This is a genomic window from Streptomyces sp. NRRL S-244 (assembly GCF_000717915.1).
Lineage (GTDB): Bacteria > Actinomycetota > Actinomycetes > Streptomycetales > Streptomycetaceae > Streptomyces.
Genome location: NZ_JOCX01000008.1, coordinates 1 through 227,736, shown reverse-complemented (window position 1 = coordinate 227,736; position 227,736 = coordinate 1). Strand labels below are relative to the sequence as shown.

208 protein-coding genes, 1 tRNA gene, 1 pseudogene and 2 riboswitches (1 of these 212 only partly in view) are annotated in these 227,736 nt (G+C 72.1%); of the genes and pseudogenes, 128 read left to right on the top strand and 82 right to left on the bottom strand.

Annotated features, from left to right (window positions below; translation table 11 throughout):
- From IF02_RS0112125 to IF02_RS0112115, 3 genes are all read right to left on the bottom strand, one after another.
- A protein-coding gene (locus IF02_RS0112125) for a phosphatidylglycerol lysyltransferase domain-containing protein (protein WP_037836100.1) crosses the window boundary here: on the bottom strand, positions 1-1,227 show its 5' portion. The gene continues 675 nt to the left of window position 1, outside the view; 1,227 of the gene's 1,902 nt are visible here — the first part of the coding sequence; the start codon lies at positions 1,225-1,227; its stop codon lies beyond the left edge, outside the window.
- Between the two features lie 115 nt (positions 1,228-1,342).
- Complete coding sequence (gene cobT, locus IF02_RS0112120; protein WP_030156149.1) at positions 1,343-2,407, bottom strand: nicotinate-nucleotide--dimethylbenzimidazole phosphoribosyltransferase; 1,065 nt, start codon at positions 2,405-2,407, stop codon at positions 1,343-1,345.
- A 71-nt stretch (positions 2,408-2,478) separates the two neighbouring features.
- Positions 2,479-3,708, bottom strand: coding sequence for a bifunctional adenosylcobinamide kinase/adenosylcobinamide-phosphate guanylyltransferase (locus IF02_RS0112115; protein ID WP_030156147.1), 1,230 nt, complete (start codon positions 3,706-3,708; stop codon positions 2,479-2,481).
- Positions 3,709-3,812: 104 nt separating this feature from the next.
- Between IF02_RS0112115 and IF02_RS0112110 the strand changes: the two genes are divergently transcribed.
- Positions 3,813-4,025: a hypothetical protein gene (locus tag IF02_RS0112110; protein ID WP_030156145.1), complete on the top strand. Its 213-nt coding sequence runs from the start codon at positions 3,813-3,815 to the stop codon at positions 4,023-4,025.
- A 100-nt stretch (positions 4,026-4,125) separates the two neighbouring features.
- Here IF02_RS0112110 and IF02_RS0112105 read toward each other — a convergent pair whose 3' ends face one another.
- Together IF02_RS0112105 and IF02_RS0112100 are read right to left on the bottom strand one after the other, a co-directional pair.
- Complete coding sequence (locus IF02_RS0112105; RefSeq protein ID WP_078622058.1) at positions 4,126-4,884, bottom strand: class I SAM-dependent methyltransferase; 759 nt, start codon at positions 4,882-4,884, stop codon at positions 4,126-4,128.
- 50 nt (positions 4,885-4,934) lie between these two features.
- A complete protein-coding gene (locus IF02_RS0112100) occupies positions 4,935-5,543 on the bottom strand; it encodes a DUF3043 domain-containing protein (RefSeq protein ID WP_106977270.1) in 609 nt (202 codons plus the stop codon).
- Positions 5,544-5,804: 261 nt separating this feature from the next.
- On the opposite strand from IF02_RS0112100, the gene IF02_RS0112095 reads away from it, so the two are divergent.
- Both IF02_RS0112095 and pspAA read left to right on the top strand, forming a co-directional pair.
- Positions 5,805-6,602, top strand: coding sequence for a PspA/IM30 family protein (locus IF02_RS0112095; RefSeq protein WP_078622042.1), 798 nt, complete (start codon positions 5,805-5,807; stop codon positions 6,600-6,602).
- A gap of 13 nt (positions 6,603-6,615) precedes the next feature.
- Positions 6,616-6,894 carry a PspA-associated protein PspAA gene (gene pspAA / locus IF02_RS0112090; protein ID WP_030156139.1) on the top strand — a complete coding sequence of 93 codons (279 nt, stop codon included), beginning with the start codon at positions 6,616-6,618 and terminating at the stop codon, positions 6,892-6,894.
- 98 nt (positions 6,895-6,992) lie between these two features.
- On the opposite strand, the gene IF02_RS0112085 is transcribed toward pspAA, so the two are convergent.
- Positions 6,993-7,763 carry a hypothetical protein gene (locus IF02_RS0112085; RefSeq protein WP_030156137.1) on the bottom strand — a complete coding sequence of 257 codons (771 nt, stop codon included), beginning with the start codon at positions 7,761-7,763 and terminating at the stop codon, positions 6,993-6,995.
- An 88-nt stretch (positions 7,764-7,851) separates the two neighbouring features.
- Here IF02_RS0112085 and IF02_RS0112080 point away from each other — a divergent pair, with 88 nt between their 5' ends.
- From IF02_RS0112080 to IF02_RS0112070, 3 genes are all read left to right on the top strand, one after another.
- The gene (locus IF02_RS0112080) at positions 7,852-8,694 is read left to right on the top strand and encodes an adenosylcobinamide-GDP ribazoletransferase (protein ID WP_078622041.1); all 843 of its coding nucleotides are present in this window, start codon (positions 7,852-7,854) and stop codon (positions 8,692-8,694) included.
- Between the two features lie 39 nt (positions 8,695-8,733).
- Entirely contained in the window at positions 8,734-9,432 is a 699-nt protein-coding gene (locus IF02_RS0112075; RefSeq protein ID WP_030156134.1) for a response regulator, read from the top strand.
- 202 nt (positions 9,433-9,634) lie between these two features.
- Positions 9,635-12,766, top strand: a complete 3,132-nt coding sequence (locus IF02_RS0112070) for an efflux RND transporter permease subunit (protein ID WP_030156132.1) — start codon at positions 9,635-9,637, stop codon at positions 12,764-12,766.
- An 84-nt stretch (positions 12,767-12,850) separates the two neighbouring features.
- Here IF02_RS0112070 and nadA read toward each other — a convergent pair whose 3' ends face one another.
- On the bottom strand, positions 12,851-14,038 hold the full coding sequence (gene nadA / locus IF02_RS0112065; RefSeq protein WP_030156130.1) for a quinolinate synthase NadA: 1,188 nt from the start codon (positions 14,036-14,038) through the stop codon (positions 12,851-12,853).
- 305 nt (positions 14,039-14,343) lie between these two features.
- On the opposite strand from nadA, the gene erpA reads away from it, so the two are divergent.
- Positions 14,344-14,700 carry an iron-sulfur cluster insertion protein ErpA gene (gene erpA, locus IF02_RS0112055; RefSeq protein ID WP_030010511.1) on the top strand — a complete coding sequence of 119 codons (357 nt, stop codon included), beginning with the start codon at positions 14,344-14,346 and terminating at the stop codon, positions 14,698-14,700.
- A gap of 75 nt (positions 14,701-14,775) precedes the next feature.
- Here the strand turns inward: erpA and IF02_RS0112050 are convergent, their stop codons facing one another.
- Entirely contained in the window at positions 14,776-16,227 is a 1,452-nt protein-coding gene (locus tag IF02_RS0112050) for a hypothetical protein (RefSeq protein ID WP_030156127.1), read from the bottom strand.
- An 89-nt stretch (positions 16,228-16,316) separates the two neighbouring features.
- Positions 16,317-16,556: a hypothetical protein gene (locus IF02_RS0112045; RefSeq protein ID WP_030156125.1), complete on the bottom strand. Its 240-nt coding sequence runs from the start codon at positions 16,554-16,556 to the stop codon at positions 16,317-16,319.
- 133 nt (positions 16,557-16,689) lie between these two features.
- Between IF02_RS0112045 and IF02_RS0112040 the strand changes: the two genes are divergently transcribed.
- Positions 16,690-17,667 carry a carbohydrate kinase family protein gene (locus IF02_RS0112040; RefSeq protein ID WP_030156124.1) on the top strand — a complete coding sequence of 326 codons (978 nt, stop codon included), beginning with the start codon at positions 16,690-16,692 and terminating at the stop codon, positions 17,665-17,667.
- Positions 17,668-17,718: 51 nt separating this feature from the next.
- Here the strand turns inward: IF02_RS0112040 and IF02_RS0112035 are convergent, their stop codons facing one another.
- On the bottom strand, positions 17,719-19,098 hold the full coding sequence (locus IF02_RS0112035; RefSeq protein ID WP_030156122.1) for a cysteine desulfurase/sulfurtransferase TusA family protein: 1,380 nt from the start codon (positions 19,096-19,098) through the stop codon (positions 17,719-17,721).
- 283 nt (positions 19,099-19,381) lie between these two features.
- Between IF02_RS0112035 and coxB the strand changes: the two genes are divergently transcribed.
- From coxB to IF02_RS0112015, 4 genes are all read left to right on the top strand, one after another.
- Entirely contained in the window at positions 19,382-20,356 is a 975-nt protein-coding gene (gene coxB / locus IF02_RS0112030) for a cytochrome c oxidase subunit II (RefSeq protein WP_030156120.1), read from the top strand.
- Positions 20,353-22,083 carry a cytochrome c oxidase subunit I gene (gene ctaD, locus IF02_RS0112025; protein WP_030156119.1) on the top strand — a complete coding sequence of 577 codons (1,731 nt, stop codon included), beginning with the start codon at positions 20,353-20,355 and terminating at the stop codon, positions 22,081-22,083. Before coxB ends, ctaD begins: the two co-directional genes overlap by 4 nt.
- A complete protein-coding gene (locus IF02_RS0112020) occupies positions 22,080-22,478 on the top strand; it encodes a cytochrome c oxidase subunit 4 (RefSeq protein WP_030156117.1) in 399 nt (132 codons plus the stop codon). The genes ctaD and IF02_RS0112020 overlap by 4 nt, the downstream gene beginning before the upstream one ends.
- A 116-nt stretch (positions 22,479-22,594) precedes the next feature.
- Positions 22,595-23,842, top strand: coding sequence for a L,D-transpeptidase (locus IF02_RS0112015; RefSeq protein WP_030156116.1), 1,248 nt, complete (start codon positions 22,595-22,597; stop codon positions 23,840-23,842).
- Between the two features lie 119 nt (positions 23,843-23,961).
- On the opposite strand, the gene IF02_RS0112010 is transcribed toward IF02_RS0112015, so the two are convergent.
- Complete coding sequence (locus IF02_RS0112010) at positions 23,962-24,363, bottom strand: hypothetical protein (protein WP_030156114.1); 402 nt, start codon at positions 24,361-24,363, stop codon at positions 23,962-23,964.
- Between the two features lie 199 nt (positions 24,364-24,562).
- On the opposite strand from IF02_RS0112010, the gene IF02_RS0112005 reads away from it, so the two are divergent.
- The 6 genes from IF02_RS0112005 (at position 24,563) to IF02_RS0111980 (ending at position 31,830) form a co-directional block, all read left to right on the top strand.
- The gene (locus IF02_RS0112005; RefSeq protein ID WP_030156112.1) at positions 24,563-25,183 is read left to right on the top strand and encodes a cytochrome c oxidase subunit 3; all 621 of its coding nucleotides are present in this window, start codon (positions 24,563-24,565) and stop codon (positions 25,181-25,183) included.
- 76 nt (positions 25,184-25,259) lie between these two features.
- Positions 25,260-26,069: a c-type cytochrome gene (locus IF02_RS0112000; protein ID WP_030156111.1), complete on the top strand. Its 810-nt coding sequence runs from the start codon at positions 25,260-25,262 to the stop codon at positions 26,067-26,069.
- Positions 26,066-27,124 carry a ubiquinol-cytochrome c reductase iron-sulfur subunit gene (locus IF02_RS0111995; protein WP_030156109.1) on the top strand — a complete coding sequence of 353 codons (1,059 nt, stop codon included), beginning with the start codon at positions 26,066-26,068 and terminating at the stop codon, positions 27,122-27,124. The genes IF02_RS0112000 and IF02_RS0111995 overlap by 4 nt, the downstream gene beginning before the upstream one ends.
- On the top strand, positions 27,121-28,749 hold the full coding sequence (locus IF02_RS0111990) for a cytochrome b (RefSeq protein ID WP_030156107.1): 1,629 nt from the start codon (positions 27,121-27,123) through the stop codon (positions 28,747-28,749). The genes IF02_RS0111995 and IF02_RS0111990 overlap by 4 nt, the downstream gene beginning before the upstream one ends.
- Before the next feature lie 166 nt (positions 28,750-28,915).
- On the top strand, positions 28,916-29,980 hold the full coding sequence (trpD, locus tag IF02_RS0111985; RefSeq protein WP_030156105.1) for an anthranilate phosphoribosyltransferase: 1,065 nt from the start codon (positions 28,916-28,918) through the stop codon (positions 29,978-29,980).
- A 106-nt stretch (positions 29,981-30,086) separates the two neighbouring features.
- Positions 30,087-30,203: riboswitch (SAM riboswitch) on the top strand.
- 232 nt (positions 30,204-30,435) lie between these two features.
- A complete protein-coding gene (locus IF02_RS0111980) occupies positions 30,436-31,830 on the top strand; it encodes an aminotransferase class V-fold PLP-dependent enzyme (RefSeq protein WP_030156103.1) in 1,395 nt (464 codons plus the stop codon).
- A gap of 110 nt (positions 31,831-31,940) precedes the next feature.
- Here IF02_RS0111980 and IF02_RS0111975 read toward each other — a convergent pair whose 3' ends face one another.
- Together IF02_RS0111975 and IF02_RS0111970 are read right to left on the bottom strand one after the other, a co-directional pair.
- Entirely contained in the window at positions 31,941-32,222 is a 282-nt protein-coding gene (locus IF02_RS0111975) for an Lrp/AsnC family transcriptional regulator (RefSeq protein ID WP_008738815.1), read from the bottom strand.
- On the bottom strand, positions 32,219-32,941 hold the full coding sequence (locus tag IF02_RS0111970; protein WP_037836098.1) for a rhomboid family intramembrane serine protease: 723 nt from the start codon (positions 32,939-32,941) through the stop codon (positions 32,219-32,221). Before IF02_RS0111970 ends, IF02_RS0111975 begins: the two co-directional genes overlap by 4 nt.
- Before the next feature lie 127 nt (positions 32,942-33,068).
- Here IF02_RS0111970 and IF02_RS0111965 point away from each other — a divergent pair, with 127 nt between their 5' ends.
- The 8 genes from IF02_RS0111965 (at position 33,069) to IF02_RS0111930 (ending at position 42,313) form a co-directional block, all read left to right on the top strand.
- Complete coding sequence (locus IF02_RS0111965; RefSeq protein WP_008738811.1) at positions 33,069-33,308, top strand: hypothetical protein; 240 nt, start codon at positions 33,069-33,071, stop codon at positions 33,306-33,308.
- A gap of 38 nt (positions 33,309-33,346) precedes the next feature.
- The gene (locus IF02_RS0111960) at positions 33,347-34,711 is read left to right on the top strand and encodes an NYN domain-containing protein (protein WP_030156099.1); all 1,365 of its coding nucleotides are present in this window, start codon (positions 33,347-33,349) and stop codon (positions 34,709-34,711) included.
- Positions 34,712-34,970: 259 nt separating this feature from the next.
- Positions 34,971-36,005, top strand: coding sequence for an NlpC/P60 family protein (locus IF02_RS0111955; RefSeq protein WP_030156097.1), 1,035 nt, complete (start codon positions 34,971-34,973; stop codon positions 36,003-36,005).
- A gap of 250 nt (positions 36,006-36,255) precedes the next feature.
- Positions 36,256-37,299, top strand: coding sequence for an NlpC/P60 family protein (locus tag IF02_RS0111950; RefSeq protein ID WP_030156095.1), 1,044 nt, complete (start codon positions 36,256-36,258; stop codon positions 37,297-37,299).
- A gap of 47 nt (positions 37,300-37,346) precedes the next feature.
- Entirely contained in the window at positions 37,347-38,477 is a 1,131-nt protein-coding gene (locus IF02_RS0111945) for a hypothetical protein (protein WP_051696156.1), read from the top strand.
- Between the two features lie 59 nt (positions 38,478-38,536).
- On the top strand, positions 38,537-39,679 hold the full coding sequence (locus tag IF02_RS0111940) for a glycosyltransferase family 4 protein (protein ID WP_030156092.1): 1,143 nt from the start codon (positions 38,537-38,539) through the stop codon (positions 39,677-39,679).
- A gap of 158 nt (positions 39,680-39,837) precedes the next feature.
- Positions 39,838-40,599 carry an SDR family NAD(P)-dependent oxidoreductase gene (locus IF02_RS0111935; RefSeq protein ID WP_030156090.1) on the top strand — a complete coding sequence of 254 codons (762 nt, stop codon included), beginning with the start codon at positions 39,838-39,840 and terminating at the stop codon, positions 40,597-40,599.
- A 97-nt stretch (positions 40,600-40,696) separates the two neighbouring features.
- Positions 40,697-42,313: a GMC oxidoreductase gene (locus tag IF02_RS0111930; protein ID WP_030156088.1), complete on the top strand. Its 1,617-nt coding sequence runs from the start codon at positions 40,697-40,699 to the stop codon at positions 42,311-42,313.
- 21 nt (positions 42,314-42,334) lie between these two features.
- On the opposite strand, the gene IF02_RS0111925 is transcribed toward IF02_RS0111930, so the two are convergent.
- The gene (locus IF02_RS0111925) at positions 42,335-44,131 is read right to left on the bottom strand and encodes an AMP-dependent synthetase/ligase (RefSeq protein ID WP_030156086.1); all 1,797 of its coding nucleotides are present in this window, start codon (positions 44,129-44,131) and stop codon (positions 42,335-42,337) included.
- Positions 44,132-44,360: 229 nt separating this feature from the next.
- On the opposite strand from IF02_RS0111925, the gene IF02_RS0111920 reads away from it, so the two are divergent.
- The 6 genes from IF02_RS0111920 to IF02_RS0111895 all read left to right on the top strand — a co-directional run bounded on the left by IF02_RS0111920 (position 44,361) and on the right by IF02_RS0111895 (position 49,300).
- On the top strand, positions 44,361-45,143 hold the full coding sequence (locus IF02_RS0111920; protein WP_030156084.1) for a metallophosphoesterase family protein: 783 nt from the start codon (positions 44,361-44,363) through the stop codon (positions 45,141-45,143).
- Between the two features lie 79 nt (positions 45,144-45,222).
- Positions 45,223-45,663, top strand: a complete 441-nt coding sequence (locus tag IF02_RS0111915; RefSeq protein ID WP_030156083.1) for an SRPBCC family protein — start codon at positions 45,223-45,225, stop codon at positions 45,661-45,663.
- Positions 45,664-45,666: 3 nt separating this feature from the next.
- Positions 45,667-46,908 (top strand): ArsA family ATPase, encoded by a 1,242-nt coding sequence (locus IF02_RS0111910; protein ID WP_030156081.1) that lies wholly within the window; start codon positions 45,667-45,669, stop codon positions 46,906-46,908.
- 94 nt (positions 46,909-47,002) lie between these two features.
- Entirely contained in the window at positions 47,003-47,482 is a 480-nt protein-coding gene (locus IF02_RS0111905; protein ID WP_030156079.1) for a DUF5304 domain-containing protein, read from the top strand.
- Between the two features lie 61 nt (positions 47,483-47,543).
- On the top strand, positions 47,544-48,485 hold the full coding sequence (locus IF02_RS0111900; RefSeq protein WP_030156078.1) for an ROK family glucokinase: 942 nt from the start codon (positions 47,544-47,546) through the stop codon (positions 48,483-48,485).
- A 59-nt stretch (positions 48,486-48,544) separates the two neighbouring features.
- Positions 48,545-49,300: an endonuclease/exonuclease/phosphatase family protein gene (locus tag IF02_RS0111895; RefSeq protein WP_030156076.1), complete on the top strand. Its 756-nt coding sequence runs from the start codon at positions 48,545-48,547 to the stop codon at positions 49,298-49,300.
- Between the two features lie 124 nt (positions 49,301-49,424).
- Here IF02_RS0111895 and IF02_RS0111890 read toward each other — a convergent pair whose 3' ends face one another.
- Both IF02_RS0111890 and IF02_RS0111885 read right to left on the bottom strand, forming a co-directional pair.
- The gene (locus IF02_RS0111890; protein ID WP_030156074.1) at positions 49,425-50,009 is read right to left on the bottom strand and encodes a hypothetical protein; all 585 of its coding nucleotides are present in this window, start codon (positions 50,007-50,009) and stop codon (positions 49,425-49,427) included.
- Positions 50,002-50,781, bottom strand: coding sequence for an alpha/beta hydrolase (locus IF02_RS0111885; RefSeq protein WP_030156072.1), 780 nt, complete (start codon positions 50,779-50,781; stop codon positions 50,002-50,004). Before IF02_RS0111885 ends, IF02_RS0111890 begins: the two co-directional genes overlap by 8 nt.
- Positions 50,782-50,941: 160 nt before the next feature.
- Here IF02_RS0111885 and IF02_RS0111880 point away from each other — a divergent pair, with 160 nt between their 5' ends.
- The 5 genes from IF02_RS0111880 (at position 50,942) to IF02_RS0111860 (ending at position 55,306) form a co-directional block, all read left to right on the top strand.
- Entirely contained in the window at positions 50,942-51,682 is a 741-nt protein-coding gene (locus IF02_RS0111880; RefSeq protein ID WP_030156070.1) for a lysophospholipid acyltransferase family protein, read from the top strand.
- A gap of 40 nt (positions 51,683-51,722) precedes the next feature.
- Positions 51,723-52,934: a MacS family sensor histidine kinase gene (gene macS, locus IF02_RS0111875; protein ID WP_030156068.1), complete on the top strand. Its 1,212-nt coding sequence runs from the start codon at positions 51,723-51,725 to the stop codon at positions 52,932-52,934.
- A gap of 44 nt (positions 52,935-52,978) precedes the next feature.
- Entirely contained in the window at positions 52,979-53,623 is a 645-nt protein-coding gene (locus IF02_RS0111870; protein ID WP_051696177.1) for a response regulator, read from the top strand.
- Between the two features lie 190 nt (positions 53,624-53,813).
- The gene (locus IF02_RS0111865; RefSeq protein ID WP_030156065.1) at positions 53,814-54,842 is read left to right on the top strand and encodes a 6-phosphofructokinase; all 1,029 of its coding nucleotides are present in this window, start codon (positions 53,814-53,816) and stop codon (positions 54,840-54,842) included.
- Between the two features lie 170 nt (positions 54,843-55,012).
- The gene (locus tag IF02_RS0111860; RefSeq protein WP_030156063.1) at positions 55,013-55,306 is read left to right on the top strand and encodes a hypothetical protein; all 294 of its coding nucleotides are present in this window, start codon (positions 55,013-55,015) and stop codon (positions 55,304-55,306) included.
- Positions 55,307-55,374: 68 nt separating this feature from the next.
- Here IF02_RS0111860 and IF02_RS0111855 read toward each other — a convergent pair whose 3' ends face one another.
- Complete coding sequence (locus tag IF02_RS0111855) at positions 55,375-57,294, bottom strand: anthranilate synthase family protein (RefSeq protein ID WP_051696154.1); 1,920 nt, start codon at positions 57,292-57,294, stop codon at positions 55,375-55,377.
- Between the two features lie 279 nt (positions 57,295-57,573).
- Here IF02_RS0111855 and IF02_RS0111850 point away from each other — a divergent pair, with 279 nt between their 5' ends.
- Both IF02_RS0111850 and IF02_RS0111845 read left to right on the top strand, forming a co-directional pair.
- The gene (locus IF02_RS0111850; protein ID WP_420708131.1) at positions 57,574-58,938 is read left to right on the top strand and encodes a class II 3-deoxy-7-phosphoheptulonate synthase; all 1,365 of its coding nucleotides are present in this window, start codon (positions 57,574-57,576) and stop codon (positions 58,936-58,938) included.
- A 168-nt stretch (positions 58,939-59,106) separates the two neighbouring features.
- Positions 59,107-59,346: a (2Fe-2S)-binding protein gene (locus IF02_RS0111845; protein ID WP_030863597.1), complete on the top strand. Its 240-nt coding sequence runs from the start codon at positions 59,107-59,109 to the stop codon at positions 59,344-59,346.
- Between the two features lie 43 nt (positions 59,347-59,389).
- On the opposite strand, the gene bfr is transcribed toward IF02_RS0111845, so the two are convergent.
- The gene (gene bfr / locus IF02_RS0111840) at positions 59,390-59,869 is read right to left on the bottom strand and encodes a bacterioferritin (RefSeq protein ID WP_030156056.1); all 480 of its coding nucleotides are present in this window, start codon (positions 59,867-59,869) and stop codon (positions 59,390-59,392) included.
- A gap of 202 nt (positions 59,870-60,071) precedes the next feature.
- Here bfr and IF02_RS0111835 point away from each other — a divergent pair, with 202 nt between their 5' ends.
- Positions 60,072-60,704 (top strand): sulfite oxidase-like oxidoreductase, encoded by a 633-nt coding sequence (locus IF02_RS0111835; RefSeq protein WP_030156054.1) that lies wholly within the window; start codon positions 60,072-60,074, stop codon positions 60,702-60,704.
- Between the two features lie 22 nt (positions 60,705-60,726).
- Here the strand turns inward: IF02_RS0111835 and IF02_RS0111830 are convergent, their stop codons facing one another.
- The 4 genes from IF02_RS0111830 to IF02_RS0111815 form a co-directional block, all read right to left on the bottom strand.
- Positions 60,727-61,245: a DUF4396 domain-containing protein gene (locus IF02_RS0111830; protein WP_030156053.1), complete on the bottom strand. Its 519-nt coding sequence runs from the start codon at positions 61,243-61,245 to the stop codon at positions 60,727-60,729.
- A gap of 86 nt (positions 61,246-61,331) precedes the next feature.
- Entirely contained in the window at positions 61,332-62,201 is an 870-nt protein-coding gene (locus tag IF02_RS0111825) for a deoxyribonuclease IV (protein WP_030156051.1), read from the bottom strand.
- 4 nt (positions 62,202-62,205) lie between these two features.
- Positions 62,206-64,161, bottom strand: a complete 1,956-nt coding sequence (pknB, locus tag IF02_RS0111820; protein WP_030156049.1) for a Stk1 family PASTA domain-containing Ser/Thr kinase — start codon at positions 64,159-64,161, stop codon at positions 62,206-62,208.
- A gap of 508 nt (positions 64,162-64,669) precedes the next feature.
- A complete protein-coding gene (locus IF02_RS0111815; RefSeq protein WP_030156047.1) occupies positions 64,670-64,915 on the bottom strand; it encodes a hypothetical protein in 246 nt (81 codons plus the stop codon).
- Between the two features lie 23 nt (positions 64,916-64,938).
- On the opposite strand from IF02_RS0111815, the gene IF02_RS0111810 reads away from it, so the two are divergent.
- The gene (locus IF02_RS0111810; RefSeq protein WP_030156046.1) at positions 64,939-65,187 is read left to right on the top strand and encodes a hypothetical protein; all 249 of its coding nucleotides are present in this window, start codon (positions 64,939-64,941) and stop codon (positions 65,185-65,187) included.
- Between the two features lie 443 nt (positions 65,188-65,630).
- On the opposite strand, the gene IF02_RS0111805 is transcribed toward IF02_RS0111810, so the two are convergent.
- The 3 genes from IF02_RS0111805 to thiO form a co-directional block, all read right to left on the bottom strand.
- Entirely contained in the window at positions 65,631-66,425 is a 795-nt protein-coding gene (locus IF02_RS0111805) for a thiazole synthase (protein ID WP_030156044.1), read from the bottom strand.
- Positions 66,426-66,430: 5 nt separating this feature from the next.
- On the bottom strand, positions 66,431-66,631 hold the full coding sequence (thiS, locus tag IF02_RS0111800) for a sulfur carrier protein ThiS (protein WP_030156043.1): 201 nt from the start codon (positions 66,629-66,631) through the stop codon (positions 66,431-66,433).
- Complete coding sequence (gene thiO, locus IF02_RS0111795) at positions 66,628-67,872, bottom strand: glycine oxidase ThiO (RefSeq protein ID WP_234318169.1); 1,245 nt, start codon at positions 67,870-67,872, stop codon at positions 66,628-66,630. Before thiO ends, thiS begins: the two co-directional genes overlap by 4 nt.
- A riboswitch (TPP riboswitch) is annotated at positions 67,870-67,982 on the bottom strand. (Overlaps the previous gene by 3 nt.)
- A gap of 104 nt (positions 67,983-68,086) precedes the next feature.
- On the opposite strand from thiO, the gene IF02_RS0111790 reads away from it, so the two are divergent.
- The 5 genes from IF02_RS0111790 to IF02_RS0111770 all read left to right on the top strand — a co-directional run bounded on the left by IF02_RS0111790 (position 68,087) and on the right by IF02_RS0111770 (position 72,595).
- Positions 68,087-69,307 (top strand): NAD(P)/FAD-dependent oxidoreductase, encoded by a 1,221-nt coding sequence (locus IF02_RS0111790; RefSeq protein WP_030156040.1) that lies wholly within the window; start codon positions 68,087-68,089, stop codon positions 69,305-69,307.
- A gap of 113 nt (positions 69,308-69,420) precedes the next feature.
- Positions 69,421-69,786 carry an Rv2175c family DNA-binding protein gene (locus IF02_RS0111785; RefSeq protein ID WP_030156038.1) on the top strand — a complete coding sequence of 122 codons (366 nt, stop codon included), beginning with the start codon at positions 69,421-69,423 and terminating at the stop codon, positions 69,784-69,786.
- Between the two features lie 110 nt (positions 69,787-69,896).
- On the top strand, positions 69,897-70,559 hold the full coding sequence (thiE, locus tag IF02_RS0111780; RefSeq protein WP_234318168.1) for a thiamine phosphate synthase: 663 nt from the start codon (positions 69,897-69,899) through the stop codon (positions 70,557-70,559).
- A gap of 92 nt (positions 70,560-70,651) precedes the next feature.
- On the top strand, positions 70,652-71,569 hold the full coding sequence (gene metF / locus IF02_RS0111775; RefSeq protein ID WP_030156034.1) for a methylenetetrahydrofolate reductase [NAD(P)H]: 918 nt from the start codon (positions 70,652-70,654) through the stop codon (positions 71,567-71,569).
- 51 nt (positions 71,570-71,620) lie between these two features.
- Positions 71,621-72,595: a hypothetical protein gene (locus tag IF02_RS0111770; RefSeq protein WP_030156033.1), complete on the top strand. Its 975-nt coding sequence runs from the start codon at positions 71,621-71,623 to the stop codon at positions 72,593-72,595.
- A 68-nt stretch (positions 72,596-72,663) separates the two neighbouring features.
- Here IF02_RS0111770 and IF02_RS0111765 read toward each other — a convergent pair whose 3' ends face one another.
- From IF02_RS0111765 to IF02_RS0111750, 4 genes are all read right to left on the bottom strand, one after another.
- Positions 72,664-74,076, bottom strand: a complete 1,413-nt coding sequence (locus IF02_RS0111765) for a phytoene desaturase family protein (protein ID WP_078622037.1) — start codon at positions 74,074-74,076, stop codon at positions 72,664-72,666.
- 111 nt (positions 74,077-74,187) lie between these two features.
- A complete protein-coding gene (locus tag IF02_RS0111760) occupies positions 74,188-74,823 on the bottom strand; it encodes a DUF4126 domain-containing protein (RefSeq protein ID WP_051696152.1) in 636 nt (211 codons plus the stop codon).
- 128 nt (positions 74,824-74,951) lie between these two features.
- Positions 74,952-75,353: a DUF3040 domain-containing protein gene (locus IF02_RS0111755; RefSeq protein WP_030156028.1), complete on the bottom strand. Its 402-nt coding sequence runs from the start codon at positions 75,351-75,353 to the stop codon at positions 74,952-74,954.
- 309 nt (positions 75,354-75,662) lie between these two features.
- Complete coding sequence (locus IF02_RS0111750; RefSeq protein WP_030156026.1) at positions 75,663-76,421, bottom strand: methyltransferase; 759 nt, start codon at positions 76,419-76,421, stop codon at positions 75,663-75,665.
- Positions 76,422-77,045: 624 nt separating this feature from the next.
- Between IF02_RS0111750 and IF02_RS0111745 the strand changes: the two genes are divergently transcribed.
- Positions 77,046-78,311, top strand: a complete 1,266-nt coding sequence (locus IF02_RS0111745; protein ID WP_030156024.1) for an IS110 family transposase — start codon at positions 77,046-77,048, stop codon at positions 78,309-78,311.
- A gap of 61 nt (positions 78,312-78,372) precedes the next feature.
- On the opposite strand, the gene IF02_RS0111740 is transcribed toward IF02_RS0111745, so the two are convergent.
- Positions 78,373-78,864: an SAV_6107 family HEPN domain-containing protein gene (locus tag IF02_RS0111740; protein WP_030156023.1), complete on the bottom strand. Its 492-nt coding sequence runs from the start codon at positions 78,862-78,864 to the stop codon at positions 78,373-78,375.
- 206 nt (positions 78,865-79,070) lie between these two features.
- On the opposite strand from IF02_RS0111740, the gene IF02_RS0111735 reads away from it, so the two are divergent.
- Genes IF02_RS0111735 through IF02_RS0111725 form a run of 3 tightly spaced genes read left to right on the top strand, consistent with a single transcriptional unit; the run spans position 79,071 to position 82,697 of the window.
- Complete coding sequence (locus IF02_RS0111735; RefSeq protein WP_030156021.1) at positions 79,071-79,970, top strand: ATP-binding cassette domain-containing protein; 900 nt, start codon at positions 79,071-79,073, stop codon at positions 79,968-79,970.
- Complete coding sequence (locus IF02_RS0111730; RefSeq protein WP_030156019.1) at positions 79,942-82,026, top strand: YhgE/Pip family protein; 2,085 nt, start codon at positions 79,942-79,944, stop codon at positions 82,024-82,026. The genes IF02_RS0111735 and IF02_RS0111730 overlap by 29 nt, the downstream gene beginning before the upstream one ends.
- Before the next feature lie 44 nt (positions 82,027-82,070).
- The gene (locus IF02_RS0111725; protein WP_030156018.1) at positions 82,071-82,697 is read left to right on the top strand and encodes a TetR/AcrR family transcriptional regulator; all 627 of its coding nucleotides are present in this window, start codon (positions 82,071-82,073) and stop codon (positions 82,695-82,697) included.
- Between the two features lie 418 nt (positions 82,698-83,115).
- On the opposite strand, the gene IF02_RS0111720 is transcribed toward IF02_RS0111725, so the two are convergent.
- The 4 genes from IF02_RS0111720 to IF02_RS0111705 form a co-directional block, all read right to left on the bottom strand.
- Positions 83,116-85,554: a transglutaminase TgpA family protein gene (locus tag IF02_RS0111720; RefSeq protein WP_037836089.1), complete on the bottom strand. Its 2,439-nt coding sequence runs from the start codon at positions 85,552-85,554 to the stop codon at positions 83,116-83,118.
- Positions 85,551-86,945, bottom strand: coding sequence for a DUF58 domain-containing protein (locus tag IF02_RS0111715; RefSeq protein ID WP_030156016.1), 1,395 nt, complete (start codon positions 86,943-86,945; stop codon positions 85,551-85,553). Before IF02_RS0111715 ends, IF02_RS0111720 begins: the two co-directional genes overlap by 4 nt.
- Positions 86,945-87,955, bottom strand: coding sequence for an AAA family ATPase (locus tag IF02_RS0111710; protein ID WP_037836088.1), 1,011 nt, complete (start codon positions 87,953-87,955; stop codon positions 86,945-86,947). Before IF02_RS0111710 ends, IF02_RS0111715 begins: the two co-directional genes overlap by 1 nt.
- Positions 87,956-88,090: 135 nt before the next feature.
- Positions 88,091-88,642: a beta-class carbonic anhydrase gene (locus IF02_RS0111705; protein WP_030156014.1), complete on the bottom strand. Its 552-nt coding sequence runs from the start codon at positions 88,640-88,642 to the stop codon at positions 88,091-88,093.
- A 341-nt stretch (positions 88,643-88,983) separates the two neighbouring features.
- On the opposite strand from IF02_RS0111705, the gene rsmH reads away from it, so the two are divergent.
- The 16 genes from rsmH to IF02_RS0111625 all read left to right on the top strand — a co-directional run bounded on the left by rsmH (position 88,984) and on the right by IF02_RS0111625 (position 107,454).
- Positions 88,984-89,913 carry a 16S rRNA (cytosine(1402)-N(4))-methyltransferase RsmH gene (rsmH, locus tag IF02_RS0111700; protein WP_030156013.1) on the top strand — a complete coding sequence of 310 codons (930 nt, stop codon included), beginning with the start codon at positions 88,984-88,986 and terminating at the stop codon, positions 89,911-89,913.
- Positions 89,910-90,533, top strand: coding sequence for a hypothetical protein (locus tag IF02_RS35155; protein ID WP_037836085.1), 624 nt, complete (start codon positions 89,910-89,912; stop codon positions 90,531-90,533). Before rsmH ends, IF02_RS35155 begins: the two co-directional genes overlap by 4 nt.
- 219 nt (positions 90,534-90,752) lie before the next feature.
- Positions 90,753-92,753, top strand: a complete 2,001-nt coding sequence (locus IF02_RS0111690; RefSeq protein WP_158708486.1) for a peptidoglycan D,D-transpeptidase FtsI family protein — start codon at positions 90,753-90,755, stop codon at positions 92,751-92,753.
- Between the two features lie 45 nt (positions 92,754-92,798).
- Positions 92,799-94,532 carry a UDP-N-acetylmuramoyl-L-alanyl-D-glutamate--2,6-diaminopimelate ligase gene (locus IF02_RS0111685; protein ID WP_030156009.1) on the top strand — a complete coding sequence of 578 codons (1,734 nt, stop codon included), beginning with the start codon at positions 92,799-92,801 and terminating at the stop codon, positions 94,530-94,532.
- Entirely contained in the window at positions 94,529-95,953 is a 1,425-nt protein-coding gene (locus IF02_RS0111680; protein WP_030156007.1) for a UDP-N-acetylmuramoyl-tripeptide--D-alanyl-D-alanine ligase, read from the top strand. The genes IF02_RS0111685 and IF02_RS0111680 overlap by 4 nt, the downstream gene beginning before the upstream one ends.
- Complete coding sequence (gene mraY / locus IF02_RS0111675; protein WP_030156005.1) at positions 95,950-97,020, top strand: phospho-N-acetylmuramoyl-pentapeptide-transferase; 1,071 nt, start codon at positions 95,950-95,952, stop codon at positions 97,018-97,020. The genes IF02_RS0111680 and mraY overlap by 4 nt, the downstream gene beginning before the upstream one ends.
- Positions 97,002-98,585: a UDP-N-acetylmuramoyl-L-alanine--D-glutamate ligase gene (gene murD / locus IF02_RS0111670; RefSeq protein WP_420708130.1), complete on the top strand. Its 1,584-nt coding sequence runs from the start codon at positions 97,002-97,004 to the stop codon at positions 98,583-98,585. The genes mraY and murD overlap by 19 nt, the downstream gene beginning before the upstream one ends.
- A gap of 80 nt (positions 98,586-98,665) precedes the next feature.
- Positions 98,666-100,072, top strand: a complete 1,407-nt coding sequence (gene ftsW / locus IF02_RS0111665) for a putative lipid II flippase FtsW (protein WP_030156001.1) — start codon at positions 98,666-98,668, stop codon at positions 100,070-100,072.
- Between the two features lie 6 nt (positions 100,073-100,078).
- Positions 100,079-101,173, top strand: a complete 1,095-nt coding sequence (murG, locus tag IF02_RS0111660; RefSeq protein ID WP_030156000.1) for an undecaprenyldiphospho-muramoylpentapeptide beta-N-acetylglucosaminyltransferase — start codon at positions 100,079-100,081, stop codon at positions 101,171-101,173.
- 16 nt (positions 101,174-101,189) lie between these two features.
- Positions 101,190-102,041, top strand: a complete 852-nt coding sequence (locus IF02_RS0111655; RefSeq protein WP_030155998.1) for an FtsQ-type POTRA domain-containing protein — start codon at positions 101,190-101,192, stop codon at positions 102,039-102,041.
- 280 nt (positions 102,042-102,321) lie between these two features.
- The gene (ftsZ, locus tag IF02_RS0111650) at positions 102,322-103,527 is read left to right on the top strand and encodes a cell division protein FtsZ (protein WP_030155996.1); all 1,206 of its coding nucleotides are present in this window, start codon (positions 102,322-102,324) and stop codon (positions 103,525-103,527) included.
- A complete protein-coding gene (gene pgeF, locus IF02_RS0111645) occupies positions 103,524-104,303 on the top strand; it encodes a peptidoglycan editing factor PgeF (RefSeq protein WP_030155994.1) in 780 nt (259 codons plus the stop codon). The genes ftsZ and pgeF overlap by 4 nt, the downstream gene beginning before the upstream one ends.
- Entirely contained in the window at positions 104,303-105,022 is a 720-nt protein-coding gene (locus IF02_RS0111640; RefSeq protein WP_030155992.1) for a YggS family pyridoxal phosphate-dependent enzyme, read from the top strand. The genes pgeF and IF02_RS0111640 overlap by 1 nt, the downstream gene beginning before the upstream one ends.
- A gap of 151 nt (positions 105,023-105,173) precedes the next feature.
- Positions 105,174-105,782 carry a cell division protein SepF gene (locus IF02_RS0111635; RefSeq protein WP_030155990.1) on the top strand — a complete coding sequence of 203 codons (609 nt, stop codon included), beginning with the start codon at positions 105,174-105,176 and terminating at the stop codon, positions 105,780-105,782.
- Between the two features lie 60 nt (positions 105,783-105,842).
- Positions 105,843-106,139, top strand: a complete 297-nt coding sequence (locus IF02_RS0111630; protein ID WP_030155988.1) for a YggT family protein — start codon at positions 105,843-105,845, stop codon at positions 106,137-106,139.
- Between the two features lie 82 nt (positions 106,140-106,221).
- Positions 106,222-107,454, top strand: a complete 1,233-nt coding sequence (locus tag IF02_RS0111625; RefSeq protein WP_030155986.1) for a DivIVA domain-containing protein — start codon at positions 106,222-106,224, stop codon at positions 107,452-107,454.
- Positions 107,455-107,646: 192 nt separating this feature from the next.
- On the opposite strand, the gene ileS is transcribed toward IF02_RS0111625, so the two are convergent.
- Entirely contained in the window at positions 107,647-110,793 is a 3,147-nt protein-coding gene (gene ileS, locus IF02_RS0111620) for an isoleucine--tRNA ligase (protein ID WP_030155985.1), read from the bottom strand.
- Positions 110,794-111,398: 605 nt separating this feature from the next.
- Between ileS and IF02_RS34315 the strand changes: the two genes are divergently transcribed.
- The 5 genes from IF02_RS34315 to IF02_RS0111595 all read left to right on the top strand — a co-directional run bounded on the left by IF02_RS34315 (position 111,399) and on the right by IF02_RS0111595 (position 116,268).
- Entirely contained in the window at positions 111,399-112,313 is a 915-nt protein-coding gene (locus IF02_RS34315; protein ID WP_030155983.1) for a TraR/DksA family transcriptional regulator, read from the top strand.
- 131 nt (positions 112,314-112,444) lie between these two features.
- On the top strand, positions 112,445-113,005 hold the full coding sequence (gene lspA, locus IF02_RS0111610; protein WP_030155982.1) for a signal peptidase II: 561 nt from the start codon (positions 112,445-112,447) through the stop codon (positions 113,003-113,005).
- Positions 113,006-113,046: 41 nt separating this feature from the next.
- Positions 113,047-113,988 carry an RluA family pseudouridine synthase gene (locus IF02_RS0111605; RefSeq protein ID WP_030155981.1) on the top strand — a complete coding sequence of 314 codons (942 nt, stop codon included), beginning with the start codon at positions 113,047-113,049 and terminating at the stop codon, positions 113,986-113,988.
- Positions 113,985-114,452, top strand: coding sequence for a GNAT family N-acetyltransferase (locus IF02_RS0111600; RefSeq protein ID WP_030155980.1), 468 nt, complete (start codon positions 113,985-113,987; stop codon positions 114,450-114,452). The genes IF02_RS0111605 and IF02_RS0111600 overlap by 4 nt, the downstream gene beginning before the upstream one ends.
- A gap of 223 nt (positions 114,453-114,675) precedes the next feature.
- A complete protein-coding gene (locus IF02_RS0111595; RefSeq protein WP_030155979.1) occupies positions 114,676-116,268 on the top strand; it encodes a Na+/H+ antiporter in 1,593 nt (530 codons plus the stop codon).
- A 19-nt stretch (positions 116,269-116,287) separates the two neighbouring features.
- Here IF02_RS0111595 and IF02_RS0111590 read toward each other — a convergent pair whose 3' ends face one another.
- From IF02_RS0111590 to IF02_RS0111580, 3 genes are all read right to left on the bottom strand, one after another.
- On the bottom strand, positions 116,288-117,304 hold the full coding sequence (locus IF02_RS0111590; RefSeq protein ID WP_030155978.1) for an SDR family NAD(P)-dependent oxidoreductase: 1,017 nt from the start codon (positions 117,302-117,304) through the stop codon (positions 116,288-116,290).
- Complete coding sequence (locus IF02_RS0111585; protein WP_051696151.1) at positions 117,301-118,509, bottom strand: UDP-N-acetylglucosamine--N-acetylmuramyl-(pentapeptide) pyrophosphoryl-undecaprenol N-acetylglucosamine transferase; 1,209 nt, start codon at positions 118,507-118,509, stop codon at positions 117,301-117,303. The genes IF02_RS0111590 and IF02_RS0111585 overlap by 4 nt, the downstream gene beginning before the upstream one ends.
- A gap of 67 nt (positions 118,510-118,576) precedes the next feature.
- Positions 118,577-119,437, bottom strand: a complete 861-nt coding sequence (locus IF02_RS0111580) for an IS5 family transposase (RefSeq protein ID WP_030155975.1) — start codon at positions 119,435-119,437, stop codon at positions 118,577-118,579.
- A gap of 273 nt (positions 119,438-119,710) precedes the next feature.
- Between IF02_RS0111580 and IF02_RS0111575 the strand changes: the two genes are divergently transcribed.
- Both IF02_RS0111575 and IF02_RS0111570 read left to right on the top strand, forming a co-directional pair.
- On the top strand, positions 119,711-120,433 hold the full coding sequence (locus tag IF02_RS0111575; RefSeq protein WP_051696150.1) for a response regulator transcription factor: 723 nt from the start codon (positions 119,711-119,713) through the stop codon (positions 120,431-120,433).
- A complete protein-coding gene (locus IF02_RS0111570) occupies positions 120,430-121,830 on the top strand; it encodes a sensor histidine kinase (RefSeq protein WP_030155971.1) in 1,401 nt (466 codons plus the stop codon). Before IF02_RS0111575 ends, IF02_RS0111570 begins: the two co-directional genes overlap by 4 nt.
- Positions 121,831-121,907: 77 nt before the next feature.
- Here the strand turns inward: IF02_RS0111570 and IF02_RS0111565 are convergent, their stop codons facing one another.
- Positions 121,908-122,960: a mechanosensitive ion channel family protein gene (locus IF02_RS0111565; RefSeq protein ID WP_051696149.1), complete on the bottom strand. Its 1,053-nt coding sequence runs from the start codon at positions 122,958-122,960 to the stop codon at positions 121,908-121,910.
- Between the two features lie 56 nt (positions 122,961-123,016).
- Here IF02_RS0111565 and IF02_RS0111560 point away from each other — a divergent pair, with 56 nt between their 5' ends.
- On the top strand, positions 123,017-123,595 hold the full coding sequence (locus tag IF02_RS0111560; protein WP_030155968.1) for a dienelactone hydrolase family protein: 579 nt from the start codon (positions 123,017-123,019) through the stop codon (positions 123,593-123,595).
- Positions 123,596-123,681: 86 nt separating this feature from the next.
- Here IF02_RS0111560 and IF02_RS0111555 read toward each other — a convergent pair whose 3' ends face one another.
- The 5 genes from IF02_RS0111555 to IF02_RS0111535 form a co-directional block, all read right to left on the bottom strand.
- Positions 123,682-124,626 (bottom strand): zinc metalloprotease, encoded by a 945-nt coding sequence (locus tag IF02_RS0111555; RefSeq protein ID WP_030155966.1) that lies wholly within the window; start codon positions 124,624-124,626, stop codon positions 123,682-123,684.
- A 233-nt stretch (positions 124,627-124,859) separates the two neighbouring features.
- On the bottom strand, positions 124,860-126,524 hold the full coding sequence (locus IF02_RS0111550) for an alkaline phosphatase D family protein (RefSeq protein WP_030155964.1): 1,665 nt from the start codon (positions 126,522-126,524) through the stop codon (positions 124,860-124,862).
- A gap of 118 nt (positions 126,525-126,642) precedes the next feature.
- Positions 126,643-127,437 carry a thioredoxin domain-containing protein gene (locus IF02_RS0111545; protein WP_030155962.1) on the bottom strand — a complete coding sequence of 265 codons (795 nt, stop codon included), beginning with the start codon at positions 127,435-127,437 and terminating at the stop codon, positions 126,643-126,645.
- Between the two features lie 56 nt (positions 127,438-127,493).
- On the bottom strand, positions 127,494-128,183 hold the full coding sequence (locus tag IF02_RS0111540) for a hypothetical protein (RefSeq protein ID WP_030155960.1): 690 nt from the start codon (positions 128,181-128,183) through the stop codon (positions 127,494-127,496).
- Positions 128,184-128,277: 94 nt separating this feature from the next.
- Positions 128,278-129,603: a DUF2252 domain-containing protein gene (locus IF02_RS0111535; RefSeq protein ID WP_030155958.1), complete on the bottom strand. Its 1,326-nt coding sequence runs from the start codon at positions 129,601-129,603 to the stop codon at positions 128,278-128,280.
- Positions 129,604-129,773: 170 nt separating this feature from the next.
- Here IF02_RS0111535 and dnaE point away from each other — a divergent pair, with 170 nt between their 5' ends.
- Positions 129,774-133,316, top strand: a complete 3,543-nt coding sequence (gene dnaE / locus IF02_RS0111530; RefSeq protein ID WP_030155956.1) for a DNA polymerase III subunit alpha — start codon at positions 129,774-129,776, stop codon at positions 133,314-133,316.
- A gap of 106 nt (positions 133,317-133,422) precedes the next feature.
- Here the strand turns inward: dnaE and IF02_RS35150 are convergent, their stop codons facing one another.
- Positions 133,423-133,590, bottom strand: a complete 168-nt coding sequence (locus IF02_RS35150) for a hypothetical protein (protein ID WP_182508677.1) — start codon at positions 133,588-133,590, stop codon at positions 133,423-133,425.
- Between the two features lie 232 nt (positions 133,591-133,822).
- On the opposite strand from IF02_RS35150, the gene IF02_RS0111520 reads away from it, so the two are divergent.
- From IF02_RS0111520 to IF02_RS0111505, 4 genes are all read left to right on the top strand, one after another.
- On the top strand, positions 133,823-135,124 hold the full coding sequence (locus IF02_RS0111520) for an NYN domain-containing protein (RefSeq protein ID WP_030155955.1): 1,302 nt from the start codon (positions 133,823-133,825) through the stop codon (positions 135,122-135,124).
- A gap of 152 nt (positions 135,125-135,276) precedes the next feature.
- A complete protein-coding gene (locus tag IF02_RS0111515) occupies positions 135,277-136,278 on the top strand; it encodes an ABC transporter ATP-binding protein (RefSeq protein WP_051696147.1) in 1,002 nt (333 codons plus the stop codon).
- Positions 136,275-137,087, top strand: coding sequence for an ABC transporter permease (locus IF02_RS0111510; RefSeq protein ID WP_030155951.1), 813 nt, complete (start codon positions 136,275-136,277; stop codon positions 137,085-137,087). The genes IF02_RS0111515 and IF02_RS0111510 overlap by 4 nt, the downstream gene beginning before the upstream one ends.
- A 66-nt stretch (positions 137,088-137,153) precedes the next feature.
- On the top strand, positions 137,154-137,822 hold the full coding sequence (locus tag IF02_RS0111505) for a DUF2567 domain-containing protein (protein WP_234318167.1): 669 nt from the start codon (positions 137,154-137,156) through the stop codon (positions 137,820-137,822).
- A gap of 135 nt (positions 137,823-137,957) precedes the next feature.
- Here the strand turns inward: IF02_RS0111505 and ybaK are convergent, their stop codons facing one another.
- From ybaK to IF02_RS0111490, 3 genes are all read right to left on the bottom strand, one after another.
- Positions 137,958-138,449, bottom strand: coding sequence for a Cys-tRNA(Pro) deacylase (gene ybaK / locus IF02_RS0111500; protein ID WP_030155947.1), 492 nt, complete (start codon positions 138,447-138,449; stop codon positions 137,958-137,960).
- A gap of 13 nt (positions 138,450-138,462) precedes the next feature.
- On the bottom strand, positions 138,463-139,203 hold the full coding sequence (locus tag IF02_RS0111495; protein WP_030155945.1) for an LON peptidase substrate-binding domain-containing protein: 741 nt from the start codon (positions 139,201-139,203) through the stop codon (positions 138,463-138,465).
- Between the two features lie 62 nt (positions 139,204-139,265).
- Positions 139,266-140,867, bottom strand: a complete 1,602-nt coding sequence (locus tag IF02_RS0111490) for an oxidoreductase (RefSeq protein WP_030155942.1) — start codon at positions 140,865-140,867, stop codon at positions 139,266-139,268.
- A gap of 124 nt (positions 140,868-140,991) precedes the next feature.
- Here IF02_RS0111490 and hisD point away from each other — a divergent pair, with 124 nt between their 5' ends.
- From hisD to hisF, 8 genes are read left to right on the top strand one after another with little or no spacing between them, the layout of a single operon-like run.
- Positions 140,992-142,314 carry a histidinol dehydrogenase gene (hisD, locus tag IF02_RS0111485; protein ID WP_030155940.1) on the top strand — a complete coding sequence of 441 codons (1,323 nt, stop codon included), beginning with the start codon at positions 140,992-140,994 and terminating at the stop codon, positions 142,312-142,314.
- Entirely contained in the window at positions 142,311-143,435 is a 1,125-nt protein-coding gene (locus tag IF02_RS0111480; protein WP_030155938.1) for a histidinol-phosphate transaminase, read from the top strand. The genes hisD and IF02_RS0111480 overlap by 4 nt, the downstream gene beginning before the upstream one ends.
- Positions 143,432-144,025 (top strand): imidazoleglycerol-phosphate dehydratase HisB, encoded by a 594-nt coding sequence (gene hisB, locus IF02_RS0111475; protein ID WP_030155936.1) that lies wholly within the window; start codon positions 143,432-143,434, stop codon positions 144,023-144,025. Before IF02_RS0111480 ends, hisB begins: the two co-directional genes overlap by 4 nt.
- A gap of 2 nt (positions 144,026-144,027) precedes the next feature.
- Entirely contained in the window at positions 144,028-144,195 is a 168-nt protein-coding gene (locus IF02_RS35145) for a hypothetical protein (RefSeq protein WP_030155934.1), read from the top strand.
- The gene (gene hisH / locus IF02_RS0111465) at positions 144,192-144,842 is read left to right on the top strand and encodes an imidazole glycerol phosphate synthase subunit HisH (protein WP_030155932.1); all 651 of its coding nucleotides are present in this window, start codon (positions 144,192-144,194) and stop codon (positions 144,840-144,842) included. The genes IF02_RS35145 and hisH overlap by 4 nt, the downstream gene beginning before the upstream one ends.
- Entirely contained in the window at positions 144,842-145,573 is a 732-nt protein-coding gene (gene priA, locus IF02_RS0111460) for a bifunctional 1-(5-phosphoribosyl)-5-((5-phosphoribosylamino)methylideneamino)imidazole-4-carboxamide isomerase/phosphoribosylanthranilate isomerase PriA (protein ID WP_030155930.1), read from the top strand. The genes hisH and priA overlap by 1 nt, the downstream gene beginning before the upstream one ends.
- Complete coding sequence (locus IF02_RS0111455; protein ID WP_051696146.1) at positions 145,570-146,013, top strand: RidA family protein; 444 nt, start codon at positions 145,570-145,572, stop codon at positions 146,011-146,013. Before priA ends, IF02_RS0111455 begins: the two co-directional genes overlap by 4 nt.
- Positions 146,010-146,765, top strand: coding sequence for an imidazole glycerol phosphate synthase subunit HisF (gene hisF, locus IF02_RS0111450; RefSeq protein WP_030155926.1), 756 nt, complete (start codon positions 146,010-146,012; stop codon positions 146,763-146,765). The genes IF02_RS0111455 and hisF overlap by 4 nt, the downstream gene beginning before the upstream one ends.
- 45 nt (positions 146,766-146,810) lie before the next feature.
- Here hisF and IF02_RS0111445 read toward each other — a convergent pair whose 3' ends face one another.
- The gene (locus tag IF02_RS0111445; RefSeq protein WP_030155924.1) at positions 146,811-147,443 is read right to left on the bottom strand and encodes a TIGR03085 family metal-binding protein; all 633 of its coding nucleotides are present in this window, start codon (positions 147,441-147,443) and stop codon (positions 146,811-146,813) included.
- A gap of 84 nt (positions 147,444-147,527) precedes the next feature.
- Between IF02_RS0111445 and hisI the strand changes: the two genes are divergently transcribed.
- From hisI to lgt, 11 genes and pseudogenes are all read left to right on the top strand, one after another.
- Entirely contained in the window at positions 147,528-147,890 is a 363-nt protein-coding gene (gene hisI / locus IF02_RS0111440) for a phosphoribosyl-AMP cyclohydrolase (RefSeq protein WP_030155922.1), read from the top strand.
- A gap of 19 nt (positions 147,891-147,909) precedes the next feature.
- Positions 147,910-149,400 (top strand): anthranilate synthase component I, encoded by a 1,491-nt coding sequence (locus tag IF02_RS0111435; RefSeq protein ID WP_030155920.1) that lies wholly within the window; start codon positions 147,910-147,912, stop codon positions 149,398-149,400.
- A 22-nt stretch (positions 149,401-149,422) separates the two neighbouring features.
- A complete protein-coding gene (locus IF02_RS0111430; protein WP_030155918.1) occupies positions 149,423-150,070 on the top strand; it encodes a TIGR02234 family membrane protein in 648 nt (215 codons plus the stop codon).
- A gap of 98 nt (positions 150,071-150,168) precedes the next feature.
- On the top strand, positions 150,169-150,420 hold the full coding sequence (locus IF02_RS0111425) for an HGxxPAAW family protein (RefSeq protein WP_030155915.1): 252 nt from the start codon (positions 150,169-150,171) through the stop codon (positions 150,418-150,420).
- 61 nt (positions 150,421-150,481) lie between these two features.
- The gene (locus IF02_RS0111420; RefSeq protein WP_078622033.1) at positions 150,482-151,006 is read left to right on the top strand and encodes a DUF2752 domain-containing protein; all 525 of its coding nucleotides are present in this window, start codon (positions 150,482-150,484) and stop codon (positions 151,004-151,006) included.
- Between the two features lie 172 nt (positions 151,007-151,178).
- Positions 151,179-151,988, top strand: a complete 810-nt coding sequence (gene trpC, locus IF02_RS0111415) for an indole-3-glycerol phosphate synthase TrpC (protein WP_030155911.1) — start codon at positions 151,179-151,181, stop codon at positions 151,986-151,988.
- An 8-nt stretch (positions 151,989-151,996) separates the two neighbouring features.
- A complete protein-coding gene (gene trpM / locus IF02_RS32355; RefSeq protein ID WP_234318166.1) occupies positions 151,997-152,221 on the top strand; it encodes a tryptophan biosynthesis modulator TrpM in 225 nt (74 codons plus the stop codon).
- Between the two features lie 219 nt (positions 152,222-152,440).
- Complete coding sequence (trpB, locus tag IF02_RS0111405) at positions 152,441-153,694, top strand: tryptophan synthase subunit beta (RefSeq protein ID WP_030155909.1); 1,254 nt, start codon at positions 152,441-152,443, stop codon at positions 153,692-153,694.
- The gene (trpA, locus tag IF02_RS0111400) at positions 153,691-154,503 is read left to right on the top strand and encodes a tryptophan synthase subunit alpha (protein ID WP_030155907.1); all 813 of its coding nucleotides are present in this window, start codon (positions 153,691-153,693) and stop codon (positions 154,501-154,503) included. Before trpB ends, trpA begins: the two co-directional genes overlap by 4 nt.
- A gap of 126 nt (positions 154,504-154,629) precedes the next feature.
- Positions 154,630-155,421, top strand: a pseudogene (locus IF02_RS0111395) (thioredoxin domain-containing protein); the annotation flags it as partial.
- A gap of 310 nt (positions 155,422-155,731) precedes the next feature.
- Positions 155,732-156,796 (top strand): prolipoprotein diacylglyceryl transferase, encoded by a 1,065-nt coding sequence (lgt, locus tag IF02_RS0111390; RefSeq protein ID WP_078622031.1) that lies wholly within the window; start codon positions 155,732-155,734, stop codon positions 156,794-156,796.
- A gap of 75 nt (positions 156,797-156,871) precedes the next feature.
- Here the strand turns inward: lgt and IF02_RS0111385 are convergent, their stop codons facing one another.
- The 7 genes from IF02_RS0111385 to IF02_RS0111355 all read right to left on the bottom strand — a co-directional run bounded on the left by IF02_RS0111385 (position 156,872) and on the right by IF02_RS0111355 (position 164,832).
- Positions 156,872-157,693: an HpcH/HpaI aldolase/citrate lyase family protein gene (locus IF02_RS0111385; RefSeq protein ID WP_030155901.1), complete on the bottom strand. Its 822-nt coding sequence runs from the start codon at positions 157,691-157,693 to the stop codon at positions 156,872-156,874.
- The gene (locus IF02_RS0111380) at positions 157,690-158,886 is read right to left on the bottom strand and encodes a CaiB/BaiF CoA transferase family protein (protein ID WP_030155899.1); all 1,197 of its coding nucleotides are present in this window, start codon (positions 158,884-158,886) and stop codon (positions 157,690-157,692) included. Before IF02_RS0111380 ends, IF02_RS0111385 begins: the two co-directional genes overlap by 4 nt.
- On the bottom strand, positions 158,883-159,806 hold the full coding sequence (gene rbsK, locus IF02_RS0111375) for a ribokinase (protein ID WP_030155897.1): 924 nt from the start codon (positions 159,804-159,806) through the stop codon (positions 158,883-158,885). The genes IF02_RS0111380 and rbsK overlap by 4 nt, the downstream gene beginning before the upstream one ends.
- Positions 159,803-161,272 carry an ADP-ribosylglycohydrolase family protein gene (locus IF02_RS0111370; RefSeq protein WP_051696173.1) on the bottom strand — a complete coding sequence of 490 codons (1,470 nt, stop codon included), beginning with the start codon at positions 161,270-161,272 and terminating at the stop codon, positions 159,803-159,805. Before IF02_RS0111370 ends, rbsK begins: the two co-directional genes overlap by 4 nt.
- 155 nt (positions 161,273-161,427) lie before the next feature.
- Positions 161,428-162,573 carry an ADP-ribosylglycohydrolase family protein gene (locus IF02_RS0111365; RefSeq protein ID WP_030155893.1) on the bottom strand — a complete coding sequence of 382 codons (1,146 nt, stop codon included), beginning with the start codon at positions 162,571-162,573 and terminating at the stop codon, positions 161,428-161,430.
- 7 nt (positions 162,574-162,580) lie between these two features.
- Entirely contained in the window at positions 162,581-163,849 is a 1,269-nt protein-coding gene (locus IF02_RS0111360) for an ADP-ribosylglycohydrolase family protein (RefSeq protein WP_106977269.1), read from the bottom strand.
- Positions 163,846-164,832 carry an ADP-ribosylglycohydrolase family protein gene (locus tag IF02_RS0111355; RefSeq protein ID WP_030155889.1) on the bottom strand — a complete coding sequence of 329 codons (987 nt, stop codon included), beginning with the start codon at positions 164,830-164,832 and terminating at the stop codon, positions 163,846-163,848. The genes IF02_RS0111360 and IF02_RS0111355 overlap by 4 nt, the downstream gene beginning before the upstream one ends.
- A gap of 280 nt (positions 164,833-165,112) precedes the next feature.
- Between IF02_RS0111355 and IF02_RS0111350 the strand changes: the two genes are divergently transcribed.
- From IF02_RS0111350 to IF02_RS0111340, 3 genes are all read left to right on the top strand, one after another.
- Positions 165,113-165,844: a VIT1/CCC1 transporter family protein gene (locus IF02_RS0111350; protein ID WP_030155887.1), complete on the top strand. Its 732-nt coding sequence runs from the start codon at positions 165,113-165,115 to the stop codon at positions 165,842-165,844.
- Between the two features lie 344 nt (positions 165,845-166,188).
- Positions 166,189-170,751 carry a glutamate synthase large subunit gene (gene gltB, locus IF02_RS0111345; protein WP_030155885.1) on the top strand — a complete coding sequence of 1,521 codons (4,563 nt, stop codon included), beginning with the start codon at positions 166,189-166,191 and terminating at the stop codon, positions 170,749-170,751.
- Positions 170,744-172,204, top strand: a complete 1,461-nt coding sequence (locus IF02_RS0111340) for a glutamate synthase subunit beta (protein ID WP_030155883.1) — start codon at positions 170,744-170,746, stop codon at positions 172,202-172,204. Before gltB ends, IF02_RS0111340 begins: the two co-directional genes overlap by 8 nt.
- 213 nt (positions 172,205-172,417) lie before the next feature.
- Here IF02_RS0111340 and IF02_RS0111335 read toward each other — a convergent pair whose 3' ends face one another.
- Complete coding sequence (locus IF02_RS0111335) at positions 172,418-172,834, bottom strand: hypothetical protein (RefSeq protein ID WP_051696142.1); 417 nt, start codon at positions 172,832-172,834, stop codon at positions 172,418-172,420.
- 286 nt (positions 172,835-173,120) lie between these two features.
- On the opposite strand from IF02_RS0111335, the gene IF02_RS0111330 reads away from it, so the two are divergent.
- A complete protein-coding gene (locus IF02_RS0111330; protein WP_051696141.1) occupies positions 173,121-174,431 on the top strand; it encodes a DUF1906 domain-containing protein in 1,311 nt (436 codons plus the stop codon).
- On the opposite strand, the gene IF02_RS0111325 is transcribed toward IF02_RS0111330, so the two are convergent.
- Genes IF02_RS0111325 through IF02_RS0111315 form a run of 3 tightly spaced genes read right to left on the bottom strand, consistent with a single transcriptional unit; the run spans position 174,424 to position 176,291 of the window.
- Complete coding sequence (locus IF02_RS0111325) at positions 174,424-174,936, bottom strand: pyridoxamine 5'-phosphate oxidase family protein (RefSeq protein WP_030155878.1); 513 nt, start codon at positions 174,934-174,936, stop codon at positions 174,424-174,426. The two genes, IF02_RS0111330 and IF02_RS0111325, sit on opposite strands and share 8 nt — an antisense overlap.
- Positions 174,937-174,972: 36 nt before the next feature.
- Entirely contained in the window at positions 174,973-175,701 is a 729-nt protein-coding gene (locus IF02_RS0111320) for a VWA domain-containing protein (protein ID WP_030155877.1), read from the bottom strand.
- 14 nt (positions 175,702-175,715) lie between these two features.
- Positions 175,716-176,291 carry a PadR family transcriptional regulator gene (locus IF02_RS0111315; RefSeq protein WP_037836076.1) on the bottom strand — a complete coding sequence of 192 codons (576 nt, stop codon included), beginning with the start codon at positions 176,289-176,291 and terminating at the stop codon, positions 175,716-175,718.
- 105 nt (positions 176,292-176,396) lie between these two features.
- On the opposite strand from IF02_RS0111315, the gene IF02_RS0111310 reads away from it, so the two are divergent.
- Positions 176,397-177,122 carry an SDR family NAD(P)-dependent oxidoreductase gene (locus IF02_RS0111310; protein ID WP_030155875.1) on the top strand — a complete coding sequence of 242 codons (726 nt, stop codon included), beginning with the start codon at positions 176,397-176,399 and terminating at the stop codon, positions 177,120-177,122.
- Positions 177,119-178,105 (top strand): alpha/beta hydrolase, encoded by a 987-nt coding sequence (locus IF02_RS35915; RefSeq protein ID WP_051696140.1) that lies wholly within the window; start codon positions 177,119-177,121, stop codon positions 178,103-178,105. Before IF02_RS0111310 ends, IF02_RS35915 begins: the two co-directional genes overlap by 4 nt.
- A gap of 70 nt (positions 178,106-178,175) precedes the next feature.
- Here the strand turns inward: IF02_RS35915 and IF02_RS0111295 are convergent, their stop codons facing one another.
- Together IF02_RS0111295 and IF02_RS0111290 are read right to left on the bottom strand one after the other, a co-directional pair.
- Positions 178,176-179,108 (bottom strand): NAD(P)H-binding protein, encoded by a 933-nt coding sequence (locus tag IF02_RS0111295; RefSeq protein ID WP_051696139.1) that lies wholly within the window; start codon positions 179,106-179,108, stop codon positions 178,176-178,178.
- Positions 179,108-179,569 carry a nuclear transport factor 2 family protein gene (locus IF02_RS0111290; RefSeq protein ID WP_030155873.1) on the bottom strand — a complete coding sequence of 154 codons (462 nt, stop codon included), beginning with the start codon at positions 179,567-179,569 and terminating at the stop codon, positions 179,108-179,110. The genes IF02_RS0111295 and IF02_RS0111290 overlap by 1 nt, the downstream gene beginning before the upstream one ends.
- Before the next feature lie 173 nt (positions 179,570-179,742).
- Here IF02_RS0111290 and IF02_RS0111285 point away from each other — a divergent pair, with 173 nt between their 5' ends.
- The 3 genes from IF02_RS0111285 (at position 179,743) to IF02_RS0111275 (ending at position 181,296) form a co-directional block, all read left to right on the top strand.
- A complete protein-coding gene (locus IF02_RS0111285; protein ID WP_030155872.1) occupies positions 179,743-180,081 on the top strand; it encodes a hypothetical protein in 339 nt (112 codons plus the stop codon).
- Positions 180,082-180,130: 49 nt separating this feature from the next.
- A complete protein-coding gene (locus IF02_RS0111280) occupies positions 180,131-180,499 on the top strand; it encodes a hypothetical protein (protein WP_030155871.1) in 369 nt (122 codons plus the stop codon).
- Between the two features lie 62 nt (positions 180,500-180,561).
- Positions 180,562-181,296 (top strand): class I SAM-dependent methyltransferase, encoded by a 735-nt coding sequence (locus IF02_RS0111275; RefSeq protein WP_030155870.1) that lies wholly within the window; start codon positions 180,562-180,564, stop codon positions 181,294-181,296.
- 31 nt (positions 181,297-181,327) lie between these two features.
- Here the strand turns inward: IF02_RS0111275 and IF02_RS0111270 are convergent, their stop codons facing one another.
- Both IF02_RS0111270 and IF02_RS0111265 read right to left on the bottom strand, forming a co-directional pair.
- Complete coding sequence (locus IF02_RS0111270; RefSeq protein ID WP_030155869.1) at positions 181,328-182,365, bottom strand: acyl-CoA dehydrogenase; 1,038 nt, start codon at positions 182,363-182,365, stop codon at positions 181,328-181,330.
- Entirely contained in the window at positions 182,365-183,510 is a 1,146-nt protein-coding gene (locus IF02_RS0111265; RefSeq protein ID WP_030155868.1) for an acyl-CoA dehydrogenase family protein, read from the bottom strand. Before IF02_RS0111265 ends, IF02_RS0111270 begins: the two co-directional genes overlap by 1 nt.
- 94 nt (positions 183,511-183,604) lie before the next feature.
- Between IF02_RS0111265 and IF02_RS0111260 the strand changes: the two genes are divergently transcribed.
- From IF02_RS0111260 to IF02_RS0111240, 5 genes are all read left to right on the top strand, one after another.
- Positions 183,605-184,396, top strand: coding sequence for an SDR family oxidoreductase (locus IF02_RS0111260; protein WP_030155867.1), 792 nt, complete (start codon positions 183,605-183,607; stop codon positions 184,394-184,396).
- A gap of 15 nt (positions 184,397-184,411) precedes the next feature.
- The gene (locus tag IF02_RS0111255; protein ID WP_051696138.1) at positions 184,412-185,074 is read left to right on the top strand and encodes a TetR/AcrR family transcriptional regulator; all 663 of its coding nucleotides are present in this window, start codon (positions 184,412-184,414) and stop codon (positions 185,072-185,074) included.
- Between the two features lie 35 nt (positions 185,075-185,109).
- Positions 185,110-186,267, top strand: a complete 1,158-nt coding sequence (locus IF02_RS0111250) for an acetyl-CoA C-acetyltransferase (RefSeq protein ID WP_030155865.1) — start codon at positions 185,110-185,112, stop codon at positions 186,265-186,267.
- 215 nt (positions 186,268-186,482) lie between these two features.
- Positions 186,483-186,686, top strand: coding sequence for a cold-shock protein (locus tag IF02_RS0111245; protein ID WP_007502648.1), 204 nt, complete (start codon positions 186,483-186,485; stop codon positions 186,684-186,686).
- A gap of 102 nt (positions 186,687-186,788) precedes the next feature.
- A complete protein-coding gene (locus tag IF02_RS0111240) occupies positions 186,789-188,441 on the top strand; it encodes a DEAD/DEAH box helicase (protein WP_030155864.1) in 1,653 nt (550 codons plus the stop codon).
- Between the two features lie 137 nt (positions 188,442-188,578).
- On the opposite strand, the gene IF02_RS0111235 is transcribed toward IF02_RS0111240, so the two are convergent.
- Genes IF02_RS0111235 through IF02_RS0111215 form a run of 5 tightly spaced genes read right to left on the bottom strand, consistent with a single transcriptional unit; the run spans position 188,579 to position 193,034 of the window.
- Positions 188,579-189,523, bottom strand: coding sequence for a tyrosine-protein phosphatase (locus IF02_RS0111235; protein WP_030155863.1), 945 nt, complete (start codon positions 189,521-189,523; stop codon positions 188,579-188,581).
- A gap of 29 nt (positions 189,524-189,552) precedes the next feature.
- Complete coding sequence (locus IF02_RS0111230) at positions 189,553-190,638, bottom strand: NAD(P)H-dependent flavin oxidoreductase (protein WP_234318165.1); 1,086 nt, start codon at positions 190,636-190,638, stop codon at positions 189,553-189,555.
- A gap of 4 nt (positions 190,639-190,642) precedes the next feature.
- Positions 190,643-191,416, bottom strand: coding sequence for a CoA-transferase subunit beta (locus IF02_RS0111225; protein ID WP_234318164.1), 774 nt, complete (start codon positions 191,414-191,416; stop codon positions 190,643-190,645).
- The gene (locus IF02_RS0111220; RefSeq protein ID WP_030155860.1) at positions 191,413-192,264 is read right to left on the bottom strand and encodes a CoA transferase subunit A; all 852 of its coding nucleotides are present in this window, start codon (positions 192,262-192,264) and stop codon (positions 191,413-191,415) included. The genes IF02_RS0111225 and IF02_RS0111220 overlap by 4 nt, the downstream gene beginning before the upstream one ends.
- Positions 192,261-193,034: an enoyl-CoA hydratase family protein gene (locus IF02_RS0111215; RefSeq protein WP_030155859.1), complete on the bottom strand. Its 774-nt coding sequence runs from the start codon at positions 193,032-193,034 to the stop codon at positions 192,261-192,263. Before IF02_RS0111215 ends, IF02_RS0111220 begins: the two co-directional genes overlap by 4 nt.
- A 56-nt stretch (positions 193,035-193,090) precedes the next feature.
- On the opposite strand from IF02_RS0111215, the gene IF02_RS0111210 reads away from it, so the two are divergent.
- Together IF02_RS0111210 and IF02_RS0111205 are read left to right on the top strand one after the other, a co-directional pair.
- Positions 193,091-193,855 (top strand): SDR family oxidoreductase, encoded by a 765-nt coding sequence (locus IF02_RS0111210; RefSeq protein ID WP_030155857.1) that lies wholly within the window; start codon positions 193,091-193,093, stop codon positions 193,853-193,855.
- Position 193,856: 1 nt separating this feature from the next.
- The gene (locus IF02_RS0111205) at positions 193,857-194,765 is read left to right on the top strand and encodes an SDR family oxidoreductase (protein ID WP_030155855.1); all 909 of its coding nucleotides are present in this window, start codon (positions 193,857-193,859) and stop codon (positions 194,763-194,765) included.
- A gap of 214 nt (positions 194,766-194,979) precedes the next feature.
- On the opposite strand, the gene IF02_RS0111200 is transcribed toward IF02_RS0111205, so the two are convergent.
- Positions 194,980-195,897: a hypothetical protein gene (locus IF02_RS0111200; RefSeq protein WP_030155853.1), complete on the bottom strand. Its 918-nt coding sequence runs from the start codon at positions 195,895-195,897 to the stop codon at positions 194,980-194,982.
- A gap of 86 nt (positions 195,898-195,983) precedes the next feature.
- On the opposite strand from IF02_RS0111200, the gene IF02_RS0111195 reads away from it, so the two are divergent.
- The 7 genes from IF02_RS0111195 to IF02_RS0111165 all read left to right on the top strand — a co-directional run bounded on the left by IF02_RS0111195 (position 195,984) and on the right by IF02_RS0111165 (position 204,950).
- Positions 195,984-196,802 carry a S1 family peptidase gene (locus tag IF02_RS0111195; protein WP_420708129.1) on the top strand — a complete coding sequence of 273 codons (819 nt, stop codon included), beginning with the start codon at positions 195,984-195,986 and terminating at the stop codon, positions 196,800-196,802.
- 250 nt (positions 196,803-197,052) lie between these two features.
- Positions 197,053-197,709 (top strand): response regulator, encoded by a 657-nt coding sequence (locus IF02_RS0111190; protein ID WP_030155850.1) that lies wholly within the window; start codon positions 197,053-197,055, stop codon positions 197,707-197,709.
- Entirely contained in the window at positions 197,706-198,911 is a 1,206-nt protein-coding gene (locus IF02_RS0111185; protein ID WP_030155848.1) for a sensor histidine kinase, read from the top strand. The genes IF02_RS0111190 and IF02_RS0111185 overlap by 4 nt, the downstream gene beginning before the upstream one ends.
- Positions 198,912-198,976: 65 nt before the next feature.
- Positions 198,977-199,330 (top strand): chorismate mutase, encoded by a 354-nt coding sequence (locus IF02_RS0111180; RefSeq protein ID WP_051696137.1) that lies wholly within the window; start codon positions 198,977-198,979, stop codon positions 199,328-199,330.
- Positions 199,331-199,376: 46 nt separating this feature from the next.
- Positions 199,377-201,878 carry an aminopeptidase N gene (gene pepN, locus IF02_RS0111175; protein WP_030155844.1) on the top strand — a complete coding sequence of 834 codons (2,502 nt, stop codon included), beginning with the start codon at positions 199,377-199,379 and terminating at the stop codon, positions 201,876-201,878.
- Between the two features lie 253 nt (positions 201,879-202,131).
- On the top strand, positions 202,132-203,544 hold the full coding sequence (locus IF02_RS0111170) for a pyridoxal phosphate-dependent decarboxylase family protein (protein ID WP_051696136.1): 1,413 nt from the start codon (positions 202,132-202,134) through the stop codon (positions 203,542-203,544).
- Positions 203,541-204,950, top strand: a complete 1,410-nt coding sequence (locus IF02_RS0111165; RefSeq protein WP_030155841.1) for a lysine N(6)-hydroxylase/L-ornithine N(5)-oxygenase family protein — start codon at positions 203,541-203,543, stop codon at positions 204,948-204,950. The genes IF02_RS0111170 and IF02_RS0111165 overlap by 4 nt, the downstream gene beginning before the upstream one ends.
- Positions 204,951-204,974: 24 nt before the next feature.
- Here IF02_RS0111165 and IF02_RS0111160 read toward each other — a convergent pair whose 3' ends face one another.
- On the bottom strand, positions 204,975-206,783 hold the full coding sequence (locus IF02_RS0111160) for a bifunctional metallophosphatase/5'-nucleotidase (protein WP_030155840.1): 1,809 nt from the start codon (positions 206,781-206,783) through the stop codon (positions 204,975-204,977).
- 174 nt (positions 206,784-206,957) lie between these two features.
- On the opposite strand from IF02_RS0111160, the gene IF02_RS0111155 reads away from it, so the two are divergent.
- The 4 genes from IF02_RS0111155 to pyk all read left to right on the top strand — a co-directional run bounded on the left by IF02_RS0111155 (position 206,958) and on the right by pyk (position 211,144).
- Complete coding sequence (locus tag IF02_RS0111155) at positions 206,958-208,223, top strand: ricin-type beta-trefoil lectin domain protein (protein WP_037836069.1); 1,266 nt, start codon at positions 206,958-206,960, stop codon at positions 208,221-208,223.
- Positions 208,224-208,352: 129 nt separating this feature from the next.
- Positions 208,353-209,054 carry an SIMPL domain-containing protein gene (locus tag IF02_RS0111150; protein WP_030155836.1) on the top strand — a complete coding sequence of 234 codons (702 nt, stop codon included), beginning with the start codon at positions 208,353-208,355 and terminating at the stop codon, positions 209,052-209,054.
- Positions 209,051-209,566 (top strand): GNAT family N-acetyltransferase, encoded by a 516-nt coding sequence (locus tag IF02_RS0111145; protein WP_051696135.1) that lies wholly within the window; start codon positions 209,051-209,053, stop codon positions 209,564-209,566. The genes IF02_RS0111150 and IF02_RS0111145 overlap by 4 nt, the downstream gene beginning before the upstream one ends.
- 150 nt (positions 209,567-209,716) lie before the next feature.
- Positions 209,717-211,144: a pyruvate kinase gene (gene pyk, locus IF02_RS0111140; protein ID WP_030155832.1), complete on the top strand. Its 1,428-nt coding sequence runs from the start codon at positions 209,717-209,719 to the stop codon at positions 211,142-211,144.
- Between the two features lie 65 nt (positions 211,145-211,209).
- On the opposite strand, the gene IF02_RS0111135 is transcribed toward pyk, so the two are convergent.
- Together IF02_RS0111135 and IF02_RS0111130 are read right to left on the bottom strand one after the other, a co-directional pair.
- Positions 211,210-211,941: a hypothetical protein gene (locus tag IF02_RS0111135; protein WP_030155830.1), complete on the bottom strand. Its 732-nt coding sequence runs from the start codon at positions 211,939-211,941 to the stop codon at positions 211,210-211,212.
- Positions 211,942-212,051: 110 nt separating this feature from the next.
- Positions 212,052-212,124, bottom strand: a tRNA-Leu gene (locus IF02_RS0111130).
- Positions 212,125-212,200: 76 nt separating this feature from the next.
- Between IF02_RS0111130 and IF02_RS0111125 the strand changes: the two genes are divergently transcribed.
- On the top strand, positions 212,201-212,875 hold the full coding sequence (locus IF02_RS0111125) for an ANTAR domain-containing response regulator (protein WP_051696134.1): 675 nt from the start codon (positions 212,201-212,203) through the stop codon (positions 212,873-212,875).
- A 65-nt stretch (positions 212,876-212,940) separates the two neighbouring features.
- Here IF02_RS0111125 and IF02_RS0111120 read toward each other — a convergent pair whose 3' ends face one another.
- From IF02_RS0111120 to IF02_RS0111085, 8 genes are all read right to left on the bottom strand, one after another.
- Positions 212,941-213,657, bottom strand: coding sequence for an ABC transporter ATP-binding protein (locus IF02_RS0111120; RefSeq protein WP_030155827.1), 717 nt, complete (start codon positions 213,655-213,657; stop codon positions 212,941-212,943).
- Entirely contained in the window at positions 213,654-214,697 is a 1,044-nt protein-coding gene (locus tag IF02_RS0111115; RefSeq protein WP_037836110.1) for an ABC transporter ATP-binding protein, read from the bottom strand. Before IF02_RS0111115 ends, IF02_RS0111120 begins: the two co-directional genes overlap by 4 nt.
- Positions 214,698-214,702: 5 nt before the next feature.
- Entirely contained in the window at positions 214,703-216,442 is a 1,740-nt protein-coding gene (locus tag IF02_RS0111110; RefSeq protein WP_030155823.1) for a branched-chain amino acid ABC transporter permease, read from the bottom strand.
- 5 nt (positions 216,443-216,447) lie between these two features.
- Positions 216,448-217,380, bottom strand: a complete 933-nt coding sequence (locus IF02_RS0111105; protein ID WP_030155821.1) for a branched-chain amino acid ABC transporter permease — start codon at positions 217,378-217,380, stop codon at positions 216,448-216,450.
- 110 nt (positions 217,381-217,490) lie between these two features.
- Positions 217,491-218,729, bottom strand: coding sequence for a branched-chain amino acid ABC transporter substrate-binding protein (locus IF02_RS0111100; protein WP_030155820.1), 1,239 nt, complete (start codon positions 218,727-218,729; stop codon positions 217,491-217,493).
- A 533-nt stretch (positions 218,730-219,262) separates the two neighbouring features.
- Entirely contained in the window at positions 219,263-219,514 is a 252-nt protein-coding gene (locus IF02_RS35470; RefSeq protein ID WP_234318163.1) for a hypothetical protein, read from the bottom strand.
- A 390-nt stretch (positions 219,515-219,904) separates the two neighbouring features.
- Complete coding sequence (locus IF02_RS0111090; RefSeq protein WP_030155816.1) at positions 219,905-220,375, bottom strand: hotdog fold thioesterase; 471 nt, start codon at positions 220,373-220,375, stop codon at positions 219,905-219,907.
- A gap of 58 nt (positions 220,376-220,433) precedes the next feature.
- A complete protein-coding gene (locus IF02_RS0111085; RefSeq protein ID WP_030155814.1) occupies positions 220,434-222,704 on the bottom strand; it encodes an FdhF/YdeP family oxidoreductase in 2,271 nt (756 codons plus the stop codon).
- A 133-nt stretch (positions 222,705-222,837) separates the two neighbouring features.
- Between IF02_RS0111085 and polA the strand changes: the two genes are divergently transcribed.
- Positions 222,838-225,558 carry a DNA polymerase I gene (gene polA / locus IF02_RS0111080; protein ID WP_030155813.1) on the top strand — a complete coding sequence of 907 codons (2,721 nt, stop codon included), beginning with the start codon at positions 222,838-222,840 and terminating at the stop codon, positions 225,556-225,558.
- A gap of 75 nt (positions 225,559-225,633) precedes the next feature.
- Here the strand turns inward: polA and IF02_RS0111075 are convergent, their stop codons facing one another.
- Entirely contained in the window at positions 225,634-226,497 is an 864-nt protein-coding gene (locus IF02_RS0111075) for a DUF4184 family protein (protein ID WP_030155811.1), read from the bottom strand.
- Positions 226,498-226,662: 165 nt separating this feature from the next.
- Here IF02_RS0111075 and IF02_RS0111070 point away from each other — a divergent pair.
- Positions 226,663-227,736: lytic transglycosylase domain-containing protein (locus IF02_RS0111070; protein WP_199809211.1), on the top strand; the 1,074-nt coding region annotated here is incomplete at its 3' end.

Below are 227,736 nucleotides of genomic sequence, written 5' to 3'. Positions count from 1 at the left end.
GGCGCGGCCCTCCAGGGTGAACTCGTCGGTCTCGACGATGGCTTCGTCACCCAGCTCCAGCGCGTCCAGTCCGTGGCGCGCGTAGATCTGCCCGGCCTCCTCGCTCGCGCCCATGACGGCCGGCACCCAGCCGTGCTCGCGGGCCTCGGCCAGCCAGGGCTCGATGGCGCCGGGCCAGGCCTCGGGGTCGCCGATCGGGTCGCCGGAGGCCAGCGAGACGCCGCCGACGACGCGGTACGTGACGGCCGCCTTGCCGGTCGGGGACCAGATGACGGACTTCTCGCGGCGCAGCGCGAAGTAGCCGAGCGAGTCGCGGTCGCCCTGCTTGGCGAGGAGCGCGCGCAGCTTCTCCTCGTCCTCCGCGGTGAGGGGGTCGACGGCGCGGCGCGAGCGGAAGGCGGCGAGGAGCACGGCGATCAGGAGCAGCGTGGACATGACGTTGATCACGATGTCCACCCAGCCGGGCGTGGTGATCGCGGCGTAGTCGCGGGCGTTCGGCTCCAGGGTGATCAGCCGCATCACGCCGTACCGCCAGCGGGCCAGGAACGTGGCCTCGGCGGCGTCCGGGTCGGTGTTGGCGGCGCCGACGATCAGCGCGGCGAGCAGCGAGGTGCACAGCAGGCCGACGGCGCCGACCGCGGTGGCCAGCTTGGGGTTGGAGCGGTCGCCCTTGGCGTAGAACTCGCGGCGGCCGAGCAGCAGGGCGCCGACGAAGGCCGCCGTCAGGGCGAGGGAGACCCAGTTCTGGGTGTGGTCGCGGAACTCCGGGTAGCAGAGGTTGAAGTCACCGCTGGTGCACGGGGCGAAGGCCGCGGTGGCGAAGGCCAGCAGCAGCATGCCGCTGAGCACCAGGTTCAGGATCCAGGCGGCCCGCTTGCGGCGGCCCATGGTGACCGCGAGCAGCAGCGAGAACAGGCCGGACGCGAAGCCCGCGGTGAGCAGGTACGGGGTGTAGAAATCGGCGGTGTTGTGCCGGCGCAGGTCCTGCCCGAGCGAAAGCCACACCGCGCTGAGGAAGTTGACGAAGGTGACGGCGCGCAGGTACCAGACCGCGAACGCGGCGCTGCGCCGCGAGCGGGCCGATCCCCGGCCGGTCTCCCGGCCGCCCCCTTCGTCCTTCTTCTCGTCTTTCCTGCTGTTCGTGTTCTTGCCGGATCCCTGGGCCGCCTTGGCGGCCTGTACTGCGGTCCGGTCGATGTCTGCGCTGGTCAAGCGGGCCTCTCCCATGAAACGCGATGATATGGGGCGCCGCCGTCCATGGGTGGCCCGGTCCGGGGGCGCGCAGCCGGTCAAGCCGCCGCCCCGGAGCGGGCGCTCGGGGGATTCCCCCTCGGGGGACCCCCTACTCCTTCGGCTCCTGCGCCGCCTGCTCCGGGAGCTGCGCCGCGAGTGCGGCGGCCGCCTGGACCAGGGGGAGAGCCAGCAATGCCCCGGTTCCTTCTCCCACAGTGACGCCGTGGTCGAGCACGGGGTTGAGTGCCATCCGGTCCAGGGCCTTCGCCTGGCCCGGCTCGCCGCTGGCCTGTCCGGCCAGCCACCAGTCGGGCGCCCGGAACGCGGCGCGCTGGGCCACGAGCCCGCACGCTGCGGAAACGACCCCGTCGAGGATGACCGGCGTACGGCGCACCGCGCACTGGAGCAGGAAGCCGGTGATCGCGGCCACGTCCGCACCGCCGACCGCCGCGAGCAGGGCCACCTGGTCGCCGAGGACCGGGCGGGCCCGGCGCAGCGCGTCGCGGATCGCCGCGCACTTGCGCATCCAGGTCAGGTCGTCGATGGGCCGGCCGCCGCGCCCGGTGACCACGGAGGCATCGGTTCCGCACAGGGCCGCGACGAGCGTCGCCGCGACCGTGGTTCCACCGACGCTCAAGTCGCCCAGGACCACGAGGTCGGTGCCGGAGTCGGCCTCCTCGTCGGCGATCCGCATGCCGAGCCGCAGGGCCGCGTCGGCCTCTTCGAGGGTGAGCGCGTCCTCGACGTCGATGCGCCCGCTGCCGCGGCGCACCCGGTGGCGGACCACGTCCTCGGGCAGCAGCCCGGGCTCGCAGTCCAGACCGGCGTCCACGATCCGTACGCCGGCGCCGAGGCGCCCGGCGAGGATCGACACCGGGCTGTTCCCGTCGAGCACCGAGCGCACCAGCTCGTGCGCGCCGCCGGCGGTCCGGGCGGACACCCCCGCGGCGGCGATCCCGTGGTCGGCGGCGAACAGTACGACGCGGGGCCGCTCGATCGGGCGGACGGGCACCCGCCCCTGCGCGGCGGCGAGCCACTCGGCGAGCTCGTCGAGCCGTCCCAGCGCCCCGGCCGGCACGGCCAGCCGTTCACGGCGTTCCTCGGCGTCACGCCGGACGCCCCCGTCGGGGCGCTCGATCAGATCGGAGAAGTCGTCGAGATTCAGCGTGGTCATCTGCCAGAGCGTACAGCGGGTAAGGCCCTCCCCAAGCCCCGTCCCGCGACCTCGGCGGGCGGTGCGCGCACTCACTCCTTCAGGACCACCGACTGCCCGGCCACCACCAGCAGGACGTGCTCGCACTCGCCCGCCACCAGGCTGTTCAGGCGCCCCAGTTCGTCGCGGAAACGCCGCCCGGAAGCGGTCGCCGGAACGATCCCCGAGCCCACCTCGTTGCTGACCGCCACCACGGTGCGGCGGGTCGCGCGCACCGCGGCCACCAGCTCCGCCACCCGCTCCCGCAGCTCCTTCTGCCCCTGCCCCGCCCACACGGCGTCGTCCCAGGCCCCCGCCCGGTCCATCGCGTCCGTCAGCCACAGCGCCAGACAGTCGATCAGCAGCGGCGGCCCTCCCTCCACCAGCAGCGGCGCCAGCTCGCAGGTCTCCACCGTCCGCCAGCTCGCCGGCCGCCGCTCCCGGTGCAGGCCGACCCGCGCCGCCCATTCCGCGTCGCCGTCCCGCAAGCCGCCGGTGGCCACGTACACCACCTCCGGGAAGCCGGCCAGGCGCCGCTCCGCCTCGACGGACTTCCCCGAGCGGGCCCCGCCGAGCACCAGCGTCCGGCGCGGCAGGTCAGGCACCGCGTGGTACTCGCCGACCGTCACCGTCGTGCCGTCCGGCACCGCCCGCGCCCCGGCCGCGGCGCACCGGCGCTCCAGCTCCCGGCCCGGGGGGACGTCGTGGTCCAGGTGCACCGCGATCACGTCCGTCGTCGGCCCGGCGGCGCCGCTCGCCCGCAGCCGGGCCAGCGCCTCCGGCCGGCCCAGCACGTCCGCGAGGACCATGTCGTACGGGCGCTGACCGACCGCCCCCACCCCAGACTCCGTCCGGGGGGACCCCCAGCCGGCCGGCGCCCCGCCCGGCGGGAGGTACAGCAGCCGGCTCCCGTCCGGGCCGGTCACCTCGTACCCCGTGCCCGGCGCGTCCATCGGCACCGCCCGCACCCGGTGCCCGCTGATCACCGCGAGCTCCCGCCCGTCCGGCACCCGCCCGGCGGCCGGCAGCCCCGGGGGCAGCTCGACCGGCGGTCCGTCGTGCGGATGGGTGAGCAGGACCTGCCGTACGCCGGCCAGCGAATGCCCCGCGCGGGCGCCGGCCAGCACCGCCCCGGGGGTCAGGTCGAGCAGCAGCGCCCCGTCGATGAGCAGGGACGTCGCGGTGCGCGCCCGGGGGCCCACGGAGACCGCGCAGGCCGCGCAGGGACAGCCGGGGCGGGGCAGTCCTTCGGGTGTGCCGGTGCCGAGCAGAGTGAGTTCCACAGGAAGATCCTCCCGCGTCCCCGAGACTGCTGCGCGCCCGGCTACTCTGCGGGCAGACTCAAGGTGAGAAACGTGCGAGCAGCGGACGAGCAACGGAGGCGGACATGGCGTGGACGTGGCGGTTCGAGAAGGCCGACGGCACCGAGACGAGCCCGGCGGTCGAGCCGGAGGAGTTCACCACGCAGGGCGACGCGGAGTCGTGGATCGGCGAGGTGTGGAAGGAGCTGCTGGACGGCGGCACCGAGACGGTGAAGCTGTCCGACGACAACGGCACCGAGCTGTACACGATGAGCCTGCGCGCGGCGCTGGACGCCTGAGCGGCAGCCGCTGACGCGAGAAGCCCGGACCCCGTACGGGGTCCGGGCTTCCGCCGTTGCTTCGGTTGCCTCGGTCGGTCCGGGGGCCGCTTCGCGGACGTCAGCCCCGTACGCCGCACAGGTGCAGCAGCGCGGCGACCCCACGGTACGGGTCGGTCCGCCCGGCGCGGTCCTCGGCGGCCAGCAGCCGCTCCAGCTCCTCGTCCGGGGGCAGCGTCTCGCCGGCCTCGGTGCCGTCGGTGAAGACGCGTACGCCGTACCAGGCCGACAGCGGGGCGCCGATCCCGGACAGCGTGGCCGTGAGCCCGGCCAGCCGGTCGGCCCGTACGTCCAGGCCCAGCCGGTTCGTGTAGTCGACGGTGTCGAAGGCGGCCAGCGCGGCCGACCAGTCGGCGCCCAGCCCCGGCCGCATCGCGAGGGCGTCGCCGTTGCGCACCAGCAGGGACAGCAGTCCGCCGGGCGCCAGCATCCGGGCCAGCCCGGCCAGCATCGCGTCAGGCTCGGGCACGTACATCAGTACGCCGTGGCAGAGCACCACGTCGAAGCTGCCCGGCAGGAAGTGCGCGCCGGTCTCGCGGCCGTCGCCCTCCAGGAACTCGACCCGGTCCCGGATCCCGGCAGGCTCCGCCGCCAGCGCCTCCTGGGCGACGGCGAGCATGGCGGGATCCATCTCCAGTCCGGTGACCTTGTGCCCGGCGCGGGCGAGACGCAGCGCCTGGGTGCCCTGGCCCATGCCGACGTCGAGGACCCGCAGCCGCTGCCCGACCGGGAAGCGGTGCGCGATCTGTTCGTCGACCTGCCGGCCCACGAGTTCCTGGCGGACGGCGTTGCGCAGTCCGCCCAGTCCCTCGAGCCACAGCCTGGCGCCCCCCGCGAAGCCGTCCCCCGATGCTCCGGGCTTACCTCCGGTCAGGGCCGTTCCCCGCGCTTGACCTGCGGCTTCGGCAGGCGCAGCCGGCGCATCTGGAGGGTGCGCATCAGGCCGTACGCCATCGCGCCGCGGCGCGGCTCGTCGGGGAAGCGCTGGGCGAGGGCCTTGGTGAGGCGGAAGCCGAGGCCGACGGAGTCGACGAGGATCAGGGCGATCACGCCGAGCCACAGCAGCAGGGCGATGTTCTGGATGGACGGCACCCGCACCATGCTCAGCACCAGGATGATCACTGCCAGCGGCAGGAACATCTCGGCGACGGAGAAGCGGGAGTCCACGTAGTCGCGGACGAACTTGCGCACGGGGCCCTTGTCGCGGGCCGGCAGATAGCGCTCGTCGCCGTTGGCGAGGGCCTCGCGCTGCTTGGCCATCTCTTCGCGACGGCGCTCGCGGGCGCGCTTTGCATCCTCCTTGCGATTGCCGGTCGATGCCACGACGGCCTTGCGCTGCGACTGGGCCACAGCACGCTTCGGCGTCGGGCGGCCCTTCGGGGCCTGCGGGTCACGGGGCTGCGAGAGGTCGGCGCTCACCTTGTCGGTGGCGGCGGCCTTCTCTTCCTTGGAGGAACGGCTACCAAACACAAAACCCAAGCCTACGTGGTCGCGGCCGGGTACCCCACTCCGCCGGGGAACGATCCGGCAACGGCGGGCGTCTTCCCTGTGCAGGGTTCGTGACGCGGGCGTGCTCGGGGGAGCACCTACTCCCTACGCCTGACATGGGCGGGGGTGGAGTCGTCCTGGAGGAGGAGCGCATCCGTCCACGAACAGTGCGGTAATGGAGACAGGGCCCGTACTGTGGGTTCTGTCGGTGACCTGGAGCACAGTCCGTCTAGAAGGGGGCGCGCGAAGCCCATGAGCGGTGTCATGAAGCGTATGGGGATGATCTTCCGCGCGAAGGCGAACAAGGCCCTGGACCGGGCCGAGGACCCGCGCGAGACCCTCGACTACTCGTACCAGAAGCAGCTGGAGCTGCTGCAGAAGGTGCGCCGCGGCGTCGCCGACGTGGCGACCTCCCGCAAGCGCCTGGAGCTGCAGCTCAACCAGCTCCAGGGCCAGTCCGCCAAGCTGGAGGACCAGGGCCGCAAGGCCCTCGCCCTGGGCCGTGAGGACCTGGCCCGCGAGGCGCTGTCCCGGCGCGCCTCGCTTCAGCAGCAGGTCAGCGACCTGGAGGTGCAGCACCAGACCCTCCAGGGCGAGGAGGAGAAGCTGACGCTGGCCGCGCAGCGCCTGCAGGCCAAGGTGGACGCCTTCCGTACGAAGAAGGAGACCATCAAGGCGACGTACACGGCGGCGCAGGCGCAGACCCGCATCGCGGAGTCCTTCTCCGGCATCTCGGAGGAGATGAGCGACGTCGGCCTGGCCATCCAGCGGGCCGAGGACAAGACCGCCCAGCTCCAGGCCCGGGCCGGCGCGATCGACGAGCTGCTGGCCTCCGGCGCGCTCGACGACCAGAGCGGCCTCGGTTCCAAGGACGACATCCAGGCCGAGCTGGACCGCCTCTCGGGCGGTACGGACGTGGAGCTGGAGCTCCAGCGGATGAAGGCCGAGCTGGCGGGTGGCCCGTCGGCGCAGCAAGGGGCGATCGAGGGCGGCGCCCCCGGCAACGCCCAGGAGTCCCCCCAGACCCAGCACCGCTTCGACAAGCAGTAGGACGGGGTCCGTCATGATTGTCCGCATCATGGGGGAAGGCCAGGTGAAGGTGGCCGACAGCCACTTCGCCGAGCTCGGCAAGCTGGACGACGAGCTGCTCGCGGAGATGGAGAGCGGCGACGGGGAGGGCTTCCGGCGCACGCTGGGCGCACTGCTGGAGGCCGTACGGCGGCTCGGCGAGCCGCTGCCGGACGATGCGCTGGAGCCGTCCGAACTGATCCTCCCGGCGGAGGACGCCTCGCTCGACGAGGTCAAGGAGATGCTCAGCGACGACGGGCTGATCCCGGGCTGATCCGGGCTGACCCCGGGCCGACACGGACGTGACGGCGCCCGGCCACCCCCCTGCGCGGGGGCGGCCGGGCGCCGCCGTGTTTTCCGGGCGGCGTCCCGTCAGTGCTTCGTCGGCTTCGAGACCTGTGCCCGCTCCGGGTCCGGCGTCCCGCCGATGAAGTTCTCGAACTTGCGGCGCGGGGCCGCCCAGCGCCGGTCGTGGTGGAACGCGCGCAGCCTGGCCCTGGCGCGGGCCCGCGGGCGTTTCGCGTAGAACCTCTTCGCGTACGGGGAGCCGGGCCGGGCCAGCCGGACCGCCCCGATCAGCGCCACGAAGGGGATGACCGTGCCGAAGAACGCGGTGCGCGCCTTGCCCTTCCACAGGGCGATCAGGGCCAGGAAGAAGTTGAACGCGGTGTTCATGACGACGAGCCCGCGGCTCTGCAGCTCCTCGGAGGTCAGGTCGTTGACGCCGAAGGGCAGGAACCCGCCCAGCACCAGCGCCACCAGCGCGGCCGTCAGGACCACGATCTCCACGCTCTTGCGGCCCTGCTCGCTCCAGTAGACGTCGTCGAGGTGCAGGATCAGCGCGAACTCGTCCAGCACCAGCCCCGCGCCCAGCCCGAAGATCACGGCCGACAGCATGGCGCCGAAACCGTGCCGGCCGCTGCCGACGGCCCCGAACCCGCCGATGATCACGAGGATGACGCCGGGCACCACGTGGTGGATGTGCACGCCGCCCGGGGTGATGTTCTTGAACGGCCCCCGTCCCGCCCGGATCAGGCGGGTGATCACGCGGGTGACCAGGAACGACATGACGAACGAGAGCAGGGCCAGGAGCAGCGGGAGTTTGCCCGGCTCGACGATGTTCCGGTACCACCAGTGACCCATACCGTCGCCTCCCCTGTTGTGGCAGCTCCCCGATTCTTCCCGTATGCGGCAATTTACCGCCCGCGGCGAACAGGTAGCGTTCGCGCCGATGAAAGATTCGTTCGACGACCAGCCGCCCGAGCCGCCCGAGCCGCCGCTGACGCCGCCCGACGAGCGCGCCTCGCTGCGCGACGGCGTGCGCTTCGCCTTCGGCACGCTCACCGTGCTGCCCGCCCGCATCACCCGCTGGGACCGGCCCGCGGCCCGCACCGGCATGGCCTGCGCGCCGCTCGCCGGGCTCGTCGTGGGCACCCTCGCGGCCGTGCCGGGCGTGCTGCTGCTGATCCTGGGCGGCGGCCCGCTGCTCGCGGCGGCCGTCACCGTCGCCGTACCGGCCGCCCTGACGCGGGGCCTGCACCTCGACGGGCTCGCCGACACCGCCGACGGGCTGGGCAGCGCGAAACCGGCCGGGGTGGCGCTGCGGATCATGAAGCAGTCCGACATCGGCCCCTTCGGGGTGGTGGCGCTGCTCCTGGTCCTGCTGGTCCAGGTCGGGGCGCTGGCGGACCTCTACGCCGAGAGCTGGGTCCACGGGGCCCTGGCGACGGTCATCGCGGCCGTCACCGCCCGGCTGGCCATGACGGTGGCCTCCCGCGACGGCGTACCGCCGGCCCGGCCCGAGGGGCTCGGGGCGGCCGTCGCCGGGGTGCTCCCCAAGGGCTCGGCCGCCGGGCTCGCCGCACTGGTGACCGTCCTGGCCGGGGCCGCCGCCCTGCCGGTGGGACCGGGCGCCGCCGTCCAGTGCGCGGGTGCGGTCCTGATCGCCCTGGCGACGGCGGAGCTGCTGCTCCGCCGGTGCGTACGCCGCTTCGACGGGGTCACGGGTGACGTCTTCGGCGCCCTCGCCGAGATCGCGGCGACCACCGCCCTCGTCGTCCTGGCCCTGGGCTGACCGCGCTGCCCCCGGCGGGGACCGCGTAGGGTGCGGGACGTGGAAGAGACGCCGACGACCATCAGGGTGCTGCTCGCCGACGACCAGGCCCTGCTGCGCAGCGCGTTCAAGGTGCTGGTCGACTCCGAGCCCGACATGGAGGTCGTGGGCGAGGCCTCCGACGGCGCCCAGGCCTGCGCGCTCGCCCGGGAAACCCTGCCCGACGTGGTCCTCATGGACATCCGGATGCCCGGCACGGACGGGCTCGCCGCCACCCGCATGATCAGCGCCGACCCCGGACTCGCCGCCGTCCGCGTGGTCATGCTGACGACCTTCGAGGTCGACGAGTACGTCGTCCAGTCCCTGCGGGCCGGCGCCTCCGGCTTCCTCGGCAAGGGCGCCGAGCCCGACGAACTCCTCAACGCCATCCGCGTCGCCGCCGCCGGGGAGGCGCTGCTCTCCCCGGCCGCCACCAAAGGGCTCATCGCCACCTTCCTCGCCCAGGGCGGCGGCGCCGACCCCGGCGCCCCCGCCGCGCACGCCGAGCGGCTCGCCGCGCTGACCGTCCGCGAGCGCGAGGTGCTCGTCCACGTCGCCGCGGGCCTGTCCAACGACGAGATCGCCGGACGGCTCGAAGTCAGCCCGCTCACCGTGAAGACCCACGTGAACCGGGCCATGGCCAAGCTGGGCGCCCGCGACCGGGCCCAACTGGTGGTCATCGCCTACGAATCGGGACTGGTCCGGCCCCGGGCCGACTAGAGGGTGTCCGGCGGACCGTGGTCCGGGAGCACGGGCGCGCGCAGAGCCGTGGAGTACTGCGGCGTACTGCGGACGCGGTATGCCGGACATAAAGACGCGGCACCTGGGAGCGACGCAGCGCCGCCCCCGCGTACGGAAGGCTGAAGGCCCGCGGCCTTCAGGCCCAGCCCCGCGCACGCCACTGCAGAGAGATCCCACACCCATGTCCTGGCTGTCCCGCTTCAGCCTGGCCCAAAGAGCGCTGGTCGGCCTCGTGTCGCTCACCGCACTGCTCTTCGGCGCCATAGCCATCCCGCAGCTCAAGCAGCAGCTGCTGCCGTCCATCGAACTGCCGATGGTGTCCGTGCTCGCGCCGTACCAGGGCGCCTCGCCCGACGTGGTGGAGAAGCAGGTCATCGAGCCGATCGAGGCCACCCTCAAGGGCGTCGACGGCATCACCGGCATCACCTCCACCGCCAGCGAGGGCAACGCCCTCATCATGGCCAAGTTCGACTACGGCGACAGCGGCACCAAGCAGCTCGTCGCCGACGTCCAGCAGGCCGTGAACCGCGCCCGCGTACGGCTGCCCGCAGAGGTGGACCCGCAGGTCGTGGCCGGCTCCACCGACGACATGCCCACCGTCGTCCTCGCCGTCACCTCGGACAAGGACCAGCAGGCGCTCGCCGACCAGCTCAGCCGCTCCGTCGTCCCCGTCCTGGAGGACATCGAGGGCGTCGGCCAGGTCAGCGTCGACGGGGTCCAGGACCTCCAGGTCGCCGTCACCCCCGACAACGCCAAGCTCGCGGCGGCCGGCCTCGACGGCGCCTCCCTCGCGCAGGCCCTCCAGGCGGGCGGCGCGGCCGTCCCCGCCGGCTCCTTCGACGAGGCCGGCAAGAACCGGACCGTCCGCGTCGGCGGCGGCTACACCTCCCTCGCGCAGCTCCAGGACCTGCGCCTGAGCGCCGGCCCCGGCAAGCCGGCCGTACGCCTAGGCGACGTCGCCACCGTCACGCAGGAGCCCGCCAGGGCCGTCTCCCTCACCCGGACCAACGGCAAGCCCAGCCTCGCCCTCGTCCTCACCATGGACAAGGACGGCAGCGCCGTCGCGATCTCCGACGCGGTGCAGGACAAGCTGCCCGAGCTGCGTTCCGCACTCGGTGCCGGCGCCGAGCTGACCGTCGTCAGCGACCAGGGCCCGCCCGTCGCCAAGTCCATCTCGAGCCTCACCACCGAGGGCCTGCTCGGCCTGCTCTTCGCGGTGATCGTGATCCTGGTCTTCCTGGCCTCGCTGCGCTCGACGCTGGTCACCGCGGTCTCCATCCCGCTGTCCGTGGTCCTCGCGCTGATCGTGCTGTGGACCCGCGACCTGTCGCTCAACATGCTGACCCTCGGCGCCCTCACCATCGCCATCGGCCGCGTCGTCGACGACTCGATCGTGGTCCTGGAGAACATCAAGCGCCACCTCGGCTACGGCGAGGAGCGCGAGGCCGCGATCATCGCCGCGGTCAAGGAGGTCGCCGGCGCGGTCACCTCCTCCACGCTCACCACCGTCGCCGTCTTCCTGCCGATCGGCTTCGTCGGCGGCATGGTCGGCGAGTTCTTCGGACCGTTCTCCCTCACCGTCGCCGCGGCCCTGCTGGCCTCGCTGATCGTCTCCCTGACGGTCGTTCCCGTGCTCTCGTACTGGTTCCTGCGCGCCCCCGAAGGCGCCGCCGAAAACCCGGCGAAGGCGCGGCGCGAGGCCGAGGAGAAGGAGGCGAAGAGCCGCCTCCAGCGCTTCTACGTACGGGCCCTGGGCCTGGTCACCCGCCGCCGGATCGCCACCCTCGTCGTCGCGGTCGTCGTCCTCGTCGCCACCTTCGGGATGGCGCCCCTGCTGAAGACCAACTTCTTCGACCAGGGCGAGCAGAGCGTCCTGACGGTCAAGCAGCAGCTGCCCCCGGGCACCTCGCTGGCCGCCTCCGACGCGGCGAGCCTGCGGGTCGAGAAGGCCCTGACCGAGATCGAGGGAGTCAAGGACTACCAGGTCACCATCGGCTCCTCCGGCTTCCTGGCCGCCTTCGGCGGCGGCACGGGCTCCAACCAGGCCTCGTACCAGGTCACCCTGGAGGACTCCGGCGACTCCGAGGGCGTCAAGAAGCGCATCGAGGACGCGCTCGGCAAGCTCGACGGCATCGGCGACACCAGCATCTCGGCGGGCGGCGGCTTCGGCAGCCAGAACCTGAGCGTGGTCGTCAAGGCGGGCGACGCGGACGTCCTCGCCAAGGCCGCCGAGCAGGTCCGGGCCGAGGTGGCCACGCTCGACGACGTCACCGACGTACAGAGCGACCTCTCCCAGTCCGTGCCCCGGATCTCGGTGACCGCCACCCCGAAGGCCGCCGAGGCGGGCCTGAACCAGGCCGCCCTCGGGGCGATCGTCGCCCAGGCCGTACGGGGCAACCCGGCGGGCAAGGCCGTACTGGACAACACCGAGCGGGACATCGTCATCAAGTCCGCGCACCCGGCCACCACCCTGGCCGAACTGCAGGCGCTCCCGGTCGGCCCGGCCAAGCTCGGCGACGTCGCCGAGGTCAAGGAGGTCCCCGGCCCGGTCTCGATGACCCGGATCGACGGCGCCCGCGCCGCCACCGTCACCGCGAAGCCGGTCGGCGACAACACCGGCGCGATCGGCGCCGAACTCCAGACGAAGATCAAGGCGCTGGACCTGCCCGACGGGGCCACCGCCACCATCGGCGGCGTCTCCGAGGACCAGAGCGACGCGTTCGCCTCCCTGGGCCTGGCCATGCTCGCGGCCGTCGCGATCGTGTTCATGCTGCTCGTGGCCACGTTCCGGTCGCTGATCCAGCCGCTGGTCCTGCTGGTCTCCATCCCCTTCGCGGCGACCGGCGCGCTCGGCCTGCTACTGGTGACCGGCACCCCGCTGGGCGTCCCGGCGATGATCGGCATGCTGATGCTCATCGGCATCGTCGTGACCAACGCGATCGTCCTGATCGACCTGGTCAACCAGTACCGCGCCCAGGGTCTCGGCGTGGTCGAGGCCGTCATCGAGGGCGGCCGGCACCGCCTGCGCCCGATCCTCATGACGGCCCTCGCGACGATCTTCGCGCTGCTCCCGATGGCGCTCGGCGTCACCGGCGAGGGCGGGTTCATCTCGCAGCCGCTCGCGGTGGTGGTGATCGGCGGCCTGGTCAGCTCGACCCTGCTGACGCTGCTGCTGGTGCCGACGCTCTACACGATGATCGAGCTCCGCAAGGAGCGCCGCCGCGCGAAGCGCGAGGCCAGGCGCACGGCCCGCCTGACGGTGGTCCCGAGCCCGGAGGAGCCCTCCGACGAGGAGTCCCCGGTCCGGGTCTGACGCACGGTCCGGTGAACGCCGAAGGGCCGTCCCTCCCCGATCGATCGGGGAGGGACGGCCCTTCGGTCGTACGGGAGGGGACGGCTACGGGAGGGCGAGCATGCGCTCCAGGGCGAGCTTCGCGAAGCTCTCCGTCTCCTTGTCGACCTGGATCTGGTTGACGAGGGTGCCCTCGGCCAGGGACTCCAGGGTCCACACCAGGTGGGGGAGGTCGATGCGGTTCATCGTCGAGCAGAAGCAGACCGTCTTGTCGAGGAAGACGACCTCCTTGTCCTCCGCGGCAAATCGATTCGCCAGGCGGCGGACGAGGTTCAGCTCGGTGCCGATGGCCCACTTGGAGCCGGCCGGGGCCGCCTCCAGCGCCTTGATGATGTACTCCGTCGAGCCGACGTAGTCCGCGGCCGCGACGACCTCGTGCTTGCACTCGGGGTGGACGAGGACGTTCACACCGGGGATGCGGGCGCGCACGTCGTTGACCGAGTCGACCGAGAACCGGCCGTGCACCGAGCAGTGGCCGCGCCACAGGATCATCTTGGCGTCCCGCAGCTGCTGGACGGTCAGGCCGCCGTTCGGCTTGTGCGGGTTGTACAGGACGCAGTCGTCCAGGGACATGCCCATGTCGCGGACGGCGGTGTTGCGGCCCAGGTGCTGGTCCGGGAGGAAGAGCACCTTCTCGCCCTGCTCGAAGGCCCACTCCAGGGCCTTCTTCGCGTTGGACGACGTACAGATCGTGCCGCCGTGCTTGCCGGTGAACGCCTTGATGTCGGCGGAGGAGTTCATGTACGAGACGGGGACCGTCGCACCGGCTATGCCGGCCTCGGTGAGCACGTCCCAGCACTCGGCGACCTGCTCGGCGGTGGCCATGTCGGCCATCGAGCAGCCGGCGGCCAGGTCCGGCAGGACGACCTTCTGGTCGTCCGAGGTCAGGATGTCCGCGGACTCCGCCATGAAGTGGACGCCGCAGAAGACGATGTACTCGGCCTCCGGCTTGGCGGCCGCGTCCTTGGCCAGCTTGAAGGAGTCGCCGGTGACGTCGGCGAACTCGATCACCTCGTCACGCTGGTAGTGGTGGCCGAGGATGAAGACCTTGTCCCCGAGCTTCTCCTTGGCCGCGCGGGCGCGCGCGACCAGGTCCGGGTCCGACGGCGACGGCAGGTCGCCGGGGCACTCCACCCCGCGCTCGCTCTTCGGGTCGGCCTCACGGCCGAGCAGCAGCAGGGCAAGGGGCGTCGGCTGGACGTCCAAAGGCTGGGCGGTGGTCACGACACGCACCCTTTCTGTTCTGCGACACGGGGACTTCGGAAGCAGAGCTTCGACTTCTCGTCTATTTGACGCTATCTATGATAGCCGCTTCACGTCACTTTGACGATGCCGATAGTGTCGATGTGACGAATTCGCCCGGGATGAACCCCGCGGTCCGTCAGGTCCACCTCCGCGCGACGGTGTGCGAGCATGAATATCTGAAACATGCGTCGGGTCCGGAATGAATCCGCGGACCCGCTCGTTGCCATCGACGGCAAGAGTCCGACGTTTCCCTGCCTTGGGTGGGGAGCCGCCCACTTCGGGAGTGAATGCAGATGTCCGTACAGGACGACAAGACCACTGTGAGCGACGGCATCCTCCTGTCCGACGCCGCCGCCGAGAAGGTCAGGACCCTGCTGGAGCAGGAAGGCCGCGATGACCTGGCGCTCCGCGTCGCCGTCCAGCCCGGCGGCTGCTCCGGCCTGCGCTACCAGCTCTTCTTCGACGAGCGCTCCCTCGACGGCGACGTCGTCAAGGACTTCGACGGCGTGAAGGTCGTCACGGACCGGATGAGCTCCCCGTACCTGCACGGTGCCTCGATCGACTTCGTGGACACCATCGAGAAGCAGGGCTTCACGATCGACAACCCCAACGCCACCGGCTCCTGCGCCTGCGGCGACTCCTTCAGCTAAGCCTGTAGCGAGTACGGACACACGGGAGGCCCCCGGCACCGATGGTGCCGGGGGCCTCCCGTCGTGCGGGACGGGCTACTGCCGGGGGAGCGGCTTGCCCGTCGTCGCGTCGATCACCTTGCGCTCACCGAGAGACTGCCGGAGCGTCGTCGACACCGTCATGTCCTGGGCGAGCATGATGCAGGCCCGGCCCGGCTCGTTCGGGGTGTCGGTGATCCTCACCGAGACCGACCCGGCCTCCTCCCGCGCCTCCAGGGCATAGGTGCTGCACACCCCGCCCCAGAAGTTCACGGTCAGCTTCCGGTCGGCCTCGTTGTACGAGACGCCGGGCACGGTCCGCCCGCCCTTGGGGGCGGACGGCACCGCGGAGCCGTTCTCACCGGCCGGCTGAACCACCGTACGGCCGGGCCCGCCGTTGCTGCCCGCCACCTCGAACAGCCAGGCCGGCACCAGGCCGCGCGCCCCGTCCACGGTCCCCGGGGCCAGCCCGAGCACCGCTCCCTTCACGGTCTCGGTCCGCGGCGGCTTCATCGGCCGCGGTTCCGGGTTGCAGGGAGGCGTGTCCCCGGGGCCGACCGGGGTGTCCGGGGTCAGCGGGACCGAGGTCGCGCAGCCGCTGGGCCCCGGGTCCGTACCGCCGGATCCGGCCGAGGACCGGTTCAGCCGGGCCAGCGCCTCGACCGCCCCGACCACCGGCTGCTCGGCGGCGCGTACGGGGGCCTTCAGCTCACCGCTGCCCGCCACCACCTGGGAATCCGCGCCCACGCTGACCTTCGTGGCCCAGCCCTGGGTGGGCAGCCCGTCGATCACCGGGTCGGCCGTCACCACGCGTACGGAGCCCTGCGTGAGCCGGGCGTCCAGCTTGGCCGCGCTCTGGCCGAGCGCCGCCAGCACCGGGGCGGCGGCGGCCTTGGCGGCCTCCTCGCTCACCGGGGTCCCGCCCTTGGCGTCCGCCGCGGCCTTGCCGTCCGCGCCGTCCGCCTGGGGGAGGGTGGCCGGGCCGCAGGTGTCCTTGCCGCGCTTGCAGTCGTCACCGGCGCCGCCCGTCCCCTGGAAGCGGGAGAAGTTCCAGGTCCCGGGGGCCTTGTGGTTCACCGTGAGCCGGGGTCCGGAGCCGTCGGCGCCCTCCCCGGCCTGCCAGGTCTCGCCGCTGAGCCGCGGGGCGCCCGGGATGCCCAGGGCCGTCGCGAGCCGCGCCGCCTCCTCCGAACCGACCTCGCCGGTCGCCGCGAAGGACGGCGCGGTCGCCGGGGCGTCCGGGAGCTTCACGTCGGCCCGGTACGTCACCCCGCTGCCGTGCGGGTCCGGCTCGCCGGGGGCGATGCCCGGCCCGGAGGGGTTCGGCGCGACGCGGGGCGCCGAGGCCGCGCTGTCGGCCGTACGGACGTCCTTGCCGTCGCCCGAGGCCGCCGACGCCCAGTACGCCGTACCGCCGCCCGCGAGCAGCACGGCGGCCGCGATCGAGCCGATGGCCCAGGCCGGCCGCCGCCGTGTGCCGCGTGATGTGTCGGGTTGTTCGCTGGTCACCGCTTGCTCCTTCGCCCTCGCCGCAGTGGCTGATGCGGCTGTGACGGAACAGACGGCGAACCGGTTCCCCGGCCCTCGCCGGCCGGTCGCTAGTCCCCGTACTCGGCCGTCGAGGCGATCAGGCGGGCCGAGGCCGACGGGACGCTGATCCCGTGGATCTGCGAGGGCGCCACGCGGTCCGGCCGGGGGTCCGCCGGGACCGCCCAGTGCGGAGCCATCCTGGCGCAGTCACCCAGCAGCCGCGCGAACCCGGGCCGCGTGTCGGCGGCGCCCTTCTCGGCGCCTTCCTTGGGCATACCCATGTACCCGAAACCATCGGTGTAGGTCATGGGGCACGGTAGGCACGGCGCGGCGGGCGAAGAAAGACCTACTACGGGGTAGTTTCGTGCGGTCGGCGACCCGGGCAGCGACCGGGTAGTTTTGACTGTCCCCCTCGCCGTCCTCCGCAGGAGCGTCCACGCCGTGCGTATCGCAGTCACCGGCTCCATCGCCACCGACCACCTCATGACCTTCCCCGGCCGCTTCGCCGACCAGCTCGTCGCGGACCAGCTGCACACGGTCTCCCTCTCCTTCCTCGTCGACAACCTCGACGTGCGCCGGGGCGGCGTCGGCCCGAACATCTGCTTCGGCATGGGCCAGCTCGGCACCCGCCCGATCCTCGTCGGCGCGGCCGGGTACGACTTCGACGAGTACCGCGCGTGGCTGGACCGGCACGGCGTCGACACCGAGTCCGTGCGGATCTCCGAGGTGCTGCACACCGCGCGCTTCGTCTGCACCACCGACGCCGACCACAACCAGATCGGCTCCTTCTACACGGGCGCGATGAGCGAGGCCCGCCTGATCGAGCTGAAGGCGGTCGCGGACCGGGTGGGCGGGCTCGACCTCGTCCTCATCGGCGCCGACGACCCCGAGGCGATGCTGCGCCACACGGAGGAGTGCCGGACCCGGGGGATCCCGTTCGCGGCGGACTTCTCGCAGCAGATCGCCCGGATGGACGGCGAGAACATCCGCACGCTGATGGAGGGCGCGACGTACCTCTTCTCGAACGAGTACGAGAAGGGCCTGATCGAGTCGAAGTCCGGCTGGAGCGACGAGGAGATCCTGGGCAAGGTCGGCACGCGCGTGACCACGCTGGGCTCGCGGGGCGTGCGGATCGAGCGGGTCGGCGAGGAGCCGATCGTGGTCGGCTGCCCGGACGAGACGGCGAAGGTCGACCCGACGGGCGTCGGCGACGCGTTCCGCGCCGGGTTCCTGACCGGTCTCGGGTGGGGCGTGGGGCTGGAGCGCGCGGCGCAGGTCGGCTGCATGCTGGCCACCCTCGTGATCGAGACGCTGGGCACGCAGGAGTACACCCTGGCGCGGGCGCACTTCATGGAGCGCTTCACGAAGGCCTACGGCGAGGACGCGGCGTCCGAGGTCCGCGCCCACCTGGCGGCGTAGCCCCCCGCCCCGCATCCCGGCGGCGGACCGTGTACGCGACCCCCGCCGGGGTCACACCCGGCGGCGGACCGTGTACGCGACCCCCGCCGGGCGCGGGGCTTCGCCCACGTACGTGTGGCCGCGCATCGTGCACCAGGCCGGGATGTCCAGGCGGGCCACCTCGTCGTCCGAGAGGACGGTGACGGTGCCGCCGATCGGGACCGTGCCGATGGCGCGGGCCAGCTCGATCACCGGCTGGGGGCAGCGCAGGCCCAGGGCGTCGATCTCCAGCGCGTCCGACACCGGCGCCACGGCGGCCGGTTCGACCACGCCGAGCGTGGCGCGGACCCCCGCCACCACCCCCGGCAGCACCTCCAGGAAGCCGTTCACCTCCTGCGCCGTCGTCCCCGACGGCAGGGAGACCCGTACGTTCCCCTCCGACAGCACGCCCATCGCCCGGAGCACGTGACTCGGGGTCAGCGTGGAGCTGGTGCAGGAGGAGCCGGAGGAGACGGAGTAGCCCGCCCGGTCCAACTCGTGCAGCAGCGTCTCGCCGTCGACGTACAGGCAGGAGAAGGTGACCAGGTGCGGCAGCCGCCGCTCCGGGTCCCCGACCACCTCCACGTCCGGTACCAGCCGGGCCACGCGCCGCCGGATGCGGTCCACCAGGATCCGCAGCCGGGCCGCCTCCGCGTCGGCCTCGGCCCGTACGGCCCGCAGCGAGGCCGCCGCCGCCACGACGGCCGGGAGGTTCACGAAGCCGGGGGAGCGGCCCGACTCCCTCTCGTCGGCGGGGAATTGGGGCGAGAAGCGGACGCCCTTGCGGACCGCCAGCAGCCCGACCCCCGCCGGACCGCCCCATTTGTGCGCGCTCGCGGTGAGCAGCGACCAGCCGCCCTCCACCGGGCCCCAGCCCAGCGACTGCGCAGCGTCCACCAGCAGCGGAACCCCGGCCGCCGCGCAGACCTCGGCCACCTCCGCCACCGGCTGGACCGTCCCCACCTCGTGGTTGGCCGACTGGAGGCAGGCCAGGGCCGTCGTCGCGTCCAGTACGGAGGCGTATCCGGCGGGGGAGACCGCGCCCGCGCGGTCCACCGGGACCCGGGTCACCGTCCCCCCGGCCGCCTCGTGCGCCGCCGCCGCGTGGAGTACAGAACTGTGTTCGACCGCCGATACGACCAGATGACCGCCGACGCGCCGGCGCCCGGCGAGCGCTCCCGCCACCCCCGTGTGAACCGCGTGCGTCCCCGAAGGAGTGAAGACGAGCTCGTCGGGGCGACAGCCGACGGCCTCCGCCGTCGCCTCGCGCGCCGCGTCCAGCAGCAGCCGGGCGCGCCGGCCCTCCCGGTAGAGCCGGGCGGGGTCCGCCCAGCCCTCGTCCAGGGAGGCCTGCAACGCCTGCCGGGCCACGGGGTGCAGAGGAGCGGCGGACGCGGTGTCGAAGTACGGCATACGGGCACGCTAACCGGCGACCGGGGACGTTCGAGGTCAGGGGTCGTCAGATGCCCTCCGGAGGCCGCCATTCAGGGGGTGTTGAGCCGTCCCCCGTACGGCGGATCCATCCCTTCGGGGGCAGTAGCGGCGCGTTGGGCACCCTCCCCGCGCGACCCCAAATAGCGTCCAGTAGGGTTTGGTCCGCATAAACATCCAAACCCCTGCCTGCGTCAGGGCCGGCGACCGACCCGAATACGGCCGCGGCCGGCCGCGCGGGCCGAGACTCTCGGGAAGGCGCTACGTGAGTCCCTACGGCTCCGACCGCTCGCCGCGGCGCCCGATGCGGCGGAAGCTGCTGCAGGCGCTGACTGCGGGCGCGGTCCTGGCGACCGCCACTGGTTGCTCGTACAACTGGCAAGACTTCCCCCGGCTCGGAATGCCCTATCCGGTCACGGAGGAGGCGCCTCGCATCCTGTCCCTGTGGCAGGGGTCGTGGGCAGCTGCCCTCATCACGGGCATCCTGGTCTGGGGCCTGATCATCTGGAGCGTCATCTTCCACCGGCGCAGCCGGACGAAGGTGGAGGTCCCCCCGCAGACCCGGTACAACATGCCCATCGAGGCGCTGTACACCGTGGTCCCGCTCATCATCGTCTCGGTGCTCTTCTACTTCACCGCGCGTGACGAGTCGAAGCTGCTCGCCCTCACCCCGAAGCCGCCCCACACGATCAACGTGATCGGCTTCCAGTGGAGCTGGGGCTTCAACTACATCGAGAACGTCGACGGCGATGCGGCGACCCCGAAGGCCGGCGAGGTTCCCAAGGAGCTCGCCAACATCCCGGACCGCTTCACCAAGGAATTCCCCGCGGGCGCCGAGGGCGTCTACGAGAAGGGCGTTCCCGGCGACCGGAACCTGGAGACCGGCAACCCCGGCCCCACGCTCTGGCTGCCCAAGGGCGAGAAGGTCCGTTTCATCCTGTCGTCGAACGACGTCATCCACTCCTTCTGGGTGGTCCCCTTCCTGTTCAAGCAGGACGTCATCCCGGGCCACACCAACGTCTTCGAGGTCACCCCGTCCCAGGAGGGCACCTTCGTGGGCAAGTGCGCCGAGCTCTGCGGCGTCGACCACTCCCGGATGCTCTTCAACGTGAAGGTCGTCTCGCCCGAGGTCTACCGGGCGCACCTCAAGGAACTGGCCGAGAAGGGGCAGACCGGCTTCCTCCCGGCCGGCATCAAGCAGACTGACCCGGCCCGGAATGCGGAGACGAACAAACTGTGAGCATCCTCAACGAATCTCAGGGTGCCGCCGCCGACTCGTATGAAAACGAGCTGCCGGTGCGGCGCAAGCAGCCGGGCAATGTCGTCGTGAAGTGGATGACCACTACCGACCACAAGACCATCGGCACGATGTACCTGGTCACGTCGTTCGTGTTCTTCATCATCGGCGGCCTGCTGGCGCTCTTCATGCGCGCCGAGCTGGCTCGTCCGGGCACGCAGATCATGTCGAACGAGCAGTTCAACCAGGCGTTCACCATGCATGGCACGATCATGCTGCTGATGTTCGCCACCCCGCTCTTCGCGGGCTTCGCGAACTGGATCATGCCGCTCCAGATCGGCGCGCCCGACGTGGCGTTCCCGCGGCTGAACATGTTCGCGTACTGGCTGTACCTCTTCGGCTCGACCATCGCGGTGGCCGGCTTCGTGACGCCGAACGGCGCCGCCGACTTCGGCTGGTTCGCCTACTCCCCGCTGTCGGACGCGGTCCGTTCGCCGGGCATCGGCGCCGACATGTGGATCATGGGTCTGGCCTTCTCCGGCTTCGGCACGATCCTCGGCTCGGTCAACTTCATCACCACGATCATCTGCATGCGCGCCCCCGGCATGACGATGTTCCGCATGCCGATCTTCACCTGGAACGTGCTGCTGACCGGTGTCCTGGTCCTGCTCGCCTTCCCGGTGCTGGCCGCCGCGCTCTTCGCGCTGGAGGCCGACCGCAAGTTCGGCGCCCACGTATTCGACGCCTCCAACGGCGGCGCATTGCTCTGGCAACACCTCTTCTGGTTCTTCGGACATCCAGAGGTGTACATCATCGCGCTGCCATTCTTCGGAATCGTCTCCGAGATCATCCCGGTCTTCTCCCGCAAGCCGATGTTCGGTTACATCGGTCTGATCGCGGCGACGATCGCGATCGCCGGCCTCTCCGTGACCGTGTGGGCCCACCACATGTACGTCACCGGTGGTGTGCTGCTGCCGTTCTTCTCCTTCATGACCTTCCTGATCGCGGTCCCGACCGGTGTGAAGTTCTTCAACTGGATCGGCACCATGTGGAAGGGCTCGCTGTCCTTCGAGACCCCGATGCTCTGGACGATCGGCTTCCTGGTCACCTTCACCTTCGGTGGTCTGACCGGCGTCATCCTGGCCTCGCCCCCGATGGACTTCCACGTCTCCGACTCGTACTTCGTCGTCGCGCACTTCCACTACGTCGTCTTCGGCACCGTGGTGTTCGCGATGTTCGCCGGCTTCCACTTCTGGTGGCCGAAGTTCACGGGCAAGATGCTGGACGAGCGCCTCGGCAAGATCACCTTCTGGACGCTGTTCATCGGCTTCCACGGCACGTTCCTGGTGCAGCACTGGCTGGGCGCCGAGGGCATGCCGCGCCGTTACGCGGACTACCTCGCGGCCGACGGCTTCACCGCCCTGAACACGATCTCGACGATCAGCTCGTTCCTGCTGGGCATGTCGATGCTGCCGTTCATGTACAACGTCTGGAAGACGGCGAAGTACGGCAAGAAGGTCGAGGTCGACGACCCGTGGGGTTACGGCCGTTCGCTCGAGTGGGCGACGTCCTGCCCGCCGCCGCGGCACAACTTCCTCACCCTGCCGCGGATCCGTTCCGAGTCGCCGGCGTTCGACCTGCACCACCCTGAGATCGCAGCCCTCGACCACCTCGAGGACCACAGCGTCGCCGCCAAGGCCGTCACCGGTGGCAAGGAGGCCGGCAAGTGAAGATCCAGGGCAAGATGTTCCTCTGGCTCTCCTTCTTCATCCTGATCATGGCCGTCGTGTACGGCGTGTGGTCGAAGGAGCCCGTCGGAACCACCGCGCTCTTCCTGGCCTTCGGCCTGAGCGTCATGATCGGCTACTACCTGGCCTTCACGGCCAAGCGCGTGGACGAGATGGCCCAGGACAACCTGGAGGCCGACGTCGCCGACGAGGCGGGCGAGCTGGGGTTCTTCTCCCCGCACAGCTGGCAGCCGCTCTCGCTGGGCATCGGCGGTGCGCTCGCGTTCATGGGCGTCATCTTCGGCTGGTGGCTCATGTACTTCTCGGCCCCGATCATCCTGATCGGCCTGTGGGGCTGGGTGTACGAGTACTACCGCGGTGAGAACCAGAACCAGTAGGACCGCAGCACCGAGACAAGACCTGGGGCCCGGACACCTCCAATGGAGGAGTCCGGGCCCCTCGTTTGCAGTCACCCCGCGCGCAGCAATGGTCATACCTTCATAGCGTGGGCTCCATGAAGCACTCACCGCGTCTTTGGACGGTACTCAGCTGCTCCGTGCTGGTGGCGTCCCTCGGGGCCGGCGCCACCGCTTGCGGGCCCGGAGACAACCCGCTGTCAGCCCGCCCGTACGACGCGGGCGACCAGGTCGTCCTCAACCAGCCGCCGGGCGGCCGGCCCGTCGACCCCGAGAAGCCCCTGGAGATCACCGCCAAGGGCACCGGCGGCAGCCGGATCACCGACGTGTCCGCCGTGGACTCCCAGGGACGCCGTCTCGCGGGCGAGCTGAGCGCCAAGGGCGACCGCTGGCACAGCACCGCCCCGATGGCCGCCGGTGTCCACTACACGGTCCTGGTGAACACCGAGGACGAGCGCGGCGCTCCGGGGCAGCGGAGGCTGACGTTCGAGACCACTCCGGCCGATAAGGTCCTCAAGGTCGAATTCGGGCCGGACGAGGGCAAGTACGGCGTCGGACAGCCCCTCACGGCCGAACTCAACGAGCCCATCTCGGACAAGGCCGCCCGGGCGATCGTGGAGCGGGGCCTGGTCGTCTCCATGCCGTCGGGCGTCGAGGGCGCCTGGCACTGGGTGGACGACAAGCACCTGCACTTCCGCCCCAAGGACTACTGGCCCGCCCACTCCACCGTCTCCGTACGGAGCAATCTGGAGGGCATCAAGATCTCCGACGAGTTCCACGGGGCCGCGGCCAAGCCGCTGACGCTGGAGATCGGGGACCGCGTCGAGGTCACCACGGACGCCTCCGCGCACTACCTCACGTTCGAGCGCAACGGAGAAGTGATCAACACCATTCCGGTGACCACCGGAAAGCCCGGCTTCTCCACCCGCAACGGGGTCAAGGTGGTGCTCGGCAAGCAGTACTTCGTCCAGATGCGCGGCGACACCGTCGGCATCGGCGGCAGCGAGTACTACAACCTGCCCGTCTACTACGCGACCCGCGTCACCTGGAGTGGTGAATACGTGCACGCCGCGCCGTGGTCCGTGGACTCGCAGGGCTCCGAGAACGTCAGCCACGGCTGCACCGGCATGAGCACAGGCAACGCCGCCTGGTTCTACGAGAACATCACCGAGGGCGACATCATCCGGGTGATCAACAGTATCGGCGACGACATGGAGCCCTTCGGCAACGGCTTCGGCGACTGGAACCTGGACTGGAAGGAGTGGCGCGACGGCAGCGCCCTCCTCAAGGGCACCCAGGAAGGCCGCAGTCCGATGGACCAGGCCCGGCTGCGCCCGCAGGTCTGAGCCCGGCCGGCCCGGCCCGCGACCCGGGCCGAACGGGCAGCCCCGCACGGCCAGCACGGCCCGACACCGGCCCGCCGAAGTCCCTTCGTACGGACTACGGCGCGCCGGCGTCGGCCGCGCTAGGCGGCCCGGGACAGCCGGGAACGCACCAGGCCCGCCAGGACGTCCGCGAACTCCACCGGGTCGACCGGAAGGGTCACCGCCGCGTCCGCGCGGCTCCAGGTGGCCAGCCAGGCGTCCTGCGGACGCCCCATCAGCAGCAGTACCGGCGGGCATTGGAAGATCTCGTCCTTGATCTGCCGGCACACGCCCATGCCGCCGGCCGGGACCGCCTCGCCGTCCAGCACGCACACGTCGATCCCGCCCGCGTCCAGCTCGCTCAGGACGGCCGGGAGCGTGGCGCATTCCACGAACTCGACCGGAGGCAGGTCCGCGGCCGGCCTGCGCCCGGCCGCCAGCCGCACCTGCTCGCGGGTGCTCGCGTCGTCGCTGTAGACCAGAACCCGTGCAGTCGACCGCATTTCGTTCCTCCACGGTGCCGTGAATCACGTTGATGTTGCGCGGGATGCTACTCCGTCCGACCCGCTGTCAACATCGGTTCGGACAGCCTCGCCGATGAAGGCCGCGGGGCCGATCTGATGGGCCGTTCGGGCCTTGCACACGCCCCTGACACTCCGAACGGCACCCCCCGGGGTGAGGGCGGGATAAGCGACCGACATAATGTCGGTCGTGGCGACAGCAACGACAGTAGATACCGGGCACGCGCACCCGACGGTCAACCGGCCGAACCTCGTCAGCGTCGGAACCATCATCTGGTTGAGTTCCGAGCTGATGTTCTTCGCGGCCCTCTTCGCGATGTACTTCACCCTGCGATCCGTGACAGGTGCCGAGTACTGGTCAGAGCAGGCTTCGGCCTTGAATCTGCCCTTCTCGGCGACGAACACGACGATCCTGGTGCTTTCCTCCCTCACCTGCCAGCTCGGCGTATTCGCAGCCGAGCGCGGTGACGTGAAGAAGCTCCGGTCGTGGTTCATGATCACATTCGTCATGGGTGCGATCTTCATTGGCGGCCAGGTGTTCGAGTACACCGAGCTGGTCAAGCACGAGGGCATGTCTCTCTCGTCAGGTCCGTACGGCTCGGTCTTCTACCTGACCACCGGCTTCCACGGTCTGCACGTGACGGGCGGTCTCATCGCCTTCCTGCTGGTCCTCGGCCGGACGTACGCGGCCAAGAGGTTCACCCACGAACAGGCCACGTCGGCCATCGTCGTGTCCTACTACTGGCACTTCGTCGATGTCGTCTGGATCGGCCTCTTCGCGACGATCTACCTGATCAAGTAGCGAACACGTCACCGGGCCAGACCCGGCACTCCATCCAGAAACACCGACGCAGAAGATCCTGACACCGGGGTAATCCGTGAAAAAGCTCTCCGCACGACGACGCCATCCGCTGGCGGCGGTCGTCGTTCTACTCCTCGCGCTGGCGGCCACTGGGGGGCTGTACGCCGCCTTCGCCCCCGCGGGCAAGGCGCAGGCCGATGAAACCGCCCAGTCCCTCGCCATCGAGGAGGGCAAGAAGCTCTACGCCGTGGGTTGCGCAAGCTGCCACGGAACCGGCGGTCAGGGTTCCACTGACGGCCCCAGCCTGGTAGGCGTCGGCTCCGCGGCCGTCGACTTCCAGGTGAGCACGGGCCGCATGCCCGCCCAGCAGCCCGGCGTGCAGGTGCCGAAGAAGCCGGTCATCTACGACCAGGCGCAGATCGACCAGCTCGCCGCCTACATCGCCTCCCTCGGCGCCGGCCCGATCGTGCCGACCGAGAAGCAGTACGACCCGGCGGGCGCCGACATCGCCAGGGGTGGTGAGCTCTTCCGCAACAACTGCGCGCAGTGCCACAACTTCACCGGCGAAGGCGGCGCGCTGACGAACGGCAAGTACGCCCCCAACCTCGAGGGCGTCGAGCCGAAGCACATCTACGAGGCCATGCTCACCGGCCCGCAGAACATGCCCTCCTTCCCGGACAGCACCATGCCGACGAAGGAGAAGAAGGACATCATCGCGTACCTCCAGCACGTGAACGGCGAGCAGTCGGTCAGCCCTGGCGGCCTGAAGCTCGGTGGCCTCGGCCCCGTTTCCGAGGGTCTGTTCGGCTGGATCTTCGGCTTGGGTGCGCTGATCGCTGTCGCCGTCTGGGTCGCGGCCCACACCGCTAAGGCCAAGAAGTCATGAGTAGCCAAGACATTCCCGAAGAGAAGCACCTGCCGAGCGAGCAGGGCGACGCGCACCACGGTGGCGTAGCAGTCGCGGACGACCCGTTCGCCGACCCGGGCCTGCCGGTCCACAAGCCCCGTGTCCAGGACATCGACGAGCGGGCCGCGAGGCGCTCCGAGCGCACCGTGGCGATGCTGTTCACGCTGTCGATGCTGGCCACGATCGGCTTCATCGCCTCGTACGTGACCATCCCGGTCGACAAGATCGTCTACATCTTCCCGGTCGGGAAGGTGAGCGGGCTCAACTTCGCCCTCGGTCTGACCCTGGGCACCGCCCTCTTCTGCATCGGCGCGGGCGCGGTCCACTGGGCCCGTACCCTGATGTCCGACGTCGAGGTCGCCGACGAGCGCCACGAGATCGCGGCGCCGCCGGAGCTCAAGGCGAAGGTCATGCAGGACTTCGCCGACGGCGCGAACGAGTCGGGCATCGCCCGCCGCCCGCTGATCCGCAACACCATGCTCGGCGCGCTGTCGATGCTGCCGCTGTCCGCTCTCATGATCATGCGCGACCTGGGCCCGCTGCCCGAGGAGAAGCTGCGCAAGACCGTGTGGGCCAGGGGCAAGCTGCTCATCAACGACAACACGAACGAGCCGCTGCGTCCCGAGGACGTGCTGGTCGGTTCGCTGACCTTCGCCAGGCCCGAGGGCCTGGAGGAGGAGCAGCACGACTTCCAGACGCAGATCGCCAAGGCCGCCCTGATGATCGTCCGCATCAAGCCGGAGGACATCAAGGACAAGCAGGAACTCGAGTGGTCCCACGAGGGCATCGTGGCCTACTCGAAGATCTGCACCCACGTCGGCTGCCCGATCAGCCTGTACGAGCAGCAGACCCACCACGTGCTCTGCCCGTGCCACCAGTCCACCTTCGACCTCTCCGACGGCGCCCGAGTCATCTTCGGTCCGGCCGGCCACGCGCTTCCGCAGCTGCGGATCGGCGTGAACGGTGAAGGCTTCCTCGAAGCGCTCGGCGACTTCGAAGAGCCCGTCGGTCCTGCATTCTGGGAGCGCGGATGAGCACTGCCACTGACACGAAGCGACCGGCGCCCTCCAAGGGCGAGCGGGTAGCGGACTGGGCCGACGGACGCCTGGGCATCTACAGCCTGGCCAAGTCCAACATGCGCAAGATCTTCCCGGACCACTGGTCCTTCATGCTGGGTGAGATCTGCCTCTACAGCTTCATCATCATCATCCTCACGGGTGTGTACCTGACGCTGTTCTTCCACCCGAGCATGAACGAGGTCGTCTACCACGGCTCGTACGTGCCGATGCAGGGCGTCCAGATGTCCGAGGCCTTCGCCTCGACGCTGGACATCAGCTTCGACGTCCGCGGTGGTCTGCTCATCCGGCAGATCCACCACTGGGCGGCGCTGATCTTCGTCGCCGGCATGGTCGTGCACATGATGCGCGTCTTCTTCACCGGCGCGTTCCGCAAGCCGCGCGAGGTCAACTGGATCTTCGGCTTCCTGCTGCTGGTCCTCGGCATGTTCACCGGCTTCACCGGTTACTCCCTGCCGGACGACCTGCTCTCGGGCACCGGTGTCCGCTTCATGGAGGGCGCGATCCTGTCCGTGCCGATCGTCGGCACGTACATCTCGTTCTTCCTCTTCGGCGGCGAGTTCCCCGGCGGCGACTTCGTCGCGCGGTTCTACTCGATCCACATCCTGCTGCTGCCCGGCATCATGATGGGCCTGCTGGTGGCCCACCTGATCCTGGTCTTCTACCACAAGCACACCCAGTTCGCGGGTCCCGGCAAGACGAACAACAACGTCGTCGGCATGCCGCTGCTGCCGGTCTACATGGCCAAGGCCGGAGGCTTCTTCTTCCTGGTCTTCGGTGTCATCGCGGCCATCGCGGCGATCGCCTCGATCAACCCGATCTGGGCGCTCGGCCCGTACCGCCCGGACCACGTGTCCACCGGTGCGCAGCCCGACTGGTACATGGGTATGCCGGAAGGCCTGATCCGCGCCATGCCGGGCTGGGAGATCAACCTGTGGGGCCACACGCTCGTCCTGGGCGTGTTCATCCCGCTGGTCATCTTCCCGGTGGTGCTGGGCGCGATCGCCGCCTGGCCGTTCATCGAGTCCTGGGTCACCGGGGACAAGCGCGAGCACCACATCCTGGACCGCCCGCGCAACGTCCCGACCCGTACGGCCTTCGGTGTCGCCTGGATCGCGGAGTACATCGTGCTGCTGATCGGCGGTGGAAACGACATGTTCGCGCAGTACTTCCACCTCTCGATCAACAACATCACGTGGTTCGTCCGGATCGGCTTCTTCGTCGTCCCGGTCCTCGCGTTCATCGTCACCAAGCGCATCTGCCTCGGCCTCCAGCGCCGGGACCACGACAAGGTGCTGCACGGTCGCGAGACCGGCATCATCAAGCGCCTGCCGCACGGTGAGTTCGTCGAGGTCCACGAGCCGCTCTCGCAGGCCAAGCTGCACACGCTGACCGCGCACGAGCAGTACAAGCCGGTCGAGATCGGCCCGACGGTCGACGAGAACGGCGTCGAGCGCAAGGTCGGCCGCAAGGAGAAGCTCCGCGCGAAGCTCAGCAAGGGCTTCTACGCCGAGAACAACCAGATTCCGAAGCCCACGGTGGAGGAGTACAAGGAGATCCAGAGCGGCCACGGCCACCACTGATCCCGCTTGAGGGACTGATTCAGGTCAGTCCTGGTGTCGCCACGGCGAGAGCCCCGTCCAGTGTCCGGACGGGGCTCTTTGCCGTCCCCGGGGCTGGATAGGCTGAACCCCTTCCCATACGAGTGGGCCCCGACATCGGGTGGCCGATCAACAGCAGGAGCGGACCATGAACGTTGCGACCCCGGCAGGCGGCGACAGCGTGGCGGCCCGCGGCTGGCCGGGCGTCCTCGATGCCCTGCTGAGCGGCCAGGACCTGCGCGCCGACGAGACCGCCTGGGCCATGGACCGGATCATGCGCGGGGAGGCCACGGACGCCCAGATCGCCGGCTTCGTGGTGGCGCTGCGGGCCAAGGGCGAGACGGTCGCGGAGATCAACGGCCTCGTACGGTCCATGTACGGGCACGCCAACCTGATCGAGGTGCCGGGCCGGACGGTGGACATCGTCGGCACGGGCGGCGACGGGGCCAAAACGGTGAACATCTCCACGATGTCCTCGATCGTCGTGGCCGGTACGGGCGCGAAGGTGGTCAAGCACGGCAACCGGGCCGCGTCCTCCGCGAGCGGTTCCTCGGACGTGCTGGAGAAGCTCGGGGTCAACCTGGACCTCACCCCGGCGCGGGTGGTCGAGGTCGCGGAGGAGGCCGGCATCACCTTCTGCTTCGCGGTGAAGTTCCACCCGGCGCTGCGGCACGTGGCGGCGGCCCGCAAGGAGCTGGGCATCCGGACCACGTTCAACTTCCTCGGCCCGCTGACCAACCCGGCGCGGGTACGGGCGCAGGCCACGGGCGTGGCGGACGCGCGGGTGGCGCCCATCGTGGCGGGCGTGCTGGCGGAGCGGGGCTCCTCGGCGCTGGTGTTCCGCGGGGACGACGGCCTGGACGAGCTGACGACGACCGCGACCTCCCGGGTGTGGTGGGTCCGCGACGGCCGGGTGGACGAGCAGTCGTTCGACCCGCGCGACGTCGGGATCCCGCTGGTCGACGTCTCGGCGCTGCGGGGCGCGGACGCCTCGTACAACGCGGACGTGGCGCGCCGGCTGCTGGCCGGCGAGACGGGCCCGGTGCGCGAAGCGGTCCTGCTGAACGCGGCGGCGGCCCTGGTGGCCCTGGACCCGGGCACGGGTTCCCTGGAGGACCAGATCCGCACCGCGATCGCCCGTGCCGCCGAGTCCATCGACTCGGGCGCGGCCCGCGCGGCCCTGGACCGCTGGGTGGCGGCGAGCAACGCGTAGCGCGTGAGCGTCTTGAACGGCGCCTGATCGTTTCCGGCCAAGACCCCGGTCCAGCATGCGGACCGGGGTCTTGTGCGCGGGGGATCTTGTGGCAGGATGCTGACCAGGTCACGAGTGACAGCGTTTAGGCCCCGGCTTGCTGTCCGGCAACCCTCCTTCCGTGGCGGGGTGCCCCGGGTGATGACCAGGTCGTAGGCAGAAAGGCCTGCGGCAAGCGCGGATCCCTCGACACCAGGGGTCCTGGTCTCTCGAGGAGCTTTTCCGTGAGCAAGCGAATGCGATAGGGCGACTCCGCCCCTTCTTCACCCTCCGTGCGGTCCCGAGCGGTCCGCGCGTCGAGGCAACTCCCGTACCCCCGGCACATGTGCCGATGCGCCGTCGCGCACCCGCGCTTCCGTGCACCCGGGTACGGGCTTTCCGAAGCCATTCAGCCTGTCCTGCCGGGAGATACCGCCATGTCCACGTACCCGAACGCCGCCGCCACCGACGTCGTGACCGCCACCGACGCCGTCGACCCCGCCTGTGCCCAGCCCCTGCCGGTCCTCGGCCGGGACGTCACCGTCCCGCTCGTCACCGGCGGCGAGGTCACGTACGCGGCCCTCGACTACGCGGCCAGCGCCCCCGCGCTCCAGCGGGTCTGGGACGACGTCGCCGCCTACGCCCCGTACTACGGCAGCGTGCACCGCGGCGCGGGCTACCTCTCCCAGCTGTCCACGGACCTCTTCGAGCAGAGCCGGGTGACGGTCGCCGAGTTCCTCGACTGCCGTCCGTCCGATCAGGTGATCTTCACCCGGTCCACCACCGACTCGCTGAACCTGCTCGCCGCCGTGCTGCCGGCCGACTGCCAGGTGTTCGTCTTCGAGACCGAGCACCACGCCTCGCTGCTGCCGTGGGGGGACGCGCAGGTCACGTACCTCAACGCGCCGCGGACCCCGGCCCAGGCCGTGGAGACCCTGGAGCGGGCGCTGGCCGAGCGCGAGCCCTACGGTCCGGCGCTGGTCTGCGTCACCGGGGCGTCCAACGTCACCGGCGAGCTGTGGCCGGTGAAGGAGCTCGCCGCCGCGGCGCACGCCCACGGCGCGCGGATCGTCCTGGACGCCGCCCAGCTGGCCCCGCACCACCCCGTTTCCGTGCAGGAGCTGGACGTGGACTGGGTGGCCTTCTCCGGGCACAAGCTGTACGCGCCGTTCGGCTCGGGTGTGCTGGCGGGCCGCGCGGACTGGCTGCAGCAGGCGGAGCCGTACCTGGCCGGCGGCGGCGCCTCCCGCAAGGTCGCTCGCCGCGCGGACGGCGGGGTCGACGTCGAGTGGCACACGACGGCGGCCCGCCACGAGGCCGGCTCCCCGAACGTGATCGGCGTGTACTCGATCGCCTCGGCCTGCAAGGCCCTGACCGAGGCGGGCTTCGACGGCCTCGTCGCCCGCGAGCGGCACCTGATCGCCAAGGTCCGGGGCGGCCTGGCGGAGGTCCCGGCCGTCCGCATCCTGTCCCTCTTCGGCGACGACGCCCCCCGGGTCGGCGTCATCTCCTTCGTGGTGGACGGCTGGAACAGCTCGCACTTCGCGGCGGCGCTGTCGGCGGAGTACGGGATCGGCGTCCGCGACGGCCTGTTCTGCGCCCACCCGCTGGTCCGCACCCTGCTGGGCAGCGAGCCGCAGGCCCAGGGCGAATGCGGAGCCCCCGAGGCGGCCCCGGGCGAGCGCTCCCTGAACGCGATCCGCGTCAGCTTCGGCGCCGGCACCCCGGACGAGCACGTCGACCGCTTCGTCGGCGCCGTGAAGGAACTGGTCACCTCCGGAGCCAAGTGGCAGTACCGCACCGAGGAAGGCCGCTGCGTCCCGGCCGTGTGACACGCCGGCGATCATGACCTACCGGGACCCGATACCGGCCGTCAACGCGGGCGGACGAGCGCGCGGCCGCCGGGGGAGCCCGCGCCGCCTGCCCGGGCTGTGAGGGCTCGCTACGCGTCGAGGCCGATGGCGAAGGCCGCTTCCAGGTCGTGCTGGGAGTACGTGCGGAAGGCCACGTGGGTGTCCGTCGCCTCGACGCCCGGGATCTTGCTGATGCGGCCCGGGATGATGTCCGCCAGGTTCTCGTGGCGGGCCACGCGGACCAGGGCGATCAGGTCGTACGTCCCCGTGACGGAGTAGACCTCGCTGACGCTGTCCAGCGCGGCGATCGACTCGGCGATCTCGGGGATCCGGTCCACGCTGGTCTTGATGAGCACGATCGCGGTGATCACGGTTGGCTGTCTCCCTCGGTCGCCGTCGCTGGTCGCCTCACTCTAGTCGTACGCCGATAGCGCACCCACGCGTAGACGAAGCCCAGTGAGAAGCCCACCACGTGGGCGAGGTACGCCACCCCCGGGCCGCTGCCCGCGCGGTGCGCCGCCACCCACTGGAGGGCGAACCAGAACAGCAGGACCATCCACGCCGGGAAGCGCAGCGGGAGGAAGAGGAGGAAGGGGAACAGGCTGGTCACCCGCGCCCGCGGGAACAGGCACAGGAAGGCTCCGAGCACCGCCGAGATCGCGCCCGACGCACCCACCAGCGTCTGCGCCGAGGAGGCGTTGGCCGCCGCGTACGCCGCCAGCGCCAGGTAGCCCGTACAGATGTAGAACGACAGGAACTCCGGCCGCCCCATCCGCTCCTGCGTCATCACGCCGAAGACGTACAGGAACAGCATGTTGCCGAGCAGGTGCAGCCAGCTGCCGTGCACGAACAGGGCGGTCAGCGGCGTCAGCAGGGCCCGCGCCGAGCCGGTGAAGAGCTCGTCCGGGACCACGCCCCAGCGCCGGAAGTACGCGGTCCCCGTCTCCACCAACCGCTCGCCCGTCCCGTACGAGGGATCCAGCCCCGAGGCCGGGCCGAGCAGGAACACCACGCAGCAGCCCGCGATCAGCGCGTGGACGACCACCGGGCCCCGGGCGGCCTCCCGGAGGGCCTGCCACTTTACGATCATGCGATCGAGCATGACCCAAGGGGACCCGCCCCGAGCACCGGCAGGCCGTAGGGTTACGTGCTGCGGTCCGGCGATTGACGCGGACGGCGGCTTTAATTGAATCAGCTACGAAGGAGAGAGCGGCCTGATGACGGTTCCCCTGCCGACCGACACCACCCGGTGGCGCTGCACGCTGTGCGGCAACCTCACGCGTTTCGACGTCACTCGTTCGTCGAAGGTCGTGGAGTACGTCCACCTGGATCTTGCCGGGGAGCCCAAGGTCGAGGAGCGAGAGGTGGTCAATGAGACCATCGAGTCGGTCCGCTGCCGGTGGTGCAACGCGGTGGACCAGATCGAGCTCGTGGACAGGCCGGGCGCGGACTCCTGACGGAGCCGCCCACAGGTGAATGACGGTAGGGGTGACGGATTGTGGAGCCAGCAAGCGGCGCTGAGCCGGCCGACGCGGCCGGCGACGCCGCCGAGGTGCTCGACCGCCCGCTGCCGGAAGGCGTGCGGCGCCGGGTCGTCGCGCTCGTCTCGGACGCCTTCGGCGGACTGACGGTCGCGGACCTCCCGGCGCAGCTGCGCCAGTACGCCCGGTTCACCCCGACCCGGCGCGCCAAGTTCGCGGGCAACGCCATGGCCGCGGCGGTGGAGACGGACGCCGTCTTCCGGGGCCGCGTCGCCGAGAAGCTGCGCGAGGCCCAGGCCGAGCTGGCCGGTGCCCTGGAGTCCGGCGCCCCGCCCGCCGCCGCGGACCCGCTGGACGTGGCGGCCGCCGCGTACGTACTGCGCCCGGTCGGCTGGGTGAAGCTGGTGGCCGCCGCCGGCGAGGAGGCGCAGCGCGCCGACGCCGAGCGGGTCGGCGAGGAGACCCGGCGCGAACTGGACCGGCTGCGCGAGGAACTGGCCCAGGCACGGGACGCGCAGCGCCTCGGCGGCGAGCAGGTGCGGGCCGAGCTGGACGCGGCGCGCAAGGAAGCGGAATCGCTTCAGCGCAAGCTGCGCAGCGCCCAGAGCGATGTGAAGCGCGGCGAGGCGGCCCTGCGCAAGGTCACCGCCGAGATCGACGGGATCCGGGGCGAGGCGGCCGCGCAGGTGGCGGCCGCCGAGAGCGAGACCCGGCGCCTCAAGTCCCGCCTCGCGGAGGTGGAGACGGCGCTGGAAACCTCCCGCCGGGCCACCCGCGAGGGCCGCAGCGTCGAGGACATGCGGCTGCGGCTGCTGCTGGACACGGTGCTGGACGCCGCCCAGGGGCTGCGCCGCGAGCTGGCGCTGCCGCCGGTGTCGACGCGGCCGGCCGACACCGTGGACGCGGTGGAGCCGGGCCGGATGACCCCGAAGGACATCGCGGCACGCGCCCTGTCGGAGACGGATCCGGCGCTGCTGGACCAGTTGTTGGCGCTGCCCCAGGCCCATCTGGTGGTCGACGGCTACAACGTGACGAAGACCGGCTATCCGACGATGCCGCTGGAGAAGCAGCGCCTGCGGCTGCTGGGCGGGCTGTCGATGCTGGCCGCGCAGACGGGCGCGGAGATGACCTGTGTCTTCGACGGGGCGGAGCTGGCGGCCCCGGTGTTGCTCGCGCCGCCGCGCGGGGTACGGGTGCTGTTCTCCAAGCCCGGTGTGACGGCGGACGAGCTGATCCGCCAGCTGGTGCGCGCGGAACCGCCCGGGCGGCCGGTGGTCGTGGTCTCCACCGACCGCGAGGTGGCCGACGGCGTGGCGAAGGCCGGCGCCCGGCCCGTGACGTCCGCTTTGTTGCTGAAGCGGCTTTCGCGCGTTTCGTAACTCGTAGCTGGAATGCCCGATTTCGCAGGGCCGGCAGGGAACGTACCGTCAAGTGCCCTGCACAGAGCGTGGGCTGTAGGTAAAGAACCTGGTCGGCAGCCAAGTTTTTTGCCGACAGGATTTGAACTGATCACAGCGAGGTCACTAGGGTCGGCTCAAACCTTCGTGCGGTAGTTCACTCATTCGGGGTGACGGCGAAGGTGCGCTGCCGAGCCCTGCGACTGTAATCGGCGGCTCCAGGCATAAGGAGCTCGCGTTCGTGGCGTCCCACCGTCGACCCAAGCCGCCGACCCGCACCCGTGTGAGCGTGCTCACCGCCCTCGCGACCGCGGCCGTCGCCCTCTCCTCCCAGTCGGCCATGGCCGCCCCGGCCAAGCCGGGCAAGGACGAGGTCAAGAGCAAGGTCGACGCCCTCTACGAGGAGTCCGAGCAGGCCACCGAGAAGTTCAACGGGGCCAAGGAGCGCCAGGAGAAGCTGGAGAAGGAGATCTCGCAGCTCCAGGACCAGGTCGCGCGCGGCCAGGACGAGCTCAACGGCCTGCGCAACACGCTCGGTTCGATGGCGACCGCCCAGTACCGCGGCGGCGGCCTCGACCCGTCCATGCTGCTCCTGCTGTCCTCCGACCCGGATGCCTTCCTCGACAAGGCCTCCACGCTCCAGCAGGTGAGCGGCAAGCAGGTCGAGGCGATAACGAAGATCCAGGCCAAACAGCGCAGCCTCGCGCAGCAGCGTCAGGAAGCCACCGGCAAGCTCGCCGACCTCGAAGCCGTCCGCAAGGAACTCGCCGAGAAGAAGGCGGCCGCCCAGAGCAAGCTCGCCGACGCCCAGGCCCTCCTCAACACGCTGACCGCCGAGGAGCGGGGCCAGTTGAAGAGTGACGCGGCCAAGGACGGCCAGGCCGCCGCGGACGCCGCCGGCGGCAAGGGTGCGGTGAAGGGCTCGGGCCGGGCCGGGGCGGCCCTCGCCGCCGCGATCACCCAGAAGGGCGACCGCTACCACATGGGCGACACCGGCCCCGACTCGTGGGACTGCTCGGGCCTGACCCAGTGGGCCTACGCCCAGGCCGGCGTCAAGATCAGCCGCGTCACCACCACGCAGGCCAACGACGGCACGCGCATCTACAACCAGAGCGAACTCCAGCCCGGAGACCTGGTCCTCTTCTACGACGACCTGCACCACGTCGGCCTCTACGCGGGCAACGGCCAGGTCTTCCACGCCTCCAACCCGACCGGTGGCGTCCGTTACGAGGCAATGAAGAACATGCCGTTCCAGTTCGGCGTCCGCGTCGGCTGACCCGCCCCGGGGACCGCGCGCCCGCCACGGGACGCGCCGCACACCGCCCATCCGGGCGAATTCCGCGGCCCCGCTGTGACCACACGCCCCGCCGGTGACCTGCGTCTCCGGCGGGGCGTCGTCATGCGCGCCCTCCGGAGGTCGTTGGCCGGTGCGTGGCGGCGCGGTTACTGTCTGCCAGCGCGGAACCCGGAACACGGCCGTCCACGGGGGCGGACCCGGTCCCACGCAGCGGAAGGGAGCGGTTCCAGTGGCGTCCCATCGTCGGCCCGGGCTCGGCAGCCTCGACAGGAACACCAAGGTCACCGTCCTGACCGTCGCCGCGGCCGCTGCCGCGGCAGCCATGACGGGCGCGACGGCGAGCGCGGCCCCCGCCCTGCCGCAGGAGCCCGCGCCCGGCGTCCGCGCCCAGGTAGACCGGCTCTTCGAGGAGGCCGAACAGGCCACCGAGCTCTACAACCGGGCGGGCGAGCGGGCCGGCCGGCTCCGCGCCGAGATCGACCGGGCCCAGGACGCACTGGCCCGCGGCCAGGACCGCATCAACACCATGCGCGGCCTCCTCGGCACCTTCGCCGGAGCCCAGTACCGCTCCGGCGGCATCGACCCCGCCGTCGAGCTGATGCTCTCCGAGGACCCGGACGAATACCTCGACAAGGCCTCCCAGCTGAACCGGCTGACGGACCGGCAGGCCCGCCGGCTCGACGAACTGCGCAAGGAGCAGCGCCGGCTGGGCCAGCAGCGCCACGAGGCCTCGCAGAAGCTCGCCGAACTCGACACCGTACGGGCCGACGTGGCCCGCCAGAAGCGCGCCGTCACCGCCAAGCTGGCCGCCGCCCGCCGGCTCCTCAACGCCATGCCCAGCCAGGAGCGGGCCGACTTCGAGCGGGCCTCGCGCTCCGGCGAGCGCCCCGGAGGCCTGCCCGAGCTGAACTCGCTCGGCCCCTCCTCGGGCCGCGCCGCGACCGCCGTGATGGCCGCCCGGGCCGCCGTCGGGCGCCCGTACATCTGGGGCTCGACCGGGCCCTCCGGGTTCGACTGCTCCGGGCTGATGGTGTGGTCGTACCGGCAGGCGGGCGTCTCCCTGCCGCGCACCTCGCAGGCCCAGCGGTACGCGGGCCGCCGGGTCCCGCTCTCGCAGGCGCAGCCGGGCGACCTGGTCACGTACCGCTCGGACGCCAGCCACGTCGGCATGTACGTCGGCAACGGCCAGGTGGTGCACGCCCCGTACCCGGGCGCGCGGGTGCGCTACGACCCGGTCGGGATGATGCCGGTGTCCTCCGTGACCCGTCCCTGAGCCGTCCCCGACCCGCCGCCGGTGCGGGGCGTGCGTACGATCGTCGGATGTCCCCGGTCCACCGCCTCCTCGTACGCGTACTGCCGCTCCTGCTGGGCGCGCTGCTCGCGGGATGCGGGGCGCCCGCGGCGCGGGACGCCGCCGAGGGGGACGTCCGGGAGGCCGTCGCCGCCTGGTCGCGGACGCCGCCCGCACGGCTCGCCGGGATCCCGCTGGAGGGATGGGCGTACGAGGTCTCCGCGGTCCGCCGCGACGGCGAGCGGGCCACCGCCCGCGCCGAACTGAGCTACCGGCTCACCGGCTACGACACGGCCCCGGCCGGCTCGGCGCGCGAAGTGCTGCTGAGCCGGGACGGCGCGGACGGCGGCCGGTGGCGGGTCACCGGGGACCGGGCCGCGCCGGGCGCGCCGCCGCAGTTGTGGGACCAGGGCCCGGTGGAGGCGGTCGAGGGCGCCCACGCGCTGGTGCTCGGCGTCGGGCAGTCCCCGCAGACCCTCTCCGCGGTCGCGGCGGAGGCCGAGCGGGCGGTGCCCGCGGCGGGCGCCGCCTGGCCGGGGGCGTGGGCGGGCCGGGTGGTGGTGCTGGTGCCGGGCTCCCTGGAGCGGATGGCGGAGCTGCTGGGCCGGCCGGCCGCCGAGTACCGGGGCATGGGGGCGGTCACGACGGGCCGGGTGGGCGCCGCGAAGGCCCCCGCCGACCGGGTCGTCGTCAACCCGGAGGGCTGGGCGGAGCTCAGCGCGGCGGGCCGGGGCGTCGTCCTGACCCACGAGGTCACGCACGTGGCCACCCGGGCCGCGACCACCGCCCGGACCCCGCTGTGGCTCTCGGAGGGCTTCGCGGACTGGGCGGCGTACCGCGGCGGGACCACCACCGCGCGGCAGGCCGCGCCGGCGCTGGGCCGGGCGGTGCGCCGCGGGGAGCTGCCGGCCGCGCTCCCCGACGACGGGGCGTTCGCCTTCGGCGGCGACCCGGAGGCGCTGGCCCGCGCGTACGAGGGCGCGTGGCTGGCCTGCCGGCTGATCGCGGCCAAGTGGGGCGACGCCACGCTGGTCCGCCTCTACGAGCGGGCGGGCCGCGAGCCCCTGGCGACGGCCCTGGAGGAGACGATCGGCGGCGATCTGCCCGGCCTGACGCTGGCCTGGCAGGCCGGGCTCCGCGAGGAGCTGGGCGGGGAGTAGCCGCGCCCGCACCCGGGGGCGGGGGCGCGCGCGGGGGCGTCCGGTACTGTCGGCAGGCGATGCACAAGACGCTGATCGTGACCAACGACTTCCCGCCGCGACCGGGCGGCATCCAGGCCTTCCTGCACAACATGGCACTGCGGCTGGATCCCGACCGGATCGTCGTCTACGCCTCCACCTGGAAGCACGGCGCGGAGGGCCGCGAGGCCACCGCCGCCTTCGACGCCGAGCAGCCGTTCCAGGTCGTGCGCGACCGTACGACGATGCTGCTGCCGACCCCGCGGGTGACCCGGCGGGCGGTCGGGCTGCTGCGCGAGCACGGCTGCGAGTCGGTGTGGTTCGGGGCGGCCGCCCCGCTGGGGCTGATGGGCCCGGCGCTGCGCCGGGCCGGGGCCAGGCGGATCGTGGCCACCACCCACGGGCACGAGGCGGGCTGGGCGCAGCTGCCGGCGGCGCGGCAGCTGCTGCGCCGGATCGGCGAGGGCACGGACACGCTGACGTACCTGGGCGAGTACACGCGCTCGCGGATCGCCTCGGCGCTGACGGACAGGGCGGCGGCGCGGATGGTGCAACTCCCGCCGGGGGTGGACGAGAAGACCTTCCACCCCGGGTCGGGCGGCGCGGAGATCCGGGCCCGGCTGGGCCTGTCGGACCGGCCGGTGGTGGTCTGCGTCTCGCGGCTGGTCCCGCGCAAGGGGCAGGACACGCTGATCGAGGCGATGCCGCGGATCCTGGCCGCGGTGCCGGACGCCGTACTGCTGGTGGTCGGCGGGGGCCCGTACGAGGCGGACCTGCGGGCGCTGGCCGTCTCCGCCGGGGTCGCGGACTCGGTGGTCTTCACGGGCGCCGTCCCGTGGTCCGAACTGCCCGCGCACTACGGCGCCGGGGACGTCTTCGCGATGCCGTGCCGGACCCGGCGGGGCGGGCTGGACGTGGAGGGCCTCGGCATCGTCTACCTGGAGGCCTCGGCGACCGGCCTGCCGGTGGTCGCGGGCGACTCGGGCGGGGCGCCGGACGCGGTGCTGGAGGGCGAGACCGGCTGGGTGGTCCGGGGCGGAGTCCCCGAGGACGCTGCGGACCGCGTGATCGCCCTGCTCCGGGACCCGGAGCTGCGCCGCCGCATGGGGGAGCGGGGCCGCGCCTGGGTCGAGGAGAAGTGGCGCTGGGACCTGCTGGCCGACCGCCTGCGCGAGCTGCTCTGACCGACAGGGGCGGACGGGCCCGCCGCCGACCGCCCCCGCCGCGCCATTACGCCGACCCGGGCGGGTCGGCGGCGCGGCCGTGCACGCGCCGCCCGACACGGAAGGCATGTCTGCGGACGTGCCCGACCGCGGCGCGCCGGCGAGGAGTGGTGAGGACGATGGACGACGTGCTGCGCGGCACCGTGGCCCTGGTGACCGGTGCTTCGAGCGGGATCGGCCGGGCTGCCGCCCTGACGCTCGCCGGAAAGGGCGCCACCGTCGCGCTCACCGCACGGCGCGCGGAGCGGCTCACGGAACTGGCGGCCCAGATCGAGGCCGGCGGCGGCACCGCGCTCGTCCTGCCCGCCGACATCGCGGAGGAGGCCGAGGCCGCGCGCGTGGTGGAGCGTACGGTCAAGGAGCTCGGGCGCCTCGACACCCTGGTCAACAATGCGGGTCTGATGCTCCTCGGGTACGCCTCCGAGTCGCCCGTCGCCGACTGGAAGCGGACGGTGGACGTCAATCTGACCGCCCTGATGCACACCACCCACGCGGCCCTTCCGCACCTCGTCAGCGCCGCCGGGGACGGCCGCCGGCAGGTGGCCGACATCGTCAACGTGTCCTCCCTGGCGGGCCGCCGGGCCGTGGCCACGGCCACGGCGTACTGCGCCACCAAATTCGGAGTGACCGCCTTCAGCGAAGCCCTGCGCCAGGAGCTGGCGCCGCAGCACGTGCGGGTCTGCGTCGTCGAGCCCGGCGCCGTGGACACCGAGCTGCGCGGGCACAACTCCCCGGAGATGCAGCAGGCGCTGGAGCAGATGTTCGGGGGGATCGAGCGGCTGGAGGCGCAGGACATCGCGGACGCGATCGTTTACGGCGTCACGCGGCCGTCGCGGGTCGCGGTGGCGGAGATGGTGGTCCTGCCGACCGAACAGGTGTGAGGCGGGGCGCGTGATCCTCCGCCACGTCTGACTGTTCCTCAGATGTCTGTCAACACCGCCTCTGGGTGGACGGCCCGATTCCGCCCATGATGCGGCCATGACACCTCAGCTGACGCGCCGTCACTTCCTGGGTATCGGCGCCCTCCAGACCGCCGCAGCCCTCGGCTTCACCCGCATAGGGCTCCCATCGGCCGCCGCGGCCGAGCCCCCCGCCGTCCAGTACGCCCCCGCCATCGTCGTGGGCTCCGGCTACGGCTCGGCCGTCGCCGCCCTCCGGCTCGGGCAGGCCGGCGTACGGACCGTCGTCCTGGAGATGGGCCGGCTCTGGAACACCCCCGGCCCGGACGGCAAGGTCTTCCCCTCCACCTCCGCGCCCGACCAGCGCTCCATGTGGTTCCGCACCCGCACCGAGGCCCCGCTCGCCCAGTTCCTGTGGCTGGACGTCGTCAACCGCGACATCAGCCCCTACCCCGGCGTCCTCGACCGCGTGAACCACGGCGACATGTCCGTCTACGTCGGCCGCGGCGTCGGCGGCGGCTCCCTCGTCAACGGCGGCATGGCCCCGACGCCCCGGCGCTCCTACTTCTCCGAGGTGCTGCCCCAGGTCGACGCCGACGAGATGTACGGCACGTACTACCCGCGCGCCCGCGCGATGCTCGGCGTCAACGACATCGACCCGGGCTGGTTCGAGTCCACGGAGTGGTACAGGTTCGCCCGGATCTCCCGCAAGCACGCCCAGAACACCGGCCTGAAGACCACCTTCGTGCCCAACGTGTACGACTTCTCGTACATGCAGCGCGAGGCCGCCGGCACCGCCACCCGCTCGGCGCTGGCCGGCGAGGTCATCTACGGCAACAACTTCGGCAAGAAGAGCGTCGACAAGACCTACCTCGCGGCCGCGATCGGCACCGGCAACGTCACCATCGAGACCATGCAGCGCGTCGTCGGCGTGCGCCAGGACCCGGACGGCGGCTACGTGCTCACCGTCCAGACCAGCGATCTGACGGGAAGGGTCACCCAGGTCAGGGAGCTCGGCTGCAAACAGCTCTTCCTCGGCGCCGGCAGCCTCGGCACCACCGAGATCCTGCTGCGCGCCCGCGAGCGGGGCACCCTGCCCGCGCTCAGCGAGAAGGTCGGGCTGGGCTGGGGCCACAACGGCAACATCATGACCGCCCGGGCCAACCACCTGTGGGACACGGTCGGCTGCAACCAGGCCACCATGCCCGCCCTGGGCATCGACGACTGGGACAACGCCGCCAACCCGGTGTTCGCCGAGATCGCCCCGCTGCCGATGGGCTTCGAGCACTGGATCTCGATGTACCTGGCCATCACCAAGAACCCCGAGCGCGGGCACTTCACGTACGACGCGGCCACCGACTCGGCGCGGCTCAACTGGCGCCGCGACCAGAACACCCCGTCGGTCCAGGCCGCCAAGAACCTCTTCGACCGGATCAACCGGGCCAATTTCACGATCTACCGGTACGACCTGTTCGGCGACAACAGGAACTTCGCCGACAACTTCACGTACCACCCGCTCGGCGGCTGCGTCCTCGGCGACGCGACCGACAACTACGGCCGCGCCAAGGGCTACCAGGGGCTGTACGTGGTCGACGGCTCCCTCGTCCCGGGCTCACTCGGGGTGAACCCGTTCGTCACCATCACCGCGCTCGCCGAGCGGAACATGGCGCGGATCCTCTCGCAGGACCCGCGCTAGACGGCGGCCGGGCGGCCGGCCTCAGCCCCGGTACAGGGCCTCGATCTCGTCCGCGAAGTCCTTCGCCACCACATTCCGCTTCAGCTTCAGCGAAGGCGTGATGTGACCCGACTCCTCCGTGAACTGGGAGGGCAGAATGCGGAATTTCCGCACCGATTCCGCCTTGGAAACCGCCGCGTTGCCGTCGTCCACGGCCTGCTGGACGGCGGCGATGAGGTCCGCGTCCTCGCGCAGCTCCGCCGCCGTGACCCCGGCCGGCTTGCCGTGCTCCGCGGCCCAGCGGCCCAGGAACTCCTCGTCGATGGTGACCAGTGCGGCCACGAACGGCCGCGCGTCGCCGACCACCATGCACTCCGCGACCAGCGCGTGCGCCCGGATCCGGTCCTCGATCACCGCGGGGGCCACGTTCTTGCCGCCCGCCGTGACGATGAGCTCCTTCTTGCGCCCGGTGATCGCGAGGTAGCCGTCCTCGTCGAGGGTGCCGACGTCGCCGGTGTGGAACCAGCCGTCGGTCAGCGCCTCGGCGGTCGCCGTCTCGTTCTTCCAGTACTCCTTGAAGATGTGCTCGCCGTGCAGCAGCACCTCGCCGTCGTCGGCGATGCGCACCACGGAGCCCGGCAGCGGCTGGCCGACCGTACCGATCTTCGTCCGGTCCCACGGGTTGAACGCGGTGGCCGCGCACGACTCCGTCAGGCCGTAGCCCTCCAGGACCGTGAAGCCGATGCCGCGGAAGAAGTGGCCGAGCCGCTCGCCCAGCGGGGCGCCGCCGGAGATCGCGTACTCGCCGCGCCCGCCGAGGACCGTGTGCAGCTTGCTGTAGACCAGCTTCGAGAAGACCTTGTGCTTCAGCTTCAGGCCGAAGGACGGGCCGCCCGGGGCGTCCAGCGCCCGGCTGTACGCGATGGCCGTCTCGGCCGCCGCGTCGAAGATCTTGCCCTTGCCGTCGGCCTGGGCCTTGGCGCGCGCCGAGTTGTAGACCTTCTCGAAGACGCGCGGTACGCCGAGGATCAGCGTGGGCCGGAAGGACTGCAGCTCGTCGGTGAGGTTCTTGATGTCCGGTACGCAGCCCAGGCGGATCGGCGCCAGTACGGCCGCCACCTCCACCAGGCGCCCGAAGACGTGCGCGGCGGGCAGGAAGAGCAGCACGGAGCACTCGCCGGTGCGGAACAGCGGGCTCAGGCGCTCCACCACGTTGCCGCACTCGGCGAAGAAGTTGCGGTGGGTCAGCACGCAGCCCTTGGGACGGCCGGTGGTGCCCGAGGTGTAGACGATGGTGGCCGGGTCGTCGGCGTTCGCGAGCGAACTGCGCTCGTCGACCTCGGCGTCGGTGACCTCGGCGCCTGCGGCGTTCAGCGCCGCGAGCGCGCCCTGCTCGATCTCCCAGACCTCGCGCAGTTCCGGCAGCCGGTCGCGCAGCGAGGCCACGGCCGCGCTGTGCGCCGGGCTCTCGACGATCACGGCGACGGCGCCGGAGTCGCCGAGGATCCACTGGATCTGCTCGGGCGAGCTGGTCTCGTACACGGGGACGGTGACGCCGCCCGCGCTCCAGATCGCGAAGTCGAGGAGCACCCACTCGTAGCGGGTGCGCGAGATCAGGGCGACGCGGTCGCCCGGCCGGATGCCGGCCGCGATCAGGCCCTTGGCGGCGGCGCGCACCTCGGCGAGGAATTCGGTCGCCGTCACGTCCTGCCAGCCGCCGTCGACCTTGCGGCCCATGACGGCGGTGTCGGGATGCTGCGCGGCATTGCGGCGGATGAGATCCGTCAGGTTCCCGTCCGACGGGACCTCGTACAGGGCCGGAAGGCTGAACTCGCGCAAGACTGCTGCTCCTCTGGGCGCCATCGCCACCATGTGGACCGACCGGACGTTACCCACCGGTAGTGGGTTCCGGATAGAGGGAACCGGCCAGATGTTCCGTGCGTCACATGACGCGGCCGTGCCATGCCGACAGTAGTCGACCCCGTTGACGACTCGGAAGTAACCGCAGGTAGGCAGCCTGTGAAGGTTCCTCTACCCGCCGCACCCAAGCCCCCCTAGGGTGGGGCGCATGGGTGGCAGGAAGAGCAGTACGAGAGTCCACGTCGTCAGCGACGTCCACGGCAACGCCGAAGCGCTCGCCCGGGCCGGAGACGGCGCCGACGCGCTGATCTGCCTCGGTGACCTCGTGCTCTTCCTCGACTACGCCGACCACTCGCGCGGCATCTTCCCCGACCTGTTCGGCATCGAGAACGCCGACCGGATCGTCGAGCTGCGCACCGAGCGCCGTTTCGAGGAGGCGCGCGACCTCGGACGCCGGCTGTGGGCCGGGCTGGACCGGGAACAGCTGATCGAGGGCGCGGTGCGCCGCCAGTACGCCGAGATGTTCGCCGCGTTCCCGCAGCCCACGTACGCCACCTACGGCAATGTCGACATCCCGGGTCTGTGGGCCGAGTACGCCGGACCCGGCACCACCGTCCTCGACGGACAGCGGGTGGAGATCGGCGGCCGCGTCTTCGGCTTCGTCGGCGGCGGACTGCCCTCCCCGATGCGCACCCCGTACGAGGTGGACGAGGAGGAGTACGCCGCCAAGGTCGAGGCGCTCGGCGAAGTCGACGTGCTGTGCTCGCACATCCCGCCGGAGGTGCCGGAGCTCTGCTACGACACGGTCGCGCGCCGGTTCGAGCGGGGCAGCGAGGCCCTGCTCGCGGCGATCCGGCGGACCAGGCCGCGGTACGCCCTGTTCGGGCACGTGCACCAGCCGCTGGCGCGGCGGATGCGGATCGGCGCCACGGAGTGCGTGAACGTCGGGCACTTCGCCGCCACCGGAAGGCCCTGGGCCATGGAGTGGTGACCTCCGCACGCACGGTAGCCTGCACGCGGCGGCCGCAGGCCGCACACTTCCTCGAAAACTCCCTGGAGGGGCGACCGCCATGGCCGAACACACCAGCTCGAGCATCACGATCGATGCGGCGCCGGCCGACGTGATGGCCGTGATCGCCGACTTCGCGCGCTACCCCGAGTGGACCGGCGAGGTGAAGGAGGCCGAGGTACTGGCCACCGACGCCGAGGGCCGCGCCGAGAAGGTCCGGCTGCTGCTCGACGCGGGCGCGATCAAGGACGACCACACCCTCGCCTACACCTGGAAGGGCGCGGACGAGGTCAGCTGGACCCTCGACAAGTCGCAGATGCTGCGCCAGCTCGACGGCTCCTACCGGCTCGCCCCGCTGGAAGGCGGCACGCGCACCGAGGTCACCTACCAGCTGACCGTCGACGTCAAGATCCCGATGCTCGGCATGATCAAGCGCAAGGCCGAGAAGGTCATCATCGACCGCGCCCTCGCGGGCCTGAAGAAGCGCGTCGAGTCGGCCTGATCCATGCGCATCCTGCTGATCACCGGTCCCGGCGGGGCCGGCCGGACCACCGTGGCCGCGGCCACCGCCGTCGCCGCCGCGCGGACCGGGCAGCGGGTGCTGCTGCTCTCGCAAGACCCCGGGGATCCCCTGGCCGCACTGGTCGGGGAACCGGCGGGCGAGCCCGTCGAAGCCGCGCCCGGGCTGGCCGCCGTACCGGCCGCCGGGGTGCTCGTGGCCCGCGTGGACTCCGGCGAGGAGTTCCGCGAGGAGCTCGTCGCCCTCCAGGAGCGCGGATCGGCCCTCCTCGGCATGGTCGGGGCCCGTCCGCTCGGGGCCGAGGAGCTCACCGAGCTGCCCGGCGCCGGGCAGTTCGCCCTGCTGCGCGCGCTGCGCCGGGCCGCCGCCGCCCCCGGCACCGACCTCGTCGTCGTCGACCTGCCCCCGCTCCACCAGGCCGTGGCCACCCTCGCCCTCCCCGCCCAGCTGCGCCGCTACCTGGCCCGGCTGCTCCCGGCCGAGCGGCAGGCGGCCCGCGCCCTGCGGCCCGTACTGGCCCAGCTGGCCGGCGTACCCATGCCCGCGCAGTGGCTGTACGAGGCCGCCGCGCGCTGGGACGAGGAGCTGGCCGCCGTCCAGGCCGTCGTGGAGGACGCCGCCACCTCGCTGCGGATCGTCGCCGAGCCGGGACCGGGCGCCGACGCCGCGCTGCGGACCGGGCTGCTCGGCCTCGCGCTCGAACAGCTCCCGGTCGGCTCGATCGTCGCCAACCGGATGCTGCCGCAGGGCTCGCCCGACCCCTGGCTGGCCGGGCTCGCCGCCCAGCAGGAGAAGTACGCCGCCCAGTGGGCGGGGGCCGGGTCGGCGGGGGCCGGGTCGGCCGGGGACGTGCCCGTGCTGCCGCTCGGCCACCTCGGGCGGGACCCCGCGGGGCCGGAGGACCTGATCTGCCTGGCCGGGGCGGAGGGGCTCGTTCCGGGGGCCTCCGAGGACCGGGCGCGCTCCCGCCGCGCGTGGGTGGTCGAGGACAGGCTCGCCGACGACGGGGTACTCGTCTGGGTGGTGCCGCTGCCCGGCGCCCACAAGCGGGACCTCGACCTGATCCGGCGCGGCGACGAGCTGCTGCTCGCGGCGGGCCCGTACCGCAGGATCGTTCCGCTGCCCTCGGCGCTGCGCCGCTGCACGGTGTCCGGCGCCGCCCTCGCCGACGGGGTGCTCCGGATCCGCTTCACGCCGGACCCGGACCTGTGGCCGCGCAGGCCCTGAACGGCGCGCAGGCCCTGAACCGGGTACCCCCGTTCGGGTACCGTCGAAGGTAGTACGTACCGCACGCCCAGCAGCTGCCGCAGGAGAGTCCGCCATGAGCGAGGCCACCGACCGTCCCACCGACGACGACGCCTGGGCCAAGGCCTGCGCCGAGGACCTCGCCGCGGAGCAGGAGCGCCGCAGGGCCCGCCAGGGCGGCGCGGGCGCCGGGAGCAGCACCGGGACCGCCTCCGAGGAGCTGTTCAAGCTGTTCGAGGCCGTCGCCGACAAGGTGTCCGGGCTGAACAACCCGCTGCTCGGCGCCGCCGCCCAGGGCGCCGTACGCCAGTTCGTCAACCAGGCGAAGGCCGCCGCCAAGCCCGTCGTCGAGCGCAACCCCGAGGTCTTCGACCACCTCGCGGCCGCCGGCTCCGAGCTGCTCGCCGCGTACCGCTCGGCCGTCGAGGGCCACGAGCGCCGCTGGACCCGCGACGAGCCCGCCCCCGGCACTCCCTCCGACCGCCCCTCCGGCGACCATTCGGACCCGCGCGACGAGGGCGGGAGCGGTCCGACGCAGCGGATCGATCTCGACTGAGACCCCGCTGCCCTCGGGTACCGTTGGCCGTGGCGGGGTTTGACCGGAAACCGAGGGACTAATGGGACTCACCATCGGCGTCGACATCGGCGGCACGAAGATCGCGGCCGGCGTGGTCGACGAAGAGGGCACCATCCTTGAGACGTACAAGGTGCCCACCCCGCCGACCGCGGACGGAGTGACGGACGCGATCTGCGCCGCAGTGTCCGAAGTCAGCAGCAACCACACCATCGAGGCCGTCGGCATCGGCGCCGCCGGATACGTGGACGACAAGCGCGCGACCGTGCTCTTCGCGCCGAACATCAACTGGCGCCACGAACCGCTCAAGGACAAGGTCGAGCAGCGCATCGGCCTTCCGGTCGTCGTCGAGAACGACGCGAACTGCGCCGCCTGGGGCGAGTACCGCTTCGGCGCCGGCCAGGGCCACGACGACGTCATCTGCATCACGCTCGGCACGGGCCTGGGCGGCGGCATCATCATCGGCAACAAGCTGCGCCGCGGACGCTTCGGCGTGGCCGCCGAGTTCGGGCACATCCGGGTGGTCCCGGACGGCCTGCTGTGCGGGTGCGGGAGCCAGGGCTGCTGGGAGCAGTACGCCTCCGGCCGCGCGCTCGTCCGGTACGCGAAGCAGCGCGCCAACGCCACCCCCGAGAACGCGGTGGCCCTGCTCGCGCTCGGCGACGGCACCCCCGACGGCATCGAGGGCAAGCACATCAGCGAGGCGGCGCGGGCCGGTGACCTGGTCGCCATCGACGCCTTCCGCGAGCTGGCCCGCTGGGCGGGCGCGGGCCTGGCCGACCTGGCCTCGCTCTTCGACCCGTCGGCGTTCATCGTCGGCGGCGGGGTCTCCGACGAGGGCGACCTCGTCCTCGACCCGATCCGCAAGTCCTTCAAGCGCTGGCTGGTCGGCGGCGCCTGGCGCCCGCACGCGCAGGTACTGGCCGCGCAGCTCGGCGGCAAGGCCGGGCTCGTGGGCGCGGCGGACCTGGCCCGCCAGGGCTGACACCGGCTGTTGTCCGAACTGCCCGCCGCGCCCTCTGTGGCGCGGCGGGCAGTCTGGCTATGTTGCCGTCCATGCTGCCGAACTCTGTGACGGAACCCGACGGTTCCGCGGTGATCCGAGCCCTCAGCTACAACATCCGCTCCATGCGGGACGACGAGGAGGCGCTGGCCCGGGTGATCCGCGCCTGCGCCCCCGACCTGGTCTTCATCCAGGAGGCCCCGCGGTTCTTCCGCTGGCGCAAGCACGCCGCGCGGCTGGCCGCGAAGACGGACCTGGTGGTGCTGAGCGGGGGCGCCACGGCCGCGGGCCCGCTGCTCATGTGCTCGCTACGGGCTTTCGTGGAGCGGACGGAGGACGTCCTGCTGCCCCGTACGCCCGGTCTGCACCGGCGGGGCTTCGCCACGGCGGTGGTCCGGTTCGGGGCCGCGCGGGTCGGGGTCGTCAGCGCGCACCTGTCCCTGGACCGGGCGGAGCGGACCGTGCAGGCGGGACTGCTCGCACAGCGGGCCGCGTCGCTGGAGGCGCCGCATGCGATCGTGGCGGCGGATGTGAACGAGACCCCTGGCGGGCCGGCCTACGGGCGCCTCACCGAGAGCCTGCGGGACTGCTGGGCGGTGTCCCCGTGGGGCGGTGAGCGCACCTTCCCGGCGGCGGCGCCGGACCGGCGGATCGACGCCGTCTTCGCCTCGCCGGGGGTGGAGGTGCTGGCCTGCGGAGTCCCCGAGGGCCTGCCCGGGGTCACCCCCCGGGACCTGCACGCCGCCACGGACCACCTCCCGGTCCTGGCCACCCTCCGCCTACCGGCTCCCCGCTAGCCTCCGGCGGATCACGGCGGATCACGGCGGATCACGGCGGGGCCCACCGGGGCCCCGCCCCCAGCCCGTCGGACGCAGTCCGACGCAGCGGCGCGTCGGGAAGGCAGCGGCGCGTCAAGAAGGGTCAGACCACGGCTCCGCGGCCCGGATCGTCATCGTCGTCATCGCCCTGCGACATCCGCGCGACGAGCGTCGCGAACCCGCCCAGGAACCCGCCGATCCCCAGCGTCGTGAGCCACCAGGTCATGTCCCACTGGAGCAGCACTGCCACCAGCAGCAGCACCGGCCCGCCCACCACCGCCAGCCACGCGAACTTCGCCGTCGTGTCCGCGGGCGGCAGCTCCGGCTCCGGGGGGACGAAGTGCCCCTCGTCCTTCTCGTCCGGCTCCGCCGGCGTGTGGTCGCGGGGTCCGCTCCCGGGCCCCGTACCGCCGACACCCACCCCCGGCGCGAACACCACCGAGCTCCCCAGCACCGTCGGCGCCGGCGGAGGCTCCGCCGGCGACTCCTTGGACGGCTCCGCGGACGACGCAGCCGGAGGCTCCGGCTCCACGTCCTCCTCCGGCAGCATCAGGTTCTCGATCGGCCGGAACGGCCTCGCCCCCGGCGGGTCCGGCGGCTCCTGGCCGTACCCGGCGACGATCGCCGCCCAGGCCGCCTCCTCGTCCAGCGGGGGGACACCCCCCGGGGACTCCTCGTGCTCAGCCACCGCTGGCCGCCCCCTCCCTGCCGACGCTCTCCGCGAGCCGCCCGACGAACGCATAACTGTCCGCGAAGATCTGCTCCGCGTCGTGGTCCAACGTCGCGACGTGGTAGCTCTGTTCCAGCAGGGTCTCGGTGACGTCCGTCGACGAGATCCGCGAGAGGATCCGCGCGGAGTCGGCCGGGTTCACGACGTGGTCCTGCACGCTGTGCAGCAGCAGTACCGGCTGCGTGACCTGCGGCAGCTCGGTGTCGACCAGCCTCAGGAACTGCCGCAGCGAGTTCGCGGCCCGGGTCGGGACCCGGGTGTAGCCGACCTCGTCGACCCCCGGCTTGGCGATGTCGCTCGCGATGCCCGGAGTGGACCGCAGGAAGTGCTGCGCGACCGGAAGCGCGAAGGCCATCGGGTCGTTGATCTTGTTGACCGGGTTGACCAGGACGATGCCGCGCACGGCGTCCCCGTGCCGGGCCGCCAGCCGCAGGGTCAGCGCCCCGCCCATCGACAGCCCGAAGACGAACACCTGCGTGCACCGCTCCAGCAGCTCCCGCAGCGCCCGGTCCACCTCGGCGTACCAGTCCTGCCAGCCGGTGAGCTGCATGTCCTGCCACCGCGTCCCGTGCCCGGGCAGCAGCGGCACGGAGACCGTCAGACCCCGCCCCGCCAGGTACTCCGCCCACGGGCGCATGGACTGAGTGGTACTGGTGAAGCCGTGGCAGAGGAGGACACCGACCTCTCCGCCCTCGTGGCGGAACGGCTCGGCTCCAGGGAGGACGGGCACCAGGGTCTCCTTCGACGGGTGGGGGGTGCGTAGCGCTGTGTGACTTCACCGTACGCGACGGGGGTGACACCGACCAGGGTCGTCGCCCCCTCCGCCCCGAGCCAGGGGATATGGTCTGTTCGACAGACACAGGAAGGCTTTCGAGTTGATCTACGGCGCAATGAAGTTCTCCATCGGGGGGTCCCTGAAGCTCGCCTTCAGGCCGTGGGTGGAGGGCCTCGAGAACATTCCCGCCGAGGGGCCGGCGATCCTCGCGAGCAACCACCTGTCCTTCTCGGACTCCTTCTTCCTGCCGGCCGTGCTGGACCGGAAGGTCACCTTCATCGCGAAGGCGGAGTACTTCACCTCCCCGGGCGTCAAGGGCAAGCTGACGGCCGCCTTCTTCAAGGGCGTCGGCCAGCTCCCCGTGGACCGCTCCGGTGCGCGCGGCGCGGGCGAGGCCGCGATCAAGAGCGGCATCGAGGTCATCGAGCGCGGGGAGCTCTTCGGTATCTACCCCGAGGGGACCCGTTCACCCGACGGCCGCCTCTACCGCGGCAAGCCCGGCGGACTGGCCCGCGTGGCCCTGGCCACCGGGGCACCCGTGATCCCCGTGGCGATGATCGACACGGAGAAGATCCAGCCGCCCGGCAAGGTCGTCCCCAAGCTGATGCGCCCCGGCATCCGGATCGGCAAGCCGCTGGACTTCAGCCGCTACCACGGCATGGACGGCGACCGCTTCATCCTGCGCTCGGTGACCGACGAGGTCATGTACGAGATCATGAAGCTCTCCGGCCAGGAGTACGTCGACATCTACGCGACGGCCGCCAAGCGGCAGATCGCCGACGCGGAGAAGGCCGAGAAGGCCGCCAGGGCCGCCGCCGAGAAGCACGCCGACAAGAACGACAAGGCCGCGGAGTAGAGCACGATCGGGGCGGCATCGCCCGCACGGGGTGGGGGAGATGGCGAAACGCGAGCGTGTCGTGCGCATGTCGGTCGAGCAGCCGCTGTGGCGGGCGCTGACCGCCTACCGGCTGATCACCGTGGTCTACGCGGGCCTGCTGTTCGCCTCGGCGTACCGGCATTTCGACCGGCCCTGGGTCGCGGCCGGCTACCTCGCCGTACTCGCCGCCTGGACCCTGGCGACCCACCGCCGGGTGGCGAACGCGGCCAGCTGCACCAAGCGCTTCCTCGGCGCCGACCTCACCGTCGCGCTCGTCGGCATCCTGCTCACCCCGCTCGCGGACACCCACGCGCGGATCGCCGGCGGCGGCCCCACCCTCCCCTCCATCTGGACGGCGGGCTCCGTCCTCGCCTTCGCCATCAAGGGCGGCTGGCGCTGGGCGGGCTTCGCCTCGACCTTCGTCGCCGTGGCCAACATCGTCGTCCACGGCGGCGAGCCCACCCGCGACACCCTGCACAACGTGCTGCTGGTCTGGGTCGCCTCCATAGCCATCGGGTACGTCGTCGAGGTCGCCCGGGCCAGTGAGGCCACCCTGGCACGGGCCCTGGAGATCGAGGCCGCCACCCGCGAGCGCGAGCGGCTCGCCCGCGACATCCACGACGGGGTCCTCCAGGTCCTCGCCATGGTCCAGCGGCGCGGCACCGAGCTGGGCGGCGAGGCCGCCGAGCTCGGCCGGATGGCCGGGGAGCAGGAGGTGGCGCTGCGCACCCTGGTCTCCAGCGGGCTGATGCCCACCTCCCAGATCTCCCGGGACGAGTCGCTCGGCGCGCTGGTGGACACGTACGAGGTGGAGGAGCCCGGCGCCGACGAGGGCGAGCTGGACCTGCGGTGCCTGCTCGCGCCGCACGCCGGATCCCGGGTCAGCTTCGCCGAGCCGGGTACGCCGGTGCCGCTGCCGGTGCCCGCGGCGAAGGAGCTGGCCGCGGCCGTCGGGGCCGCCCTCGACAACGTGCGCAAGCACGCCGGGGACGGGGCCCGGGCGTGGATCCTGGTCGAGGACTGGGGCGACGAGGTGATCGTGACCGTCCGCGACGACGGCCCGGGCATCCCGGCGGGCCGGCTCGACCAGGCCGAGGGCGAGGGCCGGATGGGCGTGGCTCTGTCCATCCGCGGCCGGCTGCGGGACCTCGGCGGCAGCGCCGAGCTGGTGTCCGTCCCCGGACAGGGCACCGAAGTGGAACTGAAAGTACCGAGGGGGAGAACCCAGTGAGCCAGACCGCCGAGCCGCAGCCGCAGCCGCACGAGATCAAGGTGATGGTCGTCGACGACCACCCGATGTGGCGGGACGCGGTCGCCCGCGACCTCGCCGCCGCGGGCTTCGACGTGGTCGCCACGGCCGGCGACGGCCCCGAGGCCGTCCGCCGGGCGGTCCCGGCCGCCCCGCACGTCCTGGTCCTCGACCTCAACCTGCCGGGCATGCCCGGCGTGCAGGTCTGCAAGGAGCTCGTCGGCGCCAACCCCGCGCTGCGCGTCCTGGTGCTGTCCGCGAGCGGGGAGCACGCCGACGTCCTGGAAGCGGTGAAGTCCGGGGCCACCGGGTACCTGCTGAAGTCCGCGGGCGCCCAGGAGCTGATCGACGCCGTGCGCCGCACCGCGGCCGGCGACCCGGTGTTCACCCCGGGCCTGGCCGGGCTGGTGCTCGGCGAGTACCGGCGACTGGCGACCGACCCGGCGCCCGCCGCCCCCGACGAGCCGAAGGTCCCCCAGCTGACCGACCGGGAGACCGAGGTGCTGCGGCTGGTGGCCAAGGGGCTCTCGTACAAGCAGATCGCGGAGCGCCTCGTCATCTCGCACCGCACGGTGCAGAACCACGTGCAGAACACCCTCGGCAAGCTCCAGCTGCACAACCGGGTCGAGCTCGTCCGGTACGCGATAGAGCGCGGCCTCGACGACGCGTAGCGGGGGACGTCCGCCGTCTCGTACGTCGCGCTCGTGCGTCGTACGGACGTCCTCGTACGAGTGAACGGGGAGAGGCAACGCTCCGTGATTCCACCGGAATTGACCCTTCCCGGGCCCTTGCTGTGACCTGAGTCACCACTAGCGTGACCGTCATGCGGGCTCGGTGGGCCCTGTGGCGAAGGGAGATTCCATGAAGGTCGGAGTGCTGACGGGCGGCGGCGACTGCCCCGGTCTCAACGCGGTCATCCGGGCCGTCGTCCGCAAGGGCGTACAGGAGTACGGGTGCGACTTCGTCGGGTTCAAGGACGGCTGGCGCGGTGCGATCGAGGGCGACACGGTCCCGCTCGGCATCCCCGCCGTCCGCGGCATCCTGCCGCGCGGTGGCACCATCCTCGGCTCCTCGCGGACCAACCCGTTCAAGCAGGAGAACGGGGTCCGGCAGATCAAGGAGAACCTCGCCAAGTACGAGGTCGAGGCCCTCGTCGCGATCGGCGGCGAGGACACCCTGGGCGTGGCCGCCAAGCTGTACGGGGAGTTCGGCATCCCGTGCGTCGGCGTCCCGAAGACCATCGACAACGACCTGTCGGCCACCGACTACACCTTCGGCTTCGACACGGCGGTGGGCATCGCCACGGAGGCCATCGACCGGCTGCACACCACGGCCGAGTCGCACATGCGGGTGCTCGTCGTGGAGGTGATGGGCCGCCACGCCGGCTGGATCGCCCTGCACTCGGGGCTGGCGGGCGGCGCCAACGTCATCCTCATCCCGGAGCAGCGCTTCGACCTGGACCAGGTGTGCGCGTGGGTGACCTCCCGGTTCAAGGCGAGCTACGCGCCGATCGTGGTGGTCGCGGAGGGGGCCATGCCCAAGGACGGGGAGATGGTGCTGAAGGACGCCACCACCGACTCGTTCGGGCACGTCCGGCTGTCGGGAGTGGGGGAGTGGCTGGCCAAGGAGATCGAGGCGCGGACCGGCAAGGAGGCCCGGACCACGGTGCTCGGGCACATCCAGCGCGGCGGCACGCCGAGCGCGTTCGACCGGTGGCTGGCGACGCGGTTCGGACTGCACGCGATCGACGCCGTGCACGACGGCGACTTCGGGAAGATGGTCGCGCTGAAGGGGACGGACATCGTGCGGGTGCCGATCGCGGACGCGACGGCGAAGCTGAAGACGGTGGACCCGGCGCTGTACAAGGAGGTCGGGGTGTTCTTCGGCTGACCCGGAGCGGGTGAGCCGGGGCGGGTGCGCGGGCCGTGGGTCGTATCGGACGCAAAGTGACGAAACGGCCCATGGTCCGTTCACGTCGGCGGACCTGGTGACGCGAGTTCGCCCCGCGTTCAGACTGCGGCCATGCGCGCGGCGCGGTCACAGGGCCTAGATTCGCCCCTGTGGACATACCTTCCGCGGCCCGCTGGCTCTTGCTGGCCGCCGCCGCTGCACAGTTCGTGTACGCCGTACGGGCCCTGCGGCCCGCGCTCCGATCCCGGCCGGGGGAGCGGGTGGACCCTTGGCTGGCCTTCGCGGACCCGGCGGTGGGCGTCCCGGTGACGCTGGCGCTGGCCTTCGGGAACCTCCCGGCGCTCCTCGCCGGCCTGGCGGTCCTGGGCCCGATCCTGACCTGGCAGCTGGTCCGGAGCCTCGCGGCCCGCCGCGGCAAGCCCGGTAGGACGACCCCGGCGTAACGACCCCGCTGCGCGGAGCCGCCACGCCGGACGGCCGGGCCGGGCGGCTCCGCGCGGCCGGGCCGGGCCTAGACCGCGGCCGGTGCCATGCCGAGCAGGAGGTCGCGGAGCAGGGCCGGGCCGTTCAGCGTCAGGATGGACTCCGGGTGGAACTGGACTCCCGCGAAGGCGGGGGCCCGCAGCGCGTGGACCTCACCCGTTGCCGGGTCGCGGGAGATCTCCACGCCCCGGCCGGACAAGCGGGCGGCCGCCCCGTCGGGGCAGTGCGCCGTGTACGTGTTGTAGAAGCCCACCACCTCCTCACTGCCGAAGAAGTCGATCCGGGTCTGCGCCCCCTGCGCCGGCTCCGCCTTGCGGATCAGCGGCAGGCCCAGTTCGGCCGCCAGCAGCTCGTGGCCCAGGCAGACGCCGAGCAGGCCGTGCCGGTGTCCCGCGAGCAGTTCGCCGGCCAGTGCGCGCAGCATCCGCATCTTCGGGTCGGCGGCGTCCGCCGGGTTCCCCGGCCCCGGGCCCAGGACGATCGGGCCGGTCCACGACCGGGCCGCCTTCCGCAGCCCGGGATCGTCGTAGCGGCGTACGGTCACCTCCAGCCCCGTCACCCGCAGCACGTGCGCCAGCATCGCCGTGAAGGTGTCCTCGCCGTCCACCACCAGGGCGTGGCCGGTCACGGCCGCCGGCCGCTCCTGCATCCGCAGCCAGAACGGGGCCAGGTCCGCCCGCCGGGCCGCCAGCGCCGCCTGGACCCGGGGGTCCTCCCCGAGCCGCGCCCCCTCGAAGGCCGCCCGCGGCGCCGCCGGACGGACCCCGAGCGCCGCCAGCACCCCCGCCGCCTTCGCGTGCGTCTCCGCGACCTCGCCCGCCGGGTCCGAGTGCCGCACCAGCGTCGCCCCCACCGGCACCCGCAGCGCGCCGTCCGCGGCGATGTCCGCGGTCCGGATCAGGATCGGCGAGTCCAGCGTCTGGGACCCCGAGGCGTCCACGCCCAGCAGGGCCAGCGCCCCCGCGTAGTAGCCGCGCCCGCCCGCCTCGTACCGCTCGATCACCCGGCAGGCGTTCTCCACCGGCGACCCCGTCACCGTCGCCGCGAACATCGTCTCGCGCAGTACCTCGCGCACGTCCAGCGAGGACCGGCCGCGCAGCTCGTACTCGGTGTGCGCGAGGTGCGCCATCTCCTTCAGCCGGGGCCCGACGACGGCCCCGCCCCGGTCGCCGACCGCGCACATCATCTTGAGCTCCTCGTCCACGACCATGGACAGCTCCTCGGTCTCCTTGCGGTCGCCGAGGAAGGCGAGGAGGGACTCGGCGGTCGGGCCCCCGGCCGGATGGCGGTACGTCCCGCTGATCGGGTTCATCACCACGGTGCCGCCGGACATCCGTACGTGTACCTCCGGGCTGGCCCCGACCAGCGTGCGGTCCCCGGTATGGACGACGTACGTCCAGTACGCGCCCCGCTCGCCCACCAGCAGCCGCCGGAACAGCGCGAGCGCGTCGGCCCGCCCGAAGCCCTCGATCCGGCCCTCGTACGTGCGCCGGATGACGAAGTTCGCCCCCTCGCCGCGGCCGATCTCGTCCCGGATCACGCGCCCGACGGTGGCCGCGTACTCCTCGTCGGGCACGTCGAAGCCGCCGCCCTCGACCCGCACCGGGTGGTCCGGCAGCGCGGCTAGCGCCTGCGCGAGCGGGATCTCGTACGCCTCCTCGGCGGTCAGCACGGCCAGCGGCGTGCCGTCGTCGCGTACGTCGAACCCGCGCTCGCGGATCTGCCGGAAGGGGACGAGAGCGAGGGTGGGCAGCTCCCGTACGGGCAGGTCGGCGAGGCGCCCGGCCTCGTGCACCGGGCCGATCAGCACCTCGACGGTGTCGTGGTCGCGGCCGGGGGTCCGGCGGCGCAGCAGGGCGAACGGCGGGCAGGACCCGTCGTCGAGCAGGCGGCGGAGCGGGTCGGGCGTGGTGCTGCTGGTGCTACTGCTGGAGCTGCTGGGTTGCATGGGGTGGCGTCCTTCTCCGTGAAGCGGGGTGAAGGAGGAGCGGCCGGGCCCGGAAACGCCGAAGGCCGCCCCTCGGGCGGCCTTCGCGTCGTGCGTGTCAGTGGGTACGCGCGAGAAGTGGGCCGCCGGGAGCGGGCCACCACCAGTTCTGGTTCGAGTGCGCGTACATGCCGCCGACGATAGCCCACCCGCGAGCCCGCCTGCGAGCGCCACGCGTCCGCAGAGACACCCGTCTCACGGAGTGGGCACCGGGCTGGACGTGGCGTAAGACGCCGTAATGTGTACGAGGTGACCGTGAACGCTGAAACCCAAGCCCCCGCCGCCAAGGCGACCTGGCGAGACCTTCCCGCGGCGCAGCAGCCTTCGTACCCCGATGCCGAGGCACTGCGCGCTGTCGTCGCGGACCTCGAGTCGTATCCTCCGCTCGTTTTCGCGGGCGAGTGCGACCAGCTGCGCGCCCGTCTGGGAGCCGTCGCCAAGGGCGAGGCGTTCCTGCTGCAGGGCGGCGACTGTGCCGAGGCCTTCGACGCCGTGTCGGCCGACCACATCCGCGCCAAGCTGAAGACGCTGCTCCAGATGAGTGCCGTCCTGACGTACGCGGCCTCCGTGCCCGTCGTCAAGGTCGGCCGCATCGCCGGCCAGTACTCCAAGCCGCGCTCCAAGGACACCGAGACCCGCGACGGCGTCACCCTGCCGACCTACCGCGGCGACTCCGTCAACGGCTTCGCCTTCACCGAAGAGGCCCGGATCCCGGACCCCGAGCGGCTGAAGCGCATGTACCACGCGTCCGCGTCGACGCTGAACCTGGTGCGCGCCTTCACCACCGGTGGTTACGCGGACCTGCGCCAGGTGCACGCCTGGAACCAGGACTTCGTGAAGTCCTCCCCCTCCGGGCAGCGCTACGAGCAGCTCGCGCGGGAGATCGACAACGCGCTGAACTTCATGAAGGCGTGCGGCACCGACCCGGCCGAGTTCAAGGCCGTCGAGTTCTACGCCTCCCACGAGGCGCTGCTGCTCGACTACGAGGGCGCGCTGACCCGTACGGACTCCCGCACCGGGAAGCTGTACGACACCTCGGGCCACATGGTGTGGGTCGGTGAGCGCACCCGCCAGCTGGACCACGCGCACATCGAGTTCTGCTCGCAGATCGCCAACCCGCTCGGCATCAAGCTCGGCCCGACCACCACCGTGGACGAGGCGCTGACGTACATCGACCGCCTGGACCCCGAGCGCGAGCCGGGCCGGCTGACCTTCGTCGTCCGCATGGGCGCCGACAAGGTCCGCGAAAAGCTCCCCGAGCTGGTCGAGAAGGTCACGGCCTCGGGCGCGACCGTCGCCTGGGTCACCGACCCGATGCACGGCAACACCTTCGAGGCGGCCTCCGGCCACAAGACGCGCCGCTTCGACGACGTGCTCGACGAGGTCAAGGGCTTCTTCGAGGTGCACAAGGCCCTGGGCACCCACCCGGGCGGCATCCACGTCGAGCTCACCGGTGACGACGTCACCGAGTGCGTGGGCGGCGGCGACGAGATCTTCGTCGACGACCTGCACCAGCGCTACGAGACGGCCTGCGACCCGCGGCTCAACCGCAGCCAGTCCCTGGACCTGGCCTTCCTGGTCGCCGAGATGTACCGCGACCAGTAAGCCGATCAGTACGTAGGTACCTACGACTGTGGGGCACGGATCGATGTGATCCGTGCCCCACAGTCGTTTCCAGGGCTTTTGGGTAAGCCTCGCTTTGGGTACGGTTAGGTAAGCCTCACCGAATACGGGATGGCTGTAGAGACCATTCCTGTCAGGGAGGTGAACCGCGTGTACGTCTGCTCTTGCTTCGGGATCACCGACAAGCAGGTCAAGGACCACGCGGCCGCCGGGGCCTGCACCCCTCGCCAGATCGCCTCGGTCACCAAGGCCGGCACAGACTGCGGATCCTGCGTACGCACCATCCAGGGCATCCTGGGCCGCGGGGCCTGCCCGCGCCGGGAGCTGCTGGAGAAGGGCAACGCGGCCGCCGTGCTGGCCGCCGACCCGGAGCTCGCGGAAGCCGCGTAAGGCGCGTACGCCGGGGCTGGGCCGGGCCGGGTTCGGGCGGGGCTCAGCTCTCCGGCTGCTCGATCTGCTGCGCGATGTAGAGCGGCTCCCCGATGCTCTCGATGAGCTCCAGCTGGGTGTCGAGGTAGTCGATGTGGTGCTCCTCGTCCGCCAGGATGTCCTCGAAGAGCCGCGCCGAGGTCACGTCGCCCTTGCCGCGCATCACCTCGATCCCGCGCTTGAGGCGGTCGATGGCCTCGACCTCGACCTGCCGGTCCGCCTGGAACATCTCCGTCAGGGTCTGGCCGACCCGTACGTGGAAGAGCCGCTGGTAGTTCGGCAGCCCGTCCAGCATCAGGATGCGCTCGGTGATCTTGTCCGCGTGCTTCATCTCGTCGATGGACTCGGCACGGGTGTAGTGCGCGAGCTTCGTCCAACCCTTGTTGTCCTGGATCCGGTAGTGGAGCCAGTACTGGTTGATCGCCGTGAGCTCGCCGGTCAACTGCTCGTTCAGAAACTCGAGGACCTCGGGGTCGCCCTGCATCGCAGAGGCTCCTTCCAGGCAATGTCAGCTACGTGACGGGGCTGGGGGTATCGCCCCAGCCGTGACTGGGGGAGTGCGCGCATCCTTGCACCGCCGCAGGGGGTCGTCCAGTAAGTGCCTCCTTAGTGTGAGTTGACAGGACTTGCCCGTATAGGGGCATACCTGGTCGTGACCACCCTGCCGCGTCTGTCACCATGGAGGCATGGGTCAGCCGGAAAGCCGGGAATCTCCGGGAGCAGAGCAACTGGAGCTTCCTCCGGGGCAGCGGCTGCAGCGCGGCTGGCCGGTCACCCATTACGGCCCGGTCCCCAAGTTCAAGCCGGACCGCTGGGAGTTCCGCGTCTTCGGGGCCACCGCCGACGGTGAGAAGCACTGCTGGAACCACGAGGAGTTCGCGGCCCTGCCGTTCGAATCGGTCGTGGCGGACCTGCACTGCGTGACGAAGTTCAGCATGCCGGGCGCCGAGTGGGGCGGGGTCCTCGCCCGCGACATACTCGCCCTGGCGCCGCCGTCGCCGCAGGTCACGCACGTGATGGTGTGGGCCGAGTACGGCTTCAGCTCCAATCTGCGGCTGGCCGACTTCGCCACCGACCGGACCGTCTTCGCCACCCACGAGGGCGGCGAACTGCTCACCGCCGAACACGGTTTCCCGGTACGGCTCGTGGTGCCGCACCTGTACGCGTGGAAGGGCCCGAAGTGGGTCCGCGGCATCGAGTACATGACCGCCGACCGCCGCGGCTTCTGGGAGGAGCGCGGCTACCACAACATCGGCGACCCCTGGCGCGAGCAGCGCTACTCGTACCAGGAGGAGCCGGGGGACGGCCCCGAGCTCTAGGGGATGTCCGCCCGGGGGCTCCTCAGTGGTACTGGTGGACGACCGCGTGGCCCTTGCCGCGGCCGATCAGCCACTTGTTGACCGGGGTCGTCACCACGAAGGCGAGTGCGAGCGAGATCGCCAGCGCGATCCAGAACAGCGCCTCCGAGAGCTGCGCGTCCATCGCTCCCGGCCAGAGTGCGATCACCCCGTTGTCGATCAGCTCCATGACGGCGATCGAAAGAGTGTCCGCCGCCAACGCCACCCGGACGGCCGTACGCAGGTCCACGCCCGCGGTGAGGATCCCGCGCAGGGTGAGCGCGTAGCCGAAGAAGAACGCCAGGACGATCGCCAGGATCATCGTCGGAACGTTTCCCCAGCCCAGTGCCGTGCCGATGACCATGCCGAGCACCTCGCCGATGGCGCATCCGGTGAGGCAGTGGAGGGTGGCCTTGGCGGCCATGGCCCAGCTCGCCCCGCCGTGGCCGGTGTGGCCGGCGTGGTTGTCCCGGTGCTGGTGGTGCTGGTGGTCCGCGTGCTGCTCGTCGTGTGCGTGTTCCATCGGAACCCCCTGGGGACGCCGGATAACGGTCCTGCGTACAGCAGAACCGTATACCCCCCAGGGGTATTCCGCTCGGCGATCGGCGGTCAGTGAAGCTCGCGCAGTTCCTTCAGCAGGGCCACGTCCGCCGCGTGGCCCTCCTTCCCGCCCGGCGTTTCGGTGATCAGCGGGACGCCCTCCATCGCGGGGTGCGCGAACAGCTCGGCGAAGGCGTCCCGGCCGATGTGGCCCTGCCCGATGTTGGCGTGGCGGTCCTTGTGGGAGCCCACGCCCTCCTTCGAGTCGTTCGCGTGGATCAGCTTCAGCCGCCCCTCGCCCACCGTCTCCACCAGCAGGTCCAGCGTCTGCTTCGTCCCGCCCGGCTCCGCCAGATCGTGCCCGGCGGCGAAGACGTGGCAGGTGTCCAGGCAGATCCCGAGCTTCGGGTGGTGGTCGAGCGCCTCGAAGTACGGACCGAAGTCCCAGGTCCGCGAGCACAGCGAGAAGCCCTGCCCGGCCGTGGACTCCAGCAGCAGGAACGGGTCGTCGTCGTGCGTCAGCTCGTCCAGCAGCGGCAGCATGTGCTCCCTGACCTGCGCGTACGCCGCCTCGCGCGGGCGCCCTCCGGTCGCCGAGCCGGTGTGCACGACGACCCCGAGCGCGCCGATCTCCCGGCCGCGGCGCAGCGAGTGCCGCAGCGACTCCACCGACTTCTCGACGGTCGCCTCGGTGTGCGAGCCGAAGTTGATCAGATACGGGGCGTGGACGTACGCCGGGATCGACTCCTGCGCGCACTGGCTGCGGAACAGCTCGTCCTGCGCCGGGTTCCCCACCGGGGTGGCCCAGCCGCGCGGATTGGCGACGAAGACCTGGACGGCCTCGGCGCCCATCTCCCGCGCGTACGTCAGCCCCACCGAGGCGAGCCCGCCGGCGACGGGGACGTGCCCGCCCACGGGATTGCGCGTTGCCTGACCCATGCCTCTACAGCCCCTTGGTCCGCACGACGATCGTGCTGCCCTCGGGGGCGCTCTGGCCGCCCTGCACCGACTGGGCGTCCACCGTGTTGCTGAAGGAGATGAGCGGACGCTCCACCTTCACCTTGAAACCGGCCGCTTCCAGGGTCCTGCGGGCCACGTCCGCCTCCAGGCCGACCACGTTCGGCACCGGGATCTGCCGGGGGCCCTTGGACACGGTGAGCGTCACCGTGTCACCGGTCGCGGCCTGGGCGCCGGCGCCGATCGACTGGTTGGCGACCGTACCGGCCGGCAACGGCGAATTGACCTGGTCGGCGGCCGTCTCGACCTTGAGGCCGAGGTCCTGGAGGGCGGCCCGCGCCTGGTCCAGGGGGCGTCCGACCACGTTCGCCACCTGCACCGGCCGGCCCTTGCTGACGACGAGCGCGACCGCCGTGTCGGGCGACCGCTTCTGCCCGCCCGCCGGGTCGGTGGAGATCACCGAACCCTGGGCGACGTCCTGGCTGAACGCCTGCGTGACCATGCCGGGCGCCAGACCGCTCTTGGCCAGCTCGGCCTTCGCGTCCTCCAGCGGCCTGCCCTTCACGTCCGGTACGACGACGACCTCAGGGCCACGCGAGACCGTGAGCACCACCGCGCCGTTGCCGCGGATGCGCTTGCCGCTCTCGGGGTCGGAGTTCATCACCGTCCCGCGGTCGAAGCTGTCGCTGAACTTCCGGTCGACCCGCTTCACGCCGAGGCCGGCCGCGGACAGGTCGGACTTGGCCTGCGCCTCGGTCTTCCCGAGCAGGTTGGGGACCTTGGTGAACTGGCCCGAGTTGATGTACCAGACCCCGGTGCCGATGCCGAGCGCGAGCAGCACTCCGACGATGACGAGCAGCGTGCCGCGGCGCGGTCTGCGCGAGGCGGCCGCCCGGGTCTGGGCGTGGGAGGGGGAGTGGGAGGGGGAGTGGGAATGGGCCGGCGCGGCCTCCGGGCGGTCCGGCCGCTCCAGCCGGGACGTCTGCTGCACGGGCGGCTGCGCGGCCGCGAGGGGCCGCGGGATCACGCTGGTGCGGTCCTCGGTGGCACTGCGGTCCTCGGCGCGCGCCTGCGGCGGCACCGCGTCCAGCTCGGCGTCGCCGAGCAGCGCGCGGGCGTCGAGCACCAGCCCGAGCAGTCCGGCGGCGTCGGTGGGCCGCAGCTCCGGATCGCGGGCGGTGGCGTACGTCACGAGCTGGTCCAGGATGGCGGGCAGCCCCGGGACGGCGGCCGACGGGGGCGGCACGTCCTCGTGGAGGTGCTGGTAGAGCACCTGGGCGGGGGTGCCGCCGGTGTGCGGCTTGGAGCCGGTGAGCATCTCGTACAGGACGACACCGCAGGCGTAGACGTCCACGCGGGTGTCGGTGACGCCGTTCTCGATCTGCTCGGGGGCGAGGTAGGAGACGGTGCCGAGGACGGCTCCGGTCGTGCTGGTGACGGTGTCCACGCTGCGGACCAGGCCGAAGTCCGCGACCTTGACCCGGCCGTCGTCGCCGATCAGGACGTTCTCGGGCTTCATGTCGCGGTGTACGAACCCGGCGCGGTGCGCGGCGCCGAGGGCGGCGAGCACCGGCTCCAGGATGTCGAGGGCCGCCCGGGGCTGGAGCGCGCCGCGCTCGCGCAGCACGTCGCGCAGGGTGCAGCCGGAGACGTACTCCATGGCGAGGTACGTGTACGGCCCGTCGGTGCCCTGGTCGAAGACGGCGACGACGTTGGGGTGCGCGAGGCGGGCGACGGACTTGGCCTCCCGGATGAAGCGGTCGACGAAGCCGGCGTCGGCGGCGAGCGCCGGGTGCATCACCTTGAGGGCGAGTACGCGGTCGAGGCGGGTGTCGACGGCCCGGTAGACCGTCGCCATGCCGCCGGCCGCGATGCGGGCGTCGACGCGGTAGCGGCCGTCGAGTGTCTGCCCGACGAGGGGGTCATCCAGGGTCGTATCCACCCGGCGATTCTACGAGCCGGTGAGTTTGGGCCGTCCAGGGTGTCCACGCTTGCAGCGCAGCCGTGACATGGAGGGGACATACGGTGCTCCCGGCGCGGGCCCGCCATCTCCCCCTCGGCCCCCGGGGGCGGGTGTCGGGCCGGCCTGTCAAGGGCGCTCCTTCGTCGCGTCGCTCCGCGATGGCCTTCGGCCACCCTTGACAGACCGTCCCGCCCCGGAAAGACAAGGACTGCCGGGAAACCCCCAAAAGGACGGTCAGAGGGCAGGAGCGACAGGAGCGGGCACCTCAGGGAAGCGACGACCTGTCTGCGGGCCAGCTGACCCTGCTGGGCCGCTGCGCCTGCGATGCAGGCCGAGGGCGACGGCACCCACATGAAACGGCGACCAGATCGTCCTGCGGAGCATCGAAGCGCAACAGATCGCTACGCGCTCTCATCTCTCGGCGTCCGCAGGCCGTCCGGGGTCGATTGCCAGTGCCTCCTCCGATGCACGTGAGCCAACTCGGCGGTCACTGTCGGTCCAGACAGCCCTCCAGGGCTTCGACGTACTCGGCGGGCACGATGTTGCGGACTGCCGTGGTGAATTCGAGGCCGGCCGCGTCCCGGATGTAGGCGAGCCGCGTCCATCGCTCGGCCCCGCTGTCCGAGACGTTCTCGTTGATCACGGCCATCAGCTCGCCATCGGTTCCGGACGCGATGTCACGCACGCGACGGCCCAGGAGCCGATGGCGTACGTATTCGTACTGCTCAGCCATCGATCGACTCCTCGAAGGAGTCGATGAAGCGTTCCCAGCCGGCAAGCGACCGGTCCAGCAACACCGACCCCGAGGTGGTCATCGCCCACGACGCCGACAAGCTCGAATGCCTCATCCAAGCCGTCGAGTACCGCGAACAGGGCAACGTGAACGTACAGAACTGGATCGACTCCAGCCTCAGCGCCCTGAAAACCACCTCGGCGAAGTCCCTGGCGGAGGCGGCGCTGACCATGTCGTCCCTGACCTGGCGCCAGACCTTCCTCCCCCGCTGACGGCGCCAGGAGCGGTTGTGCCCGGCCCAAGGCGGCCCGCGGCCGCTTGGCAGGGCGAAGCGCGTAGCGATCTGACGCGCCCGGTGCTCCGCCGGTGACCTGGTCGCTGCTTCGTGCGGTCTGGCCGCCCCTTGGCCCGGAATGCGACCGGAATGGGCCGAACGTCAGGCCGGGCTTTCCGGGGCGGGACGGTCTGTCAAGGGTGGCCGAAGGCCATCGCGGAGCGACGCGACGAAGGAGCGCCCTTGACAGGCCGGCCCGACACGGAAGGACGGTGGGACTGACGGGAAGCCCCCGAACCCTCTCTGATCCGGTTCAGGAGGGTGCGGCTCACCGGCCCACCGGTCCGCAGACGAGGGGGCGGGTGGGCAGCCGCCGACCCGCCCCGGGGGGCCGAGGGGGAGATGGCGGGCCCGCGCCGGGAGCCCTGTACCCCCGTGCCGTCAGAACGCCGGGCGTTCCGGGTCCAGGGCGGCTCGGCCCTGGGTGGGGGAGGAGGGTTCCGCGAAGCGGCGTTGGGGGATGCGGCCCGCGCGGTGCGCCAGGCGGCCCGCCGAGACGGCGTCGCGCATGGCCGCCGCCATCAGGACCGGCGCCTGGGCCCGGGTCACCGCCGAGGCCAGCATCACCGCCGCGCAGCCCAGCTCCATCGCCAGCGCCACGTCCGAGGCCGTGCCCGCCCCCGCGTCCAGGATCACCGGAACCCCGGCCCGCTCCGCGATCAGCTCGAAGTTGTGCGGGTTGCGGATCCCCATCCCCGAGCCGATCGGCGACCCCAGCGGCATGATCGCCGCGCAGCCCACGTCCTCCAGCTTGCGCGCCAGCACCGGGTCGTCGTTCGTGTACGGCAGGACCGTGAAGCCCTCGTCCACCAGCGTCTCCGCCGCGTCCAGCAGCTCCACCCCGTCCGGCAGCAGGGTCCGCTCGTCCGCCACGACCTCCAGCTTGATCCAGTCCGTGCCCAGCGCCTCCCGCGCGAGGCGCGCCGTCAGCACCGCCTCGCCCGCCGTGAAGCACCCCGCGGTGTTGGGGAGCACGGAGATGCCCAGCTTCGTCAGCACCGACAGCACCGAGCCCTGGACCGTCGGGTCCAGCCGCCGCATCGCGACCGTCGTGAGCTCCGTACCGGACGCGATCAGCGCCCGTTCCAGGACGTCCAGGCTCGGCGCCCCGCCCGTCCCCATGATCAGGCGGGACGAGAAGGTCCGGCCGCCCAGCACGAAAGCGTCGTCAGCCATCGCGCTCAGCCCCCCTGTACCGCGGTGAGGACCTCGACCCGGTCGCCCTCGCCCACCGGCGTCAGCGGCCACTGCCCGCGCGGGACCACGGTCTCGTTCAGTGCGGCCGCGACGCCGGACGGCGCCGCGGTCAGGGTGGCGACCACCGCGTCGAGCGTGGTGCCGGCCGCGATCTCGCGCGGCTCGCCGTTGACGGAGATGGTCATGCGTACGACTCCTGACGTGCGGCGGAGAACCGGCGCGGGGTGAACGGTCGGGCGATTTCCGGCAGCGTGCCGGTGGTCAGCAGCTCCGCCATCACATCGCCGGTGAGCGGGGTCAGCAGCACCCCGTTGCGGTAGTGCCCGGTGGCCAGGTGCAGGCCGGGCAGGTCGGTCGGGCCCAGCAGCGGGGCGTTGTCCGGGGATCCGGGCCGCAGTCCGGCCCGGGTCTCGGTCAGTGGCAGTTCGGTGATGCCGGGCACCAACTCATGGGCGTCGCGCAGGAGTTCGTACACCCCGCCCGCGGTGACCGTGGTGTCCCAGCCGAGTTCCTCGCTGGTGGCCCCGATGACGAGCTCGCCGTTCTCGCGCGGCACCAGGTACACGTGGCTGCCGCGGACCACCGCCCGTACCGTCCGCGACAGGAACGGCGCGTACGCCTCCGGCACCGCGAGCCGCAGTACCTGCCCCTTCACCGGCCGTACGGGAGGCAGCACCTGCGCCGGTACGCCGGCCAGCCGGCCGCTGAGCGAGCCCGCGGCCAGGACCACCTGGTCGGCGCGCAGCTCCGTACCGTCGTCGAGCCGTACGCCGACGGCCCGGTCGGCGGCGGTCAGCAGCCGCTCCGCGGCCGCCCGGCGGATCTCCACGCCGGCACCCTCGCAGGCGGCCAGCAGCGCGGCCGCCAGCCGGCGCGGATCGACCTGGTGGTCGCCGTCCACGCGCAGCCCGCCCCGCACGCCGGGGGCCAGCATCGGCTCCAGGCGGCGGCACTCGCGGCCGGTGAGCCACTCGGACTCCAGGCCGCAGCGGCGCTGGAGGGCGTGCAGTTCGCGCAGGTGGAGCCGGTCGTCGGCGTCGAGGGCCACGGCGAGGGTGCCGCAGGCGCGGTAGCCGATGTCCATCCCGCCGCTGGCCTCGGCCAGCTCGGCGGCGAACTCGGGGTAGCGGGCGGCCGAGGCGAGATTGAGGCCGAGCAGGGTCTCCTCGCCGTAGTGCAGCTCCGTGACGGCGGCGAGCATGCCGGCCGCGACCTGCGCGGCGCCGCCGCCGGGCGCCGGATCGGCGAGTACGGTCCGCAGCCCGCGCCGGGCCGCCCGCCAGGCGGTGACCAGGCCGATGATCCCGCCCCCGATGACGAGGACGTCGGAGCCGGTGGACCCAGTGGACCCAGTGGATCCGGCGGATCCTGGGGAACGTGGGGAACGTGGGGATCCCGCTTCGGATCCCTTCCGAGATGAGTGCATGGGCGTCCAGCCCCTCCCTTCGCCGGCATGACCCGGATCAGGTTCGTACGGTCGGAGGCCGCTCAGCCTCCCTCTCAGCCCGGTCCGCCCGGACTCCCGCGATAGGTACGGGCGCCAGCCTAACCCCGCCGCCGGGGGCGGGTAAGGCTGCCTCCCCGGCCGCCGCGCCGGGCCGCTGTTCCTGACGAAGCGTCAGATCGCTAGGCTGGGCGGTGTGAGCGAGCAGACGGAACAGACTCAGAGCGGCGTCGTCATCGTCGGCGCCGGAATGGCCGGGGTGCAGACCGCGGTCGCGCTGCGCGAGCAGGGGTGGCGCGGCCCCGTGACCCTGCTGGGCGCCGAGCCCCACCAGCCCTACGACCGGCCCCCGCTGTCGAAGGCGGTGCTGCTCGGCAAGGCCGAGGACTCCGCGTTCGACGTGGACTTCGAGGGGCTCGGCGTCGTGCTCCGGCTCGGCGTGGAGGTCACCGGGCTGCGGGCCGCCGAGCGCGAGCTGGACACCGAGGCGGGTCCGGTCCCGTACGAGGTGCTGGTCCTGGCGACCGGCGCCGAACCGCTGACCCTGCCCGGGTCCGAGGGCGTCCAAGGCGTGCACCTGCTGCGCACCCTGGACGACGCGGCCCGGCTGCGGCCGGTGCTGGCCCGGACCCCGGCGACCGTGGTGGTCGGGGCGGGCTGGATCGGCGCCGAGTTCGCCACCGCGGCGCGCACGGCGGGCTGCGCGGTGACGGTGGTCGAGGCGGCGGACCGGGTGCTGGCCGGGGCGCTGCCCGCGGAGGTCGCCGCCCCCATGGCCCACTGGTACGAGGAGGCCGGGGCCGCCCTGCTGACCGGCGCCAAGGTGTCCTCGGTGGAGTCGGGGAAGGTCCTGCTCGCTGACGGGCGGGAGCTGCCCGCGGGCGCGGTGGTCGTGGGCATCGGAGCCCGCCCGGCGACCCGGTGGCTGGCGGGCTCGGGGGTCGAGCTCGGGCCGGACGGCGCGGTCACGGCGGACGAGTACCTGCGTACCTCCCTGCCCGGGGTGTACGCGGTCGGCGACTGCGCCTCGTTCCCGTCGGCCCGCTACGGGGCGCGGCTGCTGGTGCACCACTGGGACAACGCCCTGCAGGGGCCGCGGGTGGTCGCGGCGAACATCGTGGCGGGGGCCGCGGCGCAGGTCTACGACCCGGTGCCGTACTTCTGGTCGGAGCAGTTCGGGCGCTTCGTGCAGTACGCGGGGCACCACGCGGATGCCGACGAGCTGCTGTGGCGGGGGGACCCGGCCGAGGCGTCGTGGTCGGTGTGCTGGCTCCGGGGCGGGGCGCTGGCCGCGGTCCTGGCGGTGGGCCGGCCGCGGGACCTGGCGCAGGGGCGGAAGCTGATCGAGGCGGGGGCCCCGGTGGATCCGGCCAAGGTCGCCGATCCCGCGGTCCCGCTGAAATCGGCGCTGGTCTAACCCGGTACGGGCCGGGCCCGGGGCGGGTCCGGGGCGGGTCCGGAGCGGCTCAGGGGACCCGGACGGGTCGGCTCGGGTACCGGGTGTCAGTCCGAGGTGGCAGGCTTGTGCCCGTGACCGAGATTGACGCAAAGATCGATGCCCTTGTCCCCGCCTGGCTGTACGTCCCCGACATCGCCGAGATGCTCGACATCGAAGTGACCCGGGTCCGCCAGCTGGTCAAGGAAGGTCAGCTGATCGCCGTACGCCGGGGCGAGAACCGTTCGCTCCAGGTGCCCGCCCCCTTCATCGACGGCGACAAGATCGTCAAGGGCCTGGTCGGCCTGCTGACCGTGCTCCGCGACGACGGCTTCTCCGACGAGGAGATCCTGGAGTGGCTGTTCACCCCGGACCCGACCCTGCCCGGCACGCCCGTCCAGGCGCTGAGCGAGAATCGCGGCACGGAGGTGAAGCGCCGCGCTCAGGCGCTCGCCCTCTGACCCGAGCGACCGGAGCAACCCGGCGGCCCGGGTGATCCGAGCCGCCTGATCCATCCGCGGTGCGCGGGCCCTGGACGGCCCGTGCACCGCATCCACCCCGGGGGGTACCCATGTCCGCGATCGTGTCCGCGCGCGCCCAGCTGTCCGACGCCCGGCTCTACCTGTGCACGGACGCCCGCAAGCGGCAGGGGGACCTCCCCGAGTTCCTCGACGCGGTCCTGGCCGGCGGCGTGGACATCGTCCAGCTCCGGGACAAGGGCATGGAGGCCGGCGAGGAGCTCGAACACCTCCAGGTGTTCGCCGACGCCGCGCGCCGGCACGGCCGGCTCCTCGCGGTGAACGACCGCGCCGACGTCGCCCACGCCATCGGCTCCGACGTGCTGCACCTGGGCCAGGGCGACATCCCGGTGCCCGCCGCCCGTGCGATCCTCGGCGAGTCCGTCCTGATCGGCCGGTCCTGCCACGCCGAGTCCGAGGTCGACGCCGCCGTCGCCGAGCCGGGTGTGGACTACTTCTGCACCGGCCCCTGCTGGCCCACCCCCACCAAGCCCGGCCGGTACGCCCCCGGCCTCGGGCTCGTCCGGTACGCGGCCTCGCTGGCCCCCGCCCGCCCCTGGTTCGCCATCGGCGGCATCGACGCCGGCAACCTCGACGAGGTCCTCGACGCCGGAGCCACCCGCATCGTGGTCGTCCGCGCGCTGACGGAGGCATCCGACCCGGGCGCGGCCGCCGCCGACCTGGCCAAGCGGGTCCGCGAGCGCGTTTCCGACTAACCCTTCTCGCAGCGCCCGTGCAGGTGTCCAAAAACGTGTCCAAAAGGCGGACACGGCTTCGGCCTGCGCGAAGGCGCGTCTAACCTGCCCGTATGGCCCTTGGTACCGCTTCCACCCGCACGGACCGTGCACGCACGGTCCGCGACCTGCTGGCGTCCGGGAGCCCGTCGTACTCCTTCGAGTTCTGGGCCCCCAAGACGGAGAAGGGCGAGCGCAACCTCTGGAACGCGCTGCGCCGGATCGAAGCGGTGGGCCCGAGCTTCGTCTCCGTGACCTACGGGGCCGGCGGCTCCACCCGCGGCGGCACCGTCAAGGCCACCCAGGAGATCGCCGCCGACACCACGCTGACCCCCGTCGCGCACCTCACCGCGGTCGACCACTCCATCGCCGAGCTGCGCCACGTGATCGGCCAGTTCGCCGACGCGGGCATCCGCAACATGCTGGCCCTGCGCGGCGACCCGCCCGGCGACCCCATGGGTCCCTGGGTCGCGCACCCCGAGGGCGTCCACTACGCCGCCGACCTGGTCCGGCTCCTCAAGGAGTCCGGCGATTTCTGCGTGGGCGTCGCGGCCTTCCCCGACATGCACCCGCGCTCGGAGGACTGGGACACGGACATCCGTCACTTCGTGGACAAGTGCCGCGCGGGCGCCGACTATGCGATCACCCAGATGTTCTTCGATCCGGAGAATTATCTGAGGCTGCGCGACAGCGCCCAGAAGGCGGGCTGCGAGACCCCGATCATCCCCGAGGTCATGCCTGTTGTGGGGATCAAGCAGCTCGACCGCCTGCCACAACTCAGCAACGCAGTCTTCCCCGCAGCCGTGAAAGAGCGCATGCTCGCCGTCAAGGACGATGCAGCCGCTGTACGCTCCATTGGGATCGAGTTCGCCACGGAGTTCTGCGCGCGGCTGCTGTCCGAGGGTGTCCCGGGGCTGCACTTCATCACGCTGAACAATTCCACGGCGACTCTCGAGATCTACGAGAACCTGGGCCTGCACCAGCGGGCCTGATCGGCCGGCCCCCGATTCCTGGGCGGTTGGCCGTACCGAGAGGTGCCACGCATGGGAATGACGGTCCTCTACATCGCGTTCGGTTTCGTCGCGCTGTGGCTGCTTGCCGAGGTCCTGATGCAGTACAAGGCCCGGCTGCGCTGGCGGTTGCTCGCGTTCGCCGGGTTCCTCGGTGTGGTCGCCGGGGTGGTGCTGCCGTCGGTGCCGGTCATCGGCATCGGCGCGGCCGCGTTCGCCGTGGGCCAGACCCTGGTGACGCTCTCCTTCCGCAAGGGCTTCGAGGCCGGCTGGGCGCTGCGCCGCGGCGGCGAGCCCGTACGCAAGCAGACCCGGCGTCGCCGGGCGGGCGGCGCGCGCCCCGAGCCCGCGCTCCAGGTGACCGCGCTGGAGTACGGGCCCGACGGGGCGGCGGCGGACCCCGAGGGTGCGGACCGCGCCGACGCACCCGACCAGGCGCGGCAGGAGCCCCAGTTCCAGGCCGCGACCGAGGACTTCTACAGCCCGGAGCCGCTGCCCGAGGACACGGGCTCGTACGGGATACAGAGCTTCGCCCCCACCGCCGACGCGGGCCGGACGGCGGCGTTCGCCTCGCCGTTCTCCACGGCCGAGCAGGACGCCCACCAGTACGCGGCCTACTACGACGGCCAGGGCTACGACCCGCAGGGCCAGGGCGGCTACGACTACTCCGCGGGCTATCCGGCGGGCGGCGAACAGCAGGTCTACGCCGCCTACTCGGACCCGTACATCGGCACGGGCGGGGCCGTGATCCCGCAACAGCCGTACGACTACGCCCCGTACGCCGACTACTCCGGCGCAGACCCGTACGCGAGCGCGGGCGGGCAGCAGCAGTACGCGATGGACACCCCGCCCGGCGGGGTGTGGGTGCCGCAGCAGCGCTCCACCGAGGGGGCGGCCGCGGGCTACCCCGGGGACGACCAGAACCAGTACCCGCAGCAACAGCAACAGCAACAGCCGCAGCAGTACCCGTACCAGGGCACCGGCGAGTACGAGCAGTACCGCTACTGAGGTACGACGGGTACCGGAGGTACCGAGGCGGGTGAGCCCCCGGGGAACGTTCCCCGGGGGCTCACCCGTCACTGGGAGCCGCGGAACCCCGCGCCCTCCACGATCAGCCCGGCCACCAGGGCCCCGGTCATCCCGGCGTGCGCGAGCCCGCCGCCGGGGTGCGCCCAGCCGCCCGCGAGGAACAGCCCGGGCAGGGCGGTGGTGTTGGCGGGGTAGAGCATGGCGCCGCCCGCTCCGGCCAGGGCGGGCGGGGGCACCGCGCCACCCTGTGCGCCGGTGTCCGCCTCGATGTCCGCCGGCGTGCGCTCGTGCGTCCACAGCAGCCGGTCGCGCAGTGCGGGCACGGCCCGGGCCGCGAGGTCCAGCAGCTCCTCCGCGCGGGGCGCAGGGGCGCTCCCAGGGCCGCAGAGGGCGCTCACGGTGACCGCCTCGTGGTCCGCGTCGGGCCGCACGGCGGGGTCCTCGGGGCGCAGCACGGTCAGCTGGGCGCCGGGGGAGTGGACCAGGGTGCGGTGGACGGCGTCCGCGGGGCGCGCGCCGCGCAGCGCGAGCAGCAGGGTGAGCCGACTGGCCACCCCCGGCCCGCGGGCGGGGGCGCCGTCGGCCGGCAGCGGGGTCCGCAGCTGCCGCGGGTCGACCGCGCAGACCACGAGGTCGGCCGGGGTCTCGGTGCCGTCGGCCAGCAGCAGCCCGGCCGCCCGGCCGCCCTGCTCCAGGACCTCCCGTACCGGCGTGTCGAAGACGAAGGTGACCTTCCGCTCCAGGCAGCGCTCGTACACGGCGGTGGCCAGTGCCCGCATCCCGCCGCGCACGTACCAGCTGCCGAAGGTCTGCTCCATGTACGGGAGCACGGCCGCGGAGGCGGGCGCGGTGGCGGGGTCGACCCCGTACGCCCGCACGCGCGCGGCGAGCAGCTCGCCGAGCTCTCCGCCCAGCTCGCGTTCGGCCACCTCGGCGAGGGTCGGGGGGCGGCGGCGCAGCAGGCCGCTCTTGCGCAGCGCCGGGTACGGATCGGCGCCCAGCACCTGCCAGTCGGGGCGCAGCGGCTCCTCCAGCAGGGGGCGGCGGGTGGCGTTCCAGGCGTCGCGGGCGCGGCCCAGGACCCCGTTCCAGCGCTCTCCCGCGCCCGCGCCGAAGGCCTCGTCGAGGACGGCGGCGGCGCCGCCGCGCGAGCCGCCCGGGAGGGTGACGGCGGTGCCGTCGGCGAGGACGTGCCGGACGGCCGGGTCGACCTGGACCAGCTCGACGCAGTCCTCCAGGGGCCGCTTGCCGGTCTTGACGAACAGGTCGCGGTAGACGGCGGGCAGGTGCAGCAGACCGGGCCCGGTGTCGAAGGCGAAGCCGTCGCGCTCGTAGCGGCCGACGGAGCCGCCGTACGTGGACCCGCGTTCGTACACCGTCACCTGGTGCCCCGCCACGGCCAGCCGGGCCGCCGTAGCCATCGCGCCCATGCCGGCGCCGATCACCGCAATTCGTGCCATGCGGATGACCCTATCGAGCGGGATCGAGCCGGACCGAGCGGGATCGGGGGAGGCCGGCAGGAGGGGGCGGCCGGTGGCCAGGAGGAGGGGGCGGCGGGAGGTCGGCCGAGGTCAGCGGGGTGGTACCGCGGCCCGCGCGGCTGCCTCGCGTTCCTCGGCGGCGAGCCGCTTCTCCTCGCGGCGCTGGGCCCGGCGGCGCAGGAAGCGGCGGATCCGGCTCCACAGGAAGACGAGTATGGCCAGACCGGCCGCCAGCAGGACGGCCGCGATGATCGCGGCGGCCTGGGGGTTGAACATCGCGAAGGTGACGATGCCGGCCACGCCCAGGTCCTCGGCGCTGCTCAGCGCGATGTTGCTGAACGGCTCGGGCGAGGTGTTGACGGCCATCCGGGTGCCGGCCTTGACGAAATGGCTGGCCAGCGCGGTGGAGCCGCCGACCGCACCGGCGGCCAGGTCGGAGAGCGAGCCGCTCTGGCCGGCCAGCAGGGCGCCGACCACCGCCCCGGCCACCGGGCGGATCACGGTGTGCACCGCGTCCCAGGCGGAGTCCACGTACGGGATCTTGTCGGCGACGGCCTCGCACAGGAACAGCACGCCGGCGACGATCATCACGTCGGTGCGCTGGAGTGAGGCGGGGACCTCGTCGCTCACTCCGGTCGCGCCGAAGATGCCGAGCAGGAGGACCACGGCGTAGGCGTTGATCCCGCTGGCCCAGCCGCTGGTGAAGACCAGGGGGAGCACACTCACCGGGCCATCATGCCGCAGGACCGGGCCGCGGCACGGGCTATCGGGGAGACCGGGCGGACCGGCGCGGCAGAGCCGTGAGGGGACGGCCGCCGTACGGCGGCCGTCCCCTCACCCATGTCTGCGGGGGCCTACTGCCCCTGTTCGTCGCGGCGGCGCTGCCACCGCTCCTCGATGCGGGTCATCATCGACCGACGCTGCCGGTTGCGGCCGTGGGCCGAACCGCCTGCACTGCCGGAGACGGGCTGCTCGCCAGGCTTGGGTGCCTTGCGCCAACCGGTGACCACGAGGACCGTACAGCCGAGCATGACGAGGAATCCCACCACGCTGACCCAGAGTACGTTCGGAATGATCACACCGGTCATGAGGAGCGCGATACCCACCACAATGCCTGCGACTGCCTGGTAGACCCGTCGCCGGGTGTACGTACGCAGTCCGCTTCCCTCAAGCGCTGTCGCGAACTTGGGATCTTCGGCGTACAGCGCTCGCTCCATCTGCTCGAGCATTCGCTGCTCGTGCTCCGAGAGCGGCACGGGAGTCCTCCTCATCCGTCGGTCGCGGGGGGTAGCGACCAGGGGTCCCCTTCAGGATAGGCGGGGAATCGCCCCCGTGATACCCGCCCTCTACGCAAGGTTCCGAAAACACCGCCCGAAAAAAGGCACCGCCCTAAAAGGCGCCGCCCGAGCAAAACCTTGCGTGAAACCGTACCGCCGGGTGAGCGGTCACTGAGGCGTTTATTCCCCACTGGTCCGTCCACCATGCCGGTCACTGCTCACGATCATACGGGGCCCAAGGCCTGAACGGAGGGTGTCCGGCGTACTCCTTGAGCGGAACTCCGCAGATCAGGCGGGCTTGCCGCCAACGACGTGCAACTGCGTGGCGACCGCGTGGAAGGCGGGCAGCTCGGCGGCGGCCTCTTCCAGGCGCAGCAGCGCCTCGACCGCGCCCGGCTCGGTGTCCACCAGGACGCCGGGGACGAGGTCGGCGAAGACGCGGACCCCGTGCACCGAGCCGACCTCCAGGCCGGCCCCGCCGACCAGCTCGGTGAGCTGCTCGGCCGTGAAGCGGCGCGGTACCGGGTCGCCCGCGCCCCAGCGGCCGGCCGGGTCGGTGAGCGCCGTACGGGCCTCGGTGAAGTGGCCGGCGAGGGCGCGGGCCAGCACGGCCCCGCCGAGGCCGGCGGCCAGCAGGCTGAGCGTGCCGCCGGAGCGCAGGGCGGCGACCGCGTTGGCCACGCCCTCGGCCGGGTCGTCCACGTACTCCAGCACGCCGTGGCAGAGCACCACGTCGTACGCGTCGCGCTCGACGACGTCCAGCAGTCCCTGGGCATCGCCCTGCACCCCACGGACCAGGTCGGCCACGCCCTCCTCGGCGACGCGGCGCTCCAGCCCGAACAGCGCGTTCGGGCTGGGGTCGACCACGGTCACGCGGTGGCCCAGCCGGGCCACCGGCACGGCGAACTTGCCGGTGCCGCCGCCGGTGTCCAGCACGTCCAGCACATCCCGCCCGGTCGCCTTCACCCGGCGGTCGAGGGCCTCCTTGAGGACCTCCCACACCACGGCGGTGCGAAGGGAAGCACGGGGGCGGGAAGTGTCCGACACGGCTGATGACTCCTCGGCGCGACAGGGTGAGAGATGCGTGCCCCACCCTAATGGGCAGCGAAGCGAGGCACCGCCAGGCCCACCCAGGCCCTTTGAGGCCCATGAAAGAGACCGCGGGCCTTGCTTCATCTCGGGAGCGGGACTGGTAGCCCTGGTCCCACCCGGCGCCTTGAACGCTAGCAATAGAGCGGGAATCAGCTCCGCTCCCGAGGGAGGGTGGTTCCGGTCAGGGGCCAAGATCTATCCGCCACTCGGGCCTTCAGCCCTCTACTGAGACGGATCTGGTCCCTGGCCGGTGCCGCCCTGGCTGCCCGTATGCAGCCGACCGGAACCTTCCCTCCAGATGACAGAAATCTCCTACTGCGGTCCGAGTAGAGACAGTTTCGTCCGTCGCCCACCTGCTGCTGACCAGGGCGGATTCGATGTCCGTGGCCTGAGCCATCTGCACGGATCACCTCTCATCCCATCGCGGGCCCCCAGCCCCTGAGAAGACCGAGGGCCGTGCGGCTCGCTGGGGTTGCGAACGGCTGGTGGGATGTCGTGCCTTGAGCACTTCCATTAGGGAGCACGCGCACCCTGCACAGGCTCTGGCCTGCAAAGTCATCATGATGGAAGGAGTGCTGAATGGAGATCATCGGGCTGTCGACACCTGTCTTCTGCGGCGTGGACTGGGCCGAAGACCACCACGACGTCGCACTGGTCGACGCAGGCGGCAAGCAGCTGGCCAAACTACGGATCAGTGACGACGCTGCAGGGTTTGCCCAGCTCACCGGGCTGCTGGCCGAGCACGGTGACAACGAGAAGGCTCCGATCCCCGTCGCGATCGAGACGTCCCGCGGACTGCTCGTCGCCTGCCTGCGGGCCACCGGACGTCAGGTCTTCGCGATCAACCCCCTCGCGGTCGCCCGCTACCGCGACCGGCATTCTGTCGCCCGGAAGAAGTCCGACGCCGTCGACGCCGCGGCCCTGGCGAACATTCTGCGAGTCGACATGGCCGCCCACCGTCCGCTGCCGGCGGATTCGGAGCTGGCCCAGGCGGTCGCAGTACTCGCCCGGGCCCAACAGGACGCCGTCTGGGACCGCGGCCAGGCCCACAACAAGCTCCGCTCGCAGCTGCGGGAGTTCTACCCGAGCGTCCTCGCAGCCTTCGCCGACAAACGCAACGGACTGTGTTCACGCGAAGCCCGCACCATCCTCGCGGCGGCTCCCACACCCACCACCGCGGCGAAACTCACACGCCGGCGGCTCCAGTCCCTCCTCCGACAGGCCGGCCGACTTCGTGGAATCGAAGCAGAGGCCGACCGGCTCCATGAAGTCTTCCAGCGCGAGTACCTTCACCACCTCCCGCAGGTCGAAGCCGCGCTCGGCCAGCAGACGTCCGCCCTGCTGCGACAGCTCGACACCACCTGCCGCAACGCCGACCAGCTGGAAGAGGCCGTGGCTGAGGCCTTCGAGAAGCATCCGGACGCGCCGATTATCCGCAGCTTTCCTGGACTTGGGTCCCTGACCGGGGCCCGGGTCCTCGCGGAGATCGGCGATGACCGGACCCGGTTCGCGAACGCCGGCTCCCTGAAGGCCTACGCCGGAAGCGCACCCGTCACCCGGGCCAGCGGCAAGAGCTGCGTAGTCATGAGCCGCAGAGTCAAAAACCAGCGGCTGGCCGCGGTCGGCTACGTGTGGGCCTTCGTCTCCCTCACAAGGTCGCCGGGGGCCCGAGCCCACTACGACCGCCGCAAGGAAGCCGGAGACCGCCACGTCGCCGCCCAGCGAAACCTCTTCAACCGATTCATGGGAATGCTGTTCCACTGCCTCCAGGCTGGAGTCACTTACGACGAGACCAAAGCCTTCCCGAGTCCACCGTCGGCAGAGCTTTCCACTGCAGCAGCTTGACTCCTTGTCCGCGTGGGATGTCTATTGCCTGGGAGATGCCGTGCCGGTCACCCCGGCCTGCTCAGCCCGCTTCCGGATGCTCCGGGTGCTCCGGGCGGGGCTGACGCAGCGTCGGCGCCACCGGCTGGAGCGCGAGCATCCGCTCCACCAGCCGCAGGAACATCTCCACGGCGCGCACCAGATCGTCCGCGTCCCGGACCGTCGCCGCGTCCGCTATCCCCGCCTCGGCCCGCGCCCGGCGGTCGGCGCCGGAGGCGAACAGCGCGCTCCACTCCGTCAGCTCCGGGGCTATCTCCGGCAGTACTTCCCACGCGCTGCGGATCCGCGGCCGGCGCCGGGCGCCGACGGGCTCCGGCCGCCCGCGCGCGGCGAGCACGGCCGCGGCGGTGCGCAGCGCGGCGAGGTGGGCGGTGGCGTACCGCTCGTTGGGCCGGGTCAGCCGGGCGGCTTCGGCCAGGCCTGCGCGGGCCTTGGCGAGCAGATCGAGCGCGGCCGGCGGTGCTGCCGACCTGCGCGGGACGGGGTGGACAGGGGACGGGGACGGTGTGGCCATGACGAACCTCCTGTCGTTGCGTACTGCTGTGTCTGTGTTTGTGCCTGCCCTCATGGTGACGGCCGCCACTGACAATCTCGCTGACCTGCGGCTTTACCACCTCCTTCCGGTCTTCTTCCGGTCAACTGCCCCCCTCTGCACACACGGTGCTCCCCGAAGTGCTAGTTTTTGAACTGACCAGTCAGTTCAAAAAGAAGGGGGGCGGCGTGGACAGCCCGCACGGAGCGGCCGTCAAGGCCGAGGACTTCGGACTCAAGGGCCCGCGCGGCTGGGTGTTCCGGGGAGTGCGCCTCGACGCGGAGCCCGGTTCGCTCATCGCGGTCGAGGGTCCCTCCGGCAGCGGCCGGACCTGCCTCCTCCTGGCCCTCACCGGACGCATGAAGGCCACCGAGGGCCACGCCGAGATCGCCGGCCACCGGCTGCCGCGGCACATGAGCGCGGTCCGCCGGATCGCCGCCCTCGGCCCGGTCGCCGCCGTCAACGAGCTCGACCAGTCCCTCACCGTCGCCGAGCAACTGCGCGAGGGCGCGCTGCTCCAGCGCCGCTACGAGGGCCCCGTCCGCGCCCTGCTGCGCCCGCGCGGCGAGCGCCGCACCGCAGCCCGGGCCCGGATCGACGACGCCCTGGCCGCCGCCGGGCTGGACCTCGCCACCCTGCCCAAGGGCCCGCGCACCTCCGTACGGGACCTGGAGCGCCTGGAAGCGGTCCGGCTGTCCGTGGCCATCGCCCTGCTGGGCGCGCCGCGGCTGCTGGCCCTCGACGACCTGGACCTCAAGCTCTCGGACGCCGAACGCGCCGAGGCCTGGACCCTGCTCCGCTCGATCGCCGCCCGCGGGACCACCGTCCTCGCGGTGTGCAGCGAGGCACCGGAGGACGCGACGGTCCTGCGCACGGGCGCCGCCGAGGCCGAGCCGGCGGCCGAGGCCAAGCCGGAGGCCAAGCCGGAGGCCAAGCCGGAGGCCAAGCCGGAGGTCAAGGCCGAAGCCGAGCCCGCGCCCGGCAAGAAGACCGGACCCGCCGAACACGCCGAGACGACCGAAGACACCGAAGACACCGAAGACACGAAGGGGGCGGACGATGCGCTCGCCGAAGCTCGCCGCGCTTGAGCTGAAGCGGTTCGGGCGGGGGAAGCTCCCCGTCGCCGCTCTCATCGCGCTGCTCCTGCTGCCGCTGCTGTACGGCGCGCTGTACCTGTGCTCGTTCTGGGACCCGTACAAGAACCTGGACAAGGTGCCCGTCGCCCTCGTCAACGCCGACAAGGGCGCCACCGTCGACGGCAAGCACGTCGATGCCGGCGGCGAGATCGCCAGGAAGCTCCACGACAGCAAGACCTTCGACTGGCGCGAGGTCAGCGCCGACGAGGCGGCCAAGGGGGTGGAGAAGGGGACGTACTACCTCTCCCTCACCATGCCCGCCGACTTCAGCACCAAGATCACCTCAAGTGCGGGTGACGACCCCACCACCGGCGCCCTGCAGGTCCGTACGAACGACGCGAACAACTACATCGTCGGGTCGATCTCGCGCACCGTCTTCTCCGAGGTCCGCTCCGCGGCGTCCACCAACGCCTCCCGCGGCTTCCTCGACAAGATCTTCCTCTCCTTCTCCGACCTCCACGACAAGACCGCCGAAGCCGCCGACGGAGCCGACCAGCTCAAGGACGGAGCCGGCAAGGCCCAGCAGGGCGCCAAGGAGATCGCCGACGGCCTCGACACGGTCGAGGAGAAGAACGGAGAGATCACCGGCGGGCTGAAGAAGCTCAACTCGGCCGCGGGCAAGCTGGAGACCGGTACGAAGGACATCGCCGACGGCACCCAGACCCTCGCCGACAAGGTCGGCGGCGCCGCCTCCCAGGCCAAACCGTTCCTGAAGGACCCCCAGCAGATCGCCGACACGGCCATCCTCGTCGCGGACACCGCCAAGGTCGTCAAGAACCACCTGGACACCTTCGCCAAGAAGGCCCCGGCAGCCGCCGCCGTGACCCAGCGCGTCTCCGCCGGCTCCGCCGACGTCTACGCGAAGATCTGCACGGCCGGCACCCAGCCGGTACCCGCGGCCTGCCCCCAGCTGAAGAGGGTCAAGGACGACGCCGCCGAGGCCGCTCTGCTCGCCGGCGACGTCAACACCCTGGCCAAGGACACCAACGGTGACCTCGGCACGCTCAAGGGGCAGCTGACCGACTTGGAGAAGCAGGCCCGCAAACTCGCCGCGGAGGCGCCCGGCCTCTCCTCCAAGCTCGACGCCGCCGTCGCCCAGGTCAACGCCCTCAACACCGGCGCCCACAAGGTCGCCACCGGCATGGGCCAGCTGCACACCGGCCTCGGCAAGGCCACCGACGGCTCCGAGGCCCTCGGCGACGGCGTCGGCAAGCTCGGCGACGGGGCCCACAGCCTCGACGGCGGCATGTACAAGCTCGTCGACGGCACCGTCGAACTCGCCGGCGGCCTGCACGACGGCGCCGGCAAGATCCCGGACTACGACCAGCAGCAGCGCGACGCCCGCACCCAGGTGATGGCCGACCCGGTCAAGCTCGCCAACCAGTCGCTGCACAAGGCGCCCAACTACGGCACCGGCTTCGCGCCGTACTTCATCCCGCTCTCCCTCTGGGTCGGCGCGATGGTCGCCTACATGCTGATCGCGCCGATGAACCGGCGCGCCCTGGCCGCGGGCGCCTCGCCCTGGCGGATCGCCTTCGCCGGCTGGCTGCCCGTGGTGGGCGTCGGCGTCCTGCAGGTGCTCGCGCTGATGTCCGTACTCCACTGGTCGCTCGGCCTGGAGATGGCACGCCCCGCGCCGGCCATCGGCTTCCTCGTGCTGGCCAGCGCCTGTTTCGCGGCGATGGTCCAGTGGCTGAACGCGAAGTTCGGGGCCGCCGGCCGGATCCTCGTCCTCGTCGTGCTGATGCTCCAGCTGACCTCGGCGGGCGGTACGTACCCCGTTCAGACGAGCCCCGCCTTCTTCAACTGGATCCACCCGTACCTGCCGATGACCTACATCGTCGAGGGGCTGCGCCGCCTCATCTCCGGCGGCGACCTCACCCGGGTCTGGGTCGGATGCGCGGTCCTGGCGGCCTTCACCGCGGGATCGCTCGTCCTCACCGCGCTCGCCGCCCGCGGCAAGCAGGTGTGGACGATGGACCGGCTGCACCCGGAACTGAGCCTGTAGAGACCGGGCCCGTAGAGATCGGTTGACCTGTGAGAATCAGCGCCATGGAACGCAGCAGCACCGGTACCGGCGGCGGACGCCGGCAGGCGACCCGCCAGAAGCTCTACGAGGCGGCCGTCACCCTCATCGCCGAGCAGGGCTTCTCCGCGACCACGGTCGACGAGATCGCCGAGCGGGCGGGGGTCGCGAAGGGCACCGTCTACTACAACTTCGCGAGCAAGAACGAACTCTTCGAGGAACTGCTGCGGCACGGGGTCGGGCTGCTGACGGCCTCGCTGCGCGACGCGGCGGAGGAGACGGAGCGGCGCGGCGGCAGCCGGGTCGAGGCGCTCGACGCGATGATCCGGGCGGGGCTGGTGTTCATCGACCGGTACCCGGCCTTCACGCAGCTGTACGTCGCCGAGCTGTGGCGGACCAACCGGGCGTGGCAGTCCACGCTGATGGTGGTCCGGCGGGAGGCGGTGGCCGTCGTGGAGACGGTGCTGCGGGAGGGCGTGGAGCGGGGGGAGCTGAGCGCGGAGATCGACGTGCCGCTGACCGCCGCCGCGATGGTGGGCATGGTGCTGGTGGCCGCGCTGGACTGGCAGTCGTTCCAGAGCGAGCGGTCGCTGGACGACGTGCACTCGGCGCTGTCGCTGCTGCTGCGGGGCCGGGTCAGCGGGAACCGCTGAGGGGGCGGCCCCGGGCGTGGCCCCCGGGCGGCCCCGGGTGACCCCCGATCGGCGGTGCCGCGGGGGTGCAGGGACGGCGTAGAACTGGGGGCGCCACCCGCTCCGCGTGACCCGCTCCGCGTGAGTACGCGTACCTAGTCACGGAAATGAGTACGTACGCGGATGGCTCCCACCTGGGCGAACGCCAGACTGGGGACACGGACGGGGACCCGGTCCGGACCGCCGACACGGGGCGGCCGGTGCGGACCGGGTACCTACACCGCGACACGGCGGGGCTCGGGGGGAACGAGCCCCGCCTTTTCGCGTCCGCGGGTGCCGGGCCGCTGCGCGGGCTTCCTCCCCGCCCCGCCCTTCTCCCGTTCACCGGGGCTCCGCCCCGGATCCCGGTCAAAACGCCGGCGGGGCCGGATCTTGCGGCTCAGCCGCGGTTGCGGGCCCGCATACGGGACAGCAGCGTCGCCACGGGGGCCAGCCGGGCCGCGACGGCTGCCGTCACGGCCGACCAGCGGGCTGCCGCCGACCAGCGCAGGCGGGCCGCCGAGCGGGGGAGGAGCACCGCGCGGACGCGGGCCACGCGGGTCAGCGGGGCCAGGAGCGCGCCGCGGGCCAGCAGGACGTCGGCCGCCAGGGCGGCGTACGTCGCCTCGGTGCCCGGCGGGGCGTACAGCGAGCGCTCCACCGCCTCCGCGACCCGGTGCACCGCCTGCGCCGCCTCCGGCGTCAGCCGGCCCAGCTCCACCACCCGCGCCGCAGCCCGGCGCGGGGACAGCGCCTCGTCCGGGGCGATGCCCACGTCCCAGGCCGCGTCCGCCAACTCCTGCCAGGCCGCCAGGACCTGTCCCGTCGCCAGCCGCCGCTTGCGCAGCCGCGTCCGCCACAGGAGGGGGAGCAGGGGGAGGGCCAGCAGGGCCAGGACCGACAGCGTCCAGGTCAGTACCGCCCGCACCGACGGGCCGCCGCTGCCGGAACCCGCCTTCGGCTGCGGCGCCGACGCCCCGCACTCACCCAGCTTCTTCTCCTCGGGCGGGCAGTCCTCGGCCTTCGACGGCGCCGCCGACGGCTGCGTCGCACTCTGCGAGGGCAGCGCCGTCGGCGCGGACGGCTGGGCCGCCGGGACCTCGGCCCGGGAGTAGTCCGGGATCGTGATGCCCTGGCGCGGCGTCGGCTCGAACCGGGTCCAGCCCACGCCCTCGAAGTACAGCTCCGGCCACGCGTGCGCATCCCGCATCGACACGTTCACGCTGCCGTCCGACTGCTTCTCGCCGGGCGTGAACCCCACCGCCACCCGCGCCGGGATCCCGAGCGAGCGCGACATCGCCGCCATCGAGAACGCGAAGTGGATGCAGAACCCCTCCTTGTCGGCGAGGAACCGGGCGATGGCCTGCGGCCCCGTACCCGAGGCCACCTTCGTGTCGTAGCGGAAGCCGCCGTTCACGGCGAAGTAGTCCTGGAGCTTCACCGCCCGCGTGTAGTCGTCCTTCGCGCCCTTCGTCACCTGGCGGGCGGTATCGCCGACCACCGCCGGCAGATTGTCCGGAATCTTCGTGTACTCGGCCTTGATGGCCGGATCCGGCGCCGGCGCCGCCTGCAACTGCTCCGACGTCGGCCGCAGCAGCAGGCTCCGCACCGTGTACATCGCGCCCTGGACGTTCTGGAACCTGTCCCGGCCCAGCTGGTCGCCGACCAGCGTCCGGCCGGCCGGCTCGAACCGCCACTTGCCCGGGATGTCCACGGACGTCGCCGGGTACGGCATCGGCAGGTAGCGCTGCGCGTACGTGTCCGCCGCCGAGACGCTCGTCCGTATCTCGGTCCCGGTCGCCCGGGCCTGCTCGCTCAGCCCCGGCGGGGCCGGCAGCCGCTCCGGCACGTCGGTCAGGGCCCGCCCCGAGGCCTCCCACTTGACGCCGTTGAACTCGTCCAGCGCCAGGATCCGCAGGTACTGCTCGCCGAGCTGCGGGCTGTCCGTGCGGTACTTCAGCACCACCCGGTTGTCCTGGGTGTTCAGACTGCCCTGCAGGGAGACCAGCGGGTTGACCGCCGAGATCGTCCCGCCCACCCCGACTCCGCCGTCGCCGCTCTCGCCGCCCCGCGCGCCCAGCAGCCCGCCGCCGAGCGCGGGCAGCGCCGCCGGCACCGCCAGCGCGATGCCCAGCGCCACCGCGCCGATCCGCCGCCCGGTGCGTACGGGGGCCAGCGCCTGGCCGGAGCCCGCGCCGACGCCCCCGTACCCGGAGCCCGCCGAGACCCGCGCACTCGGGGCCGCGCCGAAGACCCGGCCCCACTGGGCGAGCCGGTCGCGGCCCTCGGCCAGCAGCAGCAACAGGTAGCCGCAGCCGGCCAGCAGGAAGGAGACCCAGGAGGCCCCGGAGCCGCCGGAGAGCCCCGCGGCGACCGAGTACAGCGCGAGCAGCGGCAGCCCGGCCGCGGCGGCGGTCCGCAGGGTCACCGCCAGCAGGTCCACCACCAGCCCGATCAGCAGCACCCCGGCCAGCAGCAGCAGCCGGATGCCGTCCGTCAGCGGCGCCGGGATCGCGAACTCGCCGACGTCCTGGACGCCCCGCTGGAACAGGGCGCCGAAGTCCGTCACCAGATAGGCCATCGGCCCGGTCCCGGTGGACTCGCCCTTGCCCGCGAACAGGAACATCAGCACCAGCAGCGACACCAGCACCTGCGAGGCCACGGTGAGCGTGCGCCCCAGCGGCACCCGCCGGACCCCTGCCCCCACCGCGCTCTGCACGGCCAGCAGGACCCCGGCCTCGAGCACCCAACCCGACGAATCCACCAGCGCGGCCAGCGACCACGAGGTCAGCAGCGTCGCCAGCATCGCGAAGAGCGTCACGCGCGCCCGCCCGCTCATCCCCAACCTCCGGACGTACCCGTGCCGACCGGAGCGTTCCCGGCCCGGCGCCACAGCTCCCCGAACGCCACCCCGGGCGGCACGGCCAGCGCCGTCCAGCCCGCGTCCCGCAGCCTGCCCACCCGTGCCTCCACCCGCGAAGGGCGCCCGGCCCAGAGCGCGGAGTCGAGTACGAAGGCCACCGCGGCCCCGCAGCGCCCGCGCATCTTCGCCGCCACTTCCGTCTGTACGTCGTCCAGGTCTCCGAAGAAGGCGATGAGGAGCCCGTCACCGCCGGCTCCGGAGAAGCCCCCGCCGCCGTGGCCGCCGCCGCTGCGCACCGCGTCGTACGCGCGCGTGAGGCCGGCGCCGTCGGAGTGCCCGACGACCGCGAGGGTGTCCATCATCAGCCCGGCGGCCTCCGCGGACTCCTGCCCGCCGGAGGAGGCCCCGTACTTTTCGGAGCCGCCGCTGCCGCCGCTGCCGGGCACCGAGGTGCCCGAGTCGGTCAGCAGCCGCGCCGAGAAACCCTGTTCGAGCAGGTGCACCAGGGTCGAAGCCGCCCCGGACACCGCCCACTCGAAGGCGGAGTCCGGTCCGGCGCCCTCGAAGGCGGCCCCGCGGGTGTCCAGCAGGACCGTGGCCTTGCTGCGCTGCGGCTGCTCCTCGCGGCGCACCATCAGCTCGCCGTAGCGGGCGGTCGAGCGCCAGTGCACCCGGCGCAGGTCGTCGCCGCGCCGGTAGGTCCGCGGGATCACGTCGTCGTCGCCGGCCAGGGCCAGCGAGCGGCGGCCGCCGTCGCCGTAGCCGGAGGTCTCGCCGGTCAGCCGGACCGGGACCAGCGCCTCGATGCGCGGGATGACGGTGAGCGTGTCGTACGCGCTGAACGAGCGGGTCAGCTCGACCAGGCCGAAGGGGTCGGTCAGCCGCAGCTGGAGCGGGCCCAGCGGGTAGCGGCCGCGCAGGTCGGAGCGGACCCGGTAGGACACCTCGCGGCGCCCGCCCGGCTCGACGCGGTCCAGGACGAAGCGGGGCCGGGGGCCGAGGACGTACGGCACCCGGTCCTGGAGCATCAGCAGTCCGGTGGGCAGCCGGGAGACGTTCTCCATGCGCAGCTGGACCCGGGCCTCGGAGCCCGCGGGCACCCGCATCGGGGTCAGCCGGCGGCTGCCGGAGACCCGGTGGCGGGTGCGGTGCAGCGCGAAGACGCAGATCAGCGGCAGGACGGCGAGCAGCAGCCCGACCCGGAGCAGTTCGCCCTGGCCGAGCACGTACGCGCACAGCGCGGCGGCGACCCCGGCGGCCAGGAAGGACCGGCCGCGGGTGGTCAGCCCCGCCAGCGAGGCGCGCAGCCCGCCGGCGCCCGCGCCCCGGCTCACGCCGCCGGCGCCGCTCGGGGCACCGGCGCTCATCAGAAGCCCCGGATGCCCGCGCCGGGCGGCATCTCGCCGCGGGCGTGCGCGGCGGGGACGGGGGTGCGCTGGAGGATGTCGTGGACGACCTGCTCGGCGGTGCGCCGGTTCAGCTGGGCCTGCGCGGTCGGCAGCAGCCGGTGCGCGAGGACGGGCGCGGCCAGCGCCTGCACGTCGTCGGGCAGTACGTAGTCCCGGCCGGACAGCGCGGCGGAGGCTTTCACGGCGCGCAGCAGGTGGAGGGTGGCGCGCGGCGAGGCGCCCAGGCGCAGGTCCGGGTGGCTGCGGGTCGCGGAGACCAGGTCGACGACGTAGCGCCGGACGGGATCGGCGACGTACACCTCGCGGACGGCCTCTATCAGCTTGACGATGTCGTGGGCGTGCGCGACGGCCTGGAGGTCGTCGAGCGGGGAGATCCCGCCGTGTACGTCCAGCATCTGGAGCTCGGCGTCGGGGCTCGGGTAGCCGACGGAGACGCGGGCCATGAAGCGGTCGCGCTGGGCCTCGGGGAGGGGGTAGGTGCCCTCCATCTCCACCGGGTTCTGGGTGGCGACCACCATGAACGGGCTCGGCAGCGTGTACGTCGTGCCGTCGATGGTGACCTGGCGCTCCTCCATCGACTCCAGCAGCGCCGACTGGGTCTTCGGCGAGGCGCGGTTGATCTCGTCGCCGATGACGATCTGCGCGAAGATCGCGCCCGGCTTGAACTCGAACTCGCGGCGCTGCTGGTCGTAGATGCTGACACCGGTGATGTCGGAGGGCAGCAGGTCCGGTGTGAACTGGATGCGCTGCACCGAGCAGTCGATGGACTTCGCCAGCGTCTTGGCGAGCATGGTCTTGCCGACTCCGGGGACGTCCTCGATCAGCAGGTGTCCCTCGGCGAGCAGCACGGTCAGCGCGATGCGTACGACCTCGGGCTTGCCCTCGATCACGCTCTCGACGGACTGGCGCACCCGCTCCGCCGTGCTCGTCAGATCCGCGAGGCTCGCTCGGTCGTCATACGTCGTCACCTGGTTCTCCTCGGCCCTTTCCGCAGGGCCGACGCTCTCGGCGCACTCCGGCCCACCCCGACACGGACGCCGGCCCGGACGGTTTTCCGGGCGGCGTCTTCCCGCATTCTTGACGGCGCCCAGGCCTTGTGTCACTCACGAGGCGGGATCGATCTCCCGCAGGAGTCCGGTGTGCACGTCGAAGACGAAGCCTCGCACATCGTCGCGGTGGGGCAGGAAGGGGTTCGTCCGGACCCGCTGCATGGACTGCCGGACGTCCTGGTCCACGTCCCGGAAGGCCTCGACGGCCCAGGCGGGGCGCTGGCCGACCTCGTCCTCCAGCTCGTGCCGGAAGTCCTCGGTCAGGCTTTCGAGGCCGCAGCCGGTGTGGTGGATCAGTATCACCGTGCGGGTGCCCAGGGCGCGCTGGCTGATCGTGAGCGACCGGATGGTGTCGTCGGTGACGACTCCGCCCGCGTTGCGGATGGTGTGGCAGTCGCCGAGCTCCAGACCGAGGGCCTTGTGCAGGTCGAGGCGGGCGTCCATGCAGGCCACGACGGCCACGTGCAGGACGGGGCGGGCGTCCATGCCGGGGTCGGCGAACTCCGCGGCGTACTCCCGGTTCGCCGCGACCAGCCGGTCCGTGACGGAGCCGCCGCTGGATGCCTGGGGGGTGGACTCTGCGGGCAGGGATGCGGAAGTCGTCATGCATACGACGGTAGTGGTCACCGCTGGTAAAGGCATGGAGCGAGGGTGGACAAAGAACGTCAACCGTCCTTGTTGTGAGCTAACCCACAGGGGTGAGGCGGCGGCGGCCGTTCGGGTGATTCGCGGCTTTTGCGGGTTCCGTACGAGTGGGGCGCACGGCGCGCGGGGCGGTTCGTTGACCGCGGCGACCGTTGCACTAAAGTGGCGCGAACCGGCCGGAGCCCGGCCCTGACCGGCCGCCCGGCCCCCTGGTAACACTCCGCGTGCGCGGCGCGGCGTATGCCTGCCGCGCCGTTATCTGAGAGGGCGCTTTGACTAGCGAGTCCCGACATGTCCCGGTGATGCTCCAGCGGTGCCTGGACCTGTTGGCCCCGGCGCTGGAGAGGCCCGGGGCCGTCGTCGTCGACTGCACCCTCGGCCTCGGCGGCCACAGCGAGGCCCTGCTGACCCGGTTCCCCGAGGCGCACCTGATCGGCCTCGACCGCGACAAGGAGGCCCTGCGGCTCTCCGGCGAGCGGCTCGCACCCTTCGGCGACCGCGCCACCCTCGTCCACGCCGTGTACGACGAGCTGCCCGACGTACTGGACCGGCTGGGGATCCCCGCCGTCCAGGGCGTCCTCTTCGACCTGGGCGTCTCGTCCATGCAGCTCGACGAGGCCGACCGCGGGTTCGCGTACGCGCAGGACGCGCCGCTGGACATGCGGATGGACCAGACGACCGGGATGAGCGCCGCCGAGGTCCTCAACACCTACCCGCCGGGCGAGCTCGTACGGATCCTGCGCCAGTACGGCGAGGAGAAGCAGGCCAAGCGGATCGTCTCGGCGGTCGTCCGCGAGCGGGAGAAGGAGCCGTTCACGAACAGCGCGCGGCTGGTCGAGCTGATCCGCGACGCGCTGCCGCAGGCGGCGAAGCGGACCGGCGGCAACCCGGCCAAGCGGACCTTCCAGGCGCTGCGCATCGAGGTCAACGGCGAGCTGTCGGTCCTGGAGCGGGCGATCCCGGCGGCCGTGGAGCGGATCGCGGTGGGCGGCCGGATCGCGGTGCTCTCGTACCACTCGCTGGAGGACCGGCTGGTCAAGCAGGTCTTCGCGGCGGGCGCGGCATCGACGGCGCCGCCGGGGCTGCCGGTGGTGCCGGAGAAGTACCAGCCCAAGCTGAAGCTGCTCACCCGGGGCGCGGAGCTGCCCACGGAGGAGGAGATCGCCGAGAACCGGCGGGCCGCGCCGGCCCGCTTCCGCGGGGTCGAGCGCATCCGGGAGGCGCGGCTGTGAGCAGAGCCGGGGGACTGGGGCGGCTGCGCGGCGGCCCCTCGGGGCAGGCGGCGCGGATGCCGTTCGTCCTGCTGGTGGTGGCGCTGCTGGCCGGTGGGCTGATCAGCCTGCTGCTGCTCAACTCGGCGCTCAACCAGGGCTCCTTCCAGCTGAGCCGGCTGAAGAAGGAGACCACCGCGCTCACGGACGAGGAGCAGGCGCTGCAGCGGGACGTGGACGGGTACTCGGCGCCGGACGCTTTGCAGCGGCGGGCGCACGAGCTCGGCCTGGTCCCGGGCGGGAGCCCGGTCTTCATCGGCCCGGACGGCAAGGTGACGGGCACGGCGGCCCCCGCGGAAGCGCCGCCGCCGCCTCCGACCCCGGCCGCCGCCACGGCCGCCGCCACGGGCTCCGCCGCCCCGGCCGCGGCCCCCGGCCCGCCCCAGCCCGCCGCCCCCGGCTCGGCCCCCGGCTCCGCTCCGGGCGGCGCTCAGGGCTCCGCCCCGGGTTCCGCCCCAGCCGGCGCTCCGGCAGGCACCCCCGGCTCCGCCCAGGCCGGCACGCAGGGTCCCGCCGCGGGCGGCGGGCCTGCCGGTACCCCGGGCGGTGCCCCCCAGTCCAACCCGACCTCCGGAAGGTGACGTCGTGACGCGGACCCTCCCCCAGCTCCCGCCGGGGGTACCCCTGGCGGGACCTTCCCCCCGCACCGGTTCGCCCGCCGGGCCGCCGCTGCGCGGGGCCTGTCCCTCCCCGCCCTTCTCCCTTTCACCGGGCTCCGCCCGGACCCGCGCCTCGAACGCCGGCGGGGCCGAGGTTGCCGCGGGGATCCGGGCTCGGCGGGTTCGTGGGGCGGTGGGGGCGTGAGCGCGCCCGGCGGGCGGCGGGTGCCCGGGCCAGGGCCGGGGCGGGCGCGAGCCACCTCGCGGCCCGCCACGCGGCGGCCCGGCCCCGCGAGGCAGCCGCACACCATCCGGCTCGGCAGCCCCAAGCCCCGGCTGCGGCTGGTCAGCGTCGGGCTGACGCTCGTCATGCTGGCCTTCGTCGTACGGCTGCTCCAGGTACAGGCCGTCGACGCCTCCGCGTACTCCGCCAAGGCCTCCGAGAACCGCTTCGCCAGCTACACCCTCGCCGCCGAGCGCGGCGAGATCACCGACCGCAAGGGCGTCGCGCTCGCGACCAGCGTCGACGCGTACGACATCACCGCCGACCCGAAGATGTTCACCCCGCAGGACAGCAAGGCCCCGGACGCCCCCGAGCAGGCCGCCGCCCTCCTCGCGCCGATCCTCGGCAAGGACGCCAAGGAGCTCACCGCCCGCCTCAAGACCAAGAACACCCGCTACGTCATCCTGGCCCGCCGCCAGACCCCCCAGGTCTGGAACCAGATCAAGGACCTCAAGCGGGTCTTCGCCGACAAGGCGGCCGCCGACAAGAAGAACAACGGCCCCGGCGCCAACGTCCTCTCCGGCGTGTTCAACGAGGACAGCAGCAAGCGCGTGTACCCCAACGGGGACCTGGCCGCCGGGATACTGGGCTACGTCAACGCCGAGGGCAAGGGCGCCGGCGGCCTGGAGTCCTCCCTCGACAAGAAGCTGGCCGGCAAGGACGGCGCGATCACGTACGCCCAGTCCGGCGGCCGCCGCGTGCCCACCGCCGGCTCCAGCGAGAAGCCCGCCGTACCCGGCGAGGACGTCGAGCTGACCATCGACCGCGACATCCAGTGGGCGGCGCAGAGCGCCATCAGCGAGCAGGTCGCCAAGTCCGAGGCCGACCGCGGCTACGTCATCGTCCAGGACACCCGCACCGGCGAGGTGCTGGCCATGGCCAACGCCCCCGGCTTCGACCCCAACGACCTGTCGAAGGCCAGCTCCGCCGCCATGGGCAACGCGGCCCTCCAGGACGTGTACGAGCCCGGCTCCACCGCCAAGGTGATGTCGATGGCCGCCGTACTGGAGGAGAAGAAGGCCACCGCCGAGACCCACGTCGAGGTCCCCAACCGGCTGCACCGCGGCGACCGGCTGTTCAAGGACGACATCGACCACCCGACCTGGTACCTGACCCTCAACGGAGTCCTCGCCAAGTCCTCCAACATCGGCACCATCCTGGCCACCGGCCAGCTCGGCGCCACCCAGCCCGAGGCCAACCGGGTCCTCTTCTCCTACCTGGACAAGTTCGGCATCGGGCAGCCGACCGGCCTGAACTACCCGGGCGAGTCCCGCGGCATCCTCGCCCGGCCCGAGGCCTGGTCCACCTCCCAGCAGTACACGATCCCTTTCGGACAGGGCCTGTCCCTCAACGCCATGCAGGCGGCCTCCGTGTACTCGACGATCGCCAACGGCGGGGTACGGATCGCACCCACCCTGGTCCGCGGCACCAAGGGCCCCGACGGCCGCTTCACCCCGGCCCCGGCGCCCGAGCAGACCCGCGTGATCAGCCAGGACACCGCCAAGACCCTGTCCCAGATGCTGGAGTCGGTCGTCGACGACCAGGAAGGCACCGGCACCAAGGCCCGCATCCCCGGCTACCGGGTCGGCGGCAAGACCGGCACGTCCAACCGGGTGGATCCGGCCACCGGCCGCTACAAGGGCTACACCGCCTCCTTCGCCGGATTCGCGCCCGCCGACAACCCGCGGATCACTGTGTACTGCGCCATCCAGAACCCCACCAAGGGCAGCTACTTCGGCGGCCAGATCTGCGGCCCGATCTACAAGAAGGTCATGGAGTTCGCCCTCAAGACCCTCCAGGTCGCCCCGACCGGAACCGCCCCCGCCGGGCTCCCGGTCACCTTCGACTCCGGCCCCGCACCCGCTCCCCAGCCCCCCGCAGCGCCCTCCGCACAGCCCAGCCGGCAGCCCGGCCAGTGACCCGGCGGGCCGGCCGGCCCGCCAGAAATCCGTGAGGCACCATCAGTGACAACGATCACCCCGAAACCCGGGAACCCGTCGGCCGCCGGCAACGCGGCCGGGCCCTCACTTCGCGAGCGGCCCGCCGCGCCCGGTACGCTCACCGCCGTGTCCCACGCTGATCAGCCCAGAAACGCCCAGAAAGACGCCCCGGCAACGCCGCCGGGAGCGCCCCGGCCCCTGGCCGCCCGCCCGACACCCCTGGGCGAGCTGGCCACCCTGCTGGGCATCGAAGCCCCCGCCGCGGCCGCCGCGGCGCAGCCCCCGCAGATCACCGGGATCACGCACGACTCCCGTGCCGTGCGCCCCGGCGACCTGTACGCGGCCCTGCCCGGCGCCAAGCTGCACGGCGCCGACTTCGCCGCCCAGGCGGCCGCCCTCGGCGCCGCGGCCGTGCTGACCGACCCCGCGGGCGCCGAGCGCGCGGCCGCGACCGGCCTGCCGGTCCTGGCCGTCGCCGATCCGCGCGGCCGGATGGGCGAGCTCGCCGCCACGATCTACGGCCGTCCCGGCGAGGGCCTGCTCCAGATCGGCATCACCGGCACCTCCGGCAAGACCACCACGGCGTACCTCGTCGAGGGCGGTCTGCGCGGTGCCGGACGCTCCACCGGGCTGGTCGGCACCGTCGAGATGCGCATCGGCGACGAGCGCATCAAGTCGGAGCGCACCACCCCCGAGGCCACCGACCTCCAGGCCCTGTTCGCGGTCATGCGCGAACGCGGGGTCGAGGCCGTCGCCATGGAGGTCTCCAGCCACGCCCTGGTGCTCGGCCGGGTCGACGGATGCGTCTTCGACGTCGCCGTCTTCAACAACCTGAGCCCGGAGCACATGGAGTTCCACTCGGACATGGAGGACTACTTCCAGGCCAAGGCGCAGCTCTTCACCGAGCGCCGCGCCCGCCTCGGGGTGGTCAACATCGACGACGAGTACGGCCGCCGCCTCGCCAAGGAGGCCGCCATCCCGCTGGTCACCTTCTCCGCCGAGGGCGATGCGGCCGCCGACTGGCGCGCCGAGGACGTCGTGTTCGGGCACATGGACTCCACGCTGACCGTGGTCGGCCCCCAGGGGCAGCGCGTACGGGCCACGGCCCCGCTGCCCGGCCCGTTCAACGTCGCCAACACCGTCGCCGCGATCGTCACGCTCGCCGCCGCGGGCCTCGACCCGCAGACCGCCGCCGACGGCGTCGCCGCGGTCCCCGGGGTCCCCGGCCGGCTGGAGCGGGTGGACGCGGGCCAGCCGTACCTCGCCGTCGTCGACTACGCGCACAAGACGGACGCCGTCGAATCGGTGCTCCGCGCGCTGCGCGAAGTCACCACCGGCAAGCTGCACATCGTGCTCGGGTGCGGTGGCGACCGCGACACCACCAAGCGCGCCCCGATGGGCGCCGCCGCCGCCCGGTTCGCCGACACCGCCGTGCTGACCTCCGACAATCCGCGCTCCGAGGACCCCCTCGCGATCCTCGCCGCGATGTTCGAGGGCGCCGTCTCCGTACCCGCCGAAGAGCGCGGCACCGTCCTCGTCGACGCCGACCGGGCCGCGGCCATCGCCGCCGCCGTCGCGCGCGCCGAGGCCGGGGACACCGTGCTGGTGGCGGGCAAGGGCCACGAGCAGGGCCAGGACACGGCAGGCGTCGTACGGCCCTTCGACGACCGCGCGGTGCTCCGGGCCGCGATCGAACTCCGGCAGGGCCGGCAGCACCGGCAAGGCAACGACGTCCGACAGGCCGAGGTGAACCAGTGATCGACCTCTCCCTCGCCGAGATCGCCGACATCACCGGCGGGCGGCCCCACGACATACCGGATCCGTCCGTGCGGATCACCGGGCCCGTGGTCATCGACTCCCGCCAGGTGGAGGCCGGCAGCCTGTTCGCCGCGTTCGCCGGCGAGCACGTCGACGGCCACGACTACGCCGAGCGCGCGGTCGCCTCCGGAGCCGCGGCCGTCCTCGCCGCCCGGCCCGTCGGCGTACCCGCGATCGTCGTCGCCGATGTCGAGAAGGCCCTCGGCGCCCTCGCCCGAGCCGTCGTCGAACGCCTCGGCACCGACGTGGTGGCCCTGACCGGCTCCGCCGGCAAGACCTCCACCAAGGACCTCATCGCCCAGGTGCTCCAGGCCCACGCGCCCACCGTGTGGACCCCGGGCTCCCTCAACAACGAGATCGGCCTGCCGCTCACCGCGCTGCGCGCCACGGCGGAAACCCGGCACCTGGTGCTGGAGATGGGCGCCCGCGGCATCGGGCACATCGACTACCTCACCGGCCTGACCCCGCCGCGCATCGGACTCGTCCTCAACGTCGGGACCGCCCACATCGGCGAGTTCGGCGGCCGCGAGCAGATCGCCCAGGCCAAGGGCGAGCTCGTCGAGGCCCTGCCGGCCGAAGCCGACGGCGGAGTCGCGGTCCTCAACGCCGACGATCCGCTGGTGCGCGCGATGTCCGCCCGGACGAAGGCCCGTACGGTGCTGTTCGGCGAGGCCGACGACGCCGATGTACGGGCCTCGGAAGTCCGTATGACACCCGCAGGACAGCCCTCCTTCACACTCCACACACCCACCGGGTGCGGCGAAGTGACCTTGCGCCTGTACGGTGAGCACCACGTGTCGAACGCGCTCGCCGCGGCCGCCGTCGCCCATGTACTGGGCATGTCCGTCGAGGAGATCGCCACCGCGCTCTCCGGGGCGGGCACCTTGTCCCGGTGGCGGATGGAGGTCACCGAGCGGGCGGACGGCGTGACGATCGTCAACGACGCCTACAACGCGAATCCCGAGTCCATGCGGGCCGCTCTGCGCGCGCTTGCCGCGATGGGCGGCGCGGCCAGGGCCGACGGGGGACGTACGTGGGCGGTGCTCGGTCCCATGGCCGAGCTCGGGGACGCATCGTTGGCCGAGCACGACGCGGTGGGACGGCTTGCCGTCCGGCTCAACGTGAGCAAGCTCGTCGCAGTCGGGGGCAGGGAAGCGTCCTGGCTGCAACTGGGCGCATATAACGAGGGTTCGTGGGGTGAGGAGTCGGTGGTCGTGTCCGACGCGCAGGCGGCGATCGACCTGTTGCGCAGTGAACTGCGCCCGGGTGACGTCGTGCTGGTGAAGGCTTCCAGGTCGGTCGGCCTGGAGCGGGTCGCTCTGGCTCTGCTGGCCGGCGAGTGCGAGGTCGCCGACCGATGAGGCAGATCCTCTTCGCCGGTGTCATCGGCATGTTCCTGACCGTGGTCGGCACCCCGCTGCTGATCAAGCTGCTGGCCCGGAAGGGTTACGGGCAGTTCATCCGCGACGACGGCCCGCGCGGCCACGCCGGGAAGAAGGGCACGCCCACCATGGGCGGCATCTCCTTCATCCTGGCGACGATCATCGCGTACGCCCTGACGAAGGTGATCACGGGCAGCCCGGCCACCTTCTCCGGCGTGCTGGTGCTCTTCCTGATGTCCGGCATGGGCCTCGTGGGCTACCTCGACGACTACATCAAGATCGTCAAGCGCCGCTCGCTCGGTCTGCGGGCCAAGGCCAAGATGGCCGGCCAGCTGATCGTCGGCATCGCCTTCGCCGTGCTCGCGCTGCAGTTCAAGGACGCCCGCGGCAACGCCCCGGCCTCCACCAAGCTGTCGTTCGTCACGGACTTCGGCTGGTCGATCGGCCCGGTGCTGTTCGTGGTCTGGGCGCTGTTCATGATCCTGGCGATGTCCAACGGCGTGAACCTGACGGACGGTCTGGACGGCCTGGCCACCGGCGCCGCGGTGATGGTCTTCGGCGCGTACACGTTCATCGGCGTCTGGCAGTTCCAGGAGTCGTGCGCCAACGCGCAGACCCTGACGAACCCCAACGCCTGCTTCGAGGTACGAGATCCGCTGGACCTCGCGATCGTCGCCTCCGCACTGATGGGCGCCTGCTTCGGCTTCCTGTGGTGGAACACCTCGCCCGCCAAGATCTTCATGGGTGACACCGGCTCGCTGGCCCTCGGCGGCGCCCTCGCCGGTCTCGCGATCTGCTCCCGCACGGAGTTCCTGATCGCCCTCCTCGGCGGCCTCTTCGTCCTCATCACCATGTCGGTCGTCATCCAGGTCGGCTCCTTCAAGCTCACCGGGAAGCGCGTCTTCCGGATGGCCCCGCTCCAGCACCACTTCGAACTGAAGGGGTGGTCCGAGGTCCTGGTGGTGGTCCGGTTCTGGATCATCCAGGGCATGTGCGTGATCGTGGGTCTCGGACTCTTCTACGCGGGATGGGCAGCAGACAAGTGAGCACCACCGACCTGGCCGGCCTGCTCGGCCCCGATGCCCTGGGCCGGTTCGGTCTGCCGGGCCGGATCACCGTGGCCGGCCTCGGCATCAGCGGCATCAGCGCCGCCCGGGCGCTGGCCGGACTCGGCGCGAAGGTGACCGTCGTCGACAACGGCGACGGCGACGCGCACCGCGCGAAGGCCGCCGAACTCGCCGAACTGGGCATCGAGGTCCGCCTGGGACACCTGCCCGACGGGGTCCGGGCCGGGGAAGCCCTGCCCGAGGGCACCGAACTGGTCGTCACCTCGCCCGGCTGGCAGCCTGAGAGCCCGCTCTTCCGGGCCGCCGCCGAGGCGGGCGTCGACGTCGTCGGCGACGTCGAGATCGCCTGGCGGCTGCGCGGGGCCGGCGTGGAACTGCGCGCCGCCCGCCGGGCCGCCGCGGCGGACGCCGGCGGGGACACCGGCGCCGGAGCCGACGCCGAGCGGGCCCCGGCCGGGCCCGCCGAGTGGCTGGCGATCACCGGCACCAACGGCAAGACCACGACCACCCAGATGCTCGCCTCGATCCTGAAGGCCGCGGGCCTGAAGACCGCGGCCGTCGGCAACATCGGCACCCCGATCATCGACGTGGTCCTCGGCGAGGAGGCGTACGACGTCCTCGCCGTCGAGCTCTCCAGCTACCAGCTCCACTGGGCGCCCTCGCTGCGCGCCCACTCGGCGGCCGTGCTCAACCTGGCCCCCGACCACCTCGACTGGCACGGCTCCATGGAGGCGTACGCCGCCGACAAGGGCCGGATCTACGAGGGCAACACGGTCGCCTGCGTCTACAACGTCGCCGACCCGGCCACCGAGGCCCTGGTCGTCGAAGCCGACGTCGAGGAGGGCTGCCGGGCGATCGGCTTCACCCTCGGCGCCCCCGGCCCCTCCATGCTCGGCGTCGTCGACGGCATCCTCGTGGACCGCGCCTTCGTCGAGAACCGGCAGAAGAACGCCCAGGAGCTCGCCGAGGTCAAGGACGTCAACCCGCCGGCCCCGCACAACATCGCCAACGCGCTCGCCGCGGCCGCCCTGGCCCGCGCCTTCGGCGTCGCGCCGCGCGCGGTCCGCGACGGCCTGCGCGACTTCCGCCCCGACGCGCACCGCGTCGCGTACGTGGACGAGGTCGCGGGGGTCACGTACATCGACGACTCCAAGGCGACCAACACGCACGCCGCAGAGGCCTCCCTGGCCGCCTTCGAGCCCGTCGTGTGGATCGCCGGCGGCCTCGCCAAGGGCGCGACCTTCGACGAGCTCGTCCAGAAGTCGCGGAAGCGGCTGCGCGCCGCGGTGCTGATCGGTGCCGACCGGGCGCTGATCGCCGAGGCGCTGGCGCGACACGCCCCCGAGGTCCCGGTCGTCGACCTCGACCGGACCGACACTGGGGCGATGCTCGCAGCGGTCCGGGAAGCGGCCCGGCTCGCAGAGCCCGGCGACACGGTTCTGCTGGCCCCGGCCTGTGCCTCGATGGACATGTTCGCGAACTACAACAAGCGCGGGGACGCATTCGCGGACGCGGTGCGCGAGCTGGCCGCCGAGGGCGCGTAGGTCCGGCCGGCCCGCTCCCTGGTCGGCGAGTCCTCCCCGACCGGCTGCTCGCCTCGTACGAGTGGAGGGGAAGGTCACACATGCCGGCCAAGCAAGTGCTGCCGGGGCGGCGGCCGTCCGCCGTGAAGGCCGCCAAGTCCCTGAACGGGGCCAAGTCCGCCCGGACGGTCAAGGCACAGGGCCGCAGGCGTCCGGCGGGGAGCGTGCGGCCGCCCGGCGGGCGCGGGCCGCTGGAGCGGCTGCGGCGTACGCAGCGGCAGTTGCGCAAGGCCTGGGACCGGCCCCTCACCGCGTATTACCTGATCTTCGGCAGCTCGCTGCTCATCACCGTCCTCGGCCTGGTGATGGTCTACTCGGCCTCGATGATCAAAGCCCTCCAGCTGGGGCTGGGCGACGCGTACTTCTTCAAGAAGCAGTTCCTGGCCGCCCTGATCGGCACCGGGCTGCTGCTCGTCGCCTCCCGGATGCCGGTCAAACTGCACCGCGCGCTGTCGTACCCGGTGCTCGCGGGAACCCTGTTCCTGATGGTCCTGGTCCAGGTCCCCGGGATAGGGGTGGCGATCAACGGCAACCAGAATTGGATCTCCCTTGGTGGTCCGTTCATGCTCCAGCCCAGTGAGTTCGGCAAGCTGGCACTGATCCTCTGGGGCGCCGACCTGCTGGCCCGCAAGGGCGAGAAGGAGCTGCTGAGCCAGTGGAAGCACCTGCTGGTGCCGCTGGTCCCGGTGGCGTTCCTGCTGCTCGGGCTGATCATGCTGGGCGGGGACATGGGCACCGCGATGATCCTCGGGGCCATCCTGTTCGGCCTGCTGTGGCTGGCTGGAGCCCCGACGCGGATGTTCGTGGCGGTGCTCGCCTTCGCGGGTGTGATCGTCGCACTGCTGATCAAGACCAGCCCGCACCGGATGGACCGGCTCGCCTGCATCGGCGCGACGGAACCCGGCCGCAACGATCTGTGCTGGCAGGCCGTGCACGGGATCTACGCCCTCGCATCCGGCGGATGGTTCGGTTCCGGTTTGGGTGCCAGTGTGGAAAAATGGGGGCAACTGCCCGAAGCCCACACCGACTTCATCTTTGCCATCACCGGGGAGGAACTGGGTCTGGCGGGGACGCTGTCGGTACTCGCCCTGTTCGCGGCTCTAGGCTATGCGGGTATCCGCGTGGCCGGACGCACGGAGGACTCCTTCGTACGGTATGCCGCGGGAGGCGTGACCACCTGGATCACGGCCCAGGCCGTGATCAACATCGGTGCGGTGCTCGGTCTGCTGCCGATCGCCGGGGTCCCGCTCCCGCTGTTCTCGTACGGAGGGTCCGCGCTGCTGCCGACGATGTTCGCGGTCGGACTGCTCATCGCCTTCGCGCGGGAGGAGCCGGCGGCGCGCGCGGCGCTCGCGATGCGCCAGCCGAAGACCGGCTGGAAGCGGACCGGGCAGAGATGGAAGTCGATGAGACGGAGCGTCAAGAGGCGTCCGTCCGGAGAGCGGTGAATTTCGGTGCATGTCGTACTCGCCGGTGGGGGGACCGCCGGCCACATCGAGCCGGCGCTCGCCCTCGCGGACGCCCTGCGCAGGCAGGACCCTTCCGTGGGCATCACCGCCCTCGGCACGGAGCGCGGGCTCGAAACCCGCCTCGTGCCCGAGCGTGGCTATGAGCTGGGGCTGATCCCCGCCGTCCCCCTGCCCCGCAAGCCCACCCCCGAGCTCATCACCGTCCCAGGACGGCTGCGCGGGACGATCAAGGCCGCCGAGGAGATCCTGGAGCGCACCAAGGCCGACTGCGTCGTCGGCTTCGGCGGCTACGTGGCCCTGCCCGGCTACCTCGCGGCCAAGCGGCTCGGGGTGCCGATCATCGTCCACGAGGCCAATGCCCGTCCGGGACTGGCCAACAAGATCGGCTCCCGCTACGCGCACGCCGTCGCGGTCTCCACCCCCGACAGCAAGCTGCGCGGCGCCCGCTACGTGGGCATCCCGCTGCGCCGCAGCATCTCCACCCTGGACCGGGCCGCGGTCCGCCCGGAGGCGCGCGCCGCCTTCGGCCTGGACCCCAACCTGCCGACCCTGCTGGTCTCCGGCGGCTCGCAGGGCGCCCGCCGCCTCAACGAGACCATCCAGGCGGTCGCTCCGACCCTCCAGCGCTCCGGGATCCAGATCCTGCACGCGGTCGGCCCGAAGAACGAACTGCCGCGTGTCGACAACATGCCCGGGATGCCGCCGTATGTGCCGGTACCGTACGTGGACCGGATGGATCTCGCGTACGCCGCCGCCGACATGATGCTGTGCCGCGCGGGCGCGATGACCGTCGCCGAACTCTCCGCCGTCGGGCTGCCCGCCGCGTACGTCCCGCTGCCGATCGGCAACGGCGAACAGCGGCTCAACGCCCAGCCGGTGGTCAAGGCCGGCGGCGGCCTGCTCGTCGACGACGCGGAGCTGACGCCCGAGTGGGTGCTCAGCCAGGTCCTCCCGGTGCTCGCCGACCCGCACCGCCTGTACGAGATGTCCCGCGCCGCCGCCGAGTTCGGCCGCCGCGACGCCGACGACCTGCTCGTGGCGATGGTGTACGAGGCGATCGCCGCACACAGGAACCGCTAGCGCAGGAGGCACAGGAGTGGCCGGAGCGACGACCGCACAGCGCGGCAACCCCGGGTCCGCCCGGAAGGGCAAGGGCTCCGGCTCTCCCAAGCCGCCCAAGCCGCCCAGGTCGTCGAAGGGATCCGGCCCCCGGAGCCCCGGTGTTCAGCGCCTCGTCCGGCGCCTGCGGCACCGGGGCCCCGTGCTGCTCTCCCTCCTCGCCGCCGTCCTCCTCGCCGGGGGCGGCAGCTGGGTGCTCTACGGCTCCTCCTGGCTCCGCGTCGAGAAGGTGACCACGAGCGGAACGCAGGTGCTGACCCCCGAGCAGGTGCTGGCCGCGGCGGCCGTACCGGTCGGGGCGCCGCTGGTGTCCGTGGACACCGACGAGATCGCGGGCCGGGTCCGCAGCCGGCTGGCCCGCGTCGATTCGGTCGAGGTGGTGCGGGCCTGGCCGCACGGAATCGGGCTGAAAGTGACGGAGCGCAAACCCGTCCTGCTCATCAAAAAGGACGCCAAGTTCGTGGAAGTGGACGCTTCGGGTGTGCGATTCGACACGGCCGCGAAAGCTCCCGCGGGCGTTCCGGTCCTCGAATTGTCCGCGGCGCAGTCGCCGAGCGGCCGCCGCTTCGACGAGGAGCGGCTGCTGCACGAGGCCGTGGGCGTCGCCGGCGACCTCCCCGAAGCGGTCGCCAAGGAGACCGTGCAGGTCAGGGTGGGCTCGTACGACTCGGTCGTACTGGAGTTGACCCGCGGCCGGACCGTGGTGTGGGGCAGCGGCGAGCAGGGCGAGGCGAAGGGACGCGCGCTGACGGCTCTGCTGAAAGCCGCGCCCAAGGCTGACCACTTTGACGTGAGCGTCCCCACCGCCCCTGCCGTGTCCGGGAGTTGACGTCGGGTCGAACAGCGACGCACCCTGGTTGGCCACCGATACGGGTGATCACATAGGGTGAAAAGAAAAACGGGAGGTTCGGCGTGTTCGTTGAACACGCGCTACTTGTCGACTTAGTGTCCTGTTCGGAAGAGTCCAGGGAACAGGCACATACTTAACCCTAAACTTCAGGGTTAGGGTTCGGGTCGGCGCGTTCGGACCGTCCCACATTTCGGCATCAGTCGTCGCAACGCAGGCCCGCGAGGCGGCGACACGTAACTCGAGGCGAGAGGCCTTCGACGTGGCAGCACCGCAGAACTACCTCGCAGTCATCAAGGTCATCGGTGTCGGCGGCGGTGGTGTCAATGCCATCAACCGAATGATCGAGGTCGGTCTCAAGGGCGTCGAGTTCATCGCCATCAACACGGACGCCCAGGCGCTGTTGATGAGCGACGCCGACGTCAAGCTCGACGTCGGCCGTGAACTCACCCGGGGCCTCGGCGCCGGCGCCAACCCGGCAGTCGGTCGCAAGGCGGCAGAGGACCACCGCGAGGAGATCGAGGAGGTCCTCAAGGGGGCCGACATGGTCTTCGTCACCGCCGGCGAGGGCGGCGGCACCGGCACCGGCGGCGCGCCCGTCGTCGCCAACATCGCGCGCTCGCTCGGCGCCCTGACGATCGGTGTGGTCACCCGGCCGTTCACCTTCGAGGGCCGGCGCCGCGCGAACCAGGCGGAGGACGGCATCGCCGAGCTCCGCGAAGAGGTCGACACCCTCATCGTCATCCCGAACGACCGGCTGCTGTCCATCTCGGACCGCCAGGTCTCGGTCCTGGACGCCTTCAAGTCGGCCGACCAGGTCCTGCTCTCGGGCGTCCAGGGCATCACCGACCTCATCACCACCCCGGGTCTGATCAACCTCGACTTCGCGGACGTCAAGTCCGTCATGTCCGAGGCCGGCTCGGCCCTCATGGGCATCGGCTCGGCCCGCGGCGACGACCGCGCGGTGGCCGCCGCCGAGATGGCGATCTCCTCGCCGCTGCTCGAGGCGTCCATCGACGGGGCGAGGGGTGTCCTCCTCTCCATCTCCGGTGGCTCGGACCTCGGCCTCTTCGAGATCAACGAGGCCGCGCAGCTGGTGAGCGAGGCCGCGCACCCCGAGGCGAACATCATCTTCGGCGCCGTCATCGACGACGCGCTCGGCGACGAGGTACGGGTCACGGTCATCGCCGCCGGCTTCGACGGCGGACAGCCCCCGGCCCGCCGGGACAACGTCATCGGCGCTGCGTCCACCAAGCGCGAGGAGCCGGCCCCGGCGCCGGTCCGCGCGGCCGAGCCGGTGCGCCCGGCCTTCGGCGGACTGGGCACGGTCACCCCGCGCGAAGAGCCCCCGACCCCGGTCGAGGCGGCTCCGATCGAGACCGCGGCCCCCGCGCCGCAGGTCCCGACGGCCCGGCCGTACCAGGACAGCCCGGCCGAGGAACTGGATGTCCCGGACTTCTTGAAGTGACGCTGGACCAGTACGACGAGAGCGGCGCCCACTTCGCCTTCACCGACCGGTGGGGCGGGGTGAGCGCCGTTCCGTACGAGGAGCTCAATCTCGGCGGCGCGGTCGGAGACGACCCCACCGCCGTTCTCGCGAACCGGGCGGCCGCCGCCGTGGCCCTGGGCATCGAGCCGGACCAGGTGGTCTGGATGAACCAGGTGCACGGCCGTGACGTGGCGGTGGTCTCCGGTCCCTGGGGCGCCGGCGCCGACATCCCGGCGGTGGACGCGGTGGTGACCGCACGTCGGGGGCTCGCCCTCGCGGTGCTCACCGCGGACTGCACCCCGGTCCTGCTGGCCGACCCCGTCGCGGGGGTCGCGGGCGCGGCCCACGCGGGGCGGCCCGGACTGGTCGCCGGAGTGGTGCCCGCCGCCGTGGAGGCGATGGTCTCCCTCGGGGCCGAGCCCGGGCGGATCGTCGCCCGTACCGGCCCGGCGGTCTGCGGGCGCTGCTACGAAGTGCCGGCCGAGATGCGGGCCGCGGTCGCCGAGGTGGTACCGGCCGCCTACGGCGAGACGAGTTGGGGGACCCCGTCCGTCGACGTGGTCGCCGGGGTGCACGCCCAGCTCGCGGAGGCGGGGGTGGTGAACCTGCACCGCTCGGCGTTCTGCACACTGGAGTCGCGAGACCACTTCTCGTACCGCCGTGACCGGGTGACCGGGCGGCTTGCCGGATATGTCTGGCTGGACACCGTGTCTTCCCGGGGGGCGACCCCCGGACCCCCGGTAGGAAAAGACTGATGACGGACCGTAAGTCGGAGCTCGCGGAGAACCTCGCGCGGGTGGAGGAACGTATCTCGTCCGCCTGCGCGGCCGCGGGGCGGGGACGGGACGAGGTGACGCTCATCGTCGTCACCAAGACCTACCCCGCGAGTGACGTACGACTGCTGGCGGACCTCGGGGTCCGCCATGTGGCGGAGAATCGTGACCAGGACGCCGCCCCCAAGGCCGCGGCCTGCGCGGATCTGCCGCTCACCTGGCACTTCGTGGGCCAGTTGCAGACGAACAAAGTCCGTTCCGTGGCGGGATACGCGCATGTCGTTCAGTCCGTCGACCGGCCGAAGCTCGTCACGGTGCTCTCGGCGGCCGCGCAGGGGGCCGGGCGCGAACTCGGCTGCCTCGTACAGATCGCCCTCGACGCGGAGTCGGGGGAGCGCGGCACCCGGGGCGGCGCCGCTCCGGAGCAGCTGGCCGAACTGGCCGGCCTCGTGGCCGGGGCGCCGGGACTGCGGCTCGACGGTCTGATGACCGTCGCTCCGCTCGCCGGGGCCTACGCGGGACGCGAACAGGCCGCTTTCGAGCGGCTGGTGGAATTGTCATCCCGCCTGCGCGCGGACCATCCGACTGCCACGATGGTGTCGGCCGGGATGAGCGCAGACCTGGAACAGGCCGTTGCGGCCGGTGCGACACATGTACGCGTCGGCACTGCGGTACTCGGCGCGAGACCCCGGCTCGGGTAACGTCGCGAAGAAAGTCGGACCACAGCAGAAAATATGGTCATTCCCGCTGACGGGCGGACAGACCACGTGGATCGCGGGCAGTTGGTGACTTTGGTGACACAGCGACACACCTGCGACAGGGCGATCCACCACAGAGCGGAGGATTCAGAGAATGGCCGGCGCGATGCGCAAGATGGCGGTCTACCTCGGCCTCGTGGAGGACGACCGGTACGACAACCCGGGGTACGACCCCGACGACGAATTCGAGCCCGAGCCGGAACCGGAGCGGGACCGCCGGCGCCAGCAGGCCGTGCACCAACCGCCCGTAACGGACGAACCGGTACGAGTTACCCAGCCTCCGGCGCAACGGGAACCCATCCCATTGCCGGTGGAAAACGGACGTCCTGCGCGAATTGCCCCCGTGGCATCCATCACACCTGAACGCTCGAACCTGGAGAAGAACGCCCCCGTGATCATGCCCAAGGTCGTCTCCGAGCGGGAGCCGTACCGCATCACGACGCTGCACCCCCGGACCTACAACGAGGCCCGTACCATCGGGGAACACTTCCGTGAGGGCACTCCGGTGATCATGAACCTCACGGAGATGGACGACACGGATGCGAAGCGACTTGTCGACTTTGCCGCCGGCCTCGTCTTCGGCCTGCACGGCAGCATTGAACGCGTGACACAGAAGGTGTTCCTGCTGTCGCCTGCTAACGTCGATGTCACGGCGGAGGACAAGGCCCGCATCGCGGAGGGCGGGTTCTTCAACCAAAGCTAGACCGATCCGTCAGACACGGGGCCGGGGACAGAGCGAGAGCAGGGGAGAGGGAAGCGCGGGATGGGCGTCGCACTGCAGGTGGTCTACATCGCGCTGATGTGCTTCCTTATCGTGCTGATCTTCCGACTGGTGATGGACTACGTCTTCCAGTTCGCACGTTCATGGACACCCGGCAAGGCGATGGTGGTCGTCCTTGAGGCCACCTACACTGTCACCGATCCACCGCTCAAGCTTCTCCGGCGTTTCATTCCGCCGTTGCGTCTCGGGGGCGTGGCACTCGACCTGTCCTTCTTCGTTCTGATGATCATCGTTTACATCCTCATCAGTTTCGTGAGCACCGCTGCGAGAAGCGTGTGAACGATGAGCTTCCCCGCGAGCGCGGGGACAGTCCCGATACGGTCTTGCCGACTGCCGACGACTACGTAGAGGTGAAGAAGACATGCCGCTGACTCCCGAGGACGTGCGGAACAAGCAGTTCACGACCGTCCGCCTCCGAGAAGGCTATGACGAGGACGAGGTCGATGCCTTCCTCGACGAGGTCGAGTCCGAACTGACGCGCCTGCTGCGCGAGAACGAGGACCTGCGCGCCAAGCTGGCCGCCGCCACGCGTGCCGCCGCGCAGAACCAGCAGCAGCAGGGCATGCGCAAGCCCGAGCCCCAGGACCAGCGCGGCCCCGGAGGCCCCGGCGCCCCCGTGCCCGCCGCCATATCCGGCCCGCCGGCGCAGCAGGGCCCGCCGCAGATGGGCCCGCCGCAGCTGCCGGGCGGCCAGCCGCAGCTTCCGGCCGGCCCCGGTGGACACGGACCGCAGGGTCCGGGCGGCCCGGGTCCGATGGGCGGCCCCATGCACACCATGGGTGGCCAGCAGCAGATGGGCCAGCAGGGCATGGGCCAGCAGTCCATGGGCGGCCAGAACCCGCTCGGCCAGCAGATGCAGCCCATGGGCCAGCAGATGCAGCCGATGGGCCAGCAGATGCAGCCCATGGGTCAGCAGATGCAGCAGATGCAGCAGCAGCCGCAGCTCCCGCAGCAGGGCCCCGGTGGCGACAGCGCCGCCCGCGTCCTGTCGCTGGCGCAGCAGACCGCCGACCAGGCGATCGCGGAGGCCCGCTCCGAGGCCAACAAGATCGTCGGCGAGGCGCGCAGCCGCGCCGAGGGCCTGGAGCGGGACGCCCGCGCCAAGGCCGACGCGCTGGAGCGGGACGCCCAGGAGAAGCACCGCGTCGCGATGGGCTCCCTGGAGTCCGCCCGCGCCACGCTGGAGCGCAAGGTCGAGGACCTGCGGGGCTTCGAGCGTGAGTACCGTACGCGCCTGAAGTCCTACCTGGAGTCGCAGCTGCGCCAGCTGGAGACCCAGGCGGACGACTCCCTGGCCCCGCCGCGCAACCCGGCCGGCCCGGCGCTGCCGCCGTCGCCGACCCCGTCGATGGCTCCGGCCGGAGCCATGGGCCACTCCATGAGCAACCCGTCGATGGGCGCTCCGTCCCCCATGGGCGGTCCCTCGCCGATGGGTGGCCCGTCCCCGATGGGCGGCCCCTCGTACGGTGGTCAGCAGCAGATGTCTCCCGCGATGACGCAGCCGATGGCTCCGGTGCGGCCGGCCGCTCCGCAGCCGATGCAGCAGACGCCGTCGCCGATGCGCGGCTTCCTGATCGACGAGGACGACAACTAGGCGCCGCCGGTAGGTCGGCAGTCACGGGCCGGGCCCGGTTCCCCTTCGGGGGCACCGGGCCCGGCCCGTTTCCGTACCCGGCCGCCGTGGCCGCCGTGGCCGCCGTGGCTGCCGTGGCCCGCTGCGCGGCGTGGGCCAAGCAAAACGGCCCGCACCCCCCGGCAGGGGGCGCGGGCCGCTCGGGCCGGGAGGCTACGCCTTGCGGAGGCGGAACGTCAGGCCGAGGGACTCGTCCGTGAACGGCTCGCCGTACGCGGCGTCCGCGTCGCCGGACGCGTAGTCCGTCGACAGGACCTCGTCCGCGATCAGCGCCGCGTGGTCCGTCAGGGCCGTCACGACCTCCGGGTCCGACGAGGACCAGCGCAGGGCGATCCGGTCCGCGACGTCCAGGCCGGAGTTCTTCCGGGCCTCCTGGATCAGGCGGATCGCGTCACGCGCCAGGCCCGCCAGCCGCAGCTCCGGGGTGATCTCCAGGTCCAGGGCGACCGTCGCGCCGGAGTCGGACGCCACCGACCAGCCCTCACGCGGGGTCTCCGTGATGATGACCTCCTCCGGGGTGAGGGTGATCGACTCGCCGTTCACCTCCACCACGGCCCCGCCCGAGCGCAGGGCCAGGGACAGCGCCGCCGCGTCGGCCGCGGCCACCGCCTTCGCCACGTCCTGGACGCCCTTGCCGAAGCGCTTGCCCAGCGCCCGGAAGTTCGCCTTCGCCGTGGTGTCGACCAGCGAGCCGCCGACCTCCGACAGGGAGGCCAGCGAGGAGACGTTCAGCTCCTCCGTGATCTGGGCCTGGAGCTCGGGGGACAGGGCGTCGAAGCCCACCGCGCCGACCAGGGCCCGGGACAGCGGCTGGCGGGTCTTGACGCCCGACTCGGCACGCGTGGCCCGGCCCAGCTCCACCAGGCGGCGGACCAGCAGCATCTGCTGGGAGAGGGTCGGGTCGATCGCCGAGGTGTCCGCCGTCGGCCACGTGGACAGGTGGACCGACTCCGGCGCGTCCGGGGTGACCGGGACGATCATGTCCTGCCAGACCCGCTCCGTGATGAAGGGGGTGAGGGGGGCCAGGAGGCGGGTCACGGTCTCGACCACGTCGTGCAGGGTGCGCAGCGCCGAGGCGTCGCCCTGCCAGAAGCGGCGGCGCGAGCGGCGCACGTACCAGTTGGACAGGTCGTCCACGAAGGAGGAGAGCAGCTTGCCGGCGCGCTGGGTGTCGTACGACTCCATCGCCTCCGTGACCTCGGACGTGAGGGTGTGGAGTTCCGAGAGGAGCCAGCGGTCCAGGACCGTGCGGTCCGCCGGGGCCGGGTCGGCCGCCGACGGGGCCCAGTTCGACGTACGGGCGTACAGCGCCTGGAAGGCGACCGTGTTCCAGTACGTGAGGAGGGTCTTGCGGACCACCTCCTGGATCGTGCCGTGGCCCACGCGGCGGGCCGCCCACGGGGAGCCGCCGGCCGCCATGAACCAGCGCACCGCGTCCGCGCCGTGCTGGTCCATGAGCTGGATCGGCTCGAGGGTGTTGCCCAGGTGCTTGGACATCTTGCGGCCGTCCTCGGCGAGGATGTGGCCCAGGCAGACCACGTTCTCGTAGGAGGACTTGTCGAAGACGAGGGTGCCGACCGCCATCAGCGTGTAGAACCACCCGCGCGTCTGGTCGATGGCCTCCGAGATGAACTGCGCCGGGTAGCGCTTCTCGAAGATCTCCTTGTTCTTGTGCGGGTATCCCCACTGCGCGAACGGCATCGAGCCCGAGTCGTACCAGGCGTCGATGACCTCCGGCACCCGGACGGCCTCCAGCGAGCAGCCGTCGGCGGTGCAGGTGAAGGTGACGTCGTCGATGTACGGGCGGTGCGGGTCCAGGGCGGAGAGGTCCTGCCCGGACAGCTCGCCCAGCTCGGCGCGGGAGCCGACGCAGGTGAGGTGGTTCTCCTCGCAGCGCCAGATCGGCAGCGGGGTGCCCCAGTAGCGGTTGCGGGAGAGCGCCCAGTCGATGTTGTTGTTCAGCCAGTCGCCGAAGCGGCCCTGCTTGACCGAGTCCGGGAACCAGTTCGTCTTCTCGTTCTCCCGCAGCATCGCGTCCTTGACGGCGGTGGTGCGGATGTACCAGGACGGCTGCGCGTAGTAGAGCAGGGCCGTGTGGCAGCGCCAGCAGTGCGGGTAGCTGTGCTCATAGGCGATGTGCTTGAAGAGCAGGCCGCGCGCGTCGAGGTCGGCGGTCAGCTTCTCGTCGGCCTTCTTGAAGAAGACGCCGCCGACCAGCGGGACCTCCTCCTCGAAGGTGCCGTCGGGGCGGACCGGGTTCACGACGGGCAGGCCGTACGCGCGGCAGACCGCGAGGTCGTCGGCGCCGAAGGCGGGGGACTGGTGGACCAGACCGGTGCCGTCCTCGGTCGTGACGTACTCGGCGTTCACGACGTAGTGGGCCGGAGCCGGGAACTCCACGAGGGAGAACGGACGCTCGTACGTCCAGCGCTCCATCTCCTTGCCCGTGAAGCTCTGGCCGGTGGCCTCCCAGCCCTCGCCCAGGGACTTCTCCAGCAGCGGCTGGGCGACGACCAGCTTCTCCTCACCGTTCGTGGCGACCACGTAGGTGACCTCGGGGTGCGCGGCGACCGCGGTGTTGGACACCAGGGTCCAGGGGGTCGTCGTCCAGACCAGCAGCGCGGCCTCGCCGGCCAGCGGGCCGGAGGTGAGCGGGAAGCGGACGTAGACGGAGGGGTCGACGACCGTCTCGTAGCCCTGGGCCAGCTCGTGGTCGGAGAGGCCGGTGCCGCAGCGCGGGCACCAGGGGGCGACGCGGTGGTCCTGGGTGAGCAGGCCCTTGTTGAAGATCTCCTTCAGCGACCACCACACGGACTCGACGTACTCGGGGTCCATGGTCCGGTACGCGTCGTCCAGGTCGACCCAGTAGCCCATCCGGGTCGTGAGGTCGGCGAACGCGTCGGTGTGGCGGGTCACGGACTCGCGGCACTTGGCGTTGAACTCGGCGATGCCGTACGCCTCGATGTCCTGCTTGCCGTTGAAGCCGAGCTCCTTCTCGACGGCGAGCTCGACGGGCAGGCCGTGGCAGTCCCAGCCGGCCTTGCGGGCCACGTGGTAGCCGCGCATGGTGCGGAACCGGGGGAAGACGTCCTTGAAGACGCGGGCCTCGATGTGGTGCGCGCCGGGCATGCCGTTGGCGGTGGGCGGGCCCTCGTAGAAGACCCACTCGGGGCGGCCCTCGGACTGCTCCAGGGTCTTGGCGAAGGTCTTGCTCTCGCGCCAGAAGTCGAGAACGGCGTGCTCGAGGGCGGGCAGGTCGACCTGGGCGGGTACCGGGCGGTACTGCGGCGGTGTGGTCATGAGGCTGAACTCTTCCTCCGGCGGGGTGTCACTTCCGTCCGGAGGGACGAGAGCCGCCCTCGTTTCAAGGACGCGCTGCTCCCGCGGTACCACCCTCCTTGGCCACCGGACGGATCCGGTGGCCCCCTCATTGGGGTGCGAAGCCGGTTCTACTGGCCCCACGGGAATCCGTGCGGGCTTTCTTCCGGCGGCTCAGGGGTGATCCTTCGCATCGCGCTCGCCCCCGGGCTCTCACCGTCCCCGGGTCGCTCATGGCTGCGTCCGACGCTACTCGTCCCCGTCCATGCCTTTCGCTGGGCCCAGTGTACGGGGCGGGGGCGCGCTCGGCAGACCGGTTTACGGGGGGTCGGGGCAGGGGTTTCGGCCGGGCTCGGGGGCGGGCTCGGGGGGCGGGGCCGGGAGGGTGGCGGCGTGACCCGAATGGGCCGATGGGCCGGTCCGGACTCGGGTGTGACGGGAGTGGCGGATTACCGGGCTCCCTGCTGGGCACAACGGATGCAGGTTGGCATCGATGGACGCGTGCCCCGTTGCCGCGAGGCCGGAGTCGATTTATCGTTCCGGCACGATTCGCGAGCAAGATCACAGTATGTGAAGGGGCCGCGGCCATGGTGGCGAAGAAGACCGCCGGGAGAACTGCCGAGAAGGCTGTCGGAAAGGCCGCCGGGAAGGCTGCGGCGGCCGAGGACCCGGCTCCGGCCCGGAAGAAGACGACCGCTGCCGGGAAGAAGACGGCTCTGAACTCCACGGCCAAGACGGCGACCAAGGCGCCGGCCAAGACGGCGGCCAAGGCGCCGGCCAAATCGGCGGCCAAGAAGGCGCCCGCCAAGAAGGCGGTGGCCGGGAAGACCGCCGCCGGGAAGACCTCGGCCAAGAAGGCCTCGGCCGTGAACACGACGGCCGCGGCGAAGGCGGCCACCGAGAAGGCGACCGGCGTCGGGAAGACGACCGCGAGGAAGGCCACGGCCAAGGCGGCCGGGGCCGAGGGGGCGGCGCAGGCCGCGCAACAGACGGGAGCCCGGAAAGTGGTTGCCAAGAAGAGCACCGGCACGGCCAGGAAGACGGCTGCGGCCGCCACCAGCGGTCTGCCGAAGGCCAGGGCCACCGCAGCAGCGGCCCTGGCGCCGGGCGAGCTGGCCGTACGGCCCGGCGAGGACCCCTGGACCCCGGCGGAGGTGGCCGAGGCCCGTGCCGAGCTCCAGAGCGAGGTGCTGCGGCTGCGCGACGAGCTCCAGGCCTCCGACGAGGCCATCTCGGGCCTGATGCGCGACTCCGGTGACGGAGCCGGCGACGACCAGGCCGACACGGGCACCAAGAACATCACCCGGGAGTCCGAGCTGGCCCTCGCCGCGAACGCCCGCGAGATGCTCGAACAGACCGAGCGGGCCCTGGAGCGGCTGGACGCGGGCACGTACGGGCTCTGCGAGAACTGCGGCCGGCCCATCGGCAAGGCCAGGATGCAGGCGTTCCCGCGGGCGACGCTGTGCGTGGACTGCAAGCAGAAGCAGGAGCGCAGGCACTGAGGGGGCACGGGCCGGGCTGCCGCGGCGGGCGGACCCTGACGTACTCTCGTGTCTCGTCGGGGTCCAGGGACCCGGCAGGGCCGTAGGGCCGTGCCGTGGGCAACCTGGTTCGAGCTAGTCGAGGGACTCACGTGGCAGAGGCGGAGAGCATCATCGGTACGCCGGAGGTCGGGGACGACGCCCAGCCGGAGTCCGCCGCGCCCAAGGGGCGCCGGCGGATCGTCGCGCTGCTCGTCGTCGCGCTGCTCGCCTACCTGCTCGACTTCGGCAGCAAGATGCTCGTCGTCGCGAAGCTGGAGCACCAGCCGCCGATCCGGATCATCGGCGACCTGCTGAAGTTCGAGGCGATCCGCAATCCGGGCGCCGCGTTCGGCTTCGGCGAGGCCTTCACCATCATCTTCACGTGCATCGCGGCCACCGTGATCATCGTGATCGTGCGGCTGGCCCGCAAGCTCTACAGCCTGCCGTGGGCGATCGCGCTGGGCCTGCTGCTCGGCGGTGCGCTGGGCAACCTCACCGACCGGATCTTCCGTTCGCCGGGGGTGTTCCGGGGCGCCGTGGTCGACTTCATCGCGCCCGCCCACTTCGCCGTCTTCAACCTCGCGGACTCGGCGATCGTGTGCGGCGGCATCCTGATCGTGCTGCTGTCGTTCCGGGGTCTGGACCCGGACGGTACGGTCCACAAGGACTGATCGCGGGACGGGTGCGCCGTCGAGTCCTGCATACTCGACAGGTGAGTACGATTCCCGAGATCCGCACCCTGCCCGTTCCCGATGGCCTCGAAGGCGAGCGCGTGGACGCCGCCATCGCCCGTATGTTCGGTTTTTCCCGGACGAAGGCGGCCGAGCTCGCCGCCGCGGGGAAGGTGTCGGTCGACGGCAGCGTCGTCGGGAAGTCCGAGCGCGTGCACGGTGGCGCCTGGCTCGAAGTCGAGATGCCCGCGCCGCCGCGGCCGGTCGAGCTCGTCGCCGAGCCGGTCCCGGGCATGGAGATCGTCCATGACGACGACGACATCGTCGTCATCATGAAGCCGGTGGGCGTCGCCGCCCACCCGAGCCCCGGCTGGACCGGCACCACCGTCATCGGCGGCCTCGCCGCCGCCGGCTACCGGATCTCCACCTCCGGCGCGTCCGAGCGCCAGGGCATCGTGCACCGCCTCGACGTCGGCACGTCCGGCCTGATGGCCGTCGCCAAGTCGGAGCGTGCGTACACCTCGCTGAAGAACCAGTTCCGCGAGCGGGTCGTGGACAAGCGCTACCACGCGCTCGTACAGGGCCACCCGGACCCGATGAGCGGCACGATCGACGCGCCCATCGGCCGCCACCCCAGCGCGGACTACAAGTGGGCCGTGATCCAGGAGGGCAAGCCCTCCGTCACCCACTACGACCTGATCGAGGCCTTCCGCGCGGCCTCGCTGCTCGACATCAAGCTGGAGACCGGGCGTACGCACCAGATCCGCGTGCACATGTCCGCGCACCGGCACCCGTGCGTCGGCGACCTCACGTACGGCGCCGACCCGACCGTGGCGAAGCGGCTGGGCCTGACCCGGCAGTGGCTGCACGCCGTGCGGCTCGGGTTCGAGCACCCGGCGGACGGTCAGTGGGTGGAGTTCGAGAGCACCTACCCGGCGGACCTGCAGCACGCGCTGGACGTGATCCGGGCGGAGAGCGAGTGACGGCCTTCGCCGTCCGGGTGGCCGAGGGGGAGGCCGACCTGGCGGCGTGCTTCGCCGTGCGGACCGAGGTGTTCGTGGTCGAGCAGTCCGTGCCGGAATCGATCGAGTACGACGCGTACGACGCCGTCGCGGTGCACGTACTGGCCGTGGCGCCGGACGGGGAGCCGCTCGGCACCGGCCGGCTGCTGCACGGGCCGGCGGCGCTGGGCAAGACGGGCGGCGACCCGACGGTCGGCTCGCTGGGGCGCCTCGCCGTACGCAAGGCCGCACGCGGGCTGGGCGTCGGCGTGGCGCTGGTGCGGGCGATCGAGGCGGAGGCCGGCCGGCTGGGCCTGTCCGCCGTGGACCTGGGCGCGCAGACGCACGCGCTCGGCTTCTACGAGCGGCTCGGGTACGTGGCCTACGGCCCGGAGTTCGAAGACGCGGGGATCCCGCACCGCGCCATGAGGCGCACCCTGCCGTAGCCCTGGCCGGGCGGGGACCGGTGCCGCGCGGCCGTGGCCCTGCCTCCGCGCCCCTCGACGCACCCGACTCCTGCCCGGCGGACGGCTTCGGCCGCATCGTGCCCCGTCTGCGATCGGCGTGCGGGGCAGCGTCCGGTACGGGCTCGCCCGGGTGGAGTGCCGACACGCGGATGCGGCCTTCCGACCGCGCGGCCCAGCGGCAGCGGCCTGGCAGGGTGGGGGAGTGGATCAGCTTGCTCTGCTGTTCGTACTGCTGCTCGGGGCCGTGGTCAGCGTCCCGCTCGGGGACCGGCTCGGGCTGCCCGCGCCCGTCCTGATGACCATCGGCGGGGTCGCGCTCGCGCTGGTCCCGGCCGTGCCGAACGTCGACATCCCGCCCGAGTTCATCCTGCCGCTCGTCCTGCCCCCGCTGCTCTACGCCTCGGCGCAGCGCACCTCCTGGCGGCAGTTCGCCGCCAACGTCCGGCCCATCTTCCTGCTCGCCGTGGCCCTCGTCTTCGTCACCACCGCCGCGGTCGCCGCCGTCGCGAACGCCGTCGTCCCCGGGCTGCCGCTCGCCGCCGCGGTCGCGCTCGGCGCGCTCGTGGCCCCGCCCGACCCCGTCGCCGCGACCGCCGTCGCCGGAGCGCTCGGGCTGCCGCGCCGCATGGTGTCGATCCTGGAGGGCGAGGGCCTGTTCAACGACGTCACCGCGATCGTGCTCTACCACGTGGCCATCTCCGCCGCCGTCAGCGGCAGCTTCTCCTGGCCGGACGCGCTGGGGGAGTTCGTGCTCTCCGCCGTGGTCGCCGTCGCCGTCGGGCTCGGTCTGGGCTGGGCGACCAACGCGCTCATGGGGCGGCTCGGCGACGCCACGCTCCAGATCGGGCTGACGCTGCTCGTGCCGTTCGTGTCGTACGTGGTGGCCGAGGAGCTCCAGGGGTCGGGCGTGCTGGCGGTGCTGACGACGGCCCTGTTCCTCGCGGAGTACGCCTCCGACGCGGACGACGTGCTGGGACGGCTCGCCGGGCACACGTTCTGGGAGGTCGTGGACATGCTGGTCACGGGGGTGGCGTTCGGGCTGATCGGGCTGGAGCTGCACAACGTGTTCGGCGTCGCGGCCGGCCGCGAGTGGGAGATGGCGGGGTGGGCGGCCGCCGTGACCGCGGTGGTGGTCGGCGTACGGCTGCTGTGGCTGCTGCCGGCCGGGTGGCTGGCCAAGCGGCTGCACACGCGGCGCGACTACGACGAGGAGATCCCGCTGAGCTGGCGGGAGAGCGTGGTGATGTGGTGGGCCGGGATGCGCGGGGTGGCCTCGGTGGCGCTGGCGCTGGCCATCCCGCTGAAAGTGGAGGGCGGGGCGCCGTTCCCGGGGCGGGACCAGATCATCTTCATCGCCTTCGCCGTGATCATGGTGACGCTGGTCTGCCAGGGGCTGACGCTGCCGTGGCTGGTGCGCCTGCTGGGCGTGGAGGCCGACGAGGACGCCGAGCGGGAGACGGAGCGGCAGCTGGCGATCCGCGCGGCGAAGGCCGCGAAGCGGAGGCTGAAGGAGATCGAGGAGGTGGAGGACCTCCCGGAGGACCTGGTGGAGGTGCTCTACCGGCGGGCGTACGACGTGGGGGCCAGGATCAGCCCCGAGATGGTGGACGAGGAGCGGCGGGAGGCGTACGCGAAGCGGGTGGAGCGGATCCGGGACGTCCAGCGGATCCAGCGGGAGATGATGTCGGCGGCTCGGCACGAGGTGCTGGCCGCGCGCAGCGAGCCCGGCGCGGACCCGGAGATCGTGGACCGGGTCCTGCGCCACCTGGACGTCCGCAGCCTGCGCAGTAGTTAGCGGAGTCCGGCCCGGCCGCTCAGACCTGGTAGCGGGACGGGGCGAAGAGGTCCAGGTTCGAGGCGATCCAGTCCGATGTGCGGGACAGCCCCTCCGCCAGCGGGACCTGCGGCTTCCAGCCCGCCCAGTCCCGGGCGCGGGAGTTGTCCGACAGCAGGCGGTGGACCTCGCTGCCCGCCGGGCGCAGGCGGGACGCGTCCACGACCACCTCGGCGTCCCGGCCCGAAGCCTCGATGAGGGCCCGCGCCAGGTCGCCGATCGAGATCTCCTCGCCCGTGCCGAGGTTGACCACCTCGCCCAGCGCCCGGTCGCATTCCGCCACCGCGAGGAAGCCCTCCGCCGTGTCCGTCACGTACGTGAAGTCCCGGGTCGGGGAGAGCGAGCCCAGGCGGACCTCCCGCGCGCCCGCGTGCAGCTGCGCCAGGATCGTCGGGATCACGGCCCGCGCCGACTGCCGGGGGCCGTACGTGTTGAACGGCCGGACCACCGTCACCGGCAGCTCGAACGCGTGGTGGAACGACAGCGCCATCATGTCCGCGCCGATCTTCGACGCCGAGTACGGGGACTGCGGCTGGAGCGGATGCGATTCCGCGATCGGGGCCGTCAGCGCCGTGCCGTAGACCTCGCTCGTGGACGTGTGCACCAGCCGCCGCACCCCGTGCCGGCGGCAGGCCTCCGCCATGTTCTCCGTACCGGTCACGTTCGTCTGCACGTACGCGCCCGGCGAGGCGTAGCTGTACGGGATCCCGATCAGCGCCGCCAGGTGGAACACGGTGTCGCAGCCCTGCACCGCGTCGCTGACCCGGCCCGCGTCGCGGATGTCGCCCGCCCACATCTCCACCGGTCCCCCGGGATCCGCGAGGTACCGCGCCAGGTGGCCCTTCTCCGCGTACGGCTTGTAGTGGACGAAGGCGCGGACCCGGGCGCCGCGCGCCACCAGCAGGTCGACCAGGGTGGACCCGATGAACCCCTCGGCTCCGGTGACCAGGACCGTGCGGCCGGCCCAGGGGTTCACGGCGTTCGTCTGCGTGTTCACATGTGCTCCAGGGTGGGGGAGGGGACGAAGCCGGCCACGCGGAGGACCTCCGCGGCCAGCAGTTCGGCGGCCCGGGCGTGCGGGCCGGGGTCGGCGGCGCCGGCCATCGCGGCCAGCCGGGCCGGGTCGGCCAGCAGCGGGCCGAGCAGCACCGTCAGCTGGTCGGCGGTGGTCGCGGCGTCCGGCAGCAGCAGGCCCGCGCCCGCGTCGACGAGGACCCGGGCGTTGTGGGTCTGGTGGTCGCCGGGGGCGTGCGGGTACGGGACGAGCACGGCCGGGACCCCGGTCGCCGCCAGCTCCGCGACCGTCGCGGACCCGGCCCGGCACACCACCAGGTCGGCGGCCGCGTACACGAGGTCCATCCGGTCCAGGTACGGCACGGCCCGGGCGATCCGCTGCCCGTCGCAGGCGGCGAGATCGGCGGCGGTGTCGGGCAGCGCCCGCGGCCCCGTCTTGATCAGCAGCTGGACGTCGTCCCGCCCCTGCCAGAGCCCGGCCAGCCCGACGGCGGCCGCGGTGAGGCGGGCGGCGCCCAGGCTGCCGCCGTTGAAGACGACCAGGCGGCGCCCGTCGGGGACGTGCAGGGCCCGCCGGGCCTCGGCGCGCAGGGCCGCGCGCTCCGGCCGGGTCAGCCCGGCCAGCCGCGCGAGGGCCGCCGCGATCGGCATTCCGGTGGTCAGCGCGTGCGCCCCGCCCGCCAGATGGGCCCGGCTGCGCTCGAAGGCCACGGCCATGTGCGGGGTGAGCCGGGCCGCGAACTGGTTGGCGCGCCCGGGCACCGCGTTGGACTCGTGGATGACGGCCGGCAGCCCGGCCATCCGGGCCCCCAGCACGGCCGGCGCGCTCGGGTAGCCGCCCATGCCCACGACGGCGTGCGCGCCCTGGGCCCGGATCACCGAGCGCGCCTGCCCGGCGGAGCGCAGCAGCGCGGCGGGCAGCAGGTAGCGCTTCGCGCCGAGCGAGGGGTCGAACGGGATCATGTCGACGGTGTGCAGGCGGTACCCGGCGGCCGGGATCAGCTCGGTCTCCAGGCCCCGCTCGGTCCCGATGAACGAGACCACGGCATCCGGGACGGCCGCGCGCAGCGCCTCGGCGAGGGCGAGCCCGGGGTAGATGTGGCCGCCGGTGCCGCCCGCGCCGATCACGACGGACAGGGGCGGAATTCCTTGCGCGTCTCGTGTGCCTCGTATGCCTTGTCTGGTCATGGGCGCAGCCTTCCGGTGCGCCCTAAGAACGTTCTAAGAGGTCGTTTTATCCCGCTGTTTCATCCCGTTATGGGGTGGTTCGTGGATTTCTTGGGTCGCGCCAGGAGATGGTGTTCTCGCCGGTGAGGCGGCGAGCCATGAGGTCGGTCATGGCGATGTGGATGATGGCTTCGGAGCGGGTGGGCAGGGTTTCGTAGTCGCGGGCCAGGCGGCGGTGGAGCATGAGCCAGCCGTAGGTTCTCTCGACCGCCCAGCGTTTCGGGATCGGGGTGAAGCCCCTGGTCCCGGGCTTGCGGGCGGTGATTTCCATGTCGATGCCGAGGGTGGCGGCGTGCTCGACGAGGTGCTGGCGGTAGCCGCCGTCGACCCACACCTTGCGGATGCCGGGGTGGTCGGCGGCGACGCGGTCGATGAGGCGGGTGCCGGCGACGGAGTCCTGGACGCTGGCCGCGGTGACCAGCACTGTGAGGAGGAGGCCGAGCGTATCGGTGATGATGCTTCGTTTGCGGCCCGCGATTTTCTTGCCGGCGTCGATGCCCTGGCTTGCGGCGGGGACGCTGGTGGAGGTCTTGACGCTCTGTGCGTCGATCACGCAGGCGGAGGGCTCCGCGTCCCGTCCTTCCTTCTCGCGGAGAAGTTGTCGTAGAAGGCCGTTGAGCTGGGCAAATATCCCCTCCTCCGCCCATCTGGCGAAGTAGCCGTAGACGCTTTGGTGCGGCGGGAAGTCATGCGGGAGGTAGGCCCACTGGCAGCCGGTGCGGTCCACGTAGAGGATCGCGTTCATGATCTCGCGCAGGTCATGCCGCGGTGGCCGGCCGAAGTCCAGAGCCCGGCCGCGGCGCTCGAAGCGCCACGCGGACAGTACCGGCTCGATCAACTCCCAGCGCGCATCGGACAAGTCACTCGGATACGGACGTCGCGTCGTCATGAATCCGGCGTACTGCCACGGACCGAGTGCGCCCAGGCGCACAGCTGCGACACCAGAAGCACGGGCCACCAACGGCCGGACATCCTGGAATGAGACGGGAACAAGACCCATCCCGCCCCACCGGTCACCCCACCCGGCCCACAGTCATCAACTGCATATGTGGCCACGACCGCACCACGACCGACCATCTTGAAATTCACATCAAAACAGGACGGTCAAGGTTAAAACGACCTCTAAGAGGTTCTCTCAGAACTCTTTGGCAGGCTTTGCCCCATGAGCAGCACGAGCAGCACGACCGGTACGAGCGGTACGAGTGCGCAGCGGATCCTGGTCGTGGACGACGAGCCCGAGGTACGGGCCGCCGTCCAGGACGGGCTGGCCGTCGAGGGGTACGAGGTACGGGGAGCCGGCGACGGGCTGGCCGCGCTGTCGGAGGTCGCGGGCTGGCAGCCCGACGCGGTGGTGCTCGACGTGATGATGCCCGTGCTCGACGGGCTCGGGGTCTGCCGCCGGCTGCGGGCCCTGGGCGACCGTACGCCCGTACTCGTCCTGACCGCGCTGGACTCGGTGAGCGAGCGGGTCGACGGCCTGGAGGCGGGCGCCGACGACTACCTGGTCAAGCCGTTCGCGCTGGACGAGCTGGTGGCCCGGGTCCGGGCCCTGCTGCGGCGGGCCGCGCCCGATCCCGCCGGTACGGCCGTACTCGGGTTCGCGGACCTCGTACTGGACCCCGAGACGCGCACCGGCAGGCGCGGCGGGCGGCCGCTGGAGTTCAGCCGGACCGAGGCGGCGCTGCTGGAGCTGCTCCTGCGCCACCCCGGGCAGGTGCTGCCGCGGGAGCTGATCCTGGAGCTGGTGTGGGGGCGGGACTTCGGACCGGACTCCAATTCCCTCGCCGTGTACGTCGGCTACCTGCGGCGGAAGCTGGAGGCGGGCGGCGAGCCGCGGCTGGTGCACACCGTCCACGGGGTCGGCTACCGGCTGGGCCCGGCGTGAGTGCCGCCGGGCGGGGCCGGCGCCGGCTCGGGGCGCCCTGGCGCAGACGCCGGCCGCTGCGGACCCGGCTGGCGCTGGCGGTCACCGCGGCGGTGGCGCTGGTCGCGGTCGGGGTGTGCACGGCGGCGTTCTTCGTCGTACGGAGCGCCCTGTACGAGCAGCTGAACCTGAGCCTGACCCAGTCCGCGCGGCTCGCGGCGCAGCGCAACCCGGACTCCGGACCGGACACCCTGGCCGGGGAGTGCCGGTTCCTGGCGGCGCCCGCCTGCGCGGAGGTGGTGCCGGCCGACCCGGCGAACGACCCGGCGACCGCTTACCTGCTGCCGGTGGACGGCGCGACGCGGGCGGTGGCGGCGGGGCGGCACGCGCCGTTCTACACGGACATCGTGCACGCGGGGCACCCGACGCGGATGCTCACCACCGACTACGCGAAGGGGCGGGCGCTCCAGGTGGCGCTGCGGGCCGACACCGTCGAGGACGGGATCGAGGAGGCGGCGTGGTGGCTGGGGCTGATCGGCGCGGCCGGGGTGCTGGTCGCCGCCGGGCTCGGGTACTGGGTGTCGCGGACCGGTCTGGCCCCGGTGACCCGGCTCACGGCCACCGCCGAGCGGATCGCGGCGACGCGGGACCCGCGGCACCGGATCGAACTGCCGCCGCCGGGGAGGGAGGACGAGATCACACGGCTGGCCGGGAGCTTCAACACCATGCTGGGCGAGCTGGAGCAGTCGGTGACGGCGCAGCGGCGGCTGGTCGCCGACGCCTCGCACGAGCTGCGGACCCCGCTGACGGCCCTGCGGACCAACGCGGAGCTGCTGGCGCGCGGGGAGCGGCTGACGGCGGAGCAGCGCGAGCGGGCTTCGCTCGCGCTGGGGCGGCAGCTGAGGGAGGTGACGGGGCTGGTGAACGACCTGATCGAGCTGGCCCGGGACGAGGAGCCGCAGCCGCTGGTGGAACAGGTACGGCTGGCTCCGCTGGTGGAGCACTGCGCGGAGGCGGCCCGGGCGCACTGGCCGTCGGTCCCGGTGCGGGTGCGCGTCCGGGGGGCGGAGGCGGTGGTGGTGCCGGGGGTGCCGGCGCGGCTGACCCGGCTGGTGTCGAACCTGCTGGACAACGCGGCGAAGTTCAGCCCCGCGGGGGCTCCGGTGGAGGTGGAGCTGGTGTCGCCGGGCTCCGCCGGCGGCCGGGCGGAGCTGACGGTACGGGACCACGGGCCCGGCATCGAGGCCGAGGACCTGCCGTACGTCTTCGACCGCTTCTACCGGGCCGGCGCGGCGCGGGCCCTGCCGGGCTCGGGGCTGGGGCTCGCGATGGCCCGCCAGATCGCCCGGGCACACGCCGCGGAGCTCGTGGCCGAGCCGGCCCCGGGCGGCGGCGCCCTGTTCCGCCTGACGTTCTGACCCTGGCCCTGCCCCTGCCCTTGGCTCTGCCCCTGGCCCCCGCCCCTGGCCCCCGCCCCTGGCCCGGGTTCCGGCCGTCAGGACGCTTCCGGGCGCGGGTCCGCCGGGGAGGTGGCGATGCGGGGCAGGGCGTACGGGTGGTGGGCCAGGAGCCAGGTGATCAGGCGCTCGCGGACCTGGCAGCGGACCGTCCAGATGTCCGTCGCGTCCTTCGCCGTGACCACCGCCCGGACCTGGATGGTGTGCGGGGTCGTGTCCGTGACCGCGAGGCTCGCGGTGCGTCCGTCCCATTCCGGGATCTCCTCCAGGATCCCCTGGAGCTGCTCCCGCATCAGGTCCAGCGGTGCGCTGTGGTCCAGGTGCCAGAAGACCGTTCCGGTCATCTGGGCGCCGCCGCGCGACCAGTTCTCGTACGGCTTCCCTGTGAAATACGACACAGGCATCGTGATCCGCCGCTCGTCCCAGGTGCGGACGACCAGGAAGGTCAGGGTGATCTCCTCGACCGTCCCCCACTCCTTGTCCACGACGACCGTGTCCCCGATCCGCACCGTGTCGCCGAAGGCGATCTGCAGTCCGGCGAACAGGTTGCCCAGCGAGGACTGGGCCGCGATGCCCGCCACGATGCCGAGCACGCCCGCCGACGCCAGCATCGAGGCGCCCACCGCCCGCATCGGCGGGAAGGTGAGCAGCATCGCCGCCACCGCGACCACCACGACCACCGCCGTGACCACGCGGTGGATCAGCGTCACCTGGGTGCGGACCCGCCGCACCCGGGCGCCGTCCGGGTTCCGGGCCGCGTAACGGGCGTACGAGGAGTCCACGACCGCCGTCGCGATGCGCACCAGCAGCCACGCCGCCGACCCGATCAGTACGAGGGTCAGGGCGCGGCCCACGGCGAAGACGTACTGCGGCGCGATTCCCATCCGCCGGTGGGATCCGTACAGCAGCGTCGTGCACAGTACGAGTTGGAACGGCAGGCGGCAGTGGCGCAGCAGCCCCCACAGCGGGGTCTCGCTGTGCCGGGCGTCGGCGCGGCGCAGCAGCAGGTCCAGCAGCCAACCGGCGAGCAGGGTGACGACCAGGGCGCCGCCGACGACGGCGATCGGGCGCAGAACGGTGTCCGTGTCCATGCACGTCAACGTAACCGGAACGAGCCCTCGGCCCCTCCCGTTCGACGAATGGCACGATGGGGTGCATGAACATCGTGCTCTTCCATTCGACGTACGGGCTGCGGCCCGCGGTGCACGCGGCGGCCGACCGGCTGCGCGCGGCGGGTCACCAGGTCCAGGTGCCGGATCTCTTCGAGGGGCGCACCTTCGAGACCGTCGAGGAGGGCATGGCACACCGGGACGAGATCGGCCGCGACGAGCTGCTCAAGCGCGCGGTGCTGGCTTCCGCCCCCTACTCCGACCAGGGCCTGGTCTACGCGGGCTTCTCCTTCGGCGGCTCCGTCGCCCAGCACCTGGCCCTGGCCGACGAGAAGGCGCGCGGGCTGCTGCTCCTGCACGGGACGGCGGACCTGGAGGAGGACACCGCCGTCGACGAACTGCCGGTGCAGCTGCACATCGCGGATCCGGACCCGTTCGAGCCGCACGACTGGTTGACGGCCTGGTACCTGCGGATGCGGCGCGCGGGTGCGGACGTGGAGGTGCACCGCTACCCGGGTGCCGGGCACCTGTTCACGGATCCGGACCTCGACGACTACGACGCGGAGGCCGCGGAGCAGACCTGGAAGGCCGCGCTCGCCTTCCTCGACTCCCTGTAGGAGCGGGCTCGGGCGCGGGCCCGGGGAAAACGGTGAGGGGCGGGGCACGAACCGCGTGCCCCGCCCCTCGACGCTTCACGCGGTGATCAGCCGCGGTACGCGCTCCACATGCTCTTCATGCGGGACACCTGGCCCGCGGTGAACTGGTACATGCAGGAGTCGTACGTGTAGTCCATGAAGTTGTGGATCGGGTCGACGCCCGTCTTGTTGGTGCAGCTGTCACGGCCGGTCGGGCACTCGAACGCGGCGCTCTTCTCGGCAGGGGTGTCGGAGACGGAGTCACCGCTGCCCGAGCAGCCGCCCTGGAAGGTGTGGTAGAGGCCCATCCAGTGGCCGACCTCGTGGGTGCCGGTGTCGCCCTCGTTGTAGTTGGCGGCGGAGCCGCCCGGCAGCGAGGTGTTGAGGATGACCACGCCGTCCATCTTGGGCTGCGAGGCGTAGGAGCTCGGGAAGGTCGCCCAGCCGAGCAGGCCGCCGCCGAGGTTGGCGGTGTAGAGGTTGAGCGCGTTCGCGCCGCCCTTGCGCAGGGCGTTCTTCATGTCCTTCTCGGCCTGGGTGCCGTCCGAGACGTTGTACCAGGCGGCGTTGTCGGTGTAGTCGGTGGAGACCAGCGAGAACTGGTAGCCCGAGTCGACGTTGCCGGTGCCCTTGCCGCTGTACGCGGCGTTGAGGACCGCGATCTGGTTGTTGACGTCCGTGGCGGTCAGCTTGCCGGCGGTGCCGGAGGTGATGACGTGGACGTAGACCGGGATGGTCGTCGCGGCGGTGACCTCGGCGGCACGCATCTGGCGCTGCGGGCCGAGCTCGGCGCTCTTCTTGGCCAGGTCGGCGTCCATGGCCTTGACCTGGGCGTCCGTCACCTCGTTGGGGTCGGCCGCGTGCTGGTCCTTCGGGCGGGCGACCCGGGCGTTGGCGGAGGCGGTGCCGGCGTCGGCACAGGCCTCGGCGCCGGTCTTGGGCGCCGCAGCCACGGTCGTGGGGGCCGTGAGCGGGGCGAACGCCAGGGTTCCGGCCAGAACGGCCGTACCCATGAGGCGGCGGCGGAGCATGGGGGATATGCGGGCGGAGGCGCGCACGTTGACTCCTCGCGAAGCGTGGTGGGGGGTGAGGGATTTCCTCACGCTGGCGCGAATCTTATGTGTCCATGTCATGCACTGAGCAAGCCCTTTACGTAAAAGATTTGTTGCTTCTGATGCGGAAGGGGCGCCTGGTCTGCACCGGACGCCCCTCCGCACAACAGAATTGACATACAGTCAGAAGATCGTCAGCCCACCGGCTGGTACGCCCGCTCCACCTTCTGCGTGCCGTTCGGCGTGCGGTACGAACGGGCCCACGCGGTGGTGGCGGCCGGATTCCGCTTGTCGGACACCACGTAGTAGTCCATCTGCGAACGCTCGGCCGTCACGTCCAGCACCCCGTAGCCGTGTGCGTCCATGTCCAGCCACTTCACGTGCCAGTTGGCGGCCTTGATCGCCGCCTCCGCTACGAGGGACGCGGTGTCCGCCGGCACGTGCAGGAGGTCGTCGATGTTGTCGGAGGTCACCGACGTCACGACGAACTCGGTGGCCGCCGTACCCGAGCCCGGATACGTCGCCATGTTCATCGGGACCTCGTTCGCCCACGCCATGTGGATGTCACCGGTGAGGAAGACCGTGTTCTTGATGTTCTGGTCCTTCAGGTGGGTCAGCAGCTCCTTGCGGTCGTCCGTGTAGCCGTCCCACTGGTCCACGTTGATCGCGAGTCCGCCCTCGGGCAGGCCCAGCAGCTTCGCCAGCGGCGCCAGCAGGTGCGCGGGCAGCGAGCCGAAGGCCACCGGCGAGATCATGACCGAGGTCCCGACCAGCTTCCAGGTCGCGTTCGAGTTCGCGAGGCCCGACTTGAGCCAGTCCAGCTGCGCCCGGCCGGTGATGGTGCGCTCGGGGTCGTCGACCGCGCCGCTGCCTATCTTGGCCTGCTGGGAGCGGAAGGTGCGCAGGTCCAGCAGGTGCAGGTCGGCGAGGTTGCCGAAGCGCAGCCGCCGGTAGACGGTGCCGGCCGTGGAGGTGCGGACCGGCATCCACTCGAAGTACGCCTGCTTGGCGGCGGCCGCGCGGGCCGCCCAGTCGCCCTCGGCGCCCGGGGTGTGGTTCTCCGCGCCGCCCGACCAGGCGTCGTTGGCGAACTCGTGGTCGTCCCATATCGCGACGATCGCGTGCGCGGCGTGCAGCGCCTGGAGGTCGGCGTCGGTCTTGTACTTGCCGTGCCGGGTCCGGTAGTCGGCGAGGGTGAGGATCTCGTGCCGCGGCTCGTGCGCGCGTACGACGTACTTCGCCTCGGGGTAGGCCCCGTTCGCGTACTCGTAGATGTAGTCGCCGAGGTGCAGGATCGCGTGCAGGTCGCTGCGGGCGGCCAGGTGGCGGTAGGCCGAGAAGTAGCCGGCCTCCCAGTTGGCGCAGGAGACCACGCCGAAGCGGACCCCGGGGGTCGTCGCGTCGTGGCCCGGGGCGGTCAGGGTGCGCCCGACCGGGGAGACGGCGCCGCCGGCGGTGAACCGGTAGAAGTACGGGGTCTGCGGCCGCAGTCCGCGGACGTCCGCCTTGACCGTGTGGTCGGTGGCGGCGGTCGCCGTGACGGAGCCGCTCGCCGCGATCCGGGAGAAGGCCTTGTCCTCGGCCACCTCCCAGGCCACCTGGGTGGCCGGGCCGACGCCGGAGCCGGGCACGGCCTCGGGGGTCGGGGTGACGCGGGTCCACAGCAGGATCCCGTCGGGCAGCGGGTCGCCGGAGGCGACGCCGTGCAGGAAGGCGGGCCCGTTCGAGGCCGCGGACGCGGGCGAGATGCCCAGGGCGGCCGTCGCGAAGGGCGCGAGGGCGGCGGTGGCCGCAGCGGCCTTGACGACCGTACGGCGGCGCGGAGTTGCCGCGGTGGGGGAGGGGAGATGACTGGTCACGGACCGGCATATTACTGACGGGTATAACCGCTGGTACACCCCTGGGAAGGCAACAGGCAGGCGAACTCTCGGAGTTCGCCTGCCTGTTCCTCCGGCCGGTATGCCGCGGTCGGGTCGATCAGCCCGCGATGGCCTTGTCGATCCCGGCCGTGAACTCCTCCGGCGTCATCTTGATGTCGATCGTCTTGCCGTCCATCTTCAGCGACGGCGTGCCCTTCTGGCCGCTCTTGTCGAAGACCTTCGACATCTCGATCGCCCAGCGGTTGTACGTGCCGTCCTCGACGGCCTTCTTGAACTCGGCGTTGCCCTTGAGCGCCGGCACCTGGTCCGCGATCTTCAGCAGGTAGTCGTCCTTGCTGAACTTGTCGTCGCGCTCCTCCGGGTGGTTCTCCTTGGTGTACAGGGCGGTCTTGTACTCCAGGAACGCCTCGGGGCTCACGTTCAGGGCCGCGCCCAGCGCGCTCAGCGCGTTCTTCGAACCGCTGCCGCCGAAGCCCTTGTCGAGGAAGGTGGCGCCGATGTACTGGATCTTGTACTTGCCGGCGTCGACGTCCTTCTTGATCTGCGGGCCCACGGCCTGCTCGAACTGGGAGCAGATCGGGCAGCGCGCGTCCTCGTAGAGCTCGAGGGTCTTCTTGGCGTCGGCCTTGCCTATGACGACCGTGGTGCCGTTGTCGCCCGTGGTGTTCTTCGGGGCGACCAGCGTCGCGTCGGCGGCCTTGTCCCACTCGCCCGGCTGGTTGGCCTGTACGACCGCGTAGCCAACGCCGCCGGCCAGCGCCAGGACGGCGACGACGGCGCCGGCCACCAGCACCTGGCGGCGCGCCTTGTCCTTCTTGGCCTGCTTCTCGCGCTCGGCGCGCAGCCGCTCGCGGGCCGCCGCCTTGTTCGCCTGGCTGTTGCGTGAACTCATGGTGATCTCCGTGGGGTGTGACTCGAGGAAAAGGGGGACCGACGTACGCGGGGTGGTCAGGCGCAGACGAGCGCGCCGCGTACGGGAGGTCCCCGGCGTCCCACGGAATGGGCGGGGAAGCGGGTACGGGCCCCCGCGCCCGCAAGGGCCGGGCGCGGTATCCGCCGCACCGGGCCGAAAGCGGCCGTCACCGAGGCCGCGGCCAGCAGCAGCGGCCGGAAGGCGAGGGCCGCCACCGCGCGCAGCAGCTGGCCCAGCGCGCGCTCCCCGTACCGCAGCCAGGCCGCGGCGAGCAGCCCGACCGAGACGTGGGCGCCGAGCAGCAGCCACGGGGTCCAGGGTCCGGGCGAGGCCAGCAGGGCCACCGCGTCGGGGACGGCTCCGGGCACCTCGGCCAGCGGGCCGCCCAGCGGCGGGCCGCCGCACAGCGCGTCGAGGCCGAGCGCCCGCAGCGGCCCGGCGACGGGCCCGCCGGCCGGGCCGTAGCAGACGTGCTGCCCGGCGGTGAAGACCGTGTCGGCGGCCAGCTCCAGCGGAACCAGCAGCGCGGCGATGGGGCCGAAGCCCCGCTCGCGGCCGGCCAGCGCGTACGTGAGCAGGAACACCCCGGCGAAGGCGCCGGCCACGAGGGCGGGGGGCAGCGGGACGCGGGACATCAGGACGTGCGAGCCGGCCGAGAGCAGCACGACGAGCGCGCTGAACAGCGCGGCCCGCAGCCCTCTCAGCCCTGCCCTCGATATGTCCATCGCCGCGAGTCTGCCACGTGTCCCTGTGAAAACGGGTCCCCGGTCCCGTGCAGTCCGGGGACCGCGGCCGAAAGTGCTCACTGCATGACAATGCTCAATGCATGATGCGGCCGTTGCGGAACAGGTCCACGAAGATCTGGTGGTCGGCGCGCGCCCGGGCCCCGTACGCGTGCGCGAAGTCGACCAGGAGCTCCGAGAAGCCCTCCTCGTCGGCGGCGATCGCCGCGTCGATGGCCCGCTCGGTGGAGAACGGCACCAGGGAGTGCCCGCTCTCGGCCTCGTCGGCCGACGCGTGCATGGTCGCCGTCGCCCGGCCCAGGTCCGCGACGACGGCCGCGATCTCCTCCGGTTCGTCCAGGTCCGACCAGTCCAGGTCCACCGCGTACGGCGAGACCTCGGCCACCAGCTGGCCGGAGCCGTCCAGCTCGGTCCAGCCCAGCCACGGGTCGGCGTGCGCCTGCAGGGCGCGCTGGGAGATCACCGTGCGGTGGCCCTCGTGCCGGAAGTAGTCCCGCACGGCCCGGTCGGTGATGTGCCGGGACACCGCGGGGGTCTGCGCCTGCTTGAGGTAGATCACGACGTCGTTCTCCAGGGCGTCGCTGTGCCCCTCCAGCAGGATGTTGTACGAGGGCAGGCCGGCCGAGCCGATCCCGACGCCGCGGCGGCCCACCACGTCCTTGACCCGGTAGGAGTCGGGCCGGACCAGGGACTCGTCGGGGAGGGTCTCCAGGTACCCGTCGAAGGCGGCGAGCACCTTGTAGCGGGTGGCCGCGTCCAGCTCGATCGAGCCGCCCCCGGAGGTGAAGCGCCGCTCGTAGTCCCGGATCTCGGTCATCGAGTCCAGCAGGGAGAAGCGGGTGCGGGAGCGGGCCGAGCGCAGGGCGCCCAGCAGCGGCCCCTCGGCGGTGTCCAGCGTGAAGGAGGGCACCTCTTCGTTCTTGGCGCCGGTGGCCAGGCGGTGGATCCGCTCCCGGTAGGCGCCCGCGTAGGTCCGCACCAGCTCGCTGATCTGCTCGTCGCTGAGCGCCTTGGTGTAGCCGATCAGGGCGACGGAGGCCGCGAACCGCTTCAGGTCCCAGGTGAAGGGGCCGACGTACGCCTCGTCGAAGTCGTTGACGTTGAAGATCAGGCGGCCGGTGGCGTCCATGTACGTGCCGAAGTTCTCGGCGTGCAGGTCGCCGTGGATCCAGACCCGGCCGGTCCGCTCGTCCAGGTAGGGCCCGCCGTGCCGGTCGCGCTCCAGGTCGGCGTAGAAGAGGCAGGCCGTTCCGCGGTAGAAGGCGAAGGCCGAGGCCGCCATCTTGCGGAATTTGACCTGGAACGCCGCGGGGTCGGCGGCGAGCAGCTCACCGAATGCGGTGTCGAACACATCGAGTATCTGCTCGGCGCGCTGCTCGTTCGTCGTCTCGGGGACCGCCATGGCGGGTGCCTCCTGGTGCACGGGCTGGTACAGGTTCTGACCGACTGGACGTCGGGTGGGTCGTCCTGGTTCTGCAACGCCCGACCGTACCCCGCAGTGCCCGTGATCTGTCATTCCCGGGACGTAGGATTCATAGCTGCCGCCGCCCCCACCGTCAGGAGCCTCCCGCCGTGACCAAGCCGCCGTTCACGCACCTGCACGTCCACACCCAGTACTCGCTGCTGGACGGTGCCGCGCGGCTGAAGGACATGTTCAACGCGTGCAATGAGATGGGCATGACGCACATCGCCATGTCCGACCACGGCAACCTGCACGGTGCGTACGACTTCTTCCACACCGCCCAGAAGGCCGGGGTCACGCCGATCATCGGCATCGAGGCGTACGTGGCTCCCGAGTCCCGGCGCAACAAGCGGCGCATCCAGTGGGGCCAGCCCCACCAGAAGCGCGACGACGTGTCCGGTTCCGGTGGCTACACCCACAAGACGATCTGGGCGGCGAACGCCACCGGGCTGAACAACCTCTTCCGGCTGTCCTCCGACGCCTATGCCGAGGGCTGGCTCACGAAGTGGCCGCGCATGGACAAGGAGACCATCTCCAAGTGGTCCGAGGGGCTCATCGCCTCCACCGGCTGCCCCTCCGGCGAGCTGCAGACGCGCCTTCGCCTCGGCCAGTTCGACGAGGCCCTGAAGTCGGCCGCCGAGTACCAGGACATCTTCGGCAAGGACCGGTACTTCCTGGAGCTGATGGACCACGGCATCGAGATCGAGCGCCGGGTCCGCGACGGGCTGCTGGAGATCGGCAAGAAGCTCGGCATCCCGCCGCTGGTCACGAACGACTCGCACTACACGTACGCCAGCGAGGCCGGCGCCCACGACGCCCTGCTCTGCATCCAGACCGGCAAGAACCTCTCGGACCCGGACCGCTTCCGCTTCGACGGCACCGGCTACTACCTGAAGTCCACGGACGAGATGTACGCCATCGACTCCTCGGACGCCTGGCAGGAGGGCTGCGCCAACACGAAGCTGGTCGCGGACCAGATCGACACCGAGGGCATGTTCAAGTTCCGGAACCTGATGCCGAAGTTCGACATCCCGGAGGGTCACACCGAGGTCAGCTGGTTCCGCGAGGAGACCATGCGGGGCATGCACCGCCGCTACCCCGGGGGCATCCCGGACGACCGGATGAAGCAGGCCGAGTACGAGATGGACACGATCATCTCGATGGGCTTCCCGGGCTACTTCCTCGTGGTCGCCGACTTCATCATGTGGGCCAAGAACCAGGGCATCGCGGTGGGCCCGGGCCGAGGCTCCGCGGCCGGATCGATCGTCGCGTACGCCATGGGCATCACCGACCTCGACCCGCTCACCCACGGCCTGATCTTCGAGCGGTTCCTGAACCCCGAGCGCGTCTCCATGCCCGATGTCGACATCGACTTCGACGAGCGTCGGCGCGTCGAGGTGATCAGGTACGTGACCGAGAAGTACGGCGCCGACAAGGTCGCCATGATCGGCACGTACGGCACCATCAAGGCCAAGAACGCGATCAAGGACTCCGCGCGCGTGCTGGGCTACCCGTACGCCATGGGCGACCGGCTCACCAAGGCCATGCCCGCCGACGTCCTCGGCAAGGGCATCCCGCTCTCCGGCATCCTCGACCCGCAGCACCCCCGCTACGGCGAGGCCGGCGAGATCCGCGGGATGTACGAGAACGAGCCGGACGTCAAGAAGGTCATCGACACCGCGCGCGGTGTGGAGGGCCTGGTCCGCCAGATGGGCGTGCACGCGGCCGGCGTGATCATGTCCAGCGAGACGATCACCGACCACGTACCCGTCTGGGTGCGGCACACCGACGGCGTCACCATCACCCAGTGGGACTACCCGAGCTGCGAATCGCTCGGCCTGCTGAAGATGGACTTCCTCGGCCTGCGCAACCTCACGATCATGGACGACGCCGTCAAGATGGTGAAGGCCAACAAGGGGATCGACATCGATCTCCTGGCCCTCCCGCTCGACGACCCCAAGACCTTCGAACTGCTCGGCCGCGGCGACACCCTCGGCGTCTTCCAGTTCGACGGCGGGCCCATGCGCTCCCTGCTGCGCCTGATGAAGCCCGACAACTTCGAGGACATCTCCGCCGTCTCGGCCCTGTACCGGCCGGGCCCGATGGGCATGAACTCGCACACGAACTACGCCCTGCGCAAGAACAAGCAGCAGGAGATCACCCCGATCCACCCGGAGCTGGAGGGGCCGCTCGAAGAGGTGCTCGCGGTCACCTACGGCCTCATCGTCTACCAGGAGCAGGTCCAGAAGGCCGCCCAGATCATCGCCGGGTACTCGCTCGGCGAGGCCGACATCCTGCGCCGCGTGATGGGCAAGAAGAAGCCGGAGGAGCTGGCGAAGAACTTCGTCATCTTCGAGGAGGGCGCCAGGAGCAAGGGCTTCAGCGACCAGGCGATCAAGGCCCTGTGGGACGTCCTGGTCCCCTTCGCCGGCTACGCCTTCAACAAGGCCCACTCGGCCGCGTACGGCCTGGTCTCCTACTGGACCGCCTACCTCAAGGCGAACTTCCCGGCCGAGTACATGGCGGGCCTGCTCACCTCGGTCAAGGACGACAAGGACAAGTCCGCGATCTACCTGAACGAGTGCCGGCGCATGGGCATCAAGGTGCTCCCGCCGAACGTCAACGAGTCCGAGCCGAACTTCGCGGCCCAGGGCGACGACGTGATCCTCTTCGGGCTGACCGCGGTGCGCAACGTCGGCCAGAACGTCGTCGAGTCGATCATCAAGACCAGGAAGGCGAAGGGGAAGTACTCCACCTTCCCCGACTTCCTGGACAAGGTCGAGGCCGTCGTCTGCAACAAGCGCACCGTCGAATCGCTGATCAAGGCCGGCGCCTTCGACGAGATGGGCCACACCCGCAAGGGCCTGGTCGCCCACCACGAATCGATGATCGACAACGTGGTCGCGGTCAAGCGCAAGGAGGCCGAGGGCCAGTTCGACCTCTTCGGCGGAATGGGTGACGAGGGCGCGAGCGACGAGCCCGGCTTCGGCCTCGACGTCGAGTTCTCCGACGTGGAGTGGGAGAAGTCCTACCTGCTCGCCCAGGAGCGCGAGATGCTCGGCCTGTACGTCTCCGACCACCCGCTCTTCGGCCTGGAGCACGTCCTGTCCGACAAGACGGACGCCGGCATCTCCCAGCTGACCGGCGGCGAGCACTCCGACGGCGCCGTCGTCACCATCGGCGGCATCATCTCGGGCCTCCAGCGCAAGATGACCAAGCAGGGCAACGCCTGGGCCATCGCCACCGTCGAGGACCTCGCCGGATCCATCGAGTGCATGTTCTTCCCCGCGACGTACCAGCTCGTCTCCACCCAGCTGGTCGAGGACACCGTCGTCTTCGTCAAGGGCCGCCTCGACAAGCGCGAGGACGTCCCCCGGCTCGTCGCCATGGAGATGATGGTTCCCGACCTCTCCTCGGCCGGGACGAACGCACCCGTCGTCCTCACCATCCCGACGGTCAAGGTCACTCCTCCGATGGTCACCCGGTTGGGCGAGATCCTGCGGCACCACAAGGGCAACACCGAGGTCCGGATCAAGCTCCAGGGACCGCGGTCCACCACCGTGCTGCGCCTCGACAAGCACCGGGTGCAGCCCGACCCGGCGCTCTTCGGCGACCTCAAGGTGCTCCTCGGGCCGTCCTGCCTGGCCGGATGACGCCGGTCGCGGGGGCCCTCGTACCGGCCCCCGCCCGTAGCCGGACGTGAAGAAGGGCGCGCCCAGAGCTCTGGGCGCGCCCTCGTGCGTGGTGCTCGCGGAGGCGTCAGTTGTGGCCGAACTTCTTCTGCTTGCCCTTGCGAGCCATGTCCATCGGACTCGGGGAGCCGCCCGAGGGCTCGGACACCGATTCCGTCGAGCTCTTCGACGGATCCTGTGCCGACGAGCGGGGCTGCTGCTTCTGTTCGTGCTGGCGGTTCTTGTTCTTGGCCATGGTGGAGCCTCCGTGAGGGTCTAGGGGCCAGGACCGCCTTCACCCTCACACGGCGCCACAAACCGCGCATTTTGGATCTTTACTGCGTGTAGTCGCCCGCCCCTCCCCCCGGTGCGGGTGAAAGATCCGCCACGCCGATGATCGAGTTCCGGCCGTCAACACCCTTGAGGTCGGGCAGACTCGGGGAACCCGCGACACACACAGAGGATCCCCAGGGAAGAGGGTGGTACGCGTGGACCGCTGCGTCGTCCTGGTGGACGCCGGCTATCTGCTGGGCGCCGCCGCCAGTCTTCTCGCCGGGGAGCCCTCCCGCTCCCGCATCACCGTCGACCATGCCGCCCTCATCCAGGGCCTGCGCGAGCGCGCCGAGGCCGACACCGAGCAGCCCCTGCTGCGCATCTACTGGTTCGACGGCGCACCCGACCGGGTACCCCAGCCCGAGCACCGGCGGCTGCGCGTCATGCCCCGCGTCACCGTCCGCCTGGGCGCCCTGACCCGCAGCGACGGCCGCTGGGCGCAGAAGGGCGTGGACGCCGCCATGCACGCCGAGCTCACCGAGCTGGCCCGCAACCGCGCCTGCTCCGACGTCGTACTCGTCACGGGCGACGGGGACCTGCTGCCCGGCCTGATGTCCGCCAAGGAACACGGGGTCGCCGTCCACCTGTGGGCCGTACAGGCCGCCGACGGCGACTACAACCAGTCCGAGGACCTCGTCGCCGAGGCCGACGAGCGCCGCGTCCTGGACCGGGCCTGGATCACCCGGGCCGTCCGCGCCAAGGACCTCGCCGGACTGTGCGCGCCGCCGCCCGCGCCGCGCCCCGAGATCGCCGCCATCCTCTCCGCCCCGCTGCCCGAGGCGGCCCTCGCCGAGGCCGCCCGCAGCGCCGGCGCCAACGGAGCCGCGGCCCCCGCCCCCGCCGAGCCCGAGGGCGGCGGCGCCCCCGTGCCCGCCCCCGCCGCCGGCGGCAAGACCGTACCCACGCCCAAGGACCTCGCCGGCTCGCTGCGCGCCCCCGGCCAGCAGCCCGGCCCCGCGGGCGGCCACGCCCACGTCAGCGCCCAGCCCCCGGCCGGCAGCGCCCTGCGCTGGTCCTCCGACAAGGGCTGGATCGACCGGGCCGGACCGCTGGGCGAGCCCGCCGAGACCGCCTCGCTGCCCACCCTCGCCCAGCTCACCAGCGCGGAGCAGCGCTGGGCGGACCGCGAAGAGGACATCACCACCGTCGGCGGCGACCCCTTCGAGGTCGGCCAGGTGTTCGCCCGGCGCTGGATGGAACGCCTCCCTGAAACCGTCCACCTGCAGAAACTCGCCACGATGTACCCGCGGATCCCGCACCGCATCGACGGGGAGCTGCTGCGCTACGCCGCCCGGTTCGGGCTGCTCGCGCACAAGGACGACCAGATCGACGAGCACGACCGCTACGCCATCCGGGCCGGGTTCTGGCGGGAGATCGACGTCCGCGCGGCCGCCGAGCACGTCGATCGCGCCCCCTCCGCCGTGCCCGCGGGACCGACGGGGCCGGCGGCCGGGTAAAGCGCGGGCAGGGCGCGGCAGGGCGCGGGCAGGGCGTGCCCATCGGCGCCGAGCGGGGCGTCGGGGGCACCTCCCGGCGGTTGCCGGACGAAAGCCGCGTAGGCTGCTCCCTCGTGAGTACGGGCACAGCATCAGCACAACCGAACACGGCAGTGGCCGCGGACGCGGCCTCGGACGTGGTCTGCGCGGTGCGTGACCTGGTCAAGACGTACCCCGCGGTACGGGGCCGGCGCGGGGCCCCCGCCCTGCCCGAGACCCGGGCCACCGACGGGGTCTGCCTGGACGTCCGGCGCGGCGAGATCTTCGGCCTGCTCGGCCCCAACGGCGCCGGCAAGTCCACCCTGGTCCGCCAGCTCACCGGCCTGATGCGGCCCGACTCCGGCTCCGTGACCCTGCTCGGCCACGACCTCGTACGCCACCCCGAGCGGGCGGCCCGGCTGCTCGCCTACCTGGGGCAGGAGTCCACCGCCCTCGACGAGCTCACGGTGGCGCTGGCCGCCGAGACCACGGGACGGCTGCGCGGGCTCGGCGTACGGGCGGCGCGGGCCGAGCGGGACGCCGTACTGGAGGAACTCGGGCTGACCGCGATCGCCGGGCGGCCCCTGAAGAAGCTCTCCGGCGGGCAGCGGCGCCTCGCCTGCTTCGCCGCCGCGCTGGTCGGGGAGCGGCCGGTGCTGGTCCTCGACGAGCCCACCACCGGCATGGACCCCGTGGCCCGGCGGGCCGTGTGGGCCGCCGTGGACCGGCGGCGCGCCCGGCACGGGGCCACCGTCCTGCTCGTCACGCACAACGTCATCGAGGCCGAGACGGTCCTGGACCGGGTCGCCGTCATCGACCAGGGCCGGGTCATCGCCTGCGACTCCCCGGCCGGGCTGAAGGCGCGGGTCTCCGGCGAGGTCCGGCTGGAGCTGGTGTGGCGCACCGCGCCGCCGCTGGAGGTGCCGGAGGTCGCGGCGCTCGCGCCGGCGGCCGCCGAGGCCGGGCGCCGGTGGGTGCTGCGGCTGGCGCCCGACGAAGCGCGCGCGGCGGTGGCGGCGGTGACCGGCGGGCCCGCCTTCGCCGCCCTCGACGACTTCACGCTGGCGACTCCGAGCCTGGAGGACGTCTACCTCGCGCTGGGCGGGCGTACCGCGAAGGGTCTGGTGAAGTCGTGAGCACGACTGCCGTCGGCACCGCTGCCGGCGCCGCTGTCGCCGGTCCCACCCCTGTCGGGGTGCTCGCACCGCAGGCGCGGCTGTTCCCCGCGCTGGCCGCCGTGTACCGGGCGCAGCTGTCCCGGGCCCGGGTGTCCCGTATCCCGCTGCTGTTCGTGGCCACCTTCCAGTCCGTCGGGATCATGATCCTGATGCGGGGCGTGGTGGACGGGGGCTCGGAGGCCCGGGCCGTCGTCGCGGGCTCGTCCGTCCTGGTCGTCGCGTTCGTCGCGCTGAACCTGCTCGCCCAGTACTTCGGGCAGCTGCGGGCCAGCGGCGGGCTGGACCACTACGCCACGCTGCCCGTGCCGCCCGCCTCGGTGGTGCTGGGCGCGGCCGCCGCGTACGCCTCCTTCACGCTGCCGGGCACGCTGGTCACGGCGGTGTTCGGATGCCTGCTGTTCGGGCTGCCGATGGGCGGGCTGTGGATCCTGGCCGCGGTGGTGCCGCTGGCCGGTGCCGCGCTGGCCGGACTGGGGGCGGCGCTCGGGCTGCTGGCGCCGCGCCAGGAGCTGGCCACGCTGGCCGGACAGCTCGGCATGTCGGCGGCGCTGCTGCTGGGGGTGCTGCCGCCGGAGCGGATGCCGGAGGTGATCGTGTGGGCGCGGGACCTGCTGCCGTCCACGTACGGGGTGGAGGCGTTCGCGCGGACCTTCGCCCCGCATCCGGACTGGGCGGCGGTCGGGCTGGACCTCGGGGTGTGCGGGGCGGTGGGCGTGCTCTCGCTGGCCCTGGCGACGTGGGCGTACCGGCGGGCGGCCGTGCGCTGAAGCGGCCGGTCGCCGCAGGGCGGTCCTGCTGATGTCGACGCCGTCGGCACCTGGCACGATGTGGGGGTGACCGAAGCCGTGACCACGCCCTCCCCGCACGAACCGCCGCTGCCGCCCGAGAAGCGGAGCGGCTCCGCCGGCGGCATCACCCCGGCGGACATCCGCGACGGGGCCGCCGTGGCCCTGGTGATCGGGGTGGCCGGTGTGCTGCTCGGAGTGCTGTGGGCGTGGCTGGCGCCGAAGGCGCAGTACGTCTCGAACGGCGAAGCCGTCTTCCTGCGGAACTCCGAGAGCGAGGCCCGGATCGGGTCCGACGGGACGTTCTTCCTGCTGTCGGTGGGATTCGGCGTGCTGAGCGCGGTGCTCGTGTTCCTGTGGCGGCGCCGGGGCGGTGTCCTGCTCGTCGTCGGGCTGGCGATCGGATCCTGCTTCGCCGCACTGGTGGGATGGCGGATGGGGCTGTGGCTGGGGCCGTCCTCGGACGTGGCCGCCGCCGCGGTGAAGGCGGGCAAGGGGACGCCGTTCGATGCGCCGCTCCAGTTGCTGGCGCAGGGGGTGCTGCTGGTCTGGCCGATGGTCGCCGTGGCCGTCCACCTCGGCCTGACGGCCGTGTGGACCCCGCACGACCCGGACCCGTCCGACCCCGAGTGGGGGGTCTACCCCCCTGCCCACGTCCACGGGGCTCCTGCCCCGGCCCCGGCGGACCCGTCCGCGCCGGAGCCCCCGCGAGCCTGACCGCGAGGGGGGTGGGCCGCTGCGCGGGGCTTGCCCCTCCCCGCCCTTCTCCCCGTTCACCGGGCTCCGCCCGGACCTGCGCCTCAAACGCCGGACGGGCGGAAATCAGCCCCGCCGGCGTTCGAGGCGCAGTGGCTACGGACGGCCGATGGGGGCCAGGGTGGCGCCGGTCAAAGCCGTCAGGGTGGCGGGCGGGATTTCCACCTCCAGGCCCCGGCGGCCGGCCGAGATACAGATCGTGGTGTGCGCCGTCGCCGACTCGTCCACCACCGTGCGGAGCCGCTTGCGCTGGCCCAGCGGGGAGATGCCGCCGCGCACGTAGCCCGTCGTCCGTTCCGCCAGCGCCGGATCGGCCATCGCCGCCCGCTTCCCGGCGACCGCGGTCGCCAGCGCCTTCAGGTCCAGGCTTCCCGACACCGGGACCACCGCCACCGTCAGCACGCCGTCCACCTCCGCGACCAGCGTCTTGAAGACCCGGTCCGGGGAGACCCCCATCGCCTGCGCCGCCTCCTCGCCGTACGAGGGGTGCGCCGGGTCGTGCTCGTACGCGTGCACCGTGAACTCCGCCTGCGCGGAGGTCAGGGCCGCGATCGCCGGCGTCCCCGCCGGGGCCTTCTTCTTCGCCATCAGTCCTTCGCCATCAGTTCGGGCTCGTCGGCGCGCGCGTCAGGTCCACCGCCGGCAGCGACGGCAGGTGGCGGATGACCGCCGTCTCCGCGCGCAGCAGCTTCAGTTCCTCCGCGAGCCGCGTCGCGGTGTCCGGCGCCTGCAGCAGCCGCTGCTTCGCCGGGATGTCCAGTACGGCCGCCGCCGCCACCAGGTACGAGACCACCGACGGCTCGTCCGGCAGGTCCGCGCCCGAGGTCAGGGACCGCTCCCGGGCCCCGGCCAGCCGCTTCTGGTAGTTCCGGAAGGCCCGCAGGACCCCCTCCGCCAGCGCGCCCGCCCCGTCGCCCGAGTCCTCCGGGAGCTCCTCCAGCTCCGCGACCAGGTACGGGCCCGAGGCGTCCACCGACAGCAGGCGCACCCGCGCCGTACCGGTGGCCAGGACCTCGAAGCTGCCGTCCTCCCGCTCCCGGATCGTCGCCGCGTCCGCGATGCAGCCCACCCGGTGGAAGGCCTGGACGGGGTCCGGGCCGAAGCCCGCCGTCGGGCCCCGCTCGGGCAGCGCCGTCTGGTCCGGCAGGCCCGGCGCGGTCGGCGCGACCTCCCGGCCGTCGCGGATCGCGACGACCGCGAAGCGGCGCGGCTCGTCCTCGCCCGTCTTCAGCAGCTCGCGCATCATGGCGCGATAACGCTCCTCGAAGACGTTCAGCGGGAGGACGAGTCCCGGGAACAGCACCGAGTTCAGCGGGAAGAGGGGAAGGCGAACGGAGGTCACGAGGCACAGGGTAGTGGCCGGGGGCCAGGGCCTGTCACCTCCGTTGTTCCCGCTCTGCCCGGTCACCCCCGCCGCAGCAGCCGCGACGCTCCCGCCGCCACCGTCGTCGCCAGGGTCCAGCCCAGCAGGACCAGCGCCGCCGAGCCCCACTGCCAGCCGCCCTCCACCTTCCACTGGCCGTCCTGACCGAGATCGATCACCGGGAGCAGCAGGTCCAGCGCGTAGAGCGACGCGTCCCAGTGCGGGTGCTCGTCCGCCTTGATCGGCGGCGGCTGGTGCCGGGAGAAGAGCAGGGCGCCCGCCGCCCACAGCACCGCCATCCACAGCGCGGCCCGGCCGGGCCGGTACCCGTAGGCCACCGTCCAGTCCTGGAGGTACCCCCAGGCCTTGAGCGCCGGCGGCAGGGTGGCCCGGCGCCGCCGCTGCTTGGCCAGCAGCACCTCGCGGGCGTCCGCGTCCTCGCCGCTGGCGCGCAGTACGGAGGCCAGCCGCTCGTACGGCTCCGGCGAGTACTCGGGAGTGGCCGCCGCTACCCAGTCCAGCCGGCGGGCCAGCGGGAAGTGGCCGCGGGGCGCGAGGTTCTCGTACGCGAACCCCTCCATCGACACCCCGCCGGGGCCGGGCCAGCTGGTGGAGGTGTCGACCAGCTTGACCACCTTCGCCCCCGACAGCACCACCCGCCCCCGCTCCGGCCGCTCCCCGACGAACCGCAGCTCCGGCGTCTGGATCCGGCGCAGCGAGACCTCCTGCTCCTCGGCGAGGACGAACCGGGCGCCGTAGAAGTCGACCGCGTCGCCGAAGCGGCCGTCGTCCAGGCGCAGCCCGCCCCGGCATTCGAAGCGCTGGGCCCGCTGCCCGCGCGTGGGCGTCTGGCCGAGCCCGTACGGGGGAGTGGAGGAGCCGGAGTCGCCGAGGACGTAGTCGATGGCGATCGAGGTCAGGTACAGGGTCCGCTCGACGGTCAGCTGCGGGGCGTTCAGCGCGCGCCGCCCGTGCGGGTTGCGCAGCCGCGCCCCGCGCAGGTTCATCGACACGCCGACCTTCGCGCCGCGCAGGCTCACCTCCCCGTCCGTCTCCAGCAGCTCGCCCTGGAAGTCCTGCGCGACCGACATCCCGTCCGCGGCGATGGCCCGGCCCTTGTTGTCCCGCCGCACGACGGCCTGGCTGATCAGCAGGTCGGTGCCTATCTGGGCGTCGGTCAGCCGGATCCCGCGGGCCACGCGGCAGCGCGGCAGGTGCAGATCGCCCTCGGTGTGCAGCCGGGAGGCGTCCAGCCGCGGTATCGCGCAGTTGATCATGCGCAGGGTGATGAACCGGGTCTCGGACAGCTGGATCTCACTGTCGAAGCGACAGGACTGGAGTTCGACGTACGGCTGCACCGTCCCGCCCGACAGATCGAGCCGCCCCGTGATCCGTACGCCGCGCAGCTTCAGCGCCGCCACCCGGCCCGGGACCGGCGGCGGCCCGTGGAGCAGCAGCAGCGCCACCACCTGCGCGCGCACGCTGCGCCCGGCGCCCCAGGTCCGCCCGCTGTCGTGCGGATCGTCCTCGTTGGCGGCGCGGGCGCTGAGATCGCAGACACTGCCCGTCCGGTACGCCTGCCACATGCGGCGCTCGGGATCGGTGAGATCCGCGGGCTCCTCGCCCGCCCGTGGCTCCGCCATGGCGGCCCCCCTCCGCTGTGGATACGTGTAAGGGAACGCTAGTGGGCGCCAGTGACATCCGGGGCGTGTATCAGCCAGTGATACGGGCGAACGGTGGCGGGAGACGGTCTGAGAGAATTGGGAGGTGATCTCTCGTATCGACCTGCGCGGTGACGCCCTCCCCGAGGGCGGCGCCCTGCGCGATCTGCTGCCCCGTGCCGAGTTCGACGTGGAAGCCGCCCTGGAGAAGGTGCGGCCCATCTGCGAGGACGTCCATCATCGCGGAACGGCGGCGTTGATCGAGTACGCGCAGAAGTTCGACGGCGTCACCCTGGAGCAGGTCAGGGTCCCCGCCGAGGCGCTCAAGACCGCCCTCGCCGAGCTCGACCCGGCCGTCCGCGCCGCGCTGGAGGAGTCGATCCGGCGCGCCCGGATCGTCCACCGCGAGCAGCGCCGCAGCGAACACACCACCCAGGTGGTTCCCGGCGGAACCGTGACCGAGAAGTGGGTTCCGGTCGAGCGCGTGGGCCTGTACGCCCCGGGCGGCCGCTCCGTGTACCCGTCCTCCGTCGTCATGAACGTCGTACCGGCGCAGGAGGCGGGCGTCGAGTCGATCGCGCTCGCGTCCCCGCCGCAGAAGGAATTCGGGGGCCTTCCGCACCCGACGATCCTCGCCGCGTGCGCGCTGCTCGGCGTGGACGAGGTGTACGCGGCCGGCGGGGCCGTCGCCGTCGCGATGTTCGCGTACGGCACGGAGGACTGCCTCCCGGTCAACATGGTCACCGGCCCCGGCAACATCTGGGTCGCCGCCGCCAAGCGCTACTTCACCGGGAAGATCGGCATCGACACCGAGGCCGGCCCGACCGAGATCGCGGTCCTCGCGGACTCCACGGCCGACCCGGTGCACGTCGCCGCCGACCTGATCAGCCAGGCCGAGCACGACCCGCTCGCCGCCGCCGTGCTCGTCACGGACTGCGCCGAGCTCGCGGACGCCGTCGAGAAGGAGCTGGAGCCGCAGGTCGCGGCCACCAAGCACGTCGAGGACCGGATCAAGCCGGCGCTCGCGGGCAAGCAGTCCGCGATCGTGCTGGTCGACAGCCTGGAGGACGGCCTCAAGGTCGTCGACGCGTACGGCGCCGAGCACCTGGAGATCCAGACCGCCGACGCCGCGGCCTGGGCCGCCCGCGTACGCAACGCCGGCGCGATCTTCGTCGGCCCGTGGGCCCCCGTCTCGCTCGGCGACTACTGCGCCGGGTCGAACCACGTGCTCCCCACCGGCGGCTGCGCCTGCCACTCCTCCGGCCTGTCCGTGCAGTCCTTCCTGCGCGGCATCCACATCGTCGACTACACGCGCGACGCCCTCGCCGAGGTCACCCACCACGTGGTGACGCTGGCCGAGGCCGAGGACCTGCCGGCGCACGGCGCGGCCCTCAAGGCGCGCTTCGGCTGGAAGGTCCCGCAGGCATGACCGGCAACAACTCCCTGTCCCCCTGGGACGAACTCCCCATCCGGGACGAGCTGCGCGGCAAGACCCCGTACGGCGCCCCGCAGCTCGACGTGCCCGTCCAGCTGAACACCAACGAGAACCCGTACGAGCTCCCCGAGGAGCTGGTGCAGCGCATCGCCGAGCGAGTCGCCGCGGCCGCCCGCACCCTCAACCGCTACCCCGACCGGGACGCGGTCGAGCTGCGGACCGAGCTGGCCGCGTACCTCACCCGCACCGGCAAGCACCCGGTCGCGATGGAGAACGTATGGGCCGCCAACGGCTCCAACGAGGTCATCCAGCAGCTGCTGCAGACCTTCGGCGGGCCCGGGCGGACCGCGATCGGCTTCGAGCCCTCGTACTCCATGCACGCGCTGATCGCGCGCGGCACCGGAACGGGCTGGATCTCCGGCCCGCGCCGCGAGGACTTCACCATCGACGTGGAGGCGGCCGAGCAGGCCATCGCCGAGAACGCACCCGACGTCGTCTTCATCACCTCGCCCAACAACCCCACGGGTACCGCGGTCGAGGCGGAGACCGTCCTCGCGCTCTACGAGGCCGCGCAGGCGGCCAAGCCCTCCCTCGTCGTCGTGGACGAGGCGTACGTGGAGTTCAGCCACCGGGACTCGCTCCTGCCGCTGATCGAGGGCCGGCCGAACCTGGTGGTCTCCCGGACCATGTCCAAGGCCTTCGGCGCCGCCGGGCTGCGCCTGGGCTACCTGGCCGCGCACCCGGCCGTGGTCGACGCCGTCCAGCTCGTACGCCTGCCGTACCACCTGTCGGCCGTCACCCAGGCGACCGCGCTGGCCGCCCTGGAGCACACCGACACCCTGCTCGGCTACGTCGAACAGCTCAAGGCCGAGCGGGACCGCCTGGTCACCGAGCTGCGGGCCATCGGGTACGAGGTCACCGAGTCCGACGCGAACTTCATCCAGTTCGGGAAGTTCGAGGACTCGCACACCGCCTGGCAGAAGATCCTCGACCAGGGTGTCCTGGTCAGGGACAACGGCGTACCGGGCTGGCTGCGGGTCACCGCCGGCACCCCGGCCGAGAACGACGCGTTCCTGGAAGCGGTTCGCGCACTGAAGAAGGAGCAGCACGCATGAGCCGCATCGGACGGGTCGAACGGACCACGAAGGAGACCTCGGTCCTCGTCGAGATAAACCTCGACGGCACCGGCAAGGTCGACGTCTCGACGGGCGTGGGCTTCTACGACCACATGCTCGACCAGCTCGGCCGCCACGGCCTCTTCGACCTCACGGTCAAGACGGACGGCGACCTGCACATCGACAGTCACCACACCATCGAGGACACCGCGCTCGCGCTCGGCGCCGCCTTCAAGCAGGCCCTCGGCGACAAGGTCGGCATCTACCGCTTCGGCAACTGCACGGTGCCGCTCGACGAGTCCCTCGCCCAGGTGACCGTCGACCTGTCCGGCCGCCCGTACCTCGTGCACACCGAGCCCGAGAACATGGCGCCGATGATCGGCGAGTACGACACGACGATGACCCGGCACATCTTCGAGTCCTTCGTCGCCCAGGCCCAGATCGCCCTGCACATCCACGTCCCGTACGGCCGCAACGCCCACCACATCGTGGAGTGCCAGTTCAAGGCCCTGGCCCGCGCCCTGCGCTACGCCGCCGAGTTCGACCCGCGCGCCGCCGGAATCCTGCCCTCCACGAAGGGCGCCCTCTAGCCGTGAACGGCCTGAACACCATCCTGATCGTCGTCGGCCTCTTCCTGGCCGGCGGCGTCTACTCCTTCCAGAAGCAGAAGATGCCCGCATCGGTCGTCATCCTGCTCGCCATCGGCTCCGCGATGTGCCTCGCCGCCGGAGTCCTGCGAATCCAGGGAATTTGGGAATGAGCGCAGCCCGTCCGACCAAGACGGTCGTGGTCTTCGACTACGGCTTCGGAAACGTACGTTCCGCCGAGCGCGCGCTGGCGCGGGTCGGGGCGGACGTCGAGATCACCCGCGACTACGACAAGGCCATGGACGCCGACGGGCTGCTCGTGCCCGGTGTCGGGGCCTTCTCGGCCTGCATGCAGGGGCTCAAGGACGCCCGCGGCGACTGGATCATCGGCCGCCGGCTCTCCGGCGGGCGGCCGGTCATGGGCATCTGCGTCGGCATGCAGATCCTCTTCGAGCGCGGCATCGAGCACGGCGTGGAGACGGAGGGCCTCGACGAGTGGCCCGGCACCGTCGAGCCGCTGCGCGCCCCGATCGTGCCCCACATGGGCTGGAACACCGTGGACGCCCCCGCCGACAGCCAGGCCTTCAAGGGCCTGGACGACGAGGCCCGCTTCTACTTCGTGCACTCGTACGCCGTGCGCGACTGGAGCCTGGAGGTCACCAACCCGGTGATCCGCGCCCCCAAGGTCACCTGGGCCACCCACGGCGAGCCCTTCGTCGCGGCGGTGGAGAACGGGGCCCTGTGGGCGACCCAGTTCCACCCCGAGAAGTCCGGCGACGCCGGCGCCCAGCTCCTCACCAACTGGATCGAGACCCTCTGATGACCGCCAGCAAGCTCGAACTGCTGCCTGCCGTCGACGTCCGTGACGGCCAGGCCGTCCGCCTCGTGCACGGCGTGTCCGGCAGCGAGACCTCCTACGGGTCCCCGCTCCAGGCCGCCCTCGCCTGGCAGGCCTCCGGCGCCGAGTGGCTCCACCTCGTCGACCTCGACGCCGCCTTCGGCACCGGCGACAACCGCGCGCTCGTCGCCGAGATCACCGGCGCCATGGACATCAAGGTCGAGCTGTCCGGCGGCATCCGCGACGACGCCTCGCTCGCCGCGGCCCTCGCCACCGGCTGCACCCGCGTCAACCTCGGCACCGCCGCCCTGGAGACCCCCGAGTGGGCCGCCAAGGCCATCGCCGAGCACGGCGACAGGATCGCGGTCGGGCTCGACGTACGCGGTACGACGCTCAAGGGCCGCGGCTGGACCAGCGAGGGCGGGGACCTCTACGAGACCCTCGCGCGCCTGGACTCCGAGGGCTGCGCCCGGTACGTCGTCACCGACATCGGCAAGGACGGCACGCTGACCGGGCCCAACCTGGAACTGCTGAAGAACGTCTGCGCCGCCACCGACCGGCCGGTCGTGGCCTCCGGCGGCATCTCCTCGCTGGACGACCTGCGGGCGCTGTCCGGGCTGGTGCCGCAGGGCGTCGAGGGCGCGATCGTCGGCAAGGCCCTGTACGCGAAGGCCTTCACCCTGGAAGAAGCCCTGAAGGTGGTCTCCGCATGAGCAGCTCCTCCGACTTCGGCTCCGGCCCGGTCTCCGGCCCGGGCTCCGGCGCCGGCGAAGTGCGCCGCATCTCCTCCGGCGGCGCCTACGAGGACGTCATCGGCTACTCGCGCGCCGTGCAGCTCCCGAACGGCCTCGTCCTGGTCTCCGGCTGCACCGCCGCCGACGCCAACGGCCCGTACGACCAGGCCGTGGGCGCCTTCGGCGTCGCCTTCAAGGCCCTCGCCCAGGCCGGTCTCGGCCCCGAGCACGTGGTCCGCACCCGGATGTACCTCACGCACGCCCGGGACGTGGAGGACGTGGGCCGCGCCCACAAGGAGCTGTTCGACTCCGTCCGCCCCGCCGCATCCATGATCATCGTCTCCGGCTTCGTCGACCCCAGCATGGTCGTCGAGGTCGAGGTCGAGGCGTACGGCCCGGTGCAGGAGGCATCCGCATGACCCTCGCCGTACGAGTGATCCCCTGCCTCGACGTGGACAACGGCCGCGTCGTCAAGGGCGTCAACTTCCAGAACCTGCGGGACGCCGGCGACCCGGTGGAGATGGCCAAGCTGTACGACGCCGAGGGCGCCGACGAGCTGACCTTCCTCGACATCACCGCGTCGTCCGGGAACCGCGAGACCACGTACGACGTGGTCCGGCGGACCGCCGAGCAGGTGTTCATCCCGCTGACCGTGGGCGGCGGCGTCCGCACCGCGGAGGACGTGGACAAGCTGCTGCGGGCCGGCGCGGACAAGGTCGGCGTGAACACCGCCGCCATCGCGCGGCCCGAGCTGATCCGGGAGATCGCGGAGCGCTTCGGGCGGCAGGTGCTCGTGCTGTCCGTGGACGCCCGGCGCACCGCCACCGGCTCCTTCGAGGTCACCACGCACGGTGGCCGCCAGGGCACCGGCATGGACGCGATCGAGTGGGCGCACCGGGCGGCCGAGCTCGGCGCCGGGGAGATCCTGCTGAACTCGATGGACGCGGACGGCACGAAGGACGGGTACGACACCGAGATGATCGCGGCCGTGCGCAAGCACGTCACGGTGCCGGTGATCGCCTCGGGCGGCGCCGGGCGGCTGGAGCACTTCGCCCCGGCGATCGCGGCCGGCGCCGACGCGGTGCTCGCCGCCTCGGTGTTCCACTTCGGCGATCTGCGGATCGGCCAGGTCAAGGGCGCCCTGCGCGAGGCTGGCCACCCGGTCCGCTGACCTGAGGGGTGTCCGGCCTGATCGCCGGGCACCCCCAGGCCGTGTCTAAATGCCGAGCTTGGCCACCGTCAGCTTGGCGACGGCCTCCTTCGGGCCGTCCAGTTCCACCGCGGCCGCGTCCTGGCGGCCGAAGCAGAAGAGGGTCAGTTCGCCCGGCTCGCCGGTGACCGTCACCACCGGGGTGCCCTTGTGCGCCACCGCCGTCTGGCCGTTCGGGCGGCGCAGCACCAGGCCCACCGGTGAGCGGCGGCCCGTCAGCCGGGCCAGCTTCTCCAGGCGCGCCCACAGGGCGTCCGAGAACACCGGGTCCAGCGTGCGCGGCGACCAGTCGGGCTGGGCGCGCCGTACGTCCTCGGCGTGGACGTAGAACTCCACCGCGTTGGCCGCCTCGTCGATCTGCTTCAGCGCGTACAGGGACATCTTCGGCGGGCCGGTCCGGATCAGCTGGATCAGTTCCTCGTAGGGCTTGGCCGTGTACTCGGCCATCGCCTTGTCCAGCCGGTCCTTCAGGACGTTCAGGAGCAGGCCGCCCGCCGCGTCCGGGCGGCGCTCCCGGACCACCACGTGCGCCGCCAGTTCCCGGGCCCGCCAGCCGTCGCACAGCGTCGGCGCCTCGGGCCCCACGGCCTCCAACAGGTCCGCCAGCAGCAGGCGTTCGCGCTTCGCATGGGTAGACATGGGGGCCACCCTACGACCGGAAGCCGTGCTTTGCCCGCTCATCAGGCGGACGGTGATCGGTCACGGCCCTCCGGGCGCGGCACAATGTCCCCCATGAGTACGTCCTCCCTCGATCCCGCCATCGCCGCCCGGCTCAAGCGCTCCGCCGACGGTCTGGTCCCGGCCATCGCCCAGCAGTACGACACCGGTGAGGTGCTCATGCTCGGCTGGATGGACGACGAGGCCTTGCACCGCACCCTGACCACCGGCCGCTGCACGTACTGGTCCCGCAGCCGCCAGGAGTACTGGGTGAAGGGGGATACGTCCGGCCACTTCCAGCACGTGAAGTCCGTCGCCCTCGACTGCGACGCCGACACCCTCCTGGTCAAGGTCGACCAGGTCGGCGCCGCCTGCCACACGGGCGCCCGTACGTGCTTCGACGCCGATGTCCTTCCGCTGGCCGAATAGGTAGGTAGGGTCCCACCCCATGGATCTTGAGACGTTCCGCAAGCTCGCGGCGGACCGCCGCGTCATCCCCGTGAGCCGCAAGCTCCTGGCCGACGGTGACACCCCCGTCGGGCTCTACCGCAAGCTGGCCGCCGAACGCCCGGGCACCTTCCTCCTGGAGTCCGCCGAGAACGGCCGCTCCTGGTCCCGCTACTCCTTCGTCGGCGTCCGCAGCGCCTCCACGCTGACCGTCCGCGACGGCCGCGCGCACTGGATCGGGACCCCGCCCGTCGGCGTCCCCACCGACGGCGACCCGCTCGACGCCCTGCGCGCCACCGTCCAGGCCCTGCACACCCCCCGCGACCTCGCCGCGGGCATGCCGCCCTTCACCGGCGGCATGGTCGGCTACCTCGGCTACGACATCGTGCGCCGCCTGGAACGCATCGGCGAGCACACCTCCGACGACCTGCGGCTGCCCGAGCTGACCATGCTGCTCACCTCGGACCTGGCGGTCATGGACCACTGGGACGGCACGGTCCAGCTCATCGCCAACGCCATCAACCACAACGACCTCGACACCGGCGTGGACGAGGCGTACGCGGACGCGGTGGCCCGGCTCGACGCGATGGAGGCCGACCTCGCGCGGCCCGCCCCGTACACGCCCACCCCGCTGCCCGCCTCCGAGTTGCCGGAGTTCTCGGCGCTGTGGGGCGGGGAGAAGTACCAGGAGGCCGTCGAGGACATCAAGGAGCGGATCCGGGCCGGCGAGGCCTTCCAGGTGGTGCCCTCGCAGCGGTTCGAGACCCCCTGCAAGGCCTCCGCGCTGGACGTCTACCGGGTGCTGCGGGCCACCAACCCGTCCCCGTACATGTACCTGTTCCGCTTCGAGAACGGCTTCGACGTCGTCGGGTCCAGCCCCGAGGCCCTGGTCAAGGTCGAGGACGGCCGGGCCATGGTCCACCCGATCGCCGGCACCCGCCACCGCGGGGCCACGCCGCAGGAGGACCACGAGCTCGCCGAGGAGCTGCTGGCCGACCCCAAGGAGCGCGCCGAGCACCTGATGCTCGTCGACCTGGGCCGCAACGACCTGGGCCGGGTCTGCGAGCCGGGATCGGTCGAGGTCGTCGACTTCATGTCGATCGAGCGGTACTCGCACGTCATGCACATCGTCTCCACCGTCACCGGCCGGGTCGCCGAGGGCCGCACCGCCTTCGACGTGCTGACCGCCTGCTTCCCGGCGGGCACCCTCTCGGGCGCGCCCAAGCCGCGCGCCATGCAGATCATCGAGGAGCTGGAGCCCTCCCGGCGCGGCCTGTACGGCGGCTGCGTGGGCTACCTCGACTTCGCCGGTGACTCCGACACGGCCATCGCCATCCGCACGGCGCTGCTGCGCGACGGCACGGCGTACGTCCAGGCGGGCGCCGGAGTCGTCGCGGATTCGGTGCCCGAGCTGGAGGACAGGGAGTGCCGCAACAAGGCGGCCGCCGTACTGCGCGCGGTGGGAGCGGCGAACCGGCTGAACGGCTCGTGACCGGGTAGGGGATAGTGGGTACGTGAGTGCCGTACCCCCACCCCGAACCGACGCCGACGCCCCCGCCGCTCCCGAGGCCCCGGACGGTCGCGGCGGCCGCCGCAGCGTGGCCGTCGCCCTGCTGCTCGGCGCGCTCGGCGCCACCGTCGTCCTGCTCGCCTCCGGCCGCGTCTGGGCCCGGGGCACCGCCGCCGTCGGGGGCGGCTCGCTGCCGCTCACCGCGGACGGGCGGGCCGTCACCGGGCTGCCGGCGGCCCTGGCCATCGTGGGCCTCGCGGCTCTGGTGGCCGTGTTCGCCGTACGCGGCAGGAGCCGGCTGCTGGTCTCCGGGCTGCTGGCGCTGAGCGGCCTGGGCGCGGCGCTGGCCGCCGTACTGGGCGCCGACGACCGGCAGGCGCTGGACGCGCAGGCCGCCCGTACGACGGCGGACACGGCGGCGCAGGTGGGGGCGCTGACCCATACGGCGTGGCCGTACGTCACGGCCGCCGGCGCGGCCCTGATCCTGGTCGCCGGACTGCTGGCGCTGCGGTTCGGCAGCGGCTGGCCCGCGATGGGCGGCCGCTACGAGCGGGACGGCAGCCCCCGTACCCGCAAACCGGCGGCGGTGGACCCCGACCGGCCCGAGGACCTGTGGAAGGCCCTGGACCGCGGCGAGGACCCGACCCGCTGACCATGCACCGCGCCCGGTGCGGGACAATGAGCACTGAGCATTCGGCACAAGCCGTGTCTTCTGAATCACCCTGCGACAGAGCAAACGAGGAGCAACTCATGGCGGGCACTAGCCACGGACACACCCCGGCCGCCTGGACCGGTGTCATCATCGCCTTCATCGGTTTCTGCATCTCCGGCGCCTTCATGGTGATCGCCAACCCGATCGGGTTCTGGGCCGGTCTCGTCGTCGTCGCGCTCGGCGGTGTGGTCGGTCTGGCGATGAAGGCCGCGGGCATGGGTGCGCCGAAGGCCGCCCACCAGGACCTGGCCGTGGTCATCGCCGCCAACAAGGCCGCCGCCAAGGTCTGACCGGGCGAGCACCGGTGAACGGTTTCGAAAGGCGCGGCCCCGCTGGGCTGCGCCTTTTGTCATGAGCGGAGAGAATCAGCGCGTGGACGCCCCTCACAGCCCCTCCGCCGCGCCCGCGCAGCCGCCCGTGCCGCCCGCGCCCGCGCCGGTGCCGGTCCCGGTGCCGGTGCCGCCCGCGCCCGCGCAGAGCCGCGTCCGGCGGCTGGCCGCGCCGGGGCTCACGCTGGCCGCGGCGGCCCTGGCGTTTGCGTACGTGGGCACCGTGGATCCCAATGAACCCGGCCACTATCCGGTCTGCCCGCTATTCCGCTTGACCGGAATCCTGTGCCCCGGATGCGGTGGTCTGCGCAGCGCGCACGCGTTCGCCCAGGGCGACCTGATCACCGCTTTGGGAGCAAATGCCCTGGCCGTCGTCGGCTACTTCGTCTTCGCCGGATTCATGATCCTGTGGCTGGTTCGCGCCTGTCGCGGCGGTCCGACCCCGCGTTTTGCCCTGCGGCGGCCGTACTGGTGGGCCATCGGCGTGCTGGCCCTGGTCTTCGTCGTGGTCCGAAACCTGCCGTTCGGAGCCGCACTGGCCCCGTGAGGACCGGGGGATTCCCTTATGAATCCCGGATTCCGAATGTCCATTCCATGGGACGCCGTCAACCGCGTGCGGAGGGCAAGGCCTCCTGCGGATACCATTTGATTGCTGACCTTGCAGTTGTACGTGTCTGCAAGGCGGCCGACCGTCATCGACCCGGAAGGGGGCCGCTCGCGTGAGTGTGCTCGACGAGATCATCGAAGGGGTCCGCGAAGACCTTGCCGAACGGCAGGCCCGCGTGAGCCTCGACGAGCTCAAGGAGCGTGCCGCCAAGGCGCCCCAGGCCAAGGACGGCGTCGCGGCCCTGCGCGGCGACGGCGTCAAGGTGATCTGCGAGGTCAAGCGCTCCAGCCCCTCCAAGGGCGCGCTGGCCGCGATCGCGGATCCGGCCGGACTCGCCGCCGACTACGAGGCGGGCGGTGCGGCGGTCATCTCCGTCCTCACCGAGCAGCGTCGTTTCGGCGGCTCGCTGGCCGACCTGGAGGCCGTCCGCGCACGCGTGGACATCCCGATCCTGCGCAAGGACTTCATCGTCACGGCGTACCAGCTGTGGGAGGCCCGCGCCTACGGCGCCGACCTCGCGCTGCTGATCGTCGCGGCCCTGGAGCAGGAGGCCCTCGTCTCCCTGATCGAGCGGGCCGAGTCCATCGGCCTCACCCCGCTCGTCGAGGTCCACGACGAGGACGAGGTCGAGCGCGCGGTTGCGGCCGGCGCCAAGATCATCGGCGTCAACGCCCGCAACCTCAAGGACCTCAAGGTCGACCGCTCCACCTTCGAGCGCGTCGTCGGCGAGATCCCGGCCCACATCGTCAAGGTTGCCGAGTCCGGCATCCGCGGGCCGCACGACCTGATCGCCTACGCCAACGAGGGCGCCGACGCCGTCCTCGTCGGGGAGTCCCTGGTCACCGGACGCGACCCGAAGGCGGCCGTGGCCGACCTCGTCGCCGCCGGCGCCCACCCCGCCCTGCGCCACGGACGGAGCTGACCCGTCCCATGGCCCTCGACCGCCCCTCCGTCCGCACGCCGCACGTGCCGCAGGCAGCTCGCCGCGGCCCGGTCGGCGTGCCGACGGCGTACGCGCCCCTGGCGCGCGGCTGCCGCCCCCGCGGCTGCCGCGCCCCGGCCCGGCGGGTGCACGGGCGGCGGGTCCGGTACGTGATCGGCTCCGAGCCCGGTCAGGTCAACGGCATGCGATGGCGCACCGCAGGCGCGCTGTAACGAGGGCCTCCCGGGTCCGGTACGCCTGACGCCACCGCTCCGACGGTGCCGGCGTACCGCCCCGCGCGGTGCTCGCTTACGGTCCGTCGTCCCGGGCCGCCGGCTCCGGGCGCGGGCCGCTGCGCCCGTACGCATCCCACCCCCAGCGGGGTGCGCGTGCGGCGGGCCCGCGGCGCAATACGGTGCACCCATCCCATCGCACCCGTAGGAGTACTGGACATGTCCAGCAGCTCGTTCTTCATTCCGGACCCGGAGGGTCACGTCCCCAACGCCGAGGGTTACTTCGGCGACTTCGGCGGCAAGTTCATCCCGGAGGCGCTCGTCGCCGCCGTGGACGAGGTCGCCGTCGAGTACGAGAAGGCCAAGGGCGACCCGGCCTTCGCGGCCGAGCTCAACGACCTGATGGTCAACTACACCGGCCGGCCCAGCGCCCTCACCGAGGTGCCGCGGTTCGCCGAACACGCCGGCGGCGCCCGGATCTTCCTCAAGCGCGAGGACCTCAACCACACCGGCTCGCACAAGATCAACAACGTGCTGGGCCAGGCGCTGCTCACCAAGCGCATGGGCAAGACCCGCGTCATCGCCGAGACCGGAGCCGGCCAGCACGGCGTGGCCACCGCCACCGCCTGCGCCCTCTTCGGCCTCGAGTGCACCGTCTACATGGGCGAGATCGACACCCAGCGCCAGGCCCTGAACGTGGCCCGGATGCGGATGCTGGGCGCCGAGGTCATCGCCGTGAAGTCCGGCTCCCGGACCCTCAAGGACGCCATCAACGAGGCGTTCCGCGACTGGGTCGCCAACGTGGACCGCACCCACTACCTCTTCGGCACCGTCGCCGGCCCGCACCCCTTCCCGGCCATGGTCCGCGACTTCCACCGGGTCATCGGCGTCGAGGCCCGCCGCCAGATCCTGGAACGCACCGGCCGGCTGCCGGACGCCGTCGCGGCCTGCGTCGGCGGCGGCTCCAACGCCATCGGCCTCTTCCACGCCTTCATCCCGGACGCCGGGGTCCGCCTGGTCGGCTTCGAGCCCGCCGGGCACGGCGTCGAGACCGGCGAGCACGCGGCCACGCTGACCGCCGGCGAGCCCGGGATCCTGCACGGCTCCCGCTCCTACGTCCTCCAGGACGAGGAGGGCCAGATCACCGAGCCGTACTCGATCTCGGCCGGCCTGGACTACCCGGGCATCGGCCCGGAGCACTCGTACCTCAAGGACAGCGGGCGCGGCGAGTACCGCGCGGTCACCGACGACGCCGCGATGCAGGCCCTGCGCCTGCTCTCCCGTACGGAGGGCATCATCCCGGCGATCGAGTCGGCGCACGCGCTGGCGGGCGCCCTCGACCTGGGCAAGGAGCTGGGCAAGGACGGGCTGATCGTGGTCAACCTGTCCGGCCGCGGCGACAAGGACATGGACACGGCGGCCCGCTACTTCCACCTGTACGACACCGACGCCTCCGAGGGGGAGACCAAGTGAGCGGCAACATCGAACTCCTCTCGGCCACCCTCGCGAAGGCCAAGTCCGAGGACCGTGCGGCCCTGGTCGCCTACCTCCCGGCCGGCTTCCCGACCGTCGACGGCGGCATCGAGGCCGTCAAGGCCGTCATCGCGGGCGGCGCGGACGTGGTCGAGGTCGGCCTTCCGCACAGCGACCCGGTCCTGGACGGCGCGGTCATCCAGACCGCCGACGACATCGCCCTGCGCGGCGGCGTCAAGATCGCCGACGTGCTGCGCACCGTGCGCGAGGCCCACGCGGCGACCGGGGCGCCGGTCCTGGTGATGACGTACTGGAACCCGATCGACCGCTACGGCGTGGAGCGGTTCGCCACCGAGCTGGCCGCGGCGGGCGGCGCGGGCTGCATCCTGCCCGACCTGCCGGTCCAGGAGTCCGCGACGTGGCGCGAGCACGCCGACAAGCACGGTCTGGCGACCGTCTTCGTCGTCGCTCCGAGCAGCAAGGACGAGCGCCTGGCGACCATCACGGCCGCCGGTTCCGGTTTCGTCTACGCCGCCTCGCTGATGGGGGTCACCGGCACCCGCGAATCGGTCGGCAACGAGGCCCAGGAGCTGGTCCGCCGTACGCGTGCCACCACCGAGATCCCGGTCTGTGTCGGGCTCGGCGTCTCGAACGCCGTGCAGGCCAAGGAGGTCGCGGGCTTCGCCGACGGGGTGATCGTCGGCTCGGCCTTCGTGAAGCTGCTGCTGGACGCGCCGGACCTGCCGGCCGGGCTGGCCGCCGTACGGGCGCTGGCGGGCGAGCTCGCGGAAGGCGTCCGCAGGGGCTGACGAGCCCGTCGGCGGACCCGTGCGTTCGATCGCCGGCGCGAACCCCTGAGCGGGTTCTGTAGCCCGATCGGGTGGAAGTGGGAGCGGGGAGGCACGCGAGTGCCTCCCCGCTTCGTTTGGCCGAACGTGAGCGAGAAGAACGACGGTGCGAACCGCGATGCGAAACGATCGGCCCGCGAGCGGCTCCAGGTGGAGCGCGAGCGCGAGAAGAAGAGGGAGAAGCGGCGGCGGACCATCGTCGTGGCGTCGGCCGTGGTCGGCGTCCTCGGCCTGGCGGCCGTCGTCGGCCTGATCGCGGCCAACACCGGCAAGGGCGACAAGTCCGCGGCCGCGGGCCCCGTGACCGCCCCCTCCGGGGCGACCGGCAAGGACGCGCTCGCCATCCAGGCCGGCAAGCCCGAAGCCAAGTCCACGCTGACGGTGTGGGAGGACTTCCGCTGCCCGGCGTGCAAGTCGTTCGAGACCAACTACCGGGACACGATCCACGAGCTGGAGGCCAAGGGCCTGCTCAAGGTCGACTACCACCTGGTCACCCTGATCGACGGGAACATGGGCGGCAGCGGCTCGCTGAAGGGCGCCAACGCGGCCGCCTGCGCGCAGGACGCCGGGAAGTTCCCCGCCTACCACGACGTCCTGTTCGAGAACCAGCCGGCGGAGACGGACGACGCGTACGGGAACAACGCCAAGCTGCTGGAGCTGGCCGGCAAGGTGGACGGGCTGGTCACCCCGGAGTTCCGCAAGTGCGTCGAGGACGGGACGCACAACAGCTGGGTGAACAAGTCCTACGAGGCCTTCCGCGCCGGGAAGTTCCGGGGCACCCCGAGCGTGCTGCTGAACGGCAAGGACATCTTCGCCGACCAGGCCAATCCGGTGACCCCGCAGAAGCTCAAGGAGCAGGTGGAGGCCGCCGCGAAGGGCACCGGGGGCGGGAACGCCTCGTCTTCCCCGTCCCCGTCCCCGTCCGCATCCCCGTCGTCCTCGTCCTCGTCCTCGCGCTCCGCCTCGCCGGGCGCCTCCGCGAAGGGGGCGAAGACCGCGGGATCCGGATCGCCGTCGGCCTCTTCCTCGGCCGTGGCGAAGTCCTCCTCCACCGGGACGGGATCGCGGGCCGGCTCGGCCGGGGTCGCGAAGGGGGCCGGCGAGGACTGAGGGGCCCGTCTCGATTTGGCGCCAGGTTGCCGGGCGGGTTGCGGTCCGTACCGCCCGGCAGGGTAGCGTCGGCTCTGCCATGAACCTTGCCTATATCCCCAGCCCGTCGACCGGCGTGATCCATCTCGGACCGATCCCGCTGCGCGGCTACGCGTTCTGCATCATCATCGGCGTCTTCGTCGCCGTCTGGCTCGGCAACAAGCGGTGGATCGCGCGCGGCGGAAAGCCGGGCACCGTCGCGGACATCGCCGTGTGGGCGGTGCCGTTCGGCCTGGTCGGCGGTCGCCTCTACCACGTGATCACCGACTACCAGCTGTACTTCGGCGAGGGCCGCAACTGGGTCGACGCCTTCAAGATCTGGGAGGGCGGCCTCGGCATCTGGGGCGCGATCGCGCTGGGCGCGGTGGGCGCCTGGATCGGCTGCCGCCTGCGCGGCATCCCGCTGCCGGCCTGGGCCGATGCCCTGGCCCCCGGTATCGCGCTGGCCCAGGCCTGCGGACGCTGGGGCAACTGGTTCAACCAGGAGCTGTACGGGCGGGCCACCGACCTGCCCTGGGCAGTCGAGATCAGCGACGGCCCCAACCGGGTCGCCGGCACCTACCACCCGACCTTCCTGTACGAGTCGCTGTGGTGCCTCGGCGTCGCCGCGCTCGTGATCTGGGCCGACCGCCGCTTCAAGCTCGGCCACGGCCGTGCGTTCGCCCTGTACGTGGCCGCGTACTGCGTGGGCCGCGGCTGGATCGAGTACATGCGGGTCGACGAGGCCCACCACATCCTCGGCGTCCGGCTGAACGTGTGGACCTCGATCGTGGTCTTCATCCTGGCCGTGGTCTACCTCGTGCTGTCGGCGAAGCTGCGGCCGGGCCGCGAGGAGGTCGTGGAGCCGGACCGCGGGCCCGCGGCGTCCGACCCCGCGATCAAGGACAAGGCGGAGGACGGGGCGAAGGGCGAGGCGAAGGACGGCGCCGCCGAGGCGAAGGAGTCCGGCGACGCGGAATCCGAGCCGAAGACGGACGCCGAGGCCAAGGCCGACGCCAGGACCGACGCGAAGGCCGACGCGAAGGCCGAGGCCGCTTCCGACGGCGCGACCGAGGATGCCGGGACGGCGGACGCCGAGGCTCCGAAGACCGCCAAGAAGCTCTGACCGGGTCTCCCGGACGCACAACGGGAGGGGCGCCGCGCACACCGCGCGGCGCCCCTCCCGTTGTGCGTCCCGGGGTCAGGAGAGGACGGGCGACTCCCGGCGCGCGAGGGCGACGACCCGTTCCGCACCCGCCAGCACCGCCGGGTCGACGAACCGGCCGTCCGGCAGGGCCACCGCCCCCGGGGTGCGGCGGGCGGCCGCGACGATCTCCTCGGCGGCGGTGACCTCCGCCGGGCCGGGCAGGTAGGCCCGCTCGATCACCGGCAGCTGGCGCGGGTGGATCGCCGCCCGGCCCAGGAGACCCAGCGCCCGTCCGCGCGCACAGGAGACGGCCAGCGCCTCCAGGTCCCGGATGTCGGGGAAGACCGACTGCGCGGGCGGGGCCAGCCCCGCCGCCCGGGCCGCGATCACCACCCGGGAGCGCGGCCAGTCCAGCCCCGCCTCGGCGCTGATGCCCAGATCGGCCCCGAGGTCGGCCTCGCCGAGGGAGAGCCCGCGCAGGGCGGGGTGCGCGCGGGCGATCTCGTACGCGCGCTCCACCCCCATCGCCGACTCCAGCATGGCGTGGAGGGCCACCCCGCCGGTGCGGTCGGCGACCGCGGCGATCTGCTCCGGGGCCGTGATCTTCGGCAGCCGCAGCCCCGCCAGGCCGTGCAGCCCGGTCAGGGCGGTGAGGTCGGCGCCGGCCCAGGGGGAGTCCAGGGCGTTGACGCGGACGAACACCGGGACCGGGGGCCGCTCGGCCAGCCGTTCCGCGGTGGCGGCGCGGGCGTACTCCTTGCGGGAGGCCGACACCGCGTCCTCCAGGTCGACGATGACGGCGTCTGCCCCGGAGTGCAGGGCCTTGGCGACCACCTCCGGGCGGTCGCCGGGTACGTAGAGCCAGGTCAGGATCACAGGGCCCCCTCCATCCGGAGTGCGCTGATCTCGGTCTCGGACAGGCCGAGTTCGGTGAGTACGGCGTCGGTGTCCGCGCCGTGCGGGCGGCCCGCCCAGCGGATCCCGCCGGGGGTCTCGGACAGCCGGAACAGGACGTTCTGCATCCGGAGCGGGCCGAGTTCGGGGTCCTCGACCTCGGTGACGGTGTCCAGGGCCGCGAACTGCGGATCGGCCATGACGTCCCGTACGTCGTAGACCAGGGCCACGGCGGCCTCGGCCTCCTCGAAGGCGGCGACCACGTCGTCGGCCTTGTGGCGGCCGATCCAGCCGCCGACCGCCTCGTCGAGGACGGGCGCGTGCGCGGCCCGGCCGGAGCCGGTCGCGAACCACGGCTCGGCGATCAGCTCGGGCCGGCCGACGAGCCGCATGACGCGCTCCGCGATGGACTGCGCGGAGGTGGAGACCGCCAGCCAGCGGCCGTCGGCGCTGCGGTAGGTGTTCCGGGGGGCGTTGTTGGTGGAGCGGTTGCCGGTGCGCGGCTGGACGTAGCCGAGCTGGTCGTACCAGAGCGGGTGCGGGCCCAGCACGGTCAGGATCGGCTCGATGATGGCCAGGTCCACCACCTGCCCGTGTCCGGTGCGCGTCAGCCCGGCGAGCGCGGTCATCACGGCGTACGCGGTGGTCAGCGCGGCGATCGAGTCGGCGAGACCGAAGGGCGGCAGCGTCGGCGGGCCTTCGGGCTCCCCGGTGATCGCGGCGAAGCCGCTCATCGCCTCCGCGAGGGTGCCGAAGCCGGGGCGGTGGGCGTACGGGCCCTGCTGGCCGAAGGCGGTGACGCGGGCCAGGACCAGCCGCGGGTTGGCGGCGGACAGCTCGGGCCAGCCCAGGCCCCACTTCTCCAGGGTGCCCGGGCGGAAGTTCTCGATGACCACGTCGGCGGTGGCGGCCAGCCGCAGCAGGGTGTCGCGCCCGCCGGGGGTGGACAGGTCGAGGGTCATCGTCCGCTTGTTCCGGCCGAGGAGCTTCCACCACAGGCCGATGCCGTCCTTGGCGGGGCCGTGGCCGCGCGAGGGGTCGGGGCGCACGGGGTGCTCGACCTTGACGACGTCGGCGCCGAAGTCGCCGAGCAGGGTGGCGGCGAGGGGCCCGGCGAACAGGGTGGCGAGGTCCAGCACCCGCACTCCCTGGAGGGGCCCCTGGCCCGGGGTCACGAGGAGGCTCCGGGGACGGGAGCGGGGTCGGCCGCCGCGAAGGCGTCCGTCTCGGCGCGGGTCGGCATCGAGTCCTGGGCTCCCGGGCGCTGGACGGAGAGCGCGGCCGCCGCCGAGGCCCAGCGCAGCGCCTCCGCCATCGGGCGCCGCTCCCCGAGGGCCACCGCCAGCGCGCCGACGAAGGTGTCACCGGCGGCGGTGGTGTCCACGGCCCGGACCCGGGGCGCGGGCACGGTCAGCGGCTCCCGCCCACGGGCCGCGTACAGGACTCCGGCCGCGCCGAGGGTGACCACCACCTCCGGTACGTCGCGCAGCAGCGCCTCGGCGGCCCCCAGCGGGTCGGTGAAGCCGGTCAGCGCCGCCGCCTCGTGCTCGTTGGGAACCAGGAGGTCCACCAACTCCAGCAGTTCGTGCGGCAGCATGCGGGCGGGGGCCGGGGTGAGGACCGTACGCACCCCCTGCGCGCGGGCGGCCGAGGCGCCCGCGAGGACGGCCTCCATGGGGAGTTCGAGCTGGAGCAGCAGGAGGTCGGCGGCGCCGATCCGCGCCGCGTCGCCCGCCTCCAGGCCGGTCACCCCGCCGTTGGCGCCGGGGATGACGATGATGCTGTTGCCGCCCTCGTCGTCGACGGTGATGTGCGCGGTGCCGCTGGCGCCCTCGACGGTGCGCAGGGCCGCCGTCTCGACCCCGGCCTCGGTGAGCGCGGAGCGCAGCCGTACGCCGAACCCGTCGGCGCCGACCGCGCCGATCATCACCACCTCCCCGCCGCTGCGGGCGGCGGCGACGGCCTGGTTGGCGCCTTTGCCGCCGGGGACGGTGCGGAACTCGCGGCCGGTGACGGTCTCCCCGAGCCGGGGGGCCTTGGGGACGTAGGCGACGAGGTCCATGTTGGTACTGCCGAGCACGGCGATGGCCGTCATGGGCGGGCTGCCTCCTGTGCGGTGAGCTGGGCGAGGGTGTCGAAGCCGATGCCGTCGAAGCCGGGGACGGTGGTGGCGAGGCGGTTCTTGAGGGGGGCGGACCAGCGGTGCGGGACGCCGTCCGGGTCGACGAGCGCGGCGAGCGAGCCGGCGGTGGCGCCGTTGGAGTCGGTGTCCCAGCCGCCGGACACCGCGCGGCAGACGGAGTGGGTGAAGTCCCCGTCCGCGTGGGTGAGGGCGGCGGCGATGAGGGCGGTGTTGGGGACGGCGTGGACCCAGTGGTAGCGGCCGTACCGCTCGTGGAGGTGGTCGACGACGCGGTCGAAATCGGCGTACCGGTGCGCGGTGTCGACGGCGTGGCGTACGGCCTCGGCCAGGCGCGAACGGGGCGGTACGACGGCCAGCCCGGCCCGGAGCGCGGTGTGGACGTCGGCCCGGCCGCCGGCGGCCTCGGCGATGGCGGCGGCGGCGAAGAGGGCGGCGTAGAGGCCGTTGCCGGTGTGGGTGAGGGCGGCGTCCCGGTACGCCTGGGCCGCGGCGGCGGCCGGGTCGCCGGGGTGGGTCCAGCCGTGGACGTCGGCCCGGATGAGGGCGCCGATCCATTCGCGGAAGGGGTTGTGGTGGGTGGCGGTGGCCGGGGGCTCCAGCCCCTGGAGGAGGTTGCGGTACGCGAGGCGCTCGGCGGTGAAGGTCCGCCCGGCGGGCAGCTCGTCGAGCCAGAGCCGGCCGAGGTCGGCGGTGGTGAAGGCCTTGCCGTGGCGCTGGAGCAGCCGGAGCCCGAGGAGGGGGTGGTTGAGGTCGTCGTCCTCGGGCATGCCGTCGATGTTCTCAGCGAGGGAGGTGGCGGCGGAACGCCGGTTCCAGGGATGGGCGGCCAGCAGCTCGGCGGGCACGCCGCGCGCGGTGAACCAGTCGTCCGGCGGCCAGTTCCCGGCGGCCCGGCCCAGCGCCCGGATCGCGTGCAGCGGCAGCTTCTCGACGGGCTTGCCGAGCAGGCAGCCGACGGCCCGGCCCGTCCAGGCGGCTTCCAGCCGGCCCACCAGTGCGGCCGGCCGGCGCCGCGTCGGGCGGGCCGGGGCCGGGTGGTCCGGCCGGCGGGGTCCGCCGTGGTCGGGGGCCGTGTCGGCAGGCTGCACGGTGGGCCCGGGCCAGGTCGCCCGGATGTCGGGCCAGCGGGTGGGTTCGTCCGGGGACAGGGGGGACGGGAGGGCAACGAGCTCGTCCAGCAGGCGGGAGGCCAGTGCGCGCAGCTCCGGCGGGGCCGGGGCGCGCGAGGCGCCGGCCCGGTCGGGCGCCGGGGGCCCGCCGGCCGCGAGCCAGACGCGCAGCAGCGGCTCCGCGTCCCGGCCGTCCTCGGCGGCCTGGCGCAGCTCGTGCCCGACCAGGTCCTCCGGCTGGACCCAGGTGAGCCGTACGGACTCGGCCGGCCCGCTGTCCGGGGACGATGCAGGGCCTCCGGAGGACATCGGCGCGCCCGGGGCCGCCCGTACGGCGGTCGGTGTGCCCGCGCCGTGGCCCGGGCGGGGAGCCGCCGCGCGGCCGCTCCCGGTGCGGGGCGCGGGACCCGGACCGCCGCCCCGGGGCGGCTCGGCGGCCGGCGCGGCGGCTCGGTCGCAGGCGGTCATCGGAGGTCCGCGAGGGCGAGGAACGCCGATTCGTGGGCCCGGCGGCGGGCCCGGTCCAGCGCGAAGACCTCGCGGGTCACCGCCGCCAGCGCCGTCGCCGGGGCGTGCAGGTCGAGGCGGCTGGCCTCGGCGACCTCCTTGGCCCAGGCCGGCGGGACCGCCGAGACGCCCGACAGGGCTCCGGCGAGCGCCCCCGCCATCGTGGCGATGGAGTCGCAGTCCCGGCCGTAGTTGACGGCGCCGAGCACCGAGCCCTCGTACACCCCGTCGGCGACGACCAGCATGCCGAGCGCGATCGGCAGTTCCTCGATCGCGTGGAGGCGGGAGGGGCGGCGGGCGCCGAGCGAGGGGGCGCGGTAGTCCGGGCCGACCGAGTCGTACGGGGCCACCGCCGCGCGGAGCGGGCCCAGGGCCGATTCGAAGTCCCGGTGGCGCGAGGCCGTTTCGCACACGGCCTCGATCGCGGCCCGCGTGCCGTCCTTGGCCAGCGCGAGGGCCGTGTCCACCACCGACGAAGCCGTCGCCCCCGGCACGCACGCCGCCGCCACCGCCGCCGCGAAGACGCCCGCCGCCTCCCGCCCGTACGAGGACTGGTGGGCGCCGGCGACGTCCAGCGCCTCCGCGTACGCGCCCGCCGGATTGCCCGCGTTGACGATGCCGACCGGCGCCATGTACATCGCGGCCCCGCAGTTGACGATGTTGCCGCTGCCCGCCTCGCGGGGGTCGACGTGCCCGTAGTGCAGGCGGCTCACGATCCACTTCTCGGCGAGGAAGATCCGCTGCAAGGGCAGGGCCTCCGCCTCCAGTTCGGGGATCCAGCGCGGGTTCGTCATCAGGTCCGGGACCAGGTGCTCGGCGATCGCGTACGCGTCCAGGTGGTCCCGTACGGCCTCGTAGACCCGTACCAGCGCATGCGTCATGAGGGTGTCGTCGGTGACGTGGCCGTCGCCCTTGTGGTACGGGGCGATGGGGCGGGCCGTACGCCAGTCCTCGTGCCACGGGCCGACGATGCCGTGGACGCGGCCGCCGTGCCGTTCCACGATCCGGTCCGGGGACCAGCCCTCCACCGGGCCGCCGAGCGCGTCGCCGACGGCGGCTCCGACGAGGCAGCCGGCCGCCCGGTCTTCGAGAGTGAGCGTCATGTCCGAATCATCCCTTGGGTGAGGTGAGTTCCGTACGAGCGAGCAGCGCGGCGAGTTCGACGAGATCGGTGCCGGCGAGGCGGGGGAGGGAGCAGCCGGACAGGGTGCGGCAGGCCTCGCGCCAGGCGGTCGGGATCGAGTCGCCGCCGCCGAGGGCGCCGGTGAGCGCCCCGGCGAGGGCGGGTGCGGAGTCCGCGACGCGGGACAGGCAGGCGGCGGCCGGTACGGCCTCGGCGGCGCGGCCGCGGGCGGCGGTGGCCAGGGCGAGGGCGACGGGGACGGTCTCCGCGGCGGCGATGCCGTAGCTGTAGACGTGGTCCACGATCTCGTGTTCGAGGGTGGGGACGATGGCGAAGGCGCCGCCCTCGGCGTGGACGCGGGCGAGCTTGACGGCGTGGCGGGCGTTGCGGCCGATCTCGGTGGCCTCGGGGAGCTGGCCGAGGGCGGCGTCGACGGCGGTGTCGGTGTCGGCGCCGGCGAGGGCGGCCGCGATGGCGGCGGCCATGGCGCGGGCGCCGTGGACCCCGTCGCCGTCCTGGGTGTAGCGGGCGTCGAACTCGGCGAGGTCCGCGGCCGCGGCCGGGTCGCCGGGGTGGACGACGGCGAGGACGCAGGCGCGGACGCAGGCGGCGTCGTCGAAGTAGTGCGGGTTGTCGTGGCCGGTGGCGGGCGGCCGCAGGCCGGCGGCGAGGTTGCCGAGGCCGGCCCGGACGGAGATGCGGGCGCGCAGCGGCAGGACGGCGGACTCCACCTCGGGGGCGCGCTCCGCCGCCGCGGCGATCTCGCTGGCCAGGGCGTTCCAGGCGAGGTCGATGGCGGCCCGCATACGGCGGGACCGGCTGAGGTCGCTGAGCAGCACCCCGGCCGCGGTGAGCACGGATTCGGCGGCGAAGGCGGCCCATTCGGCGTCGTCGGAGGGGCCGAGGCGCAGGGGTTCCGGGGGCTGGTTGAGGGCGATGGGGACGGGGAGGGTGGTGGTCTGGTTGTGCTCGGCGAAGGTGTCGAGCTCGCGGGTGAGGCGGCGGGTCCACTCGGGCATGCGGCTGGCGCGGTGCCGGGCGGCGGGCCACCCGGCGGCGTCTCCCGCGGCGAGCCCGAGCAGCACCCCCTCGATCCGCCGGACTCCGGCGGGGGGCTGGGGAACGCGGACCTCCCCGGTCCCCGCAAGGGGCTGGGGGCCGCCCGCCCGCGCGGCCTCCGCGGCAGCGGTACGCACCTGCTCGCCCGGCTCGGCGTCGACCGCCGGCGGGGTCGGTGGGACGGCGGGCGGCGTCATCGCGGGGTCTCGGATTCCGGCGTGAGGAGGTCCGCGATGTCCAGGACGTGGTAGCCGCGCATCGAGGGGAGGCAGGAGCCGCGGACCGGGCCGATGGCCTTGGCCCACTCCTCCGGGATCGCGGTGACGCCCGACAGGGCGCCGGAGAGGGCGCCCGCCACCGCCGCCGTGGTGTCGGCGTCCCGGCCCATGTTCACCGCCGTGAGGACCGAGGAGGCGAAGTCGCCGCCGCACGTGGCGAAGGCGCCGAAGGCCAGGCCCACCGCCTCCGGGGCCAGGTCCGTCCAGGGGTAGCCGCCGATCACCACGGCGGAGCGCACGGCCCGCTCGCCGCGCGGGGCCGCCGTCACCGCCCGGCGCAGGGAGCGGGCCGTCCAGGAGTCGGAAGGGATCACGGACAGGGCCGCGGAGATGACGGAGGCGGGCGAGCCGCCGGCCATCGCCGCCGCGACACCGGCCGCGACCGCCTGGCCGCCGTAGATGCCCTCCCCGTCGTGGCTGACCGACCCGTCGATGGCGACGAGCCGGGCCGCTTCCGCCGGGCGGCCGGCCGCGAAGACGCCGAAGGGGGCCGCCCGCATGGCCAGGCCGTCCGACCAGGCGTGGCGGTGCTGGGCCGAGATGGGGGCGGCGAGGCCCCGGCGGAGGTTCTCCAGCGTGCCGCGCTCGCTGAAGCCCGCGCCCCGGAACGGCCCCTCGTCGAGGTCGGCGATCCAGTGGTGCCAGGCCCGCTCGACGTGCGAGACGGTGAGCGCCGACCCGTGGCGGGCCAGCAGCAGCCCCGAGAAGATCGCGTACTCGGTGTCGTCGGTGCCGGCCGGATCGTCGGACACGAAGCCCTCGATGCGGCCCCATTTCGCCCGGATCTCCGAGGGCTTCATGTTCTCGGCGGGGGCGCCGAGCGCGTCCCCCGCCGCGAGGCCGAGAAGAGCGCCCCTGGCCCGTTCGAGGAGGACCTGCGGATTGCATGCAATCAGCTTCATCGGCTCCATGGCGCGCCTCTCCCACTGTGGATGGGGCTCATCATGAGCCCTTGGGGGATTTGTGCCATGGCATGTGGTTTGTCGCTCGCCGCGAAACACCCCGCCCAGGCCCCCGTCACCCGGTCGCCGACCCGCGAAACCCCAGGTAAGTACGGCCTTCCTTGCTGGCGGGCGGCAGAAATCGTGCGTAGTTTCGAGGTGTTCCGGGGGAGTGGGTGCCTGCGCGTCGCGCATGGCGTGGTTCCGCGTACCCGCTCGTACAAAAGGGGAGGAATCCGTCATGTCCATCATCGACATCGAAGCACCGCTGCACACCGCCCACCGCGACAACCACACCCACCGCGATGTCAACGGCGGATGGCTGCGACCGGCCGTTTTCGGTGCCATGGACGGGCTCGTCTCCAACCTCGCGCTGATGACCGGAGTGGCCGGCGGCGCCGTCGCCCCGCAGACCATCGTGATCACCGGGCTGGCGGGCCTCGCGGCCGGAGCCTTCTCGATGGCGGCCGGCGAGTACACCTCCGTCGCCTCGCAGCGCGAGCTGGTCCTCGCCGAACTTGACATAGAACGGCAGCAGTTGCGAAAGCACCCCGTCGACGAGATGGAGGAGCTGGCCGAGCTGTACGTATCGCGCGGCGTCGATCCCTCGCTCGCCCGCGAGGTCGCCATGCAGCTGTCCCGGGACCCCGAGCAGGCGCTGGAGATCCACGCCCGCGAGGAGCTCGGGATCGACCCCGACGACCTGCCGTCGCCGATGGTCGCCGCCGTCTCGTCCTTCGGCTCCTTCGCGCTGGGCGCGCTGCTTCCCGTACTGCCGTACCTGCTCGGCGCCGCGTCCCTGTGGCCGGCGGTGCTGCTCGCGCTGGCCGGGCTCTTCGCCTGCGGCGCGATCGTCTCCCGGGTCACCGCGCGGACCTGGTGGTACAGCGGCCTGCGGCAGCTGCTGCTGGGCGGCGCGGCCGCGGGTGTGACGTACGTCCTGGGAACCTGGATCGGCGGAGCCGTAGGCTGACCGCGCGAGCAGTGAGACACTATGCAGCCCGTGACATAAGTAGTCCATTACCCGGCGGTTTCGATCCCGTGTCCGCCGGGCATCAGACCAGGGCGCCGCGCGCCGGGCAACGATGCCCGCCCCGCTGCGAAACTCTGCACTTTCTGCCGCGTGCAGTGTCCGCATGGTGAAACGCCGTATCCGCTTCTCGGGATTGCCGTCATCATGTAACCTGCACGAAATTTCGCAGAGGGCCAACGTCGTCCCTCGGCTATGACACATATGCCGCTACGACGACGGGAGAGCCGATGCGTTCCGCATCCACGCACTCCGCGACCGGCCTCAGCACCACCGCCTGGTCGCCCATGGACGGTCGCCCCGCCCAGCAGGGCATGTACGACCCGCGCAACGAGCACGACGCCTGCGGCGTCGGCTTTGTGGCCAACCTCAGCGGCGAGGCCAGCCACACGCTGGTCGAGCAGGCGCTGACCGTATTGCGGAACCTCGAGCACCGAGGCGCCACCGGATCCGAGCCGGACTCGGGCGACGGCGCCGGAATCCTCTCCCAGGTCCCGGACGCGTTCCTGCGCGAGGTGGCCGGATTCGAGCTCCCCGAGGCCGGCGCGTACGCCGTCGGCATCGCCTTCCTCCCCGCCGACGGCACCGCACAGGCCGTCGCCGTGGAGCAGATCGAGGCCATCGCCGCCGAGGAGAACCTGACGGTTCTCGGCTGGCGCGAGGTCCCGGTCACCCCGGACCTGCTCGGCAACGGCGCCCGCGCCACCATGCCGGCCTTCTCCCAGCTCTTCGTGAGCGGCAAGGGCGGCAACGGCGGCAACGGCAGCAGCGGCATCGAGCTGGACCGCACGGCGTTCGTGCTGCGCAAGCGCGCCGAGCGCGAGGCCGGGGTCTACTTCCCGTCGCTCTCCGCCCGCACCATCGTCTACAAGGGCATGCTGACCACCGGCCAGCTGGAGCCCTTCTTCCCGGACCTCTCCGACCGCCGCTTCGCCTCGACGCTGGCCCTGGTCCACTCGCGGTTCTCGACCAACACCTTCCCGTCCTGGCCGCTGGCCCACCCGTACCGCTTCGTCGCGCACAACGGCGAGATCAACACGGTCAAGGGCAACCGCAACTGGATGAAGGCCCGCGAGTCCCAGCTGGCCTCCGAGGTCTTCGGCGAGGGCGCCCTGGAGCGGATCTTCCCGATCTGCACCCCGGACGCCTCCGACTCGGCCTCCTTCGACGAGGTCCTGGAGCTCCTGCACCTCGGCGGCCGCTCGCTGCCCCACGCGGTGCTGATGATGATCCCGGAGGCCTGGGAGAACCACACCTCCATGGACCCGGCCCGCCGCGCGTTCTACCAGTACCACTCCACGCTGATGGAGCCCTGGGACGGCCCGGCCTGCGTCACCTTCACCGACGGCACCCAGGTCGGCGCGGTCCTCGACCGCAACGGTCTGCGCCCCGGCCGCTACTGGGTCACCGACGACGGCCTCGTCGTCCTGTCCTCCGAGGTCGGCGTCCTCGACATCGACCCGGCCAAGGTCGTCCGCAAGGGCCGCCTCCAGCCCGGCAAGATGTTCCTCGTCGACACCGCCCAGAAGCGGATCATCGAGGACGACGAGATCAAGGCCGGTCTGGCCGCCGCCGCGCCGTACGCGGACTGGCTGGAGTCCGGCGAGATCGAGCTGACGGACCTGCCCGAGCGCGAGCACATCGTCCACACCCACGCCTCGGTCACCCGCCGCCAGCAGACCTTCGGCTACACCGAGGAAGAGCTGCGCGTCATCCTCGCGCCGATGGCCCGTACCGGCGGCGAGCCGCTCGGCTCCATGGGTACGGACTCCCCGATCGCGGCCCTGTCCGAGCGCCCCCGGCTGCTCTTCGACTACTTCACGCAGCTCTTCGCGCAGGTCACCAACCCGCCGCTGGACGCCATCCGCGAGGAGCTCGTCACCTCGCTGCTGTCCTCGCTGGGCCCGCAGGGCAACCTGCTCGACCCGACCGCCGCGTCCTGCCGCAGCGTCACCCTGCCCTTCCCGGTGATCGACAACGACGAGCTGGCCAAGCTCATCCACGTCAACGCCGACGGCGACATGCCGGGCATGAAGGCCGCCACCCTCTCGGGCCTCTACCGGGTCTCCGGCGGCGGCGAGGCGCTGGCCGCCCGCCTGGAGGAGATCCGCGGCGAGGTCGACGCGGCCATCGCCAACGGGGCGCACCTGATCGTCCTCTCGGACCGCCACTCGGACGCCGAGCACGCGCCGATCCCCTCGCTGCTGCTCACCTCCGCGGTGCACCACCACCTCATCGCCACCAAGCAGCGCACCCAGGTGGGCCTGCTGGTCGAGGCCGGTGACGTCCGCGAGGTCCACCACGTCGCGCTGCTCATCGGCTACGGCGCCGCCGCCGTGAACCCGTACCTCGCCATGGAGTCCGTCGAGGACCTGCTGCGCGCCGGTACGTTCCTGTCCGGCCTGGAGCCGGAGCAGGCCATCAAGAACCTGATCTACGCGCTCGGCAAGGGCGTCCTGAAGGTCATGTCCAAGATGGGCATCTCCACCGTCGCCTCCTACCGCGGCGCCCAGGTCTTCGAGGCCGTCGGCCTGAACGAGGAGTTCGTCGGGGCGTACTTCCAGGGCACCGCCACCAAGATCGGCGGAGCCGGCCTGGACGTCATCGCCAAGGAGGTGGCCGCCCGCCACGCCAAGGCGTACCCGGCCTCCGGCATCGCGGCCACGCACCGCGCGCTGGAGATCGGCGGCGAGTACCAGTGGCGCCGCGAGGGCGAGCCGCACCTGTTCGACCCGGAGACGGTCTTCCGCCTCCAGCACGCCACCCGCAACCGCCGGTACGACATCTTCAAGAAGTACACGGACCGGGTGAACGAGCAGTCCGAGCGCCTCATGACGCTGCGCGGGCTCTTCGGCTTCAAGGCGGAGGACCGGCCCTCGATCTCCATCGACGAGGTCGAGCCGGTCGCCGACATCGTCAAGCGCTTCTCCACCGGCGCCATGTCGTACGGCTCCATCTCGAGCGAGGCGCACGAGACCCTCGCCATCGCCATGAACCAGCTGGGCGGCAAGTCCAACACGGGTGAGGGCGGCGAGGACCCGGACCGCCTGTACGACCCGGCGCGGCGTTCGTCGATCAAGCAGGTCGCCTCCGGCCGCTTCGGCGTGACGAGCGAGTACCTGGTCAACGCGGACGACATCCAGATCAAGATGGCGCAGGGCGCCAAGCCCGGCGAGGGCGGCCAGCTGCCCGGCCACAAGGTCTACCCGTGGGTCGCCAAGACCCGGCACTCCACCCCGGGCGTCGGCCTGATCTCCCCGCCGCCGCACCACGACATCTACTCCATCGAGGACCTGGCTCAGCTGATCCACGACCTCAAGAACGCCAACCCGGCCGCGCGCATCCACGTGAAGCTGGTGTCGGAGGTCGGTGTCGGCACCGTCGCCGCGGGCGTCTCCAAGGCCCACGCGGACGTCGTCCTCATCTCCGGCCACGACGGCGGTACGGGCGCCTCCCCGCTGACCTCGCTCAAGCACGCGGGCGGCCCCTGGGAGCTCGGCCTCGCCGAGACCCAGCAGACCCTGCTGCTCAACGGGCTGCGCGACCGCATCGTCGTCCAGACCGACGGCCAGCTCAAGACCGGCCGCGACGTGGTCATCGCCGCGCTGCTCGGCGCCGAGGAGTTCGGTTTCGCGACCGCGCCGCTCGTCGTCTCCGGCTGCATCATGATGCGCGTCTGCCACCTGGACACCTGCCCGGTCGGCATCGCCACGCAGAACCCGGTCCTGCGCGACCGCTTCTCCGGCAAGCCCGAGTTCGTCGTGAACTTCTTCGAGTTCATCGCCGAGGAGGTGCGCGAGCTGCTGGCCGAGCTGGGCTTCCGTACGATCGAGGAGGCCGTCGGCCACGCCGAGCTCCTCGACACCAGCAAGGCCGTCACGCACTGGAAGGCGCAGGGCCTCGACCTGGAGCCCCTCTTCCACGTGCCGGCGCTGCCCGAGGGCGCGGTCCGCCACGCCCTGATCGAGCAGGACCACGGTCTGGAGAAGGCCCTCGACAACGAGCTGATCAAGCTCGCGGCCGACGCGCTGAACGCCGAGACCGCCGAAGCCGCCCAGCCGGTCCGCGCGCAGGTCGCCATACGGAACATCAACCGGACCGTCGGCACCATGCTCGGCCACGAGGTCACCAAGAAGTTCGGCGGTGCGGGCCTGCCCGAGAACACCATCGACCTGACCTTCACCGGTTCCGCCGGCCAGTCCTTCGGCGCCTTCCTGCCGAGCGGTGTGACGCTGCGCCTGGAGGGCGACGCCAACGACTACGTCGGCAAGGGCCTGTCGGGCGGCCGGGTCGTGGTCCGCCCGGACCGCGGCGCCGACCACCTCGCCGAGTACTCGACCATCGCCGGCAACACCATCGGCTACGGCGCCACCGGCGGCGAGATGTTCCTGCGCGGCCGCACCGGCGAGCGCTTCTGCGTCCGCAACTCCGGCGCCCTGGTCGTCTCGGAGGGCGTGGGCGACCACGGCTGCGAGTACATGACCGGCGGCAGCGCGGTCGTCCTCGGCGAGACGGGCCGCAACTTCGCGGCCGGCATGTCGGGCGGCGTCGCGTACGTCGTCGACCTCGACATCAACAACGTCAACGTCGGCAACGCGGGGGCGGTCGAAGCCCTCTCCGACACCGACAAGCAGTGGCTGCACGATGTGGTGCGCCGCCACGAGGAGGAGACCGGCTCGACCGTGGCCGCGAAGCTCCTGGCTGACTGGGACGCCGCGGCGGCCCGCTTCAGCAAGATCATCCCGACCACGTACAAGGCAGTGCTCGCCGCCAAGGACGCCGCTGAGCTGGCCGGACTCTCCGAGTCCGAGACCACGGAGAAGATGATGGAGGCGGCGACCCATGGCTGACCCGAAGGGCTTCCTCACCACCCCGCGCGAGACCGCCTGTTCCCGTCCGGTCGCCGACCGGCTGAAGGACTGGAACGAGGTCTACGTCCCGGGCTCGCTGCTCCCGATCATCAGCAAGCAGGCCGGCCGCTGCATGGACTGCGGCATCCCGTTCTGCCACAACGGGTGCCCGCTCGGGAACCTGATCCCGGAGTGGAACGACTTCGCGTACCGCGAGGACTGGTCGGCGGCGTCGGAGCGGCTGCACGCCACGAACAACTTCCCGGAGTTCACGGGCCGGCTGTGCCCCGCTCCCTGCGAGTCGGCGTGCGTGCTCGGCATCAACCAGCCGGCCGTCACGATCAAGAACGTCGAAGTCTCGATCATCGACAAGGCGTGGGACAACGGCAACGTCACCCCGCAGCCGCCGGAGCGGCTGTCGGGCAAGACGGCGGCCGTCATCGGCTCGGGCCCGGCCGGCCTGGCCGCGGCCCAGCAGCTGACCCGGGCCGGCCACACCGTGGTGGTGTACGAGCGCGCGGACCGCATCGGCGGGCTGCTGCGGTACGGCATCCCCGAGTTCAAGATGGAGAAGGTGCACATCAACCGCCGCATCGAGCAGATGCGCGCGGAGGGCACCAAGTTCCGCACGGGTGTGGAGATCGGCCGCGACCTGGACGCCGTACAGCTGCGCAAGCGGTTCGACGCCGTCGTCATCGCGGCGGGCGCCACCGTCTCCCGCGACCTGCCGGTGCCGGGGCGCGAGCTGCGCGGGATCCACTTCGCGATGGAGTACCTCCCCCTCGCGAACAAGGTCCAGGAGGGCGACTTCGTGGCGCCCCCCATCACGGCCGAGGGCAAGCACGTGGTCGTCATCGGCGGCGGCGACACGGGCGCGGACTGCGTGGGCACGGCCCACCGCCAGGGCGCCCTGTCCGTCACGCAGCTGGAGATCATGCCGCGCCCGTCGGAGGACCGGCCCGCCGGCCAGCCGTGGCCGACCTTCCCGATGCTGTACAAGGTCACCTCGGCGCACGAGGAGGGCGGCGAGCGGATCTACTCCGTCTCCACCACCCACTTCGAGGGCGACGAGGACGGCAACGTCAAGGCGCTGCACCTGGTCGAGGTGGAGTTCAAGGACGGCAAGCTGGAGCAGAAGCCGGGCACCGAGCGGGTCCTCCCGGCCCAACTGGTCACCCTGGCGATGGGCTTCACCGGCACCGACCAGGCCAACGGCCTGGTGGCCCAGTTCGGCCTGGAGCTGGACGAGCGCGGCAACGTCGCGCGCGACGCGTCGTACGCGACCAACGTCGACGGCGTCTTCGTGGCCGGCGACGCCGGCCGCGGCCAGTCGCTGATCGTCTGGGCGATCGCGGAGGGCCGCTCGGCGGCCCGAGGCGTGGACCGCTACCTCACCGGCACCAGCGCCCTCCCGTACCCCGTCAAGCCGACGGACCGCTCCCTGATGGTGTAACCGTCACCCCTCCCTGCGGGGAGGACCCCTCATACGGTCCGTACAACGGTGTGCGGAACTCTGACACCGCGCCCGCCATGTCCCCGACCAGGGATGGCGGGCGCTGTGGCGTCCGCCGATCCCCCGGGTAGTCGTGCTGGAGTCCGGCCGGCAGGGTCACGGCGCCCGCCACGTCCCCGACGGGGGGTGGCGGGCGCCGCGGTGTTTTCGGGGCTACTCGGGCTGGGTGACCGTGGCACCCCAGTGGGTGGTCGGGGTCGAGGCCGTCACCCACGCGGTGAATCCGCCGTGGAGGCCGGTGCCGAGGGGGAGCGTGACGACCGTCGGGTCCGTGCCGGGGCAGTCGACGGTGAAGGGGGCCGGGTCGCGGTCCGGGTGCTCCTGGAGCCGGAACGACACCTCGATGCTCCCGCCGTCGGCGCAGCCGAACGTGATGAACGTGTCCAGGTACGGGGAGAGGCCACCTGAGACGAAGCCGCTGGAGCCGGCCTGGTCGGCGATCCAGATCAGGCCGTCGGGGCCCGGGTAGCCGATGATCTCGTTCGTCGGCGCGGCCTGGGCCGGGGTTGCCGCCAGGGTCAGGGCGAGTGCCGGGGCCAGGGCCGCCAGGGCGGTCGTGCGCTTCTTCATGTCGTCCCCCAGGTCGTCGTGTCGTCCGTTCGTCGGACAGCCGCGACGCTACCCAGCGCTACTGACATCCGCCTGAGTACGCGTACTCACGCGCACGGTCTCCTGCGGGCTCTGGCCGCACGGGTCGACCGCGCGCCTGACGCACGGCCTGACGGGCCCGAGTCCGTTTCACTCGTGCAGGTGACCCGCGCCGACCGGCACGGCGGGGCCGGGCTGGGCCGGACGGGCCAACTCTGCTCGGGGCGCGCACAGTTCACGGGGCCGGAGTCTGGTACCCATCTGGATCATGGCCCCCATCCGAACCCTGCTGAGCGGCCTGCTCGGCGCCGCCGCCCTGCTGATTCCCGTTCATCCCTCCACCGCCGCCGAGGACGGGCGGACCGTCGAGTACCGGGGGCTGCGCCTCACCGTCCCCGGGGACTGGCGGGTCGTCGACCTCGACCGGAATCCCGGTGCCTGCCTGCGCCTCGACCTGCCCACCCTGTACCTCGGGCACGCCGGCACCCAGACCGAATGCACCGGACGGGCCGTCCGCAGCCGCGCCGACACCCTGCACCTGGAGCCGCTCGACGGTGCCCCGCAGCGGGCCGACATCCCGACCGTGCGCGTCGAGGTCCCCGGCGGGATTCCGGAGCCGCAGAGTGAGAGCAACGAGGTGCGGTACGCGCTGCGCCGGTCCGGGGTGATGGCCACCCTCGCGTACGGGACCACCCCCGACGCCGTACGCGGCCTCCTGGCGGGTGCCCGGACCGCGGACTCCGCCGCCCCCGGGGCTCCCGGGGCCCCCGGGGCACCCGGCGCGCCCGCTGATCCCGCGTCGGCCGTCGCCGGCCCGAAGCCCGTCCGGGCCCAGGCGCCCTTCACCGGCGCCGGCTTCGACGCCTGCACCGCCCCGACCCAGCGCGCCATGGACGGCTGGCGGGCCGCCTCCCCCTTCGGCGCCGTCGGCATCTACATCGGCGGCCGGGCCCGGGCCTGTGCCCAGCCGCGGCTCACCGCCGGCTGGGTCCGGCGGCAGGCCGAGGCGGGCTGGCACCTCATGCCGCTCTGGGTCGGCCCGCAGCCCTGGAACGACCCGGCCACCGGCCTGTCGGCCGACCCCTCCCAGGCGAACCAGGAGGGCATGGAGGCCGCCGAAGGCGCCGTCACGGTGGCCCGGTCCCTGGGCCTGACGGAGGGCACGGTGCTCTACAACGACCTGGAGAACTACACCGACCGCACCACCTGGGACCCGCCGGTCGTCGCGTACCTCACCGCCTGGACGGTCCGGCTCCACGAGCTCGGGTACCGCGCCGGCGCCTACGTCGCGGCGAGCTCCGGGGCCAAGGCGCTCAGCGCCCACCACGACCAGGCCCCGGAGGCCATGCCCGACGTGCTGTGGGTCGCCGTCTGGAACGGCAGGGCGTCGGTCTCCGACGCGGACACGGGCCTGCCCGCCCGTACGCACCAGTGGGCCGGCCGCCGCCGCGCCCACCAGTACCGCGGCGACCACGACGACACCCACGACGGGGTCACGCTCAACATCGACAGCAGCTGGATCGACATCGATCCCGCCGCGGCGGGTGGTCCCGCCCGGGGCCGGCCTCTCTTCAGCTAGCCGGGTCCTCGCGTGGGGGTTCGTCGTCGTTGCCCCGGCGGATGGTGCGCAGGCCGTGGGACGGGGTCCAGGTGCGGACCACCAGGTCGTCGCCGTCGATGCCGATGTGGACCACCTCCGTCAGGTCCGCGTGGAACAGGTGGAAGGGGTGCGGGGTCTCCGTCTCCTCCGCGTAGCGGTGCAGCTCGGGCGGGTCCAGCAGCTCGATCGCCCGCCCGGAGATCCGTACGTCCCCGTCCGGCATCGTCTCGCCCTCGCCCGGGTTGGTGTGCAGGGCGAAGCGGGGGTCGCGCTGGAGGTCCTTGGCCTTCATCGAGCCCGGCATCATCCCGAGCCACAGTTCGCCGCCGCGGATGTCGACGTTCAGTCCGGCCAGGCGCGGGGAGCCGTCTTTGCGGAGCGTGCCGAGGACGTGGTGCGGATACTGCGCGAAGCGGGCCAGGACGGTAGCGGCGAATTCCGGTTCCTGTTTCTCGAACGCTGCCCAGTTGTTCGTGGTCGTCATACGTCCATCAAAGCGCGTGGCACCGACAGTCGCCGCTCAGGCGCGCACGATTCCGGCCGCGCGGGCCGACGCCAGCCAGGACGGGAACTCCATGACCAGGCGGTCGAACAGCACCGGGTCCGGGACCTCCCGCGGGTCCGGGCCCGCGTGGAAATAGCCCGCGTTGTCCACCACCCGACGGTCCGGCACGGGCAGTTCGTCCAGTCGCCGCAGGAAGTCGAACTGCGAGCTGCGCGTCTGGCCGAAGCCGACGAACTGCCAGAACAGCGGGAGCCGGGCCGCCTTGCACAGGTAGCGCTCCGCCGCCGCCTTGTTCATCGGACCGCCGTCCGTCTGGAAGACGACGAGCGCCGGATCGGCCGCCCCCGAATCCAGGTAGTGGTCGATCACCGCCTCCATCGCCGCGTCGTACGCCGTCTTGCCCATGTGGCCCAGGCGGGCGGCGATCGCGGCGATCCGCCCCTGGTGCCCGGCGAGCGGGATCTCCTCCACCGCGTCGACCTCGGTCGAGAAGAACACCGCCGGCACGCGCCCGTCGTCGTCGAGGTGCGCCGACAGGCCGAGCACCCGGTCGGCGAAGGCCTGCACGGTGCCGTCCCGGTAGTACGGGCGCATCGACCCCGAGTGGTCCAGGACCAGGTACACCGCGGCGCGCACGCCCTCCAGGCCGTGCTTGCGGAGCGAGATCCCGGCGCTCTTGTAGAGGTTCACGAGCGCGGGAGCGGTCGCTTCCATCGTGCGGAGGTCGATCGCGCTGCCCGTCATGGCCCGAGGGTACGTCAGCCGCCGCTCTCCAGGGCCCTGATGTCGTCGAGCATCGCGGCCGCGAGGGCGCCCTCGGAGGCGTAGTGGCGCTCCGCCCACTTGAGGGTGAGCGTGGGGTAGGCCCAGGCGGGCTCGTCCAGGGCGGCCTCCGCGTCGGCCACCGCCCGCAGGCGCATCTCTTCCGCGAACTCCTGGTGCCGGACGAGGACTTCACGCATCTGGTCGGGTTCCAGCAGGTGGCCCAGCCACAGCCGCAGCATCGGCCCGTGCTTGAGGACGGGCGGGTCGACCGGGGTCTCGCGGGCCCATTCCCGTACGGCGGCCATGCCCTCGTCGGTGATCCGGTACACCCGCTTGTCGCGGGTGCCGGTCTCCTGGGCGACCAGTCGGGAGGAGGCGTAACCGGCCTTCTCCAGGCGCTTGAGCTCGCTGTAGATCTGGCTGAAGGACGGGCTCCAGTAGAAGAAGCGCAGGGACCGGTCCGACCACTTCTTCAGGTCGTAGCCGGAGAGTTCCTCCCCGAAGGAGAGCAGCCCGAGCACCGCCCAGCTGGTCGCCGGGAGCGGGCGTTTGTTCTTCTCGTCTGCCACGCAGCGCAGTCTACGACCGGTGTCCGCACCGTCCCTTCCTTCGGCCATGCATGACTGCTAGAAGTATTTCTATTAGGTCTATTGGGTCTATTGGGGGGTGGGTCGATGGTTTCGCTGGACGGGAAGGTCGTCGTCATCACGGGCGCCGGCCGCGGACAGGGCGCGGCCGGCGCCCGGTTGTGCGCGCAGGCCGGCGCGCGGGTGGTCGTCACGGACGTACGGGAGGAGGAGGGCCGGGAGGTCGCGTCCTCGCTGGGGGACCAGGGGCTGTACGTACGGCACGACGTGGCCGAGGCGGACGGCTGGGCGGCGGTCGTACGGGAGGCCGTACGGGCCTTCGGCACGATATCGGCGCTGGTCAACAACGCGGCGGTGTGGCGCACGGCCCACGTGGAGCGGCAGCGGCCCGAGGAGTTCGAGGCGCTGCTGCGGGTGAACCTGCTGGGGCCGTTCCTCGGCATCCAGGCGGTGGCGCCGGTGCTGCGGGCGGCCGGGGGCGGCTCGATCGTGAACATCTCCTCCACGGCCGGACTGGTCGGCATCCCCGGCCACGCGGCGTACGGGTCCACCAAGTTCGGGCTGCGCGGGCTGACCCGCTCGGCGGCGCTCGACCTGGCGGGGGACCGGATCCGGGTCAACTCGGTGCATCCGGGGGCGATCGACACGCCGATGGTGTCGGAGGTCGCCGGGCAGGACTGGTCGCACGTGCCGCTGGGGCGGATGGGGCGGCCGGAGGAGGTCGGGGAACTGGTGCTCTTCCTCTGCTCGGACGCGTCCTCGTACGTCACGGGCACGGAGTTCGCGGTCGACGGGGGGATGACGGCGCGATGAGCGGGGGCGTGGTCGGTGCGGGCGTGGTGGGTGAGGGTGTGGTGAGCGGCTCGCTGTCCCCCGCGGCCCGGGCACTGTGCGACGCGATGGCGGCGGCGTTCCCGGGGCCGGGGGACGTGGCGGCCCTGCGGGCGGCGGCATCCCACGGCCGGTCGGCGGGACCGGAGGTGGCCTCGGTCCGGGACGACGAGGCCTCGGGCGTCCCGGTCCGGGTCTACGATCCCGCGCCGGGCGGGGCGGGCCGGCTTCTAGTGGTGTTCTTCCACGGCGGGGGCTGGGTGATGTGCGGGCTCGGCACGCACGACGCGACGTGCCGGGCGCTGGCCGCCGGGTCGGGCGCGGTGGTGGTCTCCGCCGACTACCGGCTGGCCCCCGAACACCCCTGGCCGGCGGCGCCGGACGACGCGCTGACCGTACTGCTGTGGGCGAAGGGGCAGGCCGTCGCGCTGGGCTGCGATCCGGGCCGGGTGGTGGTGGCGGGGGACTCCAGCGGGGGCAACCTGGCAGCGGTGACCGCCCTGCGGGCGCCGGAGCTGGTGGCGGGGCAGCTGCTGGTGTACCCGCCGCTGGACGCGGCGACGGCCGTGACGGTGACTCCGGCGGCGACTACGGCGGCGACTCCGACTCCGGCGGCGACTACGGCGGTGACCGCGTCCACGGCGGCGTACGGCGAGGGCCACTTCCACACCGCGGCCCACATGGCCTGGTACTGGGAGCAGTACGGCGGCGACCCCGCGCACCCGCACGTCTCGCCGCTGCGCGCCCCCGACCTGTCGGCCCTGCCGCGCACCCTGCTGGTGCTGGCGGACTGCGATCTGCTGCGGGACGAGGGCCTGGCGTACGCGCGCCGGCTGGGCGCGGCGGGGGTGGACTGCGCGGTGCACCTGTACCCGGGGGTCTTCCACGGATTCCTGGGCCTGCCGCTCCCGGCCGGGCGGGCGGCCCTGACGGCCGCCGCGGCCTGGCTGCGGGCCACGGAGTAGGGACGGAGCAGGGGGAGTCGCGGCGTACCGGTACGGCGTGCGGCGGCGGGCCGCGCCTCGCGACCGCCGCCTACCGCGAGGTCTCCGGCGCCGCCTGAGCGGCCGGCTCCCGTACGGCCGGCTCCCGTACGGGCAGCTCCCGTTCGGCGACCGCCCGGAAGCAGCGGGGCGGGCGGCCGGTGAGGCGCTCGACGGTGTCGGTCGTACGGTCCTCCGCTCCCTCGGCGATGGCGCGGTCCATGTCGGTCAGCATCGCGGCGAACTCCGCCGGGATGACCGCGGCCAGCCGTTCCCGCATGGCGTCGTAGGTCAGGTGGTGGTGGACCACCCGGCGGCCGGTGACCTCCGTGACGATCGCGGCGATGTCGTCGTGGCTGAGCGCCTCCGGCCCGGTGAGGACCAGGTCGGTGTTGGGTGCGCGGTCGTCGGTGAGGGCCCGCACGGCGACGGCGGCGATGTCCTCGGCGTCGACGAAGCCCACCCGGCCCGTCCCGGCCGCGGTCAGGATGGCTCCGTCGGCGCGGATGCTGTCGGCGTGGGCGTGCGCGCCGGTGAAGTTCTGCATGAACCACGAGGGGCGCAGGACCGCCCACTCGTCGAACAGGCCGGGCAGGGCCCGGTGCACCGCCCCCACCGCCGGGCCGCCCGCGGGGATGGCCGAGGAGCTGAGGAGTACGGCACGGCGTACGCCGGCGGCGCGGGCCCGTTCCAGGAACGGCAGCATGACCGCGGCCGGGTCCGGGTCGCCGATGGGCGGGACGAGGTAGACGCCGTCGGCTCCGCTGAGCGCATCGCCGTACGTGGCGGGGTCGTACCAGTCGAAGCGGACCGCCTCGGCACCCGGGAGCGGGGTGGCCGCGCGGCCAGCCGCCTTGACGCGCCGGCCGGCGGCGATCAGCTGCGCGGCGGTCCGGCTGCCGGTGGTTCCGGTGGCGCCGATGACCAGGGTGGCGGCGGGGACCAGGGTGGCGGCGGTGGTTCCGGTGTTTCCGGTGTCGGGCATCAGGCGGCGCTCCTCGTGTCGTCCGACGGGAAGTCCAGCCCCGGCTCGCGGACGGCGAGCGGGTTCCAGTAGTCGCGGTACGAGGTGAAGCGCCCGTCATGGACGGTCACGACGGCGATGTACGTCATGTCGAAGGGGGTCCCGGTCGCGACGATGCGGCCCACGCCGCGCATCTCGACGACGATCGCCGCCGGGTCGGTGGTCTCGTGGATCCACAGGTCGGGGAAGTCGTGCAGGTCGATGTGGTCAGGGTAGTCGCGCATGTAGTCGGCGATGGCCGCCCGCCCCTCCAGCCGGGCGGGCCAGCCGGGGGGAGCGAACGGGAACTCCATGGAGCCGTGCTCGGACCACAGGCCGACCCAGGAGGCGATGTCCTTGTCGAGGAGCAGGCGCAGGCTGTGGCGGTAGAGATCCGCGGGGGAGGAGGGTACGGGTGGTGCGGGCGGGGTGCTCGCGGGCATGGAGGTTCTCCGTTCGGCGCGATACGGACCAGTGGTCCGCTTCTCCCGGTCGAAGATACGGACCGCCGGTCCGCATTGCAACCGGAGGTGGGTGCGGGAGGAAGTGCGGGCCCGGTCGGTGGAGTTCACCGCCGCGCTGCTCGGCGCCGGGGTTCGGCGGGCATGATGTGCCCATGTCGATGTTGCTCCGCAACGTGCTTGTCCTGGTGGTGGAGTTCGGCGCCGCGCTGATGCTGCGCGAGCCGGACGCCCCGTGGATCCCGGTGCTGCTGGCCGTCTTCGTCGTCGGCTCGGGCGTCCTGCACGGCACCGAGGCCGAGTTCGTACCCCGCTTCCTGGTCGCGCTGACCGCGGTGGGCGTCGCCGAACTGGGCGGCCGGGCCTGGGCCTCGCCCGACGCCCTCCCGACGGCCGCGGCCGGGGCCGCGATCCTGCTGGCCGTCCAGACGCTGATCCTGGTCCGCTACTCCCTCCGCCGCCGCTCCCACCGCCCCCGCCGCCGCCCCGCCTGACCCAAACCCACTGGTCAGGCGGGCGCCCCCGCCTCTAGGGTCGATCCTCATGTCCCCGACGAACACGAACACGACCACGACCACGACGACGCTCTGGCGCCCGACGGGTCCGGTGGAGCTCGACCTCGTCCGCGCGCTCGACTGGCGGGCCTGGCCGCCGCGGCTGCCGGAGCAGCCGATCTTCTACCCCGTCCTGAACGAGGACTACGCGATCCGCATCGCCCGCGACTGGAACGTCAAGCACGACGGCGCGGGCTTCGTGACCCGCTTCGAGGTCGACACCGAGTTCCTGGCCCGCTATCCGGTGCGGCAGGCGGGCGGGGAGACGATCCTGGAGCTGTGGGTGCCGGCGGAGGAGCTGGACGAGTTCAACGCGCACATCGTGGGCCGGATCGAGGTCGTCCGCGAGTTCCGCTGAACCGGGCGCCGGAAGGGCGCCGAGGCCTGGCCCGGGGAGCCGTGATCGAAAACAATGGCGGTATGACCTCCACGCCCCGCATCCGTGCCCGGTCCTTCGACGACGCCGCCGCGCTGTACTCGGCGAACCGGCCCGGGTATCCCGGGGAACTGTTCGACGCCCTGGAGGTGCTCGCCGGGCGGGGGCTGCGCGGGGCCAGGGTGGCCGACGTGGGAGCCGGGACCGGGATCGCCACCGGGCTGCTGCGCGCCCGCGGGGCGGACGTGGTCGCCGTGGAACCCGGCGACGGCATGGCCGCCGAGTTCCGGCGGGCGAACCCCGGGATCCCGCTCGTGCGCGGGGACGGCGACCGGCTGCCGCTCGTCACCGGCGGGTTCGACTTCCTCACGTACGCCCAGGCCTGGCACTGGACCGACCCCGCGCGCTCGGTCCCCGAGGCCCGCCGCGTGCTGCGGCCCGGCGGCGCGCTCGCGCTCTGGTGGAACGACATGGACCCCACCGTCCCCTGGATCGCCGAGCAGGACGAGCGGATCCGGACCCTGTTCGACGCCGACGGGCTCACCTTTCGGACCCTGCCTCCCGGGCCGGCGTTCGCCACGCGCGAGGTCCGCTGGTCGCGCCGGATCCCGCTGGACGTCCACCTCGCCAACCACGCCAGTCATTCCGCCTTCCTGATGCTCGGCCCGGCCGGCACGCAGGAGTTCCTCGACGCGGAGCGGGCCCGGCTGGCCGCGCTGTTCCCCGACGGGACGGTCGAGGAGCGCTACGTCGTCACCCTCGGCGTGGCCGTCATGTGAGCCCCGCTCTCGTGACGTACCACCGCTCTCGCTAGCGTTCGCGTGCCCGGAGCACCGCCGTCCGGCACGCCGCCGGCGAGCCCCACGCGTCGCGCAGCGGCCGCGCCTTGCGCAGCCACAGGGAGAGGTCGAGCTCCTCCGTGTAGCCGACGGCCCCGTGGAGTTGCAGCGCCGTCATGGCCGCCGCGTACGCCGCCTCGCCCGCCGCCAGCTTCGCCGCCGCGACCTCCCACGGCGCCAGGCCCAGCGCCGCCGCCCACACCAGCGGCCGCGCGAACTCCAGGGCCAGGAGCGTGTCCGCCAGCCGGTGCTTCACGGCCTGGAAGCCGCCGATCGGCGTGCCGAACTGCGTGCGCTGCTTCACGTACTGCACGGTGCTCGCCAGCAGGGCCTCGCCGACCCCCAGGCACTGGGCCGCCGTCAGCAGCCGCGCCCAGCCCAGGGCCGTCCCCGCCGCCGCCAGGACCCGGGGGCCGGTGGCCAGCAGCTCCCCGTCCGCCGCGGGCCGGGACAGCCGCCGCGCCGGGTCCGTGGACCTCAGCGGCTCACCGGCGCCCGCACCGGCACCCGCACCACCCGCCAGCCGGAGCTCGCCCGCCGCCGACACCGTGAAGCAGTACGCCGCCGCGTCCGCGTCCACAGCGTACGGACTCCCGCCCGGCAGGGTCAGCGTGGCCATGGCCTCGCCCGCCACCAGCCCCGGCAGGAAACGTTTCGCCAGCCCGTCCTCCCCCTCCTGCCCGTCCTCCCCGAGCCGCGCGAGCTCCGACAGCAGCACGGCCGCCGCGGCCGTCTCCACCACCGGCCCCGGCACCCCCGCCCGCCCCAGCTCCACGAAGCCGAGCGCCAGTTCCACCGGCAGCGGCCCCAGCCCTCCCAGGTCGCCGTACGCCTCGTCCGCCGCGAGTGCGAACAGGCCCGTCCCCGCGAGCCGCGACCACAGGGCCCGCCCCGGTCCGTGGTCCCCGGCCCCCCAGGCCCGTACGGCCGCCGGGACCTGCGAGGCGCCGAGCAGGCCGTGCAGCGTACGGGCGAAGTCCGACTGCTCGCCGGTCGGCAGGAAGCGCATCAGCGGCGGCCCTTCGGGAGGCCGAGCAGCCGCTCGGCGATGATGTCGCGCTGGATCTCGTTCGTGCCGGCGTAGATCGGCCCGGCCAGCGAGAAGATCCAGGGCTCCGCCCACGCCCCCTCCGCCAGCTCCGCGTCCGGGCCCAGCAGGTCCAGCGCCGTCTCGTGCAGGGCGATGTCGTACTCCGACCAGAACACCTTGTTCAGGCTGGACTCGGCGCCGATCGGCTCGCCCGCCGCGAACCGCGAGGCGGCCGCCCAGGTGAACAGCTCGTACGCGCGCGCCCCGACCACCGCGTCCGCCACCCGGCCGCGCAGCGCGGTGTCCGCCGGATCCGCCCGTTCCCGCCACAGCGCGCGCAGCCGGTCCGCGGCCGCCAGGAAGCGCCCCGGCGAGCGCAGCGTCAGCCCGCGCTCGTTGCCCGTCGTCGACATCGCGATCCGCCAGCCCTGCCCCGGCTCACCGATCACGTCCGCGTCCGGTACGAAGACCTCGTCCAGGAAGAGCTCCGCGAAGGCGGGCTTCCCGTCCAGCCGGCCGATGGGCCGCACCGTCACCCCCGGCGCGCGCAGGTCGAACATCAGGTACGTCAGCCCCTGGTGCGGTTTCCCGGCCCCCGGATCCGTACGGAAGATGCCGAACGCCCGGTCCGCGAACGCCGCCCGCGAGGACCAGGTCTTCTGCCCCGACAGCAGCCACCCGCCCCCGGTGCGCACCGCCCGCGACGTCAGCGAGGCCAGGTCCGAGCCCGACTCCGGCTCCGACCAGGCCTGCGCCCAGATCACCTCGCCGCTCGCCATCGGCGGCAGCACCCGCGCCCGCTGCTCGGCGCTCCCGTGGTCGAAGAGGGTCGGCGCGAGGAGGCTGATGCCGTTCTGCGAGACCCGGCCGGGCGCGCCCGCCGCCCAGTACTCCTCCTCGAAGACCAGCCACCGCTCGATGTCCACGCCCCGGCCCCCGTACTCGGCGGGCCAGGACACCGCCGACCAGCGGTCCGCGTGCAGCCGGGCCTCCCACGCGCGGTGCGCGGCGAAGCCCTCCGCCGTCTCCAGGGAGGGGAGGGGGGAGTCCGGGACGTGCTCGGCGAGCCAGGCGCGGGCCTCGGCCCGGAAGGCCGTCACCTCCGGTGCGTGGGTCAGGTCCATCAGCTGTCCGCCTCCGTCGCAGGGGCCGTCGCGCGAGTTCCCCCGACAAGTGTTCCCTAACAAGTGTTTGGTAGGTTAACGTACGGCCATGAGCATGAACACCCCCAACGCCCCCGACTACGTGCCGGGTCACGGGCTGCTCCAAGGCCGCACGGCCGTCATCACCGCCGCCGCCGGAGCCGGGATCGGCGGGGCCACCGCCCGCCGCTTCCTGGAGGAGGGCGCCCGCATCGTCATCGGCGACGCGCACGCCCGCCGCCTGAAGGAGACCGAACAGGCCCTCGGCGCCGAGTTCGGCGCCGGCCGCGTCACCTCCCTGCCCTGCGACGTCACCGACGAGGACCAGGTCGGGGCCCTGTTCGCGCTCGCCGAGCAGACCCACGGCGGCCTGGACGTCGTCGTCAACAACGCCGGGCTCGGCGGCACGGCCGCCCTCGTCGACATGACCGACGAACAGTGGGGCAAGGTCCTCGACGTCACCCTGAACGGCACCTTCCGCTGCACCCGCGCCGCCCTGCGCTCGCTGAAGGCCTCCGGCCGGGGCGGGGTCGTCGTCAACAACGCCTCCGTCGTCGGCTGGCGCGCCCAGACCGGCCAGGCCCACTACGCCGCCGCCAAGGCCGGGGTGATGGCGCTGACCCGGTGCGCCGCGCTGGAGGCGGCCGAGTTCGGCGTACGGGTCAACGCGGTCGCCCCGAGCCTGGCCATGCACCCGCACCTGGTGAAGGTCACCAGCGAGGAACTGCTGACCGAGCTGACGGCCCGCGAGGCCTTCGGCCGGTACGCCGAGCCGTGGGAGGTCGCCAACGTCATCGTGTTCCTGGCCAGCGGCTACTCGTCGTACATGACGGGCGAGACCGTCTCGGTCAGCAGCCAGCGCGCGTAGGCCCAGAATGGGCCCGTGCCAACGAACAAACCGACAGCCGAGCCGACGGCCAAGCGGCCGGCCGAGCCGACAGCCAAGAAGAAGACCCAGGTGAGCGCCTCGCCCGAGCGTCGCCGCGAGCTCCTCGACACCGCCGCCGAGGTCTTCGCCGCGCAGGGCTACAACGCCACCACCGTCCGCAAGATCGCCGACGCCGCCGGCATGCTCGCCGGCAGCCTCTACTACCACTTCGATTCCAAGGAATCGATGCTCGACGAGATCCTCTCGGCCTTCCTGAACGAGCTGTGGCAGGGCTACGACACCGTCCTCGCCGCCGGCCTCGGCCCCCGGGAGACCATCGAGGCCCTCGTCACCGAGTCCTTCCGGGAGATCGACCGGCACCGCGCCGCCGTCGCGATCTACCAGAAGGAATCCCGGCACCTGTCCGCGCAGCCCCGCTTCCACTACCTCTCCGACTCGCAGCAGAAGTTCGAGAAGGCCTGGCTGGGGACGCTGGAGCGCGGGGTCGCCGCCAAGGTCTTCCGGGCCGACCTCGACATCCGCCTCACCTACCGCTTCGTCCGCGACACGGTGTGGGTGGCGGCGTCCTGGTACCGGCCGGGAGGACAGCACAGCCCCGAGGAGATCGCCCGCCAGTACCTGTCGATGGTGCTGGACGGGATCGCCGTACGCAGCTGACCCCCGAAGCCCCGAAGCCCTAAGGAGCACCCGTCATGCCCGAGGCCTACATAGTCGAAGCCGTACGCACCCCCGTCGGCCGGCGCGGAGGAGGCCTGTCGGGCGTCCACCCGGCCGACCTGGGCGCGCACGTCCTGAAGGCACTGGTGGAGCGCTCCGGGGTGGACCCGGCCGCCGTCGAGGACGTGGTCTTCGGCTGCCTGGACACGGTGGGCCCGCAGGCCGGGGACATCGCGCGGACGGCATGGCTGGCGGCGGGGCTGCCGGAGGAGGTGCCGGGGGTCACCGTGGACCGCCAGTGCGGCTCCTCGCAGCAGGCCGTCCACTTCGCGGCGCAGGGCGTGCTCTCCGGGACCCAGGACCTGGTCGTCGCGGGCGGGACCCAGAACATGTCGATGATCCCGATCGCCTTCGCCTCGCGGCAGGCGGCGGAGCCGCTCGGTCTCACGGAGGGCCCCTACGCGGGCAGCGAGGGCTGGCGGGCCCGGTACGGGGACGCGCCGGTCAACCAGTTCCACGGCGCGCAGCTGATCGCGCAGAAGTGGGGGATCACCCGGCGCGACATGGAGGAGTTCGCGCTCCGCTCGCACCGGCGGGCGATCCGGGCCGTCGACGAGGGCCGTTTCGCGCGCGAGACGGTGGCGTACGGGGACGTACGCGTCGACGAGGGCCCCCGGCGGGACACCACCCTGGAGAAGATGGCGGGCCTGAGGCCGGTGGTCGAGGGCGGCACGATCACCGCGGCCGTCTCCTCGCAGGTCTCCGACGGCGCGGCGGCGATGCTGATCGCCTCCGAGCGGGCGGTGGCGGAACACGGCCTGCGGCCGCGGGCCCGCATCCACCACCTGTCCGTACGGGGCGAGGACCCGATCCGGATGCTCTCGGCCCCGATCCCGGCCACGGCGCACGCCCTGAAGAAGACCGGCATGTCGCTGGACGAGATCGACCTGGTGGAGATCAACGAGGCCTTCGCCCCGGTCGTCCTGGCCTGGCTGAAGGAAACGGGCGCCGACCCCGAACGCGTGAACGTCAACGGCGGGGCCATCGCACTGGGTCATCCGCTGGGCGCCACGGGGGTCAAGCTGATGACCACCCTGCTCCACGAACTGGAGCGCACGGGCGGCCGGTTCGGCCTCCAGACCATGTGCGAGGGCGGCGGCCAGGCCAACGTCACCATCATCGAGCGGCTGTGAGCGGAAGCCGGCCGGGGGCGATGCCTCTGGATCTTTACCGTCCTGCGCGCGGGCGGGGCTGGGTGCCGACGCCGAGGTGTGCTAGCTTGGAGAGCGTTGCAGTTGTGGTACCCATGAACTTTATGTGCGCCTGACGGGAATGTTCCTCAGGCGCTTTTATTGTTTTGCCGGAATCTCCGGATGGGGCCCTTTGCCGCCTATTCAGGAGATTTAAAATGGCACAAGGCACCGTGAAGTGGTTCAACTCTGAAAAGGGCTTCGGCTTCATCGAGCAGGACGGTGGCGGCCCGGACGTCTTCGCCCACTACTCGAACATCGCCACCCAGGGCTTCCGTGAGCTCCAGGAGGGCCAGCGCGTGTCCTTCGACGTGACGCAGGGCCAGAAGGGCCCCCAGGCGGAGAACATCGTCCCCGCCTAATTCCTTCAGCATGCCGGGGCCCGCACCGCGAGGTGCGGGCCCCGGCTTGTCTGTGGTTTCGACTGCTTGTTGTACCAGCCGGTTTCAGGAGGGCTTTCTCGCATGACCAGCTCCAGCTCCGCACGACCCAGCCGCCGCCCCACCCGGGGCCGAGGTGCGGCACAGGGACGTCCGAAGGCTGGCGCGGGACGGCAGAAGTCCGCCCCCGTCGCCAGGCCCCAAGAATTCACCATGCCCGAACCGCTGACCCCGGCCCTGGAGCCGGTCGCCGCGTTCGAGGACATGGGCATGCCCGAGGCGCTGCTGAAGACCCTCGCCGCCCAGGGCGTCACCGAGCCGTTCCCGATCCAGGCCGCGACGCTGCCGAACTCGCTCGCCGGCCGTGACCTGCTCGGCCGCGGCCGTACCGGCTCCGGCAAGACGCTGGCCTTCGGCCTGGCGCTGCTGGCCCGCACCGCCGGCCGCCGCGCCCAGCCGAAGCAGCCGCTCGCGCTGGTCCTCGTACCGACCCGTGAGCTCGCGCAGCAGGTGACCGACGCGATGGCCCCGTACGCCACGTCCGTCAACCTGCGGATCACGACCGTCGTCGGCGGCATGTCGATCAACCGGCAGTCCGGGGCTCTCCGCCGCGGCGCCGAGGTGCTCGTCGCCACCCCCGGCCGCCTGAAGGACCTCATCGACCGCGGTGACGCCGACCTCTCCCAGGTCTCGATCACCGTCCTCGACGAGGCCGACCAGATGACCGACATGGGCTTCATGCCGCAGGTCACCGCGCTGCTCAAGCAGGTCCAGCCCGAGGGCCAGACCATGCTGTTCTCGGCGACCCTCGACAAGAACATCGACAAGCTCGTCAAGATGTTCCTGCACGACCCGGTCGCCTTCTCCGTCGACCCGTCCGCCGGCGCGGTCAGCACGATGGAGCACCACGTCCTGTACGTCATGGACGAGACCGACAAGAAGGCCGTGGCGACGCGCATAGCCGCTCGCGACGGCCGGGTGATCATGTTCGTGGACACCAAGCGCGGTGTCGACCGCATGGTCAAGAAGCTCCTGGCGGACGGCGTCCGCGCCTCCGGCCTGCACGGCGGCCGCTCGCAGCCGCAGCGCAACCGGACCCTGGACTGGTTCAAGACGGGCGAGGTCACCGCGCTGATCGCCACCAACGTGGCCGCCCGCGGCATCCACATCGACGACCTCGACCTGGTCGTCAACATCGACCCGCCGACCGACCACAAGGACTACCTGCACCGCGGCGGCCGTACCGCGCGCGCCGGCGAGTCCGGCAGCGTGGTCACCCTGGTGCTCCCCGACCAGAAGCGGGACATGTCCCGCCTGATGTCGGACGCCGGGATCTCCCCGCGCACCGCGCAGATCAAGTCCTCCGACGAGGAGCTGTCCCGGCTCACCGGCGCCAAGGAGCCCTCGGGCATCCCCGTGGTGCTGGAGGTGCCGCAGCAGCCGGCTCCCGCGGGCCGGCGCTCCGGCGGCCAGGGCGGCGGCAGCGGCCGTTCCGCGGGCCCGCGCCGTCGCTCCGGCGGCGCCTCCGCCGCGCAGGGCGGCGGTACGCCGGGCGGCGCCGGCGAGAGCCGTCCGCGTCGGGCCCGCTCCGGTGCGGGTCAGGGCGGTGGCGGCCAGACCGGTGCGCGCGGCCAGGGCGGTCAGGGCGGAGCCCGCGGTCAGGGCGCCGGCGGCCAGGGCGGCGCGCGCCGTCGCTCCGGTGGCGGGCGGCCCGCGGCGGGGCGTACGAGCTCCTGAGGCTCTGACGCCGACAGGCATTCCGGTACGCCGGGCAGCGCGAGGCGCGCTGCCCGGCGTTCTGCTGTCCGGCCGCTGCCCGGCTGCCGCCCGGCGCCCGTCCGGCTGCTGTCCGGGCTGCCGTCCGGGCCGCCGCGCTATCGGACCAGCTTCGTCTGGAGCTTCGCGAGCGTCCGCAGGTCCAGGCCGAGGCCGTCCGTGAGGTACCCGTAGAAGCTGCCGTAGTCCGCGGCCATCTGCGCCGTCGCCGCGTCCAGGTAGTCCTGGCGGACCTCCTGGAGCGGGATCAGCAGGTCGGGGTTCTGCATCCGCCCGGACTGCTTCAAGGCCGCCCGCACCTGGGCGTCGTACGCGGCGCGGAAGGTGTTCGACGCGAGGTAGTCGCGCGTGGCCGCGTCCTCGGGGACGGACAGGGCGCGCAGCAGGACGTAACTCATCCAGCCGGTCCGGTCCTTGCCCGAGGTGCAGTGGAACAGGAGCGGGCCCTGGCCGCCGTCCGCGATCTCCCGCAGCGTCGTCGCGAACTGCGCCCGGTTCTCGGGGCCGGTCACGAAGGTGCGGTAGATGTCGCGCATGTAGGCCTCGGCGCGGCCGCCGCCGAGCATCTGCTCCTGCGTGGCGGGGTCGCCGCTGGATATCGCGCCGAGCAGGGTCCCGTACAGGCCGAGGTCGCTGACGGGGCGGGAGGTGGCGGTGAGCCCGGCGGGCAGCCGGTCGGCGCCGTCGTACTGGACCTCCATGGGGATGCGGAAGTCCACGACCTTCTTCAGCCCGAGACCGGAGAGGGCGGTGGTGTCCGCCGGGGTCAGCTTGCCGAGGGCGTCGGAGCGGTAGACCAGCCCCTGGCGGACCTGGCCGCCGGTCCAGGTCCGGTAGCCGCCCAGGTCGCGGACGTTGACCGCGCCCTGGAGGGGGATCTGTCGCATCGTTTCCGCCTGCTGGTACCGGCCGGCGGACGTGGGGGTGGGGGTGGGGGCTGTGGTGCTGTGCGTCGGCGCGGCATGCGCGGCGGCGGGCAGGGTCCCGATGGCGAGGGCGGACGCGAGCACCGCGATCGCCAGGCGGATTCGGGCACGGCTCATCTGGCTGCTCCTGCAACGGAGAAGGAGGGTCACCCTGGTGGTGGCAGGGCGTCGAGCGACTGCAGGCGTGCGAGCACACCGTGTGCCTCGGCCATGACGCGGGCGACGAGCTCCGCACAGGACGGCAGATCCTCGATCACCCCCGCGACCTGGCCCGATGCCATGACGCCGAGGTCCGTACGGCCCTCGACCATGGACGCCTTGAGGAGCATGGGGGTGTTCGCGGCGAGCAGGACCTGGCTCCAGGACAGGTCCTTGCCGTGTTTCATCGCGAGGCCGTCGCGCACCATCTGCGGCCAGGACAGGCCCGACAGCCTGCGGAAGGCGGCCGCGTGCCGGACCGCCCGGGCCAGCGCCCGCGTACGGCCGGCCCGCTCCAGGGACGCGACGAGTTCGGTGCGGAGCATCCGGTGCGGCAGCCCGTCCACGGCCGTCGTGACCGTGACGTCCTTGACCCCGGCCGCCAGGTACCGCGCCTTGACCGCGTCCGGGACGGTGGAGTCCGAGGTCAGCAGGAAGCGGGTGCCCATGGCGATGCCCGCGGCCCCGTACGACAGCGCGGCGACCAGGCCGCGGCCGTCGTGGAAGCCGCCCGCCGCGACCACCGGGATGTCCACCGCGTCGACCACCTGCGGCAGCAGCACCGTCGTGGCCACGTCCCCGGTGTGCCCGCCGCCCTCGCCGCCCTGCACGATCACCGCGTCGGCCCCCCAGGCCGCGACCTTCTCGGCGTGCCGGCGGGCCCCGATCGAGGGGATCACCACCACGCCCGCGTCCTTGAGCCGGGCGATCAGCTCCTTCGACGGGGCGAGCGCGAACGAGGCCACCCGTACGCCCTCGTCGATGATCAGCCGGACCCGCTCGGCGGCGTCCCCCGCGTCCGCGCGCAGGTTCACCCCGAACGGGGCCTGCGTACGGGACCGGACCTCGCGGACCGCCGCGCGCAGCTCGTCCACGGTCATCGTCGCCGAGGCCAGGATGCCCAGGGCGCCCGCGTTCGCGGCGGCCGACACCAGCCGCGGGCCGGCCACCCAGCCCATGCCCGTCTGCACGATCGGGTGCTCGACACCGACCAGTTCGGTGAATGCCGTCCGTACCGCCATCGCCGTCGCCATCCCCTCAGGCCCGCACTTCCCGGTCGCGCAGCCCCTTCGGGTCGATCACCTCTCGGATCAGCCGCAGCTCCTCGGCGGTCGGCTCCCGCGTGTACGGGACCTCGCCGGTGACCGCCGGCTCGAACCCGGTGGCCGCCCGGACCTGTTCGACGGTGACGCCCGGGTGCACGGAGGCCAGGCGCATCGAGTGGTCCGGGCCGGCGAAGTCGAAGACGCCGAGATCGCTGACCACCCGCGGGAGCCGGTGGAAGCGGGTCACCCCGGCCGCCCCGGCCCGGTCGTAGCCCACCCCGCTCACCATGTCGACACGCTCGACGAACACCCGCGGCGAATGCCTCGGGATCCAGTAACTCACCGGATTGTTCAGCGTGTTGACGGGCGCGCCGCGCACCCCGAGGAGCTGGCGGGCGGGCCGCGCCCAGTCGCCGATGCAGGAGATGTTCTGGTTGCCGAAGCGGTCGATCTGGCTGGCGCCCATCATCACGTGCCGCCGCCCGCCGGTGACCATCGTGAGGTGGCGCCGGTACGGGAGCCAGCCCTCCGTCTCCCCGTCGAGACCGACGAGCAGGGCTTCGCCGTCGGTCAGCAGGAGATCGGGGGAGAAGGTCCGCTTCGCCAGCCGGGCCCCGAAGGACGGGATCAGGCCCATCGGACTGGCGAGCACCTCCCCGTTGTCCCGCCAGGCCTCGGCGCAGGCGATCACGCAGTACTCCGCCCGGGAGACCTCCGCCGCCGTGCCCGCCGCCCCCACTGCACCCGCTGCACCCGCTGTGCTCACCGCTGCTCCTCGTGCCAGGCCCGGACGGCCGACTGGTAGGCGTGCTCGCTGCCACCGGAGAGGAAGCGGGCGGAGAACTCCGGCCAGGAGGTGGCCGCGTACAGCTTCTGGAAGGCCTCGTCGCGCCCGTAGTCGGGGGCGCAGGAGGTGAAGTGCGCGCCGTTCGGGGTCTCGACGACGCCCGTGACGGAGTGCCGGCTGACCAGCAGGGACTGCGGGGGCCCGGCCTTGGAGAGCTCGGCGGTCTCCACGAGCTGCTCGCAGGACACGTACGCGGCGTCGGCGGCCTCGCAGAAGAGGTCGTCGAAGTACGGGTCCGGGCCCAGGTACTGGGCGTTGCCGAGGCGGTCGGCGCGGTTGAGGTGGACGAGGGCGGCGTCCATCCGCAGGGCGGGGACGGCGACGAGCTCCTCGCCGTCGGCGTAGGGGGAGGTGACGGTCCGCAGCTCGGGATTGACCCGCATGACGTCGGAGCCGAGGCCGGCGCGGACGGGGAGGAAGGGGAGCCGGTTGGCGGCGGCGTGCAGGCCCCACATGAACATGGCCTCGTCGTACTCGGTGAGGGTGAAGGCGCCGCTCTCGCGGCCGGCCCGGAAGTGCGGCTCCAGCGGGATCGAGTCGAGGGTGGCGAAGGGGGCGACGAGCCGGCGGATCCGGCCGGCGGCCGCGAGCACGCCGACGTCGGGGCCGCCGTACGAGACCACGGTGAGATCGGTGATCTCGGACCGGAGCAGTGCCCGCACCAGGGCCATCGGCTTGCGCCGCGATCCCCAGCCGCCGATGCCGAGGGTCATCCCGCTGCGCAGCTGCCCGACCACCTCTTCGGGGGTCATCGTCTTGTCGGTCACGAGCGCTCCTTCCCCGCGGTCGCTCCCGCCGCGGACTCTCCGAAGGTGTCGCGGACCCGGTCGGCGACCCCGCTGAGGTTGGCCTCGAAGGTGAACCCCTGCTCGAAGCGGTAGCTGCGCCGTACGTCGACGGGGTCGATGCCGTTGATGGCCGCCTTGGCCAGCCGGATCAGGTAGCCGTCCTTCCGCGCGATCTCGGCGGCCAGCTCCAGCGCCGCGTCCCGCAGCTCCGCCCGCGGGACCACCTTCCACACCGAGCCGTGCGCGTGCAGTTCGGCGGCGGTCGCGGTGCGGGAGGTGTAGTAGAGGGCGCGCATCAGGTGCTGCGGGACCAGGCGGGCGAGGTGGGTGGCGGCGCCGAGCGCGCCCCGGTCGAGCTCGGGGAGCCCGAAGGCCGCGTCCTCGCTGGCCACGATCGCGTCGGCGTTGCCGACGAGGCCGATGCCGCCGCCCAGGCAGAACCCGTGCACGGCCGCGACGACGGGCACCTCGCACTCGTACACGGCGGCGAAGGCCTCGTAGCAGCCGCGGTTGGCGCCGATGAGGGCCCCGTGGCCGGTGTCGCGCTGCATCTCCTTGATGTCGACGCCTGCGTTGAAGCCGCGGCCCTCGGCGGCCAGGACGACGCACCGGGTCCCGGGGTCGCGGCCGGCGGCGCGCAGGGCGTCGGCGAGCTCGTACCAGCCCTGTACGGGAAGGGCGTTGACGGGCGGGAAATCGACCGTGACCAGTGCGACGCCCTTGTCGGGGCTTGAGGTGGAGACACCCATGAGAGGATCAGCTACCTTTCCACCAAACATTTGTTAGGTGAGGAAGGTAGCAGCCTATGGAGCTCGACGGGAGGGTTGTCGTCGTCACCGGCGGAACCCGCGGCGTCGGCGCCGGCATCGCCCGGTCGTTCCTCGAAGCGGGCGCGGAGGTCGTCGTCTGCGCCCGCCGCCCGCCCGTGGAACCGGTGTCCGCGGACGGGCGCACGGCTTCGTTCGCCGCGCTGGACCTGCGCGATCCGGCCGCCGTCGAGGAGTTCTTCGCGGCGGTCGAGGGCCGGTACGGGCAGCTCGACTGCCTGGTCAACAACGCGGGCGGGACCCCGTACCGGCTGCTGGGGGAGGGCGGGGCACAGCGGCACGCACGGGTCGTCGAGCTGAACCTGCTCGCCCCGATGACGGCCTCGCTGGCGGCGTACCCGCGGCTGCGCGAGACGCGCGGCTCGGTGGTGATGATCGGCAGCGTCAGCGGAACCCGGCCATCGCCCGGGACGGCGGCGTACGGGGCGGCGAAGGCGGGGCTGGAGAGCCTGGCCCGGTCCATGGCCGTGGAGTGGGCGCCCGAGGTACGGGTGAACTCGCTGGTCCTGGGCATGGTGCGGACCGAACTGGCGCACCTGCACTACGGGGACGAGGCGGGGATCGCGGCCGTCGGGGCGACGGTTCCGCTGGGCAGGCTGGCGGATCCCTCGGACGTCGGGGCGGCGGCGGTGTTTCTGGCCTCCGGCCGGGCGGGGTATGTCAGCGGGGCGAGCCTGCTCGTGCACGGGGGCGGGGAGCGCCCGGCGTTTCTGGATGCGGCAACGGTCAACAAGGAGAGCTGAGATGGGACTTGCCGAGGGTCGAGTGGTCATCGTGACGGGCGCGGGGCGGGGGCTGGGCAGGGCCCACGCGCTGGCCTTCGCGGCCGAGGGGGCCAAGGTCGTGGTCAACGACCTCGGGGTGGGCCTGGACGGGCAGCCGGGGGAGGACAGCCCGGCCGGGCAGGTGGTCGCGGAGATCCGGGCGCTGGGCGGCCAGGCGGTGGCGCACGGCAAGGACATCGCGTCCCCGGAGGGTGCGTCCTCGCTGGTCGGGGCGGCCCTGTCGGCGTTCGGCCGGCTGGACACGCTGGTCAACAACGCCGGGTTCCTGCGGGACCGGATGCTGGTGAACCTGGAGGAGGCGGACTGGGACGCGGTGATGCGGGTGCACCTGAAGGGGCACTTCCTGCCGCTCAAGTACGCGGCCGCGCACTGGCGGGCGGAGGCGAAGGCGGGCCGGGCGGTGGCGGCGCGGGTGGTCAACACCTCGTCGGGGGCGGGCCTGCTGGGCTCGGTCGGGCAGGGGAACTACAGCGCGGCGAAGGCCGGCATCCTCGGCATGACGCTGGTCGCGGCGGCGGAGATGGCCCGGTACGGGGTCCAGGTCAACGCGATCGCGCCGGCGGCGCGGACGCGGATGACGGAGCGGACGTTCGCGGAGACGATGGCGGAGCCGGGGGAGGGGGCCTTCGACGCGATGGCCCCGGAGAACGTGTCGCCGCTGGTGGTGTGGCTGGGCTCGGACGCCTCGGCGGGGGTCACGGGCAGGGTCTTCGAGGCGGAGGGAGGCCGGATCACGGTGATGGAGGGCTGGCGCCCGGGCCCGACGGCGGACCGCGGAGCCCGCTGGACCCCGACGGAGGCGGGCGAGGCGGCCACGAAACTCCTCGCGGAATCCGAACCCCCGCACCCGGTCTACGGGGCGGAGTAACCGGGGCCGGGCGGGGCCGCGCCGGGGCCGTGACGCAGGAACGGCCCCGGCCCCCTGGCGGGGGGGTCGGGGCCGGATCCTTCACTCGTGCGATGGGATATGACTACCCACACCGGCCGTGCTTTGAACCGCTCTCAGCCCGACAACTTGTCCCTCGTCCCCGCCGCGTTCGCCGAGCCCCGGACGCGACCCCGACCCCGGACCCGGCCCCCGGTCAGGTGTCGCACTCCAGCACCGTGCGGCACAGCCCGCACCGGGCGCGCACCGGCCCGCGCAAGGGCAGCCGCAGCCGCTGCCCGCACACCGGGCACGGGAAGCTCACCCGCGTCCCGGTCCCCGTCCCCGCCCCTGTCCCCGTCCCCGCCGGGTCCGGTTCGAAGCGGTACGAGGCCCCCGGCGCGGCGGCGCCCGCCCGCCGGTCCCGGGCGTAGCGGCGCCGCTCGGCGCGGTCCGCGGCCGCCAGGGGGGCCCGGTGCAGCTCCCGCTCGGCGAGCGCGCGGCCGCGCACGTACGCCTCGTACGCCTGCGGGCTGGTGAACCAGGCGGAGAGGTCCTCGCCGAGCAGCAGGGCGCGCCGGGCGAGGACGTAGCCGAACTCCTCGGGGGTGAGGTAGCCGAGCTTCTGGTGGGTGAGCTCGTCCTCGCGGTAGGCGTCGAGGAGCAGCCAGCCGACTCCGAGGTAGGCGGCGGCGGTGTCGGTGAGGATCTCGTTGTCGGCGGTGGCCGGGAAGCGCAGGTCCAGCCGGTGCAGCAGGACGTGCGTGACCTCGTGCGCCAGGGCGGCCGCCAGATCCCGGCGGTGGGTGCGGAAGCGGTCGTTGACCTCGATGAAGTACTCGGGCCCCGCGGCCAGTTCGACGGTGGCCGCCTGCTCCATCGCCCGGAAGCAGACCACCATCCGGGCGTCGGGCAGCCGCAGCGCGCCCACGATCGCGGAGGCCACGCGGTGCGCGCCGAGGTGGAGGTCCTCGTCGGCGGCGAAGGCGGCGTCGGCGGGGGAGAAGCTCGTGTCGTAGGTCCGGATCCCCTCGTACGACAGCCGCCGGAACAGGGCGGTGACCGCGGCGCGGACGGTGTCGAGATGCGGAAATCCGTGCTCGACGGGGCTGGTGCGCCGACCGTTCCGCGTCATGCCGCCCCCCGCGCCGCTGATTGTCCGAAAACGCGTTCTTGATGTCCGGCGAGGAGTGGGTGTGACATGTACGTGTCATTCACCCGATGACGCGCACGGCCCAACCCCCCACGAAAGGCAGTGTGTTGACCTTGTCCACCCTTGCCGCACTCCTCAAGCGCACCCTCGCCGTCGGAGCGGTGGCGCTCGCCGCCGTCAGCCTCCAGCCCGGCGCGGCCAGCGCCTCCCAGGCCCCCGTCGTCGGCGGCACCCGCGCCGCCCAGGGCGAGTTCCCGTTCATGGTCCGCCTCTCCATGGGCTGCGGCGGCGCCCTCTACACCCAGCAGATCGTCCTGACCGCCGCCCACTGCGTGAGCGGCTCCGGGAACAACACCTCCATCACCGCCACCGCCGGAGTCGTCGACCTCAACAGCTCCAGCGCCGTCAAGGTCAAGTCCACCAAGGTCCTCCAGGCCCCCGGCTACAACGGCAAGGGCAAGGACTGGGCCCTCATCAAGCTCGCCAAGCCGATCAACCTGCCCACCCTCAAGATCGCCGACACCAAGGCCTTCGACAACGGCACCTTCACCGTCGCCGGCTGGGGCGCCACCCGCGAGGGCGGCGGCCAGCAGCGGTACCTGATGAAGGCCACCGTGCCGTTCGTCTCCGACGCCAGCTGTCAGAGCTCGTACGGCAGCGACCTCGTCCCCGGCGAGGAGATCTGCGCCGGGCTGCCCCAGGGCGGCGTCGACACCTGTCAGGGCGACTCCGGCGGCCCCATGTTCCGCCGCGACAACAACAACGCCTGGATCCAGGTCGGCATCGTCAGCTGGGGCGAGGGCTGCGCCCGGCCCAACTTCCCCGGCGTCTACACCGAGGTGTCCACCTTCGCCACCGCCATCAAGAACGCGGCCGCGACCCTCTGAGCCCAGCGCCCCCGGCGTTCCCTGCTCTCCGCGCGCTCCTTGCGCTCCTTGAGCCCCTTCCGCCTCGTCCTTCCGGCCCAGTGCACCCGGGCCGGAAGGACGAGGCGCCGGCCGCCGTACGTGCGTAAGGTCGGCCGCAGTGGCACACGGCCGGCACCCCGCCGGCCCGGCCCCGCCCGGTTGCGGGCCGGCGTGCCCGCCGGTCCCATGGGAGGGCACAGGCAGCGGTCGACAGTGGGGCAGGCAGCGCATGGCGATCAGAGTGGTCATCGCCGACGACCAGGAGATGGTCAGGACCGGCTTCCGGATGATCCTCGAGAGCCAGCCGGACATCGAGGTCGTCGCCGACGCCGCCGACGGCGAGGCGGCGCTCGCGGCCGTCGCCGCACACCGGCCGGACGTCCTCCTCCTCGACATCCGCATGCCGAAGCTCGACGGCCTCGAAGTCACCCGGAGACTCGCCGACCGGGACGGTCCGCGCATCGTGATCGTCACCACCTTCGACCTCGACGAGTACGTCCACGCCGCGCTCCACGGAGGAGCATCGGGCTTCCTCCTGAAAGACGCCAGCCCCGCGATGCTGGTTGAGGCGGTCCGCGCGGCGGCCGTCGGCGACTCCCTCGTGTCACCCGCCATCACGGTACGGCTGCTGCGCGACATGGCGCCCCGCGCCACCGGCGCCCAGGCCGCCCGCCGCCCCTCCGAGCCCCTGACGGACCGCGAACAGGACGTCGTACGGTGCGTCGCCCGCGGCCGTACGAACGCCGAGATCGCGGGAGAGCTGTTCGTCTCCCTGTCCACGGTCAAAACCCACCTGGCCAACGTCCAGACCAAACTCGACGCCCGCAACCGCGTCGAAATCGCCGCCTGGGCCTGGGAATCCGGCCTGGCCGCGCCCCCGACGTGAGCCCGCTCGCCACCTGGGCCCGGCGCCACCCCCACGCCGCCGACGGGGTCCGGCTCACCCTCTCCCTCGTCCTGCTCGCCCTCGTCACCTTCGAGGGCGTCGTCCTCGCCCGCCAGCCCAGCCTCCCGCACGCCGCCGTGTGGATCTCCGGCATCCTCGTCTGCCTCAGCGCGGCGCCCTGGCCCGCGATCCCCCTCCTCGCCCGCGCCTGGTTCGCCGCCGCCGTCACCTGGACCGTCACCCTCCTGCTCATCTTCGGCAACCACCCCCTCGTCGTCTGGGGCGGCGGCGAGGCCATCGCCCTCCTCGTCCTCCTCTCCCAGGTGCTGCTCCGCGCCCCCGCCCGCACCGCAGCCGTCCTCGGCCCCCTCCTCGGCCTCGGCTGCATGGCCGTCCCCGTCCGCGACACCAACCCCGGCCGGTTCACGCTCCTGTTCTCCGTCCTGGCCGTCGTCGTCGGCGCGTACTCGCTCCTGCTGCGCCTGCAGTCCGTCCAGCGCGTGCGCGAGCTGCGCGCCGTACGCACCGCGGAACGCCTGGAGCTCGCCCGCGAGCTCCACGACCTCGTCGCCCACCACGTCACCGGCATCGTCGTGGAGGCCCGCGCCGCCCACTTCACCCAGGTCTCCGCCGAACGGGCCGCCGAGATCTTCGGCCGCATCGAGACCGCCGGGGACGAGGCCCTGGGCTCCATGCGCCGCCTCGTCAAGATCCTCCGCGAGAGCGAGGACCAGCCACCCGGCGTCGGAGGCGGGGGAGGGGGCGGGGGAGGGGGCGGGGGAGCAGGCCGGCCCGGCACCGCGCCCGTCGCCGGCCTCGCCGACATCCGCACGCTCACGCAGCGGTTCTCCGCCACCGGCCCGCCCGTCGCCCTGTACGTCGAGGAAGGGCTGGCGGACCGGCTCCCCGGCGACGTCGCCGCCACCGCCCACCGCATCGTCCTCGAAGCCCTCACCAACATCGGCAAGCACGCCGCGACCGCCACCGCCGTCCGCGTCGGCCTGCGCACCGTCCCCGCCGGACTGGAGGTCCGCATCGCCGACGACGGAGGCCGCCCGGCCCGCCTCTCCGAAACCGCCCGGGGCGGCGGCTACGGCCTCGTCGGCATGGCCGAACGCGCCGAGGCCCTCGGCGGCTCCCTCACCGCCGGACCCGCCCCGGAGGGAGGCTGGCTGGTCACAGCCGTCCTCCCGCTTCAATGAGGGGTCCGTCTCACGGATCGGCTCGTCGAGGAACCACACGCGTCCGCCACGTATTCTCGGGAACCATGAACAACAGCGCCCCCGACGAAGCCGCCACCGCAGCCACCGCCACCCCCGGCGCCATCGACGAGTCCGTCGCCGCCGAACTGGCCCGCCTGCGCGACAGCATCGACAACATCGACGCGGCCGTGGTCCACATGCTCGCCGAGCGCTTCAAGTGCACCCAGCAGGTCGGCCACCTCAAGGCCAGGCACCAGCTGCCCCCGGCCGACCCGACCCGCGAGGCCGACCAGATCGCCCGGCTCCGCCAGCTCGCCGAGAACGCCAAACTCGACCCCGCGTTCGCCGAGAAGCTCCTCAACTTCATCATCGCCGAGGTCATCCGCCACCACGAGACGATCGCCGCGGGCGAAGAGTAGCGGGGAGCGGACGACCGGGGCCCGGCCTTCGGGCAGCATGGGCCCCATGTCCGCACTGACGCGCAACGAAGCGCAGCTCCGAGCCCAGCTCCTCGACGTCCGGCACTACGCCGTCACCCTCGACCTCACCCGCGGCGAAGACACCTTCGAGTCCACGACCGTCATCCGCTTCACCGCCCGCAGCGCCGCGGACACCTTCGTGGAGCTGAAACCGGACGAACTGCACTCCGCCGAACTCGACGGCAGCCCCCTCGACCCCGCCGCCCTCGCCGACAACCGCCTCCCCCTCACCGGCCTCGACGAAGGCCCCCACGAACTGCGCATCGCCGCCCGCATGCGCTACTCCCGCACCGGCGAGGGCCTGCACCGCTTCACCGACCCCGCGGACGGCGAGGCGTACGTATACAGCCAGATGTTCATGGACGACATCCAGCGCGTCTTCCCGGCCTTCGACCAGCCCGACCTCAAGGCCGTCTTCGAATTCACCGTCACCGCCCCCGCCCACTGGACCGTCCTCGCCAACGGCATCACCGAACGCGTCGGCCACCGCGACACGGACGGCGCCGGCATCTGGAAGTCCGCCCCCACCCCCCTCATCTCCACCTACCTCGCCGCCGTCGCCGCCGGCCCCTGGCACAGCATCCGCACCGAGCACGCCGGACTCCCCTTCGGCATCCACTGCCGCCGGTCCCTCGCCCCCCACCTCGACGCCGACGCCGAGGAAATCCTCTCCATCACCACCGACTGCTACGACCGCTACCACGAGAAGTTCTCCGAGCCCTACCCCTTCGACTCCTACGACCAGGCCTTCGTCCCCGAGTTCAACGCCGGCGCCATGGAGAACCCGGGCCTCGTCACCTTCCGCGACGAATTCGTCTTCCGCTCCGCCGTCACCGACACCGAACGCCAGACCCGCGCCATGGTCATCGCCCACGAGATGGCCCACATGTGGTTCGGCGACCTCGTCACCCTGCGCTGGTGGGACGACATCTGGCTGAACGAGTCCTTCGCCGAGTACATGGGCTACCAGACCCTCACCGAAGCCACCCGCTTCACCGGCACCTGGACCGAATTCGGCGTCAACCGCAAGTCCTGGGGCTACGACGCCGACCAGCGGCCCACCACGCACCCCGTCGCCCCCGACCCCGACGCCGTACCCGACACCGCCAGCGCCCTCCTCAACTTCGACGGCATCTCCTACGCCAAGGGCGCCTCCGCGCTGCGCCAACTCGTCGCCTGGCTCGGCGAGAAGGACTTCCTCGCCGGCATCAACACCCACTTCACCCGCCACAAGTTCGCCAACGCCTCACTCGCCGACTTCGTCGAATCCCTCGCCGCGCACACCGACCGCGACGTCCACGCCTGGGCCGACATCTGGCTGCGCACCACCGGCATCGACACCCTCACCCCGCGCATCGAGGAGAGCCACGGCGGCTGGACCCTCACCGTCGACCAGCAGGGCACCCGCCCCCACCACATCGGCGTCGGCCTCTACGACCGCGACCCCGACAACACCCTGGAGCCCCGCGAGCTCCTCACCATCGACGTCCCCTCCGACGAGATCGTCTCCGTCAGCGGCGCCCGCCCGGCCCTCCTCGTCCTCAACGACGGCGACTTCGGCTACGCCAAGGTCCGCCTCGACGAGACCTCCGTCGAAACCGCCCTGCGCGAGCTGTCCGCCATCCCCGGCCCCCTCACCCGGGCCGTCGTCTGGAACTCCCTGCGCGACATGGTCCGCGACGGCGAACTCGCACCCGCCGCCTACCTGGCCACCGCCGGCGCCCACCTGCCCGCCGAGGCCGACCTGGCCATCGTCCAGGGCGTCCTCGCCTTCGCCCGCCACCACATCGCCGACCGCTACCTCGCCCCCGAGGACCGCGCCGAAGCCCTCGCCACCCTCACCTCCATCGCCCGCGCCCTGCTGCGGCGCACCGAGGACGGCTCCGACCCCGGGCTGCGGCTCGCCGCCGTACGCGCCCTCATCGACGCCGCCACCCAGCCCGACACCCTCGCCGCCTGGCTCGAGGACGACACCGTGCCCGGGGGCCCCGAACTCGACCCCGAGCTGCGCTGGCGCATCCTCGCCCGGCTGTCCGTCCTCGGCGCCGTCGGCGAGCGCGAGATCGACGCGGCGCTCGCCGCCGACCCCAGCGCCACCGGCGAGGAAGGCGCCGCCCGCTGCCGCGCCGCCCTCCCGACCGCCGAGGCCAAGGCCGCCGCCTGGGAGCACCTCTTCCACGACGACTCCCTCTCCAACTACCTCTTCAGCGCCACCGCCCAGGGCTTCTGGCAGCCCGAACAGGCCGAGCTCGTACGCGAGTACGTCCCGCGCTTCTACGCCGACGCCATCGCCCTCGGCGCCCGCCGCGGCCCCGCGATCGCCGAAGCCGCGGGCCGCTACGCCTTCCCCGGCCACGCCGTCGACGAGGACAACCTCCGGGCCGGCCACGCCGGCATCGACGACCCCGCCATCGTCCCCGCCCTGCACCGCAAGCTCGTCGACCAGCTCGACGACCTGGCCCGAGCCCTCCGCGTCCGCGCCTCCTGACGCCGCTCCCGCGCCGCGTTCCCCGGCCGCCGCCCCCGCCCTCACCGGCGGGAGCGGCGGCCGGCCGCGTACCGGCGGACCACCGGCCGCCACACGGAGAACAACAAACGGACAAACCCTGGCGGTTACCCCATTCGGGTCTGATCGTTGTACACGTCGGGCCCCCAGGCTGTCACCGCAGCAGCGCCCCGCCAAAGCGGCCTCACGACACGGCCGGCCCCCTGCCGCAGACCCGTTCCCGTGAGGACACCGCATGACCGCGCCGCCCGGCACCCCGCACCCGCCGCCCGCACCCCCCTCGCACCCGCTCGCCGGCGGCCGCCTCGGCGCCGAAGCCCTGCGGCCCCTCCTCGACACCGTCCTCGAAGCCCTGCACACCGGAGCCGCGGAGCGCGGCGGGCCGATTCCGGCCGGCGGCCCCGACGCCCTCGCGGCCCGCGTCGCCGCCGCGCTGGGCGACGTACTCCCCGAAAAGGGCCACGGCGACCACGAGGCGCTGCGGACCCTCGTGCACACCCTCGCCGCAGGCGCCGCCGACCCCGCCGACCCCCTGTGCGCCGCCCACCTCCACGGCCCGCCCCTCGCCGTCGCGGCCGCCGCCGACCTCGCCGCCAGCGCCCTCAACCCCTCCCTCGACTCCTGGGACCAGGCCCCCGCCGCCTCCGCGATCGAGGCCCTCCTCACCCGCACCCTCGCCGCCGAGTTCTACGACACCCCGCACCCCGACGCCCTCGTCACCACCGGCGGCACCGAAGCCAACCAGCTCGCCCTGCTCCTCGCCCGCGAACGCCACGGACCGGGCCTGGCCGTCCTGCACGGCGCGAGCGCCCACCACTCCGTCCCCCGCGCCGCCTGGCTCCTCGGCCTGCCCCCCGCCACCGCGCTGCCCACCCCCACCGGCACCCTCGACCCCGCCCGCCTCGCCGAAGCCCTCGCCGCCACCCCCGGGCCCGTCCTCGTCACCGCCACCGCCGGCACCACCGACGCCGGCCTCATCGACCCCCTCGAAGCCATCGCCGACCTGTGCGAGCAGTACGGCGCCGACCTCCACATCGACGCCGCGTACGGCGGCCTCCTCGCCCTCAGCCCGCGCCACCGCCCCCGCGTCGCGGGCCTGGCCCGCGCCCACTCCCTCACCATCGACCTGCACAAACTCGGCTGGCAGCCCGTCGCCGCAGGACTCCTCGCCGTCCCCGACACCGCCCTGCTGGCCCCCCTCGCCCACCAGGCCGACTACCTCAACGCCACCGACGACACCGAAGCCGGCCTCCCCGACCTCCTCGGCCGCTCCCTGCGCACCACCCGACGCCCCGACGCCCTCAAGATCGCCGCCACCCTGCGCTCGCTCGGCCGCGACGGCCTCGCCCACCTCATCGACCGCACCTGCGAACTCGCCCACCAGCTCGCCCGGCTCCTCGACGCGCACCCCCGCTTCGAACTCCACGCACCCCCCACCATCAGCACCGTCCTCTTCCGCCCCACCCACACCGACGACACCGACCTCGCCGCCTTGCGCCGCACCCTCCTCCTCGACGGCCGCGCCGTACTCGGCCGCGCCACCGCCGACGGCCGCCTCTGGCTCAAAGCCACCCTGCTCAACCCCCACACCACCGAACGGGACCTCAACACCCTCGTCACCCTCCTGGAAGGCAGCACCCACCGATGACCGCCCAGCTCGACGCACCCCACGACCTCGTCGGAATCGGCGTCGGCCCCTCCAACCTGTCCCTCGCCGCCCTCGCCCACGGCCTCCCCGGCCAAGGAGTCGGCGAACTCGCCACCGCCTTCTACGACCAGCGCCACGACTTCCGCTGGCACCCCGGGCTGCTCATCGACGGGACCACCCTCCAAGTCCCCTTCCTCGCCGACCTCGTCACCCTCGCCGACCCCTCCAGCCCCTGGACCTTCCTCAACTACCTCAAGCACAAGGAACGGCTCTTCCCCTTCTACTTCGCCGAGCAGTTCCACATCCAGCGCGCCGAGTACGACGCCTACTGCCGCTGGGTCGCCGGGCGCCTGCCCGGACTCCACTTCGGCCACCAGGTCGACGCCGTCCGCTGGAACCCCGAACGCGACCTCTTCGAAGTCGACTACACCCAGCTCGACACCGGCGGCGAAGCCGAAGCCCTCGGCCGCACCTACACCCGCAACCTCGCCCTCGGCATCGGCACCGCCCCCTACGTCCCCGAACCGCTGCGCCCGCTCGCCGAGGCGCCGACCGTCCCCGTCATCCACTCCGCCGAGTACCTCGACAACCGCCAGCGCGTCCTCGGCGCCGAGCACGTGACCGTGATCGGATCCGGCCAGTCCGGAGCCGAGGTCTTCCTCGACCTGCTCCGCACCCGCCCCGCCGGCCGCGAACGCCTCACCTGGCTCGCCCGTACGCCGTCCTTCGCCCCCATGGAGTACTCGAAGCTCGGCCTCGAACACTTCACGCCCGACTACACCCGCTACTTCCACGCCCTGCCCGAGCCCGTACGCGACCAGCTCGTCCCCGCCCAGTGGCAGCTCCACAAGGGCATCGACGCCGGCACCATCGCCGCCATCCACGAGGAGCTCTACCGGCGCACCCTCCACGGAGGCTGGCCCGACGTGGTCCTGACCCCGGGAGTCAGCGTCCGTACCGCCGGCCGCGTCGCCACCACCAAGGTCGAACTCCACCTCGACCACGCCCAGCAGGGCACCCGCTCCCGCCTCACCACCGACGCGGTCGTCCTCGCCACCGGCTACCGCGAGCGCCCGCTCACCGGCCTCCTCGCCGGCCTCGACCCGTACCTGCGCAAGGACTCCTCGGGCCGGCCCCGGATCGACGAACACCACCGGATGATCCTCGACCCCAGCGTCACCGGCAGCATCTTCGTCCAGAACGGCGAACGCCACAGCCACGGCGTCGGAGCCCCCGACCTCGGACTCGCCGCCTGGCGCAGCGCCGCCATCCTGAACACCCTCACCGGCAAGGAGCCCTACCCGCAGCCCGCCCGCACGGCCTTCACCACCTTCGGCCTCGAACAGCGGGAGCACACCCGGCCCGCTCCCACGGTCGAGCTGCTCCCGCTGGTCGAACACCCGTAGGCGTACGGAAACCGGTCGGACCGGCTAGAACACCGGAACCCCGGCGCGGGTCAGCCGCCAGTCCACGGACGCGAACTGCGCCGGGTCGATGGTGCCCTTCGCCTTCACCCACTGGATGATCGTGTTGCGGATCTCCTCCGAATTCGCCCACAGCTGCTTGGCCTGCGGCACGTGCGGGAAGTTCCCGCCACCCGCCGCCCGGTAGTTGTTCACCGCCAGCACGAACTTCTCCGCCGGATCCACCGCCCTCCCCTGGAAGGACAGCCCCGAGATCCGCGAACCCGCCGGCTGCGCGACGTCGATGTCGTACGCCAGCCCGTACACGGCGTCGTAGTTGTAGTCCGGGATGTTCCCGGCGTTCGTCAGCTTCGCCGGGTCCACCGGGGCGCCCGCGGCCGTCTGCACGTAGTACCGCGCCGAGAACTCCAGGTAGTCCTTCAGCTGCGCACCCGTCAGCAGGCGCGCCTCAAGGGTGTTCTCGAACGGGTACAGACCCGCCGCGTCCTTGATCGTCACCTGCCCGGCCGGGATCGCCGCGGTCCGGGAGAAGCACGACGCCTGCGACAGCACCGGCAGCGCCGCCCACTCCGTACCGGCCAGCGCACCCTTGACCGTCTCCGCCTGCACGTGGCTGATCAGATCGATGATCGCGACGTCCTTGACCGGCCCGTCCGCCGAGGACATCGCCTGCGTCGACGTACCGATCACCTGGTTCACGTACGCCACGACCTTGCGGTGCTCGTCCGACAGCAGCCGGGTGATCTTCGGGTCCTCGGCGGCCGTATTGGAGTTCAGCACCTGCGCCGACACCTTCGCCACCGACCAGCAGCCCTTCGACCAGGTCAGCTCGAAGTCGAACAGCGTCAGGCGCTGCCCCCACTTCAGCGGCTCCGACAGGACCACGTCCTTGCCGGTCGCCTTGTTCTTCACCCGGTACTCCGGGATCTCCGTGTGCGCGTGCCCCACCAGGATCGCGTCGATCCCCGGCACCTGCTCGGCCACCAGACCCGCCGCGTTCTCGACGTACGGCAGCTGGTCGCCGTACGAGGACGTGCCGCTCGAACCGGAGTGCGCGGACACGATCACCACGTCCGCGCCCATCGAGCGGAGCTTGGGCACGTACTTCGCCGCCTGCTCCTCCAGGCCCGGGAAGGTCATCTTCCCCTGCACGTTGGCCTTGTCCCATATCGCGATGCCCGGGTTCGTCAGCCCCAGCACCGCCACCTTCACGTCCCGCCCGTGCGGGGTCCGCAGCCGGTGCATGCTGTACGGCGGGAACGCCGGGCGCAGCGTCTTCGCGTCCAGCGCGTTCGCCCCCAGCAGCGGGAAGTCGCACTGCTCCTCGAACTTGCGGAGCACCGGAATGCCGTAGTTGAACTCGTGGTTCCCGAGCGCCGCCGCGTCGTAGCCGATCGCGTTCATCGCCTGCGCCATCGGGTGGACCGGCCCGCGCCGGGCGGTGATCGGGTCCACCTTCGCGTAGTAGTACGACAGCTGCGTGCCCTGGATCGTGTCGCCGGCGTCGATCAGCAGGGTGTTGCGGCGCCCCTTCTGCGCCCGCACCTGGTTCACGAGCGTCGAGATCTTCGCGAGGCCGACGTCGTTGTGCGCCTTGTCGTCGAACTCCTTGTCGGTGAAGTAGTCCCAGTTGAAAACGTTTCCGTGCAGGTCGGTCGTACCCATCACCGTGAACGAGTACGTCCGCTGCCGGGCGGTCGCCTCGGCCGCGGTTGCCTCGGCCGCGGCGGCCGGAGTACCGGCGGCCCCCGTCAGCGCGACGGCCGCACCCGTGGCGGCAGAAGTACCCAGAAACGTCCTACGGTCGAACGCCATGCCATCTCCCCTGATCAGCGTGAACAACGCGCGTAGATTCTGACCGATGGGCCATGGGGAGCAACACCCCTGCCGGGTGCGGATGTCTTGACGCGGAACTGTCATGAGCCTTGAATCAAGCATTGAACTAAGGCAGTTGAGGTGAATCCCCCCACCCTGAAGTGATGTGATGTCATGGTCATGCGCACCACCTGGCGCCACCGCACCGCGCTCGGCGCCCTCGCCCTGCTCTGCTGGAGCGGCCTCGCGGCCCCGCCCACCGGCGCCGCGGAAACCCCCACGGCCGCAGCCGCAGCAGCCGCCGCAGCCACCTTCACCGACGAATTCGACGGGCCGGCCGGAGCCGCCGCCGACCCCGGCAAATGGCAGACCGAGACCGGCGACAACGTCAACAACCACGAACGGCAGTACTACACGGCGGGCAACCGGAACGCCGCCCTCGACGGCCAGGGCCACCTCGTGATCACCGCCCGCCGCGAGAACCCCGGCAACTACTCCTGCTGGTACGGGCGGTGCGAGTACACCTCCGCCCGGCTCAACACCGCCGGCCGCTTCACCCAGGCGTACGGACACGTCGAAACCAGACTCAAGGTCCCGCGCGGCCAGGGGATGTGGCCCGCGTTCTGGATGCTCGGCAACGACATCGGCCAGGTCGGCTGGCCGAACTCCGGCGAGATCGACGTCATGGAGAACGTCGGATTCGAACCCTCCACCATCCACGGAACGATCCACGGACCCGGATACTCCGGCTCCGGCGGCATCGGCGCCGCCTACACCCTCCCCGGCGGCCAGGCCTTCGCCGACGCCTTCCACACCTTCGCCGTCGACTGGGCCCCCGACTCCATCAGCTGGTCCGTCGACGGCGCCGTCTACCAACGCCGCACCCCCGCCGACCTCGGCGGCCGCACCTGGGCCTTCAACAAGCCGTTCTTCCTGATCCTCAACCTCGCCGTCGGCGGCTACTGGCCCGGCGACCCCGACGCCTCCACCGCCTTCCCCCAGCAGCTCGTCGTCGACCACGTACGGGTCACCACCTCCGACACCCCCGCCGGCCGCACCGGCCCGATCACCGGCCTCGCGGGCAAATGCGTCGACGTCGCCGGCGCCAACCCCGCCAACGGCACCCCCGTCCAGCTCTACGACTGCAACGGCAGCCCCGCCCAGCAGTGGACCCTCGCCGCCGACGGCACCCTGCGCGCCCTCGGCAAATGCCTCGACGTGACCGGCGGCGCCACCGCCGACGGCACCCCCGTCCAGCTCTACGACTGCAACGGCAGCCCCGCACAACGCTGGGCCCTGCCGGCGGCCCGCGACATCGTCAACCCGCAAGCCGACAAATGCCTCGACGTGACCGGCAACAACGCCGCCAACGGAACCCGCCTCCAGATCTGGACCTGCGGCGGCACCCCCAACCAGAAATGGAACCTCCCGCCGAACTAGCGAACCAGCGGCTGCCGCCGGACCCACGCAGACCGCCGTGGGCCCGGCGGCGTTCCGCGCCGCCCCACCCCGCGACGCGCTGGCAGAACCCACATGCCACACCCCCGACGACAGTGCGACAGTGAAACCATGACCCAGGACTCCGCACCCCAGCCCTACGGAACCCCCGAAGTCCCCCGCGTCGCCGTCCGCGGCGAAGCCAGCCTCGAAGTCGACCCCGAAATCGCCCGCATCGGCATCACCGTCACCGCCCGCGGCACCGACCGGCGCACCGCACTCGAAGACCTCACCCGCCGCAACAACACCGTCCTCGAGCTCGTCAAGAGCTACGGCGACGCCGTCGAGAAGCTCGAAACCGGCGCCTTCTCCATCAACCCCGAACTCACCCGCCACGGCCGCGCCGAACGCATCCGCGCCTACCACGGCCGCGTCCACGTCACCGCCGAACTCAGCGACTTCACCGCCCTCGGCGAACTCACCACCCGCCTCGCCGACCTCGAACTCACCAGCGTCGACGGCCCCTGGTGGGCCCTGCGCCCCACCTCGCCCGCCCACGGCGAAGCCCGCCGCCAAGCCGTCCTCGAAGCCGTCCAGCGCGCCCGCGAGTACGCCGCCGCCCTCGGCGCCGACCTCGCGGCCCTCGTCGAACTCGCCGACCTCGGCGCCGAGAACGCCTCGGCCTACCCGCAGGCCGCCCCCGGCGGCGGCATGCGCACCATGGCCTTCAGCGCCTCCGAGGACACCGCCCCGCCGCTCGACCTCGAACCCCAGCGCCAGACCGTCCACGCCCAGGTGAACGCCCGCTTCACCATGACCCCTCCGCAGCTGTGAACGCCCCCGCCCCGGCGGGCGCCTGGACCCTGGAAGGCCTGCGCGCCGACCACGCCCCCGCCCTCCTCGACTTCGAACGGCGGAACCGGGCCTACTTCGCCCGCACCGTCCCCGACCGCGGCGACGCCTACTTCACCGAGTTCGCCGACCGCCACCGCGCCCTCCTCGCCGAGCAGGAGACCGGCCTGTCCCGGTTCCATGTCCTCATCACCCGGCAGGGCGACCTGGCCGGCCGCGTCAACCTCGTCGACATCGAGGACGGCGGCGCCGAACTCGGCTACCGCATCGGCGAACACGCCGCCGGCCGGGGACTGGCCACCGCCGCCGTCGCCGAAATCTGCCGCCTGGCGCAGAGCGCGTACGGGCTCTCCCGGCTCACCGCCGTCACCACCCTGGACAACCCGGGCTCCATGACCGTGCTCCGGCGCAACGGATTCACCCAGGTCGGGACCGTGACCGTCGACGGCCGGCCGGGCGTCCGCCACGAGCGCCCGCTGGCCCCCGCGGACTGATCGGAAACGCGTAACGGCAGGCCCCCGGGGGTGCTCATCAGAGCACCCCCATGCACATTCAACAATTGTCAACAAGCTTTCGCCCAAAGGTTGTTGAGTGGACATCCGGAACCAATTTCCTACTGCCTGGTAGGGGCATACGCTCGCCCCATGCGCCGAGCAAAAATCGTATGTACCCTGGGCCCCGCCACCGACTCATACGACCAGATCAAAGCCCTGGTCGAAGCCGGAATGGACATCGCCCGCTTCAACCTCAGCCACGGCACCTACGCCGAACACGAGGAGCGCTACCAGCGCGTACGCAAAGCCTCCGACGAAACCGGCCGCAGCGTCGGCATCCTCGCAGACCTTCAAGGCCCGAAGATCCGCCTCGGCCGATTCGCCGAAGGCCCCGTACTCCTTGAACGCGGCGACGAATTCACCATCACCGTCGAGGACCTCGAAGGCGACCGCCACACCTGCGGCACCACCTACAAGGGCCTCGCCGCCGACGTCACCACCGGCGAACGCATCCTCGTCGACGACGGCCGCGTCACCCTCGAAGTCACCGGCGTCGACGGCCCCCGCGTCCGGACCCTCGTCATCGAGGGCGGCATGGTCTCCGACCACAAGGGACTCAACCTCCCCGGCGTCGCCGTCTCCGTCCCCGCCCTCTCCGACAAGGACATCGACGACCTCCGCTGGGCCCTGCGCACCGGCGCCGACGTCATCGCCCTCTCCTTCGTCCGCAGCGGCCGCGACATCGAAGACGTCCACCGCGTCATGGACGAGGAAGGCCGCCGCCTCCCCGTCATCGCGAAGATCGAAAAGCCGCAGGCCGTCGAGAACATCGACGACATCGTCGCCGCCTTCGACGGCATCATGGTCGCCCGCGGCGACCTCGGCGTCGAAATGCCCCTCGAACAGGTCCCGATCGTCCAGAAGCGCGCCGTCAAGCTGGCCAAGCGCAATGCCAAGCCCGTCATCGTCGCGACCCAGATGCTCGACTCGATGATCGACAACTCCCGGCCCACCCGCGCCGAAGCCTCCGACGTCGCCAACGCCATCATCGACGGCACGGACGCGGTCATGCTCAGCGGCGAAACCAGCGTGGGCAAGTACCCCGTCGAGACGGTCAAGACGATGTCCCGCATCGTCGAAGCCGCCGAAGAGGACATCCTCGCCAAGGGCCTGCCCCCGCTCACCGAGCGCAGCAAGCCCCGCACCCAGGGCGGAGCCGTCGCCCGCGCGGCCGCCGAAATGGGCGATTTCCTCGGCGCCAAGTTCCTCGTCGCCTTCACCCAGAGCGGCGACACGGTCCGCCGCCTCTCCCGCTACCGCTCGCCCATCCCGCTCCTCGCCTTCACCCCCGACCCCGCCACCCGCTCCCAGCTGAACCTGACCTGGGGCGTCGAAACGTTCCTGGGCCCCCACGTCGAGTCGACCGACGCCATGGTCGCCCAGGTCGAGGAAGAACTCCTGCGCATCGGCCGCTGCGTACGCGGCGACGTCGTCGTCATCACCGCCGGCTCGCCCCCCGGAGTCACCGGCTCCACCAACCTGGTCCGCGTCCACCACATCGGCGACCCGGTCCGCTGACGCCGCCCGGCACCACCCCCGCGTCGGGCCCCGTCCCGCCCGACGCGGCCACGGCCGCCCGCCGGCTAGTACTTGGGCCCGATGTGCGCGTCCATGAGCGCGACGGAGCCCTTCCGGGCGACGGAGACGTTGCAGGCGTTCGCCTGCTTCCACTCGACGCCGAGCCGGTCCAGCGTGCCGGTCAGGAGTCCTGTGATGTCGGCCGACTTGTTGGTGAAGAAGTACCGCGGGTACTCGTACCGCTTGCCGTTCCGGACGGTCCAGTTCGTGATCCGACACCCGTCGGAGTGGATGAGCCCCCGGACGAAGTCCCACGGGTGGGCATTGACGATCTTCTGCTGCCACCTCTCGAGGGCGATCCGTCGCTCGTGCTTCTTGCCGGGCCCGTGCTGCGGAAACAGGCAGGTCCAGTGCCGTCCGTAACTGGTGACAGCGACACAACCCTGGCGTTGCAGCACATAGACCTTGTGGTCGGGTCGCACGGCAGTGATGGCCGCGCGGCACAGCTCGATCAGCCCTGGCCACGCGTCGGCGCAGGCGATCCTCAGGTGGTGCCCGCCGCGAGGGTGCGGGCTGATGCAGCCATCGCCGAGATAGAGGCCAAGGAGATAGGCGTAGGACGGCGCGTGGCTCGGGCCGGAACAAGGTGCCGCGTTGATGCGGGGCAGCGGTTCGATGCGCACCTGCCACGCACGGATGGCGGACCGGGATATCCCCGTTTCCTTGCTGACCGAGTTCATACTGCGCCCGCTGGCGAGCAACTCCAGCGTGTTCCTGCGGGTGGCGATGTCGTACATGCGGTCGACGCTGCCGGGCGCAATTCGCTCACGTGGTGCAATTCGGCGGACTTCGCTGAAACGAGTGAAGGTCACGCGAGCATCGCGTGACCTTCGAATTGAAAGAGAAGTACCCCGGGTCGGATTCGAACCGACGCTGAATGGGTTTTGAATCCATCGCCTCTACCGCTGGGCTACCGGGGCCCCTTCGAAACGAAGGATACCTAAGACCCTCCGTGTCACAAACATACAGGAGCTAGGTAGGCTCGTGGGAGCTGTTATGCCCCGCAACGAGGAGCCATCCGTGACCGCCGAGCACGAGTCGACGCCCACGCCCGACGCCGACCAGTCGCACGTTCCGCCGCTGACGACGCGTGTCGTCATCGCCGAGGACGAGGCGCTCATCCGTCTCGATCTGAAAGAGATGCTGGAGGAGGAGGGCTACTCCGTCGTCGGCGAGGCCGGGGACGGGCAGACGGCCGTCGAGCTGGCGCGCGAGCACCGGCCCGACCTGGTCATCCTCGATGTGAAGATGCCCGTCCTGGACGGGATCTCCGCGGCCGAGAAGATCGCGGAGGAGTCCATCGCCCCCGTACTGATGCTGACGGCGTTCTCGCAGCGCGACCTCGTCGAGCGGGCGCGGGACGCCGGGGCGATGGCGTACCTGGTGAAGCCGTTCAGCAAGAGCGACGTGGTGCCGGCCATCGAGATGGCGGTGTCGCGGTTCGCGGAGCTGAAAGCGCTGGAGAAGGAGGTCGCGGACCTCTCGCTGCGGCTGGAGACCCGCAAGCTCGTGGACCGCGCGAAGAGCATCCTGCAGACGCAGTACGGGCTGACCGAGCCGGCCGCGTTCCGCTGGATCCAGAAGACCTCCATGGACCGGCGTATGTCCATGCAGCAGGTTGCCGAGGCGGTCATCGAGGACGCCGAGGAGAAGAAGAACGCCGCGAAGTAGTACCGGACATGCGTGAGGCCCGCCACCGGGGGAAGGTGGCGGGCCTCACGCATGAGGTGAGGGGATCAGTCCTCGCCGAGGTAGGCCTTGCGGACGTCCTCGTTGTGCAGGAGCTCCTGGCCGGAGCCGCTGAGCACGATCTTGCCGATCTCCATCACGTGGGCCTGGTCGGCCAGCGAGAGGGCGGCCTGGGCGTTCTGCTCGACGAGCAGGATGGTGGTGCCGGTGGCCTTGAGTTCGGCGATGGTCGCCATGATCTTCTGCATCATCAGCGGGGAGAGGCCCATGGAGGGCTCGTCCAGCATGAGCAGCTTGGGTCGGGACATCAGGGCCCGGCCCATGGCGAGCATCTGCTGCTCACCGCCCGAGAGGGTGCCGGCGGCCTGCTTTCGGCGTTCGCCCAGGATGGGGAACATCTCGTAGGCGCGCTCGACGTCCTTCTCGATGCCGTCCTTGTCGGTGCGCAGGAACGCGCCGAGCTGGAGGTTTTCGGCGATCGTCAGCCGGGGGAAGATGTGGCGTCCCTCGGGGGAGTGGGCGAGGCCCAGGGAGACGATCTTGTGGGCGGGGACCTGCGCGAGCGGCTTGCCGTCGAAGGTGATGGTGCCGCCGGCAGGCTTGAGGAGCCCGGAGAGGGTGCGCAGGGTGGTGGTCTTGCCGGCGCCGTTGGTGCCGACGAGGCAGACGATCTCGCCCTCGTTGACCTCGAAGGAGATGCCCTTGACGGCTTCGATCTTGCCGTAGGCGACCTTGAGGTCGTTGACCTCGAGCAGTGCGGTCACTTGGCTTCTCCGTCCGTGCTGGTGGTGCTGTCCGAGTCCGCGGCCGGCTCGGTGTCCGGCCCGGCGGCCGGCTCCGCGTCGGCCTCGGCCTCGGTCTCGGCCTCAGCCTCGGCTTCCGCCGGTGCCTCGGTCTCGGCCGCAGCCTCGGTCTCGGCCTCAGCCGCGCGCTCCTCGGCGGCCTCGACCTCGGCGACCTCGGCCACTTCGGCGATCTCGGCGATCTCGGCGGCCTCGGCCGCGCCCGGGTCGCCCTCGAAGGGCTCTCCGAGGTAGGCGGCGATGACGCGCTCGTCGCCCTGGACTTCCGCCGCGGTGCCTTCGATGAGCTTTTCGCCCTGGACGAGGCAGGCGACGCGGTCGCAGAGGTTGAAGATGAAGCGCATGTCGTGCTCGATGACGAGTACGGCGATGCCCATGTCCCGGATGGCGAAGATGAGCTCTTCGGCCGCGCGGGTCTCCTGCGGGTTCATGCCGGCGGTCGGCTCGTCCAGGAGGATGAGGCCGGGGTCGCTGGCGAGGGCGCGGGCGATTTCGAGCTTGCGCTGCTCGCCGTAGGGGAGGTTCTTGGCGAGGTGCTGGGCCTTCTTCTCCAGGCCGATGAACTCCAGGAGCTCCATCGCCCGTGCCTCGCTGGCGGCTTCGGCCTTCTTGAAGCCGGGGCCGCGCAGGAGGGCGGACCAGAGGCCTTCCTTGGTGCGGGTGTGGCGTCCGACGAGGACGTTCTCCAGCACCGTCATGTTGTGGAAGAGCCGGATGTTCTGGAAGGTGCGGGCGATGCCCGCGCTGGTGACCAGGTGCGGCTTGGGCGGCAGGACCGTGCCCTTGTAGCTGACGGTTCCCTCGGTGGGGACGTACAGCCCGGTGAGGCAGTTGAAGAAGGTGGTCTTGCCGGCGCCGTTGGGGCCGATGAGGCCGACGATCTCGCCCGCGTTGACCTTGAGGTCCACGCCCTTGACGGCGGTGAGGCCGCCGAAGCGCATGGTGACGCCGCTGGCTTCGAGGACCGTGGTCGCCGTGGTGGTGTCTGTGGTGGTGGTCATGGTGTTCACGCACCCGCCTTGGCGGTGGCCAGGTCCGCGGGGGCCTGGTCAGTCGTCTCTTCGTCGTGGTACTCGAGCTGCGCGCGCTTGTTGGCGATGAGGCCTTCGGGGCGGAAGCGCATGAGCAGGATGAGGGCGATGCCGAACGCGAGGAGCTGGTAGTCCTGGAGGAAGGCCAGCTTGGCCGGGATCAGGAAGAGCAGTGCGGCGCCGAGGATGGGGCCGCGGATGGTGCCCATTCCGCCGAGGATGACGGCGGCGAGGAGGAACGCGGAGTTCGGCGGGACGGGCCCGGCGAAGACGTAGTTCTCGGGGACGACCGTGCTGTTGACGTGTGCCTGGACGGTGCCGGCGAGGCCGGCGAGGGTGGCACCGAGGGCGAAGGCGATGAGCTTGACCTTGAAGCCGTTGATGCCCATGGCTTCGGCGGCGGTCTCGTCCTCGCGGATGGCGACCCAGGCGCGGCCGATGCGGCTGTTGCCGGCACGGGCGAAGACCAGGATGACCAGGGCCATCACGAGCAGCATCAGGAAGTAGTAGTTGGCGTAGGCGCCGAGGGTGATGCCGCCGACGTCGTGCGACTCCCCGAAGTTCCACCCGAAGAGTTCGAGGTGGGGGATGTTCGGGATGCCGTTGGGGCCGTTGGTGATGTCCGGGCCGGAGGTGCCGTCGAGGTTGCCCATGGCGATGCGGAAGATTTCTCCGAAGCCGAGGGTGACGATGGCGAGGTAGTCGCCGCGCAGGCGCAGGGTCGGGGCACCGATGACCACGCCGAAGATCAGCGAGGCGAGGGCGCCGACGATGACCGCTGCCCAGAAGGGGAGCTGGAAGCCGAAGGCGGAGGCGGTGCTTCCGGAGACCAGGGCGGCGGCGTAGGCGCCGACGCCGAGGAAGGCGACGTAACCGAGGTCGAGCAGGCCCGCGAGGCCGACGACGACGTTGAGGCCGAGGGCGACGGTCGCGAAGATCAGGATGTTCACCGCGATGAGCGTGTACGTGTCGCCGCTCTGCTGGATGAACGGGAAGGTGATCGCGGCGGCCGCGGTACCGATGAGGGTGACCTGGCGGTTCTTCGCGGTGAGGAGGCCGAGCCGGTCGAAGAGGCCGGACTTGAGCAGGGCGAAGGCCGCGAAGCCGACGATGATCAGGTACGTGACGAAGAGCTGCGGCTCCTTGTCGTCGGTGTCGATGCCGAAGGTGACCACGTAGAGGCCGATGGCGAAGGCACCGATGATGATGAGGATCTCGCCCCAGGAGGGCAGCTTCTTGGCGGCGGCCGCCTTGTGGCTGTCATCGGGGAGCTTGTACGCGGCGAGGGCCGGGACGAGCGAGCCGATGAGGGCGACGTAGGCGCCGGGCTCCAGGTGGACGAAACCGCCGAGGACCACTGCGATGGCGATGACGGTGAACCAGGTGCCGGCGAGGGTGCCGAGCGAGAGGATCCACACGGGCTTGCGGGCGCCGGTGGGGGTGAGCCAGCGCAGGCCCTTGACGCCGAGCGCGGAGAGCGCGTGGACGGCGGTGAGGAGGGCGCCGACGAGGCTCAGGAACTGGATGGGGGCCGGGCTGCCGTAGTAGGTGAGGTCACCGGGGAACTCGGAGGTCCAGGTCCAGGCGAGGAAGGCGCTGACGATCGTCAGCAGGCTTCCGCCGATGACCGTGTAGAGCAGTGCGGTGCGGGAGAGGGCACCGGTGACCTCGGCCTCTGCCTCGGCCTTGATCGGGAGGGTTGCTTCGTTGGTCATGGTTCTCACGCCCGATCCGCGACGCGCTCACCGAGCAGGCCTTGTGGCCGCACGAGGAGGACGACGATGAGGAGTACGAACGCCCAGACGTTGGACCAGGCTCCACCGCCGAGCTGCGACATGCCGGGGATGTCTTCGATGTAGGCGATCGACAGGGCCTCGGCGAGGCCGAGGACGACGCCGCCGACCATGGCTCCGTAGATGTTGCCGATGCCGCCGAGGACGGCTGCGGTGAAGGCCTTGAGGCCGAGGATGAAGCCCATCTCGAAGTTGATCTGGCCCTTGTCGAGGCCGTAGGCGACCGCGGCGACGGCGGCGAACGCGGCACCGATGGCGAAGGCCATGACGATGATGCGGTCGGTGTTGATGCCCATCAGCTTCGCGGTGTCCGGGTCCTGCGCGGTGGCCTGCATGGCGCGGCCGCTGCGGCTCTTCTGGACGAAGATGCCGAGGGCGAGCATGCAGAGCGGGGCGAGGATGAGGACGAAGAGGTCCGCGCGCTGGATGGCCAGGCTGTCGGTGATCTTGAAGGCTTCACCCTTGAACTCGGGGAAGCTGACGGCCTTCTTGGCGTCCGGGTAGAACTGCCAGACGAGCTGCTGGAGCGCGATCGAGAGGCCGATTGCGGTGATGAGGGGGGCGAGCCGGGGAGCGCTGCGCAGGGGACGGTACGCGAAGCGTTCGGCTGCGGTGGCTACGGCGACGGAGGCGAGTGCGCCTCCGACGATCATGACGGGAATCGCGATCAGCAGGGAGGTGCCGGTCGGGAGTGCGGCGTAGGCGGTGAGCGCGCCGAAGCCGCCGATCATGAAGATCTCGCCGTGGGCGAAGTTGATGAGCTGGACGATGCCGTAGACCATGGTGTACCCGATGGCTATGAGGCCATAAAGGGCACCGAGGGCAAGGCCGTTGGCCAGCTGTTGCGGCAGTTCGTGCACCGCAGGGCCTCCGATGAGCGTGTCGGATAAGACTCCGCGCGAGGGCGCTGTTGCGCCCTCGCGCGGTGGGTGTGGTTCAGGTGAGGCTGGTGGAGCGGGGTCCTACGGGATTACTGGTTGAACGTGTCGCTCTTGACGTCGATCCACTTGCCGCCCTCGACCTTGTAGACCGTGAGCTGCTTGTTGGTGGTGTCGCCGTACTCGTCGAAGGCGACCTTGCCGGTCACGCCCTCGAAGGACACCTTGCCGAGGGCCTCGACGACCTTGGCGCGGGCGTCGGTCGGCAGCTTGCCGCCGTTGGCGGCGACGACGGCCTTGACGGCCTGGACGACGGACCAGCCGGCGTCGTAGGAGTAGCCGCCGTAGGCCGCGTACGGGTCCTTGTAGCCGCCGGCCTGGTAGTCGGCGATGAAGGTCTTGGCGGTGGGCAGCTTCTCGACCGGGTAGCCGATCGAGGTGGAGAGGTCGCCCTCGTTGGCCTCGCCGGAGGCGGTGATGAAGGCGGGGTCCTGGATGCCGTCGCCGCCCATGAGCGGGATGTTGGCTCCGGCCTTCTTGATCTGGTCGGCGAGGAGGCCGCCCTCGGGGTACTGGCCGCCGAAGTAGACGGAGTCGGCGCCGGAGGTCTTGACCTTGTCGGCGGTGGAGGAGAAGTCGGTCTCCTTCACAGTGACGTGGTCGGTGCCGACGACCTCGCCGCCGAGCTTCTTGAACTCGTCGGAGAAGATCGCGGCGAGGCCGGCGCCGTAGGTCTGCTTGTCGTCGACGACGAAGACCTTCTTCTTGCCGGCGTCCTTGAAGAGGTACTGGGCGGCGAACTTGCCCTGGACCACGTCGGTGGCGGCGGTGCGGAAGTAGGTCTTGAAGGGGCGCTTGAACTCGCCCTTGCCCCAGTTGTCGCCCTGGCTGAGCGCGGGGTTGGTGTTGGCGGGGGAGACCTGCGCCAGGTTGGCGGAGGCGAAGACGCCCTGCATCTGCTGCGCGACGCCGGAGTTCAGCGGGCCGACGACGCCCACGACGTCCTTGTTGCCGACGAGCTTGGTGGCGTTGGCCTGGCCGGAGGCGGGGACCGCCTGGTCGTCGAGGGCTTCGACCTTGAACTCGATGCCGGGGACCTCGTTGTTCTTGTTGGCCGTCTTGGCCGCGAGGTCGACCGAGTTCTTGATGCCCTGGCCGAGCGCGGAGAGCGAGCCGGTGAGGGGGGCGTCCACGCCGATGACGACGACGGTCTTGGCGCCGTCGGCCTTGTCCCCGCCGGTCTTGGCCTCATCGCGCGAGCCGCAGGCGGTGAGGGTCAGTGCTCCCGTGGTGATCACGGTGGTGAGGACGAGCAAAGAACGGTGTCGCACGATTCTTCCTTTCCCTGGCGCGGCCCCCTCAGACGAGGTGCCGTTTGGTCGCCGGGCCGCACTGGGATGTCCACGGCCGTGCTGGGTTGCGCCCTGCGGCGCGGTGACTGGCCGTGACTCTAGGCCGAGGTGGCGAGTGCGGGGAGCGGGGAAAGGATGATGTGACTGTCTTGTTATGCCGAGGCCAAGAATGTGTGGCGGGAGTGCGGACAATTCGGACGTTTAGCCACTTCGGAGAATGTCCGCATGGTGAGAATTCCCTGTTTCCCTAAGGGGCTTGAGGGGTTCATGCTCCTGTCATTGATCAAAAGGGCCCGAATGTCGCTGGCTGTGCCCGGAAGAATCCGGCGGGTGGCATTCCGCAGGGGAAAAGCGGGATTCAGTGGGGCGTCGCCATTACTGAGGGTAATTCCTCCCCTTGATCCACTTCGGGTGGATCGATCTTGATCCGGGGGTGCGCAGGGCTTCCGACCTGCGGATCGAGTCCCTGCCGCCAGGCGCCCGGAAGTCGGACAGCGTGCGCGGGATTCCGGTCACCCGGGCGGACTGGCGGGCCGCCAGTTCTCGGAGCTCCAGGTTGCCCCGTTCTGTTCGGCGCAGCGCTGCGCCGTGAACCGGTCGACGAGCTCAAGTGCCTTGTCCAGACCGGCAGTTCGCTCCTCGGTGCGGCCTGCCGCGACGGCTTCCTCGTGGATCGTGTACTGGTCGTTGGACAGCCCCTTCTGCTCCCAGTCGAGCCCGGCCCATTTGCTGCCCTTGAGGGTCTCCTTCGCCCAGTAGGACACCAGACTTGTGCAGATCTGTGCGGGCGAGGAGGGGCTGGAAACGGGCGTTGGCGTGGGTCCCGGGGCGGGTGGGGCGGATGTGGAGCATCCGGACAGGGCGAGTGCCGTCAGGAGTGCGGCGGCACCGCAGCGGGCCGCGGTGCGTGGCTGGGTCCCCATGAAGGGAAGGTAGGCCGTCACCTTCGGTGACACAACAGTCGTTGCGGGGCCGGGCGCGGACTGGCGGATTCCGGGTGGTTGCCGGGGCCGTACGGGCCGGGCCCGGCCCGGACGGCCCCTCGGGCCCGGGTCCGTACGCGCCCTCGAGCCGGGCCCGTACGCGCCACGGGCCCGGGTCCGGCCCCTTCCGCGGGGCGGGATCCGGGCCCGTGGGGGCTCGTCGCGGGCGGGTCAGGCCCCGGCGGCGGGGTCCGCGTCGCGCAGCAGGCAGGTCAGGCGGGCGGTGCACACCCGCCGGTCCTGCTCGTCGCTGATGACGATCTCGTACGTGGCGGTGGAGCGGCCGCGGTGCACGGGGCTGGCGACGCCGGTGACCGTGCCGGAGCGCACGCCGCGGTGGTGGGTGCAGTTCAGGTCCACGCCGACGGCGATCTTGGTGATGCCGCCGTGCATCATGGCGCCGACCGAGCCGAGGGTCTCGGCGAGCACGGCCGAGGCGCCGCCGTGCAGCAGCCCGTACGGCTGGGTGTTGCCCTTGACCGGCATGGTGGCGACGACCCGCTCGGCCGAGGCCTCCAGGATGCGGATGTCCATCCGCTCGCCGAGGTCGCCCGCCGAGAACAGCGCGGGCAGGTCGATGCCCAGGGCCGTGTACTCGTCGAGTACCTCCTGCGGGAACTTCACAGCGTGCTGCTCGCCCATGGGCAGGCTCCGTTCGTGTGTCAACGCTCGTTAACCGTCTTGTCCTGAGGTCGTTCTATCAGGCCGGTTCGAAGCGCACGACGACGGACTTGCTCGCGGGGGTGTTGCTGGTGTCCGCGGTGGAGTCGAGCGGGACCAGCACGTTGGTCTCGGGGTAGTACGCGGCCGCGCAGCCGCGGGCGGTCGGGTAGTGCACGACGCGGAAACCGGGCGCGCGCCGCTCGACCCCGTCCTTCCACTCGCCGACCAGGTCCGTGTACGAGCCGTCCGCGAGCCCCAGCTCCGCCGCGTCCTCGGGGTTGACCATGACGACGCGGCGGCCGCCGGTGATCCCGCGGTAGCGGTCGTCGAGGCCGTAGATCGTGGTGTTGTACTGGTCGTGGCTGCGCAGGGTCTGGAGCAGCAGCCGGCCCTCGGGGATCTTCGGGTACTCGACGGGCGCGGCGGTGAAGTTCGCCTTGCCGGTCTTGGTGGGGAAGCGGCGCTCGTCGCGCGGGGCGTGCGGGAGGCGGAAGCCCTCGGGGCGGGCCGCGCGGGCGTTGAAGTCCTCGAAGCCGGGGATCACCCGGGAGATCCGGTCGCGGATGGCCGCGTAGTCGCGCTCGAACTCCTCCCACGGGGTGGCGGAGGCGGCGCCGAGGACGGCGCGGGCCATGCGGGCGACGATCGCGGGCTCGGAGAGCAGGTGCGGGGAGGCCGGGGGGAGGTTGCCGCGCGAGGCGTGGACCATGCCCATGGAGTCCTCGACGGTCACGAACTGCTTGCCTGACGCCTGGACGTCCTTGTCGGTACGGCCGAGGGTGGGCAGGATCAGGGCGCGCCGGCCGGTGACCGCGTGGGAGCGGTTGAGCTTGGTGGAGACGTGGACGGTCAGGGAGGCGCGGCGGATCGCGGCCTCGGTGACGTCGGTGTCGGGGGTGGCGCCGACGAAGTTGCCGCCCATGGCGAAGAGGACCTTGGCCTTGCCGTCGCGCAGGGCCTCGATGGAGCGGACGACGTCGTAGCCGTGGCCGCGCGGCGAGGTGATCTGAAATTCGCGGTCGAGTGAGTCGAGGAAGGCGGGCGCGGGGCGTTCGAAGATCCCCATGGTGCGGTCGCCCTGGACGTTGGAGTGGCCGCGGACGGGGCAGACGCCGGCGCCGGGGCGGCCGATGTTGCCGCGCAGCAGGAGCAGGTTGACGACCTCGCGGATGGTGGCGACGGAGTGCTTGTGCTGGGTGAGGCCCATGGCCCAGCAGACGATGGTGCGCTCCGAGGCCAGGACCATGGCCAGCGCCCGCTCGATCTCGGGGCGGGTGAGGCCGGTGGCGGTGAGGGTCTCGGCCCAGTCGGCTTCCCCGGCGGCGGCCGCGAGTTCCTCGTAGCCGTGGGTGTGCTCGCGGATGAAGGCCTCGTCGGTGGCGCCCGCGGTCTCGATGACGAGCTTGTTGAGGAGGCGGAAGAGGGCCTGGTCGCCGCCGATGCGGATCTGGAGGAAGAGGTCGTTGAGGGCGGTGCCCTTGAGCATGCCGATCGGGGTCTGGGGGTTCTTGAACCGCTCCAGGCCGGCCTCGGGCAGCGGGTTCACCGAAATGATCTTCGCGCCGGCGGACTTGGCCTTCTCCAGGGCGGAGAGCATGCGCGGGTGGTTGGTGCCCGGGTTCTGCCCGGCGACGATGATCAGGTCGGCCTGGTGGAGGTCTTCGAGGCTGACGCTGCCCTTGCCGATGCCGATGGTCTCGTTCAGCGCGGAGCCCGAGGACTCGTGGCACATGTTGGAGCAGTCGGGCAGGTTGTTGGTGCCGAACTCGCGGGCGAAGAGCTGGAAGAGGAACGCGGCCTCGTTGCTCGTGCGGCCCGAGGTGTAGAAGAGGGCCTCGTCGGGGGAGCCGAGGGCGGTGAGCTCCTCGGCGATGATCTCGAAGGCCCGCTCCCAGGGGACGGCCTGGTACCGGTCGGCGCCTTCGGGCAGGTACATCGGCTCGGTGATGCGGCCCTGCTGGCCCAGCCAGTACCCGGAGCGGCCGGCGAGGTCGGCCAGGGAGTGCTCGGCGAAGAAGTCCGGGGTGACCCGGCGCAGCGTGGCCTCCTCCGCGACGGCCTTGGCGCCGTTCTCGCAGAACTCGGCGGTGTGCCGCTTGTCTCCCTCGGGCCAGGCGCAGCCCGGGCAGTCGAAGCCGTCCTTCTGGTTGACCTTGAGCAGGGTGCGCGCGGTACGGGCGACGCCCATCTGCTGCTGCGCGATCCGCAGGGTGTGCCCGATCGCGGGCAGGCCGGCCGCGGCACGCTTGGGGGGCGCCACCTGCGGCGCGTGCTGTGCGGGATCACCTGCGGGCGGCTTGGCGGCCATGTCGCTCCCCTTTGAGCAGTCGAGCATCGCGGCGTCGGCCGCTGCGGGTATTCGCGTAGACGTCCGATCCTGTCACGCCCTGCGGACATCTCCGACGCCGGAATTGTCAGCGGGGCCGCCTAGGATCGGGGGCGTGGCAGAGAACGCATCGAAGAAGACCGACCAGCCGACCGCAGCGGACCGCCCCCGCCTGATGCTCATGGACGGGCACTCCCTGGCGTACCGGGCGTTCTTCGCGCTGCCCGCGGAGAACTTCACGACGGCGACCGGGCAGCCGACGAACGCCATCTACGGCTTCGCGTCGATGCTGGCGAACACGCTGCGCGACGAGGCGCCCACGCACTTCGCGGTGGCGTTCGACGTCTCGCGCAAGACGTGGCGCTCGACGGAGTTCCCCGAGTACAAGGCGAACCGCTCCAAGACCCCCGACGAGTTCAAGGGGCAGGTCGAGCTGATCGGCGAGCTCCTGGACGCGATGAAGGTGCCGCGGTTCGCGGTCGACGGCTTCGAGGCCGACGACGTGATCGCCACGCTGGCGACGCAGGCGGAGGCCCTCGGCTTCGAGGTCCTGATCGTCACGGGCGACCGGGACTCCTTCCAGCTCGTCTCCGAGCACACCACCGTGCTGTACCCGACCAAGGGCGTCTCCGAGCTGACCCGCTTCACCCCGGAGAAGGTCGAGGAGAAGTACGGCCTCACCCCGCAGCAGTACCCGGACTTCGCGGCGCTGCGCGGCGACCCGTCGGACAACCTGCCCGGCATCCCGGGCGTCGGCGAGAAGACCGCCGCGAAGTGGATCACCCAGTTCGGGTCGTTCGCGGAGCTGGTCGAGCGCGCCGAGGAGGTCAAGGGCAAGGCCGGGCAGAACTTCCGGGACCACCTGGAGGCCGTGAAGCTCAACCGGGTCCTGACCGAGATGGTCAAGGACGTCGAGCTGCCCAAGGCCGCGGGCGACCTGGCCCGCCTGCCGTACGACCGCTCCGCCGTCACGGGCGTGCTGGACGTGCTGGAGATCCGCAACGCCTCGCTGCGCGAGCGGCTGCTGGCGGTGGACCCGGGCGCCGCCGAGGAGCCGGCCCCGGCTCCGGCCGCCGGCGTGGAGCTGGACGCGAGCGTGCTGGGCGCGGGCGAGCTGGCGCCGTGGCTGGAGGCCCGCGCGGGCGAGCCGCTCGGCATCTCCACCGTGGACAGCTGGGCGCTGGGCCAGGGCAATGTCAGCGAGATCGCGCTCGCCGCGGCCGGCGGGGCCGCCGCCTGGTTCGAGCCGTCCGCGCTGGACGAGGCCGACGAGCGGGCCTTCGCGGCCTGGGCCGCCGACCCGGCGCGCCCCAAGGTGGTGCACAACGCCAAGGGCCTGATGCGGGTCTTCCCCGAGCACGGCTGGAGCCTGGCCGGCGTCACCATGGACACCGCGCTCGCCGCGTACCTGGTCAAGCCGGGCCGCCGCTCCTTCGCGCTGGACGTGCTGTCCAACGAATACCTCCACCGCGAGCTCCAGCCCGCCGCGGCCGACGGCCAGCTCGCCTTCGGCGCCGACGAGACCGCCGAGGCGGAGGCGCTGATGGCACAGGCCCGCGCCGTCCTCGACCTCGGCGAGGCCTTCACCGGCAAGCTCGCCGAGGTCGGCGCCGCCGAGCTGCTCCACGACATGGAGCTGCCCACCTCGGAGCTGCTGGCCCGGATGGAGCGGTCGGGCATCGCCGCCGACCGCGACCACCTGGAGGCCATGGAGCAGCAGTTCGCCGGAGCCGTGCAGCAGGCGGTGAAGGAGGCGCACGCGGCGGTCGGGCACGAGTTCAACCTCGGCTCGCCCAAGCAGCTCCAGGAGGTGTTCTTCGGCGAGCTGGACCTGCCGAAGACGAAGAAGACCAAGACCGGCTACACCACGGACGCGGACGCGCTGGCCTGGCTGGCCACGCAGACCGACCACGAACTGCCGGTGATCATGCTGCGCCACCGGGAGCAGGCCAAGCTGCGCGTCACCGTCGAGGGCCTCGTCAAGACGATCGCCGCCGACGGCCGGGTGCACACCAGCTTCAGCCAGACCGTCGCCGCGACCGGACGCCTGTCCTCCACCGACCCCAACCTGCAGAACGTTCCGGTGCGCACCGACGAGGGCCGGGCCATCCGCCGCGGCTTCGTCGTCGGCGAGGGCTTCGAATCCCTCATGACCGCCGACTACAGCCAGATCGAGCTGCGCGTCATGGCGCACCTCTCCGAAGACGAGGGCCTGATCGAGGCGTTCCTGTCCGGCGAGGACCTGCACACCACCGTCGCCTCCCAGGTGTTCGGCGTGGAGCGCTCCGAGGTCGACGCCGAGATGCGGCGCAAGATCAAGGCGATGTCGTACGGGCTCGCGTACGGGCTCTCCGCCTTCGGTCTGGCCCAGCAGCTGAACATCGAGCCCGCCGAGGCGCGCGGTCTGATGGAGACCTTCTTCGAGCGGTTCGGCGGCGTCCGGGACTACCTGGGCCGCGTGGTCGAGGAGGCCCGGGCCACCGGGTACACGGCGACGGTCTTCGGCCGCCGCCGCTACCTGCCCGACCTCAACAGCGACAACCGCCAGCGCCGTGAGGCCGCCGAGCGGATGGCGCTGAACGCCCCGATCCAGGGCACCGCGGCCGACATCGTCAAGGTCGCCATGCTGCGCGTGGACAAGGCGATCACCGAGGCCGGCCTGAAGTCGCGGATGCTGCTCCAGGTCCACGACGAAATCGTGCTGGAGATCGCCCCGGGCGAGCGGAAGAAGGTCGAGGAGCTGGTGCGCCGCGAGATGGGCGCCGCCGTGGAGCTCCGCGCCCCGCTGGACGTGTCGGTGGGCGTCGGCGCCGACTGGGAGTCGGCGGCGCACTGAGGCACTGAGGCGCAGAAGTGCAGAGGTACCAAGGTACCGAGGGCACGTTCGCCGGACGCCCGTCCCCGCAAGCCGCTATGCGGTGGGGACGGGCGTCCGCGCGTGATCGTCCGTACGGGAGGGCCCGCGCCGACGGGCGAGGAGCCGTACGAGGACCCCGTACAGCAGCAGGCCCACGGCGAGCCCGCCGCCCGCGCCGAAGCAGACGGTCGGAATGATGTCGAGCGGGGTGCGGATCCGGTCGAAGAACGTGAAGAAGCGCAGCACGCGCATCGTCACCCCGACGGCCACGCACACCGCGACCAGCGCGACCGCGCCCAGCAACTCCGCCCGGCCGAGCACCGGCACGGCCGCCGGGGCGGGGCGGTCGGGCAGGCGGCGCACGGCGGTCACCGTGAACCAGAGCAGGGCGCAGGCGGCGACCGCCGAAGTCCCGTACTGCACGTACGTATAGAGGGGGAGTCCGTTCGCGAACGGCTCGCCGAGCACGGGCAGCGCGTCCGTCCCCCAGCGGTGCGGGTGCGTGAAGCTGTCCCAGACCACGTGCGTGAGCGAGCCGACGACCGCCGAGAGGTAGAACCAGGCCGTGAGCGCGGGCAGCCCGCGGCCGCCGCCGCCCCGCCAGTCCTCGCCGCGTACGAAGGCGTGTATCCGGCCCTGGCGGCGGCGCGGCAGGAGCGCGATCAGCGGTTCGCGCAGCAGCAGCCAGCAGGCCGCGAGCGCGGCGGTCAGCACGGCGTCCGCGGTGAACACCCCGGGCAGCGAGTGCGCGAACGCGCCGTACGGCCAGACGCCGGAGACGACGGCGTCCGCGAAGTAGAACGTGTCGGGCGCGAACGACCCGAGGACGAGCGCCGACGCGACCAGCGGTCCGCGGGCGCGGCCCGTCCGGCGGACGGCCGGCAGGACGGCGGCGGCGTGGCTGAGGGTGAACGGCATCGCATCTCTTCCTTACTTCGGGCCAATGCGCCCCGAACGGTCCGGGTCAGTATGCGCGAGCTGCCCGGCAGGTGGGGAAGTGGTGAATTCCGGGCTCCGATCGGTGCAGGTTGAAGGCAGCTGACGTAAGGTCACGCCGACGTCGAGGGGGAGGGGACCCGGCTCATGTCGGCTCGGATCGGAAGCAGCCTGCGCAGGGGAGGGGCCGCGGTCCTGGTCTGCGCGCTCGTCGCCGCGGCGCTCACGGCATCCCAAGGCCCCGCGGGAGACCGGATATCCGCGGCGGACACCGAAGAAGCGGCCGTGCAGCCCCCGCAGCCGACGGAATCCGGCGGAGACTCCGACTACCTCGCCGAACTCCCGCCCCCGGCGGCCGAGCTGCCGCAGGAGGTCCCGGTCGCGCAGCCGTCCCAGCCGGTCACCGAGGCGGTGGCGCCGCACAACGAACCGGTGGCCATGGGCGGCGGGGAGGGCGCGCAGGGAATCCCGGCGACGGTCCTGGCGGCGTACCGGCTGGCCGAGCAGAAGGTGGGGCAGAGCGACCCCGGCTGCGGACTGCGCTGGCAACTCCTCGCGGCGATCGGCAAGGTCGAGTCCGGGCAGGCCCGCGGCGGCCGCGTGGACACCGCCGGCACCACCCTGCGGCCGATCCTGGGCCCCGTACTCGACGGCAACGGCTTCGCGAACATCCGTGACACGGACGGCGGGGAGTACGACGGGGACGCCGCGTACGACCGGGCGGTCGGCCCGATGCAGTTCATCCCGTCCACCTGGGCGGCCTGGGGCCAGGACGCGGACGGCGACGGCCGCCGCAACCCGAACAACGTGTACGACGCCGCCCTGGCGGCCGGCCGCTACCTCTGTGCGGGCACCCGCGACCTGCGCGTACCCGCCGATCTGGACCGCGCGGTGCTCTCGTACAACCAGTCCGCGGAGTACCTGCGCACGGTGAAGTCCTGGTTCACGTACTACCTCCAGGGCACGCACGAGGTCCCGAACGCGGGCGGGGACCAGCTCCCGGTGCCGCCCAGGCCGACGCCGAAGCCGTCCCCAAGCCCGACGCCGACGCCGAGCCCGACGCCGTCCCCAAGCCCGACGCCGACGCCGACCCCGGTGCCCACGCCCACCCCGACGCCGGACCCGAAGCCCACCCCGTCTCCGAAGCCGACCCCCACGCCGAGTCCGACGCCGACCCCCACGCCTGTCTCTTATACACATCTCCGAGCCCACGAGACAAGA

Bases quoted from the DNA above. Each gene is read 5' to 3' on its own strand.
- ileS (WP_030155985.1), bottom strand. From the start codon at position 110,793: ATGACCACACCGCCGCAGTACCGCCCGGTACCCGCCCAGGTCGACCTG.
- IF02_RS0111205 (WP_030155855.1), top strand. From the start codon at position 193,857: ATGGGACTTGCCGAGGGTCGAGTGGTCATCGTGACGGGCGCGGGGCGG.
- IF02_RS0111740 (WP_030156023.1), bottom strand. From the start codon at position 78,864: ATGGCCACACCGTCCCCGTCCCCTGTCCACCCCGTCCCGCGCAGGTCG.
- IF02_RS0112080 (WP_078622041.1), top strand. From the start codon at position 7,852: ATGAAAGATTCGTTCGACGACCAGCCGCCCGAGCCGCCCGAGCCGCCG.
- IF02_RS0111200 (WP_030155853.1), bottom strand. From the start codon at position 195,897: ATGACGCGGAACGGTCGGCGCACCAGCCCCGTCGAGCACGGATTTCCG.
- IF02_RS0111770 (WP_030156033.1), top strand. From the start codon at position 71,621: ATGGGAATGACGGTCCTCTACATCGCGTTCGGTTTCGTCGCGCTGTGG.
- IF02_RS0111085 (WP_030155814.1), bottom strand. From the start codon at position 222,704: ATGGCCGCCAAGCCGCCCGCAGGTGATCCCGCACAGCACGCGCCGCAG.
- IF02_RS0111805 (WP_030156044.1), bottom strand. From the start codon at position 66,425: ATGGCTGACGACGCTTTCGTGCTGGGCGGCCGGACCTTCTCGTCCCGC.
- IF02_RS0112015 (WP_030156116.1), top strand. From the start codon at position 22,595: ATGAAGCACTCACCGCGTCTTTGGACGGTACTCAGCTGCTCCGTGCTG.
- IF02_RS0111265 (WP_030155868.1), bottom strand. From the start codon at position 183,510: ATGGACCTGACCCACGCACCGGAGGTGACGGCCTTCCGGGCCGAGGCC.
- IF02_RS0111425 (WP_030155915.1), top strand. From the start codon at position 150,169: ATGGCGGGCACTAGCCACGGACACACCCCGGCCGCCTGGACCGGTGTC.
- IF02_RS0111585 (WP_051696151.1), bottom strand. From the start codon at position 118,509: ATGACCAGACAAGGCATACGAGGCACACGAGACGCGCAAGGAATTCCG.
- IF02_RS0111705 (WP_030156014.1), bottom strand. From the start codon at position 88,642: ATGACGACTTCCGCATCCCTGCCCGCAGAGTCCACCCCCCAGGCATCC.
- IF02_RS0111640 (WP_030155992.1), top strand. From the start codon at position 104,303: ATGACGGACCGTAAGTCGGAGCTCGCGGAGAACCTCGCGCGGGTGGAG.
- IF02_RS0111575 (WP_051696150.1), top strand. From the start codon at position 119,711: ATGAGCAGCACGAGCAGCACGACCGGTACGAGCGGTACGAGTGCGCAG.
- gltB (WP_030155885.1), top strand. From the start codon at position 166,189: ATGGACGGTCGCCCCGCCCAGCAGGGCATGTACGACCCGCGCAACGAG.
- mraY (WP_030156005.1), top strand. From the start codon at position 95,950: ATGAGGCAGATCCTCTTCGCCGGTGTCATCGGCATGTTCCTGACCGTG.
- macS (WP_030156068.1), top strand. From the start codon at position 51,723: ATGGCGAAACGCGAGCGTGTCGTGCGCATGTCGGTCGAGCAGCCGCTG.
- metF (WP_030156034.1), top strand. From the start codon at position 70,652: ATGGCCCTTGGTACCGCTTCCACCCGCACGGACCGTGCACGCACGGTC.
- IF02_RS0111335 (WP_051696142.1), bottom strand. From the start codon at position 172,834: ATGAAGAAGCGCACGACCGCCCTGGCGGCCCTGGCCCCGGCACTCGCC.
- IF02_RS0111195 (WP_420708129.1), top strand. From the start codon at position 195,984: ATGACGCGCACGGCCCAACCCCCCACGAAAGGCAGTGTGTTGACCTTG.
- cobT (WP_030156149.1), bottom strand. From the start codon at position 2,407: ATGACCACGCTGAATCTCGACGACTTCTCCGATCTGATCGAGCGCCCC.
- IF02_RS0111330 (WP_051696141.1), top strand. From the start codon at position 173,121: ATGGCCCCCATCCGAACCCTGCTGAGCGGCCTGCTCGGCGCCGCCGCC.
- IF02_RS0112070 (WP_030156132.1), top strand. From the start codon at position 9,635: ATGTCCTGGCTGTCCCGCTTCAGCCTGGCCCAAAGAGCGCTGGTCGGC.
- lgt (WP_078622031.1), top strand. From the start codon at position 155,732: ATGAACCTTGCCTATATCCCCAGCCCGTCGACCGGCGTGATCCATCTC.
- IF02_RS0111625 (WP_030155986.1), top strand. From the start codon at position 106,222: ATGCCGCTGACTCCCGAGGACGTGCGGAACAAGCAGTTCACGACCGTC.
- IF02_RS0111240 (WP_030155864.1), top strand. From the start codon at position 186,789: ATGACCAGCTCCAGCTCCGCACGACCCAGCCGCCGCCCCACCCGGGGC.
- rbsK (WP_030155897.1), bottom strand. From the start codon at position 159,806: ATGACGGCCATCGCCGTGCTCGGCAGTACCAACATGGACCTCGTCGCC.
- ybaK (WP_030155947.1), bottom strand. From the start codon at position 138,449: ATGGCGAAGAAGAAGGCCCCGGCGGGGACGCCGGCGATCGCGGCCCTG.
- IF02_RS0111935 (WP_030156090.1), top strand. From the start codon at position 39,838: ATGGACGACGTGCTGCGCGGCACCGTGGCCCTGGTGACCGGTGCTTCG.
- IF02_RS0111325 (WP_030155878.1), bottom strand. From the start codon at position 174,936: ATGACGACCACGAACAACTGGGCAGCGTTCGAGAAACAGGAACCGGAA.
- ftsW (WP_030156001.1), top strand. From the start codon at position 98,666: ATGCCGGCCAAGCAAGTGCTGCCGGGGCGGCGGCCGTCCGCCGTGAAG.
- IF02_RS0111810 (WP_030156046.1), top strand. From the start codon at position 64,939: ATGAAGCGTTCCCAGCCGGCAAGCGACCGGTCCAGCAACACCGACCCC.
- IF02_RS0111745 (WP_030156024.1), top strand. From the start codon at position 77,046: ATGGAGATCATCGGGCTGTCGACACCTGTCTTCTGCGGCGTGGACTGG.
- IF02_RS0111940 (WP_030156092.1), top strand. From the start codon at position 38,537: ATGCACAAGACGCTGATCGTGACCAACGACTTCCCGCCGCGACCGGGC.
- IF02_RS0112095 (WP_078622042.1), top strand. From the start codon at position 5,805: ATGAGCGGTGTCATGAAGCGTATGGGGATGATCTTCCGCGCGAAGGCG.
- IF02_RS0111980 (WP_030156103.1), top strand. From the start codon at position 30,436: ATGTCCACGTACCCGAACGCCGCCGCCACCGACGTCGTGACCGCCACC.
- IF02_RS0111160 (WP_030155840.1), bottom strand. From the start codon at position 206,783: ATGGCGTTCGACCGTAGGACGTTTCTGGGTACTTCTGCCGCCACGGGT.
- IF02_RS0111455 (WP_051696146.1), top strand. From the start codon at position 145,570: ATGAGCAGCTCCTCCGACTTCGGCTCCGGCCCGGTCTCCGGCCCGGGC.
- hisI (WP_030155922.1), top strand. From the start codon at position 147,528: ATGTCCCCCATGAGTACGTCCTCCCTCGATCCCGCCATCGCCGCCCGG.
- IF02_RS0111150 (WP_030155836.1), top strand. From the start codon at position 208,353: ATGACCCAGGACTCCGCACCCCAGCCCTACGGAACCCCCGAAGTCCCC.
- IF02_RS0111275 (WP_030155870.1), top strand. From the start codon at position 180,562: ATGACCTCCACGCCCCGCATCCGTGCCCGGTCCTTCGACGACGCCGCC.
- IF02_RS0111180 (WP_051696137.1), top strand. From the start codon at position 198,977: ATGAACAACAGCGCCCCCGACGAAGCCGCCACCGCAGCCACCGCCACC.
- thiO (WP_234318169.1), bottom strand. From the start codon at position 67,872: ATGCACTCATCTCGGAAGGGATCCGAAGCGGGATCCCCACGTTCCCCA.
- priA (WP_030155930.1), top strand. From the start codon at position 144,842: ATGACCGCCAGCAAGCTCGAACTGCTGCCTGCCGTCGACGTCCGTGAC.
- hisH (WP_030155932.1), top strand. From the start codon at position 144,192: ATGAGCGCAGCCCGTCCGACCAAGACGGTCGTGGTCTTCGACTACGGC.
- rsmH (WP_030156013.1), top strand. From the start codon at position 88,984: ATGCTCCAGCGGTGCCTGGACCTGTTGGCCCCGGCGCTGGAGAGGCCC.
- IF02_RS0111930 (WP_030156088.1), top strand. From the start codon at position 40,697: ATGACACCTCAGCTGACGCGCCGTCACTTCCTGGGTATCGGCGCCCTC.
- IF02_RS0111635 (WP_030155990.1), top strand. From the start codon at position 105,174: ATGGCCGGCGCGATGCGCAAGATGGCGGTCTACCTCGGCCTCGTGGAG.
- IF02_RS0111920 (WP_030156084.1), top strand. From the start codon at position 44,361: ATGGGTGGCAGGAAGAGCAGTACGAGAGTCCACGTCGTCAGCGACGTC.
- trpB (WP_030155909.1), top strand. From the start codon at position 152,441: ATGTCCAGCAGCTCGTTCTTCATTCCGGACCCGGAGGGTCACGTCCCC.
- IF02_RS0111350 (WP_030155887.1), top strand. From the start codon at position 165,113: ATGTCCATCATCGACATCGAAGCACCGCTGCACACCGCCCACCGCGAC.
- IF02_RS0112035 (WP_030156122.1), bottom strand. From the start codon at position 19,098: ATGCCGTACTTCGACACCGCGTCCGCCGCTCCTCTGCACCCCGTGGCC.
- IF02_RS0111965 (WP_008738811.1), top strand. From the start codon at position 33,069: ATGACGGTTCCCCTGCCGACCGACACCACCCGGTGGCGCTGCACGCTG.
- IF02_RS0111090 (WP_030155816.1), bottom strand. From the start codon at position 220,375: ATGGGCGAGCAGCACGCTGTGAAGTTCCCGCAGGAGGTACTCGACGAG.
- trpD (WP_030156105.1), top strand. From the start codon at position 28,916: ATGAACGTTGCGACCCCGGCAGGCGGCGACAGCGTGGCGGCCCGCGGC.
- IF02_RS0111285 (WP_030155872.1), top strand. From the start codon at position 179,743: ATGTCGATGTTGCTCCGCAACGTGCTTGTCCTGGTGGTGGAGTTCGGC.
- IF02_RS0111310 (WP_030155875.1), top strand. From the start codon at position 176,397: ATGGTTTCGCTGGACGGGAAGGTCGTCGTCATCACGGGCGCCGGCCGC.
- IF02_RS0111110 (WP_030155823.1), bottom strand. From the start codon at position 216,442: ATGACCAACGAAGCAACCCTCCCGATCAAGGCCGAGGCAGAGGCCGAG.
- IF02_RS0111895 (WP_030156076.1), top strand. From the start codon at position 48,545: ATGTTGCCGTCCATGCTGCCGAACTCTGTGACGGAACCCGACGGTTCC.
- IF02_RS0111715 (WP_030156016.1), bottom strand. From the start codon at position 86,945: ATGAGCGCCGGTGCCCCGAGCGGCGCCGGCGGCGTGAGCCGGGGCGCG.
- IF02_RS0111990 (WP_030156107.1), top strand. From the start codon at position 27,121: ATGAGCACTGCCACTGACACGAAGCGACCGGCGCCCTCCAAGGGCGAG.
- IF02_RS35915 (WP_051696140.1), top strand. From the start codon at position 177,119: ATGAGCGGGGGCGTGGTCGGTGCGGGCGTGGTGGGTGAGGGTGTGGTG.
- IF02_RS0111555 (WP_030155966.1), bottom strand. From the start codon at position 124,626: ATGGGTACGGCCGTTCTGGCCGGAACCCTGGCGTTCGCCCCGCTCACG.
- IF02_RS0111480 (WP_030155938.1), top strand. From the start codon at position 142,311: ATGACCGGCAACAACTCCCTGTCCCCCTGGGACGAACTCCCCATCCGG.
- thiE (WP_234318168.1), top strand. From the start codon at position 69,897: ATGTCCGCGATCGTGTCCGCGCGCGCCCAGCTGTCCGACGCCCGGCTC.
- IF02_RS0111295 (WP_051696139.1), bottom strand. From the start codon at position 179,108: ATGCCCGACACCGGAAACACCGGAACCACCGCCGCCACCCTGGTCCCC.
- IF02_RS0111880 (WP_030156070.1), top strand. From the start codon at position 50,942: ATGAAGTTCTCCATCGGGGGGTCCCTGAAGCTCGCCTTCAGGCCGTGG.
- IF02_RS0111995 (WP_030156109.1), top strand. From the start codon at position 26,066: ATGAGTAGCCAAGACATTCCCGAAGAGAAGCACCTGCCGAGCGAGCAG.
- IF02_RS0111855 (WP_051696154.1), bottom strand. From the start codon at position 57,294: ATGCAACCCAGCAGCTCCAGCAGTAGCACCAGCAGCACCACGCCCGAC.
- IF02_RS0112010 (WP_030156114.1), bottom strand. From the start codon at position 24,363: ATGCGGTCGACTGCACGGGTTCTGGTCTACAGCGACGACGCGAGCACC.
- IF02_RS0111565 (WP_051696149.1), bottom strand. From the start codon at position 122,960: ATGGACACGGACACCGTTCTGCGCCCGATCGCCGTCGTCGGCGGCGCC.
- IF02_RS0111970 (WP_037836098.1), bottom strand. From the start codon at position 32,941: ATGATCGTAAAGTGGCAGGCCCTCCGGGAGGCCGCCCGGGGCCCGGTG.
- IF02_RS0111125 (WP_051696134.1), top strand. From the start codon at position 212,201: ATGCCCCGCAACGAGGAGCCATCCGTGACCGCCGAGCACGAGTCGACG.
- IF02_RS0111260 (WP_030155867.1), top strand. From the start codon at position 183,605: ATGAACACCCCCAACGCCCCCGACTACGTGCCGGGTCACGGGCTGCTC.
- IF02_RS0111900 (WP_030156078.1), top strand. From the start codon at position 47,544: ATGGGACTCACCATCGGCGTCGACATCGGCGGCACGAAGATCGCGGCC.
- IF02_RS0111725 (WP_030156018.1), top strand. From the start codon at position 82,071: ATGGAACGCAGCAGCACCGGTACCGGCGGCGGACGCCGGCAGGCGACC.
- IF02_RS0111730 (WP_030156019.1), top strand. From the start codon at position 79,942: ATGCGCTCGCCGAAGCTCGCCGCGCTTGAGCTGAAGCGGTTCGGGCGG.
- pspAA (WP_030156139.1), top strand. From the start codon at position 6,616: ATGATTGTCCGCATCATGGGGGAAGGCCAGGTGAAGGTGGCCGACAGC.
- bfr (WP_030156056.1), bottom strand. From the start codon at position 59,869: ATGCAGGGCGACCCCGAGGTCCTCGAGTTTCTGAACGAGCAGTTGACC.
- IF02_RS0111230 (WP_234318165.1), bottom strand. From the start codon at position 190,638: ATGGCGACGGCGATGGCGGTACGGACGGCATTCACCGAACTGGTCGGT.
- IF02_RS0111290 (WP_030155873.1), bottom strand. From the start codon at position 179,569: ATGCCCGCGAGCACCCCGCCCGCACCACCCGTACCCTCCTCCCCCGCG.
- IF02_RS0111280 (WP_030155871.1), top strand. From the start codon at position 180,131: ATGTCCCCGACGAACACGAACACGACCACGACCACGACGACGCTCTGG.
- IF02_RS0111235 (WP_030155863.1), bottom strand. From the start codon at position 189,523: ATGAGCCGTGCCCGAATCCGCCTGGCGATCGCGGTGCTCGCGTCCGCC.
- IF02_RS0111910 (WP_030156081.1), top strand. From the start codon at position 45,667: ATGCGCATCCTGCTGATCACCGGTCCCGGCGGGGCCGGCCGGACCACC.
- IF02_RS0111115 (WP_037836110.1), bottom strand. From the start codon at position 214,697: ATGACCACCACCACAGACACCACCACGGCGACCACGGTCCTCGAAGCC.
- IF02_RS0111165 (WP_030155841.1), top strand. From the start codon at position 203,541: ATGACCGCCCAGCTCGACGCACCCCACGACCTCGTCGGAATCGGCGTC.
- IF02_RS0111355 (WP_030155889.1), bottom strand. From the start codon at position 164,832: ATGAAGCTGATTGCATGCAATCCGCAGGTCCTCCTCGAACGGGCCAGG.
- IF02_RS0111340 (WP_030155883.1), top strand. From the start codon at position 170,744: ATGGCTGACCCGAAGGGCTTCCTCACCACCCCGCGCGAGACCGCCTGT.
- IF02_RS0111815 (WP_030156047.1), bottom strand. From the start codon at position 64,915: ATGGCTGAGCAGTACGAATACGTACGCCATCGGCTCCTGGGCCGTCGC.
- IF02_RS0111945 (WP_051696156.1), top strand. From the start codon at position 37,347: ATGTCCCCGGTCCACCGCCTCCTCGTACGCGTACTGCCGCTCCTGCTG.
- IF02_RS0111320 (WP_030155877.1), bottom strand. From the start codon at position 175,701: ATGACGGGCAGCGCGATCGACCTCCGCACGATGGAAGCGACCGCTCCC.
- IF02_RS0111830 (WP_030156053.1), bottom strand. From the start codon at position 61,245: ATGGAACACGCACACGACGAGCAGCACGCGGACCACCAGCACCACCAG.
- IF02_RS0111420 (WP_078622033.1), top strand. From the start codon at position 150,482: ATGAGCGGAGAGAATCAGCGCGTGGACGCCCCTCACAGCCCCTCCGCC.
- IF02_RS0111765 (WP_078622037.1), bottom strand. From the start codon at position 74,076: ATGGCACGAATTGCGGTGATCGGCGCCGGCATGGGCGCGATGGCTACG.
- IF02_RS0112005 (WP_030156112.1), top strand. From the start codon at position 24,563: ATGTCGGTCGTGGCGACAGCAACGACAGTAGATACCGGGCACGCGCAC.
- IF02_RS0111870 (WP_051696177.1), top strand. From the start codon at position 52,979: ATGGTCGTCGACGACCACCCGATGTGGCGGGACGCGGTCGCCCGCGAC.
- IF02_RS0111580 (WP_030155975.1), bottom strand. From the start codon at position 119,437: ATGACGACGCGACGTCCGTATCCGAGTGACTTGTCCGATGCGCGCTGG.
- IF02_RS0111545 (WP_030155962.1), bottom strand. From the start codon at position 127,437: ATGAGTTCACGCAACAGCCAGGCGAACAAGGCGGCGGCCCGCGAGCGG.
- IF02_RS0111905 (WP_030156079.1), top strand. From the start codon at position 47,003: ATGAGCGAGGCCACCGACCGTCCCACCGACGACGACGCCTGGGCCAAG.
- trpM (WP_234318166.1), top strand. From the start codon at position 151,997: ATGGCCCTCGACCGCCCCTCCGTCCGCACGCCGCACGTGCCGCAGGCA.
- IF02_RS0111245 (WP_007502648.1), top strand. From the start codon at position 186,483: ATGGCACAAGGCACCGTGAAGTGGTTCAACTCTGAAAAGGGCTTCGGC.
- IF02_RS0111135 (WP_030155830.1), bottom strand. From the start codon at position 211,941: ATGTACGACATCGCCACCCGCAGGAACACGCTGGAGTTGCTCGCCAGC.
- IF02_RS0111835 (WP_030156054.1), top strand. From the start codon at position 60,072: ATGGGTCAGCCGGAAAGCCGGGAATCTCCGGGAGCAGAGCAACTGGAG.
- IF02_RS0112045 (WP_030156125.1), bottom strand. From the start codon at position 16,556: ATGACCTACACCGATGGTTTCGGGTACATGGGTATGCCCAAGGAAGGC.
- pyk (WP_030155832.1), top strand. From the start codon at position 209,717: ATGCGCCGAGCAAAAATCGTATGTACCCTGGGCCCCGCCACCGACTCA.
- IF02_RS0111075 (WP_030155811.1), bottom strand. From the start codon at position 226,497: ATGCCGTTCACCCTCAGCCACGCCGCCGCCGTCCTGCCGGCCGTCCGC.
- hisF (WP_030155926.1), top strand. From the start codon at position 146,010: ATGACCCTCGCCGTACGAGTGATCCCCTGCCTCGACGTGGACAACGGC.
- IF02_RS0111865 (WP_030156065.1), top strand. From the start codon at position 53,814: ATGAAGGTCGGAGTGCTGACGGGCGGCGGCGACTGCCCCGGTCTCAAC.
- IF02_RS0111445 (WP_030155924.1), bottom strand. From the start codon at position 147,443: ATGTCTACCCATGCGAAGCGCGAACGCCTGCTGCTGGCGGACCTGTTG.
- erpA (WP_030010511.1), top strand. From the start codon at position 14,344: ATGTCCGTACAGGACGACAAGACCACTGTGAGCGACGGCATCCTCCTG.
- IF02_RS0111190 (WP_030155850.1), top strand. From the start codon at position 197,053: ATGGCGATCAGAGTGGTCATCGCCGACGACCAGGAGATGGTCAGGACC.
- IF02_RS0111540 (WP_030155960.1), bottom strand. From the start codon at position 128,183: ATGGACATATCGAGGGCAGGGCTGAGAGGGCTGCGGGCCGCGCTGTTC.
- IF02_RS0111825 (WP_030156051.1), bottom strand. From the start codon at position 62,201: ATGGGTCAGGCAACGCGCAATCCCGTGGGCGGGCACGTCCCCGTCGCC.
- IF02_RS0111915 (WP_030156083.1), top strand. From the start codon at position 45,223: ATGGCCGAACACACCAGCTCGAGCATCACGATCGATGCGGCGCCGGCC.
- IF02_RS0111560 (WP_030155968.1), top strand. From the start codon at position 123,017: ATGGGGTGCATGAACATCGTGCTCTTCCATTCGACGTACGGGCTGCGG.
- pepN (WP_030155844.1), top strand. From the start codon at position 199,377: ATGTCCGCACTGACGCGCAACGAAGCGCAGCTCCGAGCCCAGCTCCTC.
- IF02_RS0111365 (WP_030155893.1), bottom strand. From the start codon at position 162,573: ATGACGCTCACTCTCGAAGACCGGGCGGCCGGCTGCCTCGTCGGAGCC.
- IF02_RS0111155 (WP_037836069.1), top strand. From the start codon at position 206,958: ATGGTCATGCGCACCACCTGGCGCCACCGCACCGCGCTCGGCGCCCTC.
- IF02_RS0111170 (WP_051696136.1), top strand. From the start codon at position 202,132: ATGACCGCGCCGCCCGGCACCCCGCACCCGCCGCCCGCACCCCCCTCG.
- IF02_RS0111250 (WP_030155865.1), top strand. From the start codon at position 185,110: ATGCCCGAGGCCTACATAGTCGAAGCCGTACGCACCCCCGTCGGCCGG.
- IF02_RS0111210 (WP_030155857.1), top strand. From the start codon at position 193,091: ATGGAGCTCGACGGGAGGGTTGTCGTCGTCACCGGCGGAACCCGCGGC.
- IF02_RS0111215 (WP_030155859.1), bottom strand. From the start codon at position 193,034: ATGGGTGTCTCCACCTCAAGCCCCGACAAGGGCGTCGCACTGGTCACG.
- IF02_RS0112085 (WP_030156137.1), bottom strand. From the start codon at position 7,763: ATGGGTCACTGGTGGTACCGGAACATCGTCGAGCCGGGCAAACTCCCG.
- IF02_RS0112110 (WP_030156145.1), top strand. From the start codon at position 3,813: ATGGCGTGGACGTGGCGGTTCGAGAAGGCCGACGGCACCGAGACGAGC.
- IF02_RS0111720 (WP_037836089.1), bottom strand. From the start codon at position 85,554: ATGAGCGGGCGGGCGCGCGTGACGCTCTTCGCGATGCTGGCGACGCTG.
- thiS (WP_030156043.1), bottom strand. From the start codon at position 66,631: ATGACCATCTCCGTCAACGGCGAGCCGCGCGAGATCGCGGCCGGCACC.
- murD (WP_420708130.1), top strand. From the start codon at position 97,002: ATGGGCAGCAGACAAGTGAGCACCACCGACCTGGCCGGCCTGCTCGGC.
- IF02_RS0111490 (WP_030155942.1), bottom strand. From the start codon at position 140,867: ATGGCGGAGCCACGGGCGGGCGAGGAGCCCGCGGATCTCACCGATCCC.
- IF02_RS0111535 (WP_030155958.1), bottom strand. From the start codon at position 129,603: ATGGCGGTCCCCGAGACGACGAACGAGCAGCGCGCCGAGCAGATACTC.
- IF02_RS0111270 (WP_030155869.1), bottom strand. From the start codon at position 182,365: ATGCGCTTCCTGCCGACCGGCGAGCAGTCGGACTTCGCCCGTACGCTG.
- IF02_RS0111630 (WP_030155988.1), top strand. From the start codon at position 105,843: ATGGGCGTCGCACTGCAGGTGGTCTACATCGCGCTGATGTGCTTCCTT.
- hisB (WP_030155936.1), top strand. From the start codon at position 143,432: ATGAGCCGCATCGGACGGGTCGAACGGACCACGAAGGAGACCTCGGTC.
- IF02_RS0111435 (WP_030155920.1), top strand. From the start codon at position 147,910: ATGGATCTTGAGACGTTCCGCAAGCTCGCGGCGGACCGCCGCGTCATC.
- IF02_RS34315 (WP_030155983.1), top strand. From the start codon at position 111,399: ATGGTGGCGAAGAAGACCGCCGGGAGAACTGCCGAGAAGGCTGTCGGA.
- IF02_RS0111370 (WP_051696173.1), bottom strand. From the start codon at position 161,272: ATGTCCTCCGGAGGCCCTGCATCGTCCCCGGACAGCGGGCCGGCCGAG.
- IF02_RS35150 (WP_182508677.1), bottom strand. From the start codon at position 133,590: ATGGCCAAGAACAAGAACCGCCAGCACGAACAGAAGCAGCAGCCCCGC.
- IF02_RS0111360 (WP_106977269.1), bottom strand. From the start codon at position 163,849: ATGACGCCGCCCGCCGTCCCACCGACCCCGCCGGCGGTCGACGCCGAG.